This window comes from Streptomyces sp. NPDC088707, from assembly GCF_044752725.1.
Classification (GTDB): Bacteria; Actinomycetota; Actinomycetes; order Streptomycetales; family Streptomycetaceae; genus Streptomyces.
In genome coordinates this window covers 113,407-335,920 of record NZ_JBIVLV010000009.1, presented here as the reverse complement: position 1 = coordinate 335,920, position 222,514 = coordinate 113,407, and the positions used below count along the sequence as shown (strand labels likewise).

Sequence of the window (222,514 nt, the reverse complement as noted above, 5' to 3'; positions counted from 1 at the left end):
ACGACCCCGTGGCCCCACCCGGCCCAGTCGCCCCAGGCCTCCCCGCCCACCGTCGTGCCGCCGTCCGGCGGCCCCGCCGCCGGCTCGGGCCACGGCCGGAGCTGGCGTACCGCCGTGCTGGCCGCGCTGCTCGCCGGTCTCGTCGCGGGCGGCGCGGTCTTCGCCGCCATGAACTACGCGGGCGGCGACCGCGGCGACGCCGGACGGACCACGACCACCGGCCCCGCCCCCACCACCACCCAGGTCACCGCGAGCGACATCCCGGACGGCTGGCACCGCGTCGACGACCGGGAGGGCTTCAGCATCGTCGTACCGAAGGGCTGGAAGCGGCAGACGGAGGGCGACAACATCGACTACACCCCGGACAACGGCCGCCACCGCATCCGGATCAACATCGACCCCAGCCCCGACTTCGAGAACCCGTACATGCACGCGCTCGACCTGGAGCGCATCGTCGCGAAGCGGATGGAGTACACCCGGGTCAAGCTCGGCCAGACCACCTATCGCGACCAGGTCCGTTCCAGCCTGTGGGAGTTCACCTGGACGGAGAAGCGGGACTTTCCCGGGCCGCGGCACGCGATCGACCTCATGTACTACGCCGACGACGGCACGGAGTACGCGATCTACATGTCGTCCCCGGAGTCGAGCTGGGAGACCACCCGCGAGCAGTTCGACGTCGTCCTCCAGCACTGGCGGGCCCCGGGCGACTGAACCCGGTGGAAATCTCCGGCACGGGCCACCCGGGCCTCTTCGCAGCCATAAGCCCCTGATCAGGGCTTATATGCCAGTGATCGCTGGCGCGATGTGGGCACCCGGTGAAAACGCGTTACCGACGGGTACCCAAAGGGCGGAACGGCGCCTACGCTCGGGCCCATGACGGACTCGCAGGCCCCCGCCGCCCCCTCGGTTCCCGACGCCCCCGCCGCGCAGGCCGGAGCAGCCGCGCCCGCCGGGGCGACCAATCCGGTCGCGCCCGCGCCCGCCGGCGCCCGCACGGCGGCCGACGTCGTGACGCCCGAGGTGGTCGCCCGGCTCACGCGCGGAGTCGTCGGCTCCGGCCGTACCGCCAACCACACGCCGTTCACCGGGGCGAAGCTGGCGGACCTGCCCGAGTCCACCCCCGAGGACGTCGCGGAGGCCTTCACGCGCGCGCGTGGCGCCCAGGCCGCCTGGGCCGCCACCCCGGTCAGGGCCCGCGCCGCCGTCCTCCTCCGCTTCCACGACCTCGTCCTCCAGCGCCAGTCCGAGGTCCTCGACCTCATCCAGCTGGAGACGGGCAAGGCACGCCTGCACGCCCACGAGGAGGTGCAGGCGGTCGCCGTCGCCGCCCGCCACTACGGCCGCAAGGCCTCCTCGTACCTGAGGCCCCGCCGCCACACCGGCGTCGTGCCGACCCTCACCAAGGTCACCGAGCTGCGCCAGCCGCGCGGTGTCGTCGGCCAGATCGCCCCCTGGAACTACCCGCTCGAACTCTCCGTCGGCGACGCGCTCCCCGCCTTCGTCTCGGGCAACGCCGTCGTCATGAAGCCCGACACGGAGACCGCGCTGACCGCTCTGTGGGCCCGTGACCTGCTCATCGAGGCCGGGCTGCCCGCCGAGGTCTTCCAGGTCGTCCTCGGCGACGGCCCGGTCGTCGGCCCCGAGGTCGTCAAGCACGCCGACTACGTCTCGTTCACCGGCTCCACCCGAACCGGCCGCGAGGTCGCCCAGGGCGCCGCCGCCCGGCTCGTCGGCGTCTCCCTCGAACTCGGCGGCAAGAACGCGATGCTCGTCCTGAAGGACGCCGACATCGAGAAGGCCGCCGCCGGAGCCGTCCGCGCCTGCTTCTCCTCCGCCGGCCAGCTCTGCATCTCCATCGAGCGCCTCTACGTGCACGAGTCGATCGCCGACGCCTTCCTGGCCCGCTTCGCCGCCCGCACCAGGGCCATGCGGCTCGGCAACTCCCTCGCGTACGGCGCCGACATGGGCTCGCTCGTCGGCGACCGCCAGCTGGAGACCGTCACGAAGCACGTCGAGGAGGCCGTCGCCAAGGGCGCCACGCTCGTCGCCGGCGGCGTCGCCCGCCCCGACATCGGCCCCCTCTTCTTCGAGCCGACCATCCTCGACGGCGTCGAGGCCCCGATGGCGGTCTGCGGCGAGGAGACCTTCGGCCCGGTCGTCTCGATCTACCGGTTCCGCGACGAGGACGAGGTCGTCGACCTCGCCAACGCCACCCCGTACGGTCTGAACTCCTCCGTCTGGACGAAGGACTCGCGCCGGGGCCACGCGGTCGCGGCCCGGCTGCGCACCGGCACCGTCAACATCAACGAGGGGTACGCCCCCGCCTACGGCAGTGTGCAGTCCCCGATGGGCGGCATGAAGGACTCCGGGCTCGGCCGGCGCCACGGCTCCGAGGGCATCCTCAAGTACACCGAGGCCCAGACCGTCGCCCAGCAGCGGCTGATCCCGCTCGCGCCCTCCTTCGGGATGGACGACGAGAAGTACGCCGCGTTCATGAGCGCGTCCCTGAAGGCGATGAAGGCCCTGCGCCTGCGCTGAACCGGCGCGCGCCTCCCCATCCCGACTGTCCCCTTTTCGTACGAGGAGAGCCATGACCGCGGTACCCCCTACCCAAAATCAGGAGCAGGCGGAGGACGAGGCGTACGACTACGACGTCCTCGTCGTCGGCTCCGGCTTCGGCGGCTCGGTCACCGCGCTCCGCCTCACCGAGAAGGGCTACCGGGTCGGCGTACTGGAGGCCGGGCGCCGCTTCACCCGCGCGACCCTGCCGAAGAACTCCTGGGACGTGAAGAACTTCCTCTGGGCCCCGGCCCTCGGCCTCTACGGCATCCAGCGGATCCACCTGCTCGGCAACGTGATGGTGCTCGCCGGCGCCGGCGTCGGCGGCGGTTCCCTGAACTACGCCAACACCCTCTACGAGCCGCTCGCGCCGTTCTTCGACGACCCGCAGTGGCGGGACATCACGGACTGGCGCGAGGAGCTGAGCCCGTACTACGACCAGGCCAAGCGGATGCTCGGTGTCCGGATCAACCCGACCATGACCCCGTCGGACGTCCACCTCAAGGCGACCGCACAGAGCATGGGCATCGGCGACACCTTCCACATGGCGCCCGTCGGGGTGTTCTTCGGGGACGGGCAGGACGGCGACGGCACGGCGAAGGCGAAGCCGGGCGGCGAGGTGCCCGACCCGTTCTTCGGCGGGGCAGGCCCCTCCCGCAAGGCCTGCACCGAGTGCGGCGAGTGCATGACCGGCTGCCGGCACGGCGCCAAGAACACCCTCAACGAGAACTACCTCCACCTCGCAGAGAAGGCGGGCGCGGCCGTCCACCCCATGACCTCGGTCGTCGCGGTCACCGAGGACTCCCGGGGCGGCTACGCGGTCAAGACCCTCCCCTCCGACAACCGGAGGAAGGGCAAGGGCCGCACCTTCACGGCCCGCAAGGTCGTCATCGCCGCCGGCACGTACGGCACCCAGACCCTGCTGCACCGGATGAAGGACACCGGCCTGCTGCCCCGGATCTCGGCCCGGCTCGGCGAGCTGACCCGGACCAACTCCGAGGGCCTCGTCGGCTCGCAGACCACCGACCGGCGCTACCGGAAGAAGCACGGCAAGGAGCGGGCCGACTTCACCCGCGGCGTCGCCATCACCTCCTCGATCCACCCCGACGAGAACACCCACATCGAACCCGTCCGGTACGGCAAGGGCTCCAACTCGATGGGCGCGCTGACGATCCTCCAGGTGCCGTACGGCGCGCACCGGGTCCGCAGGTGGCTGCTCGAACTCGTCAAGCACCCCGCGCTCGCGGCCCGCTCGCTGTCCAACCGGCGCTGGTCGGAGCGGACCATCATCGGTCTCGTCATGCAGTCCCTGGACAACTCGCTGACCACCTACCGCAAGCCGGGCGGCATCGGGAAGGGCCTGCTCACCGCCCGCCAGGGCCACGGGGCCCCCAACCCGACGCAGATCGAGGCGGCGACCAAGGCCGCCACCCTCCTCGCCGAGGAGATCAACGGCTTCGCGGGATCCAACGTCGGCGAGCTGATGGGCACCCCGCTGACCGCGCACTTCCTCGGCGGCTGCCCGATCGGCGCGGACGCCGAGTCCGGCGTCATCGACCCGTACCACCGGCTCTTCGGGCACCCGGGGATCTCCGTCGTCGACGGCTCGGCGGTCTCCGCGAACCTCGGCGTGAACCCGTCGCTGACGATCACCGCACAGGCGGAGCGGGCGATGTCCTTCTGGCCGAACAAGGGCGAGGAGGACCCGCGGCCGCGGCAGGGCGAGGCGTACGTACGGGTCGCGGCGGTCGAACCCAAGTCCCCGGCGGTCCCCGCCGAGGCCTTCGGCGCGCTGCGGCTGCCGTTCCTGGGGATGCCGGTGGTTCCGCCGAAGGTGTCGTGAACCGACGCGGCCGGCGCCCTGGCGGCCGACACAGGTAAGGGGCGCTGCACCCCCCTCCGAGTGCAGCGCCCCCACCAGCTTTGGTGTTGCTGCATAGATGACCTGCGACCGGCGGGGAAGGTTGTAGCGGTTGCCCAGGATCTTCGTGTGACGCGCGTCACGTCGGAGGGGTGGGCACGCGCAAGGGCCCCGTGGCGCGATTCCGGTCGCGGCACGGGGCCCTTGGAGTCGGCACCGGTGTCAGGGCAGCGGCGGTGCCGAGCGGGGCGGCGCCGGGGGGTTGCGCCGCGTGGGAGAGGGTTCCGAGGGGTTCGCACTGTGCAGGCGGTCGCGGGGGCCACGACCGGAAGAGCCGGTTGCGGCCGGCCCCGAGCGTCCCCGGGGCCGACCGCTCCTTCTGGGTGACCGGGCTGCTGTCCCCTGCTGTCCGGTCACAAGCGCTGGTGCGAGGTCCCACGACGTACCTGAGGTACGCCACACGCCCCAGCGAAGCCACGCGTGGTTTCTTACGGGCCCGCCCCTGGCTGGCACGGACACCCGGACCAACGAAGCCGGGCCGGAGCCGGTCACGCGCCGTACGGGTGAGAGCGGGTCCGAACTCAGATCCGGGGACGCACCCGGATACGCGAGCGCACGCCGAGCGGCGGGAACCGGCCGGGATACGCGAGCGCACGCCGAGCGGCGGGAACCGGCCGGGTGAGCGCGCACGCTCAGATGCGCCCCCGGCACAGCTCCAGCATCGTCATCGCCAGCGCCGTGCCCGGCTTGCCGAGGGCGTCCCTGTAGTGGCCGAGGACCTCCATCTCGCGGGCCAGGTTCACCCGGCGGCCGCCGGAGGAGATCCGCGCCTCCTGGATGACGGCCGAGACGGCCATCCGTTCCTGGATCAGACCGATGATCCGGTCATCGAGCGCGTCGATGCGCTCACGGGCGTCGCCGATCAGCGTCGCCGCCTCGTCGGTGCGGGCGCCGGTCTTCTCGGGGGTGGCGGTGTTCGTCGTCATGGCGGGGCTCCTGGGGTGTCGGATGCCTCGGGGCGAACCGGCCCGGGAACGACAGAACGCCCCGGGCTGTCAGCCCGGGGCGCCTGGGAAGTCGCTTGTCAGTTGCTCAAGCAGCACGACCATGGCAGCCGGTGGGCCGGTTGCCATAGGTAAAGACGAAGGTCGTGAGCTTGCGCATGGCGACAGTATGGACCCCGGCCACGGACCGGAGCCAACCCGGGTTCGGATGGTGAGACGAAGAGCGCAACCGGCGCGCCGGTAGAATCGACAAATAGCACCCCCTTCGGGGGACCCTCCTCCTACCGCCGGAAGGCCGCCGTAGTGTCATCAGCGACCCCCGCTGCCGCGCCCGACGTCACCAACCCGGACGTAGTCCTCGTTGTCGACTTCGGCGCCCAGTACGCCCAGCTCATCGCCCGCCGCGTCCGTGAGGCCCGGGTCTACAGCGAGATCGTCCCGTCCACCATGCCGGTGGCCGAGATGCTGGCCAAGAACCCGAAGGCGATCATCCTCTCCGGCGGCCCGTCCTCCGTGTACGCCGAGGGCGCCCCGCGCCTCGACCGTGCGATCTTCGAGGCGGGCGTCCCCGTCTTCGGTATGTGCTACGGCTTCCAGCTGATGGCGACGACCCTCGGTGGCACCGTCGACAACACCGGCGCCCGCGAGTACGGCCGGACCCCGCTGCACGTCTCCAAGGCCGGCTCCACCCTCTTCGAGGGCACCCCGGTCGAGCAGTCCGTGTGGATGTCGCACGGCGACGCCTGCTCCGCCGCCCCCGAGGGCTTCGCCGTCACCGCGTCCACGGACGTCGTGCCGGTCGCCGCCTTCGAGAACGACGAGAAGAAGCTCTACGGCGTCCAGTACCACCCCGAGGTGCTGCACTCCACGCACGGCCAGCAGATCCTGGAGCACTTCCTCTACCGCGGCGCCGGCATCGAGCCCAGCTGGACCACGGGCAACGTGATCGAGGAGCAGGTCGCGGCCATCCGCGCCCAGGTCGGTGACAAGCGTGCCGTCTGCGGCCTCTCCGGCGGCGTCGACTCCGCCGTGGCCGCCGCGCTCGTGCAGAAGGCCATCGGCTCGCAGCTCACCTGCGTGTACGTCGACCACGGCCTCATGCGCAAGGGCGAGACCGAGCAGGTCGAGAAGGACTTCGTCGCCTCCACCGGCGTCAACCTCAAGGTCGTCGACGCGCAGGAGCGGTTCCTCACCGCCCTCGCCGGCGTCTCCGACCCCGAGACCAAGCGGAAGATCATCGGCCGCGAGTTCATCCGGGTCTTCGAGCAGGCGCAGCTGGAGATCCTCCAGGAAGAGGGCCCCGAGGTCGCCTTCCTCGTGCAGGGCACCCTCTACCCGGACATCGTCGAGTCCGGCGGCGGCACCGGCACCGCCAACATCAAGTCCCACCACAACGTGGGCGGCCTCCCCGACGACATCGAGTTCGAGCTCGTCGAGCCGCTGCGCCAGCTCTTCAAGGACGAGGTCCGCATGGTCGGCCAGGAGCTCGGCCTGCCGGAGGAGATCGTCCAGCGCCAGCCCTTCCCCGGCCCCGGCCTCGGCATCCGCATCGTCGGCGAGGTCACCAAGGAGCGCCTGGACCTGCTGCGCGAGGCCGACGCCATCGCCCGCGAGGAGCTCACCGCGGCCGGTCTCGACCGCGAGATCTGGCAGTGCCCGGTCGTCCTGCTCGCCGACGTCCGCTCCGTGGGTGTCCAGGGCGACGGCCGCACCTACGGTCACCCGATCGTGCTGCGCCCCGTCTCCTCCGAGGACGCGATGACGGCCGACTGGTCGCGCCTGCCGTACGACGTGCTCGCCAAGATCTCGACCCGCATCACCAACGAGGTCGAGGACGTCAACCGGGTCGTCCTCGACGTCACCAGCAAGCCGCCGGGCACCATCGAGTGGGAGTAGTCCCTCCCGCAGGTGTCTGAAGCCGTCGCTCCCCCACCCGGGGGGCGGCGGCTTCGTCGTGTCCGGACTCTGGTGACTTGACCGGGCGGGCATTACCTTCCGGCGCATGAGCGTGATACCCGACCCCGTTCCCGTCGACCGGCTCCACTTCGCCATGCCGCCCGTCCACGCGACGGCCGAGGAGGAACGCACCCACCGCAAACAGCGGCTCGCCGGGGCGCTCCGGGTCTTCGGGCGGTTCGGCTACGAGGAGGGCGTCTCGGGCCACATCAGCGCCCGAGACCCCGAGCTCCCCGACTGCTACTGGGTCAACCCCTTCGGGGCGCCGTTCGAGGAGATCGCCGCGAGCGACCTCATCCTGGTCAACGGCGACGGGCAGGTCGTCCGGGGCGGGCAGCACGTCAACCAGGCCGCGTTCACCGTCCACGCCCAGGTCCACCGGGCCCGGCCCGACGCCGTGGCCGTCGCCCACACCCACTCCCTCCACGGCCGGGCCCTCGCCTCGCTCGGCGAACACCTCGACCCGATCACCCAGGAGGCCTGCGCCTTCTACCAGGACCACGCCCTCTACGACGCCTACACCGGCGTCACCGTGGACCCCGAGGAGGGACGCCGGATCGCCCTCGCGCTCGGCCCGTTCAAGGCGATCGTGCTCCGCAACCACGGACTGCTCACCGTCGGCGCCTCCGTCGACGCGACCGCCTGGTGGTTCATCGCGCTGGAGCGCTGCGCCCAGGTGCAGCTGGCCGCGCGGGCGGCGGGGAAGCCGGTCCTGATCGACCACCGCGAGGCCGTCGCGACCCGCGAACAGCTCGGCAGTGACCTCGTCGCCTGGATCAACTACCAGCCGCTCTGGCGCAGGATCAGCCGCACGGAGCCCGAACTCCTGTCGTAACACCATCGCTTCACCCTTCTGTACGTCAATGCGATGGCGCGGCAATCACCCTCCGGCGGGGCGCACGCGGCAGGCGCGGGAGCCGCCGGTACGACACAATTCCCTGGAACCAACGGCTGGTTGACCCTCCGGGACGCACCGGTACGTGTCGTGAAGTGAGCTCGGGAAGTGAGCACCGTGGCGGTTCAAGAGGCGAGACAGTACGGCGAGCACGCGACGGCCTGCACGGGCTGCGCCCACTGCGGACAGAGCGGCCACCGGCGTGCGGTCGCCGCCTTCCTCGCACGGCGCGACGAACTCGCCGCCGGGCACGGAGTCCCCGCGGCCGTCGCCCACTCCCCGGTCGCCGCCCGCCAGTGGGTCTCCGACGAGCTCGCCCAGTCCGCCCGCGCGGTGGCCGTGCACGGCCGCGAGGCCGGCGTGGCCTGGTTCGACCGGGTACGGCGCGGGGGTCTCGCCGCGGTCTGGGGGGCCGTCGTCCTCCTGCTCCTCGGCCAGGCCCTCACCGCCGTCGGCGGCGGCTGGACCGCCACCCGTACGGCCGGCCTCTGCACCGCCCTGGTCCTCGCCGTCCTGCTCAGCGCGGCGGCCCACGCCCACCGCTCCCGCGGCGGACTCCTCGCCCCGCTGATCGGCGAGGACAACCGGCTCTCCACCTCCCGCGCCGTCGCCGCGGCCTGGTTCCTCCTCCTCGGCTACGCCTTGGTCCTCCTGGCCTTCCTGTCACCGGGCGCGCCTGCCTTCGGTCTCGCCCGGGGCGCCGGTCTGCTGACCGTGCTCGCCCTGGTGTCGGCCGTCACCGTGACCGCCCGGCTCGTCGTCGCGGCGGGCATCGCGTCCCACCGTCTCCAGAAGGTCCGCGCCGACCGGCCGCGCGCCGCCGATCTGCTCTGCGACGACAGCGGCAGGGCCGCGCTCGCCGACGTCCAGTACGTCCTCGTCTCCGGTTCCGCCCTGGTCCTGACGGCCGTCGCCCTCGCCCACGACCCGGCCGGACTCCCCGGGGTGCCCTGGTCCCTCGTGCTCCTCGTCGGCGTCTCGGCCGTCTGGCACCTCGCCGCCCAGTACACCGAGGGCGTCCGCCCCACGATCCACTCCGTGGTCAGGTCCCGGGAGGCCGGCGACCTCGACGCCCCGATCCGCACGGGTGACGACATCGAGATCCGCGGCCGCGGTTTCGTCCCGCCCGGGGCCGGTGCCCCGGACCCGCTGACCCGTCTGGTCGTCCGTATCGGCCCGGTCCACGCCCATGTGCCGCTGGTCCCGGTCCCGGGCGGCTTCGCCAACCCCACCGACGCCGCCCTGACCGTCCCCCTCCCGGCGGACGTGGAACCGGGCCGGGTGGAGGTGTCGGTCGTGACGGCCGCGGGCGTCGAGACCAACCGGGTCACGATCGACGTCGTGGATTGATCCCTCCGGCCCTCCTTCCCGTATCCCTTCGCGGGCCGGGCGAGGAGAATCGTTCCGCGAGCAGTCGTACGGGGCGAGGAGAGGTGACCGACGATGACGGGACACGCGGACCGGGCGGACGGCGCGGCCGGCGGGACCGGTGACGCGGGCGGGACGAGCGGCCCGGACGGCACCCGGAGCGCGAGCGACACGGGCGGCGCGGGCTGGACCGGTGTCGCCGGCGCGCTCGACCGGTGGAAGGCGCTCGGCTCCCGCTACGCCCTTCTCCCGCTCCGGATCTTCCTCGGCGTGACCTTCGTCTACGCCGCGTTCGACAAGCTCACCGACTCCGCCTTCTTCGCCGACTCCGGCACGGGCTCCATCGGCGAGATGATGACCGGCGTCCGTGACAGCTCGGCCATCCCCGCCCTGGTCGACCTCGCGCTCAAGAACCCCGCCGGCTTCGGCTACGCCATCGCCTTCGGGGAGCTCGCCGTCGGGATCGGGACCCTGGTGGGCCTCTACGCCCGCGTGGCGGCGCTCGGCGGCGCCCTGATCTCCCTGAGCCTCTGGCTGACCGTGAGCTGGCAGGTCGACCCGTACTACCTCGGCAACGACCTCGCCTATCTGATGGCCTGGCTGCCGCTGGTGCTGGCCGGGGCGTCGGTGCTGTCGCTCGACCGGCTCCTCGCCGAGCGGCGCCGTACGCGGTAGACGATCCAGGTCACCAGGCCGGCCGTGCCCAGGCCGCCGAAGAGGACCGGGAACACGACGTACCACGGGGTCGTCCAGGCCCCGGTGGCGTCGCCCGCGTAGAGCCCGGCCAGGGCGAGGGCGGTGAGGCCGGCGATCATCCTGTCGGGGCGGAACTCATGAAGCAGCACGGGTGACCTCCACCTGTCCGATGCTGACCTTGAGAAAGAGGTCGAGGGTGCCCGCCGGGGTGGTCCCGGCCGGCGGGTTCAACGTCCGGGTCACGTCGCGGTCCGGCGCGACGTCGATGTCGTTCGCCGGCTCGCCCGGCAGCTGCAGATCGCCGAGTCCCACCTGCGCGTGGAGCTTCACGACCGCGTTCTTCGGGACGATCACCTTGAGCTGCCCCGCGCCCACCTCGATCGACGACGACACGGTCGTGCCCGCCGGGACCGCCAGCGCCGACAGGTCGAGCGTGCCGACCCCGGTCCCCAGCTCGTAGCGCGGCTGCACGGCGGCGACCGACGCCGGCTTCCACGTCTCGCGGATCCACTCCGTGGTGATCTGGCCGGGCACCGCCGTGGTCAGGGCGAGCAGGCCCGCCGTGACCACGGTGAGGAACATCGTGCCGAACCCGGTCCTGCCCAGGAAGCTGCTGACGACCAGACCGAGGCCGAACACCGCCAGGGCGGCGACCAGACCGGTCTGCAGGCTCGTGCCGAGCGGCTCGCTCTCCCAGGTCAGCGAGGTGCCGACGACCGCCGCGACCATGGCGAGCAGATAGACGAGACCGCCGATGGAATACGGGCTCCGCCGGATCGAGGGCTTCGGCCGGCCGGGCGCGGTGGGCCCGGCGTTCCACTGGCTGCCCGGCTTCGGCACCTCGCCGTCCACCAGACCGTCCTGGTCGACGATGCCGTGCGGTCCCCACAGGTAGCCGATGGCGATCTTGCCCGTCGAGCCGTCCTTGACGATCGGGTCCCGCCACCACGAGGGGAACTCGACGAGCGGCGGGGCCTTGGTCTCGGGCGGGGCCTCGGCGACCGGCCGGGAGGCCGTCGCCGCGTCCGCCCGCCCCTCCGCCTCCGCCGCGCCGGCCTGCCGGTGCCGCGACCAGACCGCCGCCGACGACAGCGCGAACGCCACCAGCAGGGCCGAGCCCAGCATCGACCCGCTGTGCAGCATCGACAGGAAGACCCCGCAGCCCACCAGCGCCATCAGTATGGCGGCCAGCGTGCCCCCGGAGACGCGGCCGGTCAGCAGCCTCCGGCCCTCGTTCTCCTCCTCGCCGTCGAGCGGGATCAGCAGCCACGCGAAGCCGTAGAAGATCAGACCGAGACCGCCCGGCACCGCGAGCACACCGACCACCACCCGGAAGATCACCGGGTCCAGGTCGAAGTACCGGCCGAGGCCACCGCAGACACCGCCCACGACCTTGCTGCCGCGCGAGCGCCGCAGAGGAGGGGCGGACACGGCCTCCGCCGGCGGCGGGGCCTCGTGCTGCGAAGGCATCGAACTCGTCATGCGTCCATGGTGACGGCCCGTGACGCCCAGCGGCACCGGGGCCGACCCTGGCCCGACCCTGATATTCGCCGCCGCGCCGTCCCCGAGGCGGTACCAGGGACGATCTCAGGGCCGACCCTGATGTCCGGGGCGGGCCGAACGTGTGACGATCGGTGCATGTCCGCAGCCGCTCGTGTCACCGACACCGACGAACCGCCCGTGCGCAGGCTCTACCGGAGCGCCGACGGGCGATGGCTCGGCGGTGTCGCGCGCGGCCTCGCCGGCCACCTCGGGCTGCCGGTGGTCTGGGTCCGCATGGCGTTCGTGGTCATGTGCTTCCTCGACGGCCTCGGACTCCTGATCTACGCGGCCTTCTGGATCGTCGTCCCGCTCGGCGTCGGCGGCCGGACCGCCCCGCGCCCCGTCTTCGAGACCACCCCCGACGGGCGCCGAAGACTCCGCAAGCCCGACCGGGGACAGGTCTTCGCCCTCATCGTGCTGGCGATCGGCGCCGCGCTTCTCATCGGGAACATCAGCGTCGACGGCGAGTCCGGCCGGTACGTCTGGCCCCTGCTGCTCGTCGGCGTCGGCGTCGCCCTGGTCTGGCGCCAGGCGGACAACGCCCGCCGGGCCAGCTGGACCGACCCCGGCCGCCGCACGCGCGCCCTCCAGCTCGCGCGCGGTCTCGTCGGCGTCGCCCTGGTCGGCGCCGGCCTCGCCGTCTTCGTGGTGGTCCGCGGCTCGGTCGCCCAGCTCGGCACGGCCCTCACCGCCGCCGTCGCCGTGCTCACCGGCATAGCCCTGCTCTCCGGCCCCTGGCTGGTCCGGATGTCGCAGGACCTCACCGAGGAGCGGACCATGCGCATCCGCGCCCAGGAGCGCGCCGAGGTCGCGGCCCACGTCCACGACTCCGTGCTGCACACCCTCACCCTGATCCAGCGCAACGCCGAGGACGCGGGCGAGGTCCGCCGGCTCGCCCGTGCCCAGGAGCGCGAGCTGCGGAACTGGCTCTACAAGCCCGAGGGCACCGGCCGGGACGAGGAGCCCGAGACCCTCGCCGAGGCGGTGAAGAAGGCGGCGGCCGAGGTCGAGGACAAGCACGGGGTCCCGATCGAGGTGGTCGTCGTCGGCGACTGCCTGCTCGACGAAGGCCTGGTCGCGCAGATGCAGGCCGCGCGCGAGGCGATGGTCAACGCCGCGAAGTACGGTGGCGAGGGCGGGGCCGTGCAGGTGTACGCGGAGGTCGAGGGCCGCACGGTGTTCGTCTCGGTCCGGGACCGGGGGCCGGGATTCGACCTGGACGCGGTCCCCGAGGACAGGATGGGCGTACGAGAATCGATCATCGGCCGGATGCAGCGCAACGGCGGCACGGCGCGGCTGCGGTCCGTGCCGGGCGGGGGCACCGAAGTGGAGCTTGAGATGGAGAGGGCGGACGGATGAGCGACGAGACCGGAGAAGCGACCGGAACCGAGGCGGGGGCGGGCACGGAGCGCCGGGTGCGGGTGGTGCTCGTCGACGACCACCGGATGTTCCGCACGGGCGTGCAGGCCGAGATCGGCCGCACCGACGTCACCGGCGTCGAGGTGGTCGGTGAGGCGGCCGACGTCGACCAGGCGGTCACCGTCATCACGGCGACCCGCCCCGAGGTCGTCCTCCTCGACGTGCACCTTCCGGGCGGCGGCGGCGTCGAGGTGCTGCGGCGCTGCGCGAGCCTGATGAGCGCGGCGGAGGACCCGGTGCGCTTCCTCGCCCTGTCCGTCTCGGACGCGGCCGAGGACGTCATCGGGGTGATCCGGGGCGGTGCCCGGGGCTATGTCACCAAGACGATCACCGGGACCGACCTGGTCGACTCGATCTTCCGGGTCCAGGAGGGCGACGCCGTCTTCTCGCCCCGGCTCGCCGGGTTCGTCCTGGACGCGTTCGCGTCGACGGACGCGCCGCCGGTGGACGAGGACATGGACCGGCTGACCCAGCGGGAGCGGGAGGTGCTGCGGCTGATCGCCCGCGGATACGCGTACAAGGAGATCGCCAAGCAGCTCTACATCTCGGTGAAGACGGTCGAGTCGCACGTCTCGGCGGTGCTGCGCAAGCTCCAGCTGTCCAACCGCCACGAGCTGACCCGCTGGGCCACCGCACGCCGCCTGGTCTGATCAGCCCGTCCGATCAGCCCGTCCGATCAGCCCACCCGGGTCGCTCCCGCGAAGGGCATCTCGTCGATGGGGGCGACCCTGACGGGTGCCCCGGGACGGGGCGCGTGGATCATCTGGCCGCCGCCGATGTAGAGCCCGACGTGGCTGATCCCGGAGTAGAAGAAGATCAGGTCGCCGGGGGCGAGCTGGGACCGGGAGACGCGCCGGCCCGCGTTGATCTGGGTGTACGTGGTGCGCGGCAGCGAGACGCCGGCCGCGCGCCAGGCCGCCTGGGTGAGGCCCGAGCAGTCGTACGCCGAGGGGCCCGTCGCCCCCCACACGTACGGCTTGCCGAGCTGGGCGCGGGCGAAGGAGACGGCCTCGGCGGCCCGGCCGTTCGGCGCGGTCACCGGGGCGCGGTCGCCGCCCGAGGAGCGGTCGGCGCGCGCGGTGGCGGGGGCGCCGCTCGCCGTGCCCGTACCTCCGGTGGCGCTGTTCCCCGCGGAGCTGCCGGAGCTGCCGGAGCTGCCGGAGCTGCCGGAGCTGCCGGAGCCGTCGCGGCCCGCCTCGGCGGCCTCGTACCGGGCGCGTTCCTCCGCGGTCAGCCGGGCGAGCAGGGTCCGTGCCGCCTGGAGCTTGCCGAGGACGGCCGCCTTCTGCCGCCGCAGCTCCGTCTCGTGCTCGCGCAGCGCGTCCAGGTGCCCCGTCGACTCGGCGCGCAGCTGCCGGACGGCGGCGAGTTCGCGGCGTACGGCGCTGACGGCGGCCGCCTGCCGGTCCCCGGCGCGCTCGGCGAGCGCGGCCCGCTCCAGGTACTGGTCGGGGTTCGAGGTGAGGGCGAGCTGGACGGCGGGGTCGAGGCCACCGGACCGGTACTGGGCGGCGGCCATGGCCCCGAGCCCGTCCCGCGCGGTGTTGAGCCGCTGGGTCCTGCGGGCGGCCTCGTCGCGCAGCCGCTCGAACGCGGCGCGTGCCTCGCCGGCCTTCTCCTTCGCCCCGTTGTACCGCTCGGTCGCGACCTCGGCCTCCTCGTACAGCCGGTCGACCTTCTCCTTGACCTGGGCGGTGGTGGGACGGGGTTCGGCGTGCCCGGACCCCTCGAAGAGCGTCGCGGTCGCCGCGGAGGCGAGGGCGAGGGTGGCGGCGGTGCGGCCCGCCTGACCACCGAGGGGGGACTGCCTGGGTTTTCGGTGTGCTGCCACGAGGGCGGGTCACATCCTCTGCCTGGGGGAAACGGGCCCGCCGGGCCGACGGCGGGCCGCACAGGGGAGACGGACCGCCGCCGGGTTTTCTCGGCGGGGGTGACCGACAACCGCCGGATCGCCGGCGGTGGTGGGGAGCCGGCCACCTGGTGAAGGACGCTAAACCTGGGGTCACGCCCGGGCGGCGGGATGACCGCTATTGGCGACACTTGGCGGTCGGCGACCGATGTCTTTCGACCGGAGTGCCGGGCCGAGGGGCATTCCGGCGGCCGTCCGACCGAAGCGACGGACCGGATGGACCCGGCCGGAAGGCGGTGCTAAGGCCCCGGTTAGGCTCCGGCGCATGGACGTACTCATCAATGTCTTCGTCGCCCTGCACATCATCGGTATCGCCGCCCTGCTGGGCGGATTCCTCACCCAGATGAAGGCGATGGGGGCCGGTACGGCCCGCTTCAGCCCCGCGATGTTGCACGGCGCCCTGACCATGCTCGTCACCGGCGTCGCGCTGGTCGGCCTCAACCAGGCGGACGGCCAGAGCGTCGACAACCTCAAGATCGGCATCAAGCTCGGGATCCTCGTCGTGATCCTCGCCCTCGTCTACGTCAAGCGTGACGAGGAGCGGGTGGAGAAGGGCCTCTTCGCCGCCGTCGGCGGTCTGACCACGGCGAACATCTTCATCGCGACCCTCTGGACGTGACCCGGGGGACCCGACCCGGGGGCGTGACCGGAGCCCTCCGGGGAGCCGCCGACCGCGCGGGTGTGACCGGTACCGCAGGCCGGAGAGGAAGGCGGGTCCCGAAGGCGGGCCCGGATGTCGGTGGGGCGTCCTAGACTCGTGAGGCGATGAGCAGCCTCTTTGACGACAGCTTCCTGGCCGGCCTCCAGAACCACTCCTCGGAGGAGCCCCCGCCCCACCCCGAGGACCACGAGCACGGCTCCCCGGCCGGCGAGGACGTCCCGCACGCCCTCTTCGGGGAGCACTTCGACGTGCCCCCGCCCGCCCGGGACACCCACTACCGCGACGGCGCCCCCCGCCCCGTCGTGGACACCGCCGCGCTCCTGGACGGGCTGAACGAGCAGCAGCGCGCGGCCGTCGTCCACACGGACACCCCGCTGCTCATCGTCGCCGGAGCCGGCTCCGGCAAGACCCGGGTGCTCACCCACCGCATCGCCCACCTGCTGGGCACGCGGCACGTGCACCCCGGCCAGATACTGGCGATCACCTTCACGAACAAGGCCGCCGGCGAGATGAAGGAGCGCGTCGAGCAGCTCGTCGGACCGCGCGCCAACGCCATGTGGGTGATGACCTTCCACAGCGCCTGCGTCCGCATCCTGCGCCGCGAGTCGAAGAGGCTCGGCTTCACGTCCTCCTTCTCGATCTACGACGCCGCCGACTCCAAGCGCCTGATGTCCCTGGTCTGCCGCGACCTGGACCTCGACCCGAAGAAGTTCCCGCCGAAGTCCTTCAGCGCCAAGATCTCGAACCTCAAGAACGAGCTGATCGACGAGGAGACCTTCGCCGACCAGGCCGTCGACGGCTTCGAGAAGACCCTCGCCGAGGCCTACCGGATGTACCAGGCGCGGCTGCGCGAGGCCAACGCCCTGGACTTCGACGACATCATCATGACGACGGTCCATCTGCTCCAGGCGTTCCCGGACGTCGCCGAGCACTACCGCCGCCGCTTCCGGCACGTCCTCGTCGACGAGTACCAGGACACCAACCACGCCCAGTACACCCTCGTGCGGGAACTCGTCGGCACCGGCTACGAGGACCTCGGCCCCGCCGAGCTGTGCGTCGTGGGTGACGCCGACCAGTCGATCTACGCCTTCCGCGGCGCCACCATCCGCAACATCCTCCAGTTCGAGGAGGACTACCCGGACGCGACGACGATCCTCCTGGAGCAGAACTACCGCTCCACCCAGACGATCCTCTCCGCCGCGAACGCCGTCATCGAGCGCAACGAGTCCCGTCGCCCCAAGAACCTCTGGACGAACGCCGGCGCGGGCTCGCAGATCACGGGCTACGTCGCCGACACCGAGCACGACGAGGCGCAGTTCGTCGCCGACGAGATCGACCGGCTCACCGACGCGGGCGAGGCCAAGGCCGGGGATGTCGCCGTCTTCTACCGGACCAACGCCCAGTCCCGTGTCTTCGAAGAGATCTTCATCCGCGTCGGGCTGCCCTACAAGGTCGTCGGCGGCGTGCGCTTCTACGAGCGCAAGGAGGTCCGGGACGTCCTCGCCTACCTGCGCGTCCTCGCCAACCCCGAGGACAACGTCCCGCTGCGCCGCATCCTCAACGTCCCCAAGCGGGGCATCGGCGAGCGCGCCGAGGCGATGATCGACGCCCTCTCGCTGCGCGAGAAGATCACCTTCCCGCAGGCCCTCAAGCGGGTCGACGAGGCGTACGGCATGGCGGCCCGCTCGGCGAACGCCGTCAAGCGGTTCAACGCGCTGATGGACGAGCTGCGGACCGTCGTCGAGTCCGGCGCCGGCCCCGCCGTCGTCCTGGAGGCCGTCCTGGAGCGCACGGGCTACCTCGCCGAGCTCCAGGCCTCGACCGACCCGCAGGACGAGACCCGCATCGAGAACCTCCAGGAACTCGCCGCCGTGGCCCTGGAGTTCGAGCAGGAGCGCGGCGAGGAGCCCGCGACCCTCGCGGAGTTCCTGGAGAAGGTCGCGCTCGTCGCCGACTCCGACCAGATCCCGGACGAGGACGAGGAGGGCCGGGGCGTCATCACCCTCATGACGCTGCACACCGCCAAGGGCCTCGAATTCCCCGTGGTGTTCCTGACGGGCATGGAGGACGGCGTCTTCCCGCACATGCGCGCCCTCGGCCAGGCGAAGGAACTGGAGGAGGAGCGGCGCCTCGCGTACGTCGGCATCACGCGCGCGCGTGAGCGGCTCTACCTGACGCGCTCGTCGATGCGCAGCGCCTGGGGCCAGCCCTCGTACAACCCGGCCTCGCGCTTCCTGGAGGAGATCCCGCCCGCGTACCTGGACTGGAAGCGGACCGGTCCGATGGCGAAGCCCGCCGGGCCGACCTCGGGCATCACCTCCTCGCTCTCGTCCTCCCGCTCGCGCTCCGGCCCCTCGGGCTTCGCGACCCGGCGTGCGGGGGAGAAGCCGGTGATCTCCCTCCAGATCGGCGACCGGGTGACGCACGACCAGTTCGGCCTCGGCACGGTCATGACGGTGACCGGCGCGGGTGCGGACGCCCAGGCGACGATCGACTTCGGCGACGAGAAGCCGAAGCGGCTGCTGCTGCGGTACGCGCCGGTCGAGAAGCTGTAGCCGCGGAGACGGCGGACGCGAGCGGGCCCCGGCCGAAGAAGCCGGGGCCCGCTCGCGTCCGCGGAGTGCGCGGTCAGATGGTCGGGTCGAGACCGTGGCTGCGCAGCCAGGCCAGCGGGTCGATCGCGTAGCCGCCGCCCGGCCGGACCTCGAAGTGCAGGTGCGGGCCGGTGGAGTTGCCGGTGTCGCCGGAGTACGCGATGACGTCGCCGGCCTTCACCTGGCCGTAGCGGATCTTGGCGCTGCTGAGGTGGCAGTACCAGGTCTCGGTGCCGTCGGGCGCGGTCACGATCACCATGTTGCCGTAGGCGCTGTTGATCTGGGTGCGGACGGTGCCGTCCGTCGCGGCCATCACGGGCGTGCCGGTCTGCACGGGGAAGTCGATGCCGGTGTGCACGGACATCCAGTTGACGCCGGACTGGCCGAAGCGCGCGCTGAGCCGGTGGAGTTCCACCGGAAGCATGTACTTGGGACGCAGCGCCTCCTTGCGGGCCGCCTCCTCCTCGCGCTTCTTCTTGTCGGCCGCCTGGCGTGCCTTGAGGTCGATGCGCTCCTGGGTCCGGCTGGCGCGGTCGCCGAAGTCGCGGGCGTCGGCGCTGAGCGCGGCGAGCTGCGTGTCGAGCGCGTTGTTGGCGGCGACCTGCTTCACGGACGCCGGGTCGGCGGCGGCGAGCGTGGTCGTGTCGTCCTTCTTCGCGCCGTCGGTGCCGGCTCCGGTGAGCCCGCCGACGGAGGCGGCGGCGATGCCGGCGACTCCCATGACGCAGGCGGAGGGGACGGCGACGGTCAGCAGCGCGGAGCGCTTGGCGGGGGTACGGCGCCGGCCTCGGCTGCCGGTGGAGGAGCGGCGCACGGGGCGGCCGGCGAGGGGGGAGTCCGTGCGGACCTCGACGGCGGGCTGGTCGGCGGGGTCGGCGGGGTCGGCGTCGTGCTCGTCGCGGGCCCCGTGACGGTCGTCGTACTCGTCCTCGTGGTCGTCGTGACCGGCCCGGTCGTGGGCGGGCTCGATGTCGTCGAGGTCCGCGTGGGCCTCGGCGGTGCCCGCCTCGGTCTCGGGGACGTACTCGAACGCGAACTCCGCGGTGTGCTCGGGACCCGGCGTGTACTGCTGGGGGACGACCGGCTCGGCCTCCTGGGCCGCCTGGTTCCACGCGGTCGCGTCGTACGCGCCGGTGTCGGTCGCGAAGGCGGGGGCGGCCCACTGGCCGGTCGCGTCGTAGGCCTCGCCCCCGTACGTGCCCTGGGCGGCGTAGGCGCCGGCGTGGAGGGTCTCGTACTGGCCGGTGTGCTGGGCCTCGGTCCAGGCGGAGGCGTCCCACTGGCCGGTGGCGTCGTACGCGGGGGTGCTGCCGTGCTGCGCGGCGGGCGTGTCGTACTGCGCGGCCGTCGTGTCGTACTGCCCGGTCGTCGTCTCGTACGGACCGGTCGAGGTCCCGTACGTGCCGGTGGTGTCGTAGGCGCCGGTGGTGTTCCACTGCCCGGTGGTGTCCCACTGACCGGTCGTGTCGTACGTGCCGGTGGCCTCGTACTGCCCGGTGGTGGTGGCGTACTGCCCCGTCATGTCGTACTGGCCGGTCGCGGCGTACTGCGTGGCGTCGTACTGCCCGGTCGTCGTTCCGTACTGCTCCGCCGTCCCGTACGTGCCGGTGACGTCGTATCCGCCGAGGTTCCACTGTCCGCTCTGGTCCGACCCGCCGTCACCGTAGGCGCCGAAGAGAGGGTCGGTGGCGAAACTGCCAGTGGAGTGGGCGCCGTCTCCGACGTACCCGGCGTGGGGGTGCTGGTCGTTCACCAACGTCTCTCTCGCCTCGGCAGCAGGACCAGTCCGGGGCGGGCCCGACGAGGGGTGTCCCGGGGGTAAGCAGTGGCGCGACTGTACCCGGCGGTATGCGCAGCCGACAATCTTCGGCGGTGTTCGGGGCCGTAGGAAACGGGCAATGGTCGTGTTTCGCCAGCTCACGGAGAGAGCTTTGGCCTTGTGTTCGAGAGGCGTTCGAAGAACGGTTTCGGAGTGTCACGCCACGGACGTGGCGCCCGGCTCCTCCTCACGCGCTCCCGGGGCCTCCGGCCCGCCCGCGTCGAGCGCGTCCCGGACCCCGGCGGCCACGGTGGGGTGCACCGGCAGCGCGAGATGGCCGATACCGCTGACCCGCACGTTGTGCACGAGCAGGTCCGGGTGGTCGAGCCGCGCCGTCTCAGCCGGGACCATGATCTGGTCCAGGTCGCTCCAGAAGCTCACGAACCGGGTCCGGCAGCCGGGCGCCGGCCCGGCGAGCTCGCGCAGCACCTCCGAACCCGGCCGCATCTGCCGCACCAGCGGATGCGCGTCGGCGAGCGGGGCCACGCTCGTGCCGGAGTGCGGGGTGCCCAGCGTGACCAGGGTGCGCACCCGGCTGTCACCGCCGAGTCGCTGCACGTAGTAGCGGGCGATGAGCCCGCCCAGACTGTGCCCGACGATGTCGACCTCGGCGTGTCCCGTACGGGTGCGGATCTCGTCCACCCGGCGGCCGAGCAGCTCGGCGGCGGCCCTCAGGTCGCAGGTGAGCGGTGAGTAGTTGAGCGACTCCACGCAGTGGCGTCCGTTCCGGGTGAGGGAGCGGCGCAGGACGACGAAGACCGAGCGGTTGTCGACGAGGCCGTGCAGGAGGACGACCGGGCGCCGGCCCGGGGCGACCGACGGGGGAGGGGCGGGCGCGAGGCGCTCGGCCACGATCCCGGAGGGGTAGAGGACGAGATGGCCGGTGAGGATCGCGAGCTCGAGGGCGGCGGCTTTCATCAGGGCGGTGACCTTGGTGAGCTCCATGGACGACCTCCCGAACGGCATGCGGGGCCGGACGGTACGCCGGTACGCCGCGCCCCCGTGCCGCACGGACGGCGGCACGGAGGCGCGGCGACCTCGTCGCGGCTCCCTTCGCGACCGTGCCCCGCTTGCGGCTGGTGGGCCCAGGAGGAGGGCCCGAAAGCGGGGTACGACGCAGAGCGAACATGTCCCACGTGTGATTTCCCCCTCGCCCGCCTTCGCGAAACAGCCGGGTGCGGGATGCTGGGGACAACGTTCGTTCACCTCCCCGGCAAAGGCGCGCGGGGGTCGCATGTGGAGGCAGTGATGGGTGTGACCGGTCCGATCCGCGTGGTGGTTGCCAAGCCCGGTCTCGACGGCCACGATCGCGGGGCCAAGGTGATCGCGCGGGCACTCCGCGACGCCGGTATGGAGGTCATCTACACCGGCCTCCACCAGACACCGGAGCAGATCGTCGACACCGCGATCCAGGAGGACGCCGACGCGATCGGACTCTCGATCCTCTCGGGCGCGCACAACACCCTGTTCGTGAAGGTCCTGGAGCTCCTCAAGGACCGGGACGCCGAGGACATCAAGGTCTTCGGCGGCGGCATCATCCCCGACGGGGACATCGCGCCGCTGAAGGAGAAGGGCGTGGCGGAGATCTTCACGCCGGGCGCGACGACCGCGTCCATCGTCGACTGGGTGAACGCGAACGTCCGCGCGGCCGTGTAGTCCGTGTCAGCCGTGTCATCCGTGTCCCTTGTGCACTCCGCGTCACCATTCCCGTCCCTCGTGCACCCCGCATCGCCACCCCCTCCCTCGTGCACTTCGCGTCACCCTCGGCACCCGTCTACTCCGCGGGGTGCGTGTCATCCGTTCGGGTGATATGTGCAGCAGTTTCGCTGGGCGGGGCCGGTCTGCCGGGGCGGTTCAAGTGCGGTCTGCCAGGGCGCGCTCCGTGAGCTCGGCTCTCATCGCCTCGCGCAGCCGCAGCGTGGAGACCAGGCGCTGGAACGCCTCCGACCAATAGCCGCCCGCGCCGGGGGAGACGTCCTCCGCCTCCTCGGGCCGTGCCGTCAGGGACTCCAGCTGCCGGGCCGCCTCCGGGGCGAGACAGCGCTCCGCGAGCCCCATCACCCCGCTGAAGCTCCACGGGTAACTGCCCGCCTCCCGCGCGATGTCGAGAGCGTCGATCACCGCCTCGCCGAGCGGCTCCGCCCACGGCACCTCGCAGACACCGAGCAGCTGGAACGCCTCCGACAGACCGTGGGCCGCGATGAACGCCCCGACCCAGCGGGCCCGTTCCTCCGGCGGCAGCGTCGACAGGAGCTGGGCCCGCTCGGCCAGCGACGACGTGCCCGGGCCCGTCGCGGGCGGGGTCGCCGGGGAGCCGAGCAGCGCCCGCGACCAGGCCGCGTCCCGCTGCCGTACGGCCGCCCGGCACCAGGCCGCGTGCAGCTCGGCCTGCCAGTCGTCGGCGACCGGCAGCGCCACGATCTCCTCGGGGCCGCGCCCCCCGAACCTCGGTGGCCAGCAGGACAGCGGCGCGGCCTCGACGAGCTGGCCCAGCCACCAGGACCGCTCGCCCCGGCCGGCGGGCGGTGTCGCCGCGATGCCGTCCCGCTGCATGGCCGAGTCGCACTCGTGCGGGGCCTCCACGGTGATCGTGGGCGACTGCGCCGTCCGGTCGAGACCGACGCAGGTGACCGCGCGGCCCGCCATCCGGCCGGCGAGCGCCGAGGCCGGCAGGGCGGAGAGCAGTTCGGCGGCGGTCGCGCGGACATTGCGACTGCGGTCGCCGAGGGCCTCCTCGAGGAACTCCTCGTCCGCGCCGGACAGTCCGGTCCGCAGCGAGTCGAGGAACATCAGCCGGTCCTCCGCCCGTTCGGCCGACCAGGTGGACGCGAGGAGGGCGAGCCCGGCCGCCGGGTCGTCCGTCCGTACGGCGCCGAGCAGGGCGACCCGCTCGGCGAACAGCCCCTCGTCCCACAGGGCGCGGACCCCCTCCTGGTCCCCGGGGGCCGGGAGGGAGCTGCCCGCGCCCGCACCGCGCAGGGCGAACCGCCACTCGGGGTTGAGCCGGGCCAGCCACAGGCCGCGCGGCCCGGCCAGCCGAAGGGCCTGGGGCCGCAGATCGGTGCGGGCCCTGGCCGCGTCGAGGAGGGCGGGCAGGGCGGCGGACGGTGCCTTGAACCCCCGCTCGTTGGCGAGGGCGAGCCACTGCGGGAGCAGTTCGGCCAGGTCGGGCGAGGCCCCGCGCCGCCCTGCGGGCGAGGGCGCGGCCCGGCCGGCGAGCAGCTGGTCGAGCCGCCGCCGGGCGGCCCCGGGCAGTGGCCGGCGGGGGTCCTCGGGCGAGGGCTCCGGTGGTGGCGCGGCGGGCCCGGGCCGCAGTCCCGCCCTGCGCCGTACGGTGTGCAGCGCGGCGGCGCCGAGCAGGGCTCCCGGCAGCTCCCCGCCCGGCAGGCCGGCGAGCCGGGCGGGCACCCGGCGGTCCGTACCGAGCAGTGCCGAGGTGACGAGCTCCTCCCAGCCGCCGTCCTCCGTGAGGAGAGCGCCGGGCGGCGGGATCGTCGTGTCCTTCTCCATCGGGGTCCTCCGGTCGGGCGGTGTTCGGTGGGCGGCGGTCATATGAGAGGGACCGTTTCTCCCGGGGCATCCGGGGACCAGGCGGCGAGCGGGGCGAACCCCCGGTGCCCGCACTCCCCGAAGACCGTCACCGGGGCCCCGCCGGACAGGGCGACCAGGCGCCAGAGCCCGGGGCGGGACTGGGCGGCGGAGGTCAGCGGCAGCGCCTCGCGGCCGTCCGCGTCGGCGAGCTGCCAGCCGTACTCCGCGCGCGCGGGGACGACCCCGTCGAGCGTCACGGGCCAGGAGTCCAGCCACGGGTCCTCGCGCAGCGCGCGGCCGTACGCGTCGAGGGCCGCGCCCACCGGTCCGCCGGGCGGCGGGACGGCGGGTCCCTCGACCGGGACGAACTGCTCGCCCGGCTCCGCACGGAGTTGCCCGGCGCCCGCGTGCGGGGTCACCTCGCCGTCGACCACCGCGCCCACCGGGAGCGCCAGCCGGGGAGCCCTCCCCGCCGCGCCGAAGGACAGCAGGAGCGCCGTGCGTCCGCTCGCCGCGCCGTGCAGCCAGATGCGCCGGGTGGTCAGCCGGGCGTCGGCCGCGTCGTACTGCGCGAGCACGAGCCAGTGGTCGCGCACCGGGACGCCGCCGACCGGGGAGGGGAGGCCGACCCGGGTCCGTACGGTCGTCGCGAACGGTGCGGGCAGCCGGTCGGCGGTGAGCCAGGCGCGGTCCAGGAGGTGGGTCAGCGCGCACTCCTCCAGGAGCCGCACCGGCCAGCCGGGTCCCGAGCCCGGTATCGCCCCCAACTCTCTGACCCGGCCCGCGAGTCCAGGCGCCTGCGCGTCCACCATCCGGGCCGCCGTCTCCTCCCACAGTCCGTACCCCCGCTGCTCGGCCGCCGCCAGGCCGCCGCGCAGCAGGTCGGCGAGCCGCTGCTCCAACTCCTCGGCGCCCGAGGTGATCCGGGCGGCTCTGCGCTCGGCCCTGCGGCGCGCCGCCTCGGGGTCCGCCGGGCTCCCGGTGTCGCCGCCCTCGGTCCGGGGGGCCGCGCTGCCGGCCCGCGCGCGGCGCGCCGCGAGCCACCGTCCGGCCCAGTCGGGCGGGGTGGTCTCCTCGCGCTCCGTCCCGTCCGAGGCCTGGAGCAGCAGCAGGCCGAGTGCGTGCTTGCAGGGGAACTTGCGGCTGGGGCACTCGCAGAAGTACGCGGGCCCCGCCGTGTCGACCACCGTCCGGTAGGGCACGCGGCCGCTGCCCTTGCACAGGCCCCAGACCGCGCCGTCGCCGCTGCCCCTGCCCGACCACGGTCCGGCCGTGCCGAGCTTGCTTCCCGCTCTGCGCGAGGCGTCGTCAGGAGCCAGTGCCAGCACCTGCTCAGCCGTCCAGCGCACCCCCATGGCATTCATGTCCTCGACGGTAGAGGCCGCCACTGACAACGCCAGGGGCCCGGGAGTCCGGACTCGGAGGAGGGCGGGAGGAGAGAGCGCTTTACTCTTCCTTTACCATTCTTCTCGCGGGATCAACCGACTCGCACGAACCGCCCAGGGGGAACCCGTATGAAGCGCACCGCCCGAACCGCCGTCTCGGCCCTCGCCGTTGCCGGCCTCGCCCTCGGCCTCGGCGCCTGCTCCGAGGCCGCCGAGAAGGCCGTCGACCAGGTCGACAAGTCGGTGACCGAGACCTACGAGGTCACGTACGAGGTCACCGGCACGGGCATCGAGTCCATCGACTACCACGCGGGAGACGGCACCGCGATGGCGCCGAAGGTCGAGTCGGAGAAGAAGCCGGCCACCCCGTGGAAGAAGACCGTGAAGCTGAAGGGGATCATGCCGCCGGCCGTCATGCCGGTCTCGCTCACCCCCGCCGACCTCACCTGCAAGGTCGTCTACCAGGGCAAGGTCATCAAGGAGGCCAAGGCCGAGCAGGCCATGGCCGGCGGCTGCGTCGCTGTCTCCCCGGTCGTGGGCTGACCCTCCCTCACCTCCCCAACAACCCCTGACCAGCGGTGACATCCGATTGTCAGTGGCATGGTGCACGGTGGATCCCACAGCAGATCGAACGATCTGGAGGGGGATCCATGCCCGTGCCCGAAACCATCGCGCAGCCCCGTTCCGGTGTCGAGACGGACACCGGACCGGGGCGGCCGCAGACCGTGACCGAGGTCCTGCGGCCGCACGCCGAGCACGCCTTCGCCGACGAACTCGCCGCGCTCGCCGCCGCCGACGACCGGCCCCGACCCGCCCGCTGGCGCCTCTCTCCGTGGGCCGTCGCCACCTATCTCCTCGGCGGCACCCTCCCCGACGGCACGGTGATCACACCCAAGTACGTGGGCCCGCGCCGCATCGTCGAGGTCGCCGTCACCACCCTCGCCACCGACCGGGCGCTGCTCCTGCTCGGCGTGCCCGGCACCGCCAAGACCTGGGTCTCCGAGCACCTCGCCGCCGCCGTCAGCGGCGACTCGACGCTCCTCGTCCAGGGCACCGCCGGCACCCCCGAGGAGGCCATCCGGTACGGCTGGGACTACGCCCGGCTGCTCGCCCACGGCCCCAGCAGGGACGCCCTCGTGCCGAGCCCCGTGATGCGGGCGATGGCGCAGGGCATGACCGCGCGCGTGGAGGAACTCACCCGTATCCCCGCCGACGTGCAGGACACGCTCATCACGATCCTGTCCGAGAAGACCCTCCCCCTCCCCGAACTGGGGCAGGAGGTGCAGGCCGTCCCCGGCTTCAACCTGATCGCCACGGCCAACGACCGGGACCGGGGCGTCAACGAACTCTCCAGCGCACTGCGCCGCCGGTTCAACACGGTGGTGCTGCCGCTGCCGGCGACCCCCGAGGCCGAGGTCGACATCGTCTCCCGCCGGGTCGAGCAGCTCGGGCGCTCCCTCGCCCTGCCGTCCGTCCCGGCCGGCGTCGACGAGATCCGCCGGGTCGTCACCGTCTTCCGCGAACTGCGGGACGGCGTCACCACCGACGGCCGGACGCGGGTCAAGTCCCCCTCGGGGACCCTCTCCACGGCCGAGGCGATCTCCGTCGTCACCGGCGGCCTCGCGCTCGCCGCCCACTTCGGCGACGGGGTGCTGCGCCCGGCGGACATCGCGGCGGGCATCCTCGGCGCGGTCGTCCGCGACCCGGCGGCCGACCGGGTCGTCTGGCAGGAGTACCTGGAGACGGTGGTCAGGGAGAGAGACGGCTGGAAGGACTTCTACCGCGCCTGCCGCGAGGTGAGCGGATGACGTCGCCGTCCACGGCCCGGGCCGTCTCCACCTCTCCTTCCCCCTTCACCTCTCCTTCCGCATCCGCTTCCGCGTCCGGCCGTGGCTTTTCGGGCGGGCCGCTCGTGCTCGGGGTGCGGCACCACGGGCCCGGGTCCGCGCGGGGAGTGCGGGCCGCGCTGGAGGCGGCGCAGCCCGCCGCCGTGCTCGTCGAGGGCCCCGCCGAGGCCGACGCGCTCGTGGAGCTCGCCAGAGATCCCGACATGCGGCCGCCGGTCGCACTGCTCGCCCACGCCGTGGACGACCCCGGCCGGGCCTCGTTCTGGCCGATGGCCGCGTTCTCGCCCGAGTGGGTCGCCGTCCGCTGGGCGCTCGACCGGGGAGCCGCCGTCCGGTTCATCGACCTGCCCGCCGCGCACAGCCTGGCCGCCACCGACCCCACCTGGGACGACGGGGAGGAAGAGGTCTCCGGCAGCGGCCCGCGGATCGACCCGGTCGCCGAGCTCGCCCGGGTCGCCGGGTACGAGGACGCCGAGCGCTGGTGGGAGGACGTGGTCGAACTGCGCGGCGGCGACGACCCCACCGCCCCCTTCGAGGCCCTCGCCGAGGCCATGGGCGCGCTCCGCGAGGCGTACGGTCACGGTGGGCATCCCCGCGACCTCGTCCGCGAGGCCCACATGCGGATCCGGCTGCGCGCCGCCCGCAAGGAGTTCGGCGACGCCGTCGCCGTCGTCTGCGGCGCCTGGCACGTCCCCGCCCTCACCCGGAAGACCACCGTCGCCGCCGACCGGGCCCTGCTCAAGGGACTGCCCAAGGTGAGGACCGAGATGACCTGGGTCCCCTGGACCCACCGCAGGCTCGCCCGCCGCTCGGGGTACGGCGCCGGGATCGAGGCGCCCGGCTGGTACGCGCATCTCTTCGCCGCCCCCGACCGGCCCGTCGAGCGGTGGATGACCAAGGTCGCCGGGCTCCTCAGGGCCGAGGACCACCTCGTCTCGTCCGCCCATGTCATCGAGGCCGTCCGGCTCGCCGAGACCCTCGCCGCGCTGCGCGGCCGCCCGCTCCCCGGCCTCGAAGAGACGACCGACGCCGTCCGCGCCGTGCTCTGCGAGGGCTCCGACGTGCCGCTCGACCTCGTCCGGGACCGGCTCGTCGTCGGCGACGTCCTCGGCGAGGTCCCGGCCGGCGCCCCCGCCGTCCCCCTCCAGCGCGACCTGGCCCGCCGTCAGCGCACCCTGCGCCTCAAGCCGGAGGCCACCGACCGCGACCTCGATCTCGACCTCCGCAAGGACCTGGACGGGGAGCGCAGCCGGCTGCTGCACCGGCTGCGGCTCCTCGGCGTCGGCTGGGGCGAACGGGCCACCGGCCGCTCCGGCACCGGCACCTTCCGGGAGAGCTGGCGGCTGAGCTGGGAGCCCGAGCTGCACGTCCAGGTCGCCGAGGCCGGCGTCTGGGGCACCACCGTCGAGGCCGCCGCCACCGCCCGCGCCAGGTCCCGGGCCCTGGGAGCGAAGGCCCTCGCCGACATCACCGCCCTCGCCGAGCAGTGCCTGCTCGCCGGGCTCACCGACGCGCTCCCCGTCGTCATGCGAGCGCTCGCCGACCGGGCGGCGCTCGACACAGACGTCGCCCATCTCGCCCAGGCCCTCCCCGCCCTCGCCCGCTCCCTGCGCTACGGCGACGTCCGGGGCACCGGGACGGCGGACCTCGCCGAGGTCGCCGCCGGCCTCGCCGAACGGATCTGCGTCGGCCTGCCGCCCGCCTGCACGGGACTCGACACCGACGCGGCCGACGCCATGCGCGAGCGGATCGACGAGGTGCACCAGGCCGTCGGACTGCTCCCCGGAGCGGACGGGCCGGCCGACCGCTGGGCCGGTGCCCTGCGCCGGCTTGCCGACCACGACCGGATCCCGGGCGTCCTCAGGGGCCGCGCCGCCCGGCTCCTCCTGGACGAGGGCCGGATCACCGAGGGCGAGGCCGCCCTTCTGATGAGCCGCGCCCTCTCTCCCGGCACCCCGCCGCCCGACGCCGCCGCCTGGATCGACGGCTTCGTCGGCGGGGCCTCGGGCGGCGGACTCCTCCTGGTCCACGACGAGCGCCTCCTCGGACTGGTCGACGACTGGCTGACGGGCGTCCCGGCGGAGGCGTTCACCGACGTCCTGCCGCTGCTGCGGCGCACCTTCTCCGGATACGAGCCGGGCGTCCGCCGCACCCTCGGCGAACTGGTCGCCCGCGGCCGACACGCCGGCGGCCCCGGGCACACCACCCCGGGCGTGCCCGGTTTCGCGCCCACCCCCGACCGTGACCGGGCGGACGCCGTTCTGCCCCTCCTCCACCTCGTCCTCGGCACGGAGGCCCTCGTATGAGCACCGGCACACCCACCGACGCCTCCACCGGCCCGCCCACCGACGCCACCACCCGACCGACCGCCGACGCCTCCACCGGCACACCCACCGACGCCACCACCCGACCGACCACCGCCGGGGACACGGGGGCGGCGGACGACGAGCGGCTGCGTCGCTGGCGGCTCGTCCTCGGCGGCGGGGAGGCCGACGGCACCGGCCGCGCGCTCACCGGCACCGACGCCGCCATGGACGGAGCTCTCTCCGCCCTCTACGGCCGCGTGAACCAGAGCGGCGACCGCACCGGACGGGACCGCTCGGCCGGGCTCGGGGCCTCCGCGCCCTCCGTAGCCCGCTGGCTCGGCGACATCCGGACGTACTTCCCCAGCTCCGTCGTCCAGGTCATGCAGCGCGACGCGATCGACCGCCTCGGCCTCGCCACCCTGCTCCTGGAGCCGGAGATGCTGGAGGCCGTCGAGGCGGACGTCCACCTCGTCGGCACCCTGCTCTCCCTTCACAAGGCCATGCCAGAGACGACCCGGGAGACCGCGCGGGCCGTCGTGCGCAAGGTCGTCGAGGACCTGGAGAAGCGCCTCGCCACCCGCACCCGCGCGACCCTCACCGGCGCCCTCGACCGCTCCGCCCGGATCAGCCGCCCCCGCCACCGGGACATCGACTGGGACCGGACGATCCGCGCCAACCTCAAGCACTATCTGCCCGAGCACCGCACGGTCGTCCCCGAGCGGCTGATCGGCCACGGGCGTGCCTCGCAGGCGATACGGAAGGAGGTCGTCCTCTGCATCGACCAGTCCGGCTCCATGGCCGCCTCCGTCGTCCACGCGTCCGTCTTCGGGGCCGTACTCGCCTCCATGCGGTCGATCGCCACCCGGCTCGTCGTCTTCGACACCGCGGTGGTGGACCTGACCGACCGGATCGACGACCCCGTCGACGTCCTCTTCGGCATCCAGCTCGGCGGCGGGACCGACATCAACCGCGCCCTCGCCCACTGCCAGTCGAAGATCACTCGCCCCGCCGACACCGTCGTCGTCCTCATCAGCGATCTGTACGAGGGCGGCATCCGCGACGAGATGCTCAAGCGGGTCGCGGCGATGAAGGCCTCCGGCGTCCAGTTCGTCGCCCTGCTCGCCCTCTCCGACGAGGGAGCCCCGGCGTACGACCGCGACCACGCGGCGGCGCTCGCGGCGCTCGGCGCCCCGGCCTTCGCCTGCACTCCCGACCTGTTCCCGGAGATCATGGCCGCCGCCCTGGAGAAGCGCCCGCTGCCGATACCTGCGGCCTGACCGGCACCCTGCGGCCTGACCGGCACCCCGCGTCCCGACCGGCACCGCGGAACCTGCCGGGCCGCACCCCTCCGGCCGGCGCCGCGGGTACGGAATCCGTCGTCGCGTGACCACCCGCACGGGTGTCCCGGACCTCACTGAGTCCCATATCACACACGTCTACGAGCGGCCCTCACCCACGTTCCCGGCGCGTCGTGAGCGGGCGGCAGGCCAGGCCCCGCCTGCCGTGCAGGCCGCGCGCCGGCACCGCGCACCCCCTCCGTACGACCCCGTGGCCCCTACAGCCTGTGACCCGTATCACCGCTCCGTTGTGATCTGCGATTTAGGGACCCACGTCCCTCGGCGATAACCTGCGAGACGGACATGCCGCGTCCACGGTCACCGTGTGCGCCTCCCTTGTGACAGTGCAGTCACGTTGCCCTTCGCGGCACGCCCACGCAGACAACGAACCGCGATCATCAGAAAAGGGACGGACGCGCGTGGACCTGTTCGAGTACCAGGCGAGGGACCTCTTCGCCAAGCACGGTGTACCGGTGCTGGCCGGTGAAGTCATCGACACGCCTGAGGCGGCGCGCGAGGCCACCGAGCGTCTTGGCGGCAAGTCCGTCGTCAAGGCGCAGGTGAAGGTCGGTGGCCGCGGCAAGGCCGGCGGCGTGAAGCTGGCGGCGAACCCGGACGAGGCCGTCGCCCGTGCGACGGACATCCTCGGGATGGACATCAAGGGCCACACGGTCCACAAGGTGATGATCGCCGAGCTGTCCCCGGAGATCGAGGCGGAGTACTACGTCTCGTACCTCCTCGACCGCACCAACCGCACCTTCCTCGCGATGGCGTCGGTGCAGGGCGGCATGGACATCGAGGAGGTCGCGGAGAAGACCCCCGAGGCCCTCGCGAAGGTCCCGGTCAACGCCGTGGACGGCGTCGACATCGAGAAGGCCCGCGAGATCGTGGCCCTGGCGAAGTTCCCGGCCGACGTGGCCGAGGGTGTCGCCGAGGCCCTGGTCACCCTGTGGAAGACCTTCGTCGCCGAGGACGCGCTCCTCGTCGAGGTCAACCCGCTGGTGAAGACCAAGGACGGCCGCATCCTGGCGCTGGACGGCAAGGTGTCTCTCGACGAGAACGCCGACTTCCGTCAGCCCGACCACGAGGCGCTCGAGGACAAGGCCGCAGCCAACCCGCTCGAGGCTGCCGCCAAGGCCAAGAACCTCAACTACGTCAAGCTCGAGGGCGAGGTCGGCATCATCGGTAACGGTGCCGGTCTGGTCATGTCGACCCTGGACGTCGTCGCGTACGCCGGTGAGAACCACGGTGGCGTGAAGCCGGCCAACTTCCTCGACATCGGTGGCGGCGCCTCCGCCGAGGTCATGGCGAACGGCCTGGAGATCATCCTGGGCGACCCGGACGTCAAGTCCGTGTTCGTCAACGTCTTCGGTGGCATCACCGCCTGTGACGAGGTCGCCAACGGCATCGTCCAGGCCCTGGAGCTCCTCGCCTCCAAGGGCGAAGAGGTCACCAAGCCGCTGGTCGTGCGCCTCGACGGCAACAACGCGGAGCTGGGTCGCAAGATCCTGTCGGACGCGAACCACCCGCTCGTGCAGCGCGTGGACACCATGGACGGCGCGGCCGACAAGGCCGCCGAGCTCGCGGCTGCGAAGTAAGGGACGAGGTCAGAACACCATGGCTATCTTCCTGACCAAGGACAGCAAGGTCATCGTCCAGGGCATGACCGGTGCCACGGGCATGAAGCACACCAAGCTCATGCTGGGTGACGGCACCAACATCGTCGGTGGCGTGAACCCGCGCAAGGCCGGCACGACCGTCGACTTCGACGGCACCGAGGTCCCGGTCTTCGGCTCCGTCGCCGAGGCGATGAAGGAGACCGGCGCCAACGTCTCGGTCCTCTTCGTCCCGCCGGCGTTCGCGAAGGCCGCCGTGGTCGAGGCGATCGACGCCGAGATCCCGCTGGCCGTCGTCATCACCGAGGGCATCGCGGTCCACGACTCCGCCGCCTTCTGGGCGTACGCGCAGGCGAAGGGCAACAAGACCCGCATCATCGGCCCGAACTGCCCCGGTCTCATCACCCCGGGCCAGTCCAACGCCGGCATCATCCCGGGCGACATCACGAAGCCGGGCCGCATCGGCCTGGTCTCGAAGTCCGGCACGCTGACGTACCAGATGATGTACGAGCTCCGTGACATCGGCTTCTCGTCCGCCGTCGGCATCGGTGGCGACCCGGTCATCGGCACCACGCACATCGACGCCCTCGCGGCGTTCGAGGCGGACCCCGACACCGACCTGATCGTCATGATCGGTGAGATCGGCGGCGACGCCGAGGAGCGTGCGGCCGACTTCATCAAGGCCAACGTCACCAAGCCGGTCGTCGGCTACGTCGCGGGCTTCACCGCGCCCGAGGGCAAGACCATGGGCCACGCCGGCGCCATCGTCTCCGGCTCCTCCGGCACCGCCCAGGCGAAGAAGGAGGCCCTCGAGGCCGCCGGCGTCAAGGTCGGCAAGACGCCGACCGAGACGGCCAAGCTGGCGCGCGCCATTCTGGCCGGCTAGCACAGCCTCGCGGGCTGAAGCAGCCGCAAGTGGTCGCGGTCCGCCGCGGCAGTTGTACGAGAGGGCCCCGCCCCCGCCCGGTCACCGGGCGAGGGCGGGGCCCTCTCGTATGCGGCGGCTGCCGGCCGGCGTTACTCGGCGGCCGGGATCAGCCGCTCGGGACCCGGGTTCGGTTCGGAGCGCAGTCTGTCGCGGAGCTCCAGGTCCTCCTGGCGGAGCTTCTGCGGTCCGCCGCGCACCGGGACGCCGTTGACGGTCTCGCCGGGGGCGTTCACGGGGATGTAGTGGGTCGGCGCGGTCGCCGCCGTGAGGCCCGTGACGGTGATGAGGGCCGCCGTCACCCCCAGCACCGCGCGCGTCCACGTCCGCGCCCGGCGCTCGCTGCCGCCCCGGACCGTGCGGGCCGCCGGGAGGGTCGCCGTCGGTGCCTCCGTGACCAGCGCGCCGAGGCGCTCGTGCAGGGTGTCCGGGTCGGCGAGTTCGGGCACCCGCTTAGCGAGGACCGTGCGGGCGTGCAGCAGCCGGTTGGCCGCCGCGGGGGTGCTCGCCTCGGTCTCGGCGGCGGTCTCCGGCAGGTCGAGGCCGAGCCCGTCGTAGAGCAGGACGGTACGGCGGTACGGCGCCGGCAGTTCGAGGAGTGCGGTGAGCAGCGCCCGCCGGCCCGGCTCCGCGGGCGGGGCGTCGGGGTGCTTGTGGGTGCGGCGCAGCCGGTGCCAGGGGGAGAGGGCGTACTCGTAGGCCGTCGCCCGCACCCAGCCCACCGGGTCCGCGTCGCGGGCGACCTCGGGCCAGTGCTCCCAGGCCCGGTGGAAGGCCTGCTCGACGGACTCCCGGGAGAGCCGCCGCCGGCCGGTCAGCAGATACGTCTGGTGGACGAGGCCGGGCGCCGCGTGCGCGTACAGCGCGTCGAACGCCTCCTCGGGGGTGAGCCCCGGTACGGCGGGGGGACCGAGGGGCGTCTCCTCTGCGACCCGCGGGGCCTCGGCCGCGACCGGTTTCAGCCGTTCCTGCGGCATCGGGGCGCCCTTGCGGGCCGGGCCCGCGGCGATGGCCGGCGACGGGGAGGGGGCCTTCGGCGGCTTGGCGGCCCGCTTGGCCGCGGCCTTGGGCCGGACGTTCGCCGTGGGGGCGGGTGCCTGCGCCTGTGCTTTCGCCGGGGTCTGCGGCCGTACGGGTGACGGTGGCGCGGCCCATGGCGGCTCCGCGGGCCTCTCCGGAGCGGGCGAAGAGACCGACGGGGAGGCGGCCGACGGCGAAGCGGCCGACGGTGAGGCGGCCGACGGGGAGGCGGCCGAGTCCGCAGAGCTCGGAGCGTCGCCCGGCCCCTCGCCCGGCCCGTACGCGCCGAGCAGCTTCGCGTACGCCTCGCGCTTGCGGCCCCGTGGTGCCGAACGCCCGGTCTCCCATGCCTTGACCGTGGCCTTCGTGACGCCCATGGCCTCGGCGACCTGCTCCTCGCTCAGGGCGAGGGCCTCACGCAACCTGCGCCGCTCCTTCGGGGTCGGCAGGGTGACGGCGGATGCGGAATCCGCGGTGCTCCGGCTCATCGGCGTCGACCTCCCGCAGAGCTGCTGTGGGCGGAAAAGTACATAAACGTATCTTGAGCGACACAACGGAGGTTTGCCTGTTACGCGGCAAAAGCGCGTGTCGTTGGGAGCATGGCCCCGTGACCCATGTGACCGAGCACCCCCTGGTCCGGGGCGGCCGTTCCGCAGCGCTCGCCACCGCCTGCGTCCGGGGCGGGGTCGCCGCCGGACTGGGACTCGGCGCCCTCGCGGTCCTGGTGGTCGCCGGCTGGATCAGCTCCCCGTACCCCGACAGCGGCCCCGGCGGCGCCCTGCACCTGGCCGCCGGGCTCTGGCTGCTCGCGCACGGCGTGGACCTCGTCCGCACGGACACCCTGTCCGGGCTCCCCGCGCCCCTCGGCATCGTGCCGATGCTCCTGACCGTCCTGCCCGTCTGGCTCGTCCACCGCGCCGCCCGCGACACCCTCGACGCGGCCGACGGCGGTGACCGGCGGCCCCCGTCCGCGGGCGCCGCGGTCGGCGCCGTGGCCGGCGGATACCTCCTGGTCGCCGCCGCGGTCGTGGTCTACGGCGAGAGCGGCCCGCTGCCCGTCGAGCCGCTCAGCGCCGGGCTCTGGCTGCCCGCCGTCGTGGTGGGCGCGGCCGGGGCGGGCGCCTGGACGGCGTTCGGACGCCCCCTCCCCGAGCAGCGCCAGGCGGCCGCCGCCCTGCGGGCGGCCGGGCTCGGGCTCGCCACCCTGCTCGGCGGCGGCGCGGTCGTCGCGGCGGTCTCGCTGGCCTGGCACGCCGGCGAGGCGCAGGCCGCGTACGCGGGCCTCACGGGGGAGTGGTCGGGGCGGGTGGCGGTGCTGCTGCTGGTCCTCGCGCTGCTGCCGAACATGGCCGTCTGGGGAGCCGCGTACGGGCTGGGGCCTGGCTTCACCCTCGGCACGGGCGCGTTCGCGACGCCGCTGGGCCTCGTCGGCGACCCGGCCGCGCCGCCGTTCCCGCTGCTGGCCGCGCTGCCCGACGACGGGCGTGGCGGCTGGCTGCACGGGGCGGCCGCGGCGGTCCCGCTCGCCGCCGTGTTGCTCCAGGGCGGCCGGGTGGGCCGCTCGGCGCGGACCTGGACGGCCCGGGACACGGCGCTGACGGCGCTGGGCGCGGCCTGGGGCTGCGGTGCGGTGGTCGCCCTGCTCTCGGCCGCGGCGGGTGGCCCGCTCGGCACGGCCCGGCTGGCCGCCTTCGGCCCGGTGTGGTGGCAGACGGGGGCGGCGACGGTTTTGTGGGGCGCTTGCGTCGGGGTGCCGATGGCCCTGGGGGTACGGGCCTGGGGGCGGCGCGTCCCGCGCCCGAAGCGCCAGCCGGCGTCGGTGGAGGCTCCGGTGGCGGCGGTGCGGGCGGCGACCGCACCCGCGGGGCCCGAGGCCGGCCGCGTACCCGCCGCCGGTTCCGTACCCCCGTCCCTCCCGCCCGTCCCGTCCGCCCCGGAGGGGCCGGAGGGCGAGAAGGCCCCACCGGGCACGCCTCCGGCGGCTCCCGGCGGGAAGACGGCCGGGGCGAAGGCGCCCGTCGCCGGCCTCGGGCTCGACGACGACCCGCCGTACGGCGCCTACGACGGCTACGACCCGTACGGCGACTCCGCCTTCGAGCCCTACGACTACCTCCCGGCGGCCTGGGAACCCGGCGCGCCCCCGCCCCCGCCTGCGGCGCCGTCGGCCTAGGGGCCCGTCCGCCGTGCTACTCCCGGACCCCGAAGCCCGCGCGCAGCGGCTTGGGCAGGAGGTCGTTGCAGGCCAGCTGGCCGGCGTGGGTGAGGGCGTCGTCACGGCACTCGTAGAAGTCGCGGTAGACGAGCTGCATCGTGAAGCCCACGGCGACGATCATCAGGGCCACGCTCGCCGCGACCAGACCGCTGATCGCGGCCGTCCGCATCGAGCGGAGCGGGGCCGCCGTGGCGCCCTGCCCCGAAGGCCGGCCGACGGGCTGCCCCGCGGCCTGTCGCGAGGGGTGGGACGCCGCCCCGGCCGCCGACTGTGATGTCGGCGACAGCTCGCCGGCCGGCTTCGGCTTGGCGCGCAGCGAGCTGATCCCCCAGTAGACGCCGAGGGCGCCGAGCAGCAGCGCCAGTTCCGGGATCTCGAAGATGGCGAAGAAGAAGGCCCACATGCCGGCGAGGATCGCGTACCGCGCGCGGCGCTGCGCCGGGTCCGTCGGGTCCCAGCGGAGCCCCCGTCCCCCGCCCTGGCCGGGCCCACCCTGTCCGGGTCCGCCCTCCGGTCCGCCCTGGCCGCCGCCCTGGCGCTCGGGCCCACGGCCGAAGCCGTCGTCCGAGCGGCCCGGCTGGCGCGGGCTCCAGCGGCCGTCCGACGGCCCCGACGACCCGGAGCCTTCGGACGATTCGTCGTCCGGGCTGTCGGCGCCGTCCGGTCGCCGCGGCTGCCACGGCTGATCCGGCCGGCCCTCGGGCGGCGGAGCGAAGGGGTTGTTGTCGTCCGTGGACTGGCGTTCCGGCATCTGCTGAACGTCTTCCCTCTGTCGTCACGACCACGGCCGCACCCGTGGTCTCCGCTGCTGTCTCGTCCGCCGCCGTTCGTGTGCGCGACCGGTGCTGGTCGGGTGCGCGTCCGGCGTCGGACCTTGACGCTACCGCCCTGCTCCGCCCCCGTCCCGTGGGGGCCGTCCGGTGTGCCGGTATCGTTGCTGACGGTCGAGCCATTCGTAGGGTTCCCCGTATCGAGCGGCACGATTCGTTCGTACGACCGTACAAACACCACGGAAAGAGTGACCCAGTGGCTGCCGCCCGCCTCGTCGTCCTGGTCTCCGGTTCCGGTACCAACCTGCAGGCCCTCCTCGACGGCATCGCCGCGGACCCCGAGGGCTACGGCGCGGAGATCGTCGCCGTCGGCGCCGACCGCGACGGCATCGCGGGTCTGGAGCGCGCCGAGCGCGCCGGACTGCCGACCTTCGTCTGCCGGGTCAAGGACCACGCCACCCGCGAGGAGTGGGACCGCGCCCTCACCGTGGCCACCGCCGCGTACGAGCCGGATCTCGTCGTCTCGGCCGGCTTCATGAAGATCGTCGGCAAGGAGTTCCTCGCCCGCTTCGGCGGCCGGGTCGTCAACACCCACCCGGCTCTGCTGCCCAGTTTTCCCGGTGCCCACGGGGTGCGTGACGCCCTCGCCTACGGCGCGAAGGTCACCGGGTGCACCGTCCACTTCGTCGACGACGGTGTCGACACCGGCCCGATCATCGCCCAGGGCGTGGTCGAGGTGCGGGACGAGGACGATGAAGCCGCTCTGCACGAGCGCATCAAGGAAGTCGAGCGCTCACTGCTCGTCGACGTCGTGGGGCGCCTCGCCCGGCACGGCTACCGCATTGAGGGACGAAAGGTTCATGTCGGTGAACACGGACACCGTTAAGCCCATCCGCCGCGCGCTGGTCAGCGTCTACGACAAGACGGGGCTCGAAGAGCTGGCCCGCGGTCTGCACGAGGCCGGTGTCGAGCTCGTCTCCACCGGCTCCACGGCCGGGAAGATCGCCGCCGCCGGTGTGCCGGTCACCAAGGTCGAGGAGCTGACCGGCTTCCCCGAGTGCCTGGACGGCCGCGTCAAGACCCTCCACCCGCGCGTGCACGCCGGCATCCTCGCCGACCTGCGCCTGGAGTCGCACCGCGAGCAGCTCGCCGAGCTCGGCGTGGAGCCCTTCGACCTGGTCGTCGCGAACCTCTACCCGTTCAAGGAGACCGTCGCCTCCGGCGCCACTCCCGACGAGTGCGTCGAGCAGATCGACATCGGCGGCCCGTCGATGGTGCGCGCCGCGGCCAAGAACCACCCGTCCGTGGCGATCGTCACCAGCCCCGAGCGGTACGCCGACGTCCTCGCGGCCGTCCAGGCCGGCGGCTTCGACCTGACCGCCCGCAAGCGGCTCGCGGCCGAGGCCTTCCAGCACACCGCCGCGTACGACGTGGCCGTCGCCTCCTGGTTCGCCGCCGACTACGCGGCCGCCGACGAGTCGGGCTTCCCCGACTTCCTGGGCGCCACGTACGAGCGGAACAACGTCCTGCGGTACGGCGAGAACCCGCACCAGGGCGCCGCGCTGTACGTCGACGGCACGGGCGGCCTCGCCGAGGCCGAGCAGCTGCACGGCAAGGAGATGTCGTACAACAACTACACGGACACCGACGCCGCGCGCCGGGCCGCGTACGACCACACCGAGCCCTGCGTCGCGATCATCAAGCACGCCAACCCGTGCGGCATCGCGATCGGCGCCGACGTCGCCGAGGCCCACCGCAAGGCGCACGCCTGCGACCCGCTGTCCGCGTTCGGCGGCGTCATCGCCGTCAACCGCCCCGTCTCGGTCGCGATGGCCGAGCAGGTCGCGGAGATCTTCACCGAGGTCATCGTCGCCCCGGCGTACGAGGACGGGGCCGTCGAGGTCCTCGCCAAGAAGAAGAACATCCGGGTGCTCAGGGCGGACGGCGCCCCGGGCAACCCGGTCGAGGTCAAGCCGATCGACGGCGGCGCGCTCCTCCAGGTCACCGACCGCCTCCAGGCCGAGGGCGACGACCCGGCGAACTGGACCCTGGCGACCGGTGAGGCCCTGTCCGCGGAGGAGCTCGCCGAGCTCGCCTTCGCCTGGAAGGCCTGCCGCGCGGTCAAGTCCAACGCGATCCTGCTCTCCAAGGACGGCGCCTCGGTCGGCGTCGGCATGGGCCAGGTCAACCGCGTCGACTCCGCGAAGCTCGCGGTCGAGCGGGCCGGCGAGGAGCGGGCGCGCGGCTCCTACGCCGCCTCGGACGCCTTCTTCCCCTTCCCGGACGGCCTGGAGATCCTCACCGCGGCCGGCGTGAAGGCGGTCGTGCAGCCGGGCGGTTCGATGCGGGACGAGCTGGTGGTCGAGGCCGCGAAGAAGGCCGGCGTGACGATGTACTTCACGGGGACGCGTCACTTCTTCCACTGATCGGTACGCACGTCTTCCCCTGATCGGTGCGCACGGGGCCGGGTGAACCGGTCCGTATGAGAGGCGGGCGGCCCGCCGGGACCTGTCCCGGCGGGCCGCCCCTCTTCGTGCCCGGGACCGCTCCGTGATCGATCCGCCGATCGAGTGGACTCTGGTCTAATGGGTTGCTCTTTTGTCGACCACTGGTAGTGGGGGCGTGGTGTTGGACGTACAGAACAGGTCCGCCGAGGATGCCGACACCGGCACTCGGGGCGCCACCGGCACCGAGTCGCCGGACGGCCTCGCGCCGGCCCCGCTCCGCCCGTACCTGATCCTCGCGGGCGTCCTGTGCGGCCTGTACTTCCTGTACTCCTGGGTGCAGTACGCGCACTTCCGCACCCCGTCCTGGGACCTCGGGATCTTCGGGCAGTCCGTCCGGGCGTACGCCGAGTTCCGGGCCCCCGTCGTCGACATCAAGGGCCCCGGCTTCCACATACTCGGCGACCACTTCAGCCCCGTCACGGCGCTCCTCGCGCCGCTGTACTGGGTCTGGTCCTCGCCGGCCTCCCTGCTCTTCGCCCAGGCCGCGCTCTTCGCCCTCGGCGCCGTCGTCGTCGGCCGCACCACCCAGCAGATCCTCGGCAGCCGGGCCGCCGGCATCGGCCTCGCCCTCGCGTACGGGCTCTCCTGGGGGCTCCAGGAAGCCGTCAAGTCCGACTTCCACGAGATCGCCTTCGCCGTCCCCGTGCTCGCCCTCACCTGCCGGGCCCTGCTCCTCGGGCGCTGGACCGCGGCCGCCGCCTGGGCCGCACCGCTCGTCCTCGTCAAGGAGGACATGGGCCTGACGGTCTCGATGGTCGGCGTGGTCCTCTTCCTTAAGGGGCAGAAGCGACTCGGCGCGGCGCTGGCCGGCTTCGGGGCGGCGGCGTTCGCGCTGACCGTCCTCGTCCTGATCCCGGCGGCGAGCCGGGTCGGCGAGTACGACTACTGGTCGAAGATCGAGAAGACCGGACAGGGCACCGAGACCTCCTTCGGGCAGGTCATCGGCGACGCGCTCACCTCGGGCGAGCGCTGGGAGATGGTGGTCTTCCTGCTCGCGATCACCGGCTTCCTCGCCCTGCGCTCCCCGCTGGTCCTGCTCGTGCTGCCCACGCTCGGCTGGCGCTTCCTCTCCCAGGACCCCAACCACTGGGGCATGCACTGGCACTACAGCGCCATCCTCATGCCGGTGGTCTTCCTGGCCCTGGTGGACGGCGTCCGCTCGGTGCGCACCTCCCCGCGCGCGTGGCTCGCCTCGTACGGGAAGGTCGCCGTCCCGGTGGCGACGGCGGTCGCGCTGGTGCTCGCCGCGAACCTGCCGCTGCGGGAGCTCACGAAGCCGGAGACGTACCGGACGGACGTCCGGGTCGAGCAGGCGCGGGCGGCGGTCGACGCGGTGCCGGAGGGCGCGAGCGTGGAGGCGGACGTCTCGCTCCTCGCCCACCTCACGGCGGACCACCGGGTCTACTGGGTCGGCACGTCGAAGGGCGCCACCCCGGACTATCTCGCCTTCGACCTGCGCGGCTGGTCGCAGCAGGTCACGGACCCCGAGCAGCTGGCTTCGCAACTGCATCCGGAGGCGCGGTACGAGATCACCCACCGCTCGGACGGCTTCGCGGTCCTCAAGCGGGTCTGACGCGCCGGACACGGCTGGGGCCCGGTTCCAGAAATACGGAACCGGGCCCCAGTCGTGTGTGGATCAGTACTGCTGCTTGTTGCGGTTGAACCAGGCCGAGCCGTCCGACTTCGCCACGAAGACGATGATCAGGACGCCGAGGACGAGGCTCACGATGCCGAGCGGCAGCGAGAAGACGCTGAACAGCACCGTGAACGAGGCGTAGACGATGGTGCCGATCCGGACGCCGCTGGCGCCGGACTTGAACTTGGCGGCGAGCACCATGCCGAGGGCGCCGATGATCAGCGAGAAGATGCCGAGGCCGATCAGGATGCCCTGGCCGAGGTCGCCGAAGGCCGCGGCGTCGGCGGACGAGGCGCCCGACTTCTCCAGCTCGCCGTCGATCGCGAAGGACATGCCGATCATGGCGAGGCCGCCGAGGACGTTGAACGCGCCGAGGATCCACATCATCACGCGCGCGGCCTTCACCCCACCGGGCATCTCCATGGCCACGCCCGGGTAGCCGCCCCCGCCGTACGGGGAGACCGGCGGAGCCGCCGGGTAGCCGTAGCCCTGCTGCGGCGGCACGCCCTGGGGCGCCTGCGGGTAGCCGTAACCGGGCTGCTGGCCCTGGCCCTGGCCCTGCGGCTGGCCGTACGGGTTGTTCGGGTCACCGAAGCTCATCGCGGGTTTCCTCCGTGAATTTCTCTGTGCGGGGACGACGCGGCCCGCGCGGAGGACTTTTCACGGGATGTGAGCGGATTCCCCCCGGCACTTTCCGCGGTACTTCGCCGATCATCGTGGTCGCTTGGTCGACTTTTTGTCCAGTCGATACGCATCCGAGTTGTGCAAGTGCAACCCGTCGCTCCGTGTGACCGGCCGCCCGGCACGAGCGAATTGGAACAAGGCGGGGTTCATCCGGGAGGATGTCTCCATGAGCGCCCAGATTCTCGATGGCAAGGCCACCGCAGCCGCGATCAAGTCCGATCTGACCGTCCGTGTGGCGGCCCTCAAGGAGCAGGGCATCACACCCGGACTCGGCACCGTCCTGGTCGGCGACGACCCGGCGAGCCACAAGTACGTCGCCGGCAAGCACCGCGACTGCGCGCAGGTCGGCCTCGCCTCGATCCAGCGCACGCTGCCCGCCACCGCCACCCAGGAGGAGATCGAGGCGGTCGTACGGGAGCTCAACGAGGACCCGGCGTGCACGGGCTACATCGTGCAGCTCCCGCTCCCCAAGGGCATCGACGAGAACCGCATCCTGGAGCTGATGGACCCGGCCAAGGACGCCGACGGTCTGCACCCCACCAACCTCGGCCGGCTCGTCCTCAACGAGCCCGCCCCGCTGCCCTGCACGCCGAACGGCGTCATCACGCTGCTCCGCGCGCACGGCGTGGAGATCAACGGCGCGGAGGTCGTGGTCGTCGGCCGCGGTGTCACCATCGGCCGCCCGATGCCGCTCATCCTCACCCGCCGCTCCGAGAACGCGACCGTGACCCAGTGCCACACCGGCACCCGGGACCTGTCGGCGCACCTGCGGAACGCCGACATCATCGTCGCGGCGGCCGGCGTGCCGCACCTGATCAAGCCCGAGGACGTGAAGCCGGGCGCGGCCGTCCTCGACGTCGGCGTCTCCCGCAACGGCGAGGGCAAGATCGTCGGCGACGTGGACCCGGGCGTCTCCGAGGTGGCCGGCTGGATCTCCCCGAACCCCGGCGGCGTCGGCCCGATGACCCGCGCCCAGCTCCTCGTCAACGTCGTCGAGGCCGCCGAGCGCGCGGCCGCGGCGCTCTGACGTGACCCCCGGGACCCCGGGCACAGCCGGGAACCCGGACGGGGCTGCCGACGGTCCGTCCAAGAACGGGAGCGCGGCGGCCCCGGGCTCCGGCGCCTCGGGTCCGCGTGCCTCGGGCTCCGGCGCCTCGGCCGGGGGCGCTTCGGTCGGGGGTGCCTCGACCGGGGCTGCGCCGACCGGGGCCACGGTCTGGAAGCGGCCCGCGCCCAGCCTCACCACCGACACCGCGCGGCCCGAGGGCGGCGGCCGGGCGGCCCCCAGTGACGCCCCGGCGCCCGCCCGGCAGTGGCCGCTGCTCACCGTGCTCGGTCTCGCCGGGCTCGGCCTGCTCGTGGTCGGGACGGACGCCTTCTCGTGGTCGTTCCGCATCGGCACGATGCTGGTCGGCGCGGCGCTCCTCGTGGGGGCCGTGCTGCGCCGGGTGCTGCCCTCGGTGGGCATGCTCGCCGTACGGTCCCGCTTCACGGACATGATCACGTACGGGGTCATGGGTGGCCTGATCGTGCTGCTCGCGCTCATGGTGCAGCCGAAGCCCTGGCTCAAGATCCCGTTCCTGGAGGACATCCTCCATCTGACGGTCACCTGACGGTCGCCCGACGTCCGGACGACCCGGACGGCAGGTGGCGCGACGCCCGCCCTCTCCCCCGTGGGAGGGCGGGCGCCGCTGCGATCAAGGGTCATGTACGTGCCAAGGTCGGTTCAAGGCCCGATGGGTCGCTGTGGCACGGAAGTGACCATTCCGGTACCTCGGCTGCGCATCCGGGGCGCGCATCGCCCACGGACCTGCCATCCTTCGGTGGAGCAGGGGAGACGCGGGAGGCACGGGACAAGGGGGACCGCCATGCCTGGCTGGAAGGCGCTGCCGGAGGAAGTCGATCCGGATGTCCGCGCGTTCACGGAGCGGCTCCGTCGCCTCATCGACCGCAGCGGCCTCGGCGTCACGGCCGTCGCCGAGCGCACCGGGCACGAACGGTCCGCGTGGGACACGTATCTGAACGCCCGTCGGTCCGTACCCCGGAGCGCCGTCGTGGCACTCGCCGAGGTGACCGGAAGCGACCCGGCGGCCCTCGCGACCGACTGGGAGCGCGCGGAGCGCGCCTGGGCCCGCACCGCCGCGCCGCTCGGGGACGGGGGCGGGGGCGGGGGCGGCGAGCGTCGACCCGAGCCCGAGCCCGAGGACGGTGACGGCGGCTTCCGCGACGGTCCGGCGGGTGACGACCACACCATGGAGATCCGACGCCTGGACCGGCCCCGGCCCCGCCCGGCGGCCCCGCGCACGGCCTCCGGCGGACCGGCCTCCGGTGGATCGGGCGGTCTGGCCTCAGGCGGTCCGGCCTCGGGCGGTCCGGCCCCCGGCGGTTCGGCCTCGGGCGGTCCGGGCGGTCTGGCCTCGGGTGCCGCCGCCCTCGGTGCCCCCGTCCGAGCCCCCGCCCCCGGCGCCCCCGCCCCCGACGCGCCTCCCGCGCGCACCCCCGACTCCCGCCGCGGCAAGGTCCTGCTCGCCGTCACCGGCGTCGTCGGCGCGCTGCTCGTCGTCACCGCCGCCCTGCTCCTCGTGGACCTCGGCGGTTCCGAGGGCCCGGGCGAGGGCGACAAGGCGGCCGCCCCGCCCGTCACCACCGCCCCGCCCACCACCCAGCGCACCAGCCTGCCCCCGGGCGTGCGGTGCGCGGGACCCGACTGCACCGGGCAGGACCCGGAGGCCATGGGCTGCGGCGGCCCCCTCGCCACCACCGTCGCCCGCGCCGTCGTCGGCTCCGCGCAGGTCGAGGTCCGCTACAGCGAGACCTGCGGGGCGGCCTGGGCCCGGCTCACCGGCGGCGCGCCCCGGGACACGGTGACGATCCGCGCCGGGGACGCCGAGCGGCGTGCGACCGTCGCCGCCGGCACCGACACGGTGGCGAAGGAGACCGACGCGTACACGCCGATGGTGGCCGTCGGCTCCGCCGAGGGCGCGCGGGCCTGCGGGCAGCTCGCCGACGGCAGTGAGGGCTGTACCGCCGGCCCGTGAACGCGGGCGCGGACGGGTGACCGCGGCCGCGCGGAAGGGCGGCAGTGAGCCGGACCACAAGGGGGCGGGGATTCACCGGGGCCCGGGTCGGATAGCCTGACCGCTGGATATCTCTTCATGTCGAGACACCGATCGATCAAGAGAGCTATCCCGCACCAGGGGCAGGGACCCCCACCGCCAGCTGTCTTACGGAGATCGCCATGACCCGCACTCCCGTGAATGTCACCGTGACCGGCGCGGCCGGCCAGATCGGCTACGCGCTGCTCTTCCGCATCGCCTCCGGCCACCTGCTCGGCGCGGACGTGCCGGTCAAGCTGCGCCTCCTCGAGATCCCGCAGGGCGTGAAGGCCGCCGAGGGCACCGCCATGGAGCTCGACGACTGCGCCTTCCCGCTGCTCAAGGGCATCGACATCTTCGACGACCCGAACAAGGGCTTCGAGGGTGCCAACATCGGCCTGCTCGTGGGCGCCCGCCCGCGCGGTCCGGGCATGGAGCGCGGCGACCTGCTCGCCGCCAACGGCGGCATCTTCAAGCCGCAGGGCCAGGCCATCAACGCCCACGCCGCGGACGACATCAAGATCCTCGTCGTCGGCAACCCGGCCAACACCAACGCCCTCATCGCGCAGCAGTCCGCCCCGGACGTGCCGGCCGAGCGCTTCACCGCCATGACCCGCCTGGACCACAACCGCGCGCTGACGCAGCTGGCGAAGAAGACCGGCGCCTCGGTCACGGACATCAAGCGCCTCACCATCTGGGGCAACCACTCCGCGACCCAGTACCCGGACATCTTCCACGCGGAGATCGCCGGCAAGAACGCCGCCGAGATCGTCGACGACGAGGCGTGGCTGGCCGACACCTTCATCCCGACCGTCGCCAAGCGCGGCGCCGCGATCATCGACGCCCGTGGTGCGTCCTCCGCCGCCTCGGCCGCGAACGCCGCCATCGACCACGTGCACACCTGGGTCAACGGCACCGCCGCGGGCGACTGGACCTCCATGGGCATCCCGTCGGACGGCTCGTACGGCGTCCCGGAGGGTCTCATCTCCTCCTTCCCCGTCACCACGAAGGACGGCAAGTACGAGATCGTCCAGGGCCTGGAGATCAACGACTTCTCGCGCGGGCGCATCGACGCCTCGGTGAAGGAGCTCTCCGAGGAGCACGACGCGGTCCGCGAGCTCGGCCTCATCTGAGTCCTGGCTCCACGCGCCCGGCGCCCCCGAACCGTACGACCGACCGTACGGCGCGGGGGCGCCGTTTCTCATGCTCCGGAAAGGCCCCAAGTCGGCCGTAGGCTGGGGTGGTCGAGCACTGGGGCATCGGCGGCATCGGAGGAATCGTGACCGGGACCGGGAACACGGCGGGCGGCATCCACGTCACCAACGCCGGGGGCAACGTCACCATCGGCGACCACAACACCGTCACCAGTACGGGTCACGGGGCCCCGGCCACACGTGACCCGCAGCAGGAGGAACTGCTCCAGGCCATCCGCCGGCTCCGCGCCGACCTCGGCGGGGTCGTCCCCACGGAGCAGACGGCCGCACTGGAGGGCGAACTCTCCGAGGCCGAGGCCGAGATCGAGAACACGGGCCGCGCGGACGCGGGCCGGCTCACCCGGGTGCGCCGCGCCCTCACGGACGCGGGTGCCGTGACCGGGATCCTCGCCTCGGGCGTGGCCGTCGGACAGGCGGCAGGCGCGCTGCTCGGCGGCTGAGCCGCGCCGGGCCGGGGTGCGTGGGATGCCACGCGCGCGGGGCTGGGACGCGCCGGGTCGGGACGAGCGGTTCCGTGCGGGACCGAGGCCGTACGGTGGGCCGCCCGGGGTGTCAGTGGTGCCTCAACCCGCCCTGTTCTCGCGGAGTTTCGCCGCCCGCGCCGCCAGGTCGTCCCGCGCGCGCAGGAGCAGGCCGTCGCCGAAGGTGATCCGGGTCGCGCCGAGCCGGCCCAGCTCGGCGAAGGACGGGCCGCCGTCCGGGGCGGCCAGCGCGTTGAGCGGGAGGCCGCCGAGGGCGGTGCGCAGGGCCGGGAGGTCCGCGGCCGGTGCGGCGATCGGGTAGACGCAGTCCGCGCCCGCCTCCGCGTAGAGGCGGGCGCGGGCGATGGCCTCCTCCAGCGGTTCGGACGTCCCGCGGATGTACGCGTCCACGCGCGCGTTGACGAGGAGTCCGGGGCCCGCCGCGGCCCGTACCTCAGCCAGCCACTCGGCGTGCGCCCGCGGGTCCTTGAGCCGGCCGCCCGGCCCGGTGTCCTCCAGATTCACGCCGACGGCCCCCGACTCCCGTACGCGCTCCACCAGTTCGGGCGCCGGCAGCCCGTAGCCGCCCTCCAGGTCCGCCGTCACGGGCACGGAGACGGCCCGGACGATCCGGGTCACGGCGGCGAACATCTCCGCCACCGGGGTCGCCCCGTCCTCGTACCCGAGGGAGGCGGCGATCCCGGCGCTCGGCGTCGCGAGCGCGGGGAACCCCGCCGCCTCGAAGGCGCGGGCGCTCACCGCGTCCCACGGGCCGGGCAGCACCAGCGGGTCGCCGGCCGCCCGGTCCCGGTGGAGGGCGTGCAGGACCCGGGCCGCCGGGCCCCAGGGCCCGTCCCCGCTCCCGGCTCCGGACCCGCCCCCTGCCGTGCTCATGCGCTGCGCGGGGTGTAGTGGCCGGGCGTCATCCGGGTGGTGACGCCGATCCGGTTCCACGCGTTGATGACGACGATCGCGCTGATGACGCGGGCGAGTTCGGTCTCGTCGAACTGCTCGGCGGCGCGGGCGTACACCTCGTCGGGGACGAAGCCGTCGGTGAGGACGGTCACGGACTCGGTCAGCGCGAGGGCGGCGAGCTCCCGCTCGGTGTAGAAGTGCCGGGACTCCTCCCAGGCGGAGAGCTGCACGATCCGCTCGACGGTCTCGCCCTCGGCCAGCGCGTCCTTGGAGTGCATGTCGATGCAGAAGCCGCAGTGGTTGATCTGCGAGGCCCGGATCTTGATCAGGTGGTACAGGGTCGGGTCGATGTCCTTCGCCGCCGCCGTCTCCAGACGCAGCATGGCCCGGTAGAACTCGGGGACGCGCTCGGCGAGGGGGAGGCGCGGGGCGTGCTCGTGGGCGTACTCGGTCGGGGCGGTGGTGCCGAGGGTGTCCAGGGTGTCGATGGGGTGCGTGTGCGTGGTCATGTCTTCACCGTACGAGCGAGGTGGCTCAGGAGTATGGTCCATTCGCATGGCGAACGAGTGGGCCACTTTCGGGGCTGATCTCCATCTGGAACTGCGCGGTCCGCGGCTGCGGGCCGGACTCATGGACGCGCTCCGCGAGGCGGTGCGCAGCGGGCGCCTGGAGGCGGGCACCCGGCTGCCGTCCTCCCGGTCGCTGGCCGCGGACCTCGGCATGGCCCGCAACACCGTCGCCGACGCCTACGCCGAACTCGTCGCCGAGGGCTGGCTGACGGCCCGGCAGGGCTCCGGCACCCGGGTCGCCCGCCGCGCCCAGCCCCGCCGTCCCGAGCCCGGACGGGCGGAGCCGCGTCGTTCCGATCCGCGCCGCGCCGAGCCCGGGCGGGCGGAGCCCCGTCGTTCCGATCCGCGCCGTCCTGAGCCCCGGCACTCCGAGGCCGGGCCGGGCGCCGGGCCCGCCGCCGCTGCCGCGCGCGCCCTGCCCCGGCCCTCCACGCCCGCGCACAACCTGAAGGCCGGCACCCCCGACCTGGCGTCCTTCCCGCGCGCCGAGTGGCTCAAGGCGTACCGGCGGGCGCTCACCGCCGCCCCCAACGAGGCCTTCGGGTACGGCGATCCGCGCGGCCGGATCGAACTGCGCACCGTCCTCGCCGAGTACCTGGCCCGCGCGCGGGGCGTGTACGCCCGGCCCGAACGGATCGTCGTCTGCGCGGGCTTCGTGCACGGTCTGATGCTCATCGGTCAGGTGCTGCGGAGCCGGGGCGTCCGCGACGTCGCGATCGAGTCGTACGGGCTCGGCCTCCACGCGGGTCTCCTCACCGGCGCGGGCCTCGGCACCCCGGTCCTGCCCTTCGACGGGCGCGGCACCGTGGTCGAGGCGTCCGGGCCCCTCGGCTCGGCCGGAGCCGTCCTGATGACGGCCGCCCACCAGTTCCCGCTGGGCGGCGCCCTCCCCCCGGACCGGCGCGCGGAGGTCGTCGACTGGGCGCGGGCCGCGGGCGGCTTCGTCCTGGAGGACGACTACGACGGGGAGTTCCGGTACGACCGGCAGCCCGTGGGCGCCCTCCAGGGACTCGATCCCGAGCGGGTCGTCTACCTCGGCACCGCGAGCAAGTCCCTCGCCCCTGGGCTGCGCCTCGCGTGGATGGTGCTGCCGGAGAGCCTGGTCGGCGAGGTGGTGGCGGCGAAGGGGGCCGTGGACTGGGTGTCCAGCGCGCCGGACCAGCTGGCGTTCGCGGAGTTCCTGGGCTCGGGGGCGTACGACCGGCACGTACGGGCGATGCGGCTGCGCTACCGGCGGCGCCGCGACCAGCTGGTGGCGGCGGTGGCCGCGCACTCGCCGGAGACGAGGGTCAGCGGGATCGCGGCCGGCCTCCACGCCGTCCTGGCCCTGCCGCCCGGCACGGAGCAGGACGTGCTGCGGGCCGCCGCCTGGAACGGCCTCGCGGTCCAGGGTGTCGACCAGTTCCGCCGCCCGGCGGTGCCGGCGACCCTGGACGGCCTCGTCGTCGGCTACGCGACACCCCCGGACAGCGCCTGGCAGGGCGCCCTCCAGGCCCTGTGCCGGGTGCTGCCCCAGGCGCCGGGGGCAGCTGAGGCAGGCGCCTAGGGGGCGTCCTGCCCCGTGCCGGGGCCAGTGCCTGTGCCTGTGCCCGTCCCCGTGCCGGGGCCAGTGCCTGTGCCCGTCCCCGTGCCGGGGCCAGTGCCTGTGCCCGTCCCCGTGCCGGGGCCAGTGTCCGTGCCTGTGCCCGGCCCCGTCCCTGTGCCGTCCCCGGGGCTCGGCCCCGTCCGGGAGCCCGGTCCCGAGGCCCCGCCGGCCCCCGATCCCGCCGCCCCGGACCCAGCCGCCCCGGACCCCACCGCCCCCGCCTCCACCGGCCGCCCGTTCGCGTCCACCTCCGGTGGTTCGCCGAAGCGCGCCAGGGTCAGGGAGCCCGCCACCGCGATCGCGAAGCCGGTGACCGCGAGCCAGCCGAGGCCCTCACGGGTGGTGTCGCCGAGCCAGGCCACCCCGATGATCGCGGGGCCGACCGTCTCGCCGAGCACCGCGCCCGCCGTCGCCGTCGTCACCGAGCCGCGCTGGAGCGCCGAGGTCAGCAGGACGAACGCGGCCCCGCCGCCCACCAGGAGCGCGTACCAGACCGGATCGGCGAAGTCGACGCCGTCGATCAGCCGGACCGCCACCTCCACCACCCCGAAGCCGAAGCCCGCCCCCAGGCCGAGGACGAGGGCGCGGGGCTTCGCCGGCAGCCGCCCGCCCACGACGCCCAGCAGCAGCACCCCGAAGGCGCTCGCGAGCAGCGCCCAGGGCAGCCACTCGGGGCCGTCCTGGTGGCCCTCCTTGCCGGAGGCGAGGGCCAGTAGCGCGAGCCCCGCGCAGACCACGCCCACCGCCGTCCATTCCACCCGGCTGAGCCGCACCCGCAGCACCCGGGAGGCGATGACCGCCGTGACCGCCAGGCTCGCGGCGAGGGCGGCGCCGACCACGTAGATCGGCAGGGTCCGCAGGGCCACGATCTGCAGGACGAACCCGAGGCCGTCCATGCAGAGGCCCGCGATGTACCGCCACTGCCGCAGCACCCGCCACATCAGCGCGATGTCGACTCCGCCACCGGTTCCCGGTGTCGTGGCGCGGGCCCCCATCGCCTGGAGAACGGAGGCCGCGCCGAAGCAGACGGACGAGGCGAGCGCGCAAATCATCCCGAGTAGCACGAAACGACTCTAGGCGCTGCGGCTGGAATTGACCGGCCTACACTGTGCGGTCGCGACTGCGAAGGGGAGGGCCAGGGACATGCGGAGGCTGAGGTCGAGCACGGTGGTGCTCGGCGGGATGGGTGTGCTCGCGGCGACGATCACCGCGTGCGGCTCCGACCCGGACAAGCGGTGCGTGGACCCGGTGACCCGGGAGACACTGCCCAGCTACGAGTGCGAGAGCGGCGGCGGCAGCGACGACGACGACAACGGCAGCGGCACCCACCGGGGCTCGTACTACTACGGCGGCTCCATACGCGACAACCGCGTGAGCGGTGGCAGCTTCGACATGAAGGCCGTCGACACCGGCGGCTTCGGCTGCTCCGGTTCCGGCGGCGGCTGAGAGAGGTCCGGCACATGCGACGGCACACCATCGAGCCCCGGCCGGGCTGGCAGGAGACGGTGGAGGAGCAGGGGCTCGTCTACCCGCTGACCCGCTACCCGGACGGTTCGCTGCGTCCGTACTGGGACGAGAGCGCGTACTACTCCTTCAGCCTGCCCGAGGTCGAGGCCCTCGAGGAGGTCGTCGAGGAGCTGCACGCGATGTGCCTCGCGGCGGCCGCGCACATCGTCGAGCGGGACCGGTTCGCCGAGCTGGGGATCACCGATCCGAAGCTCGCGTCCCTGGTCGCCGAGTCCTGGCGACGGCGGGCCGAACTGCCGTCCCTCTACGGGCGGTTCGACCTGCGCTACGACGGCACCGGACCGGCCAAGATGCTGGAGTACAACGCCGACACCCCCACCTCGCTCGTGGAGGCGGCGAGCCCGCAGTGGTTCTGGATGGAGGAGCGCTTCCCCGGGGCCGACCAGTGGAACTCCCTCCACGAACGGCTCGTCGACGCATGGCGCAAGCAGGCCCCGCTGCTGCCGCCCGGCCCTCTCCACTTCGTGCACTCGGACGGCGACGAGCTCGGCGAGGACCTGATGACGGTCGCGTATCTGCGCGAGACCGCCCAGCAGGCCGGGCTGGAGACCGAGGCCCTCTCGGTCGAACGGATCGGCTGGGACCGGCTCTCGCGCCGCTTCGTGGACGACCGGCTCCGCTTCATCCGCAGCTGTTTCAAGCTCTACCCGTGGGAGTGGCTGACCACCGACCGCTTCGGCCGGCACGTCCTGGACACCCTCGACAACGGCGGCGGCACGGGCACCACCTGCTGGATCGAGCCCGCCTGGAAGATGCTGCTCTCCAACAAGGCGCTTCTGGCGATCCTGTGGGAGCTGTACCCGGGCCACCCCCATCTGCTGCCCGCCTACCTCGACGGACCGCGTGAACTCGCCACGACCGCCGGCTGGGTCGCCAAGCCGCTGCTCGGTCGCGAGGGAGCGGGCGTCACCCTGCACGAGGCCGGCACGGAGGCGTTCGTACGGGACGGGGAACCCTGCTGCTACCAGGAGCTGGCCCCGCTGCCCGACTTCGACGGCAACCGGGTGGTGCTCGGCGCGTGGGTCGTCGAGGACGAGGCGGCGGGACTCGGCATCCGGGAGTCGGCGAGCCTCGTCACCGACGAGTACGCCCGCTTCCTGCCGCACGTGATCCTGTAGGGCCTGCCCCTCCGGCCGCTCCCGCTACTCGGGGACGTACTCCCTGAGCGGCGCCGGCCTCAGGCCCGCGGCCTCGGCCGCCGCCAGGGCCCGCGTCAGATCCTGCTCCAGGGTCTCGTTGAAGTGCAGGAGGATGATGTCGCCGGCCTTGAGCGTCGGCGCCGGCGGGGTCCACTGGCCCCAGGTGGTGAGGTCGTACGTCCACGTCACCAGCGCCTTCGCCCCGCAGGCGCGGGCCGCGGTCCGGGTGGTCGCGTCGTACACGCCGTACGGCGGGCGGAGCAGCCGCGGGCCGTCGCCGAACTGCGCGAGGTGCTGGTCGCGCGCCCCGCAGAGCTCCGCCTTCTGGCCGGCGGCGTCGAGGGTGGTCAGGTCCGGGTGGTTGACCGTGTGGTTCTCGACGCGCGAGGGGCCCTGGTTCAGCAGGGTGTGGAAGTAGCCGGAGTCGTACGAGTAGGCGCCGGGCAGCAGGAAGAGCGAGGCGGGCACCCGGCGGTCGAGCAGCAGCTTCGCCGCGGCGGGGTCGTGGAACCAGCCGTCGTCGATGGTGATGAAGACGACCGGGTCGGTGGTCTCGATGTGCGAGACCACCGGGACGGGCTCGGGCCAGGCCGCCCTCGGGGCGGCGTGCGCGGGTCCGGTGACCGCGCCGAGGAGCGCGAGGGGGACGACGGCGGCGAGCGCGGCACGCACGGCGTGACGCAGGCGGAGTCTCGGCATGGCGGCATCATTGGCCTAGACCAACTGCCGTGTCAATGGCACGAGTTGCCCCGTCCCGGCCCGCGGCCACCGTCCCCTCGAACGGACTCCGTCACTCCTCCGACAGCACACCCCTCAACTGCTCAAGACCCCAGTCCAGGTCCTCCTTCGAGATCACCAGCGGCGGTGCGATCCGGATGGTCGACCCGTGGGTGTCCTTCACCAGGACACCCCGCTCCATCAGCTTCTCCGAGATCTCCCGGCCCGTGCCGTGCGACGGCGCGATGTCCACCCCGGCCCACAGCCCGCGACCGCGCACCGCCTCCACCGCCCCACCGCCCACGAGCAGCCCCAGCTCCGCGTGCAGGTGCTCGCCCAGCTCCGCCGCCCGCTCCTGGTACTCGCCCGTCCGCAGCATCGCGATCACTTCGAGGGCCACCGCGCAGGCCAGCGGGTTCCCGCCGAACGTCGACCCGTGCTCACCCGGCCGGAACACCCCGAGCACCTCCCGGTCGGCGACCACCGCCGACACCGGCACCACCCCGCCGCCCAGCGCCTTCCCCAGGATGTACACATCGGGCACCACGCCCTCGTGCTCGCAGGCGAACGTCCGGCCCGTCCGGCCCAGACCCGACTGGATCTCGTCCGCCATGAACAGCACGTTCCGCCGGCGGGTCAGCTCCCGCACCCCCGCCAGATAGCCCGCCGGCGGGACCAGGACCCCCGCCTCGCCCTGGATCGGTTCGAGCAGCACCGCCACCGTGTTCTCGGTGACCGCCGCCTCCATCGCCGTCAGGTCCCCGTACGGCACGATCTCGAACCCCGGCGTGTACGGACCGAAGTGGTCCCGCGCCTCGTGGTCCGTGGAGAAGCTGACGATCGTCGTCGTCCTGCCGTGGAAGTTGTTCGCCGCCACCACGATCTTCGCGTGCCCGTCCGGCACGCCCTTCACCTCGTACCCCCACTTCCGGGCGGTCTTCACGGCGGTCTCGACCGCCTCCGCGCCGGTGTTCATCGGCAGCACCGCCTCCTTCCCGCACAGCTCGGCGAGCCGGGTGCAGAACTCGGCGAACCGGTCGTGGTGGAAGGCGCGCGACGTCAGCGTCACCCGCTCCAGCTGGGCCTTCGCCGCGTCGATCAGACGCCGGTTGCCGTGCCCGAAGTTGAGCGCCGAGTAACCGGCGAGCATGTCGAGATAGCGGCGCCCCTCGACATCGGTCATCCAGGCGCCGTCCGCCGAGGCGACGACGACCGGCAGGGGGTGGTAGTTGTGAGCGCTGTGCGCCTCCGCCGAAGCGATCGCGTCTTGTGTGCTCGACACGGGATCTCCGTTCGTCCTGCGGCTCGGGGGGTGACCCCGACGAGGGGGTGTGGCCCCTGTTTCTATCGTCGCTCGGATACCGGACCGGGAAACCTCGCGCGCGGCGCGCCCGCTACTCTGAAAACACGCACGGCGACTGGCGCGCGGGGAAGCGACCCCGGGGGAGCCGTGCGCGGCAGACCACACGAGACGCCGCCCGCCTGGGCGTCACGGGACCGAAGTCCCGCGTGGCGCCGCGCCTCTCACGCAGTGCCCCGGGACCCACCGACGCCCGGAGGACACCACCATGACCACGCCCCAGCACCCGCACACCCACCCCGCGCTCGCCGCCGCCGACCCCGAGCTCGCCGCCCTCGTCGGCGCCGAGGAACGCCTCCAGGCCGAGACCCTGCGCCTCATCCCCAGCGAGAACTACGTCTCCGCCGCCGTCCTCGAAGCCTCCGGCACCGTCCTCCAGAACAAGTACAGCGAGGGCTACCCCGGCCGCCGCTACTACGAGGGCCAGCAGAACATCGACCAGGTCGAGACCCTCGCCGTCGAGCGCGCCAAGGCCGTCTTCGGCGTCGACCACGCCAACGTCCAGCCCTACTCCGGCTCCCCGGCCAACCTCGCCGTCTACCTCGCCTTCGCCGAGCCCGGCGACACCGTCATGGGCATGGCCCTGCCCATGGGCGGCCACCTCACCCACGGCTGGGGCGTCTCGGCCACCGGCACCTGGTTCCGCGGCGTCCAGTACGGCGTCCGCCAGGACACGGGCCTGATCGACTTCGACGAGGTCCGCGAGCTCGCCCTCAAGGAGCGGCCCAAGATGATCTTCTGCGGCGGCACCGCGCTGCCCCGCACGATCGACTTCGCCGCCTTCGGCGAGATCGCCCGCGAGGCCGGTGCCGTGCTCGTCGCCGACGTCGCCCACATCGCCGGCCTGATCGCGGGCGGCGCCCACCCGTCCCCGGTCCCGCACGTGGACGTCATCTCCACCACCACCCACAAGACCCTGCGCGGCCCGCGCGGCGCCATGCTGATGTCCCGTGAGGAGCACGCCAAGGCACTCGACAAGGCCGTCTTCCCCGGCCTCCAGGGCGGCCCGCACAACCAGACCACCGCCGCCATCGCCGTCGCCCTCCGCGAGGCGTCCCTGCCCTCCTTCCGCGACTACGCCCACGCCGTCGTCGCCAACGCCAAGGCCCTCGCCGAGGCCCTCCTCGCCCGCGGCTTCGACCTCGTCTCCGGCGGCACCGACAACCACCTGATCCTCATGGACCTCACCCCCAAGCAGGTCCCGGGCAAGATCGCCGCGAAGGCCCTCGACCGGGCGGGCATCGTCGTCAACTACAACACCGTCCCCTACGACCCCCGGAAGCCGTTCGACCCCTCCGGCATCCGCATCGGCACCCCCTCCCTCACCTCCCGCGGCCTCACCACGGAGCACATGGACCAGGTCGCCGACTGGATCGACCGCGGTGTCGCGGCCGCCGGCGCGGGTGACGAGCAGGCCCTCGCCACCGTCCGCGCGGAGGTGGCCGACCTGCTGACCGCGTTCCCGGCCCCGGGCCTGCCGGTCTGACCCGCGCGGCGGGCCCCGCCCGTCAGCCGCCGACCGACTCCGCCGCCCGCCGGGCCGCCTCACGGTCCGGTATGCCCTCCAGGCGGAAGGTGAGCGCGCCCCCGTTCCTCGTCCAGAGGAGCGTGGGGCCCGCCGTGCGGACCTCATGCGTCCAGGCCGTGCCCGTCCCGTCGGTCATCGGGAACGTCAGCAGATGCGGGGCCGCGAACCAGTAACCCTGCGCGCCGTCCGGGAGATCGACCCACTCCGGCTGCGTCCGCACCTGCTTGGCGAAGCCGATGTCCAACCGGGCCGGGAACTCGTCCAGCCGGACCGTCCGCTCCCCGTCGCGCCAGCACAGACTGATCACCGCTCGGCCCCGCTCGGCCGACCCCGTCACCGCGATCGCGTCCGGCGCGCCGAGCGCCCTCGGTATCAGCGGCTCGAAGCCCGCGAGCCGCCCGGCCTCCGCCGGCGGCACCGGCTCCGGGCACCCCGGCACCGGACCACCGGCCGGGACGTGCCGCCCGTCCGGGTCGTACCGCACGGCGACCCCGCCGAAGCCGAACCACTCCGCCACCGCCGCCCGCACCGGCGGCGTGAGCACCAGGACGATCAGCACCCCGGTCAGGCCCGCCACCAGCGCCCGCCACCGCGCCCGCGCCCAGCCCCGTACCGACGCCCACCCGTCCCGTCGACGGCGGACCGGAACCGGTGTGGGCACCTGCTCGGCGAGGAGCTGGGCGAGCACCCGCTCGGCCATCGACTCCCCGTCCACGTCCGGCACCCGCAGCCGCCGTCCCAGCTCCCTCAGCTCGTCCGGCAGACCTTCGTCAGCCACGCCCCTCACCTCCCTCCGGTCCTTCCGTCAGGCTCTCCCCGAGCACCAGGCCCAGCTTCTTCAGTGCCCGGCTCAGCCGGGACTTCACCGTCCCCCTCGGCCAGCCGAGCGCCTGCGCCGTCTCCGTCTCGTCCAGTTCGAGGAGGTAGCGGTGGATCACCACCTGCCGGTGGTCCTCGCCCAGTCCGTCGAGCGCGTCGAGCAGCCGTCTGCTCCGCTCCCGCTCCACCGCCGCGACCGCCGGGTCGGCCGACTCCGGTATCCGCGGCTCACCCCCGAGCAGGTCCGCCTCCCGGTCGGCGACGGCCCGCTGCCGACCCGCCGACCGCACTGTGTTCCTGGTCTCATTGACGACGATCCGCAGCAGCCACGGCCGGAACGGCGAGCCCTCCTGGAAACGCCCGAGCGAGCGGTACGCCTTGAAGAAGGCCTGCTGCACCACGTCCTCGGCCTCCGCGCCCGCGCCGCACGCCACCGCGGCTCTCAGCGCGACCGCCGTGTACGCGCGGACCAGCGCCGCGTACGCCTCCGGCTCCCCGGCGCGTACCCGTGCGATCACCGCGGCCTCGTCGTCGACCAGGCCCCCCTCCCGCGTCCTCACACTCTTGATACACCGGCAGTCCGGGATCGGTTCCCACACCTGAGAGAATGATGTGCATGGCCTCTGACGTTCCCCGCGTGCTCTCCGGAATCCAGCCCACCGCAGGCTCGTTCCACCTCGGCAACTACCTCGGCGCCGTCCGCCAGTGGGTCGCCCTCCAGGAGACCCACGACGCCTTCTACATGGTCGTCGACCTGCACGCGATCACCGTCCCGCAGGACCCCGCCGAGCTGCGCGCCAACACCCGGCTCGCCGCGGCCCAGCTGCTCGCCGCCGGTCTCGACCCCGAGCGCTGCACCCTGTTCGTCCAGAGCCACGTCCCCGAGCACGCCCAGCTCGGCTGGGTCATGAACTGCCTCACCGGCTTCGGCGAGGCCTCCCGCATGACCCAGTTCAAGGACAAGTCCGCCAAGCAGGGCGCCGACCGCGCCACCGTCGGCCTCTTCACGTACCCGATCCTGCAGGTCGCGGACATCCTGCTCTACCAGGCCAACCAGGTCCCGGTGGGCGAGGACCAGCGCCAGCACATCGAGCTGACCCGTGACCTCGCGGAGCGCTTCAACGGCCGCTTCGGCGAGACGTTCACGATCCCGGCGCCGTACATCCTCAAGGAGACGGCGAAGATCTACGACCTCCAGGACCCGGCGATCAAGATGAGCAAGTCGGCGTCCACGCCGAAGGGCCTCATCAACCTCCTGGACGACCCGAAGACCACCGCGAAGAAGGTCAAGAGCGCGGTCACCGACACCGAGACGGTGATCCGTTTCGACCCGGAGAACAAGGCCGGCGTCTCCAACCTGCTCACCATCATGTCCACGCTCACCTCCACCTCCGTCGAGGACCTGGAGAAGAGCTACGAGGGCAAGATGTACGGCGCGCTGAAGACGGATCTCGCCGAGGTCATGGTGGACTTCGTCACGCCGTTCCGGACCCGCACCCAGGAATACCTGGACGACCCGGAGACGCTGGACTCGGTCCTGGCCAAGGGAGCCGAGAAGGCCCGGGCGGTCGCCGCCGAGACGCTGGCGCAGACGTACGAGCGCATCGGCTTCCTGCCGGCCAAGCACTGAGACCAGGGACCCTGGCCCAAAGGGCGGTGCAGGCCGCACACTGGCGGCTGCACCACCCGACACAAGTCGACCGACGACGGAGGAGAACGACGTGGGGACCGTAACGCTCGGCGTTTCGATCGCGGTCCCGGAGCCCTACGGCAGCCTGCTCCAGGAGCGGCGCGCCGGCTTCGGGGACCCGGCCGCCTACGGCATCCCCACGCACGTCACCCTGGTCCCGCCGACGGAGGTCGCCGAGGAGCGGCTGCCGGAGATCGAGGCGCACCTCGCGGGTGTCGCCGCCGACCACCAGCCGTTCCCCGTGCGCCTCAAGGGCACCGGGACCTTCCGCCCGCTCTCCCCGGTCGTCTTCGTGAAGCTCGCGGAGGGCGTGCCCCTCTGCAACCGGCTCCAGCACCGGATCCGGGACGAGGCGGGCCCCCTCGCGCGCGAGCTCCAGTTCCCGTACCACCCGCACGTGACCGTGGCGCACGGCATCTCCGAGGAGGGGATGGACCGGGCGTTCGAGGAGCTCGCCGGGTACGAGGCGGCCTGGATCTGCCGCTCGTTCGCGCTGTACGAGCAGGGCCCGGACGGGGTCTGGCGGAAGCTGTACGACTACGAGTTCGGCAGCGGCCGCCCCATCTCGGCGGTCCCCGCGCAGGGCGGCAGCCCGGTCGACACACCGACGCCCACGGCCTAGAGCCGTACGGTCACGCCGGCACGTCGGCACGCGCCGTACGGCGTCACGCCGGCCCGGCAGCACGTCGGCACGTCACACCGGAAGCCGCCGGAACAGCGGCCTCGGCACGTGCCGTACGGCCGCCATCACCATCCGCAGCGCCCCCGGCACCCACACCGTCTCCGAGCGTCGCCGCAGCCCCAGCTCGATCGCGCCCGCGACCGCCTCCGGCGTGGTCGCGAGCGGCTCCTCCGCGCGCCCGGCCGTCATCTTCGAGCGGACGAACCCGGGCCGTACGACCATGACGTGCACCCCGGTGCCGTGCAGCGCGTCCCCGAGGCCCTGGGCGAAGGCGTCGAGCCCGGCCTTCGACGAGCCGTAGATGAAGTCGGCGCGGCGGGCCCGCTCGCCCGCCACCGACGAGAGCACCACCAGCGAGCCGTGTCCCTGCGCCTGGAGCGCGGCCGCGCACACCAGACCGGCGGAGACCGCCCCCGTGTAGTTGGTCTGCGCGACGCGGACGGCGGCGACCGGGTCGGACTCGTCGCGCGCCTGGTCGCCGAGGACCCCGAAGGCCAGCAGCACCATGTCGATGTCGCCCTCCGTGAAGATCTTCCCGAGCCGCTCCTCGTGCGACTCGGTGTCGAGCGCGTCGAAGGGCACGGTGCGCACCTCCGCGCCCAGCGCCCGCAGGGAGTCGGCCGCGGCGGTGAGCGCGGGGGAGGGGCGGCCGGCCAGCCAGACGGTCCGGGTGCGGCGGGCGATCAGCCGCCGGGCGGTGGCGAGCCCGATCTCGGAGGTGCCGCCGAGGACGAGCAGGGACTGCGGGGCACCGAAGGCGTCCTTCATGGGGGCTCCTAGAGGTCGAGGCGGCGGGAGAGGTCCGACGTGAGGACGGACCGGGGGTCGAGCGCGGCGCGCAGCGCCCGGAACTCGCCGAGCCGCGGGTACATCGCGGCCAGCGTCTCCGGCCGTACGCGGGAGTCCCTGGCGAGGAAGACCCGGCCGCCGGCCCCCGCCACCTCCTCGTCGAGCGAGTCGAGGAAGGCGCCGAGTCCGGGCAGGCCGCCGGGCAGGTCGAGGGCGAGCGTCCAGCCGGGCAGAGGGAACGACAGCGGGCCGGGGCCGCCCGCGCCGAAGCGCTGTAGGACGGCGCCGAAGGCGGGGCAGCGGCGGTCCGCGATCCGCCGGACCACCGTCCGCAGGGCCTCCTCCTGCCCGTACGGGACGACGAACTGGTACGGGACGAACCCCGCGCGCGCGTGGATCCGGTTCCGGTGCGGGATGCCGTCGAGCGGGTGGAGGAAGGCGGTGAGCGACTGGAGGCCGCCGGTGCGCGCACGGGGCGCCCCGCGGTACCGGAGCTCGTTGAGGAGTTCGGCGGCGGTCCGGCCGAGGAGGCCGCCGGGCACGAACGGCGGCGGCGCGGGCAGCAGCGCGGGCCGGAACGCGAGCGGTGCCCGGCGGGCCCGGTGGCGGCGGGGGAGCGCGTCGTACGGGGTGTGGTCGCCGTGGGTGAGGACGGCGCGGCCGGTGGCGGCGCCCCGGGCGAGCAGGTCGATCCGGGCGACGGAGTGGCCGTGTCTGCGGTCGGCGTGGGCGAGCCGGGCCATCGTCTCGTCGAGGTCGGGGGCGCGCTCGGTGCCGACGGTCATGAGAGAGGTCTCGACGGGCAGCAGCCGCAGGGTGGCGGTGAGGATCACCCCGGTCAGGCCCATGCCGCCGGTGGTGGCGTCGAACAGCGGGGTGCCGGGCAGCACGGTCCTGATCCCGCCGTCGGCGGTGAGGAGTTCGAGCGCGGTCACGTGCCGGCCGAAGGAGCCGGAGACGGCGTGGTTCGTGCCGTGGACGTCGGCGCCGACCGCGCCGCCCACGGTCACGTACCGGGTGCCGGGGCTGACCGGGAGGATCCAGCCGAGCGGGAGCAGCGCCTCGGTCAGCCGGTGCAGGCTGACGCCGGCCTCGCAGACGGCGAGTCCGGCGGTGGCGTCGACGGCGAGGATCCGGTCCAGGCCGGTCATGTCGAGGACGGTGCCGCCGGCGTTCTGCGCGGCGTCGCCGTACGCGCGGCCGAGACCGCGGGCGATCGTGCCGCGGCCCCCGGACGAGCGGACGGCGTCGGCGACCTCGGAGTGACCGCGGGGCCGCCGCACGCGCGCGAGGGTCGGCGCGGTGCGCCCCCAGCCGGTGATCGTTTCGCAGTCGTCGTCCAGGACGTGGGTCTCGACAGCCATGAGGGTGACCGTATAGCCGCGTCTGTCGCTTATGCCGGTATTGCAGAGCGGTTCGTCGAAATGGGTGATGAAAGGAGGGTCGGAAAAGAAGCGCGAAGCCCCCGGCGGACGGCGACGCGCGGACGCCGCTCGCGGGTGTGGGACCGGGTGCGGGACGTCGTTCGCGGGGTGCGGGATGTCGTTCGCGGGTACGCGGGCCCCGGCGGGGGATTCTCGTACTGCGCTCTCTTGCGCACCGAACGGATCGAGGGGCAGACGTACGACATGGACTGGCTGACCAAGCTCCCCGTCATCGGCCCCTGGGTCGCCCGGCTCATGCGAACCCATGCCTGGCGCTCGTACGAGACCCTCGACGCGGCCCACTGGACCCGGCTCGCCGCCGCGATCACCTTCGTGTCCTTCCTGGCCCTCTTCCCGCTGATCACGGTCGCCGCGGCGATCGGCGCCGCGCTCCTCAGCAAGGACCAGCTCGACAAGATCGAGGACAAGATCAGCGACCAGGTGCCCGGCATCTCCGACCAGCTCAACATCAGCGGGCTCGTCGCCAACGCCGGCACCGTCGGGCTCGTCGCCGGCGCGATCCTGCTGGTCACCGGCATCAGCTGGGTCGGCTCCATGCGGGACTGCCTGCGGGCCGTGTGGGGGCTCGACGACATCGAGGGCAACCCGGTCCTGCTCAAGGGCAAGGACGGGCTCATCCTCCTCGGCCTCGGCGGCGTGGCCCTCGCCTCGCTCGCCGCGTCCTGGCTCGGCTCCACGGCCGTCGGCTGGAGCGCCGACCGGATCGGGATCTCCGGCGAGGGGGCGGGCGGCTACCTCCTGCAGACGGCCGCCGTCCTGGTCGCCGTCGTCGCCGACTTCCTGATCCTGCTGTACGTCCTGACGCTGCTGCCCGGCGTGCACCCGCCGCGCCGCCGGCTCGTCGTGGCGGCGCTGATGGGCGCGGTCGGCTTCGAGCTCCTGAAGCTGCTGCTCGGCGGCTACATGAGGGGCGTCGCCTCGAAGTCGATGTACGGGGCGTTCGGCGTGCCGGTCGCCCTGCTGCTCTGGATCAACTTCACCGCGAAGCTGCTGCTGTACTGCGCCGCGTGGACGGCCACGGGCTCCCGCAGGGAGTCCGCGGCCGACGACCGGTCCGAGTCCGCTACGGATTCACGTCCGGGTTCCCCTCCGGGTTCCGGCGGGAACGGAGACGACGTCCCGCCGCCCCGGCCAGCGGCCAGCGGCGGTTGACCAGGAAGACGGCACCGGCGAGGAGCACGAGGACCCCGCCGGCCACGCCGAGCGCGATCCCGACGCCCCCGGACCGCTCCGTGGCGGCCGCGTGGACGGTGCCGTCCGGGGCGTTCTTGCCGGGCGCCGGGGCCGAACCGTCGTCCGGGGCGGTCGTCTCGGTACGGGCGGACCGCGGCGGCACCAGTTCGCCGACCGGGGTCACCTTCCCGGACGCGGCGAAGCCCCAGTCGAGCAGCCGGGCGGTCTCGCGGTAGACCGCGTGCTGCTCCTTCGACGAGGGGTTCATGACGGTGACGAGCAGCACCTTGCCGTTGCGCTCCGCGACACCCGTGAAGGTGGCACCCGCGTGCGTGGTGTTGCCGTTCTTGACTCCGGCGATGCCCTGGTACGGAGCGACGCCGAGGTCACCGGTGAGCAGCCGGTTGGTGTTCTGGATCTCGAAGGTCTCGCGCTTCTTGCCCGGCTTCTGGTCGCCGGGGAAGGCGGCCCGGGGCGTGGCGGCGTACTCGCGGAAGGCCGGCTTCTGCATGCCGCTGCGGGCGATGAGTGTCAGGTCGTACGCGGAGGAGACCTGGCCAGGGGCGTCGTAGCCGTCCGGGGACACCACGTGCGTGTCGAGCGCCTGGAGCTCGGCCGCGTGGTCGTTCATCTCCTTCACGGTCTGCCGCAGGCCGTTGTTCATGCTGGTCAGGACGTGCACGGCGTCGTTGCCCGAGCGGAGGAAGACCCCGAGCCACAGGTCGTGGACGGTGTAGGTCTGCTTCTCCTTGATGCCGACCAGGCTGGAGCCCGCTCCTATCCCGGCCAGGTCGGTGTTGGTGACGAGGTGCTTGAGCTTGGCGTCGGGGAACTTCGGCAGCAGCGTGTCGGCGAAGAGCATCTTGAGCGTGGAGGCCGGGGCGAGCGGCCAGTGCGCGTTGTGCGAGGCGAGGATCTGGCCGCTCTCGGCGTCCGCGACGATCCAGGAGCGCCCGGACAGCTCCTTCGGCAGCACCGGGGCGCCGGGTCCCAGCTTCACCTGGGTGCCGGGGTTGCCGAGCAGCGGGCCGCCGAGCGAGGACATCGCGTTCGGGGGCTTGGGCTGCTTGTCCTTCTCGTCCTTCGTGTCCGCGTGCGCGGGCACGGCGACGACGAGCGGCAGGAACACGGCAGCAGTGACCGCCCAAGCGGTCTTCTTCGAAGCAGACACGGTCGTGAACGTACATGTACGGAAGAAGGATCCGAACCCCGGCTGGCGCTTCGGCCGGGCTCGTCCACCCGTCCGCGGGGCCAGTGGGGCGCACGGTGATACCGGGGGCATGAAGTTCAGCCGTCGCGTCTCCTGGTTCCTGCTCGCGTTCGGGGTGGGGAGCTGGTTCATCTGGACCACTTTCCATACGTAGCTGACCTGTGGTGCCTCGATGGCAGAGAAGATCAGGTGAGAGCCTTGACCCCTTTCAGCCGGTGAGGCGCTGGCGTCGAGCCGGGGTTGGGAGGTCGTTCACACGTTCAAAGACGTCGGTAGGTCCGGTTGGGATCCCAACGCCGTGCGTCCGGCTTCGGAGAACCTCCTGTCCGCCGTGCGCGCGGGTGAGGCTGACGTGGTGGTGATCGCCCGGGACGAGGGTGGGTCCCGCAAGTACATCGCCAGGGAGGAACGCGTGACGCTCCGCTGGCGGCACCTTGCGACGGATGGGGACGACCACGAAGAAGACGAAGAGACGCCAGTCAGAGTGTTTCTGTCCGGCTCGTCTGCGGGTCGAGTCCGCGTGGCTGGACAAGCACGGTCAGCCCGCCCCCCGGCCTGGCTGAACCGCAAGAGCGCCCCGCCTGTGCGCTCTCCTGTAGCGCGTGTGCGGGGCCTTCTACTTGCCCGAGTTCGCTCGTACGCCCCTCAGGCCGATCACGCCGACGGCCGTCCCTAGGATGAACGACGTCACGGCGAGGGCGAGATGCACCCAGAAGTAGGCGGTCGGGTCGCCCGCGTCGTCGAACGCAAGTCCGCTCGCGTCCTTGTACAGGTTCCGGGCGAAGGTGATCCAGATCATCCAGGACCAGGCACCGAACGCGAGAAGGAACCAGGACGTGCGACGGCTGAGCTTCACGGGATGCCCTTCCGGGGGTAGGCGGGTCGGTCCTGCCAGTATCCGGCCCGTGCGCCCTGCCGTGGCGGCCGGGGTTCCGTCACGGCCTTCGTCCTGGGGACGGTGAACGGACTGCTCGGGTTGCGTGGGGTGCGCGCCGCGCGCCGCGACATCGGTGAGGACCGCGCGAGCGGTAGAAGAGGGGTTCCGGGGCGTGGTCGTCTTCCTGCTGGTTCTGATCGTGGTGCTCGCGCTGCTCGGCGCCGTGCACTGGTACGTGTGGCGGCGCCTCGTGCGCGATGTCACGACGCGGGGGAGCCTGCCGCGCCGGCTGGGCACGGTCGCCGTCGTGGTGCTGCCGCTGCTGTCGTTCGCGGCCCTCTCCTCCTCCCGCGCCGGAGCCCCGTTCGTGCTCCAGCAGGTGGTCGCCTGGCCCGGCTTCCTGTGGCTCGCCCTGCTCCTGTACGTGACGCTCGCCCTGCTCGTCGGCGAGGCGGTCAGGTCCCTCCTGCTCCGGTGGCTCGACCGCCGCGCGCGGGCCGGGGCGCCCTCGGCGGCGCCGGTGGCGGCACCCGTGCCGGTTCCGGAAAGCGCGCAGGCCGCCCCCGAGGAGCGGGCACCCGTGCCGGTGCCGGAAAGCGCGCAGGCCGCCCCCGAGGAGTCGGCCGACGCGGCCGCCGAGTCCGCGCCCGAGTCCCCCGCCGAGGTCTCCCGGCGGCTCTTCGTCTCCCGGGTCGTCGGCGGCGCCGCGGCCGCCGCGGCTGTCGGGACCGTCGGCTACGGCACGTACGGCGTGCTGCGCGGTCCCCGGGTCAAGCGGGTCACCGTCCCGCTCGCCAGGATCCCGCGCGCCGCCCACGGCTACCGGATCGCCGTCGTCTCCGACATCCACCTCGGTCCGATCCTCGGCCGCGGCCACACCCAGCGCATCGTGGACACGATCAACTCCACCCAGCCCGATCTGATCGCGGTCGTCGGCGACCTCGTCGACGGCACCGTCGAGAACCTCGGCTCCGCCGCCGAGCCCCTCGCGCGGCTCCGCGCCCGGCACGGCTCCTTCTTCGTGACCGGCAACCACGAGTACTTCTCGGGCGCCGACGCCTGGGTCGACCACGTCCGCGAGCTCGGGCTGCGCCCCCTGCGCAACGAGCGGGTGGAGGTGGCGGCCGGTTTCGACCTCGCCGGCGTCGACGACATCGCGGGGGAGAGCGAGGGGCAGGGCCCCGACTTCGGGCGGGCGCTCGGCGACCGCGACCGGGCCCGCGCCGCGGTGCTCCTCGCCCACCAGCCGATCGTCGTCCACGACGCCGTACGCCACGGCGTGGACCTCCAGCTCTCCGGACACACCCACGGCGGGCAGCTCTGGCCGGGCAACCACCTCGCCGAACTGGCCAATCCGACCGTCGCCGGACTCGAACGGTACGGAGACACCCAGCTGTACGTCTCGCGCGGCGCGGGCGCCTGGGGACCGCCGGTCCGGGTCGGGGCGCCCTCGGACATCACCATCGTCGAACTCGCTGCGAAACAGGCCTAATCGGGACGGGGTCACTCCCCGCACCGAGCCCGATACGTGCTGCTCATCGACTTAAAGTCGCATTTCCCGGACATATACCTGTGGTGTGAAGGTTTTCTCTTCCACTTGTGAAAACCGTGTGATGGGATGACGCCATCGCGACGTTTCCGGGGGCCGTCGCAGCTGGGGTGGACGAATAAAGGAAGCACGGCAATGCGGTCGACGGTCCGTCTGCGGATCCTCATCACTTGTGGAGTACTGGTGGCCGCCGGAGTGGGGGGCTGGCAACTCCTGCCCTCCGACGGCGGCCAGACCGATCCGATCAGCGTCGGCACCACCGACGAGGTCACTTCACTGGACCCGGCCGGCGCGTACGACGCCGGTTCCTGGGCCATGTACAGCAACGTCTTCCAGTCGTTGCTGACGTTCAAGCCGGGGTTCACGACCCCCGTTCCCGACGCGGCGGAGAGCTGCAGGTTCGAGGGCTCGAAGCTCACGACCTATCAGTGCACGCTCCGCGACGACCTCACGTTCGCCAACGGGCGCAAGGTCACGGCCGAGGACGTCACGTACTCGTTCGAGCGGATGCTGCGCATCAAGACGGACGTCGGTCCGCAGCCCCTCTTCCCGACCCTGAAGAGCGTCACGTCCCAGGGGCGTCAGGTCACCTTCCATCTGAGCAGCCGGGACGCCACGTTCCCGCTGAAGCTGGCCACCGGCGCGGGCTCGATCGTCGACAAGGACCACTACCCGGCGAAGGGCCTGCGGGCGGACGCGGCGGTCGACGGTTCGGGGCCGTACGTCCTCAAGGAGTACAAGCCGGGCGAGTCCGCGCTCCTGGAGCCGAACCCGAAGTACCGCGGCGCCATCACCAAGGGCGGCGGCCCGGTGCTCGTGAAGTACTACGCCCAGTCCGCGGACCTCGCCGGCGCCTGGAAGGCGAAGCAGGTCGAGGTGACGCACCGGCAGCTGCCGCCGGAGTTCGTCTCGGCCCTGGAGCCGCAGGACGGGACCCGGGTCACCGAGGCGGAGAGCGCCGAGATCCGCAACCTCAACTTCAACGTGCGGCCCGGCTCGCCCATGGCGGACAAGGCCGTACGGCAGGCCGTCGCCGCGGTCCTCGACCGCCCGGCGATCACCACCGGCGCCTACAAGGGCACGGTCGAGCCGCTGTACTCGCTCATCCCGCAGGGCTTCGTCGGGCACAGCACCGCGTTCTACGACATCGACCCGGAGCCGAACGCCAAGAAGGCGAAGAGGCTCCTGAAGGACGCAGGCGTCAAGACCCCGGTGAAGTTCACCTTCGGCTACCGCGCGGACGCCACCTACGGTGCCGAGACCGCCGAGATCAAGCGGCAGCTGGAGGAGACCGGCCTCTTCGAGGTCGAGACCGTCGAGGTCAAGTGGACGGAGTTCCAGAAGCAGTACGCGAAGGGCGCCTTCGACGCGTACACGGTCGGCTGGCTGCCCGACTTCCCCGACTCCGACAGCTTCACCGCGCCGCTCGTCGGCACCGAGAACACCCTGCACAACGGGTTCTCCAGCAAGCGGATCGACGAGCTGATCTCCTCGACGCAGCAGTTCAGCGACCGCTCCCGGGCGACCTCCGACTTCAAGAACATCCAGAGCGAGGTGGCGACCGACGTGCCGCTCGTCCCGCTGTGGCAGAAGAAGGACTACGTCCTCGCCACCGAGGCGGTCGCCGGCTCCCAGTACCTGACGGACGGTACGGGCATCTGGCGTCTGTGGGAGCTCGGCTGGATCTAGGCCCCGGGGCCCCGGGGTCTACGACTCCGGGGCCCCGTGCGGCCCCGACGGCTGCGGGCCCGCCTTCTTCTTGGGCTTGCCCGAGGCCGCCATTCCCGCTGCGGTGGGCATGAAGTCGGCGAGCAGCTCGTGCGTCTCCTTGACCAGCGGGCGCAGGATCCGGAAGCGGGAGAGCGAGATCGCGCGGGCGGTGACCGGCGCGAGCCGCTCGACAAGGCGGCGGCTGTTGGCCGCGCCCTCGGAGCGGTCGTACACCCAGAAGAGGACCAGTCCCATCTGCTGGAGCCACAGCAACTGCGGGAGGGCCTCCCTGAGTTCCGGGTCGACCTTCACCGAGGCACCGGAGATGACCCGGCGGTGGACCTCGATCGCGGCCTCGCGCGGGCCCTCGGACTCGGGCGAGAAGGGGCTGAGCGGGCTGTCCGGGTCAGCGGCGTTCTTGAAGAACTGCGCCGCGAACTCGTGGTACGGCCCGGCGATGTCGAGCCAGCCGAGGTAGACCCCCCGGATCCGGGCCGTGAGGTCCTTCTCGTCACCGGTCAGGATGGGCTCGACGGCGGCCTGGTGCTCCTCGGCGATCCGGTCGTAGAAGCCCTGGACGAGGTGTTCCTTGGACGAGAAGTAGTAGTACGCGTTCCCCACGGAGACCCCGGCCTCCTGGGCGATGGCCCGCATCGTCGTCTTGTCGTAACCGCGCTCCTTGAACAGCCGGAGCGCGGTTTCGAGGATGAGCGTGCGGGTCTGCTCGCTCTTCGGGGCCTTCTTCTCTTCCTTCACGTCCGTCACACGGACGAGCCTAGCCGGGCGGACCGGGCACCTCGCAGCGCCCGTCCTCGCAGCGGCCGTCCTCGGGCGGCCCGGCCTCCCGGTCCGGCCCCTTGAGGGCCTCGCGCCACTTCGCCGCCGCCAGGACGGTCGCCCGCGCGAAGGGCTGCCCGGCCGGGGTGGCCAGCCAGTGGGCCTTGGCCCGGTGGTCGGCGAGCGCCCAGAGGCAGACGATCCAGGCGGAGGTCTCCCGGTAGACCTGGCCCCGGTCCCCGACCACGGTGATCTCCCGCAGGGTCGCGGTGTGGTCGAGCTCCGGGAAGCGGCGCCGGGCCTCCTGCGACCCGGCCGGTACGAGGTCGAGCGGGACGAGCTGCCGCTGGCGCAGCAGCCAGTGCCTGAGGTGCACACAGAGCGGGCAGTCCGCGTCGTACAGCACGGTCAGACGCCCCACGGGGGTCGGCACGGCGCGCCCTCTCAGCGCTGGGGCGCCGGCGGGGCCCACGGGCCGGCCTTGGGGGCCGCGGTCCAGCCCTGCGGGCCGACCGGCGGCACCTGCTCGCGTTCCATGACCCCGCGGCGCCGGATCTTGTTGAGGACGTAGACGTTCCCGAGGTGCATGACGCCGAGGACGAGCAGGACGACCCCGAGCTTCACGGAGAGCGCCTCGAAGAGCGCGCGGGCGTCGAGGACGGCGTCGTCCTGGCTGAGGTAGAGGGCGACGAAGCCGAAGTTGACGAGGTAGAAGCCGACCACCAGGAGGTGGTTGACGGCGTCGGCGAGCTTCTCGTTCCCGTGCAGGACGTCCGCGAGGAAGATCCTTCCGTTGCGGCTGAGCGTGCGTGCGACCCAGACGGTCAGGGCCACGCTGATCAGCAGATAGACGATGTACGCGACGACAGTGAGGTCCATGCCCCACCCTCCCTTGAACGCGTTCAAAAGCTGTTGGTCATGACTGTAGACCTCTCTTTGAACGTGTTCAAGTCACCTGCGAGGGTGGAGGGAAACCCGCTGGCCCCCGCCGGTCCCGCCGCCTAGGGTCGGCCGGATGACGCTCTCTCATGACGTGGCCGGCCAGGGCCCCTCGACCGTTCTCCTGCTGCACTCCGGGGTCTGCGACCGCCGGATGTGGGACGGACAGTTCCACGCCCTCGCGGAGGCCGGGCACCGGGTCGTCCGCTGCGACCTCCGCGGCTTCGGCGACACCCCCGTCGACGCCGCGCACACCCACGCCGACGACGTGCGCGGGCTCCTCGACCACCTCGGCGTCGAGCGGGCCGCCGTCGTCGGCTCCTCCTTCGGCGGCCAGGTGGCCCTGGAACTCGCCGTCCGCCACCCCGGGCACGTCTCCGCCCTCGCCCTGCTCGCCTCCGGCATCCCCGGCTTCGAGCCCGGCGACGAACTGCGCGCCTGGGGCGGCCGCGAGGACGAACTGCTGGAAGCGGGCGACCTCGACGGGGCCGTCGAGCTCAACGTCGACACCTGGCTCGGCCCCGAGGCCGGCCCCGAGGCCCGCGCGCTCGTCCGGGAGATGCAGCGGCACGCCTTCGAGGTCCAGCTCGCCGTCCCCGAGGAGTTCCACCCCGTCACCCCCGAGGTCACCGCCGACGACCTCGCCGGGATCAAGGTCCCCGCCCTCGTCGCCGTGGGCGCCCACGACCTCCCCGACTTCCGGGCGGTCGCCGACGACCTCACCCGCCTCCTGCCCGCCGCCCGCCGCGTCGACCTCGACTGGGCCGGGCACCTTCCCGCCCTGGAATGCCCGGCCGAGACGGCGCGGCTGCTCACCGCCTTCCTGGCGGAGACGCGGCGATGACGACGGGCCGCTAGACCTCAGCGGAAGCGCCGTACCCCCGGCACCAGCGCCGTCGCGGCGCAGCAGCCGCCCACGGCGACGGCCGCGACGAGCAGCGGCACCTCGGGACCCCAGGCCGAGGCCGCCAGCGGGGCCAGCGCGTACCCCAGGGGCATCGCGGCCAGCGAGAGCAGCCAGTCGTACGAGGTGACCCGGGCCAGCGCGTGGGCGGGCACCGCCCGTTGGACGGCGGTCTCCCAGACGGGGGAGAGGAATCCGAGGCCGGCCTGCGCGAGCCCGTAGGCCGCGATCGTCAGCGGCGCGGGCGCGGCGACCGCGAGCAGGACGAGCGGCAGCGCGTACGTGGCGAGCCCGAGGTTCGCCGTGAGGACCGGGCGCCGGGGCGTGACCCGGTCGGCGAGCAGTGCTCCCAGGAGGAAGCCGACGGCGCCGACCTGGAGCAGGACGACCCAGGTGGTGCCGCCGCCGAGCCGCTGCACGGCGATGGCGGGCCCGAGGGTCATCAGGACGGCCGCGGCGCCGTTCCAGGCGCTGTGGCCGATCAGGCTGGTCCAGTACCAGTCGCGGGACCTCACCTCCTGCCAGCCCTCCGCCAGGTCGGCGCGGAGCGAGCGGCGGGGGATCGGCACCCGCTTCACCTTCACGGCGGTCAGGATGAGCGCGCTGACGGCGAAGGTCGCCGCGTCGAGGACGAACGCCCAGCCGGGCCCCACGGTCAGGACGAGGGTGCCGGCGAGCGCGGGGCCGCCGAGCCGGGTGGCGCTCCGGGCGACGCTCATCGCGGCGTTGGCCCGGTGCAGTGACCCGGCGGCCACCGTGCCCTTCACCAGCGGCGCGTCGGTCGGCATGGCGAAGGCCCCGGCCGCGCCGCCGAGCGCCTCGGAGACCGCGAGGACGGCCAGGCTGGGCGCGCCGCCGAGGAGTTGGACCCCGACGACCAGCTGGGTGCCGCAGCGGACGAGGTCCGTGGTGAGCGCGACCGTGCGGGCGTCGAACCGGTCGCCGACCACGCCGCCGAGCGGCAGCAGGAGCAGCTTGGGCACCATCGCGCAGCCGAGGACCAGGGCGAGCGCGGAGGTGGATCCGGTGGCCTCCAGGACGGCGAGGGCGAGGGCGGCGGGAATGGCGGCGTCACCCAGGAGGGAGAGGGTGCGGCCGGTGAGGAGCAGCCGGAAGGAACGGGTGCGCAGGGGGTGCGGGGCGGGCGGCGGCGCCGCGGTGGTGACAGCGGTCATGATCGAAAGAGTATTTCGGTACCGAATAATTCGTCAACGAAATACTTCTCGGGTGGTTCCCCGCCCGCCGACGTACGATCAGCCCATGGCGCAACCCGAGGAACGGCGTACTCCGAGCGAGCCCAGTGCCGCACGTGAGGTGAGCTCCGCGCGCGAGCCGAGTGCCGCACGTGAGCCGAGTACCGTGCGCGACTGGACCGACGAGCACGTGGCCCGCTGGCAGCCCGTCCTGCCCGACCTCGACCCCGTCGTCGAAGGCGCCGTCACCCGGATGAAGAAGCTCTCCGTCCATCTGCGCCGGGTCAGGGAGCAGTCCCTCGTCGACTTCGACCTGGAACGCCACGAGTTCGACACCCTGCACAAGATCGCCGGCCGGGGCGGCAGCGCCGCTCCCTCCGAACTCGCCCAGGACCTCGACCTGGCCCCCGCCTCCGTCTCCGGCCGCCTCGACGCCCTGGAGAAGCGCGGCTTCGTCCGCCGCACCCAGTCCACCACCGACCGCCGCCGGGTCGTCGTCGAACTCACCGACGCCGGCCGCGAGACCTGGCTCGGCGCGATGGACGTCCTCGGCCACGAGGAGTACCGCCTGCTCGGCGTCCTCTCCCCGGAGGAGCGCGCCCTCCTCAACGGCATGCTCCGGCGCGTCATGGTCGAGGCGGAGTCCACGGACCCGACCCGCCACTGGTAGGCCCCGCCGGCTCCGGTCCCGGCCCCGGCCCCCGCCGCCTCCGGTCCCGGTCCCGGCTCCGGCCCCGGCTCTCCGGTTACGGACACGACGAAGGGGCGCCCTCGGGCGCCCCCTCACCGATGACGACCGCTCACATGCTGAGCGACCGCGCGTAGTTGAGCTGACCCATCACCCAGTGGATGGTGTCCGGGCCGCGCGCCGGGATCATCGTCGCGTGGTGCTTGCCACCGCTGGTCACCGTGACCTGGATGAAGCCGGTGGTCGTCTTCTCCTTCATCAGGAGGAACAGCAGGCCCAGCAGGCAGAAGATGAAGAAGATGACCGCGAGCACGATCGCGACCGTGGGCATCTTCTCCTCGGTCCGCGACATGTCCATCGCGTTCCACACGGAGCCCTTGAGCGGCATCGCGCCGGCCGGCGTGATGATCTGGTCGCCCACCACGGTGATGTCACCGAGGCTCAGCAGCGGCGTGCCGCCGCCCTGCGGCACGCCGGGCACCTGCTGCGGCGGCACCGGCACCCCGCCCGGCAGGGTCGGCTGGTACGCCGGAGGGTGCGGGTAGCCGTAGGCGGGCTGGCCCGGCTGCTGCTGCCCGGGGCCCCACTCGTACTCCTCCGACCGGTAAGGGTTCGGCTCGCTCATCAGTCCCCGTCCTTCACAAAGAAAAAGCCCGCTCCTGCACGCCGCAGCGTACAGAAGCGGGCCGAAACACCGAACCAGGAGCCGGAAACCCGGCCCCCGGAACACCAGTGATCAGAAGCGACGCGTGATCAGCGCGCGCTTCACTTCCTGGATCGCCTTCGTGACCTCGATGCCACGCGGGCAGGCGTCCGTGCAGTTGAACGTCGTGCGGCAACGCCACACGCCGTCCTTGTCGTTCAGGATCTCCAGGCGCTGCTCACCGGCCTCGTCACGCGAGTCGAAGATGAAGCGGTGCGCGTTGACGATCGCGGCCGGACCGAAGTACTGGCCGTCGTTCCAGAAGACCGGGCAGGACGACGTGCACGCGGCGCACAGGATGCACTTGGTGGTGTCGTCGAAGCGCTCGCGGTCCTCGGCGGACTGCAGGCGCTCGCGCGTCGGCTCGTTGCCCTTGGTGACCAGGAACGGCATGACGTCCCGGTACGCCTGGAAGAACGGCTCCATGTCGACCACGAGGTCCTTGAGGACCGTGAGGCCCTTGATGGCCTCGACCGTGATCGGCTTCTCGGGGTTGATGTCCTTGATCAGCGTCTTGCAGGCGAGCCTGTTCTTGCCGTTGATCCGCATCGCGTCCGAGCCGCAGATGCCGTGCGCGCACGAGCGACGGAAGGTCAGCGTGCCGTCGACGTCCCACTTGATCTTGTGAAGGGCGTCGAGCACGCGCTCCTTCGGGTCGATCTCGATCTGGAAGTCCTCCCAGACCGACGCGTCCGACACCTCGGGGTTGAAGCGGCGGATCCGCATCGTGACCGTGATGTAGGGGGAGGCCGCGGAGTCCTTCTCCACCTTGTCCAGTACGGGGGTAGCCATCAGTACTTACGCTCCATCGGCTGGTAGCGGGTCGTCACGACCGGCTTGTAGTCGAGACGGACGGTCTCGGAGCCGTCCTCGCCGACCTCGCGGTACGCCATGGTGTGGCGCATGAAGTTGACGTCGTCGCGGTTCGGGTAGTCCTCGCGGTAGTGACCGCCGCGGGACTCCTTGCGCGCCAGGGCCGAGACGGCCATGACCTCGGCCAGTTCGAGCAGGTTGCCCAGCTCGATGGCCTCCAGGAGGTCCGTGTTGAAGCGCTTGCCCTTGTCCTGGATGGACACGTTCTCGTAGCGCTCGCGCAGCTCGGCGATCTTCTCGACGGCCGTCTTGATGGTCTGCTCCGTGCGGAACACCATCACGTTCGCGTCCATCGTCTCCTGGAGCTCACGGCGGATGTCGGCCACCCGCTCGTTGCCCGTGGAGTTGCGCAGCTTCTCGATCTGGGCGACGACCAGCGACTCCGGGTTCTCCGGCAGCTCGACGAAGTCGTGCTTGGCGGAGTACTCGGCGGCGGCGATGCCGGACCGCTTGCCGAAGACGTTGATGTCGAGCAGCGAGTTGGTGCCCAGACGGTTGGCGCCGTGCACGGAGACACAGGCGACCTCGCCGGCCGCGTACAGGCCCGGGACGACGGTGGTGTTGTCCGCCAGGACCTCACCCTCGACGTTCGTCGGGATGCCGCCCATGGCGTAGTGCGCGGTGGGCTGGATCGGGATCGGGTCCGTGTACGGCTCGATGCCGAGGTACGTACGCGCGAACTCGGTGATGTCCGGGAGCTTGGCGTCGAGCTGCTCCGGCGGAAGGTGCGTCAGGTCCAGGTAGACGTGGTCGCCCTCGGGACCGCAGCCGCGGCCCTCGCGGATCTCCGTGTAGATGGAGCGGGAGACGACGTCACGGGACGCGAGGTCCTTCATGACCGGCGCGTACTTCTCCATGAAGCGCTCGCCGTCCTTGTTGCGGAGGATGCCGCCCTCACCGCGGGCGCCCTCCGTCAGCAGGATGCCCATGCGCCAGATGCCCGTCGGGTGGAACTGGAAGAACTCCATGTCCTCCAGCGGCAGGCCGCGCCGGTAGCAGGCCGCCTGGCCGTCACCCGTCAGCGTGTGCGCGTTGGAGGTCACCTTGAAGAACTTGCCCGTGCCGCCGGAAGCGTAGATCACGGCCTTGGCCTGGAAGATGTGGATCTCACCGGTGGCCAGCTCGTACGCGACGACGCCGGCGGACTTCTTGACGCCGTCGACCTCGGTGATCAGCTGGTCCAGGACGTAGAACTCGTTGAAGAACTCCACGCCCTCCTTGACGCAGTTCTGGTACAGCGTCTGGAGGATCATGTGGCCGGTGCGGTCCGCGGCGTAGCAGGACCGGCGGACCGGGGCCTCGCCGTGGTTGCGGGAGTGGCCGCCGAAGCGGCGCTGGTCGATGGTGCCGTTCGGGGTCCGGTTGAACGGCAGGCCCATCTTCTCCAGGTCGAGGACGGCGTCGATGGCCTCCTTCGCCAGGATCTCGGCGGCGTCCTGGTCGACCAGGTAGTCACCGCCCTTGACCGTGTCGAAGGTGTGCCACTCCCAGTTGTCCTCCTCCACGTTCGCCAGCGCGGCGGCCATGCCGCCCTGCGCGGCGCCCGTGTGGGAGCGGGTGGGGTAGAGCTTCGTCAGCACCGCGGTGCGGCTGCGCTTCGTCGACTCGATGGCGGCGCGCATGCCCGCGCCACCGGCGCCGACGATGACGGTGTCGTACTTGTGGATCTTCATGACGTGGATTACCTCAGCCCCGTGCCTAGCGGATGTTCGGGTCGAAGGTGAAGATCACCAGCGTGCCCAGAAGGATGGTGAACACCGTGGCGGTGTACAGCAGGCCCTTGAGCCACAGGCGCGTGTTGGCCCGCTCCGCGTAGTCGTTGATGACGGTACGGAGGCCGTTGGCGCCGTGCAGCATGGCGAGCCAGAGCATCAGCAGGTCCCAGACCTGCCAGAACGGGGACGCCCAGCGGCCGGCCACGAAGGCGAAGCCGATCTTGGAGACGCCGCCGTCCAGGAAGAGCTGGATCAGCAGGTGGCCGAGGACCAGGACGACGAGGACCACGCCCGAGAGGCGCATGAAGAGCCACGCGGCCATCTCGAAGTTGCCGCGGGTCGCGCGCGGGGTCTTGCCGGTGCGCTTGCGGGGGGCCTCGATGTACGGCGCGGGGTTGTCCACGTCGTAGTGTGCGCCGCCCTCGACGGGACCGATCGTGGTGGAGGTGGTGTCAGCAGACATATCTGGCGTCAGCTCCCGAACAATTCACGTGCGGCGTGACCAAGGATGGGGTACAGCGAGCCCGCCATCAGCACGACCCAGACGCCCACGACGGTCCAGAGCATCTGCTTCTGGTAGCGCGGGCCCTTGGACCAGAAGTCCACGGCGATGACACGGAGACCGTTCAGCGCGTGGAAGAGGATGGCAGCGACGAGGCCGTACTCGAGGAGAGCGACGATCGGCGTCTTGTAGGTCGCGACGACCTCGTCGTACGCCTCGGGGGAGACGCGGACGAGAGCGGTGTCCAGCACGTGTACGAACAGGAAGAAGAAGATGAGGACGCCGGTGACTCGATGAGCCACCCAGCTCCACATTCCTTCCCGGCCGCGGTACAGCGTTCCAGCCGGCACGGAAAAACCCTCCGGGAGCGGGGATCAGGGTCGGCCGGCTTCTCTGTCGGTCTGACCCGGCCGGGTACGGTCCACCGGCCCCGGTCATCGTAGCGACGACTTGTCGGTTCGCTCGCGCGGGGTCCATCGGTGTGATCAAACAGGCACGGACGGGCTATCGCACAGGCCGGAATCGTTGCATTCCGGACGGATTCACGGCCCGGAGTGTCGCGGTGTGAGGGTCTCCGCGAGTCGGAATGCCAGCCGGGCGCGGGCGAGCCGCCTCAGTTCGTCGGCGGCGACCACGCGTTCCTCCTCCGGTTCGTTGCCGAGACGTGACCGAATGCCTGCCAATACCTGGTCGAGACGCTCCCCGGGGCGCACTCCGTCGAGGCTGATCACGAACGCATGTCCGAAACTGCTCTCGTACGCGGCGTGGGCGGCCCGCAGCGCGGTCCGCGCGGCCGGCGGGGCGCCGGGGTGCGGCGGGGCCGAGGACTCGGCGGCCAGGGCCTCGTCGAGGTCGGCGCGGGACAGGTCGTACCCGGCCTCGTCGGCGGCGGCGAGCAGCGCGTCGACGGTGGGGTACGGGCGGTGCGCCGCCACCCGCTCGGCCCAGCGGATGCTGTGGCAGCACGAGAGGAGCAGGGTCTCGGCCTCGGCGGGCGAGGCGGCGTTGAAGCCCGCGAGGCCGCGGACGGAGGGGCCCTGGTTCTGGGCGGGTATGGCAGGCGTGTCCGTGGAGCCCGGCTTGCGGCAGGGGACGTGGGTGTCGCTGGTCAGCGTGGGCTCCGGTACTCCGGGACGGGTGGGGCGGCTCGCGCGCGGGACGGGCGCGATGGGGTGGGTGTGACGCAACGTTACCGACGGGACGGGGGAAGTGTCCGACGGATGCGCGAATTTCACCCGGAAGGGAGAGTTTCGGAACAGGTGATGGACGAATGCGTTCCGGTCGCGGGGCCGTCGTGTCCCCCGATTGGCCGGACCGCCCGCCGTACGGGAGGATTCCGAATGATGCGGTACTCCATACGAGGGCCCCACAAGGGCCCCGCACTCCTGGCGACGGCGGTGGCACTGGCCACCGTGGCGGCCTGCTCCGGCGGATCACCCGCCGGCTCGGGCACGTCCGCCGCCGCCCCCTCCGGCACGACCTCCGGCACGTCCGCGAGCGCGGCGCCCACCAGCGCGCCGCCCAGCCCGACGCCCACGCCGACCCGGACCTACCCGCTCTCCACCGCGCCCCGCACGATCCCCGCGGTCCGCGACCACGAGGCCGCCCGCGGACCCGGCTGGAAGCCCGCGGCCCCCGCCGGGGTCGTCGTCGCGGCGAACAGCGCGGGCCTCGCCGACGAGGGGAGGCTCCTCGCCGGTGAGCTCGGCATCCCGTACCGCGGCACCGTCGCCGCCGGGCCCGGGGACGTCGAACTGGCGCTCGGCGGGACCGGAGCCCGCGAGTCGTACACCCTGACCGTCCGTGACAACCGGGTCCGGATCACCGGCCCCGACGAGGCCGGGGTCTTCTACGGCACCCGCACCCTCAAGCAGTCGGTGAAGGGCACCGGCGCGATGCCCGAGGGCGTCGTCACCGACGCGCCCGCCAAGCCCCAGCGCGGGCTGAACGTCGACATCGCCCGCAAGTACTTCACCGCCGGCTGGATCGAGGCCCGGCTGCGCGAGATGGCCGACCTCAAGCTCAACCAGTTCGGTCTGCACTTCTCCGACGACCAGGGCTTCCGTATCGCCTCGGACTCCCACCCCGAGATCGTCTCCGCGCAGCACCTCAGCAAGGCCGAGGTGCGCCGGATCCTCGCCCTCGCGCAGAGCCTGCACATCACCGTCGTGCCCGAGATCGACTCGCCCGGACACCTCGGCGCCGTCCTGCGCGCCCACCCGGACCTCCAGCTGCGCAACGTCCAGGGGGTGCCGCGGCAGGGCGCCATCGACATCTCCAAGCCGGCCTCGGCGCGGATCGTCGACGACCTGCTGCGCGAGTACTCCGCACTCTTCCCGGGCGGCTGGTTCCACGTCGGCGCCGACGAGTACCAGGCGCTGACCGTCCGCAGCCCGGCCGCCTCCTACCCGCAGCTGGCCACGGCGGCCCGCCAGAAGTACGGCCCCCAGGCCGGCGTCCAGGACCTCGCGGAGGGCTGGCTGAACGACCGCGCCGCCGTCGTGCGCGCGGCCGGGAAGACGGCCAAGGCCTGGAACGACGGCTTCTTCCGCGGCGGCGTCGTCACCGCGGACCAGCGCATCGAGGTCGAGTACTGGACGGGCAAGGAGATCGGCGCGCGTCCGCCCGCCGAGTACCTGGCCGAGGGCCGCAAGGTCGTGAACCTCAACGACGAGTACCTGTACTACGTCCTCGGCGAGCCGAACCAGTTCACGTACCCCACGGGCCGCCGCATCTACGAGCAGTGGACCCCCCTGGTCCTCCGCGGCACGACCCCGGTCGCCGCCCGGTACGACCCCCAGATCCTGGGCGCCCGCTTCGCGGTCTGGTGCGACCTGTCGGCGGCCCAGACCCCGACCCAGGTGGCGAACGGCATCCGCATGCCCCTGACGGCCCTCGCCCAGAAGGTCTGGGACGCCAGGACCCCGACCCTGACGTGGGACCAGTTCAGGACCCTGGCGACACAGGTGCGGGGCTGACCTGCGGCTTTCCTGTGGACGCACCGCGGCCTGATCGCATACGTTCCCCCGGCGGCGGCCGAGCGGCCGCCGCCGGCGTCTCGGGGAGGGGCGTCGCTCTTCCCTGGGGGGACGCACACCCATGCTCCGCAATCCGAACGGCCTTTCGTATGCCGTCGTCGCCCTGCTCGCGGGCAACATTCTCTTCGACGTCGTGCTCGGCGCGATCGAGCTCCGCTTCCTGTTCTCCGACAGCGCCGCGGACTACTTCGATCCGGCCGTGTTCGGCGCTCTCGACCTGAACGTGGCCTACAGCATGGCGTTCACGCTGTACGTGGCGACCGGGATCGTCTTCATCGTCTGGTTCCACCGGCTACGCAAGAACGCCCAGGTCTGGGCCGGCGACCTGCAGAGCCGGAAGCCGGGCTGGGCCATCGGCGGCTGGTTCATCCCGATCGGCAACCTGTGGATTCCGCGCGGAATCGCCGTCGACGTCTGGCGGGCCAGCCGCCGGCATCCGTACGCGGCCGACGGGGCGCGAGAGCTGACGCTCCTCAACGCGTGGTGGGTGTGCTGGGCCGCTGACATGGTGCTGGACCGGATCGCCGCCCAGCTGTACAACGCGGCCGAGACGGCCGATGCCTATGTCACCGCGTCGGTCTGGGCCCTCGCGGGCTACGGCCTCGACATCGTCGCCGCCGTCCTCGCGATCCTTCTCGTCCGCCGTCTGACCTCTATGCAGCACGCCAAAGCCACTGGCATGATTCCGGCCGCGCAGTGACGAAAAAGCGCCGTCCGGCGCAGTAGGGGAAGTACTGCGTCCGCATCGGGTGGCAAGGAGGCGTCCATGACGTCGGCGACGGGCCGGAGCCTGCTGGAACTGATCGACGGGGCCGATGAGCGGGGCCTGGCCGCAGCCGGTCTCGCCTGCCTCGACCGCTGCCTCCCGCTGCTCGCCGGTGACCGGGGCGACGCCCTGCGCCCCGCGTGGGCCGCCGTCGCGCGCGGCGACGGCGAGGCATGGGGCGAAGCCGTCGCCAAGGCCCGGGTCGAACTGGACGTGGAGCCCGGCGCCGACGGCGCGGACGGCGGGGCCGTGCGCGGCATGCTCGCCGACGCCCCGGCGACCTGGACGGCCGACGCCCTGCGCGGCTGGGCCGCCGCGTGCTCCGTCACCGCCCTCGCCCTGCACGGGCGGTACGACGCCGCCGACGTGCCCGACGGACTCGTCGAGCGCTGCCGGGCCGGCGACGCGGACGGCGCGGGCCCGCTGCTCGCGGGAGAGCTCCGCCGTCAGCAGGCCGTCCTCGACTCGGTCGCGCACGGCCCGACCGGTCTGCGCCGGGCCCGTGAACTCTCCGTCGAGGGCGGCCGGGTGCTGCGCGCGGTCGTCTCCCGCCGGGCCCGCACCTCCTGAGGCTGCCCTAGGCCCCGTCATCGAACTCCCGTCTGCCGGGCGACGACGGGAGTTCGACGACAGGACCTAGGAGTCCGCCTCGGGGGCCGTGATCGTCACCGAGGCGATCGTCTCGGCGATCTGCCGCTCGGCCGTCGCCTTGTCGAGGCCGAGACCCGTCAGCACGCCCGTACCGTCCTCGTGCTCCAGGAGGGCCAGCAGGATGTGTTCGGTCCCGACGTAGGAGTGGCCGAGGCGCAGCGCCTCGCGGAACGTCAGCTCCAGGACCTTCTTCGAGTCCGCGTCGAACGGAATCAGCGCCGGGATCTTCTCGGCCCGCGGCGGCAGTGTCGGGGTCACCGCGTCGCGCACCGCCTCCGCCGTCACGTCGTGCGCGGCCAGCCATCGCATGGCGAGCGCCTCGGGGTCGGCGAGCAGGCCGAGGACGAGGTGACCGGGCACGATCTCCGCGTGGGCGGCCGTCCGGGCCTCCTCCTGCGAGGCCACGACCACCTTGCGGGCGCGGGGGGTGAAGCGGCTGAACCCCGCGTTCGGGTCCATCTGGACGTCGTCGGGGCCCTTCGGCACGAAGCGCTTCTGGGCCGCCTGGCGGGTGACGCCCATGCTGCGGCCGATGTCGGTCCAGGAGGCGCCGGAGCGCCGGGCCTGGTCCACGAAGTGGCCGATGAGGTGATCGGCGACGTCGCCGAGGTGGTCCGCCGCGATGACCGCGCCGGAGAGCTGGTCCAGCGCGTCGGGGTGGACCTTCTTGATCGCGTCGATGAGTTCGTCGAGGCGGACAGGGACATTCATGCCGACTGGATTCGTCATGAGGCAACCCTAGGTTGACACTTCTCCACCGTCAACCGCTGGTTGACACCCCTGAGGAAGTGCGTGAGAGGGCGGGAACATGGGAGACGGCCGGGGTCGCCACCCCCCACAGGAGAGACCCCGGCCGTCGTCCACGGAGCCGCAGCACGGTTCCGTACTCCATTCAGCGCCGGGAGTGCGCTTTCTGTCACACCGCGACCGCGCCGGCGGCATCCCGCACACCACCGCCCGAAGGTTGCAAGTTGTACAAAGAGCCCGGACCGCGTGGACGCGGCGCCGCGACACGACGTAGCGTGCAGATGCGCGAGACGGCGTGGCGGTGGTGACCAGCCGCGATGAGGCGACGACGCGACCGACGAACAGGGTTTGGGGAGTGCTGGGGGACGACGCGGAGCTGACGGCCGCGGTGCTCGCTGCACAGGACGGGGACGAGGACGCGTTCCGTACTGTGTATCGCGCCGTGCATCCACGGTTGCTCGGCTACATACGCACACTGGTGGGCGACATCGAGGCGGAGGACGTCGCCTCGGAGGCCTGGCTCCAGATAGCCCGCGACCTCGACCGCTTCGACGGCGACGCGGACCGCTTCCGCGGCTGGGCGGCCCGGATCGCCCGCAACCGCGCCCTCGACCACGTCCGCATGCGCGGCAGGCGCCCCGCCGTCGGCGCCGACGAGACCGAACTCACCGACAAGCCCGCCGCGTCCGACACCGCGGGCGAAGCCCTGGAGGCGCTGGCCACCGGCCACACCATGCAGCTGATCGCCCAGCTTCCGCAGGACCAGGCCGAGGCCGTCGTCCTGCGCGTCGTCGTCGGCCTCGACGCCAAGACCGCCGCCGACACCCTGGGGAAACGCCCCGGAGCCGTCCGTACCGCGGCCCACCGCGGCCTCAAGAAGCTGGCCGAACTCCTCGGTGTGGACGGCGAGACGACCGGACCGGACGGCACCGGCGGGGCCGTCGTCCCGCTGGACGGTGTGCCTCCGCAACGCGGGCGCGTGCCGGGGCCCGTGGCCCCGGGCGGTGTGACGCAATCGCGTCCGCGTACGCAGAAGGACATGTGATGGCCGACGAGCGGTACCAGTGGCTCGACCAGGAGGCCGCGGAGCGGCTGCTCCGCGGCGAGCCGGTCGAAGCCGTCGACGACCACGCGCGTTCCCGGGCCGAGCGCCTGGCCGGAGCCCTCGACGCGGCCCGCACCCTGGCCGACCCCCCGGCCGCGCGCACCGAACTCCCGGGCGAGGCCGCCGCGCTCGCCGCCTTCCGCGCGGCGCACGCCGAGCGCGCCGCCGCGGCCCCCGCCGCCGAGGCCGCAGCGGGCCGCACCGAACAGGCCGAACTCGGCCGCGTGCGGCTCGCCCCCGTGCCCGCCCCCCGCCCCCGCTGGGGACGCTCCCTCCGCTACGGACTCGCCGCCGCGGTCGCCGCCGTCACCGTCGGAGGGGTCGCCGTCGCCGCGGGAACGGGTGTGCTGCCCATGGTCGGGGGTCCCGCGCCCGCCAGCTCCGTCACGGCGGGCGAGCACGCCGACCCGCTCGTCTCGGAGGACCCCGGCATACGCAAGGACCCGGAGGCGCCCACGACGGAACCGGACGGCGACCGTACGCCCGGCGCGTCCCCCTCGGCCGGCACCACCCCGCCGTCCACCGGAGCCCCCGACGGGCAGGGCACGGGCACCCAGGGTCCTGGCACCCCGAAGCCGGGCAGGAGCACACCGGGCACCGGCACGGCGACGGACCCGGGCGGACCGGGCGGGTCGACCGGCGGCAAGGACGGCGGCACAGGAGGTACGGGCGGCGACCCGAACACCACCACGGGCCGGGAGAAGGTCCTCAAGGCCTGCCGGGCGTTCCGCTCGGGGCAGCTCGACGCCACCGGCCGCAAGGGGCTCACGAGCGTCCTGCGCGACGGCGAGACCCTGCGCCGCTACTGCGACCGGATCCTCGGCGGCACGGCCGCGCCCCAGGACGGCGACGGCGGCAAGGACGGCTCGAAGGACGAGTCCGACGACGATCCCAAGGGCGACGACCCCAAAGGCGGCGGGAGCGACCGGGGAAGCGGCGACCGCGACGGCCGGGGCGACGACCGCGACGGCCGGGACCGCCGCGACACGGCCCGTTCCTCGGCCCCCGACACCGCCGGTCTCACCGCCGTACTGCCCCTCGGGCCCCTCGGAATCGGCGTCGGCGCACGCGTTCCGCTCCCGGTGTAACACTTCTGGACCCGTCGGCGCAGTAATGAGTGTGCCGACTGGTCATCGGCCGCGCAGTGAGCCGGGGTTCCCCCCGTACCTACGGCTCCGCGCACATGGCGCGGGTGGGACACGTTCCCCCGGTCCCACCCGCGCCCTCTCCCTCCCCCCTCCCGGGTCACCGGTCGACGGGGTCCCCGGTCACCAGTGGACGACGACCTTGTCGCCGACCTTCACCTGGTCGAAGAGGGTCGTGAGCTTGACCCGGTCCCGGACGTTGACGCAGCCGTGCGAGGCCCCGTTGTAGCCGCGCGCCGCGAAGTCCGCCGAGTAGTGCACCGCCTGGCCGCGGCTGAAGTACATCGAGAGCGGCATCGGCGTGTGGTACAGCCGGGACCAGTCCTGCCGGACCTTGCGCTCCACGGTGAAGACGCCCTCGCGGGTCGGGGTGTTCTCCGAGCCGAAGCGGACGTCCATCGACGAGACGACCTTGCCGTCGATCATCCAGGCGAGGGTCCGGCTCTCCTTGCTGATGCACAGCACCCGGCCGGTCAGGCACCGCGCGTCGGGCGTGTCCAGCTCGTTGGTCGTCGACGGCTTCAGCTCGTCGGCGGTCGGCTTCCGGCTCGCGCCGAGCAGCCGCTGCCAGGTCTCCTCGTCGACCGATCCCGTCGGGGGCAGACCCTGCTTCTTCTGGAAGGCCTTGACCGAGCCGGCCGTCATCGTCCCGTAGAAGCCGGTGGGCGCCCGGTCGAAGTACGTGAGCTGCCGCAGCCGTGCCTGGAGCTCGCGGACCTGCTCGTTCTCGTCCCCGTCGCCCATCAGGGCCTTGGGCTTCGCGGTCCCGGAAGGCGTCCCGGAGGGCGTCTCCGTGGGCGCGTCGGTGGGCGTCGCCGCGGAGTCCGAGGGGGACGGGGGCCTGCCGTCGTCGGCGGGGGCGTCGGTCGGCGCGGGGGCCGAGGTCGCCGGCGCGTTCGTCGGGCTTCCGGAGCCGCCTCCGGAGCCGGCCGCCTGGGCCGTGCAACCGGCGGCGAGGGCCACCGAGGCCGCTGCCAGAACCACTCTGCGTATGACGGAAGAAGACCGCTTCACTGGTGTTGCCCCCCGGGACGATTCGTATGTACCCAGAGATGCTTCCCGCGCGTGTGCGGTTGCGCGCGCAGGTCACGATCCGCGCATGCTGTGAGCAGGGCCCAATCTCATCGGGAGGCACAGCCAATGGCGCGCGAGTCGGAGTCGGGACTGCCCATCGAGCCGGTCTACGGACCGGAGGCCCTGGAGGGCTGGGATCCGGCGGAGAAGCTGGGCGAGCCGGGCACGTACCCCTTCACCCGCGGGGTGTACCCGTCGATGTACACCGGCCGGCCGTGGACGATGCGCCAGTACGCGGGCTTCGGCACCGCGGTGGAGTCCAACGCCCGGTACAAGCAGCTGATCGCCAACGGCACCATGGGCCTCTCCGTCGCCTTCGACCTGCCGACGCAGATGGGCCACGACTCGGACGCGCCGATCGCCTCGGGCGAGGTCGGCAAGGTGGGGGTCGCGATCGACTCGGTCGAGGACATGCGGATCCTGTTCGACGGCATCCCGCTGGACAAGGTCTCCACGTCGATGACGATCAACGCCCCCGCCGCCCTGCTGCTGCTGATGTACCAGCTGGTCGGCGAGGAGCAGGGGGTCCCGGCGGACCGGCTGACCGGCACGATCCAGAACGACGTGCTGAAGGAGTACATCGCCCGCGGCACGTACATCTTCCCGCCCAAGCCCTCCCTCCGGCTGATCGCGGACGTCTTCAAGTACTGCCGGGCCGAGATCCCGAAGTGGAACACGATCTCGATCTCCGGCTACCACATGGCGGAGGCCGGCGCCTCGCCCGCGCAGGAGATCGCGTTCACCCTCGCCGACGGCATCGAGTACGTGCGGACCGCCGTCGCCGCGGGGATGGACGTCGACGACTTCGCCCCCCGGCTCTCCTTCTTCTTCGTGGCCCGCACGACGATCCTGGAGGAGGTCGCGAAGTTCCGGGCGGCCCGCAGGATCTGGGCCCGGGTCATGAAGGACGAGTTCGGCGCGGAGAACCCCAAGTCGCTGATGCTCCGCTTCCACACCCAGACCGCGGGAGTGCAGCTGACCGCCCAGCAGCCCGAGGTCAACCTCGTCCGCGTCGCCGTCCAGGGCCTCGCCGCCGTGCTCGGCGGGACGCAGTCGCTGCACACCAACTCCTTCGACGAGGCGATCGCCCTGCCGACGGACAAGTCCGCCCGCCTGGCCCTGCGCACCCAGCAGGTCCTGGCGTACGAGACGGACGTGACCGCGACCGTGGACCCGTTCGCCGGCTCGTACGTGGTGGAGCGCATGACCGACGACGTCGAGGCGGCCGCCCTGGAGCTGATGGGCCGGGTCGAGGAGATGGGCGGCGCGGTCAGCGCCATCGAGCGCGGCTTCCAGAAGGGCGAGATCGAGCGGTCGGCGTACCGGATCGCGCAGGAGACCGAGAGCGGCGAACGGGTCGTCGTCGGCGTCAACCGCTACACGGTCGACGTCGAGGAGCCGTACGAGCCGCTGCGCGTCGACCCGGCGATCGAGGCCCAGCAGGCCGAACGGCTCGCCGCCCTGCGGGCCGGGCGGGACGGGGCGGCGGTGGACGCGGCCCTCGCGGAGCTGAGGAGGGCGGCCGCGGGCACGGACAACGTCCTGTATCCGATGAAGGAGGCCCTCAGGGCCCGCGCCACCGTCGGCGAGGTCTGCGGCGCGCTGCGGGAGGTGTGGGGCACGTACGTCCCGACCGACGCGTTCTGATCCTCCGTGCTACGAAACACGGACGAAGTGCCGCACTGACATGCGGCATCACGGCCCATAAGAACGCGTCCTGAGCTGCGGAAACGCAATGACCCCGCCCCTCGTCCGGAGAGAGCGGGGCCGCTCTGCGCGTTCGGCCGGAGGCCGGCCGCCCGCTACCGGGGCCGGCCCGCGATGACGAACCCGCGGGTGGGCTTGCGGCTCGCGGCAGCGGCCGCGGCGGCGAGGGTGGCCTCCGTGATGTCCTGGCCGGCGTCGTCCACCACTCGCCAGGGGCCGGCCTGATTCTGCGGATCCTCCGGTGTCAGGTTCCCGGGAATCCCGTACCGGCGCATCACGTCGTGCAGTGACGAAACCTCGCTCGCATCCATGGTGCTCTCCCTACGTCGGCAGGCTGCCGAGCCTATTCGTCGCCGCCGCCGTGGGTCGCGCAGTTGCCGGGGTTGATCGGGCCGCAGCCCCCGGGCGGGGTGTGCCTGATCACCCCGACCAGCTCCCCGACGCGGCCGGTCCAGAGTTCGGCGTCGGGGGTGTGGCCGGCCTGCTCGATGAGGGCGACGGTGCGGGTGATGACATCCGGGTCATGGCGGGCCGCGTCGGGGCGCTCGGGGTAGTGGTGGACGAAGCGGCCGAGACGGCTGCACAGGGCTGCGTACGGGTAAGTGTGGAGGATGAGGGCGTGCCAGCCCGCGTCCACCTCGCTGGTGGGGGAGATGCGCGCCGTCGGGAAGAGCGACGCGGCGTGCACGAACTTCGCGGCCTCGATGACAACACGCTCGGCCGTCGTGGAGTCCATGCCGGGGTGGTCGTCGAGGACCGTTTGCGTCGCGCCGGCGAAGTACGCCTCGCCCAGCAGGGCTCGGGCGCCGGGCGGGTTGCCGGGCGGCTCGGGACTGGACGAGCAGGGCGTGGGGTTGCCGTTCGTGCAGGCCATGGGTTTCCTCCGGGTCGGTGGATTGCCGATGGGGCGTGGACCCGCCCCGTGTGGGGCGGGAGTCAGCGGGTAATGCCGAGGGAGAGGGCAGCGAGCATGCCGAGGACGATCAGGCAGTAGATCGCCTGCCGCTGCCACTCCCTCACGGGACGGTCGCCGTGAGCGGGGGAAGGTCCGGGCGATCGACGTAGGGCGCGCGTGCCTCCGCCGCCGCGCGGTGATCGCGGAGCGCCGTGACCATGCTGCGGGCGACCATGGCGAGCTGCCGGGCGTACGACCACGAGCCGAGGGGGCCGTTGCCGGGTCCGTCGGCCTGGAGCGTGGCCCAGTCCCGCAGGGCACCCGCCCCGCGCACCGGGCGCCGTTCCGGGGGGATCGTCTCGATGCCATCGGCGAGGTTCGCACAGTGCGTCACGAGCGCGTCCGTCAGCCGGGCGAGCTCCAGGGGGCCGGCGTTCTGCTGCGTCGTGAGGGCCCGGCGGACGGCAGCGAGGGCGGCGTCCTCGACGTGCTCCTCGAGGGACGGGACGATCTGGAGGAGTGCGGTGCCCAGGTCTCCGGCGCTCTCCTCCGGTGCACCGTTCCGCTCGACCCGCTCCCGCATCGGCTGCTCCGTCCGCCCGTGGGCATCTCCGCAGTTCGCGGTACGCCCGGGTCACCTGCAGCCGATGATGTGTGAGCACCGCACCGAGCAGATAGGCCATCGAGCGGCCACGCACGGCCACGTCGCGGCCATGGCCCGCAGGGACCGCGATGACACCGCAGACTGGCGGCATGAGCCGCAATGACGCTCTCCGCGCCGCCCGCCTGCGGGTCGGCTGGCGGTCGATGGAGGCCGCCGCCGCGGCGCTCACCCGGCATGGACAGCAACTCCTCGACGACACCCACTTCAACGTCAGCCCGCGCTCCTGGCGCCGGTGGGAAGGTCAGGAACCGGGCTGGCCGTTGGAAGAAACCGCACTCGTCCTTCACCACGTGTTCGGGAAGTGGCCGGAGGACTTGGGCTTCACGACTCCGCCGGGCTGGTTCCGGCCCGAGCATCACGAAGAGGCCACCATGCGGAACGCCGGCTTTCTCACTGTCACCGCAGCCGCACTCGTCCCCGGGCCGACCGCGCCGCAGCATGTCGACCCTGGCCTCGTCGACTACTTCCAGTCTCAGCTTGAAGGGCACTACCGGGCCGACATGCTCCTCGGCCCACACGACCTCATCGGCACCCTCGGCCCGCAGTACCAGCTCATCGACAAGCTCACCCGCAGCGCGACCGGCGATACCCGCCGCAGGCTGCTCCGGGTCGGCGCCGCGTACGCCGCGCTCGTCGGCTGGCTCTACCAGGACGCCGGCGACCTGAGCGCCGCCGCTTTCTGGCGGGGCGTCACCCAGGAGGTAGCGCTCCGGGCCCGCGACCCGCACCTCGTCGGGTACGCCATGGTGAACTCGGCGCAGGTTCGGACCGACCTCGGCGACGGGGCCGGCGTTGTCGACTTGTGCGAGGCGGCTCTCGACGACGACCAGGTCGTTCCGAAGATCCGCGTGATGGCGATGCAGCAGCAGGCCCACGGCGCCAGCCTCATGCACGACCGTGACGCGGTGGACCGGCTCATCGACGGGGCCGGCCGGATCCTGCCCCGGGACGACGATGACCTTCCCTGGGGTAACGCCTGTCGCCGGACACCTGGGTACCTGGAGGTGCAGCGTGCCACCTGCTACGGCCGGCTCGGCCTCGGTGCCGAGGCGAGCGACCTGTGGTCGCAGGTGCTCGATGCCGTCCCGGCCACCGCCCGGCGGGACCGCGGTGTCTACATGGCACGGCACGCGACGGCTGCCGCGACCGCGCGCGAGCCGGAGCAGGCTGTAGAGATCGCCCGGGACGTCGCAGTGATCGCCGTCGAGACGGGATCCGCACGGATGCGGCGCGAACTGGCCACCCTGGAGCGGGCCATGCGGCCGTGGCAGGATGCCCCGGTCGGGCGGGACCTCGCCGAGGCCCTGGCGCCCGTGACCGAGGGGAGCTGACGATGGGTGTACCTGCGCCGCTGTCGGACGAGGAAATCACCGAGCGTCTTGCTGCGCTGCCCGGGTGGGAGCGGACCGGTGACGAGATCACCCGCACCTATCCGATCCGGTATCACGCGGCGGTGGCAGCGATCGTGACGATCGCGGACCGGTCGCGGCGCGTCCAGCACCATGCGGATCTGGACCTGCGAATGGACCACCTGCGAGCGGCCATCACCACGCATGACGCGAACTATCGGCTGACCGAGGCGGACTTCGACCTTGCCCACCGCATCGACGCGATCGTCGCTGCGCACCAGGCGCTTCCCCTCGACTGACCCCGGGACCGGCGAAGCCGTCCCCCTCCGGAGGCAGAGGGGCGTTGCGGTTCAGCGGTCGTTCTGATCCTCCGCGATCCGATCTTCCGCGATACGAAACACGCAGGCGGAGTGTCGTACTGACATGCGACACTCCGCTTCATGCTGGGTGTCACCGATCTTCCGACCTATCTCGTGGGCCTCGTCCTCATCATCCTCCTGCCGGGGCCGAACTCGCTGTACGTGCTGTCCGTCGCAGCCCGCAAGGGCACCAGGACCGGTTACAAGGCCGCCGCCGGAGTCTTCACCGGCGACGCCGTCCTGATGACGCTGGCCGCGCTCGGCGCGGCCTCGCTCCTCCAGACCACGCCCCTGCTCTTCATGATCGTGAAGTACGCGGGCGCGGGCTATCTGGCCTGGATGGCGTACGGGATGCTGCGCTCGGCCCGGGAGATGTGGCGCTCGCGCGGCGAGGTGGCGGAGGCGGCGGCCGACGGGGCCGAGGGGGCGCAGGCCGGGCCGGGGGAGAACCCGTACCGCAGGGCGCTCGTCATCAGCCTCTTCAACCCGAAGGCGATCCTCTTCCTCATCTCCTTCTTCGTGCAGTTCGTGGACCCCTCGTACGCCTACCCGGCGCTCTCCTTCCTGGTCCTCGGCACGCTCCTGGAGATCGGCAGCTTCCTCTACCTGACGATGCTGATATTCGGTGGCACCCGGCTCGCCGCCGCGTTCCGCCGCCGCCGTCGGCTCTCCGCGGGGGCCACCTCCGCCGCCGGCGCCCTCTTCCTCGGCTTCGCCGCGAAGCTCTCGCTCAGCAGCGCCGCTTGACCCTCACACCGTGTGAGGCCGTTCCGTAGGGGTCGTCATGTTCACCATCGGAGACTTCGCCCGGCACGGGCGGGTGTCGGTCCGGATGCTGCGCCACTACGACGCCATCGGACTGCTGCGCCCGGCCCGGGTCGACCCGCACACGGGCTACCGCTTCTACACGGCGGAACAGCTCGCCCTGCTCAACCGTGTCATCGCGCTCAAGGACCTCGGCTTCACCCTCGAACAGGTGGGGGCGATCCTCGACGAGAAGTTCGACGCGGACGAGCTGCGGGGCATGCTGCGTCTGCGCCAGGCCGAGCTGGAAGCGGCCATGGCGGAGGCGCGGGCACGGCTCGCCCAGGTCGGCGCGCGGCTCCGGGCCATCGAAAGCGAGGGACGCATGTCCACCCAGGACGTCGTCGTCAAGAAGATCCCCGCCGTCCGGATCGCCGAGCTGAGCGCGGTCGCCGCGAGCTTCGGCCCGCAGCACATCGGCCCGGTCATCGGGCCCCTGTACGACGAGCTGTGCGGCCGCCTGGAGGCCGCCGGGCTCACCGGGTTCGGCCCGGGGATCGCGTACTACGAGGACGCGGGCAAGGGCGACGGATCGGTCCTCGTGCACGCCGGCATGACCGTCCCGGAGGGGACGGCCGTGGAGGGCGTCGAGGTGCACGTGCTGCCCGGCATCGAGGAGGCGGCGACCGTCGTCCACCGGGGCTCGATGGACACCATCCTGCCGACCGCGCAGACCCTGGCCCGCTGGATCGAGGCCCACGGGTACGAGACGCGGCACTACGCGCGCGAGCTGTACCTGGAGTGCCCCGAGGACCGCTCCCAGTGGGTGACGGAGATCCAGGAGGAGATCGTCCGCGCCTGACGCGGGACACGTCTTCGCCCGACCCGAGGCACCCCGTACCGTTCCGGCCCGCGGGCCCGGGTCCCCCGCACGGGGCCCGGGCCCGCCGCACGCGGCACGGGCCGCCCGCCGCTCGTGGCGCGGCCGCCTCCGCCGCACGCGGCCGCACCGCTACCTCTTCAGCGCCTTGCGCAGCCGCAGTGCGCGCCGCGCCAGCCGGCGGACCCTCGGGTGGCGGGGGAGCGGAATGCCGCCGGGCAGGTTCAGGACGGTGAGGCGGCGGCGGGTGAAGTGGTGCCGGGTGCGCTCGGCGAACGGCCCGGACAGGTGCCGTACCGCCGGCTCCCGCAGCTCCGGCCGGATCTTCGGCTGCATCGCGAAGCCGACCGCCGCGACCAGGTCGTTCAGCTGGGCCGTCGCGATCGCGCCGCCGCCCTCCGCACCGGCCTCCAGCGGCGGTACGACCGCGTCGACCACGGTGAGCGGGATGCGGTTGCTGTTCTGGAACGGGGTGAGCCGCTCCAGCAGGCCGCGCGTCCCGACCCGGGCGACCGGCAGTCCGTAGAAGGTCCGCGCGGTGAGCAGCGCCGTGGAGAAGCAGCCGACGACGAGGGCGGGCCGCAGCTCGCGGTAGAGCACCTCGGCGAGCACCGGCCGGTCCTCGACGGTGAGCTCGGCGCCGAGCGCCGCCGCCTCCTCGGCCAGCGCCTTCGACCAGGTGTCGGGGGCCGTCGGATGCGGCTTGAAGACGAGCCGCCGGTGGCCCCGGGCGACCGCGCCCCGGACCATCTGCAGGTGCAGCCCCTCCTCCTCGGCGGCGGTCAGCAGGTTGAGCGCCGCCAGGTACTGGCCGAGGAGCAGCACGGGCCCGTCCTCGGAGGCCGCCGTGGCCACGGGACCGGCCAGTTCGTCGACGCACCGGGTGAACGCCTCCGTCGGCACGGTCTCCGGCACCGCCCCGAACTCGGCGAGCAGCAGCGGCGCGAGGCCGGGCACGAGGTCCAGGTGGAGCAGCCGGCCGACGCGCCCCCCGATCAGCGGGTCGATCTTGTTGCGGGTCGGCCCGTAGCTCATCAGACCGTCCGCGTAGACGGTGATGGGCGCGTCGGGCAGCAGTTGCGCGATGGCGAGCGCGGGCGTCACCTGGATCGATTCCAGGGCGAGTTCGACGTGGTCGTCACCGAGGTCCCAGATCCTGCGCAGATGGCGCTGGAGGAGCGGCAGGTCGCTCGCCCGGGGGGTCCAGCCGCCCGGGTGGAGCGGGGAGATCGTCTCGTTCCACGACAGGACGGAGTCGAATCGGCTACGGAGCCGTTCGAAGCCCTCGGCCCGGTCCATGGGCGGGGTCGTCTCCGGCACGGCGGCGTTGTCGGTGACGAGCAGGATCCGGCGGTCGGCGGGGCCGAAGCCGCCGCTGTCCAGGGCGGCGGCGATCGTCACCGCGCCGTAGAGGGTGGAGGCGCAGAAGATCTGGGTGGTCCGGCGGGTGCTCACGCGGCCACCTCCGCGGAGGCCGGGCCGACGCCGGTGCCGGTGCCGGGGCCGACACCGGTGCCCGCGCAGGCGCCGGTGCCCGCGCCCGGCGTCGGCGGCGGTGCCGGACGGCGCCGCCGCAGTCTCCGCAGCATCGTCGCGCGGTCCCCGCCCATCGCGGTGAGGGCCTCGTCGAGGACGTCCTGCGGCATGCGCCGCAGCGCGCCCGCGCTCATCGCCTTCAACTGACGGGCGACGTCCGGTTCGAAGCGTTCGATCGAGCCGATGTGATGGGAGATCACCGCGCAATAGGTGCGCACGGCTTTGGGAAGGAGAAGATCGGCGTCCGCGTCCTTCGCGGTCTCCTCGATCACCTGGTCGAAAGCGCGAATGAAATCCAATTGCCGTATGTCGCCGATCTGGGTGAGTGAGGTCGCCACTCCACGCCGGTAGAAGACACCGAGTTCACCGATCGCGGCGAACGATTCCGCCTCGCGGTGCAGTCGCCAGATCCACGGCCGGTCCTCGGCGGTCCGGAGTCCGTGCGTGAAATGCAGCAGTCCGCGGTCGAGGAGCCGCCGGTGGTAGATCCCCGCCCAGGCGTACGGGTAGTCGACCGACGTCGTCCGGTGCGCCGGCAGGATCGCGTCCCGCGGGTTCAGCACCTCGCGGCGCCGGGGGACCGGCGCGCGGCGGATGCCGCGGTTCCGGCCGGTGACGGAGACGTGGTCGGTGCGCAGGAAGTCGCAGCCGAGGTCCTCGGCGGCGGCGACCAGGCGGGAGTAGTAGCCGGGGGCGAGCCAGTCGTCCCCGTCGAGGAAGGTGAGGTACTCGCCGCGAGCGGCGTCGAGACCGGTGTTCCGCGCGGTGGCGAGGCCCCCGTTGTGCTCGTGCCTGATCAGGACGGCACCCGGGATCTCGCGCGCGGCCCGCTCGAGGATCGCCGGGGTCCCGTCCGACGAGCAGTCGTCGACGAGCAGGAACTCGAAGTCCTCGCGGGCGTTGGCCCGCAGGCTGGTGAGGGTGTCGGGGGCGTATGTCTGCACGTTGAAGAACGGCACGACGACGGAGAGCTTGACCACGCGGTCGACGCTAGGTGCCGTCCCGGCATTCCCACCGACCGTCGGGCATCTCTTCGGTGAACACGAAGCGGCGGGCCGATTAACCACCTTTCCCGGCAGGGAGAATCAGCCCCCATAAGTCCGGTTCACGACCCGCTTCAGCAGGAGGAGAGGCTCTGTTCACCGTTTGTTGTGGCCCAGTTGGGCCGAAAAGCGGAATGCCCTTCTAGCGTCCTCGGCGTGCCAGCAAGTACCAGAGAAGCGGTACGGGTCGCCGTACTCGCCGACTCCGACACCCGGTGGAAATGGGGCGCCCTCACGGCGCGCCGCATCACCACGGCGACCGCCGAACCCACCGGATTCGTCCTGCGCGGACGGGCGACCCCCACCGAACGCCAGCTCGCCGAGACCGGGGTGTCCACCGCCACCCCGCGCGAGGTGACCGGTGCGGAGTTCCTGCGCGCGGTACGGGACGCGGAGACGCGCGGCGAGGGATTCGACGTCGTCGTCCTCGCTCTCGTCGGCGGCACCGTACGGGCCGTCCTCCAGGGTCTCGCCGACCTGGGCCTCGCACGGCGTCCCGTGATCGTCACCGGCTACGTCGGCGTCGTCTACGAGAAGCTGACCGACGGTCTGCTGCTGCGCCACGGCGCCGACGTCGTCCTCGCCAACTCCCGTCACGACGCGGAGCGTTTCCGCGCCGTGTACGAAGGAGTGGGCGCCGGGGCCGACTCGGTCGTCGAGGCGGCCCTGCCCTTCCTCGGCGGCGCCCCGCACACCCCGGAGGCCGGCCGCGACACCCTGGTCTTCGCCGCCCAGCCGTCCGTGCCGGTCACCCGGACCGAACGCGCCTACGTGCTGCGACGGCTGATCGAGCACGCCCGGCTCCACCCGGGTCGCGAGGTGCTCCTCAAGCTCCGCTCCAAGCCGGGCGAACACACCACGCACCTGGAGGAGTACCCGTTCCAGAAGCTGGTCCGCGAGCTCGACCCGCCGGCCAACTTCACGCTCGTGTACGGGCACATGGGCGAGGTCCTCGACCGCACCGACCTGCTGGTGACCGTCTCCTCGACGGCCGCCCTCGAAGCCCTCCACCGGCGCATCCCCACCGCGATCCTCACCGACCTCGGGGTCCGCGAGGCCCTCGGCAACCACCACTTCGTCGGCTCCGGTCTGCTCGCCTCCTTCGACCGGCTCGACAAGGGGCTCGCCCCGACGCCCGACGAGGCCTGGCTCGCCCGGCAGGGTGTCGCCTCCGACGGCTCGTACGACGCGGCCTTCGACACGGCCCGCGACCGGGTCACCGAACTCCTCGCGCTCCCCGCGCTCCCCCCGATCACCCCCTACTACACGACGGAGACGGCGCCCGGCTACCTGCCCGGGATCCTCGCCCGCCACCGCCTGGACGTCACCGCCCCGGAGGCTCGCGAGAGCGGCCTCCGCAGGGTCGTCCGGGAGGCCGCGCGGGGCGCGTACCGCCACGGCGTGCAACGCGTCGCCCCCGTCATCCGCCGTCTGGGAGAACTCTGATGACCACCACCGTGCTCGCCGTGATCCCCGCGAGGGGCGGTTCGAAGGGCGTGCCCGCCAAGAACCTCGCCCCGGTGGCCGGAGTCCCCCTGGTCGCCCGCGCCGTCCGGGCCTGCCTCGGCGCCCGCCCCGTCACCCACGTCGTGGTCTCCACCGACGACGCCGGCATCGCGGCCGCCGCCCGCACCGCGGGGGCGGAGGCCGTGCGGCGGCCCGCCGAGATCGCCGGCGACACCGCCACCAGCGAGGCCGCGGTCCTGCACGCCATGGACGCCTTCGAGGCCACTCACGGCCGCCCGGCCGACGTGGTCCTGCTCGTCCAGTGCACCAGCCCCTTCCTCAGCTCCGCCGAGGTCGCCGAGACCGTCGAGCGCATCACCTCCGGTGCCGCCGACACGGCCTTCACCGCCGCCCCGTCGCACGGCTTCCTCTGGCGCGAGACGGTCGAGGACGGCGCCACCGGCGTCAACCACGACAAGGCGCACCGGCCCCGCCGCCAGGACCGGGAGCCCGAGTACCTGGAGACCGGCGCCGTCTACGCGATGGACGCTGCCGGCTTCCGTACCCACAAGCACCGCTTCTTCGGCCGCACGGCCCTCGTCGTCACCGACCCCGCCCGGGTCCTGGAGATCGACGACCCGCACGACCTGGCCCGCGCCCGCGTCCTCGCGCCGCTCCTCGACACCCCGGCCACGCCCGGCTTCGCGGACGTCGACGCCGTCGTCCTCGACTTCGACGGCACGCAGACCGACGACCGGGTCCACCTGGACGCCGAGGGGCGCGAGTTCGTCTCCGCCCACCGCGGCGACGGTCTCGGCATCGCCGCCCTGCGCCGCGCCGGACTGCCCGTCCTCATCCTCTCCACCGAGCAGAACGCCGTCGTCGCCGCCCGCGCCCGCAAGCTCAAGATCCCCGTCCTGCACGGCGTCGACCGCAAGGACCGGGCCCTCAAGGAGTGGTGCGAGGCCGAGGGCATCGACCCGCAGCGCGTGCTCTACGCCGGAAACGACGTCAACGACCTTCCCTGCTTCCACCTCGTCGGCTGGCCCGTCGCGGTGAGCAGCGCACACGACTCCGTACGGGCCGCGGCCCGCGCGGTCACCGTCACCCCGGGTGGCTCGGGGGCGATCCGCGAGATCGCCGCCTGGCTCCTCGGACCCGAGCTCGACACCCCCAACTCCTAAGGAACAGAACCATGAACACCCGTATCCGCACCCTCGGCGACAAGACCGCAGGCCCGGGCCACTCCGTCTACATCACCGGCGAGATCGGCATCAACCACAACGGCGACCTCGACAACGCGTTCGCGCTGATCGACGTGGCCGCCGAGGCCGGCTGCGACGCCGTCAAGTTCCAGAAGCGCACCCCCGAGATCTGCACCCCGCGCGACCAGTGGGACATCGAGCGGGACACCCCCTGGGGCCGGATGACGTACATCGACTACCGTCACCGCGTCGAGTTCGACGAGACCCAGTACCGCGCCATCGACGAGCACTGCAGGAAGCGCGGCATCGACTGGTTCGCCTCCCCGTGGGACACCGAGGCCGTCGCCTTCCTCGAGAAGTTCGACGTCCCCGCCCACAAGGTGGCCTCGGCCTCCCTCACCGACGACGAGCTGCTGCGCTCGCTGCGCGCCACCGGCCGTACGGTCATCCTCTCCACCGGCATGTCGACGCCGGCGCAGATCCGTCACGCCGTCGAGGTCCTCGGCAGCTCGAACATCCTGCTGTGCCACGCCACCTCGACCTACCCGGCCAAGGCCGAGGAGCTCAACCTGCGCGTCATCCAGACCCTGCAGGAGGAGTACCCCAACGTCCCGATCGGCTACTCCGGCCACGAGACCGGCCTCCAGACGACGCTGGCCGCCGTCGCCCTCGGTGCCACCTTCGTCGAGCGCCACATCACCCTCGACCGCGCCATGTGGGGCTCCGACCAGGCCGCCTCCGTCGAGCCCCAGGGGTTGCAGCGCCTGGTCCGCGACATCCGCACCATCGAGGCCGCCCTCGGTGACGGCGTCAAGAAGGTCTACGAGTCGGAGCTCGGCCCGATGAAGAAGCTCCGCCGGGTCCAGGGCCTCGTCGCCGCATGACCGGGCAGCTGGCGTTCGTCGAGAGCCCGGTCCAGCTCCTCAACGTCCTGGAATGGGCGCACACCCAGGCTCCCGCCACGGGCGCGCCCTCCGCGGCACCCGCCGGCGCGGACGGCCCGGCGGAGGCCGTGCCCGCCGGTGCGGTCACCACGGCGCCCGACTCCGCGGACGCCGGTGCGGTCACCACGGCGCCCGAGCCCGCGGACGCCGGTGCGGTCACCACGGCGCCCGAGCCCGCGGACGCCGGTGCGGTCACCACGGCCCCCGACTGCGCGGACGCCGGTGCGTCCGTACGGGCGCCCCGCTCGACGAACGCCGCCCAGGGTGCGGCACGGCCCGCACCCGCCCTGACGGTCGTCGTCCTCTCGCCGACCGACCCCATGTCGCGGGGCCAGCTGCGCCGGATGGCCCAGCTGGCCCGCGACGAGGGCCTCACCGTGCACTGGCAGGAGGCCCGCGGCGGCCGGGGCGCGCTCGTCCGCACCCTGCGGGAGCTCGCCCGGCCGCTGCGCTCGGCGGAGCGGGTCATCATCGGGGACCCGTTCTCCCGGTACGTCCAGCTCCTCCTCACCCTCTTCGCCCCCCGGCACCTGACCGTGGTGGACGACGGCACCGCCACCATGGAGTACGCGGCCCAGGTCGGCCGCGGCGAGCGCCTGGTGCGCTGGCACCGCAGGAACAGCGGCCTCGACCCGCGCGAGCTGGTGCTGGCGCCGGTGAGCCTGCTCGCCAGGAAGCGCCTCGCCCCGACCTCCGGCCGTACGGTCGAGATCTTCACCTCGCTGCCCGTCGAGGTCCCCGAGGGCATCACGGTCACCGAGAACTCCTACGCCTGGACCCGGGCCCGCTTCGGCCCGCCGCTGCTCACCGGCGGCGCGGACCTGGTGGGGACCTCGCTGGTGGAGACGGGGGTGGTCGACGCCGCGCACTACGACCGGGTGGTGGCGGAACTCGCCCGCACCCATGGCGCCACCCGCTACTTCGCGCACCGCAGGGAGAGCGCCGAGAAGCTGCACCGGATCGCGGTCGAGACGGGCCTCCAGGTGGTCCGCCCGGAACTGCCCCTGGAGCTGATCGCCCGCCGCGGCCCCATCGGCCGTACGGTCGTCAGCTTCCCGTCCACGGTCGTGCACACCCTGCCGCTGGCCCTCGCCGGCACCGGTGTGAAGGTCGCGGTCTGCGAGATCTCGCCCGAGTGGCTGCGGGCCACCGCCTCCCCGCGGGCCCAGGGCTTCCTGTCGGGGGTGACGGGCACGGCGGCCCACGAGGTCGACCGGCTCACGTCGCGGGCGGCGACCCAGACCGATCGGCTCGAATTCGGCTGAGCGTACCCATATGGAAGGGGCTTCATGCCTGTCGAACCGAGAATCTTTCCCCTAACGGGCTGAACTTTTCGTGATCAACGGGCAGTTGACCTCTCCGGAGGCCTACCCTTCAAAGGGTGAACCAGTTGAAGTCCCGAGAGCCAGGCTCCGTCACCCTGCCCGGAACGCTGTCCGAACCCCTGCGTGTCGAACTGATCGCCTTCCGCAGGGACTTGCACATGCACCCGGAGCTCGGGAACCAGGAGTTCCGTACGACCGCCGCGCTGAAGGCCCGCCTGGAGGCGGCCGGGCTCGCGCCGAAGGTCCTGCCGGGCGGCACCGGGCTCATCTGTGACATCGGCACCCCGGACCCCGAGCGGCCGATGCTCGCGATCCGCGCCGACCTCGACGCGCTGCCGATCCCCGACGTCAAGACCGTCGCCTACCACTCCACCGTGGCCAACCGCGCCCACGCCTGCGGACACGACGTCCACACCACCACCGTCCTCGGCGCCGGACTCGTCCTCGCCGAGCTCGACCGGCAGGGCCTCCTCCCGGCCCCCGTGCGGCTGCTCTTCCAGCCCGCCGAGGAGGTCCTCCCCGGCGGCGCCGCCGACGCCGTCGAGGCCGGTGTCCTCGACGGGGTCGGCCGGATCATCGCCGTGCACTGCGACCCCAGGGTGGACGCAGGGAAGATCGGGCTCCGCACCGGTCCCATCACCTCCGCCTGCGACCGCCTGGAGGTCACGCTCGACGGGCCCGGCGGCCACACCGCCCGTCCGCACCTCACCACCGACCTCGTCACCGCCGCCGCCCGCGTCGCCGTCGACGTCCCCGCCGTCCTGTCCCGCCGCGTCGACGCCCGCTCGGGCCTCTCGGTCACCTGGGGCCGTATCGAGTCCGGCCACGCCTGCAACGTCATCCCGCAGCACGCCGAGCTCTCCGGCACCGTCCGCTGCCTCGACCTGCCCACCTGGCGGGAGGCGCCCGACCTGGTGCACGCGGCGATCGACGAGATCGCGACCCTGCACCGGGCCAAGTCGACCGTGACCTACGTGCGCGGTGTGCCGCCCGTCGTCAACGACCCGGCCGTCACCGAGCTGCTCCAGTCCGCGATGACCGCCCGTCGCGGGCCGTACGCGATCGAGGACACCGAGCAGAGCCTCGGCGGCGAGGACTTCTCCTGGTACCTGGAGCACGTGCCGGGCGCCATGGCCCGCCTCGGCGTCCGCACCCCCGGGGACACCCGGGTCCGCGACCTCCACGCCGGCGACTTCGACGTGGACGAGCGCTGCATCGAGGTCGCGGTGGAGCTCTTCACGGCGGCGGCGCTGCTCGACGCGGCACCAAAGCGCTGATTTCAGGCCAAACGGCAGCCGTGATTCCGGCCGGACGGATGCTTCATCCGTCCGGCCCACCGGCGTCCCCCCTCCGGTCCAACGGCCCGGCGTGGCGCCCCCGGACCCTCTTCCCGGCGCCCGGACCCCGAGATATAACCGGCGGTACCGGGCCGAACGCCCCCGGTCGCCTCGACTGGCCGGTTCGCGACGATCCGATAACGACTCATGAACGGGTCTTTAACTGACATCTACGCGCGTTACGATCGCCGCGAAACCAGCGCCGGAAGAGGCGCTTTCGGTCAGTCTTGAAGGGACCCTCCTCTTGCGCCGGATCACCAGGATCACGACCGTGGGCATCGCCTCCGCGGCGCTCGCCCTCTCCGCCACCGCGTGTGGCAAGTCTTCGACGGACTCCGGCTCCAGCCCGAGCTCGAGCGCGAAGGCCACGAAGGCCGCCATCGCGTACGACATCGGCGGCCGCGGCGACCAGTCCTTCAACGACGCCGCCTACGCGGGCCTCAAGAAGGCCGAGGACGAGCTCGGCGTCAAGGGCGCCGAGGCCGAGCCCTCCGAGGGTGAGGGCGACGCCGACAAGGTGCAGCGCCTGACCGCGCTCGCCCGCGCCGGGAACAACCCGGTCATCGGCGTCGGCTTCGCCTACGCCCCGGCCATCGAGAAGGTCGCCAAGGCCTACCCGAAGACCACCTTCGGCCTCATCGACGACACGTCGAAGACCGGCCCGAACATCGCCAACCTCGTCTTCAACGAGGAGCAGGGCTCCTACCTGGCCGGCGTCGCCGCCGCCAAGGCGTCCAAGACCGGCACGGTCGGCTTCATCGGCGGTGTCGAGGTTCCGCTGATCAAGAAGTTCGAGGCGGGCTTCGCGCAGGGCGTCAAGGACACCAACCCCAAGGCGAAGGTGCTCGTCCAGTACCTGACCCAGCCGCCGAACTTCGACGGCTTCTCGAAGCCCGACCTCGGCAAGGCCGCCGCGGAGGGCCAGCTCGACAAGGGCGCCGACGTGATCTACGCCGCCGCCGGTCTGGCCGGCTCGGGCTCGATCGAGGCCGCCTCCGCCGCCGGCAAGTGGGCGATCGGTGTCGACTCCGACCAGTACAACCAGCCGGGTCTGGCCTCGTACAAGGACAGCATCCTGACCTCGGTCACCAAGGACGTCTCGGACTCCGTCTTCAACGTGATCAAGTCGGTCCAGGACGGCAAGCCGCAGTCCGGTGAGGTCCGCTACGGCCTCGCCACGGACGGCGTCGCCCTGTCCGACTCCAACCCGAAGTACAAGGAGATGAAGGACCTCATCGCCGCGGTGGACAAGGCGAAGAAGGACATCATCGACGGCAAGATCACGGTCAAGACCGCTCCGTAAGGACGCACTGGTCAACGACCCAAGGCCCGGCAACGGTGGCACCCCCATCGTTGCCGGGCCCCATTCCCGTACGGGATTTCATTTTTCGGCAGCGCTACGCGTGTAGATGTCTCCCTGGCACGATAACTTCACCCCGCCCTGCCCTCCCGCTCCCACTCCTTCCGGCCAAGGAGAGTGCGTCATCAACGCGTCCAGCCCCCCTGCCGTAGAACTGCACGGCATCACCAAGCGATTCCCCGGCGTCGTCGCCAACAAGGACATCGCCATCACGGTCCGCAAGGGCACCGTGCACGCCCTCATCGGCGAGAACGGTGCCGGCAAGTCGACCCTCATGAAGATCCTCTACGGCATGCAGAAGCCGGACGAGGGCACCATCGCGGTCGACGGCCAGCAGGTCACCTTCTCCAGCCCCGGTGACGCCATCGCGCGCGGCATCGGCATGGTGCACCAGCACTTCATGCTCGCCGACAACCTCACCGTCCTGGAGAACGTCGTCCTCGGCGGCGAGAAGCTCTACGGCATCGGCGCCAAGGCGCGGAAGAAGATCCAGGAGATCTCCGACGCGTACGGCCTCGGGGTCCGCCCCGACGTCCTCGTCGAGGACCTCGGCGTCGCCGACCGGCAGCGTGTGGAGATCCTCAAGGTCCTCTACCGCGGCGCCAAGATCCTCATCCTCGACGAGCCGACCGCGGTGCTCGTCCCGCAGGAGGTCGACGCGCTCTTCGACAACCTGCGCGAGCTCAAGTCCGAGGGCCTGACCGTCATCTTCATCTCCCACAAGCTGGGCGAGGTCCTGAAGGTCGCCGACGACATCACCGTCATCCGCCGGGGCACCACCGTCGGCACCGCCGACCCGAAGACCGCCACCACCAAGCAGCTCGCCGAGCTGATGGTCGGCAGCGAGCTGCCCTCGCCGGAGACCCGCGAGTCGACGGTCACCACCGTTCCGATGCTCCAGGTCCAGAACCTGACGCTGACCGAGGCCGGCGCCGTCGCCGCCACCCCGCTGACCAGCGCCGCACCGCCTGACCCGGCGAAGACCGTCGTCGTGCTGGAGGAGACGGCCGGGGGCCGCAAGCTGCTCGACGACATCTCCCTCACGATCCACAAGGGCGAGATCCTCGGCATCGCCGGTGTCGAGGGCAACGGCCAGACCGAGCTCATCGAGACCCTCATGGGCATGGCCACCCCCGACGCGGGCGTCATCACCCTCGACGGCGTGGACATCTCCAAGGTGTCGGTGCGCAAGCGCCGCGAGGGCGGCATCGGCTACATCCCCGAGGACCGCCACCGCCACGGCCTGCTCCTCGAAGCGCCGCTCTGGGAGAACCGCATCCTCGGTCACGTCACCGAGGAGCCCAACTCCAAGCGCGGCATCCTCGACCCGAAGGCCGCGCGCAAGGACACCGAGCGGATCGTCCGCGAGTACGACGTGCGCACCCCCGGGATCGACGTCACCGCGGCCTCCCTCTCCGGCGGCAACCAGCAGAAGCTGATCGTCGGGCGCGAGATGAGCCACGCGCCCAAGTTCCTGATCGCCGCCCACCCCACCCGCGGTGTGGACGTCGGCGCGCAGGCGCAGATCTGGGACGCGATCCGGGACGCCCGCCGCGAGGGTCTCGCGGTGCTGCTGATCTCCGCCGACCTCGACGAGCTGATCGGTCTCTCCGACACCCTCCGGGTCATGTACCGCGGCAAGCTCGTCGCGGACGCCGACCCCGCCACCATCACGCCCGAGCAGCTCGGCTCCGCCATGACCGGCGCCGCCAGCGGCCAGCTCGAAGGCGCAGAGCAGCCCGAAGACGGTGACGCCCGATGATGAAGTTCGACAAGGACAAGTTGATCCTGGGCGCGGCGGGACCGGTGCTCGCCCTGGTCACCTCGTTCGTGCTCACCGTGCTGGTGCTGCTGGCGACGGGCCTCGACCCGATCGAGCCGATCCGGCTGATGATCGACAACGCCGGTTTCGCCGACATCCAGGTCCTGATCGTCAACCAGACCGGGATCTACTACCTGGCGGCCCTGGCTGTGGCCATCGGCTTCCGGATGAACCTCTTCAACATCGGTGTCGACGGCCAGTACCGGCTCGCCGCGATGGTCTCGGCCCTCGTCGGCGCCTCGATCGAGCTTCCCGGCCCGCTGCACATCCTCGTGATCGTGCTCGTCGCGATGTTCACCGGAGCCTTCTGGGCCGGCATCGCCGGCATCCTGAAGACCACCCGCGGTGTCTCCGAGGTCGTCTCGACGATCATGCTGAACGCCATCGCGACCTCGCTGGTGGCCTGGCTGATCCTGCCGAAGAACTTCGGCGTCCAGCCGGAGGGCTCGAACAACCTCACCACCGGTGAGATCTCCGAGTCCGGCTGGTTCCCCGGCATCGACATGGGCGAGGGCAACGGGGTCATCTACGGCTTCACGTTCGTCGCGCTCGCCCTCGGCGTCGTCTACTGGTTCGTCCTCAACCGCACCCGGTTCGGCTTCGACCTGCGCGCCACCGGCGCCAGCGAGTCCGCCGCCCAGGCCAGCGGCGTCGACGCCAAGAGGATGATCCTCACCTCGATGCTGCTCTCGGGCGCGCTGGCCGGCCTCGCCGGCATGCCGACGCTGCTCGGCGAGTCCCACACGTACAGCCTCGACTTCCCCGTCGGTGTCGGCTTCACCGCCATCACCATCGCGCTGCTCGGCCGGAACCACCCGGTCGGCATCTTCTTCGCGGCCCTGCTCTTCGCGTTCCTCGACAAGGCCTCCTCGTCGCTGGACACCGAGGGCTACCCGAAGGAGATCACCAAGATCATGCAGGGCATCATCGTGATCGCCGTGGTCGTCTCCTACGAGCTCGTCCGCCGTTACGGCCTCCGCCGCCAGCAGCAGAAGGTCGGCGAGGAACTCGCCGCCGGCGGCGCCATCAAGACCGACAAGGAGGTCTCGGCATGAGCACCGGCACTGTCACCAAGCCGAGCGCCGCGCCCAAGGGCGGCGGACGCCGCAAGCTCACCCTGCCGTGGATCATGCTGATCGTCGCGGCCGGTCTTCTGCTCTTCTCCTTCGTCCGGGCCGTCTCCGGGGCCAACGACCTCACCTCGGTGGGTCAGGTCTCGGGTGCGCTCAAGCTCGCCGTGCCGATCGGTCTCGCCGGTCTCGGCGGTCTCTGGGCCGAGCGCGCGGGCGTCGTCAACATCGGCCTCGAAGGCATGATGGTGCTCGGCACCTGGTTCGGCGCCTGGGCCGGATACCAGTGGGGCCCCTGGACGGGTGTCCTGGTCGGTCTCCTCGGCGGTGCGCTCGGCGGTCTGCTGCACGCGATCATCACCGTCACGTTCAACGTGAACCACATCGTCTCCGGTGTGGCGGTCAACATCCTCGCGGTCGGCTTCACCCAGTACCTGTCGAACTTCACGTTCGCCGAGGCCGAGGGCGGCTCCTCCAAGCAGTCCCCCCGCATCGACGAGATCTACGAGATCACCGTGCCGGGTCTTTCGGACTGGCTGACCGATCTCCAGGCCAAGCACTGGTTCTTCATCTCCGACCTGGCCGGCATCCTCGGCGGCCTCGTGACGAACCTGTCGCTCCTGACGGTCGTCGCGCTGCTGCTGATCCCGGCCACCTGGTGGCTGCTCTGGCGCACCGCCTTCGGCCTGCGCCTGCGCTCCTGCGGTGAGAACCCGGTCGCGGCCGAGTCCCTCGGCGTGAACGTCTACAAGTACAAGTACATCGCCGTCACCGTCTCCGGCGCCCTCGCGGGCCTCGGCGGCGCGTTCCTGGCGATCGTCTCCACCGGCATCTACCAGGAGGGCCAGACCGGCGGCCGCGGTTACATCGGTCTCGCCGCGATGATCTTCGGTAACTGGATGCCCGGCGGCATGGCGCTCGGCGCGGGCCTCTTCGGCTTCACCGACAGCCTCAAGCTCCGCGGCGGCGCCGAGAACGTCCACGCGCTGCTGCTGCTGGTCGCCGTGCTCCTGCTGATCGCCGCCCTGTGGCAGCTGTACAAGAAGAAGTACGTGGTCGGTGTCATCTCCGCGGCCTTCTCCGGCGGCTTCTTCCTCTGGTACGCGCTGACCGACGAGGTCCCGAGCCAGTTCGTCGACGCGGCCCCGTACGTCACCACCCTGCTCGTGCTCGCCCTCTCGGCGCAGCGCCTGCGCATGCCGAAGGCGGACGGCCTGCCGTACCGCAAGGGCCAGGGCAAGTGACGGCCGCCCTCGCCGAGGCCGACTGGGAGGCCCTGCGCGTCACGGCGCGCGAGGCCATGGCCCGTGCGTACGCCCCGTACTCGGGCTTCCCGGTCGGTGCGGCGGCCCGGGTCGAGGACGGGCGGACGGTCTCCGGCTGCAACGTGGAGAACGCCTCGTACGGCCTCAGCCTGTGCGCCGAGTGCGGGCTCGTCTCGGAGCTCCAGGCGACCGGCGGCGGGCGCCTCACGCACTTCGTGTGCGTGGACGGCCAGGGCGAGTCCCTGGTGCCGTGCGGCCGCTGCCGGCAGCTGCTGTACGAGTTCGGGGGCCCCGAGCTCGTACTGGAGACGCCCGCCGGGCTCCTGACCCTCGCCGAGATGCTGCCGCAGGCATTCGGCCCGGACCACCTCGCGAAGTAAACCTCGGAGCGGCCCTTCCGGCACGATGGGAAGGGCCGCTCCTCCTTTCCCCCTCTATGCGCGTAGAAAGAGGCACCACCATGGACGTCATCTCCGTCATCCGCACGAAGCGGGACAAGGGTGAGCTGAGCCCGGAGCAGATCGACTGGGTCATCGACGCCTACACCCGCGGTGCGGTCGCCGACGAGCAGATGTCCGCCCTGGCCATGGCCATCCTGCTGAACGGCATGAACCGCGCGGAGATCGCCCGCTGGACGGCGGCGATGATCGCGAGCGGCGAGCGCATGGAGTTCTCCTCCCTCTCCCGCCCGACCGCGGACAAGCACTCCACCGGCGGCGTCGGCGACAAGATCACCCTCCCGCTCGCCCCGCTCGTCGCCGCCTGCGGCGCGGCCGTCCCGCAGCTCTCCGGCCGCGGCCTCGGCCACACCGGTGGCACGCTCGACAAGCTGGAGTCCATCCCCGGCTGGCGCGCGCTGCTCTCCAACGAGGAGATGCTGCACGTCCTCGACACCACCGGCGCGGTCATCTGCGCGGCGGGCGACGGCCTGGCCCCGGCGGACAAGAAGCTGTACGCGCTCCGCGACGTCACGGGCACGGTGGAGGCGATCCCGCTCATCGCCTCCTCGATCATGTCGAAGAAGATCGCCGAGGGCACCGGCTCCCTGGTCCTCGACGTCAAGGTCGGCACCGGCGCCTTCATGAAGAACATCGAGGACGCCCGCGAGCTCGCCTCCACGATGGTCGGCCTCGGCACCGACAGCGGCGTGAAGACGGTCGCGCTGCTCACCGACATGTCGACCCCGCTCGGCCTCACCGCCGGCAACGCCCTGGAGGTCCGCGAGTCGGTCGAGGTCCTGGCCGGCGGCGGCCCGGCGGACGTCGTCGAGCTGACCATCGCGCTGGCGCGCGAGATGCTCGCGGCGGCCGGCATCGAGGACGCCGACCCGGCGAAGGCGCTGGCCGACGGCTCGGCGATGGACCACTGGCGCCGGATGATCGCGGCCCAGGGCGGCGACCCGGACGCGGCCCTCCCGGTCGCCCGCGAGCAGCACGTCGTCACCGCCCCGTCCTCCGGCGTCCTGACCCGCCTCGACGCCTACGACATCGGCATCGCCGCCTGGCGCCTGGGCGCGGGCCGCGCCCGCAAGGAGGACCCGGTGCAGGCCGGCGCGGGCGTCGAGATCCACGCCAAGCCGGGCGACACGGTGACGGCGGGCCAGCCGCTCGTCACCCTCCACACGGACACCCCGGAGAAGTTCGACTACGCGCTGCAGTCCCTGGGCTCGGCCTGGGACATCGCGGCGGAGGGCACGTCCTTCACCCCGAACCCGATCGTGCTGGACCGCATCGCGTAGTGCCCTGATCGACGCTGGCATGTGCCAGTGACACCTTCGGGTGAACGGGACCGGTGGACCTGCACCGGTCCCGTTCGGCATGCTGGGATCGGTGACGCACCGATAGAGGAGACCGCGATGAGCGCACTCGCTGCCGAGCCCCGGAACAGCCAGGGCAACGGCTGGGAGGACCTGGTCCGTCGCTGGGAGTCGATGGACTGGCCCGAGGGCTGCAAGGTGGAGATCATCGAGGGGATCATCACCGTGGCGCCGTCACCGGCCAGCCGTCACAACTCCATCGCCTCGCGGGTGCATCGGCGGCTGGTTCTCGGCATTCCGGAAGAGTGGGGCGTGGTGCAGACGCAGGCGATTGCCGTGCCCGCGCGCAGGGGCATGTTCATTCCGGACCTCGCCGTTCTTCCCTTGGCGGTGCTCGACGGACCCGGCCAGTACGTGGCAGCCGATGCCGTCGAGCTCGTTGCCGAAGTCACCTCGCCCTCGAACGCGAACCACGACCGCATCACGAAGGCGGCCGCGTACGCGCGAGCGGGAGTCCCGCTGTACCTCCTCATCGACGCGCACGCCCCCGGCGGCCCCACCGTGACCCTCTACGGAGAGCCGAAGGGCGACGTCTACCGCGTCCTGCGCGCCGTGCCGTTCGGGGAGGAGATCCACCTCCCCGCCCCCTTCGACCTCGCCCTCGAAACGGCGGAGTTCCCGGTCAGCTGAGCCCTGCTCCCAGCAGCCCCCTCAGCTCCCGCATGTCCTCGAAGACCACCGTGGCCGGGCCCGCCAGGCTGGCCGCCGGGGTCAGGCCGCCGGTGTAGCCGAAGGCGCGCATGCCGGCCGCCCGGGCCGCCCTGACGCCGTACGGGCTGTCCTCGACCACCGCGCAGCGCTCCGGCGGGACGCCCATCGTGGCCGCCGCGTGCAGGAAGAGGTCCGGGGCCGGCTTGCCCCGTGCGACGTCGCGGGCGCTGAACATCCGCCCCTCGAAGCGGTCCAGGAGGCCCGCGCGGCCGAGGTTCTTCCGGATGGAGGCGTGGCTGCCGTTGGAGGCGAGGCAGTACGGGACGGCCAGCGCGTCCAGCAGGTCCGTGACCCCCTCCACGGCCGTCAGTTCCGCGTCCAGGGCGTCCTCGTACCGCTGCTTGAAGGGTGCCTGCCAGTCGGGCTCCAGCGGGCGGCCCCGCCGCTCCTCCACGATCGCGGTGAGCATGTCGTGCGGGGAGCCGACGAAGTACTCGACCATCTCCGCCTCGGTGAACTCCGCCCCGAGGCTCGCGAACACCTCCCGGTCCACACGGCAGTAGATCCGCTCGCTGTCCACCAGGACGCCGTCGCAGTCGAAGATCACCAGTTCGGCGGGTTCAGGAGTCATGATCCCGACCCTAAGGCCGAAGTGATCACCGATGAGTTCTGGTCCGAGGGCCGGTCTCAAGCCGTGTGGACACCAGTCGACCGCTCGTCGTGACCCTGACCGCCCGCCCCACCGGGGACGAGGTGGCGCGTCTGTGTACCGAGCTCCGGGCCGCGCCGCCCGGGGACGTGGTCTGCGAGGTCGGCGCCCTCGCGCCCGCCGACCTCACCGCCGTCGACGCCCTCGCCCGGCTGAAACTCGCCGCCGGGCGCAGCGGGCACCGGATCCGGTTCGACGGAGCGGGGCCCGACCTGCGGGCCCTGCTCCTCCTCACCGGTCTCGACGGAACGCTGCCGACCTAGGCCCTGTCGTCAAACTCCCGTCGTCGCCCGAAGGGCGGGGCAGACGGGAGTTTGACGACAGGGCCTAGCCGGGCCCCTACGCCTCCAGCCGGGCCGGCAGGTCGAAGAGCGGGAACCAGCGCTCGGTGTCCAGGAAGAAGTCCATCCCGGCGACCTTGCCGTCCCGGAGCTCCAGGACGATCAGCGCCCACGGGCTGAAGCCGCCCGTCGACGGGTCCGGGTGGTACTGGGCGAAGGCCGGGGAGCCGTTCGCCACGGTCGGCACCAGCTTCGAGCCCGCGCACACCTCGCCGACGCCCAGCATCCAACCGACGATGTCGTCGTGCCCCTGGAGCCAGAGGTCGTACGGCGGCATGGACATGGTCGCGTCCTCGTGGAGGAGCGCGGTGAGCGCCTTCATGTCGTAGCCCTCGAACGCGGCGACATAGCGCTCCAGGAGGGCCTTCTGCTCCTCGTCGAGGGGGTTCGCGGTGTCGGAGGCGGCCGGCGCCTGCTCGGCCAGCGTCGCGCGGGCCCGCTGGAGGGCGCTGTTGACCGAGGCGACGGAGGTGTCGAGGAGCTCGGCGACCTCGCTCGCCTTCCAGGCCAGCACCTCGCGCAGGATGAGCACCGCCCGCTGCTTGGGCGGCAGATGCTGGAGCGCGGCCACGAACGCGAGCCGCACGGTCTCCCGGGAGACGGCCGCCTCCGCCGGGTCGGCGACCGAGGGCAGCACCCGCCCGTCGGGGACGGGCTCCAGCCAGGTGATCTCGGGCTGCTTCACGAGCTGCGCCTGCGCGACCGGCGTCGGAGAGGTCAGGTCCATCGGCCGTGCCCTCCGGTTGCCCGCGTTCAGCGCGTCCAGGCAGACGTTGGTGGCGATCCGGTAGAGCCAGGACCGCAGGGAGGAGCGCCCCTCGAAGGAGTCGATGGCCTTCCAGGCCCGCACCATGGTGTCCTGCACCGCGTCCTCCGCCTCGAAGGAGGATCCGAGCATCCGGTAGCAGTAACCGGTCAGCTCCCGGCGGTACGTGTCGAGTTGGTCGGTCGTCGCGGTCGCGGCGTCGCTCATCGGGTCCACACCCCACTCACCCCTCACCGGCACCCGTTCGGTGCCGGTGAGAGGGAAGCTACCGCAGCGGACTGACAGTCGGGGTCAGGTTCCCGGCTTGCGCCCGTAGATGTAGACGTCGTCGCCGTTCCTGAGCAGGTTCCAGTACGCCTTGGCGTCCGCGGAGCGCATGTTGACGCAGCCGCCCGAACCCGGCGGGTTCCACATGGACTTGGTCGTCGAGTGGAAGGCCTGTCCGCCGTCGAAGAACTGCGAGTACGGCATGGAGACGTGGTAGAGCGTCGACCAGTGGTTGATGTTCCGCCAGTAGATCTTCTTCGACCCGGTCCGGGTCTCGGTGCCGTCCTTGCCCGTACGGACCGGCACGGGCCCGTACTTGAGGCGCGAGCCGTCCTGGATCCAGCTGAGCTGGCGGGTGAGGTCGACGCACGCGATCCGGCCCCGGTTGGTCGGACACTTGCGGTCCTTGTTGGGGTTGGACCCCGCCGCCTTCTGCTGGTTCATCGTGTTCATCGTGCGCCAGGTGATCGTCCCGGCGTACCCCGCGGCCGGGGTGATGCCGTGCTTCTTCTGGAAGGCCTGGATGGCCTTGCAGTCGGCGAGCGACTGGCGTCCGTCGGCCGTGCGGCCGAGGAACTTCTCCACCTGCTTCTGGTACGGGCCCGTCGTCACGTTGCAGGACGCCGCCTGCGCCGGAGCCGCACCGAGCGCGATCGTCATCGGCAGCACCAGCGAGGTGAGGCCGGCGGCGATACCGGCTCTTCTGGCTATCCGACCCGTGATTCTCTTCATGATCGTCAACTCCCCCTTGAGTCCTATCTGTCAGGACGTCCGGGGGAGCGACTCAGTTGCAGCGGATCCGGCCGCGATCAGCAGGACGCGGCGAGCCGTCCCTGCCGTGCCTCCACGCGCGCGCTGTGACTGCCGTACAGGGTCACCGAGACGACACCGAGGACCGCGACGAGACCGATCAGGACCGTGCCGGCCCACCCGCCGGCGTGGAACGCGATCGCACCGAGCGTGCCGCCCGCGCTGCTGCCCAGGTAGTACGCGGACTGGTAGAGCGCCGAGGCCTGCGCGCGGCCCGTGGTGGCCGTCCGGCTCACCGAGGAGGAGGCGACCGCGTGGCCCGCGAAGAAGCCGGCCGTGATCAGGACGAGGCCCGCGAGGACCGCCGGCAGCGCGTCGGAGAGCGAGAGCAGCAGGCCCGCGGCGGTGGTGGAGACCGCCAGGTAGAGCGCCCCGCGCCGGCCGAGCCGGCCGACGAGCCGGCCCGCGGCGGCGGAGGAGACCGTACCGACCAGGTAGATCAGGAAGATCGAGCCGATCACGCCCTGCGGCAGCGAGAACGGGGCCTCGACCAGGCGGTAGCCGATCACGGTGTACACCGCGCCGAACACCGTCATGAACAGGGCGCCGATCGCGTACAGCCGCATCAGCAGCGGGTCCGCGAGGTGCCTCCGCACGGTCCGGGCCAGCGCCCTCGGGTTGAGCGTGCCGGGCGTGAAGTGCCGTGCCTTCGGCAGCAACGCCCGGAAGGCCAGCGCGCACAGCAGGGACGTCAGGCCGACGGCGGCCAGACCCGCCCGCCAGCCCCACATCTGGGCCACCCAGCCGGTCACCAGCCGGCCGCTCATGCCGCCGACCGAGTTGCCCGCCACGAACAGGCCGATCGCGGCGATCAGCGCCTTGGGGCGGACCTCCTCGGCGAGGAAGGCCATCGCGGAGGCCGGCAGCCCGGCGAGCGCGGCGCCCTGGATCGCGCGGAGGGCGACCAGGGACTCCAGGTTCGGGGCGAGCGGCACGAGGAGCGCGATGCCGACCGCGACCGTCAGCGAGGCGATCATCATCGTGCGCCGGCCGAAGCGCTCCGACAGGGCGCTGAGCGGGATCACACACAGGGCGAGGGCGCCGGTCGCGGCCGAGACCGTCCAGGAGGCGGCGGAGGCGGTGGCGCCGAACTCGGCCGAGATGGCCGGGAGGAGGGCCTGCGTGGAGTAGAGGAGCGCGAACGCGGCGAGGCCGGCGGCGAAGAGCGCGAGGCTCAGACGGCGGTAACCGGGGGCGCCGGGGGCGAGGCGGGTGTCGGCAGGGGCGGGGCGGGTGTCGGCGGACGCGTGGGTGGCGGCCGCCTCGGTACTGGCGGAAGGCATGTCTCGAACGTAGGACGCCCCGCTTCATGCGTCCAATGCACGGAACTGCTGTAATCGTTCCCATGGTGCATGAGTACAGGTCACAGCCTCGCCTGTCACCGAACAGTAACGAAGAAGACATGGGACCGCTGCTCGCCCCGCGGCTCGCGTACTTCGCCGCGGTCGCCCGGCACGAGCATGTGACCAGGGCCGCGGCCGAGATGGGCGTCCCGCAGTCCACGCTCTCCCGCGCGGTGGTCCGGCTCGAACAGGACCTCGGCGTCAGCCTCTTCGCCCGCCGCGGCCGCACGGTCTCCCTCACCCCCGCCGGGCGCCGCTTCCTCACCGCCGCCGAACGGGCCCTCGCCGAGGTGGAGCGGGCCGCCGACACCGTACGGGCCGACGCCGACCCCACCGCCGGCCGCGTCGCCTTCGGCTTCCTCCACACCATGGGCTCCGAGACCGTGCCCGGCCTCATCCGCGCGTTCCGCGTCGACCACCCGGGGATCCGCTTCACCCTCGTCCAGAACTACGGCGAGGCCATGATCGAACGGCTCCGGGCCGGCGACCTCGACCTCTGCCTGACCTCGCCGGTGCCGGACGCCCCCGACCTGGTCGCCCGGCGCCTCGACGAGCAGCGGCTCCGGCTCGTCGTCCCCGACGACCACCGGCTCGCGGGCCGCAAACGCGTCCGCCTCGCCGAGGCCGCCGACGAGACCTTCGTGACCCTGGAACCTGGCTACGGACTCCGCCGCATCACCGACGACCTGTGCGCGGACGCCGGCTTCCGGCCCCGGATCGCCTTCGAGGGCGAGGAGGCCGAGACCCTGCGCGGCCTGGTCGCCGCCGGCCTCGGCGTCGCCCTGCTGCCGCCGCCCGCCGTGCCGCGCCCCGGCGTCGTCGAACTCACCGTCACCGCACCGCGCGCGGTCCGCGAGATCGGCGTCGCCTGGCTGGACGGCCACCCGGACACGGCCCCGGTGGCCGCCTTCAAGAAGTTCCTGCTCGGCAGGCGCGGCCATCTGCTCCCGAAGGAGCCCGCGGCGCCCCTGGTCCCGGCGGAGACCGACGCGGCGGGGCCCTCACCTGCGGAGTGAGCCCCCGAAGCCCGCCGCGAGCGGCATCCGCAGGCCCAGCGGCGGGGGAGCGGCCAGCGCGTCGGCCACCGGCCGGGCGACCGGCCGGGCGAAGAGCGCCCCGAGCACGAAGTCGGCGGCGAGGGCCCGCACCTCGTCCGCGTACTGCCGCAGCGCGTGACCGTCCGAGTGCACCTCGAACCGGCAGGTGTCGCGGTTCGCCTTCTTCGCCCGCTCGGCGTACCGGAACGACAACTCCGGGTCCGTACGCGCGTCGTTCGTCCCGTGCACGAGCAGCACCCGGCGGCCCACCAGCTGCCGTACGGCCTCCGGTTCCGCCGCCCTGTCCTCCTCCGGCAGCCACGGGGCGAGCGCGAGGACCGCGCCGACCGCGCCGTGCCCGGCCGCGCGAAGCGCCGCCCTGCCGCCGAGGCCGTGGCCGACGAGGGCGACCGGGACGTCGCCGTAGCGCCGCACCGTCTCCGCGACGGCCCAGGAGGCGTCCGCCGCGAGGTTCGCGTCGGTGCCGTTCCAGCCGCGCCCGCGGTAGCGCACCACATGGGCGACGAGCCCCTCGGACCGGCCCGCCCGCACCAGTCCGCGCCCGAGCGGCAGCATCGCCGCGTGCGCCAGCGCGGAGGCGCGCCGGCCCGACTCCGGCTCGCCGTCCGGAAGGAGCAGCACCACGCCGCCCACCGCCGCCGACGTGCGGGAACCTCCAACAGGCCGACCGAGCCGGGGTCTCCGGGTTTCGGGCGGCCCCACGAGTGCGAAGTGCGCCATGACAGAACAGTCTCAGAAGGAGAGGTGTACGCCAGCCGTACGCGCGGTCTCTGTTACGTATCGTCCGGCGGGGCACCCTTGTCCGGCCGAGTTCAGTACGTGACGGTGATCCGCCGCGCGGGACCGTCGACGCCGCCGATGCTCGCGATGACGGCCTTGATCTCCGGGTCGGCGAACGCGGCGTTCAGGTCGGCGGCGCGCTCCCGGGGCGTCGAGACCCAGGCGCGTGTGGTCGGGTACTCGACCGGGACCAGGCCGAACTCCCGCCGCAGCCGGTCGAGACCCAGCTCGTAGGGCATCGGGAGGAGCCCCGGCAGGCCGCTCGACGGGGAGACGACCGCGACCTTGTCGCCGGGCCGCGGCTTGGGCGGGTGCACGGGTGTCGGCATGCCGCTACACCCGCTCGAAGCAGTGGAGGGTGTCCACGACGGTGAAGCCCTTCCGCCCGTACCAGCGGTGCGGCCAGTTCCCCTCGTTCGCGCTCAGGAAGCGGAGGTCGCAGCCGGCCTCGGCCGCCAGGTGCAGCGCCGTGTCGAGGACCCGTCCGGCGTGGCCCCGCCCGAGGTGCGCCTCGGCGGTGACCAGGTCCTCGATCCGGGCGACGCCGGCCGCCGGGTCGAGGTACAGGTCCGCCCACGAGGCCACCTCGCCGTCCTCGGTGTACGCGGCGAGGAACCGTACGTCGTCCGCGGCCCCGAGCCGGGCCAGCCGCCGCTCCACCAGGTGGTGGACCTCCTCGTCGGACACCCCCGGCACGAACCGGCGCCAGGCCTCCGAGGCCGGCGCGCGCAGCTCCTCCAGATCCACCTGCCGGGCCCCGGCGTGCGCCGGGACCCGACCGGTGTGCCGCATGAGATACGTGGCCGCGTGGGTGTAGCCGGCCCGCTCCAGCGGACCCCGGCAGGCGGCCGCGACCTCGCCGTCGACGACGTACACGAGCCGGTACGGGAGATGGCCGAGCAGTTCCTCGGCCCGCGCGGGCAGCGCCTCGGGGTCGGTCGATCCGTCGACCAGGACGTGGTTGTTGCCCCGGGAGTGCGTGTACCGGTCGTCGAGCGCGGCGAAGCCGCCGGGGAAGTCGACGACCCGGTCCGCCTGCCGTCGGTGGAAGCCGGACACGGAGTCGTGGATGCGCCGCAGTTCAGCGTCGGGGGCCGCGGAAGTCATGGGCCCACGCTAGGTGTTCACGGTTCCGGGCCGCATCCGAAATACCCCGGGACGGACGCGGCGCCACGGGGCGCGCTCTACGCGCGTAGGGGCTAGAGTGCGGAAATGACGAGCCAGACCCCCAGCGTCCCCACCGCGGACCAGATCCGCCGTGCCCCGAAGGTGCTGCTCCACGACCACCTCGACGGCGGACTGCGCCCCGGCACGATCATCGAACTCGCCCGGGAGCAGGGCTATCAGCAGCTCCCCGAGACGGAGCCCGACAAGCTCGGCATCTGGTTCCGCGAAGCCGCCGACTCCGGGTCCCTCGAGCGGTACCTGGAGACCTTCGCGCACACCTGCGCCGTCATGCAGACCCGTGACGCCCTCTTCCGCGTCGCCGCCGAGTGCGCCGTCGACCTCGCCGAGGACGGCGTCGTGTACGCGGAGGTGCGCTACGCCCCCGAGCAGCACCTGGAGGCCGGCCTCACCCTTGAGGAGGTCGTCGAGGCCGTCAACGAGGGCTTCCGCGAGGGCGAGCGGCAGGCCAGGGCCAACGGGCACCGCATCCGGGTCGGCGCGCTGCTCACCGCGATGCGGCACGCCGCTCGCGCCCTGGAGATCGCCGAGCTCGCCAACCGCTACCGCGACACCGGCGTCGTCGGCTTCGACATCGCGGGCGCCGAGGCCGGCTACCCGCCCACCCGCCACCTCGACGCCTTCGAGTACCTCAAGCGGGAGAACAACCACTTCACCATCCACGCCGGCGAGGCCTTCGGGCTGCCGTCGATCTGGCAGGCGCTCCAGTGGTGCGGCGCCGACCGGCTCGGGCACGGCGTCCGGATCATCGACGACATCGAGGTCGACGACGACGGCTCGGTGACCCTCGGCCGGCTCGCCGCCTACGTCCGCGACAAGCGGATCCCGCTGGAGATGTGCCCCTCCTCCAACCTCCAGACCGGTGCCGCGGCCTCGTTCGCCGAACACCCCATCGGGCTGCTCCGCAAGCTGCACTTCCGGGCCACGGTCAACACCGACAACCGGCTCATGAGCGGGACCAGCATGAGCCGCGAATTCGAGCTGCTGACCGAGGCGTTCGATTACACGCTCGATGACATGCAGTGGTTCACGGTCAATGCGATGAAATCAGCGTTCATTCCTTTCGATGAACGCCTGGCCATGATCAACGAGGTCATCAAGCCCGGATATGCCGAGCTGAAGTCCGAATGGCTGTTCCAGCAGACCGCCACGACCAGCGACTCTTCGCGTACGGCGGGCTGAACACCGCCCCGTCAAGGGGAACCGAGCGGCCGGGAAAAGCGCGACACCCGGCCGCTTTCCGGTGTTTGCGGACGGGTCGATCACTGGTTAGGTTGCAGAGCCGCTCTGCATTCCCAGGATTTCCCCGCCCGGCTTTCCCGGAAGCCCCCGGATTCCCCAAGGAAGATTTTCAGATGAAGCAGTCTGCCGCCAAGAAGCTCGGTGTCGCCGCTCTCGGTGCCGCTTTCGCCGCTGCCGCCGCCGGCACGGCCTCCGCCGCCCCGGTCGCACCCGCCGCCCCCGACGCGCTCGGCCTGGTGACCCAGACCGTGCCGCTGGGTGACGACCTCACCAAGCTCCCCGACGGCGCGGCCGAGTCCCTCGGTGCCGGCCAGGGCGCCCTCGGCCAGGGTCTCGACCAGGGCGTGAAGACCCTCCCGGCCGCCGCCGGGCAGGCCACCCAGAGCCTCCCGCTCGACGCCGCCGCCGGCGGCCTGGGCGCCACCCCGCTGGGCGGCCTCCTCGGCGGCCTGCCGCTGGGCGCGGGCGGCCTGCCGATCGGCTGACCCCGGGGGCCGTACCCGGCTCTCCGTACGCCGAAGGGGCGCGCACCCGGTCTCCCGGGCACGCGCCCCTTCGGCGTGGCCGCGTCACCAGGCGGTGGTGGCCTTCCGCTCGTCCGGCATGAAGATCCACAGGCCGAGGTAGATCAGGAACTGCGGGCCGGGCAGCAGGCACGAGACCAGGAAGATCAGACGCATCGTGTTCGCGGAGATGCCGAAGCGCCGGGCCAGGCCCGCGCACACTCCGCCGATCACGCGTCCGTCACGAGGGCGGGTCAGTGCGGCCATGGTGGGCTCCTTCGGAGTCGGTCCGGGAGCCGCTCCGTCGGGCTCCCGATGACTCCATGGTGCCGCCGGAGGGCCTGCCGGGGCGTCGGTCTACCGGGCGATCGGGACCCTGGGAATCGTCGGGGTCGCACCCTGAGACCCCTCGTTCCGCAGCAGGGCCGGACCCCGACCCGGCCTGCTCCCCACGGAGGAGTCCACCCGCTCCTCGTCCGACCTGCGGCGCAGCCAGGTGCGGCCGGCCGGGACGAAGAGAAGATGCGCGAGCGCCACACCGGCCGTGTTCAGGAGGACCGAGTCCACGTCCACGACCTGACCGGGCACGGCGGTCTGCAGCAGCTCCACGGCGAGGGACACCAGAGCACCCGCGGCGGTCGTACGCGTGAGGGACGCCCACCCGGAGACATGGAGTCGTCCGTCGGCCATCGGCAGCAGGATCCCGAGCGGGGCGAGGAGCAGCAGGCCCTCGCCGATCAGCCGGACGGCCTCGGCGGTACCGAGGGCGAGGTCGGCGCGGAGGCCGTCGAGGGGGACGATGTTCGGGGCGGTGACCCAGGCGACATCCCGTGGGCGCAGGCTGACCCAGGCGACGAGCAGCAGATGCGCGAGGACGAGGGCGAACCCCGCCACGCGGACGACCACGGCGGCACTGCCGCCCGAACCTTGACGCTGCACGCCCCCCAAGACGCCCCGAACAGCGCCCCCGGTTCCGCCGAACCCCACGCGAGCTGCGCCCGCCGCCCCCGCCACCCCTGTCCGGACCACCCACCGCGCCCCGCCGCGCGGACCACACACCGCGCCCCGCCCCCGCCGCGCGGGCCACCTTCCACCCCCACGCCCCAGCGGAACGAATGCCCCCAACGGGGCGTCAGCCGGAGGTCGGGGCTGTGGGCGGGGCGGATTCCGGGCGTTCTCGGAGTTCGGCCGTGCAGCGGTAGCGCTTCGGCGCGTACGCCCCCGGCCCGCCCAGCAGCACCGTCTGCCCCCCCGCCCCCGCCGAACTCGCCGCGAACGTGCAGACCAGCTGCGACAGGGCCGTCGGCGCCAGGTCCTCCGGCTGGCGGCTCAGCCGCAGCGTGCCCGCCGGGTCGCCCTTGTGCCCGCGGCCCACCACCAGCGGGCCGCGGACCGCCGTCGTGAACCCGGCCCGCTGCTCGCTCTCCGAGGGCTCGGCCAGCAGCTGCGCCAGTAGCCCCGACGCCGTGCGCACCGGGTCGCCGCCCGCCTTCTCCTCCGGCAGCGAGCGCCGGTCCACCGCCTCCAGCTGCGAGCCGCAGACCAGGAACACCCGGACCGGCACCCCCTGCACCGGCGTGCCGGTCGTCCCCTCCTGGGTCACGCTGCACGGGACCCGGGACGGGGCGGCGCCGGCGTCCACCGGGACCGACGTGGTCCTGATCCCGCAGCCGGTGGCCAGCGCGGTGAGTGCGACGAGTCCGGCCAGCACGGCCGTACGCCCCACGGTGCGGCGTCTCACGCTTCCTCCACCTCGCCCTGGCTGCTGCGGGTCTGCACCTCGCGGGTGATCCCCGACGCGTCGAGCGGCAGCCGCAGTACGAACACCGCGCCGTCCACCGCACCGTCCTCGCCGACGGAGTTGGCGGCGGTGATCGAACCGCCGTGGATCAGCGCGTTCTCCATGGCGATCGACAGGCCGAGCCCGCTGCCTTCGGACCGGGGCCGGGAGGCGCTCGCCTTGTAGAAACGGTCGAAGACGTGCGGCAGCACCTCTTCGGGGATGCCGGGGCCGTGGTCGCGTACGGCGATGACCAGTTCGTCGTCCTCGGTGCGCACCGAGACCCGGACCGGCGAACCGCCGTGCTTCAGCGCGTTCCCGATCAGGTTCGCCAGGATCACGTCGAGCCGGCGCGGGTCGAGCGGCGCGACGATGCCGCGCTCGGCGTCCAGGTCGACCGCGTCGAGCCACGCGCGCGCGTCGATGCACGCGGTGATCTGGTCGGCGATGTCCACCTCGTCGAGGACGAGCCGGGCGGTGCCCGCGTCGAAGCGGGTCACCTCCATCAGGTTCTCGACGAGGTCGTTGAGCCGCCGGGTCTCGCTGACCACCAGGGCGACGGCCGGGGCGATCATCGGGTCGAGGGAGTCCTGCTCGTCCTCCAGGACCTCCGTGACGGCGGTGAGCGCGGTCAGCGGGGTCCGCAGCTCGTGCGACATGTCGGCGACGAACCGCCGGGAGGACTCCTCGCGGGCGCTCATGTCCGCGACCTTCTTCTGCAGGGACTCGGCGGCGCTGTTGAACGTTCTGGTGAGGTCGGCCAGTTCGTCGGCGCCGGTGACCCGGAGCCGGGTGTCGAGCTTGCCCTCGCCGAGCTGCTTGGCCGCTTCGCCGAGCCGGTGCACCGGGCGCAGCACGGTGGTCGCCGCGACCTGCGCGAGCAGCACGGATCCGGCCACCGCGAGCGCGGTCGCGATCCCGAGCGACCAGGCGAGCGAGTTCAGATCGGCCTTTTCCGCGGCCAGCGACTTGAACATGTAGCCGGCGGGCCCGCCGCCGTCGATGCGCGTGCCGCCGACCAGGTACGGCGTGCCGTTCCGCTCCGTACGCTGCCAGAACAGGTGGTACGGGTAGGGGTTGGCCTCCGTCACCGGCCGTTCGGTGTCCACGGCCTCGCGCAGCGGGCGCGGCACGTCGGCCAGGGTGAAGTCGTCCGGGTCAGAGGCGCCGACGATCGGCTTGCCCGCGTCCCGCTCGCCGAGCAGCAGCACCTGGTAGTTGGCGCTGCCCGTCGCCATCAGCTCGGCCGTCCGCCGCAGGTCCTCCTGCGTGGGCCGCAGCGGCAGCGTCGCCGCCCGGTTCTGCATCTCCTGCCGGAAGTCGTTGAGCGCCCCGTCCTGGGTACGCGTCAGCACCGCCTCGCGGTTCAGCCAGTACGCGATGCCGGAGGCGGCGACGGCCGCGGTGAGGGCGACCAGGGCGAAGACGACGACAAGACGCAGCCGCAGGCTGGAGAGACGCAGCCGCGTGACGATCCCCTTGCTCACGCAGGAACGTCCAGCCGGTAGCCGACGCCGCGCACCGTACGGATGAGCGTCGGCGAGGATGGCACGTCCTCCACCTTGGCGCGCAGCCGCTGCACACAGGCGTCGACGAGCCGCGAGTCGCCCAGGTAGTCGTGCTCCCAGACGAGTCGCAGCAACTGCTGCCGGGAGAGCGCCTGTCCGGGCCGGCGGCTGAGTTCCAGGAGCAGCCGCAGCTCGGTCGGGGTGAGCTGGAGGTCCTCGCCGTTCTTGGTGACCGTCATCGCGGAGCGGTCGATCACCAGCGAGCCGTAGGTCGCCGAGTCCGTCGACTCCCGCTCCCCGCGCCGCAGCACGGCCCGGATCCGGGCGTCGAGGACGCGGCCCTGCACCGGCTTGACGACATAGTCGTCGGCTCCGGACTCCAGGCCCACGACCACGTCGATGTCGTCGCTGCGCGCGGTCAGCAGGATGATCGGCAACTGGTCCGTGCGGCGGATCCGCCGGCAGACCTCGAAGCCGTCGATGCCGGGCAGCATGACGTCGAGCACGACCAGGTCCGGCCGCTGCTCGCGCAACAGCTGGAGGCCGTCCTCACCGGTCGCGGCGGTGGCCACCCGGTGGCCCTGCCGCGACAGGGAGAGTTCGAGGGCCGTGCGGATGGCGTCGTCGTCCTCGATCAGCAACAGAAAAGGCACGGGCAGCATTCTGTCGCATTCGGCCGTCCGAGTTCGACCGCTGGGAGGCGCGCTTCCGGCCGGGCCCCTGTGACACGCCTGTGACAGTCGGCGGACAGCGCCATGAAGTCCGATGGGCAAGCTTCATTGCACACGGACCGAAACACACTCCAACCGACGGGGGGCGCCGGATGAACGCACTGCACAGCACCACCTCAAGCGCAGTAGTCACGCGTCTCCACGACGTCGTGCGGAGCACGGAGAAGTCCGGCGCTGTCACGAACGGGCGGGGGTGCGTTCGCAGCGTCGGGCGTCAGCGCAAGGCGCCGTACATGGTGGCCATTGCTGACGGGGGAGCGGCGTACGGGGAGGTCACGGGGGAGCGCAACTGTTCGGAGGCCGAGTTCACGGCCTACGTCCAGGAGCGTCGTGCCTCCCTGTACGCCACCGCCTACCACCTGACCGGTGACCGGTTCGAGGCCGAGGACCTGCTCCAGAGCGCGCTGTTCTCCACGTACCGCGCCTGGGAGCGGATCAGTGACAAGGCCGCGGTCGGCGGGTACCTCCGCCGCACCATGACCAATCTGCACATCAGCGCCTGGCGCCGGCGCAAGCTCAACGAGTACCCGACCGAGGAGCTCCCGGAGACGGTGGGCGAGACGGACGCGATGCGCGGCACGGAGCTGCGCGCGGTGCTGTGGCAGGCGCTGGCCCGACTGCCCGAGCTCCAGCGGACGATGCTGGTGCTGCGTTACTACGAGGGCCGTACCGATCCGGAGATCGCGGAGATCCTGGACATCAGTGTCGGCACGGTGAAGTCGAGCATCTGGCGGTCGCTGCGGCGACTGCGTGAGGACGAGGTGCTCAGCTTCGGCCGTGACGAGGAGGAGTCCTTCGGCGAGCTGGTGGCCTGAAGGCTGGGGGGAAAGACCCACGGGGGCTACGGGGGAAACGGAGCCGTCGGGGGAGCACGGGGGAACCGTACGGGGGTACGGGGAATGGCGACGCGGGTCGTACGAGCTGGGGGGCTCGTACGACCCGCGTCGTGTTTTCTCCGCTCTCAGGTCGCCGCGGGCGTGCGGTGGCGGCCCGCCGCCGCCGCTGCCAGGCGGCCCAGGGCCTCCGGCTTGGCGCAGGGGTGGGCGCCCAGTTCCGACTGGCGGGCGACGATCGCCCGCTCCGCGCGCATCAGCCGCCAGCCGCGACGCAGCAGGAACGGGACCGACTTGCGGCCCTCGCGCAGGTCGCGGGCGAGCCGGCGGCGGAAGGTCGTCGAGGGGCGGCCGCGCAGGCAGAGCGCGTCGGCGAGGACGTCGAGCTCACGGCAGCGGGCCACGATCTCGGCCGCGAAGATCCCCTCCGCCACGAACAGCGGTGTGCGTCCGATGTCCAGCCGCTCGCGGTCCACCCGGGAGCTGGTGGCGAGGTCGTACACGGGGACGTCGGTCCGTCCCGTGCGGCACAGTTCGACGATGGCGGCGACGGCGCTGTCCGCGTCCCAGGACCCCGGGGAGTCCCAGTCGATGTCGGCGCTGCCCTCCACGAGAGGGAGGGTCGGGTCGGCGGCCTCCTTGTAGAAGTCGTCGAGGCGCAGGACCGGGAGACCGGTGACGGCGGCGAGGGACGACTTGCCGGAGCCTGAGGGGCCCGCGAGCAGGACGACACGGGTCGGGATCGGTTGGGAACTCACGGGACACCAGTGTGAAGCATTCCCCCGTGCAGGGGACCCCCGAGGAAGCCCGTTGGTATCGAGCATCACACCTCAACTACTGTCGGTGCTCGCTCTGTCACCGCTCGGAAGGATCATCATGGCGCGTCACGCAGAACCCCGGAGTCCCCGTCGCAGTGCCCTGCTCGCGGCGGGTCTCACCGTCACGGCGGCGGGCGCGGCGGTGCTCGGGGCCGGTGCGGCGGCGCAGGCCGTGGCCCCGGTGCCGCTGCCCGTCGACTCGCTGACCAGGACGGACGCCACCGCGGCCGGCGCGGGTGCGCTGTCCGGTGTCACCCACGGGATCGGCCCGCTGACCCGGCTCCAGCTCGACCCGCTGGCCAACACCGGTGTCGACCCGCTCGACAACGGCCTCGGCACCCAGGTCGCCGACTTCAAGCCGGTGGGCACCAACCTGGTGACCGACCACCTCACGAAGGGCGGGGCAGTGGCCGATCTGCCGGTGGCGGGTCCGCTGGCGAAGGGGCTGCTTCCGTAGCGGAGCCGGTTCCGGGGCCCAGCGCGGTGTCCCGTACGAGCCAGGCGACGGCGAAGGCCAGGGCGGCGACCAGTGCCGTGCCGAGCAGCACTCCGTGCACCCCGCTCGTCACGGCCGCCCCGAGTCCCTCCCGTACCGGCTCCGGCAGCCGCCGGGCCTGCGCCGGGGTCAGGCGGGTGTCGGCCCCGTCGAGGCGCGCGGTGAACACCGCGCCGAGGACGGCCACGCCGAGCGAGCCGCCGAGCGTCCGCACGAGGGTGACGGTGCCGCTGGCCGCGCCCATGTCGCGCGGCTCGGCGCCGTACATCGTGACGAGCAGCGTGGCCTGCATGAGGAGGCCCATGCCCGCGCCGACGATCACGGTGAGCCCGGAGGCGACGGCGACGGGGGTGTCCGCGTCGAGCAGCAGCAGGACGAGCGCGCCCGCCGTCATCAGCGCCCCGCCGAGGATCGGGTACATCCGGTAGCGGCCGGTCCGGGCGATGATCCGGCCCGACCCGAGTTGCGCGGCGACCATGGCGAGCATCAGCGGGAGCAGCAGCAGTCCGCTCGCCGTGGAGGACTGCCCGCGGGCGAACTGCAGGTACTGCGGCAGGTAGTTCAGGGCGGCGATCATGCCCGCCCCGACCAGCAGGCTCAGGATCTGCGCGAGCGTGAAGTTGCGGGTGCGGAAGAGCCGGGGCGGGATGACGGGCTCCTCTGCCCGGCGTTCGACCCGGACGAACCAGGCGAGCGCCACGACCGCGAGCGCGCCCAGGGCGAGGATCCGGGGTGAGGCCCAGGCGTGGGTGGTGCCGGCCCAGCCGGCGAGCAGGGTCAGCGCGAGGACCCCGGTGGTCAGCAGCAGGGCTCCCGCCCAGTCGACGCGGGCTCGGACGCGCGGGGTCCGTACGCGCAGCCGGAGCGAGACGATCAGCAGGGCGGCGAGGCCGACGGGCAGGTTGACGTAGAAGGCCCAGCGCCAGTTCAGGTGGTCGGTGAGAAGGCCGCCGAGGAGCGGGCCGCCGGCGAAGGCCGCCGGCAGCATCGCCCCGGTGACTCCCTGGACCCGGGCGCTGTCCTTCGGGGCCACCAGGGTGCCGATGAGGGCGAAGGCGCCGACCATGAGGCCGCCGGCGCCGATGCCCTGGAGGGCGCGGAAGGCGATGAGCTGGCCCATGTTCTGCGCGAGGCCGGAGAGGACCGATCCGGCGAGGAAGACGCCGACGGCGGAGAGGTAGGCGCCCTTGCGGCCGTGGAGGTCGCCGAGCTTGCCCCAGAGCGGGGTGGCGACGGCGGCGGTGAGGAGGTAGGCGGTGACGACCCAGGACAGCCGGTCGAGGCCGCCGAGTTCGCCCGCGATGGTGGGGAGGGCGGTGCCGACGATCGTGCCGTCGAGGGTCGCGAGGACGACGCCGAGCATGAGCCCGGTGACGCCCAGGTAGGGGATGCGGGTGTCCTGCGCGGGCGTCTGAGTGACCGTCATGGCTCAGGCCGCGTACGGCACGTTCGCGCGGGCGTCACGCAACGCCGCGCCCCACCAGGTGAGTCGGTCGAGCATCGCCTTCGCCGCGGTGTCGGCGGCGGGGTCGGCGGCCCGTCCGTCTTCGTCGAACTGCCCCCAGACGCGCTGGAGTCCGACCGTCTCGCGGATGGTGACGGCGTGCAGCTCGGCGAAGACGGCCCGCAGGTGCTCGACGGCGCGCAGGCCGGCGGAGAAGCCGCCGTAGGCGACGAAGCCGACGGGCTTCGCCTGCCATTCGCGGCTGTGCCAGTCGATCGCGTTCTTCAGGGAGGCCGGGTAGCTGTGGTTGTACTCGGGGGTCACCACGACGAAGGCGTCGGCGGCGGCCAGGCGCGGTGACACGGCGGCGAGCAGGGCGAGGTCCTCGGCGCGCTCGGGGGCCTGGCCGAGGTGCGGGAAGACGGTGGGCAGCGGGGTCTCGGCCAGGTCGATCAGGTCGGTGGTCAGATCCGGACGGTCGGCGGCGTGGGTGAGCAGCCAGTTCGCGACGACGGGGCCGAGGCGGCCGTCGCGGGTCGAGCCCTGGATCACGGCGAGGTGGAGCGGAGCGGGCACGGGTTCCCCCTGGAAGCGTCGATGTGTACGGCGTATACCGAGTGGTGTACAACGTACACGTCGGTGTGTGCAACGTACACGTCGATGTGTACGGCGTCCACAAGGCATACGCTGTACGCGAGAGAGGGAGGCCCCGGTGGCGAAGAAGGAAGAGACGGACGACGTCTCGCTGTGGGAGCGCCTGGACCGGCCCGCGGCGGCACCCAGGGCGTCCCTCAGCGCGGGGAGGATCGCCGAGGTCGCGATCGGCATCGCGGACCGCGAGGGATTCGCCGCCGTGACCATGCGGAAGGTCGCCACCGAACTGGGCGTCGCACCCATGGCCGCCTACCGGCACGTCAACGGCAAGGACGAGCTGTGGGCGCTCATGATCGACCGGGTCTCCGGCGAGCTGACACCGGTGGACGAGGTCTCCGGCTGGCGGGAGACGCTCCGCGCGTACGCCCTGCGGACCCGGGAGATGATGCTGCGCCACCTCTGGCTCGCCCACATGCCGGCGCCGCTCTTCGCGCTCACCCCGGCCCGCATGGCGGCGGCCGAGCGCCAGCTGGCCTCGCTCGACGGGCTCGGGCTCGACGTCGACACGATGATGGCCGCGTTCCGCGCGGTCAACGCGTACGTCCACGGAGCCACGCAGTCCGAGGCCGCGCTGCGCCGGTACATGGAGGAGCAGGGCTGGCAGAGCGCCGACGACACACGGCGGGGGCTCGCCCCGCAGATGTCGTACCTGATGGAGACCGGGCGCTACCCGACCTACCGGCGGTACACCCAGGGGGCCGCGCGCAAGGACGACGCGGCCTGGCAGTTCGAGACCGGACTCGACTGCGTGCTCGACGGCGTGGCGGGGCTCGTGGAGCGCGGCCGGGCATGACGAAAGGCCCCCGGGATCACCCGGGGGCCTTTCGGACCGGACCGGTCAGCTGGTCCGAAGCGATCCGGTGCCTAGTACGAGGAGCCGCTCGCGCCCAGCGAACCCGTCGGGTGCCAGACGGTCTTCGTCTCCAGGAACGCCGTCATGCGGTCCGTGCCCGGGGACTCCGTGAAGTCCTCCGTGCGCGGGCGCAGGACGCGCTTGAGGTTGTCCGCCGCCGCGATCTCCAGGTCGCGGGCCAGCTCGCCCTCGGTCGCGCCCGTCAGGTCGATCGCGTTGACGTCCTGGTGGGCCGCCAGGTGCGGGCCCATCTCCGCGGCCTTGCCGGAGAGGATGTTGACCACACCGCCCGGCAGGTCGGAGGTGGCGAGCACCTCGCCCAGGGAGAGGGCGGGGAGCGGGGACTTCTCCGAGGCGATGACGACCGCCGTGTTGCCCGTGGCGATCACCGGGGCGATCACCGAGACCAGGCCGAGGAAGGACGAGTCCTGCGGGGCCACCACCGTGACGACACCGGTCGGCTCGGGCGTGGAGAGGTTGAAGTACGGTCCCGCGACGGGGTTCGCGCCGCCCACGACCTGGGCGATCTTGTCCGTCCAGCCCGCGTACCAGACCCAGCGGTCGATCGCCGCGTCGACGACCACGGCGGCCTTCGACTTCGACAGGCCCTCCGCGTCCGCGACCTCGCGGACGAACTGGTCCCGGCGGCCCTCCAGCATCTCGGCGACGCGGTAGAGGATCTGGCCGCGGTTGTACGCGGTCGCGCCCGCCCAGCCGCCGAAGGCCTTGCGGGCGGCGACGACCGCGTCACGGGCGTCCTTGCGGGAGGAGAGGGGCGCGTTCGCCAGCCACTTGCCCTTGGAGTCGGTCACCTCGTACACCCGGCCGCTCTCGGAGCGGGGGAACTTGCCCCCGACGTACAGCTTGTAGGTCTTGAAGACGCCAAGACGGGTCACGTCAGACATCGAGGTAGGCCTCCAGACCGTGACGGCCGCCCTCGCGGCCGAAGCCCGACTCCTTGTATCCGCCGAACGGCGAGGTCGGGTCGAACTTGTTGAACGTGTTGGCCCAGACGACACCGGCGCGGAGCTTGTTGGCGACCGCCAGGATGCGGGAGCCCTTCTCCGACCAGATGCCGGCGGACAGGCCGTACTGACTGTTGTTGGCCTTCGCGACGGCCTCGTCGGGCGTACGGAAGGTCAGCACCGAGAGGACCGGGCCGAAGATCTCGTCCCGGGCGACCGTGTGCGCCTGCGTGACGTTCGTGAAGAGCGTCGGGGCGAACCAGTAACCGGCCTCGGGGATGTCGCACGCGGCGGTCCAGCGCTCGGCGCCCTCCGCCTCGCCCTGCTCCACCAGCGAGGTGATCCGCGCCAGCTGCTCCGAGGAGTTGATGGCGCCGATGTCGGTGTTCTTGTCCAGCGGGTCGCCGAGGCGGAGGGTGCTCAGCCGGCGCTTCAGGCTGTCGAGCAGCTCGTCCTGGATCGACTCCTGGACGAGGAGGCGCGAGCCCGCGCAGCAGACCTGGCCCTGGTTGAAGAAGATGCCGTTGACGATGCCCTCGACGGCCTGGTCGATGGGGGCGTCGTCGAAGACGATGTTCGCGCCCTTGCCGCCCAGCTCCAGGGTGACCTTCTTGTCGGTCCCGGCGATCGACCGCGCGATGGCCTTGCCGACGGCGGTCGAACCGGTGAAGGCGACCTTGTTCACGTCCGGGTGCTCGACCAGCGCGGCGCCCGTGTCCCCGTACCCGGGAAGGATGTTGACGACGCCCTTCGGCAGCCCGGCCTGGCGGCAGATGTCCGCGAAGAACAGGGCGGTCAGCGGGGTCGTCTCGGCCGGCTTCAGGACGACCGTGTTGCCGGTCGCGAGCGCCGGGGCGATCTTCCACGCCAGCATGAGCAGCGGGAAGTTCCACGGGATGACCTGGCCGGCCACGCCGAGCGGGCGCGGGTTCGCGCCGTAGCCCGCGTGGTCGAGCTTGTCGGCCCAGCCCGCGTAGTAGAAGAAGTGCGCGGCGACCAGCGGGAGGTCCGCGTCGCGCGTCTCCTTGATCGGCTTGCCGTTGTCCAGCGTCTCCAGGACGGCCAGCTCACGGCTGCGCTCCTGGATGATGCGGGCGATGCGGAAGAGGTACTTGGCGCGCTCGGAGCCGGGCAGCGCCGACCACTTCTCGAACGCCCTGCGGGCCGCCTTCACCGCACGGTCGACGTCCTCGGCGCCCGCCTGGGCGATCTCGGAGAGGACCTCCTCGGTGGCGGGGGAGACGGTCTTGAAGACCTTGCCGTCGGCCGCCTCGACGAACTCGCCGTCGATGAAGAGGCCGTAGTTGGGGGCGATGTCGACGACGGACCGGGACTCGGGCGCCGGTGCGTACTCGAATGCAGATGCCATGTTGATCAGTCCACCGTCACGTAATCGGGGCCGGAGTAGCGGCCGGTCGCCAGCTTCTGGCGCTGCATCAGCAGGTCGTTGAGCAGGCTGGAGGCGCCGAAGCGGAACCAGTGGTTGTCCAGCCAGTCCTCACCCACGGTCTCGTTGACGAGAACCAGGAACTTGATCGCTTCCTTGGTGTTGCGGATGCCGCCGGCCGGCTTCACGCCGATCTGCACGCCGGTCTGGGCGCGGAAGTCGCGCACGGCCTCCAGCATGAGCAGGGTGTTGGCCGGGGTGGCGTTGACCGCGACCTTGCCGGTCGAGGTCTTGATGAAGTCCGCGCCGGCCATCATGCCGAGCCAGGAGGCACGGCGGATGTTGTCGTACGTGGACAGCTCGCCGGTCTCGAAGATCACCTTCAGGCGGGCGCGGTCACCGCACTCCGCCTTGATCGCGGCGATCTGCTCGAAGACCTGCAGGTAGTGGCCGGCGAGGAAGGCGCCACGGTCGATGACCATGTCGATCTCGTCGGCGCCCGCGGCGATGGCGTCCGCCGTGTCGGCGAGCTTCACGGGGAGGGCCGCGCGGCCGGCCGGGAAGGCGGTGGCGACCGAGGCGACCTTGACGCCGGAGCCCGCGAGGGTCGCCTTGGCGGTGGCCACCATGTCCGGATAGACACAGACGGCGGCGGTCGTCGGGGTCGTGCGGTCGGTCGGATCGGGACGGACGGCCTTGGCGGCGAGCGCCCGGACCTTGCCCGGGGTGTCCGCGCCTTCGAGCGTCGTCAGGTCGATCATGGAGATGGCCAGGTCGATGGCGTACGCCTTGGACGTGGTCTTGATCGAGCGGGTGCCGAGGGACGCGGCGCGCGCCTCCAGGCCGACGGCGTCGACGCCGGGCAGCCCGTGGAGGAAGCGGCGCAGCGCACTGTCGGACGCGGTCACGTCGGCGAACGCGGATGCGGGGGCACCGCCCACGCCGGAGGCCGTGGGGGAGGATGCAGTGGTGGGCATGGTCACCAGTCGAGCATATCTACGCGCGTAGCGACCTGTACAGGGGACGGGCCTCGCAGAGCCCGAGATCACAGGCGAGGGCCGGCACGGTGCACCGGCCGGACCTCCGTCATCCCGGAGAGCGCGGTCGCCGCAGGTGCCGAGCCGGTCGACGGCCACCGCCCCGACGGCATCGTTCTGTACGCGGATCTCAGTGGCCACGCGGGCCGCCTGAGCCCCCACCGGCCCACTGAGGCAGAATCGCCCCATGACGACCCCCGAGCCGACCCCCGAGCCCAGCCACGAGCCGAGCCGCGAGTCGACCCCCGAGCAGCCGTCCGCCGGGAAGAAGCCCGCGGGGCGGACGCCCGCCGGGCAGAAGTCCGCAGGTCAGGAGTCCACGGGGCAGAAGTCCGCAGGTCAGGAGTCCACAGGGCAGAAGTCCCCCGACCGTGTCTTCCGGTCGCCGCTCGGGATCGCGAGCGGCGTGTTCCTGCTGATCCTCGCGGCCCTGTTCGCCGGTGACGTGCTGTTCCGCGGCGAGGGCCGGTCGCCCTGGCTCGCACTCGCGGGCCTCCTGCTCGCCGTGCCGCTGATCGTCGCCTTCACGATCCGGCCCGCCGTGTACGCCGACGACGACCGGCTCCGGATCCGCAACCCGTTCCGGTCGATCACGCTGCCCTGGTCGACGGTCGCCGACGTCCGCGCCGGCTACTCCAGCGAGGTCTTCACCCAGGACGGCGCCAAGTACCAGCTGTGGGCCGTCCCCGTCTCGCTGCGCCAGCGCAAGAAGGCGGCCCGCCGCGCCTCCCGCGCCTCCCAGGACGACCCGCACGGCCGTACCTCGGTCACCGCCGACGTCCGGGACAGCGCGTCGCGCACCGCGCCCACCGACCAGACCGTCGCCGACCTGCGCGAGCTCGCCGAGCGCCGGGCCGGCACCCCGGGCGCGCGGGGCGAGGCGCGGGTGCGCTGGGCGTACGAGATCGTCGGCCCCGCGGCGGCCGGGCTGCTGCTCCTGGTGATCCTGCTCGCGACGGGCTGACTTCTCTCGTCGACGGCTGATTCCTCCCTCGACGGGACACCGGTGTGTCCGGACGCGTCGTCCGGTCGACACGGGGGGCCGACGGACGCCACGGATGGCGACCGTCGCGCAGAACGGAAGGGTCGTCGCGCGCTCGGAGGTCTGGTACGACGACCACGCCCGGTGCCGGGAGGCCTTCACGGACCTCTGCGCCGGACACGCGGACATGGCCGGCGGCGTGCAGCACCCCGCCGGCGGCCACGGCTGGGTGTGGGTGCTGCGCGACGCCGTTCGCTTCCTTCGCGGCGGATCAGAGTCCGGCCGCGGCCGACAGGTCCCGCTTGATCGCCACCAGCACCTCGTTGGCCGTCGCCCGCGCCGGCGCCAGGTCGACCGCCGCGGCGACCGGGACCACGACCTCCAGGTAGCACTTCAGCTTGGGCTCCGTGCCGCTCGGGCGGACGATCACCCGGGCCTTGTAGTCGCCCTCCAGGTGGTAGCGCAGCCCGTCCGTCGGGGGCAGCGACTCCGTGCCCTTCGTCAGGTCCTCCGCCGACACGACCGTCAGACCGGCCAGCGAGACCGGCGGCCGCTCGCGCAGCGCCGTCATGGCGTTCGCGATGATGCTCAGGTCCTCGACCCGCACCGACAGCTGGTCCGTGGCGTGCAGCCCGTGCGCGATCGCCAGGTCGTCGAGCAGGTCCGTCAGCGTCCGGCCCTGCTCCTTCAGCACCGACGCCAGCTCGGTCACGAGCAGCGCCGCCGTGATGCCGTCCTTGTCGCGGACGCCCTCCGGGTCGACGCAGTAGCCGAGCGCCTCCTCGTAGCCGTACCGCAGGCCCTCGACGCGGGCGATCCACTTGAAGCCGGTCAGCGTCTCCTCGTAGCCGACGCCCGCGGCCTCCGCGATGCGGCCGAGCAGCGAGGACGACACGATCGACTCGGCGAACACGCCCGTCGCGCCCTTGTGGACCAGGTGCGCGGCGAGCAGCGCGCCCACCTCGTCGCCGCGGAGCATCCGCCAGCCGCCCACGACGCTCGCGTCGGGCACGGCCACGGCGCAGCGGTCGGCGTCCGGGTCGTTGGCGATGATCAGGTCGGGGTCCACGGCCCGGGCCGCCTCGAAGGCGAGGTCCATGGCACCCGGCTCCTCCGGGTTCGGGAACGCGACCGTCGGGAACGCCGGGTCGGGCTCGGCCTGCGCGGCGACGAGCGCGGGCGGCGGGAAGCCGGCCCGGGCGAACGCGGCCGCCAGGACGTCCTTGCCGACGCCGTGCATGGCCGTGTAGACGGTCCGCGCGGTACGGGGGGACCCGGAGGTCAGGACGGCGTCCGTACGCTCCAGGTAGGCGTTCAGGACCTCGTCGCCGAGGGTCTCCCAGCCGGCCTCCGGGCGGGGCACGTCGTGCAGCGAGCGGATCGCGTCGATCTCGGCGGCGATCTCGGCGTCGGCGGGCGGCACGATCTGCGAGCCGTCGCCCAGGTAGACCTTGTAGCCGTTGTCGCGCGGCGGGTTGTGGCTCGCGGTCACCTCGACGCCGGCGACGGCGCCCAGATGCCTTATGGCGTACGCGAGGACGGGCGTCGGCAGCGGGCGGGGGAGGAGCGCGGCGCGGAGCCCCGCGCCGGTCATCACGGCGGCGGTGTCGCGCGCGAAGTCGGCCGACTTGTAGCGGGCGTCGTAGCCGATGACGACGAGACCGCCCTCCTGGCCCTTCGCCCTGAGGTACGCGGCGAGGCCGGCGGCGGCGCGGATCACGACCGAGCGGTTCATCCGCATGGGCCCGGCGCCGATCTCACCGCGGAGGCCGGCGGTGCCGAACTGGAGGGTGCCGGCGAAACGGGCGGCGAGCTCGTCGCTCGCGCCGCGGTCGAGGAGCGCGGCGAGCTCCTCACGGGTCTCCGGGTCGGGGTCCTCGGCGAGCCATGCCTGGGCCTGGGCGAGGAGATCGTCCTGCGTCACGGTGTGCCTTTCGGGGAGTCGGCGGGTGCGGGGCGGTGCGGGGCGGGCGTTGCGGGTGCGGAGAGGGCGCGGGTGCGGGTGGGCGGGGCTGAGGGCTGCCGCTGCGCGGAGCCTTCCCCCACCCCGTCCCCTCGCGAAACCGGGGGCTCCGCACCGGACCCCGAACGGCCTTCGGCCGCGCCCTCGGACGCCGGCGGAAGGTCGGCCCCGCCGGCGATCGAGGCGCGGAGTCTGCGGCGGAGCCCCGGTCACGGGAAGGGGCGGGGTGGGGAGGAAGCCCCGCGCAGCGGCCCCACCGACGGGCGGCCGGGACCACCCGGCGGTCGGAGGCCGGCGCAGCGTCCCGAAGCCCGTTCGGCCCCAGGGGCCGAACGGTGCCAGGGGGCGCGGTGAAGACTCAGATCCGGTCGAGGACCCGCGTCAGCAGCTCACCCATCCGCGCCGCCGAGTCGCGGCCCGCCTGGAGGACCTCCTCGTGGTTCAGCGGCTCGCCCGAGAGCCCCGCCGCCAGGTTGGTGACCAGCGAGATGCCGAGGACCTCCGCGCCGGCCTCGCGCGCGGCGATGGCCTCGAGGACGGTGGACATGCCGACCAGGTCGCCGCCGAGCACGCGGACCATGTTGATCTCGGCCGGGGTCTCGTAGTGCGGGCCGGGGAACTGCACGTAGACGCCCTCTTCGAGGGTCTCGTCGACCTCCTTGCACAGGGCGCGCAGCCGCGGCGAGTACAGGTCGGTGAGGTCGACGAAGTTCGCGCCGACGATCGGCGAGGCGGCCGTCAGGTTGAGGTGGTCGCTGATGAGGACCGGCTGGCCGGGGCGCATGCCCTCGCGCAGGCCGCCGCAGCCGTTGGTCAGGATGACCGTCTTGCAGCCGGCGGCGACGGCGGTGCGGACGCCGTGGGCGACGGAGGCGACACCGCGGCCCTCGTAGAAGTGGGTGCGGCCGAGGAAGACGAGGGCGCGCTTCTCACCGATCTTGTACGAGCGGACCTTTCCGCCGTGGCCCTCGACGGCGGGCGGCGGGAAGCCGGGCAGGTCGGTCACCGGGAACTCGGCCTCGGGGGCACCGAGGGCGTCGACGGCGGGCGCCCAGCCCGAGCCCATGACCAGGGCGACGTCGTGGTTCTCGACTCCGGTCAGCTCGCGAAGACGTGCGGCAGCGGCCTCGGCGGCCTCGTACGGGGTGGCAGTTGCGTTCACTGACTCTCTCGCCTCGGGGAGGGGGTCCGAGGCTGGCCCCGGACGGATTTGATACGCGCAGAAGCGTAGCCGGACTTTGCCTACGCGCGTAGATGACGATGCCGACGGACATGCGATCGTTGTCTTGTCGTTTCCGACGAATGGCACAGAGGAGGAGTCACCTTCGTCCCTCGGCGGTTCCCACACCCCCGGGCCGACTGTGCGCCGGACTCAGCAGGGACGCTTGCGCAACTCCATCACGTAGTCGTGCGGCGCGCCCGCCGACTCGGCCGCGTCGGCGACCTCGCCCAGGTACCGCGCCGACGGCAGCCCGCCCTCGTACGCGTTGAGGACGTACACCCAGGCCGGCTCCTCGCCGTCCAGGGTGTGCACCCGGACCCGCATCCGGCGGTAGATGTCGAGCCCGACACCCTCCCAGCGGTCCATGGACTCCTCGTCCATCGGCGCGATGTCGTACAGCGCCACGAAGACCTGGGAGCGCGGGGCCTCCACGATCGTGGCCAGCGCGCCGTCCCAGCCCATCTGCTCGCCGCCGAAGGTGAGCCGCCAGCCGTTGAGCCAGCCGGTACCGCGCAGTGGGGAGTGCGGTGCGCGGCGGCTCATCAGCCGCGCGTCGAGGTTGCCGGCGAAAGCGGCGTAGAGCGACATGGGACCGAGGGTACGGGAGGGGGCGGGGTGTCCGGAGAACTCCGCGGTGGGGCCCCGGGGTACGCCCACGGGGTTCGCACACCCCTTCGGAGGCCCCGGCGTGAGGCCGCGCCGGACGTGCGGGAGAATGGGGTACGCACTTGAAGCGTGCGGGACAATGGCGTACGCACTGCATCCCAGCGGGGGGACCCCCCGGCAGAACGAGAGCGCGAGGCGTAGATCCCAGTGACCCGGATCGTGATCATCGGCGGCGGACCCGGCGGATACGAGGCGGCCCTGGTGGGCGCCCAACTCGGCGCGGAGGTGACCGTCGTCGACTGCGACGGCCTCGGCGGCGCGTCCGTCCTGACCGACTGCGTCCCCTCCAAGACCCTGATCGCCACCGCCGAGGTGATGACCACCTTCGACTCCTCGTACGAGGAGCTCGGCATCATCGTCGCGGACGACACCCCGCACGTGGAGCAGGCCGCCCGTGTCGTGGGCGTGGACCTCGGCAAGGTCAACCGGCGGGTGAAGCGCCTCGCGCTCGCCCAGTCGCACGACATCACCGCCTCCGTCACCCGGGCCGGCGCCCGGGTGCTGCGCGGCCGCGGCCGGCTCTCCGGCCGGCAGGCGATGGACGGCTCCCGCCAGGTGGTCGTCACGGCCGCCGACGGCACGGAGGAGACGCTGACCGCGGACGCCGTGCTGATCGCGACCGGCGGCCACCCGCGCGAGGTGCCGGACGCCAAGCCGGACGGCGAGCGCATCCTGAACTGGACGCAGGTCTACGACCTCAAGGAGCTCCCGGAGGAGCTCATCGTGGTCGGTTCCGGTGTGACGGGTGCCGAGTTCGCCGGCGCCTATCAGGCCCTCGGCTCCCGGGTCACCCTGGTCTCCTCCCGCGACCGCGTGCTGCCCGGCGAGGACCCGGACGCCGCCGCCGTCCTGGAGGACGTGTTCCGCCGCCGCGGCATGAACGTCATGGCCCGCTCCCGCGCCGAGTCCGCCAAGCGGGTCGGCGACCGGGTCGAGGTCACCCTCGCGGACGGCCGGGTCATCTCCGGCACGCACTGCCTGATGGCGGTCGGCGCGATCCCGAACTCGGCCGGAATGGGTCTGGAGGAGGCGGGGGTCAAACTGAAGGACTCCGGTCACATCTGGACCGACAAGGTCTCCCGTACGACGGCCCCCGGCGTGTACGCGGCGGGCGACGTGACCGGTGTCTTCGCGCTCGCCTCGGTGGCCGCGATGCAGGGCCGTATCGCGATGTACCACTTCCTCGGCGACGCGGTGGCCCCGCTCAACCTGAAGACGGTCTCGTCGAACGTCTTCACCGACCCCGAGATCGCCACCGTCGGCTACACGCAGGCCGACGTGGACGCGGGCAAGATCGACGCCAAGGTCGTCAAGCTGCCGCTGCTGCGCAACCCCCGCGCGAAGATGCAGGGCATCCGGGACGGCTTCGTCAAGATCTTCTGCCGTCCGGGCACCGGGATCGTGGTCGGCGGCTGTGTCGTCGCGCCGAAGGCGAGCGAACTGATCCATCCGATCTCGATCGCGGTCGACAACAATCTGACCGTCGAACAGATCGCAAATGCTTTCACCGTGTACCCCTCCCTGTCGGGTTCGATCGCGGAAGTGGCACGGCAGTTGCACACCCGGAAGTCCGCGGGCGAGGTGTGACACCCCTCCGGGCGGTCCGCCGGTGAACGGCTCCCGCCTGCGGGAACGGTTCGCCGACTCGGACAACCCCCGGCAAGGCGGGGCATAGTCCTGGCGTGCGACGGATCAACGGCGGGGTCTCCCATACCACTTGGAGGCCCCGTCTGTGTGCATCTTCTGCAATTCGGCGCATACTGCTGAAAAGTATCGGCCGGTCACGTTACTGTCAGTTTCGTGTTCGCTGCAGAACGTCGCCAGTTGATCCTCGAAATGGTGCGAGCCAATGGGGCCGTGTCGCTCCGCGAGCTCGCCCGCGTCGTCCAGACCTCTGAAGTGACCGTACGGAGAGACGTACGGGCCCTGGAGGCAGAAGGACTCCTCGACCGCCGGCACGGCGGTGCGGTGTTGCCGGGCGGATTCACGCGAGAATCCGGCTTCCCGCAGAAATCCCATCTCGCGACCGCGGAGAAGACGGCCATCGCCGACGTCGCCGCGAGCCTCGTCGAAGAAGGCGAGGCCATCGTCGTCGGCGCCGGGACGACCACGCAGGAGCTGGCCCGCCGGCTCGCCCGCGTGCCCGGTCTGACCGTGGTCACCAACTCGCTCCTGGTCGCCCAGGCCCTCGCCCACGCCAACCGGGTCGAGGTCGTCATGACCGGCGGCACCCTGCGTGGCTCCAACTACGCCCTGGTGGGCAGCGGTGCCGAGCAGTCGCTCCAGGGGCTCCGGGTCTCCCGCGCCTTCCTCTCCGGGAGCGGGCTCACCGCCGAGCGCGGCCTCTCCACGTCCAACATGCTCTCCGCGAGTGTGGACCGGGCGCTGGTCCAGGCGGCGGCCGAGGTCGTGGTCCTCGCCGACCACACCAAGCTCGGCTCCGACACCATGTTCCAGACGGTGCCCACGGACGTCATCACCCGCCTGGTGACCGACGAGCCGCCCGCCCACGACGACCGGGCCGCCACCGAGCTCCAGGCCCTCGCCGACCAGGGTGTGCAGATCGCCGTCGCCGGCACGGGCGCCGCGGGCGGCCCCGCGGGCGGTGACCAGGTCCCCCCGGGCGCCCGGCCCCGCCGTGACATGCCCCTCCCGGTGCAGCGCGGCCGGATGGCGGCAGGTCAGTTCCGGGGCCCGGGCGGAGGGATGGCCGCCGAGACGCTGGAGCGCACGGCGCGGGTCGCGGACATGAGGCGCCGCTGAGCCGGGGGGCCCTCCCCCAGGGGTCCCGCGCTCCGCCGAACCTTCCCTTCCGCAGCGGCAGTCGCCGCTCCGGTCGACTCAGTCCTTGATGCCCCGAAGCGTCAGCGCGAGCAGGCGGTCCGCCAACTCCGCGTCCTCCGGGCACTGTTCCGCCGCCAGTGCGATCGCGTTGGTCAGCTGCATCAGATCGCCGATCGACACGTCGGCGCGCACCTGACCCGCCTCCCTGGCGCGCCCGAGCAGTCGCTCGCCCGCCGCGCGCAGCGGCTCGCTGCACTGGGCGAGCGCCGAACTCCGGTCGTACGAGGCGGACATCAGCGCATGCGCGAGCCCCCGGTACTCGCCCGCGTGGGCGATCAGCGCCCGCAGCCATTCCACGAGCGCCCGGCACGGTTCCTCGGCCCCGGCCAGCTCTCCCGAGCGGTGCAGGAGCTCCGCGAGGGCCTCCTGGAAGACCGAGCTGAGCAGCTCGGCCCGGGTGGGGAAGTGACGGTAGAGGGTGCCGATGCCCACGCCCGCGCGACGTGCGATCTCCTCGAGGGGTGCGTCGGCGCCCTGTTCGGCGAAGGTGGCGCGGGCTTCGATGAGCAGCCGCTCGTGGTTGCGTCGTGCGTCGGCTCGCATGGCTGGTGGATCACCCTCCCCTCGACGAAGGGCCCGCAGGCGGCTGCCTGCGGGCCCTTCGTACGGTACTCGGTGACCGTGGGCGGTCCCGGTGCCGTCGGTCAGTCCTTGATGTCGCAGATCGCGGCGCCGGACGTGATCGACGCGCCGACCTCGGCGTTCAGGCCCTTGACGGTGCCGGAGCGGTGCGCGTTGAGCGGCTGCTCCATCTTCATGGCCTCCAGGACGACGATCAGGTCGCCCTCCTTGACCTCCTGGCCCTCCTCGACCGCGATCTTCACGATCGTGCCCTGCATCGGGGAGGCGAGGGTGTCACCGGAGGCGGCGGGGCCGGACTTCTTGGCCGCGCGGCGCTTCGGCTTCGCACCGGCCGCGAGGCCCGTGCGGGCCAGCGTCATGCCGAGCGAGGAGGGCAGCGAGACCTCGAGGCGCTTGCCGCCGACCTCGACCACGATCGTCTCGCGGCCGGACTCGTCCTCGTCGGCGTCGGCGCCGGCCGGGGCGAACGGCTTGATCTCGTTGACGAACTCCGTCTCGATCCAGCGGGTGTGGACCCGGAACGGGTCGGACGTGAACGCGGGGTCGACCACGACGGCCTGGTGGAACGGGATGGCCGTGGCCATGCCCTCCACCTTGAACTCGGCGAGCGCACGCGCGGCGCGCTGCAGGGCCTGCTCGCGGGTCGCACCGGTGACGATCAGCTTGGCCAGGAGCGAGTCCCAGGCCGGGCCGATGACGCTGCCGGACTCCACGCCCGCGTCCAGGCGGACACCGGGGCCGGTCGGCGCGTCGAAGAGGGTGACGGTGCCGGGTGCGGGCAGGAAGCCGCGGCCCGGGTCCTCGCCGTTGATACGGAACTCGAAGGAGTGACCCCTTATGGCCGGGTCGCCGTAGCCCAGCTCCTCGCCGTCGGCGATCCGGAACATCTCCCGGACCAGGTCGATGCCCGCGACCTCCTCGGTCACCGGGTGCTCGACCTGCAGACGGGTGTTGACCTCCAGGAAGGAGATCGTGCCGTCGGTGCCGACGAGGAACTCGACCGTGCCGGCGCCGACGTAACCGGCCTCCTTCAGGATCGCCTTCGACGCGGCGTACAGCTCGGCGTTCTGCGCCTCGGTGAGGAACGGCGCGGGGGCCTCCTCGACGAGCTTCTGGTGGCGGCGCTGGAGCGAGCAGTCACGCGTGGAGACCACGACCACGTTGCCGTGGGAGTCGGCCAGGCACTGCGTCTCCACGTGCCGCGGCTTGTCCAGGTAGCGCTCCACGAAGCACTCGCCGCGACCGAAGGCGGCGACGGCCTCGCGGACGGCGGAGTCGTACAGCTCGGGGACCTCCTCCAGCGTCCGGGCGACCTTCAGACCGCGACCGCCGCCACCGAAGGCGGCCTTGATCGCGATCGGCAGCCCGTGCTGCTCGGCGAACGCGACGACCTCGTCGGCGCCGGAGACCGGGTCGGGCGTACCGGCGACGAGCGGGGCTCCGGCGCGCTGCGCGATGTGACGTGCCGCCACCTTGTCGCCCAGGTCGCGGATCGCCTGCGGCGGCGGGCCGATCCAGGTGAGACCGGCGTCCAGGACGGCCTGCGCGAACTCCGCGTTCTCGGAGAGGAACCCGTAGCCGGGGTGGATCGCGTCCGCGCCCGAGTCCTTCGCGGCCTGCAACACCTTCGCGATGTCCAGGTAACTGGTCGCCGGAGTGTCACCGCCCAGAGCGAACGCCTCGTCGGCCGCCCGGACATGCAGGGCATCCCGGTCCGGCTCGGCGTACACGGCCACGCTGCCGATACCCGCGTCCCGGCACGCCCGGGCCACACGGACAGCGATTTCGCCACGGTTGGCGATGAGCACCTTGCGCACGATGGCTCCCTCCTTGAAACAAGCTGAGTTTAGGGACTGCCGACACGGCCTTCGACCCGTCCCCAGTGGTGAGCTTGCCCACACGGAGCGTGACCCCGGGCCTGCTCGGGCCGTGAATTCCCTTGTCGCACCACGGTACGCAGGGTTCCTTTACGGCACAGTAGCTCCGAGGTGTGGCGCAGGTCTCTGTTCATGCGGCCAGTCGCCATTCGGGTTTCTTTGTCGAGTCCCTACGAATGGCCCAATGATTCTTTGCCCTGCCGTCCGCCGTCGCCGGTCGTGCGCAGACTCTTGTCCAGGGGTTTACCGGCCAGTAGCCTTCGCGCTGTCGATCGTACTGTCGGTAACAGTCGTATCCAGGGGGTGGCCGAGGTGGCCCGCAGACCGATAGCTCTCGTGACGGCGGCGGTGCTGTTCCTCGAAGCGCCCGGGATCGTCGCGATCAACGCGGTGATGGCACGCTTCGTCAAGATCCAGACGATGTCCCTCGACGGCATGGACCCCGACGCGATGTACACCGGCACCTGGGCGCTCGGCATCGCCTCCGGCATCGCGCTCGCCCTGTGCGGCCTCGTCGCCCTCGTCGCCGGCATCCGCGACCGCAGGCCCGGGCGTGTCGGCCGGGGCCTGCTGATCGGCTGCGCGGTCGTGCACGGCATCCTCGGAGCGGTCACCGTCGGCCTCGTCGGCTGGGGCGCGTTCGCCTTCATGATGCTCGTACTCGGCCTGATCGTGCTCACTCTCGTGGCGTACGGCAAGGGGTACGAGAACAGCGCCGGGCCCCACGAAGGAGCACCGGCTCCCGCGTAGGCGGCCGCCCGCCCGCGGAGGCCGACCTGCGCGCGAAGATGAGCACCGGCGCCCGCGCGACGGCCCGTCAGGCCCAGAGGTCGGTGATCTGCACGCCGAGCTTCCCGAGCAGCGTGCGCAGCAGCGGCAGGGACAGGCCGATCACATTGCCCGGGTCGCCGTCGATGCCGTCGATGAACGGCGCCGAGCGTCCGTCCAGGGTGAAGGCGCCCGCCACGTGCAGCGGTTCGCCGCTCGCCACGTACGCCGCGATCTCGGCGTCCGTCGGCTCGCCGAAGCGGACCACGGTGGAGGCGGTCGCCGACTCGTAGCGCTTGGTGGTCGTGTCGTACACGCAGTGACCCGTCTGGAGGATGCCGACCCGGCCGCGCATCGCCTTCCAGCGCGCGGTGGCCTCCTCCGCGTCCGCCGGCTTGCCGAGGGCCTGCTTGTCGAGCTCCAGGACCGAGTCGCAGCCGATGACCAGGGCGCCGAACGCCTCGGGGCGCGCGGCGACATGGGCGGCCTTCGCCTCCGCGAGGGCGAGCGCGAGCTCGGCCGGCGTCGGGGCGTGCGTCTTGTCCTCGTCGACGCCGCTCACGATCACCTCGGGGGCGAGCCCGACCTGACGGAGCAGGTTGAGGCGGGCGGGGGAGGCGGAGGCGAGCACGACACGGCGCGGATCAGCAGTCATGGGGGCAGCGTAGCCAGTCCCGGGCTCAGCGGGCGCTGACCACGAACATCGCCACCACCATCGCCAGGGCCAGCAGCACGCCCGCGCGGCGGAGCATCGCCTGCATGTCGCGCATGAACTTCGGCGGCTGATTCTTCGGATCGGACCACAGCATGCCTCCGATCCTGCGGCCGGGGCGGGCGGGGCGCCTGAGTACGGATACTCAGGCGCCCCGGTACCGGGGGACTATTCGCGGGCGAACGGAAGATCGCCCACGGGCTGCGCCCGGATGAACACCCCGTCCCGGGCCGCCGCGAGCGCCGCCGTGACCGCCCGTTCCGCCACGTCCGCCGTGACCTCCTCGCGGGTGACCGCGAAGCGGTAGTAGAGCGGCGCGGAGACGGCGCGGAGCAGTTCGGTCGGGTCCGTCCCCGCCGGGATCTCGCCGCGGGCCGCGCCCTTGGCGACGACGGGGGCCCATTCGCCGAGCCGGGTCCGGTAGAAGTCGGCGAGCGCGCGGGCGCAGTCCTCGTCGCAGGCGGCCGCCGCGATGACGGCGCGGAAGACGGCGCCCATCCGCGTGTCGGTGAGGGTGGCGCGGACGAGTTCGGCGTTGGTCCGCAGGTCGCCCGCGAGGCTGCCGGTGTCGGAGGCGGGCAGGGACTGCTCGGCCATGTCGTGCAGGAGGTCGGTGACCAGGCCGACGGGGGAGCCCCAGCGGCGGTAGACGGTGGTCTTGCCGACGCCCGCGGTCGCGGCGATCCGGTCCATGTTCAGGGCGTGGAAGCCGGTGTCGGCGAGCGCGTCCTGGGTGGCGTCGAGGACGGCCCTGCGGACCTTCGCGGTGCGGCCGCCGGGGCGCAGGGTGCCGGGCGAGGCCGGCTGGCTCTCAGTCAAATGGGTCTCCTGTTCCATTAACGCCATCGACTCTGCTACGGTACGGGACATCTTAACGGAACCAGTCTCCCATTAAGGGGTCGTACGCATGGTTGTCCTGGATCACCCCCAGCCCCTCGAACAGCCCGAGGCCCCGACCGCCGGGCCGGCGGACGCCCGCATGACCGGACGGATGCGGCTCGTCCTCGTCGTCCTCCTCCTCGCCCAGTTCATGCTCGCCGTCGACTTCTCGATCCTGAACGTCGCGCTGCCCGTCATCGGCCAGGGACTCGGCTTCACCCTCGGCGGCCTCCAGTGGATCGCCACCGCCTTCGCCCTCGCCGCGGCCGGATTCACCCTGCTCTTCGGGCGCGTCGCCGACCTCGTCGGACGCCGCCGGCTCTTCCTCGGCGGCATGGCGCTCCTCGGCGTCTCCTCCCTCGTCGGCGGCCTCGCCACCGGCCCCGAGATGCTGATGGCCGCCCGCGTCGCCCAAGGCCTCGCCACCGCCGCCGTCACCCCCGCCGGGCTCTCCCTGCTCACCGCCTCCTTCCCCGAGGGCCCGCTGCGCGCCCGCGCCCTCGGACTCAACGGCGCCCTCATGTCCGCGGGCTTCACCACCGGCGCGATCCTCGGCGGCGTCCTCACCGACCTGCTCTCCTGGCGCTGGGCGTTCCTCGTCAACGTGCCCGTCGCCCTCGCCGTCCTCCTCGTCGCCCCCGCCGTCCTCACCGAGAGCCGCCCGGCCGTCCGCCCCCGCCTCGACATCCCCGGCGCGATCACCGTCACCGGCGGACTCCTCGCCCTCGTCTACGGCCTGACCGTCAGCGGCGAACACGGCTGGACCGACCCCACCGCGCTCACCGCCCTCGCCGCAGGCGCCGCGCTCCTGGTCGCCTTCGTCCTCGTCGAACGCCGCGCCGCCGCCCCCCTCGTACCGCTCCACATCCTCAAGCGCCGCACCGTCGTCTGGGGCAACCTCGCCGGGCTCGTCGCCTTCGTCACCGAGACCTCCCTGGTCTTCCTGATGACCCTCTACCTCCAGGACGTCCTCGACTTCTCCCCGCTCGCCGCCGGCCTCTCCTTCGGCGTCCTCGGCGCCGGCACGGTCCTCGGCGGAGTGTTCGCCTCCCGGTTCATCGGCCGCTTCGGCGCCCGTACGGCCCTGGTCTCCGGCGGTCTCCTCCAGGCCGTCGCGACCCTCGCCCTGTACGGACTCGGCGAAGGCCCCGGAAGCCTCTGGCTGCTCCTCGCGGCGACCTTCGCCGGCGGCATCGGCAACATGCTCGCCATCGTCGGCTTCATGGTCACCGCCACCTCCGGGATCCCCGACCACGAGCAGGGCACCGCGACCGGACTCGCGACCATGACCCAGCAGATCGGCATCACCATGGGCACCCCGATCATGAGCGCCGTCGTCGTCACCGCGCCCGTCCTCCTCGACGGCATCGGCCTCGCGGTCCTCGTGAACGCGGCGATCGTCGCCGCCGGAGCCGTCCTGGCCGGCCTCTTCCTGCGCCGCACGTGACACGTGGCAGGGACGCGAGAAGGGCCGGGCCCCCACGGGGGGAGTCCGGCCCTTCTCACCGTTCCACGACCGGCTACACCGGCCAGTACGACCGCGCCCACGCCCGCGGACCCGGCCGGTGGCGCACCGACCGTGCGATCCGGGACGGGTCCGACCAGCCCTCCGGCACCGCCGGGCCGCCGCCGTCGGCGGACGCCGCCGCCGACGCCGCGGCCCGCGCCTGAACCACCGCCAGTGCGGCGGCCAACTCCTCCGGGGTCGGGTTTCCTCGTACGACCTTGATCATGTCGACTCCTTGAAGGGTCAGGTCCGAAGAGGCCTAGAGCGGGATGTTGCCGTGCTTCTTCGGAGGCAGGGATTCCCGCTTCGTCCGCAGCTGACGCAGCCCCTTCACGATCTGCGGGCGGGTGTCCGACGGCAGGACCACCCCGTCGATGTACCCGCGCTCGGCCGCCGTGTACGGGTTGAGCAGGGCGTCCTCGTACTCCCGCATCAGCCGCGCCCGCTCCGCCTCCTGGTCCTCCGCCTCGGCGATCGTCCTGCGGTGCAGGATGTTGACCGCCCCCTGCGCGCCCATGACCGCGATCTGCGCCGTCGGCCACGCCAGGTTCAGGTCCGCGCCCAGGTGCTTGGAGCCCATGACGTCGTACGCCCCGCCGAAGGCCTTCCGCGTGATCACCGTGATCAGCGGGACCGTGGCCTCCGCGTACGCGTAGATCAGCTTCGCGCCCCGCCGGATGATGCCGCCGTACTCCTGGTCCACGCCCGGCAGGAAGCCCGGCACGTCCACGAACGTGAGCACCGGGATGTTGAACGCGTCGCAGGTGCGGACGAACCGCGCGGCCTTCTCCGACGCGTCGATGTCGAGGCAACCCGCGAACTGCATCGGCTGGTTCGCGACCACACCGACCGGGAAGCCCTCCACCCGGCCGAAACCGGTCAGGATGTTCGGCGCGAACAGCGACTGCGTCTCCAGGAACTCACCGTCGTCGAGCACGTGCTCGATGACCCTGTGCATGTCGTACGGCTGGTTCGCCGAGTCCGGGATCAGCGTGTCCAGCTCCCGGTCCTCGTCCGTCACCTCGGTGTCCGCGACCTCCGGGAACGTCGGCGGCTCCGAGAGGTTGTTCGACGGAAGGTAGGACAGCAGGGACTTCACGTACTCGACGGCGTCCTTCTCGTCACCCGCCATGTGGTGCGCCACGCCCGAGGTCGCGTTGTGCGTCCGGGCGCCGCCCAGCTCCTCGAAGCCCACGTCCTCACCGGTCACCGTCTTGATGACGTCGGGACCCGTGATGAACATGTGCGAGGTCTGGTCCACCATCACCGTGAAGTCGGTGATCGCGGGGGAGTACACCGCACCGCCCGCGCACGGGCCGACGACCAGCGAGATCTGCGGGATCACCCCGGAGGCGTGCGTGTTGCGGCGGAAGATCTCGCCGTACATGCCGAGCGCGCTCACACCCTCCTGGATGCGGGCGCCGCCGGAGTCGTTGATGCCGATGACGGGGCAGCCCGTCTTCAGCGCGAAGTCCATCACCTTGATGATCTTCTGGCCGTACGTCTCGCCGAGCGCCCCGCCGAAGACCGTGAAGTCCTGCGAGAACACGGCCACCGGACGCCCGTCCACCGTGCCGTAGCCGGTGACGACACCGTCTCCGTACGGACGGTTCTTCTCCAGCCCGAAGCTGGTCGACCGGTGCCTGGCCAACTCGTCCAGCTCGACGAACGACCCCTCGTCGAGCAGCAGGGCGATCCGTTCGCGCGCGGTCAGCTTGCCCTTCGCGTGCTGCTTCTCCACCGCACGCTCCGAGCCGGCGTGAGTGGCCTCGTCGATACGGCGCTTGAGGTCCGCGATCTTGCCTGCGGTCGTGTGAATGTCAATCTCGTACTGCTCTGCCGGCTCGGACATCGGGATACGGCTCCCTGCCTGGTCACGGGGGGTTCGTTGACTACGAATGGGCTACTGCTCAGCTACTGAGCCGTAGCGTATCGACGCCGATACGGTTCGGCACTGCGGTCTTTGCCACACCTAGTCTGGCTTGCATGACGTCCTCCCAAGGCTCCGGCGGACCCTGGTCCGACCTCGACCGGCCCCCGCTGAACGCCCCCGCACTGCGCCGCGCCCTCGTCCTCCCCGACGGCCTGTGGACCTCGCTCGACGTGGTCACGAGCACCGGATCCACCAACAGCGACCTCGCCGCCCGCGCCGACGAGCTGCCCGAGGGCGCCGTGCTCGTCGCCGAGGAGCAGACCTCCGGCCGCGGCCGCCTCGACCGCAGCTGGACGGCACCCGCCCGCTCCGGGCTCTTCCTCTCCGTCCTCCTCAAGCCCGAGGTGCCGGTCCACCGCTGGGGCTGGCTCCCGCTGCTCACCGGCGTCGCCGCGGCGACCGGCCTCGCGAAGTCCGCCGGGGTCGACATGTCCCTCAAGTGGCCCAACGACCTCCTGGTTTCCGTCGGCGGCGAGGAACGCAAGACCGGCGGCATCCTCGCCGAGCGGGCCGGAGCGGACGGCATCGTCGTCGGCCTCGGCATCAACGTCACCCTCCGTGAGGAGGAACTCCCCGTCCCGGCAGCCGGTTCCCTCCTCCTCGCGGGCGCGGTCTCCACCGACCGCGACACCCTCCTGCGCGCCGTCCTGCGCTCCCTCGCCGAGTGGTACGGCGACTGGGTACGGGCCGACGGAGACCCCGCCGAATCCGGGCTCCAGGCGGCCTACGCGGCCGGCTGCGCGACCCTCGGCCGCCGCGTCAGGGCCGAGCTGCCGGGCGAGCGGATGCTGGAGGGCGAAGCCGTGGCCCTGGACGGCGACGGCCGCCTGGTGGTCGCCACGGAGGGCGGCGGCACGGAAGCGGTGGGAGCGGGCGACATCGTCCACCTGCGGACGTAGGCGGGCCGACGTCCACCCCACGCGCGGCGCGCCCTCGCGGCCGTTCACCCCGAGGGCCCCGCACGGCCGAAGGGCCCGCCACGACAGGCCCAGAACACAGGCGGCAGCCGTTAAGGCGTGAGCCAAGCCACAGCTGTCGTATCGTGGACCGCGATCCAGGGCGACAGATCGGCAGGGCAAGTGGGCAGGGAACGGGCAGGAGGCGGCCGGTGACCGTCGACGACGAGAACGAGGGCGGCGCGCCCGAGCCTCCCACGTACCCCACCCCCCATCACGAGGTCGACCACACGGCCGAGCCGAGCGACGATCCGCTCGCCATCCGCCTCGAACAGCTCATCCTCGGCGCGGACCGTCGCTACACCCCCTTCCAGGCCGCCCGCACGGCCGGCGTCTCCATGGAGCTCGCCTCCCGGTTCTGGCGCGCCATGGGCTTCGCCGACATCGGCCAGGCCAAGGCGCTCACCGAGGCCGACGTCCTCGCGCTGCGCCGCCTCGCCGGTCTCGTCGAGGCCGGACTGCTCAGCGAGCCGATGGCCGTGCAGGTCGCCCGTTCCACCGGACAGACCACCGCCCGGCTCGCCGAATGGCAGATCGACTCCTTCCTGGAGGGCCTCACCGAGCCGCCCGAGCCCGGCATGACCCGCACCGAGGTCACGTATCCGCTGGTCGAGCTGCTCCTGCCCGAGCTGGAGGAGTTCCTGATCTACGTCTGGCGGCGGCAGCTCGCCGCCGCCACCGGCCGGGTGCTCGTGCAGGCCGCCGACGACGAGGAGATGGTCGACCGGCGGCTCGCGGTCGGCTTCGCGGACCTGGTCGGCTTCACCCGGCTGACCCGGCGCCTGGAGGAGGAGGAGCTCGGCGAGCTGGTCGAGGCCTTCGAGACGACCTGCGCCGACCTGGTCGCCGCGCACGGCGGCCGGCTCATCAAGACCCTCGGCGACGAGGTGCTGTACGCCGCGGACGACGCCGGAACGGCCGCCGAGATCGCGCTGCGCCTGATCGAGACCCTCAGCCACGACGAGACGATGCCCGCGCTGCGCGTCGGCATCGCCTTCGGCACGGTGACGACCCGGATGGGCGACGTCTTCGGCACGACCGTGAACCTGGCGAGCCGGCTCACCTCGATAGCGCCGAAGGACGCCGTCCTCGTCGACGGCGCGCTCGCGGAGGAGCTGTCCCGGACGGGCGAGGCACCCGTCTCGGAGACGCAGGCCGCCGAGGAGGCCGCCCGCGCGGAGAAGGAGGGCCGCCAGGCCGCCACGTACCGCTTCGCGCTCCAGCCGATGTGGCAGCGGCCCGTCCGCGGTCTCGGCGTCGTCGAACCCTGGCTCCTGACCCGCCGCCCGACCTAGGATCTCCCGTGAACGCCTGTTAACAGCCGTTAACAGGCTCTGAATCGGGAGGGTGCGGTCATGTCCGAGCAGCGCTTCGGTGAGTTCGTGGTGGTCCGGAAGGACGGGAACGGGCACGTCGCCGAGCTGGTCCTCGACCGGCCCAAGGCGATGAACGCCGTCTCCTCCGCGATGGCCCGCTCCCTCGGCGCCGCCTGCGACGCGCTCGCCGCCGACCCCTCGGTCCGCGTCACCGTGCTGACCTCCTCGAACGACCGGGCCTTCTGCGTCGGCGCCGACCTCAAGGAGCGCAACTCCTTCACCGACGCCGAGCTGGTCCGGCAGCGGCCGACCGCCCGCGCCGCCTACACCGGCGTCCTGGAACTGCCCATGCCGACCGTCGCCGCCGTGCACGGCTTCGCCCTCGGCGGCGGCTTCGAGCTGGCACTCGCCTGCGACGTGATCGTGGCCGACGCGACCGCCGTGGTCGGTCTCCCCGAGGTGTCCGTGGGCGTCATCCCGGGCGGCGGCGGTACGCAGCTGCTGCCGCGCCGGGTGGGTGCGGCGCGCGCGGCCGAGCTGGTCTTCACGGCCCGCAGGGTGGAGGCCGCGGAGGCCCGCGAGCTGGGCCTGGTCGACCTCCTGGAGGAGGACGCGCGGACGGCGGCCCTGGAACTCGCGGGCCGGATCGCGGCGAACTCGCCGGTCGGGCTGCGGGCCGCGAAGAAGGCCATGCGGCTGGGGCAGGGCCTGGACCTGCGGGCGGGCCTTGAGGTGGAGGACGCGGCGTGGCGTTCGGTGGCGTTCTCGGGGGACCGTGCGGAGGGTGTGGCGGCCTTCAACGAGAAGCGGAAGCCGAACTGGCCGGGTGAGTAAGTTCTACGGTTCTGCACCATATGTCACTTACGGTGACGTCTCGAAGGTGAAAACGTATCAAACCTCCCTAAGCTGGAGGAATGGGTGAGGACGGACGGCTGCGGGCCGTAGTGGCGCTGGCGCAGCGGATGGCGGCGGCGCACACTCCACGCGAGTTCTGGCGGGCGGCGGCGCTCGGGTCCTGCGACGGACTCGACGGCACCTTCGCCGCCCTCTCCGTCTGGCAGCGGGACCACGGACGCCTCAAGGTCCTGGTGAACGCGGGGGAGCGGGCCGTGGGCGAGGAGGAGTTCCCGGACTCGGAGACGTATCCGGTGCACCAGTTCCCCGAGATCACCGAGTTCCTGCACGAGCAGTGGGCGGGGGGCGGCGAGCCGGACGCCTGGGTGGAGACGGCCGAGGACCCGGTCCCGACGGGCCGGGTGGCCGGCCTGAGGCGGCGGGGGCGCGGCTGCTGCGTGGTCGCCCCGATCGTGCTGCACGGGCGGGCGTGGGGGGAGCTGTACGTGGCCCGCCCACCGCAGGAGAAACCTTTCACCCGCGCGGACGCCGACTTCGCCACCGTGCTCGCGGCGGTGGTCGCGGCGGGCATCGCGCAGGCGGAACGCCTGGAGGAGGTCCGCAAGCTCGCGTTCACCGACCCCCTGACGGGACTCGCCAACCGGCGGGCCGTCGACACCCGTCTGGACGAGGCGATCGAGCGCTACCGGGTGGACGGCTCGGTGGTCAGCCTGATGGTCTGCGACCTGAACGGCCTGAAGCGGGTCAACGACACCCACGGCCACGCGGTCGGCGACCGGCTGCTCGAACGCTTCGGATCCGTCCTGTCCCGCTGCGGAGCCATGCTCCCGGGCGCCTTGGCGGCGCGCCTCGGCGGCGACGAGTTCTGCCTCCTGACGGTCGGCCCGACGGCGGACGAGGTGGTGGCGGTCGCGGAGGAGCTCTGCGTACGGGCGGCGGAGCTGGAACTCGGCGAGGGCGTGGCGTGCGGGGTGGCGTCCACGGGAGACCCGATCGGCCCGCTGAGGTCGGCCCGCCGCCTGTTCCGCCTCGCGGACGCGGCCCAGTACCAGGCGAAGGCGGCCCGCTCGTCGAAACCGGTGGTGGCGGGCCGAGACGGCACGGTGATCCGCCTGGCGGACGCCCCACCGGGAGCCCGGGACCGGCGGAGGTTCAGGGATGCGCCACCGGTGGAGGCGCCGGGGCGGGGGCCGGGGCCGGGGGCGGAGTCGGAGTCGGAGTCGGAACAGGAGCGGGAGCGGGAGCAGGAGCCGTAGCCGTAGAGGCGGGTGAGGTGTCTGGGGTGGGGGTGCCTGGTGGGCTTCTGGTGCGGCCGCCCTCTTTCCGAGTGTGGCGGCCTCCACCACCGCGTCAAGGGCGCCTTCGGCGTCGCTGCGCGATGGGCTGCGCCCACCCTTGACCCGGCGGCGGAGGCCGCCTTTTCACACTCGGAGGGCGGCCGGGGGGCGTGGCCACGCGGGGCTTCGGGTAATGGCCGGGCGTTGTGGGCGTCTGACGCTCGGTGGGTGGGGGCTGGGCTTGCGGCCGGGGCCGGTGGGCTTCCGTCGGTCGGTTCGGAGTGCGCGGCCGTTGAATGGGGCGGCCCGGCGGCGCTTAGCGGCCGACCGCCGTCCTCGGGCTGGGCTTCAGGCCCCGCTGGTCACCCCCGGTGGGTGGTGGGGAGTGGTCGGCGTGAGTTTCTTACACTTTCATCGCCCGATAAGGGCGATTCGCCCCTTATGGGGCTTAATCCGGGGAGTGTTACTCGGAGTAGCGCGCAGTTGTCCACGCCTGACCCAACCCCACCCACCGGGAGTGACCAGCGGGGCCTGAAGCCCCACCCCGAACGACCGCAACTCGCTAAGCCAGAGCCCGACCGCCCCATTCAACAACCGCGCACCCCCAACCCACGGAACTGCGCCCACCGGCCCCCGCAACAAACCCAGCCCCCACCCACCGGCCGGCACACGCAAGCCGACGCCGACTACTGCCCGAAGCCCGGCGTGGACCCGGCCCCCTGGACCGCCCTCCGAGAGTGTTTTCGCTCCTGGAGGTGGTGGGTCAAGGGTGGAGCGCAGCGGAATCGGCGAAGCCGACGCGACGAAGGAGCGCCCTTGACGCACCACCGGAAGGAGCGACTCTCGGAAAGAGGGCGGTCCCACCCGCCACTCACACACCCGGCCCACCCTGAGCGGCCGGCCCGAGGCAGTCGGCGCAGAGTGCCTCGTCGGCGACCGGCCTGAAGAGCATGGGCTGGGTGTGGGCGCCGCTCGCGCACTCCCGCGCCCCTTGGAGGCGTGACGAGAGCCGAGGGCCGGACCGGGGCGGGGACTGTTCGGGCCGCAGGAGTGCGCGGGGCGGAACCTCGCGGAGCAGGTACCGCACGAGACCGCCGGGCCGCTGTACGGGCGTTCCTGCCCCGGGCAGGCCGCGCAGGACGTGCTCGTGCACGTCGGCGGAGGTGTGCCCGGCGGCGAGCCAGCGCGCCGCGAGCCGGGTGAGCTCGTCACGCATGCCGGGAGGGATGTGCCGGAGGGCGGGCGAGAGGAGAGGCAAAGCGCCGACGAGCGCGCGTGCTTCGTCTAGTTGCGCGTCGGGGCGGGTCGCCCCCGGGAGTTCATCGACGGGCTCAGGGCCCGTCCCAGCCGCGTCACCCACTCTGGGCCCGTCCCCCGGCGGCTCCTGCTCCGATTCCTGCTCCTGCTCCCGCTCCTGCTCCTGCTCCGACTCCGACCTCCGTTCCGACTCCGATTCGGTTTCCGGCGGAAGGTCGGAGGTGTGCTCCCTGCGGTCTTTCTCTGGATGACCGTCGGACGACGGGGTCTCCGGATGACCGACGGTCGGGACCGGGGTACCCGGTGCCACCTGCGAGTACACCCGCTCGATGCCGCTCCGGACGGGCATGCGGGCGAAGATCTTGGCTGCTTCCTCCGGGCGTAACGGGGTGCTGGAGACGAGCTGTTGGGTGACCCAGAGCCCGCCGCCCACCTGGAGTCGACGCTCGTGCACGAACCCCTCGGCCTTCAGTTGGCGCTTGGCCGTGGTGAAGGAAGTCGCCCCGATCCGGGCGCGTTTGGCGGTCTCCGACAGGGTTTCCCGTGCGTGTGCGGGGAGGGAGAGTTGCCAGGTGAGGAGGCGCGCGGCGTGGGAGTCGAGGCGCGGGTGCCGGATGATCTCGTGCGAGAACTGGCTGAAGGCGCGCGAGGGCGCGATAAAGTTGCGGTAGATCATCGGTGGACTCGTGGTTTCCACTAGTGGTTCAGGCCCTCGTCGATGGTTCCCGCCGTCAACGGGGGCCGATTTGTTGCGAACGTACCGCACAGGCATATGCCCGCAACGACACGCGGAGCGAAGATCGCCCGTACGAGTGACCGGGCGGCCGGCACGGCTCTTTTCGGACTTCACCACCCACCACGGTTCCACGACGAAGATCATCGCCGTGCTCGACTCCGACGGGAACCTGCGCCTCGCCGGCCGCCTGATCACCGAGCAGAAGGACCTCGGCTACTAGGCGGTTCGTCGAACCGCCTCGCCGGCCGTACGAAGGCGGCGGCGGTCGCGGCTTGGTGGCCCAGGACCACATCCGGTGTGGTCCTGGGCGAGGCCGACCGGCTGCGGCGCTCTCCGGCGGGTCATGGCCTCGGGGAGACGTGGCGCGTCGCTCCGCGCCGCCTGATGTTCTAGTCGGCGGTGTCGACTTCGGATCCGCCGCGTCGCGCGGGTGCCGACGTGCTGATGACGCGGACGGCTCCGCGCGGGGTCAGGCTCGCGCGTTCCTGCGGGCTCGCCGTCCAGCATTCGTCCTTCGCCGCCTCCCAGAGGTGGCCACTGGGGCGGACCAGGGTCAGCAGGTTCCCGTGCACGTACCGCACCTGCCCGGTGAGCGCGCGCTGGGCGTCGGTCACGACGTCCCCGACGCGGTACCTCACGGCGTGGCCCGTCGTGCGTCACGGAGGAGGGCGGTGAGCCGCTTGGCGCCGCTCACGCCGACGGCCCCGAGTCCGTAGCGGTGGACGTCACCCCCGGGCGAGCGCGTCACGTCCCGGTAGAGGCCGCTGGTGGAGAGTCCGGCGGTGTCCATGGCGGCCTTGAGGTCCCGGAACACCTGGGCGGCCTCGGGCTCGGAGACGGGGCGGATGGGAGGTGGGGTGGGGGGTGTGCGCATGGAGAGCTCACTTTCTGATGGATCTCCTCCGGACCGCCTCCACGATGGTGCGTACCGCCCTACGCTCACCAGGAGTTGAGCTCCCGACGTGCAGGTGAGGAACGAGGCATATGCCAGGAGCGAAGGAACTCGACCCTGGGGACAGCGTCGAGCAGTACCTCGGCAACGTGGTGCGCGAGGCGCGCCTGGCCCTCGGGCGCGAGTGGACGCAGGCGCACGTCGGGGCGAAGGTCTTCAGCAGCGGGAGCCGGATCTCCGCGATCGAGCTGGGCGAGGACCCGCCGGACCGTGACCTCGCGAGGAAGCTGGAGGTGGTCCTCCGCCTTCTTCCCGGAACCCTCGTGAACCTCGTGAAGATCCTCACCGAGCAGAACGTGCGCGACTACGCGAAGACCTATATGCGTCGGCAGCTCGAAGCCACCGCCATGCACGAGTTCTCCATCGTCGTGCCGGGGCTGCTGCAGACCGGCGGCTACGCGCGGGCGGTGATGGGCGCGGGTCTGGCGGGCGACTCGGCCCAGATCGGCGACTACGTGCGCAGACGCCTCGAACGGCAGTCCGTCCTCGACCGGCCCGACCCGCCGTGGATGATGATCGTGCTCGACGAGGCCTGCCTGCGCCGCGACATGGGAGGCGGCCAGGTGATGCGGGAGCAGATCGAGCACCTTCTCGCCCTGTGCGAACGCCCCCACGTGAACATCCAGGTGCTCCCCATGAAGGGGGAGCCGGTGGCTGGTTCTGTCGCGCTCCTCACCCTCCCCAAGGGGGAGCGCGGGGCCTACACGGAGGGGTTCAGCACCGGCAACTACACAGAGGAACCAAGCGAGGTGATGCGTTTCCAGCGTGTCTATGATCTGCTGCAGCAGGGTGCTCTGGGCGTCCGGGCATCCCTTGAACTGATGCGCGCGATCGCGAAGGAACACGATGACTGAGACCTTGCCGAACTGGCACAAGAGCACGTACAGCGGCAACGACAACGACGCCTGCATCGAAGTCGCCGACAACCTCTCCCGGGTTCGCGTCCGCGACACCAAGGACCGCGCCAGGGGCGAGCTCACCGCCGCCCCCGCCGCCTGGGCCGCCTTCACCGCCTTCGCGCGGACCTGCGCCGTCTGACCCACTGCACGCTCCACCGCGCCGGATGCCCCGGATCGGCCGGGCAGGTGAAGACGTTCAGTTCGCCGTGGTTGCCGACGACGACTCCGGTCGGCAGGGCCGCCGGGTGGGGGCGCAGGCCCTCCGCTCCTCCTCCGCCTCCTCCCACGCGTCGATCCGTGTGCACAGATCGTCCGACAGCAGCCCGGCGAAGGGGTACGTGACCACCTGCTCCGGGTGTAGCACGCAGGACTCGGGGACGTATCCCTCGTAGCCGACGGCCTCCGGACCCGGGTGGGTCGTCAGGACGTCGGTCGCCCCCGCCGCCCTCCGTCAGCGCACGTGGAGCAACATGCCGTACGGGCGCCAGAAGGTCTGGAGCAGGTCGGCGCCGTCCGGACCCGCCGGAAGGTCCGGGACGTCGCCTGCGTACAGCTGCGCCAGGCCGGTGATCGGCAGCGGATCGTCCTCGCTCGCCCCTGGCACCCGGTGCGCGTGCTCCAGCTCCTCGACGAGTCAGGCCCTCGTACGGTTCCCGCGCATGCGCCGCCGCGCGGGCCTCATGCCCGCGGCGGATGTCCTCGGGGCGTCGCCCGCGCCCTCGTCCGTGGACCTCCGTGCACATCGGCCACGGTTTGTCCGCGGGCCACAGCATCGGGCCGCCGACCGAGCTCTCCGAGAGGCCGGGGCCGCCGACGCAGGCGGGTGGTGGTGCCCCGGTGGGCGGCCGGTTCCGGGAAGAGCACCTCGACGTCGAGGGGGCGCGGCGGGGTGTTTCTCGTCATGGGGCGACCCTGGAGACTGCTCTCTCCGGCTCTCCCTCCAGCCCTTCCGCGACGTCCCCCGGCGCCGCCTCCCGCGTCGCCGGCGCCCTCGGGCGGCAGACTGGGACCCCGCCGGTGACCACCGGTCCGGCGGCCTCGGTCGGGTGGGCCGGTGCTCACGGTCCGGTAAGGGGCCGTCCCCTGTCGAGCCGGTGACCCCTCACCTAGTGACAGGTTGGTCTTCAATCCGTAGGGTGCTGAATATGGATATGCAGACAGTCGTCCTCGGCACGTCCGGCACGACCCCGCAGGACGTCATCGACGTCGCCCGCCACGGCGCCCGCGTCGAGCTGTCGCCCGAGGCCGTGGAGGCCCTGGCCGCCGCCCGCAACATCGTCGACGCGCTCGCCGCCAAGCCCGAGCCCGTCTACGGGGTCTCCACCGGCTTCGGCGCGCTCGCCACCCGGCACATCGGCCATGAGCTCCGCGCCCAGCTCCAGCGCAACATCGTCCGCTCGCACGCCGCCGGCATGGGCCCGCGCGTCGAGCGCGAGGTCGTCCGCGCCCTGATGTTCCTGCGGCTCAAGACCGTCGCCTCCGGCCGCACCGGCGTCCGCCCCGAGGTCGCCCAGACCATGGCCGACGTCCTCAACGCCGGCATCACCCCGGTCGTGCACGAGTACGGCTCCCTCGGCTGCTCCGGCGACCTCGCCCCGCTCTCCCACTGCGCCCTCGCGCTCATGGGCGAGGGCGACGCCGAGGGCCCCGACGGCGAGCTCCGGCCCGCCGGCGAGCTGCTCGCCGCCCACGGCATCGCCCCCGTCGAGCTCAAGGAGAAGGAGGGCCTCGCCCTCCTCAACGGCACCGACGGCATGCTCGGCATGCTGATCATGGCCCTCGCCGACCTCGACACCCTCTACAAGTCGGCCGACATCACCGCCGCACTCTCCCTCGAAGCCCTCCTCGGCACCGAGAAGGTCCTCGAACCCGAGCTGCACGCCATCCGCCCGCACCCGGGCCAGGCCGCCTCCGCCGCCAACATGCTGGCCGTGCTCAAGGGCTCCGAGCTCACCGGTCACTTCCAGAGCGGCGAGGCCCCCCGCGTCCAGGACGCCTACTCCGTCCGCTGCGCCCCGCAGGTCGCCGGCGCAGGCCGCGACACCATGGCCCACGCCCTGCTCGTCGCCGAGCGCGAGCTGGCCGCCGCCGTCGACAACCCGGTGGTCCTCCCCGACGGCCAGGTCCGCTCCAACGGCAACTTCCACGGCGCCCCCGTCGCGTACGTCCTCGACTTCCTCGCCATCGCCGCCGCCGACCTCGGCTCCATCGCCGAGCGCCGCACCGACCGGCTCCTCGACAAGAACCGCTCGCACGGCCTGCCGCCCTTCCTCGCCGACGACGCCGGCGTCGACTCGGGCCTGATGATCGCCCAGTACACGCAGGCCGCCCTGGTCAGCGAGATGAAGCGGCTCGCCGTCCCGGCCTCCGCCGACTCCATCCCGTCCTCGGCGATGCAGGAGGACCACGTCTCCATGGGCTGGTCCGCCGCCCGCAAGCTGCGCACCGCGATCGGCAACCTCAACCGGATCATCGCCGTCGAGCTGTACGCCGCCACCCGCGGCATCGAGCTCCGCCACGGCCTGTCCCCGGCGCCCGCCTCCGCCGCCGCCATCGAGGCGCTGCGCGCGGCCGGCGTCCAGGGCCCCGGCCCGGACCGGTTCCTCGCCCCCGACCTGGCGGCCGCCGACACCTTCGTACGCGAAGGAAAGCTGCTCGCCGCAGTGGAGCCGGTCACCGGCCCCCTGGCGTAACCCGGAGAAGACGCGTGGCCCGTCCCGGACTTCCCGGGGCGGGCCTCACGTGTGTACGGAAGGCGGCCTCACGCACGTACGGAAGGCGGCCTCACGCGCGTACGGAAACGGCCGTTCAGGACGTCCGGTCGCGGCGGCGCATCGCCAGCGCCACGAAACCCGCCCCGACCCCCAGGAAACCCGTCCCGCCGAGCAGATACGGCACGGTGTCCCGGCCGCCGGTCTCCGCCAGGTGCCCGTCGCCCGTGGCGGGGCCGTCCTGGGTCACCCCGATCCGCACCCCGCCCTGCTTGTCGGTGGCGTTGGCGGACGGGACGAACCACAGGGCGCACAGGAGCGTGCCCGCAACGGTCGCGGTCAGCAGTGGGCGTCGGGCGGCGGACACGGAAATTTCGATCCCCCTTGCGGAAACCGCGAATTGGTCGGTGCGCCGATGCTAATGAACACAGCGGGTCGTGGGAAAGCCGGGAGCCCCCGGGCGCCTACGCTCCGACCCATGAGTACTTCTGAGACACCGCGCTATGTACGCCTTCGGGTCGATGTGGTCCTGGAGATCGACGGACCGGCCGAGCTGGCCTCGGCGGCCGAGGCCCGGATCGACGCCGACGAGTTCATGCCCGAGGAGGAGCGGGTGCCCGCCCGTGCCGCCGCGCACGAGGACAGCGCCGAGGCCCTCGCGTACCTCGTCGAGCCCTTCGACCTGATCCGCGACGTCCCCGGCATCGAGATGGTCCAGGCCTCCTGGAGCAGTGAGGAGATCGAGTACGACCCCGATGCGCTGGAGTGGGATCTCGGCGAGGAAGATGGGCAGGAGGAAGACGACGACGACCGGTCGTAGACCGGTATCCGACCTGTTCGCGGGCCTCGGGACGCCGTCCCGGGGCCCGTGGTGCGCCAGGGGCCCGACGGGTGACGGGGGCCACTGCGGCTCCGGGAACCGGGCGGGACCGTACGGGCGTGTCGATCAGTGGTGTTCCCCACAACCGCTCCGCTTCCGGAACCGGACGGGGTGTCATGGGCGTTCTTATCAAGAAGTTGACAGGAATCGGCGACGATGGAGAAGCGTGTGATGACGGACGGCAAGCGCCGCCGCAGGAGCCTGGCCGCCGCGGCCGTCGTGCTCAGCGGTGTGCTGGTGCTCTCGGCGTGCAACGACGAGGACAAGGGCGCCTCCGGCTCGGCGACACCGCAGTCACAGGCCCAGGTCGACGAGGCGGCCGCGCAGAAGACGTCCAAGGCGAAGATCACGATCTCGCCGAAGAACGGCGCGCAGAACGCCTCCATCAACAACGACGCCAAGGTCTCCGTCACCGAGGGCAAGCTCACCGAGGTCGTCATGACCTCCGCCGAGGGTGAGGCCGTCAAGGGCGAGATAGCCGCCGACGGCCTGAGCTGGAAGCCGTCCGGCCAGCTGGAGCGCGCCACGGTCTACAAGATCGCCGCCACGGCCACGGACGCGGAGGGCCTGGAGGCGCACGAGAACTCCTCGTTCACCACGGTCTCCAAGGCCAACAGCTTCATCGGCAACTTCACGCCGGAGGACGGCTCGACCGTCGGCGTCGGCATGCCGGTCTCGATCAACTTCAACAAGGCCATCACCGACAAGAAGGCCGTCCAGGCCGGCATCACGGTGACCTCCAGCAGCGGCCAGGAGGTCGTCGGGCACTGGTTCGACGGCACCCGCCTCGACTTCCGCCCGGACGACTACTGGACCGAGGGCTCGACCGTCACCCTCAAGCTCGACCTCGACGGCGTCGAGGGCGCCGACGGTGTCTTCGGCGTCCAGCAGAAGACCGTCACCTTCAAGATCGGCCGCAACCAGGTCTCCACCGTCGACGTCGCCACCAAGACCATGACGGTCACCCAGGACGGCAAGACGATCAAGACCATCCCGATCTCCGCCGGCTCCCCGGACAACCCGACCTACAACGGTCAGATGGTGATCTCCGAGAAGTTCAAGGAGACCCGGATGAACGGCGCGACCGTCGGCTTCACCGACGACGACGGCAAGGGCGAGTACGACATCAAGGACGTGCCGCACGCCATGCGCCTGTCCACGTCGGGCACGTTCATCCACGGCAACTACTGGGGCCCGGACTCGATCTTCGGCTCGGCCAACACCAGCCACGGCTGCGTCGGCCTGAACGACGTCAAGGGCGCCGGCGACCCGAACCAGCAGGCCGCCTGGCTCTACGACCACTCGATCGTCGGCGACGTGGTGATCGTCAAGAACTCCAAGGACAAGACGATCGCCCCCAGCAACGGCCTCAACGGCTGGAACATGAGCTGGGCGGACTGGAAGGCCGGCTCGGCCGCCTGATCCCCCGCGACGCGGCGACACAGCCGCGTCCCCGCGCGAGAGCGGCCCCCTCCCGGTACCGGGAGGGGGCCGCTGCCGTCGCCCACTTCCGCACCGGGAGGGGGCCGCTGCCGTCGTCTCGCCACTCTCGCTACTTCCGCACGTCCACGCTCTCGTCCACACCCCACTGCGCCAGCAGCCGCAGCGCGTCCGCCGACGCCGAGCCCGGCTCCGCCTGGTACGTGATCAGCACCAGGTCGGGGTCGCCGCCCGCCACCTGCATGCTCTCGTACGTCAGCGTCATCTCGCCCACCAGCGGATGCCGCAGCACCTTCGTCCCGTGCCCCTTGTCGGCGACCGTGTGCGCCGCCCACAGCGAGCGGAACTCCTCGCTGCGTATCGACAGTTCGCCGACCAGTGCGAGCAGCGCCGGATCCTCCGGGTAGCAGCCCGCGTACAACCGCAGCACGCTCACCACCTCGGTCGCCTTGCACTCCCAGTCCCGATAGAGATCACGCGAGTTGGGCCCCAGGAAGACCATCCTCGCCACGTTCCGCTCGGCCGGCTCCATCGCCTCGAAGTCGCCCATCAGAGCCCGCGCCATCCGGTTCCAGGCGAGGACGTCGAGCCGCCGGCCCACGACGAACGCCGGGATGCCCTCCATCGCGTCCAGCAGATGCCGCAGACCCGGCCGCACCTGCTGGGGACGGGCGATCGCCGCCCGGTGCTGCCTCTTCTTCGCCGTCGGCTTCGCCAGATGCGTGAGATGCGCCCGCTCGGTGTCGCTCAGCCGCAGGGCCCGCGCGATCGAGTCCAGCACCTCCATGGACACGTTGCGGCCGTTGCCCTGTTCGAGCCGGGTGTAGTACGCCACCGACACCCCGGCCAGCTGCGCCAGCTCCTCGCGGCGCAGCCCGGGCACCCGGCGGTGGCGCCCGAACTCCGGCAGACCCACGTCCTCCGGCTTCAGACGGGCCCGGCGCGAGCGCAGGAATTCGCTGAGTTCGGCACTGAGATCCATGCGTCCCGATTATCCCAGGTCCTCCGTCCCGGCGGACGACTGTTCCTGTCCCTGCCAGTGGTAGGCACGCTGGACGTAGGCAGAACAGGGGACTGGGTGATGCCCGCCCCCTCGCGCAGGCTGGGGCCATGACCACGAACGTGACCACCGTCCCCGCGTACGCCGCACCCGCCGCCAACGCCCCGCTGGAGCGCACCACCGTGCCGCGCCGGCCCGTCGGCGAGCACGACGTCCTCATCGAGATCAAGTACTCCGGCATCTGCCACTCCGACATCCACCAGGCCCGTGACGGCTGGGGCGAGGGCATCTTCCCGATGGTCCCGGGCCACGAGATCGCCGGAGTCGTCGCCGAGGTCGGCCCCGGGGTCAGCCGCTTCCAGGTCGGCGACCGGGTCGGCGTCGGCTGCTTCGTCGACTCCTGCCGGGAGTGCGCGTACTGCCTGCAGGGCCTGGAGCAGTACTGCGTCAAGGGCGGGACCGGTACGTACAACGCCCTCGACAAGAACGGCGAGCCCACCTACGGCGGCTACTCCAGCCACATCGTCGTCGACGAGAACTACACCCTGCGCATCCCCGAGGGCATCGGCCTCGACGAGGCCGCGCCCCTGCTCTGCGCCGGCATCACCCTCTACTCGCCGCTCGCCCACTGGCAGGCCGGCCCCGGCAAGAAGGTCGCGATCGTCGGCCTCGGCGGCCTCGGCCACATGGGCGTCAAGATCGCCCACGCGCTCGGCGCCGAGGTGACCGTCCTCAGCCAGTCCCTGAAGAAGCAGGAGGACGGCCTGAAGCTGGGCGCCGACCACTACTACGCCACCAGCGACCCGGCGACCTTCACCGAGCTGGCCGGCACCTTCGACCTGGTGATCTCCACGGTCTCCGCGCCGCTGGACTTCAACGCCTACCTCGGCCTGGTCAAGACCGACGGCGCCCTGGTCAACGTCGGCGCCCCCGAGGAGCCCGTCTCCGTCAACCTCTTCTCCCTCATCGGCGGCCGCAAGACCCTCGCGGGCTCGATGATCGGCAGCATCGCCGAGACGCAGGAGATGCTCGACTTCTGCGCGGAGCACGGTCTCGGCGCGGAGATCGAGCTGATCCGCGCCGAGCAGATCAACGAGGCGTACGAGCGGGTGCTCGCCAGCGACGTCCGCTACCGCTTCGTGATCGACGCGTCGACGATCTGACGCCCGCGCGCACCCGGGAGCACGGCTCGGGCGCATGACGCCCGCGCACGACTCGGGTGCACGGCGCTCGCGCATGACTCGGGTGCACGGCGCCCACGCGCGACGCCCGCGCATGATGCCGGGGCATGACCTGCGAGGTAATCGACCCCGTACGCCCTGCCCCGGCATTCTTGCGTCATGACCGCATACGCCATCGGAAACCTGCACCCGAAGCCCGTCCTCGACGAGGAGGTCTTCACCTACATGGAGCGCGTCCAGGGCACCCTGGACCCCTTCGGCGGCCGCTTCCTCGTCCACGGCGCACCCGCCCGTGAGGTCCCCGAGGGCGACTGGCCGGGCGCCGTCGTCATCATCGGCTTCCCGTCGTACGAGAACGCCCGCGCCTGGTACGACTCCGACGCCTACCAGGCCCTCATACCGCTCCGCACCCGTCACATGGCCGGCGACATCCTCCTCATCGACGGCGTCGCCGACGGGTACGACCCCGCGGCGACGGCCGCGGCCATGCGGGCCGCGTCAGGCGACCAGGCCTGAGCGGAGCTCCAGCCGCCGGCCGCCGAAGCCCGCCCAACTCATCCGGCGGGGCCCGGCCCTCGGATCGTCAGCCGTCGGCCTTGGCGACCCCGATCGGGCAGGAGACGCCCGTGCCGCCGATGCCGCAGTAGCCCGCCGGGTTCTTGTCCAGGTACTGCTGGTGGTATCCCTCCGCCGGATAGAAGGTCCGGCCCTCCGCCGGAAGGATCTCCGTGCTGATCGTGCCGTAGCCCGAGCCCGTCAGGACCTTCTGGTAGGCCTCGCGGGAGGCGTCGGCGGTCCCGGCCTGGGCGGGGGAGTGGGTGTAGACGGCCGAGCGGTACTGGGTGCCCACGTCGTTGCCCTGGCGGAAGCCCTGGGTCGGGTCGTGGGACTCCCAGAAGAGCTTCAGGAGGGACTCGTACGAGACCTTCGACGGGTCGAAGACGACCCGGACGGCCTCGGTGTGCCCGGTCAGGCCCGAGCAGACCTCCTCATAGGCCGGGTTCGGCGTGTAGCCGCCCTGGTAGCCGACGAGAGTGGTCCAGACGCCGTCGGTCTGCCAGAACTTGCGTTCGGCGCCCCAGAAGCAGCCGAGGGCGAAGTCGGCGACCTCCAGGCCCTCCGGGTACGGGCCGAGGAGCGGGTTGCCGAGGACCGTGTGGCGCTCGGGAACGGCGAACTCCGGCTCGGGGCGGCCGCGCAGGGCCTGCTCGGGAGTGGGGAGGACGGGGGTGCGGGACAGGAACATGCTGCATCTCTCCTCGACGGTCGGCAGTGGTCACAACGCCGAAGGGCGGGGAGGGATTCCCCGAGGGGCCCCTCCCCGCCCCGCGGGAAGCCGTGCGGCCGCGGGCTCCCCGCGGTCCGCGCCGTCAGCGCGGCAGCGTCGCCGGGTTGCCGCCGTTCGCCTCGTACCCCGCCACCGCCAGGTTCCGGAAGACCGTGAACTCCGCCGCCGGGTCACCGCTCAGCGTCCACGGCACCGCGCCCACGTGCCCGTCGACCTTCACCAGCTGGTGCATGGCCTCCGCCCAGCGCTCGCCGCGTACCAGGAACCAGACGAGCAGATGACGGACGTGCGCCAGCATCGGGTCGTCGGGCCGGGCCGAGTGCACCGCGTACAGCGCGCCGTCCATCGCCTTCGACACCACGGCCGTACGGAAGAAGTCCTGGACGAGCACCACGTCCGGCACGTGCTCGTACACCGCGAACAGCGGGAGCGCCGCGAGCAGCGAACCCCGGGGGGCGCGCGCCGCGGCCGTCGTCGCGAAGTGGTCGGCCTCCTCGCGGGAGCCGTGCCACTTCTCGCACCAGTAGTGCAGGGCCGCCAGGTGGGCACCCATGTGCTGCGGCGCACGGTCGATGACCCGCGCCCACACCTGGTCGAACTCCTCGTGGCTGTAGCCGAGACCGCGGGCCACGGCGAGCTGCGTGATGTACGGGACCGGGTCGCCCGGGGCGAGCAGCGCCGCCTCGTCGGTGACCTTCCGCGCCTCCTCCAGGATGATCCGGAAGTCGTCGGTCCCCGCCGCCGAGGAACGCCAGGCCTGCTGCACCAGGAACTCGCCGTGCACCGCCGCGCCGCCCGCGTCCTTCGGGGCCTCCGCCCGCCAGGTCCGCAGCCACGCGCCGCCGACGCCGGGCCGCTCCTGCAGCTCCAGGGAAGCGGCGCCCGCGAAGGCCTGGACGCGCTGCCAGCGCACCTCGCCCTCCTTGTCGGTGGCGGCGAGCAGCCGCGACGCGGCCCGCCAGTCCTGGGTGGCCTGGACGACGTCGAGGACGTGCAGGAGCTCGTCGTCCGCGCCCGGGAGCCGTACGTCCTGGTCCTCCTGCCGCACGAATCCGTACGCCTCCGGATCCGCCGCGTCCGGGGCGCCCGGCGCGACCTGACGGATCCCGCCACCACGGCGGCGCAGCAGGTAGGGGCCGAGGACGCCGAACAACAGGCCCAGCGCGATCAGGAACCAGAGAATCTCCATGGTGTCCATTGTCCAGGACGCACGGTGAGACGATCGCGGCGCCGGGGGCCGCTCGGGACTACGCTCCTGACACATGAGCGACCAGCACTCTCACCAGAGCTTCGAGACCCGCGCGATCCACGCGGGCAACACCGCGGACCCGCTGACCGGCGCGGTCGTCCCGCCCATCTACCAGGTGTCCACCTACAAGCAGGACGGCGTGGGCGGACTGCGCGGCGGTTACGAGTACAGCCGCAGCGCCAACCCCACCCGTACGGCCCTTGAGGAGAACCTGGCGGCACTGGAGGGCGGCCGGCGCGGGCTCGCCTTCGCCTCGGGCCTGGCCGCCGAGGACTGCCTGCTGCGGGCGCTCCTCGCGCCGGGCGACCACGTGGTCATCCCGAACGACGCCTACGGTGGCACGTTCCGGCTCTTCGCCAAGGTCGTGCAGCGCTGGGGCGTCGACTTCTCCGTCGCGAATACCTCCGACGTCGAGGCGGTGCGCGCCGCCGTCAACGACCGTACGAAGCTGATCTGGGTCGAGACCCCGTCGAACCCGCTGCTCGGCATCACCGACATCGAGGCGATCGCGGGCGTCGCCCGGCAGGCCGGCGTGAAGCTCGTCGTGGACAACACGTTCGCCTCGCCGTACCTCCAGCAGCCGCTGGCGCTGGGCGCGGACGTGGTCGTGCACTCCCTCACCAAGTACATGGGCGGCCACTCCGACGTCGTCGGCGGTGCGCTGGTGACGGCCGACGAGGCGCTCGGCGAGGAGCTCGCGTACCACCAGAACGCGATGGGTGCGGTCGCGGGTCCCTTCGACTCGTGGATCGTGCTGCGCGGCATCAAGACCCTCGCGGTCCGCATGGACCGGCACAGCGAGAACGCCGAGAAGATCGTCGAGATGCTGACCCAGCACCCGAAGGTCACCCAGGTCCTCTACCCGGGTCTCCCGGAGCACCCGGGGCACGAGATCGCCGCCAAGCAGATGCGTTCCTTCGGCGGCATGATCTCGTTCCGTGTGGAGGGTGGCGAGGAGGCGGCCGTCGAGGTCTGCAACCGTGCGCGGCTCTTCACCCTCGGTGAGTCCCTCGGCGGTGTCGAGTCCCTCATCGAGCACCCGGGCCGGATGACCCACGCGAGCGTCGCGGGTTCCGCTCTGGAGGTCCCGGCCGACCTCGTCCGTCTCTCGGTGGGCATCGAGAACGTCGACGACCTGCTGGCCGACCTGCGGCAGGCGCTGGGCTAGTCGCCGGTACGGGGTCGGGCGGGCGCTCCCGTGGTGCTGCGGAGCGCCCGCCCGGCCCGTCGTACGGAGTGCCGTTCGTTCAGGTGCCGGGCAGCGGTTCCTTCATGGAGGCCCGGATCTCCGCGCGGAGTTCGGGGCTGTCCGTGTGCTCGTGGACGGAGACCACGTGCTGGACGGCGGCCCGTACGAGTTCCTCCTCCTCGCCCGACATGTAGAGCGAGCAGCCGGAGACGCTCGGGGTGTCCCGGCAGTCGGTTGCTTTCCTGGCCATGACGACCTCCTGACGGGCCTGCGGGCAGGCCCCTCCTTCCAGGCTAGGACCGTCCTCACACGCCGTCGAACGGCGGTGTGGTCTCGGCTGCCGGGGGCTCCCAGGGCTGTGCCACCGATGCCCAGAGGACGAAGGCGAGCACCGCGAGCGCGAACAGGGTCCATGCCAGCCGTCGCACCGCCCGGTTCCGTCGGAGCAGCCGGGTGCCGCGTTCCGCGGCCTCTCCGGCCAGGCCGCCGGGGACCGGCGGGTGCGGGGTGTCGAGCAGGCGCCGGACCGCGGCCTCCTTGTCCTCGTACCGGTTCATGCGGCGGTTCTCCCGGCCGGCTTTCCCGCGCTGCCGCGGGTCGCCCTCAGGGCGGCCACCGCCCGGGCGTGGACGGCCCTGACGCGGGCCTCGGGCAGGCCCAGGAGTGCCGCGACCTGTTCCTCGCCGACCCCTTCGTACAGTCGGAGGACGACGACGAGCCGTTCCTGCGGGTGGAGGGCGGAGAGCACGCCGCCGCGGCCGCCGTGATGCCGCCAGGCGCTGCGGGCGAAGCGGAGGGCGAGCGCGCGTCGGGTGAGTTCGTACGGGTCCTCGTCCCGAAGCCGTTCCCACACCGCGTAGGTGTGCGCCAGGGCGGCGGTCAGCAGGGCCTGGGCGTACGGGTTGCGGGTGCGGGTCTCGGCGGTGAGCAGGGTCGCGGTGTGCAGCAGCCGGCCTGCCGCCCCGGCCACGAACGCGTCGAACTCTCGGGTGCGGTAGGCGCGTTCGGTACGGGGTCCGTTCCGCTGCTGTCCCACGTCCTCATCTGAGGACAGCGCGGGGGCGGGGTCAAGAGGTCTGCGTGGACTCGCTCGTCCCGTCGGCGGGGCTCTCGGTGGTGGACGCGGTTCCCGGCGGCGCCGGCGGGGCGGGCGGCGCCGTGGCGGCGGACTCCGTCGCGGGTCCGCCGGTGTGCGCCGACTGCCGTGCGGACAGGGCGGTGTTGAAGCGGGTGAGCAGGGTGCAGAAGGACTCCCGCTCGTCCGGCGTCCAGCCCTCGGTGACCTCCACCATCAGCTGGCGGCGCGAGGAGCGGACCTCCTCCAGGCGGGCGAGTCCGCGGGGTGACAGCTGGAGCACGACCGCGCGCCCGTCCTCGGGGTGCGAGGTGCGCTTGACCAGGCCGGTGTCGACGAGCGGGGCGACCTGGCGGGTGACCGTCGAGGAGTCGATGCCCATGCCCGCGGCCAGGGCCTTGACGCCCATCGGTCCTTCCTGGTCAAGGCGGTTGAGGAGCAGGTAGGCGGCGCGGTCCATGGAGTTGCGGAGCTGGCCGGTGCCACCGAGGCGGGTCTGCTCGGCCCGGCGGGCGAAGACGGCCACCTGGTGCTGGAGGGCATCGAGGAGACCGGGGTCGAACTCAGTCGTCATGTCCTGAGATGTGGGCATGGCTGTGGGTCTCTCTCGTGCGGGGGTGGTCGGTTGGTGGGGGACAGAGTACGCGGCCCCGGGGAGGTCCGTACCGGGGCTGCGCAAACCCGCTGGGGGACCCGGTCGCCGGGCGGCCACCAGGGCCGTGAGCTGCGAGACTTGCTGTCATGAGCTTCCGTACGCCAGACCCCTTGCACCGGCTGATGCTCGACGACGTACGGGGGGCGCAGAAGATGCTGTCCGGGGTGGCCCGGATGACGGCGATGGAGGGCAGCCGCCATCTGTCGTCGCTGGTGGGGGCGCCTGTTCACCTCAAGTGCGAGAACCTCCAGCGGACGGGTTCGTTCAAGCTGCGCGGGGCGTACGTACGGATCGCCGGGCTGCGGCCCGAGGAGCGGGCGGCGGGGGTCGTCGCCGCGTCGGCGGGCAACCACGCGCAGGGTGTGGCGCTCGCCTCGAACCTGCTCGGTGTGCACGCGACCGTCTTCATGCCGGTCGGGGCGCCGCTGCCGAAGGTCGCGGCGACCCGGGAGTACGGTGCCGACGTTCGGCTGCACGGCCATGTCGTGGACGAGACGCTGGCGGCGGCGGAGCGGTACGCGCGGGAGACCGGCGCCGTCTTCATCCATCCCTTCGACCATCCCGACATCATCGTCGGGCAGGGCACGGTGGGTCTGGAGATCCTGGAGCAGTGCCCGGAGGTCCGGACGATCCTGGTGGGCGTCGGCGGCGGCGGTCTCGCCGCGGGCATCGGGCTCGCGGTGAAGTCGGTGCGTCCGGACGTGAGGGTGATCGGCGTGCAGGCGGAGGGCGCCGCCGCCTACCCGCCCTCGCTGGCGGCCGGGCACCCGGTGGTGGTCGAGTCGCCGGTGACGATGGCGGACGGGATCAAGGTGGGGCGGCCGGGGGATGTGCCGTTCGCGCTGGTCCAGGAGTACGTCGACGAGGTCCGTACGGTCTCCGAGGACGCCCTCTCCTCGGCGCTGCTGCTCTGTCTGGAGCGGGCGAAGCTGGTCGTCGAGCCGGCCGGCGCCAGTCCGGTCGCGGCGCTGCTCAGCGACCCGAGGTCGGTCGAGGGCCCGGTGGTGGCGGTCCTGTCCGGCGGGAACGTCGACCCGCTGCTGCTCCAGCGGATCCTGCGGCACGGCATGGCGGCCGGGGGCCGCTATCTGAGTCTGCGGCTGCGGGTCACGGACCGGCCGGGGGTCCTGGCGACGCTGCTCGCGGTGCTGACGGTGGCCGACGCGAACGTCCTGGACGTCAGCCATGTGCGGACCGATCCGCGGCTCGGTCTGACCGAGGCGGAGGTCGAGCTGCACCTGGAGACGAAGGGTCCGGAGCACTGCCGCGAGGTGGCGGACGCCCTGCGGGACGCGGGGTACACGGTGCTGGGCTGAGCCCGGCGCCGCACACGCGCGTCGCATGATCATGTGGCCCGGATCACATATTCGCTGGGCGGGGCGGCTCGGGCGAACCTAGGATCGGTGGGAAACGCCCGAATTCAACGTCCGTATCTCCCTGGGAGTACCCACATGCCAGGCGCGATCTACGCCGAGGGTCTGGTGAAGACCTTCGGCGACGTACGAGCTCTGGACGGCGTGGACCTCGACGTCCCCGAGGGGACCGTCCTGGGTCTGCTCGGCCCGAACGGCGCGGGGAAGACGACCGCCGTGCGTGTGCTGACCACCCTTCTCCGGCCCGACAGCGGCCGGGCCGTCGTCGCCGGGATCGACGTCCTCAAGGACCCCGACGAGGTGCGCCGCAGGATCGGGCTCTCCGGTCAGTTCGCGGCCGTCGACGAGTACCTCACCGGCCGCGAGAACCTGCAGATGGTCGGGCAGCTCTACCAGATGAGGGCGAAGGACGCGAAGGTGCGGGCCGACGAGCTCCTGGAGCGGTTCCACCTCGCCGACGCCGCCGACCGCACCGCGAAGACGTACTCCGGCGGCATGCGCCGCCGCCTCGACCTCGCGGCCGCCCTCGTCGTGTCCCCGCCGGTCATGTTCATGGACGAGCCGACCACCGGCCTCGACCCCCGCAACCGGCAGGGCCTGTGGGAGGTCATCAAGGAGCTCGTCGCGGGCGGTACGACCCTGCTGCTCACCACGCAGTACCTGGAGGAGGCCGACCACCTCGCCCACGACATCTGCGTGGTCGACCGCGGCAAGGTCATCGCGCGCGGCACGTCCGACCAGCTCAAGGCCCAGACGGGCGGCGAGCGCGTCGAGGTCGTCGTGCACGAGTCGGGGATGATCGTGGACGCCCGGGGGGTCCTCGCGCGCTACGGCATCGAGGGCATCGGCCACGGCGAGGTGTCCGTCGAGGAGCACACCCGCAAGCTCACGGTCCCCGTCGCCGGCGGCGCGAAGCTGCTCGCCGAGGTCATCCGCGACCTGGACGCGGTGGGTGTGGAGATCGACGACATCGGGCTGCGGCGCCCCACCCTCGACGACGTCTTCCTCTCCCTCACCGGTCACGTGGCCGAGCGGGAGGCGGAGGAGAACGGCGGGTCGGACGGAGAGTCCCGGCCGGGCGGCCGTGGCGGCCGGCGCGTGAAGGAGGCGGCCGAGTGAGCACCATGAACGACTCCCTGGTGATCGCCCGCAGGAACTTGATCAGGATGTCCCGGATTCCCGAGATGATCCTGTTCGGTCTGATCCAGCCGGTGATGTTCGTGATCCTCTTCACGTACGTCTTCGGCGGCTCGATGAGCGTCGGCGGCAGCACCGACCCGGACGTCTACAAGAACTTCCTGATGGCCGGCATCTTCGCGCAGACGGTCACCTTCGCCACGGCGGGCGCGGGCGCCGGCATCGCCGACGACATGCACAAGGGCCTCATCGACCGGTTCCGGTCTCTGCCCATGGCCCGGGGCGCGGTCCTCACCGGCCGCACCCTGGCCGACCTCGTGCAGACCGCGCTGACGCTCCTGGTGCTGGCGATCGTCGCGCTGATCATCGGCTGGCGGCCCGGTTACGAGGCGCCGACCAACTTCGGGAAGGTCATGGCCGGCTTCGCCCTGCTGCTCCTCCTCGGTTATGCCTTCACCTGGATCGGCGCCCTGATCGGCCTCTCGGTCCGCACCCCGGAGGCCGCGACGTCGGGCGGCCTGATCTGGCTCTTCCCGGTGACCTTCATCTCGAACGCCTTCGTGGACTCCAGCAACCTGCCGGGCTGGCTCCAGCCCGTCGCGGAGTGGAACCCGTTCAGCGCCACCGTCCAGGCCTGCCGCAAGCTGTTCGGCGATCCGGGCCTGTCACCGTCGGACGCCTGGCCGATGCAGTACCCGGTGTGGGCGTCGCTGATCTACTCCGTCCTGATCGTCGCCATCTTCCGGACCCTGTCCGTCCGGAAGTACCGGCGCGCGAACGGCTGAGCGCTCCGCGCACCCGGAACCGTCAGGGGAGGTACCCGGAGACGACGAGGCCGTCGGGGAGGGCGAGGAAGACCGCCCCTCCGGCGGCCAGCGCCTCCCCGGTGGTCTGCGCGTCGAAGTCGTCCGGGAGGTTGGCCTCGAAGCGCTCGTCTCCGGAGGGGGCGGCCGCGGCGATGGAGACCACCTCTCCCTTGCCCACCGTGATCACCCGGTCGCCCGCGAAGTAGATCCGCTGCGGGTCGCCCTCGGTCATCATCGGCGTCATCGACCAGTCCTCCTTGCCGCTCCGCAGGTCGTAGGTGGTCACCGTCTGCCCGTTCGTGACCGCCACCAGACCGTCCGCGTTCACGGCGGGGCCCGCCGTCACCCCCGAACCGAGGGACCGCTGCCGCTTCAGCGACCCGGCGTCGAGCACGGCCACCGAGCCGTCCGGGGTGCCCGAGCAGAGCACGCTGCCGCTCTTCTCGTGCACGGTGACCTCCTGGCAGCCCTCCGCCCCGCGCGCCGCCGTCTTCCCGGTCCGCGCGTCGAGCGCCACCGGCACGGTCCCGAGGGGGACGTACACCCGACGGCCCGCCGCCACCGGCTGCTCGGGGAAGCCGTCGAGCGGCGCTCGCCACAGCTCCCGGCCCACGTCCTTCCCGCTCCCGCCGAGCCTCACCGCCGTCACGAGGCCTCCGCCCGCCCCGCCGTCGCCCTCGGTGGACGCCGCGTTCACGTAGGCGGTGTAGAGGACGCCGTCGGCCAGGTCGGAGCCCTTCACCGCCCACGCGGCGCCGGGACCCGGCAGGGTGCCCTGCTTCTCGCCGTTCTGGAGGCCGTACGCGACGGTCCCCGAGGCCTCCGCGACGTACACCCGGTCGCCGACGACCGCCGGGTACTGCGGGGTGGACCGCAGCCCCTCGGCGTTGGTGCGCGCCGGGACCGACCACAACTCGTGGCCGTCCGCCGCGCTCAGCCCCACGAGCGCCCCGCCGGAGCCCGCGCAGACCAGCACCTTCGGGGAGAGGGAGCACGCGCCGTCGGTGGCCTCCGTCAGCACCATCCAGGGCGACCAGCCCGCCGGGCGGTTGCCCCGGTCCGTCGCCGCGGCGCCGAAGTCGTTGGTACGGCCCTTCCCGCCGTACGGCAGGACGACCCGGCTCAGGGTTGCCGGCGCGGGGCTCCCCGTACCGGTCGCGCCGGGGGAAGCGCTGTTCGATGCCGAGGGCCCCGCCGTCCCGCCGCCCTCCTCGCCGTCCCGGTTCACCAGGACCACACCGGCCGTCGCCAGGACGGCGACGGCCACCGCACCGGCCACGACCGTGCCCCAGCGGCGCCGAGGGGGCACCTCGGGGGCGACCGGCGGTGTCGCCGGACGGTTCGGGACCGCCGTGGGGGAGTACGGCACCACCGGTCCGAGTGTCGGAAGGTCCGCCACGCCCGCGCCGGAGGCCGCCGTCTCACCGGCCGTCCGTGCCGCCTCCCCGTGCTCGGCGAGCAGCGACAGCACCCCGCCGGGCCAGGGGAAGGCCTCGGGGGCCGCCCCGTCACCGAGGAGTGACACCACTTCCTCCGCCGTCGGCCGCTCGGCCGGGTCGAGCCGCAGGCAGCGCTCCACCACCGGCCGCAGCTCCTCGGGCACGCCGGTCAGGTCGGCGTCCGCCCGGATGATCCGGTAGACCACCGCGGCCATCTCGTCGTCCTGGAACGGCCCTCGGCCGCTCGCCGCGAACGCGAGGACCGCGCCCAGACAGAACACGTCCGACGCCGGCACCACCGCGCGGCTGCCCGCCAGGTGCTCCGGCGACATGAACCCGGGGGAGCCCACGACCAGACCCGTCGAGGTCAGCGCCGTCGCCTCGAAGGCCTGCGCGATGCCGAAGTCGATCAGCTTGGGCCCGGCCGTGCCGAGCAGGACGTTCGCCGGCTTGAGGTCGCGGTGCAGCACCTTCACCCCGTGGACGCCGGACAGGGCGCCGGCCAGGGCGGTCCCCAGGGCCCGTACCGTCGCGGCGGGCAGCGCCCCGGACCGTACGACGGCCTCCGCGAGCGAGGGACCCGGCACGTACTCCGTCGCCAGCCACGGCGAGACCGCGTCGGCGTCCGCGTCCACCAGCCGCGCCACTCCCGGCCCGTCGACCGTCCGGGCCGCCGCGATCTCCCGCCGGAACCGGGTCCGGAAGTCCCCGTCGACCTCCAGGTCGCTCCGTACGGTCTTCACCGCGACCATCCGGTACGGATCGGCCGTCGGCGCGTCCGCACGGCAGGCGAGATGCACCTCGCCCATGCCGCCCGCGCCGAGCCTGGCGAGCAGCCGGTAGGGGCCGACGAGTCGCGGGGGCCGTCCCGCGGGCAGGGCTTCCAGCACGGGACTACTCCTTCTCGCCGGGCAGGGCCACGGAGGCGACCGCGCCCTTGTCGAAGACGACGTACGCGATGCCGCCCACCGGCAGCACCTCCGGCTCCCGGATCTGCCTGGCGACGATGTCGCCGAAGCTCGGGTCGTAGTACTCCTCCTCGGCGCGCGGACCCGGCGCGCCCGGCACCGGCGTGACCTTCAGGCCTCCCGGCCTGCCGTCGGCGCCGAGCCGCACCGTGTAGAGCGCGGAGTAGTCGGCGTACACGACCTGGTCGCCGGCGAGCAGCGGCGACGACCAGCTCTGGGCCAGGCCGGACGGAGCCCGCTCTGCCGGGAACGAGGCGAGGGTCCCGCCGGTGCGCGGGTCGAGGAGCCGCAGGCCCCCGTCGAAGGTCACGACGGCCCGCGGTCCGACCGCCGAGGGGGTCGCCGTGCCGAGGTCGCCGGGCAGCGACGCCTTCGGGGCGAGGGTGCGGGCGTCGAGCAGGTGCAGGGCCGTGTCGGTGTCGCTGCCCGACCCGGCTCCGGCGCAGTACGCCGACGCGCCGAGCACCTTGATGTCCCGGCAGTCCTTGGCATCGGGTTCGACCTGCCCGAGCTGGGTGCCGTTCCTTCCGTCGTACGACACGAGACCGCCCTGGCTGAGGGCGTAGACGACACCCTTGGCGTAGGCGACGGGTTCGTACGCCCGGCGCTCGGCGAAGGAGGTCTCGCCGTTGGTGAGCTCCTTCGACCACAGCTCGTGTCCGTCGGCCAGGGAGAACGCCGTCAGCGCGGCCCGCACGTTCAGGGCGTCCTCCGCCACGTTCGTCGCCGCGAAGACGGTGCCGTCGGCGACGATGGGCCGGGTGTCCCAGAAGCCCTGCGGGCCCACGGCCGGCTTCTGCCAGCGGACGGCCCCCGTGCGCGCGTCCCGGACCTGGAGGGAGCCGTCGGCGACGAGGACCGCGCTGCCGTCGTGGACGGTGGGAGCCGTGGCGCTCCCGGCCGTGAAGGGGAACCCCTTGCCGCTGACGTACGTCTCGCCGGGGGTGTCCTTGGCGGCCGGGACGTCCCACAGCTTCCTGCCGTTCGCCGGGTCCAGCGCCTCGTAGCGCCCGTCCGTGGTCCGGCAGACCAGCACCTTCTCGCCGGCCGAGCAGCCGAGTGCCGGGGCGCCGAGCTTCGCCTGCCAGGGCTTCCAGCCGGCCGGCCGCTGGGCGGCGTTCTGCGGGACGACACCGGAGGAGTCGGCGAGGCCCTGGCCGTCGACGCCGGGGATCCGGGGTGCCGGCGCGGCGGGCGGTGCGGCCTTCGGGGGCTGCGGCTTCCCCGGCCCGCCCTCCGGCCACAGCAGGTAGGCGCCGACGCCACCGGCCACGACGGCCAGGGCCACGGCGGCCGCGAGCAGCCGGATCCTGCGCCGGCGGCCGGTCGCGCCGGTGGGGCCGCTCGCCTCGGTCCCGGGGGCGCCGGAGCTCCCGACAGGCCCGGCCGGCGCGGAGACCGGCGCCTGTGTCGCCGCGGAGTGCAGGCCGGGGGCCGCGGGGTCCGCCGCCGGGTTCCCGGGGCCGGCCGCCGGGGCGGCCTCCAGGAGCGGCCCGCCGGAGGCGACGAGCTGGGCGAGCTCCGTGCCGTACTCGCCGATGTGGTCCCGTACCGGCCCGGGCCACGGGAAGACCTTGGGCGTGCCGCCGCCGAGCAGCTCCGCGAGCGCCTCCGGCGTCGGCCGGTCCGCCGGGTCCAGGGCCAGGCAGGCGGCGAGGGTGTCGCGCAGCTCCTCCGGGACCCGGGCGAGGTCGGCCTCGGCCTGGGAGACCCGGTACAGGACGGCGGCGAGCGGCCCGTCGCCGAAGGGGTCCTCGCCGGTCGCCGCGTAGCAGAGCAGCGAGCCGAGGCAGAAGACGTCGGAGGCGGCGGTCACCCGCCGGGCGCCGGCCACGTGCTCGGGCGACATGAAGGAGGGGGTGCCGACCATCACACCGGTGGCGGTCATGGTGGTGGCCGTGTTGCTGCGGGCGATGCCGAAGTCGATGAGACGGGGCCCGTCGACGGAGAGCATGACGTTGCCGGGCTTGAGGTCCCGGTGCAGGACCCCGGCCCGGTGCAGATCGGCGAGGGCCCGCGCGACGCCGGTGCCGAGGGCGCGGACGGTGTCCACGGGCAGGGCGCCGCCGCGCCGGACGGCTTGCGAGAGGCTGGGCCCGGGGACGTACGCGGTGGCCAGCCAGGGCACCTCGGCGTCGGCGTCGCCGCCGAGCGGGGCGGCGGCGTACGCGCTGTCGACGAGCGAGGCGACCCGTATCTCCCGGCGGAAGCGGTCCCGGAAGGCGGGATCGCCGGCGACGTCATGCCGGACGGTCTTCACGGCGACGAAGGTGCCGTCCGCGCCGGGACCGCCCTGTCCGAGGAAGACCTCGCCCATCCCGCCCGCCCCGAGCCTGGCGAGCACCTCGTACGGTCCTATCCGGCGCGGTGCTCCCGCGCGCAGCGGTCCCAGCATTCCGTCAGCCCCCCTTGTGACGTGATGTCAGGCCGCATCATGCCTCATCGGCACAGGACGTGTGCATGCAGCACGAAGGGCCGGCCCCGGTGGGGGCCGGCCCTTCGCGGAGAGCTGTGCCTCAGCCGTTGTACGGCTTCGCGCTGAGGATCTTCACCGTGGCCTTCTTGCCGTTCGGCAGCTCGTACTCGGCGTCGTCACCGGCCTTCTTGCCGTTGACACCGACGCCGAGCGGCGACTGCGGCGAGTAGGTCTCGATGTCGCCGCTCGCGTACTCGCGGGAGGCGAGCAGGAAGGTCATCGTGTCGTTCTCGTCGCCGTCGAAGGCGATGGTGACGACCATGCCCGGCTCGACGACGCCGTCGTCCGCCGGAGCCTCGCCGACCTTGGCGTGCTCGAGGAGCTGGGTCAGCTGCCGGATGCGGAGCTCCTGCTTGCCCTGCTCCTCCTTGGCCGCGTGGTACCCGCCGTTCTCGCGCAGGTCCCCCTCTTCGCGGGCGGCGGCGATCTTGATGGTGATCTCCGTGCGCGCGGGACCAGACAGGTACTCAAGCTCGTCCTTGAGCTTGTTGTACGCCTCCTGGGTGAGCCAGGTGACGTTGTCGCTGGTCTGGGTCACAGGTGCTCCTCGTAGGTACTGGGAATACAAAGCATCGCCCTACACGGGAAAGCTCTGCTGTCCCGGGTGGGCGAAACCACGAGCCTAACAATGAGTGGCGAAAAGCGGGAGGACATAACCATCAAGATGGCGTCACCCCAGGTCACCGGGGTGACGCGCCGGGACTCGACACCCGGTCCCTACCCACCGCTACCGAGCCGTACACCCCATGAGCTCCGCGCTGGTGGCGCGGGCGGTCGTGCGAAGCGAGTAGACGCGGTCGACCCGGCCGGCGGGCTCGTCGACCCGGACGTCCTTGCGGGCGACCTCGGCGCCGTCCTCGGAGCGGGAGCGCAGGGTGCAGACGCCCTTGACGCCTTCGTCCTTGCGGATCTCCAGGTGCACCTGGACCTCGGTGGAGCTCACCACGTCGAACTTGATCATCTCGGCGCTGATCTTGCTGTCGACGACGTAGTACCAGCCGAACCAGCCCATCAGGCCGAGGAAGAGGACGCCGAGCACCGCGCCCGTGATCCTGAGCTTGCGGTCGGCCGCCTCGTCCGCGGAGCGTCCGTAGCGCCCCTCGGGCAGCTGCTCTCGCACCGCGCTCATGATCGATCCTCTCGAAGCCGGGGGTGGCGGAATTTTCACTCCCCCGATTCCGTCACTATAGAGACCACGCTCCGCGTCGAATCACTGAGGATCGAGTCTTGACTGAGCAGCTGCGGTTGATGGCCGTTCACGCCCACCCCGACGACGAGTCGAGCAAGGGTGCGGCCACGATGGCCAAGTACGTGTCCGAGGGGGTGGACGTCATGGTCGTGACGTGCACGGGCGGCGAGCGCGGCTCGGTCCTGAACCCCCAGCTCCAGGGTGACGCCTATGTCGAGGCGAACATCCACGAGGTGCGCCGCAAGGAGATGGACGAGGCCCGCGAGATCCTCGGCGTCTCCCAGGAGTGGCTGGGCTTCGTCGACTCGGGCCTGCCCGAAGGCGACCCGCTGCCGCCGCTCCCCGAGGGCTGCTTCGCCCTGGAGGACGTCGACACCGCGGCCGGGGAGCTGGTCCGCAAGATCCGCTCCTTCCGTCCGCAGGTCGTCACGACCTACGACGAGAACGGCGGATACCCGCACCCCGACCACATCATGACCCACAAGATCACGATGGTGGCCTTCGACGGCGCGGCCGACGCCGAGAAGTTCCCGGAGGCCGAGTTCGGCCCGGTGTGGCAGCCCCTGAAGCTCTACTACAACCAGGGCTTCAACCGTCCCCGCACGGTCGCCCTGCACGAGGCTCTCCTCGCGCGCGGCCTGGAGTCCCCGTACGGCGAGTGGCTGGAGCGCTGGAAGGAGTTCGGGGGCAAGGAGCGGACGCTGACCACCTTCGTGCCCTGCGCGGAGTTCTTCGAGATCCGCGACAAGGCCCTGATCGCCCACCGCACCCAGATCGATCCCGACGGCGGCTGGTTCCGGGTGCCGATGGACATCCAGAAGGAGGTCTGGCCGACGGAGGAGTACGAGCTCAGCAAGGCGCTGGTGCCGACCTCCCTCCCCGAGGAAGATCTCTTCGCGGGCATCCGCGACAATGCCTGACATGAGCGCACACCTGGCACTGACCCAGCTTGTCCCCTTCGCCGCCGAAGAGCTGGACGAGAACAAGGTGACCCCCGGCGTCCTCGGCTTCGTGGTCTTCGCGGTGCTGGCCGTCGCGGTCTGGCAGCTGATGAAGTCGATGAACCGCCACATGGGCAAGGTCGACTTCGAGGAGGCCCCCGACCCGGCCGCCGCCGAGACCCCGGCCTCCTCGGCCGGCCTCGCCGGCAAGTAGCCGACCCGCCCCCGGGCCCGTACCCCAGCGGTACGGGCCCGGGGGCGCCGTCGTGCCACGGCGGGTCACCCCGGTGCCGTACGGGCCCGGGGGCCCCGTCGTGGAACGGCGGGCTAGCCCACCGGCACCCCCAGGACCTCCCGGGCGTGCCGGTTCGGCACCATGCCCAGGTCCCAGGCCTGCCACGGCGTCGACGGGTGGACGCCCCGGCCCAGGACCACCGCGTACGCCTCGACGCAGTCGTCGAGCCGCTGGTCGCGCGCCGGATGCCGGTCGGCGACCAGCGCCGCGAGCTCCTCGCGCGCCGTGACCGTCCCCGGCTCCGGGTTCCCCGGGACCGCGTGCGGGAGCAGCGTGCAGCGCAGGAAGCGGGCCCAGTCCGCGCCCCGCCGGTCGCCGTACGCGCCGAACAGCGCACGGGCCTCGTCGCACAGCGCGAGCGCCTGCGGCACCCGGGCGTTGCCGGCGTCGATGACCGCCAGTTCCAGGGAGGTCCAGGCCTCCCCGTGCGGCACCCCGATCCGGTGGAAGTCCGCCCGCGCGTCCACGAGCAGCTGCCGGGCGAAGCCCGAATTGCGCAGACCGCCGGTGCGGGCCGCGAGCTGGTCGCGGGTGACCCGACCCGAATGGTGCCGGGCACTGGCCAGCCCGTACACGTCCCGCATCCGCGAGAACATCGTCCGCGCCCTGCCCAGCTCCCGGACCGCGTCGTCCCGGTCGCCGCGCTCCTCCAGCGCGTGGGCCAGGTGGAACAGCGTCCACGCCTCCCCGCGCGCGTCCTCCTGCTCCCGGTGCCGGGCGAGCGCCCCGCGCAGTCCCTCGACGGCCGGTTCGGCGTCCCCGGCGGCGAGCCGCGCCCTGGCCAGCTGGGTCAGCGCCCAGGCCGCGCCGCGCCCGTCGTGGATCCGCCCGTAGCCGTCGAGAGCCTCCCGCAGCGCGGCCTCCGCGGCCGGCACGTCACCCCGCAGCAGCAGCACCTGGCCCCGCTGGAAGTGCGCCCACGCCTGGCCGTGCGGGGACTCGTGCTCCCGGTGCAGCGCGAGCGACCGGTCGAGCAGCGCCGTCGCCTCCGCCAGGTTGCCGCGGTCCCGCTCCACGGCCGCGAGCGCGTGCAGCGTCCAGCCCCGGTCGGCGGCGAGCGCCTCCGGTTCCTGGAGCGCGAGGGCCTCCCGCAGCCGGCCCGCCGCGTCCGTGAGACGGCCCTGGTGATGCAGGGTGATCCCGAGCGAGCAGAGCGCGAGCGCCGCCCCCGGGTCCTGGTGGGCCTCCTGGTAGAGCGACACCACGGACGTCAGGGTGGTCCGCGCCTTGTCGAGCTCGCCGAGCTGCCGGGCCGCGATGCCGGTCCGCCACTGCACCGATCGGGACAGCTGGCCCTGCCCGACGGCCTCGGCGAGTTCGTTGATCTCGCCGAGCCGGTAGAGGTCGCCGCGCAGCAGGCAGTAGTCGCAGAGCGCGCCCAGCAGATCGAGCACGGTCTGCTGGTCGACGCCGTCCGTGTGCCGCAGGGCCGCCGTGATGAAGCTGGACTCCTCGTCGAGCCAGCTCAGCGCCGCCTCCAGGGACCCGAAGCCGTGCCCGCCGAAACGGTTGGCGCGGGTCGACATCTTGCCGTCGACCATCCGGATCACCGCGTCCGCGAGCTCCGCGTAGTTCCGTATCAACCGCTCCTGGGCCGCCGCGATCTCCGCCGCGTCCTCCTCGTCGAGGAGCCGGACCGCGGCGAAGCCGCGCACCGCGTCGTGCAGCCGGTACCGCTCCCCGCGCACCGGGGCGAGCAGCCCCGCGCCGGCCAGCTCCCGCAGCAGCCGGGCACCCTCGGCGCCGCTCCCATCGAGCAGCGCGGCCGCGGCCGCGGCGCCGAGGGAGGCCCGTCCGGCGAGCGAAAGCCGCCGGAGCAGCCGTCGCGCCTCGTCGCCGAGGTCGACGAAGTACCGTGTCCACAGGGCGCGTTCGACGGGATCGTCACCCCGTCCGGGCCGGCCGAGCAGCTCCGCGAGATCGTCCATGGACCGCCCGCGCAGCAGGGAACCCGCCGCCCGCAGCGCCAGCGGAAGCCCGCCGCACAGCTCACGGATCCGGTCGAGCGCCTCCGCGTCGTACGGACCGGGGTCCGCCGCCCCGCCCGCCGCCCGCAGCAGCTCCTCCGCCCCGGCCGCGTCGAGCGCCGCCACCGGAAGGACGTGCGCGGCCACGTCCCCCAGGTCCAGCGGCTCGCGGCAGGTCACCAGGACCAGGCTCTCGGAACGCTCCGGGAGCAGCGCCCGCACCTGGGCCGCGTCCACGGCGTCGTCCAGGATCACCGTCACCGGCACCCCGGTCAGCTGCCGCTGGTACAACTCCGTGAGCCGTGCCACCTGCTGGTCCGCCGTGGCGCCCTCGCGGAAGAGGAGCCGCTCGCGCGGGGCGCCGAGCCGGTTGAGCAGATGGAGCAGCGCCTCCCGGGTCGCGAGGGGCCGCTCACCGCTCGCGCCTCCCCGCAGGTCCACCACGCACGCGCCGCGGAACTGGTCGCGGAGCGTGTGCGCCGCCCGTACCGCGAGGGCGGTCCGCCCGGATCCGGGCTCACCGTGCAGCAGGACCACCGTCGGCCGGGTCTCCGCCGAGGCGCGCCCCGCCTGCACCCACCGGCTGATCCGGGCCAGCTCCTCCCGTCGGCCCGCGAAGTCCCCGCCGGCGTCGGGCAGATGGCCGAAGGACCGCTCGAGTACGGCCCGGCGCCTGGCCGCCGCACTGCGATCGGTCCCGCGCAGCCGCTCGGGCCGTGACACCACCGCCCGCCGGTCCCGGGAGGACCGTTCTCCCGCGTCCGCCGGGGGTGCGTCCCCGTTCCCGCCGGCGGACGCCACCCGCTCCCGCTCCAGGAACGGACGCATGCCCCGTACCTCCAGCGCCCTCAGCCAGTGCGCCCGCGCCGCCTCGACGGCGCCGTCCGGCACCGCCGCCGGTGCCGCCGCGGCCGTCGGTGCGGCCTGCGCGGCGCGTCCACCCGTCGCCTTGAGCACCGTCGCCGCCGCGCCCGCGACGGCCACCACCGCGCCCGCGCCGAGTGCCGTCCCCGTCGTCGTACCGAGTGCCAGGTCCGCGCCGACCGCGGCGACGGCCGCGACTCCGGCGACGAGCGCGGGACCGCCGAACAGCGCACCGGGGGAACGGTTCGCGGTGGTCCGGGCGCCGGCCGTTCCCTCCTCCAGGGCCCGTACGTACGCCGCGTACTCCTCGCCCGCACCCGCCGCCATCGAATCCAGCGCGGCGCGGCCCCGGGCGAGCAGGGTCTCCGCGCCCGCCCGGCTCCCGGAGCCCCGCAGCTCCTCCTCCACCGCCCGTTCCCACAGCCGCTCAGCCTCGGCCCGATGGCTGTCCCGCATGTGCGTCCCCCTCCGCGCGTGCCCGAACTCGTCCCTGAGGACCTGTCAGGCCCCGGACGGTGCGCGTCCAGTGTGCTGTGCGGGGCGCGAAGGCGCGAGAGCGGAGAAAGGAGGGGGCGGCCGCGGCGGGCCGGCCGACCTGCCGAACGGCGGGGGTGCTCGGCCGGTCCTCCCTCCTGGGCGGGAGCGGCCCGCGGCTCGTCACCGGCGTCCTCGCGGACGCGGCCGCCCTGCTCGGCCGGTGCCGGCCGGCGCGGTCGGCGTGTGCCTGGGGTCCGGGTGGGTCGGCGAGAGCCGGCGCGGACTGCGGGACGCCCTCGTCACCCGCCTCGGGCGGGTGTGGCACCGCCCCAGGGGAGTGGCCCCCGGTCCGCCGGGGGCAGGGGTCCCGCGCGACTCCGGGGCGGCAGGGCAGGATGGACACCATGGCGAACCGACTGGCCCATGAGACCTCCCCGTACCTCCTTCAACACGCCGACAACCCGGTCGACTGGTGGCCGTGGTCGGCCGAGGCCTTCGAGGAGGCCCGGCGCCGCGACGTCCCCGTGCTGCTGAGCGTCGGATACAGCTCCTGCCACTGGTGCCACGTCATGGCGCACGAGTCCTTCGAGGACGACGCCACCGCGGCCCTGGTCAACGAGAACTTCGTCGCCGTCAAGGTCGACCGCGAGGAGCGCCCCGACGTCGACGCCGTCTACATGGAGGCCGTGCAGGCCGCCACCGGCCAGGGCGGCTGGCCGATGACCGTCTTCCTCACCCCGGACGCGGCCCCCTTCTACTTCGGTACGTACTTCCCGCCCGAGCCCCGCCACGGCATGCCGTCCTTCCCGGAGATCCTGCAGGGCGTCACGGGCGCCTGGGCCGACCGGCGCGACGAGGTCGGCGAGGTCGCGGAGCGCATCGTGAAGGACCTGGCGGGCCGCTCCCTCGCGTACGGCGGCGACGGCGTCCCCGGCGAGGAGGAACTCGCCCAGGCCCTCCTCGGACTCACCCGCGAGTACGACGCCACCCACGGCGGCTTCGGCGGCGCCCCCAAGTTCCCGCCGTCCATGACCCTGGAGTTCCTGCTCCGCCACCACGCCCGTGCGGGCTCCGAGGGTGCCCTCCAGATGGCCGCCGACACCTGTGAGGCGATGGCCCGCGGCGGCATCTACGACCAGCTCGGCGGCGGCTTCGCCCGGTACGCCGTCGACCGCGCCTGGGTCGTGCCCCACTTCGAGAAGATGCTGTACGACAACGCCCTGCTCTGCCGGGTGTACGCCCATCTGTGGAAGGCCACCGGCAGCGACCTGGCCCGCCGGGTGGCCCTGGAGACCGCCGACTTCCTGGTCCGCGAACTGCGCACGCCCGAGGGCGGCTTCGCCTCCGCGCTGGACGCGGACAGCGACGACGGCACGGGCAGGCACGTCGAGGGCGCCTACTACGTGTGGACCCCGGCGCAGCTCACCGAGGTCCTCGGCGCCGAGGACGCCGCCCTCGCCGCCGCCCACTACGGCGTCACCGAGGACGGCACCTTCGAGCACGGCAGCTCCGTCCTCCAGCTTCCGCGGGAGGCCGGTCCGGCCGACGCCGACCGGATCGCCTCGATCGCCGCCCGGCTCCTCGCCGCCCGCGAGGAGCGCGAGCGTCCGGGCCGGGACGACAAGGTCGTCGCCGCCTGGAACGGTCTCGCGATCGCCGCTCTCGCCGAGACCGGTGCCCTCTTCGACCGCCCCGACCTCGTCGAGCGCGCCACCGAGGCCGCCGACCTCCTCGTCCGGGTCCACATGGACGAGTCCGCCCGCCTCACCCGTACGTCCAAGGACGGCCGGGCCGGCACCAACGACGGTGTCCTGGAGGACTACGCCGACGTCGCCGAGGGCTTCCTCGCCCTCGCCGCCGTCACCGGCGAGGGCGCCTGGCTCGACTTCGCCGGCTTCCTCCTGGACCTCGTCCTCGACCGCTTCACCGCCGAGGGCGGCGCCCTCTACGACACGGCCCACGACGCCGAGGCACTGATCCGCCGCCCGCAGGACCCCACGGACAACGCCGCCCCGTCCGGCTGGACGGCCGCCGCCGGGGCACTGCTCGCGTACGCCGCGCACACCGGCTCGGACGCCCACCGTGCCGCGGCCGAGGGCGCCCTCGGCGTCGTCAAGGCCCTCGGCCCGCGTGCGCCCCGCTTCATCGGCTGGGGCCTGGCCGTCTCCGAGGCCCTCCTCGACGGGCCCCGGGAGATCGCCGTGGTGGGCGCCCCCGGTGACGAGACGTTCCGGGAGCTGCGCCGTACCGCGCTCCTGGCGACCGCCCCCGGCGCGGTGCTCGCCTTCGGCGCCCCCGACAGCGAGGAGTTCCCGCTGCTGAGGGACCGTCCGCTGGTGGCCGGTGGTCCCGCCGCGTACGTGTGCCGTCACTTCACCTGTGACGCGCCGGTCACCGACCCGGAGGCACTCCGCCGGAAGCTCTGAGCCCTCCGGAACGGGTACGGCCCCGCGACCCCTCCGAGGAGGGGCGGCGGGGCCGCACCGTGCCGAGCGTCGTCGCTCAGCTGTTGCCGGCGCCGTTGCCGGACAGCACGGGGATGTCGCTGAGGATGTGCGACAGCGGCTCGTCACCCTTGGCCTGGGTGGAGTTCTCGGTGCACTGCTGGTTCTGCGGGGAGGACAGGACGTTGACGTCCTGGACCGCGATCGGGATGAGGCCGATGAGCGAACCGGCGTTGACCTTGGCCGGCAGGCCGACGCACGGCTTGTTCAGGGAGCCCTGAACGAGCGCGAACTGCGGGCTCATGTTGCCGTGCGTGGCGGAGTTGCCGAACTCCTGGTGGGCGCCGTTGCCGCTGAGCGACGTGGTGCCACCGTCGTCGGCGATGGCGAGCGCCTGTCCGGCACCCGCCGCCGTCGCGCCGAGCACCGACGCGGCCACAGCAGCCGTAGCCAACAGCTTCTTCATTGTTCAGGCCTTTCGGATCGTGGCCCGCTGAGTGCCGAGCCGTGCTGATCAACTGGTCAGCGGTGCGGAGGTTCCGCGAAGTCCACCGGACGGACTACGGGCAGATGAGCGAAGCCCCCGTCGCCGGCCGGTAGGCGGCGACGGAGATCTGGCTGGGCGCGACCTCGTCCGCCGCCGGCAGCGGCCGGTCCTCGCGCAGCCGCCGGAAGACCTCGGCCGCCCCCTCCTCGTCCCAGGCGAGGGTGGACCCGACACCGGCGATCGCCGGGTTGAAGCCGCGTACGGGCACGGTGGCGAACCCCGTACGGTCCGGGGGCAGGTCCCGCAGCCGCCAGGCGAGCCGGACCAGCTCGGGCGCGGTGATCCCGCGTTCGGTCGTGCCCGTTCCGCGCAGGGTCTCCGCGAGGTCCTTGAGACGGCCGGGGTGGTCGAGGACGTCCTCGCGGAGCCGTTCCAGGGTGTTCACCACGAACTGCTGCTGCTTCCTGATGCGGCCGAAGTCCATCTGTCCGTCGGCCTTCCGCGACCGTACGTACTGGAGCGCCTCGCCGCCGCCGACCGGCTTGGTCCCGGGTTGCAGGTCGATGCCGGTGGCCGGGTCCTTGAGGGCCTTCTCCGTACAGACGGGGACCCCGCCGTCGACGCGGTCCACGGTGTCCATGAAGCGCCGGAAGTCGATCTCCAGGTAGCGGTGGACGGGCAGCCCCGTCATCGACTCGACGGTCTCCACCGTGAAGGCGGAACCGCCCTCCGCCCAGGCGCCGTTGATCTTCGCCTGGTGAGCGGCGTGCAGTTTCCCGGTGCGCCGGTCGCGGTGCTGGTCGGGGAAGGAGGTGAGCGAGTCGCGGGGCAGGCTCACCACGTCGACGCGGTCGTTCTCGGCCGAGACGTGCACGAGCATCATGACGTCCGTGCAGTCGCACTCCTTCCCGCCGAGCCGGAAACGTTCCTTCTCCGCCTCGGTGAGTCCCTTGCGGCTGTCGATGCCGACCACGAGGAGGTTCAGACCCTGCTCGGGGGAGGGGAGATCGTCAGGAGCGGCGGCGAGAGCGCCGGGAGCGAGGGCGGCGACGGCGGCGAGTACCGCCGGGACGAGCAGCGGACGTCCGGGGCGCCGTGATCGTGGGGATTTCATGTCCGCACGGTAATTCGATCACTCTCGCACACAGATACGCGACGCGACATGAACAGGACGAATCACTCTCCTGCGACGCCTGTGAAATGATGCGGGAATCGCAGCGGAAGGAGCGAAGATGGCGCCGGATCCCGGGAAATGGGAACGGATGGCCTTCATTCCGAAGAGCCGATATGTGAGCGACCCGCCCCCAGCCGACCGCACACCGTTCCCCCTCTATTCCGCGCTCGTGACCCAGTGGGTTCAGGCGGGCCGGACGGTGCCGGGGATGCCCGACCGCGAGTGGGAACGCCTGATGGCCACCCCGGTCTGGCCGACCTGGTAGCGAGGGCCGGGCCGACACGGAGCAGACGCGAAAGGGGCCGCCCCGGAGGGCGGCCCCTGACGTGTGGACGTCGTCGCGCGGAGGCGGAACGTCAGTTGTTGCCGACGCCGTTGCCCGACAGGACCGGGATGTCGTCCAGGATGTGCGAGAGGGCCTCGTCACCCTTGGCCTGGGTGGAGTTCTCGGTGCACTGCTGGTTCTGCGGGGAGGACAGGACGTTGATGTCCTGGACCGCGATCGGGATGGCCCCGATGAGCGAACCGGCGTTGACCTTGGCCGGCAGGCCGACGCACGGCTTGTTCAGGGAGCCCTGAACGAGCGCGAACTGCGGGCTCATGTGGCCGTACGTGGCGGAGTTGCCGTACTCCTGGTGGGCGCCGTTGCCGCTGAGCGACGTGGTGCCGCCGTCGTTGGCGATGGCGAGCGCGGGAGAGGCAACGGCGGCGGTGGCGCCGACGATGGAGACGGCTGCGGCCGCAGTGGCCATAACCTTCTTGATCACGGGAGTTCCCTTCTAGAACCGGCTCCGTGCAGGGAGCGGCCTGATCAACTGGCTGTGGACGCAAGGGTTCCGCTGTGTCACTCCCTTGGCGGAGCGCACTCGACAGCGCTAAACGAGGTGCCAGTCGAACGGGTGAAGCGCCGGAACCTCAGCCCCCGCGCGCAGTTGATCCCGTCGCATCAATCACGTCGATTGGTGGGAACAGGAACGGAATCACCGTGATCAAGAAGATTATGGCGGCTGCGGCTGTGACGGCCTCTGTTGTCGGCGCTTCTGCTGCGGCGGCCTCCCCGGCGCTCGCCATCGCCGACGACGGCGGCACCACGTCGCTCAGCGGCAACGGCGCGAGCCAGTCGTTCGGCAACTCCAAGACCGCGGGCGACATGAGCCCCCAGTTCTCGGCCGTCCAGGGCTCGCTGAACAAGCTCTGCCTCGGCGTCCCGGTCAAGGGCAACGTCGGCTCGGTCGTCGGCGTCCTCGTCCCGGTCGCGGTCCAGGACATCAACGTCCTCTCCTCCCCGCAGAACCAGCAGTGCACCGAGAACTCCACCCAGGCCAAGGGTGACGAGCCGCTGTCGCACATCCTGGAGGACATCCCGGTCCTCTCCGGGAACGGTGCCTACAACGGCTGATCCGTCTCGCGCACGACAGGGCCGGAGGGAACGATCGCGTTCCCTCCGGCCCTGTCCGTGCGCGCAATGGAGTGAAAGAACGAAAGTCGTCGTTTTCGCGGTTTCCTTTGTGCGGCATGTTCGTTGTGTTGCGTGAAAAGTGTTCCGCCACCGAAAGGATGCAGACGAAAATGAACTGTAAGAAGGCTGCTGCCGTCGTCGCCGGAATCATCATGGCCATGGGTGCGGCGACCCCCGCCTTCGCCGACGCGGGCGCCGAGGGCCTCGCCGTCGGTTCGCCCGGCGTCCTCTCCGGCAACGTCGTCCAGATCCCGATCCACGCGCCGATCAACGTCTGCGGCAACAGCGTGAACGTCATCGGCCTGCTCAACCCGGCCGCGTTCAACACCTGCGCCAACGTCTGAGCCCTCGGCGGCACGCAGGCACAGGGGCCGGCCCCCCGGAGAGCGTCCGCTCTCCGGGGGGCCGGCCCTCCCTCATGCCGAGACCGGCGCCCTCCCGCCCGTGCGCGGCCGGCCCACCGCCCCGCCCCGGCCCCCCGCCCGCAGCCGCCGCCGCACCCCGCGCACCAGACGCCCCGCCGTGTACTCCGCGCCGAAGACGAACCGCATCGAGGGACCGTACGAAGGAGCGGTGAGCAGCCCGGCGAGGAACAGGCCCGGCCACGAGGACTCGAAGAGACCGCCGACCTCCGGGGCGCCGCCCGCGCCGACCGTCCGCATCGCACCGCGCAGCGCCGGGGAGAGCACGCCGGCCCGGTCCAGGCTCGGGGTGAACCCGGTGGCCGCGACGACGTGGTCGGTCTCCAGGACCGTCGCCCCCTCAGGCCCGGCCACGTCGAGCCGCAGGCGCTCGTCCCCCGTCACGGCCGCCGCGGTGATCCGCTGCCCAAGGCGTACGTCCCCGACCGCCGCGAACCGCTCACGCAGCCACCAGGCACCCGCCGGGCCGAGCGCCGAGTCGAAGATCCGCTCGCGCCTCGCGGCCGGCAGCCGGCGGAAGACACCCGGGGTGTCCGCGTACAGCTTGTTCCGCCAGCCGCAGCCGAGCCCCGTGTGCGGCGCGCGCACGCTCGGCCACAGCCCCCGTTCGAGGGCCGGGGGCAGGGTGTTCCAGTGCAGCCGGTCCGCGCGGGCGAGGACCCGTACGGTCGCGGCGCCCCGCTCGACGAGGAGCGCGGCCGTCTCCAGGGCGGCCTGCCCGGCCCCGACGACGGTCACGTCCCGGCCGGCGAAGCGGTCCAGCTCCCCGTGGTGACTGGAGTGGGTGACGTACCGCCGGGGCAGGCCACGCAACGGCCCCGGGATCTCCATGAACGGCAGGACGCCGACGGCCAGCGCCACCGTCCTCGCCCGCAGCGCCTCGCCGTCCTCGGTCCGCAGCTCGAAGCCGTCCGCGCCGGGCGCGACCCGTTCGATCAGCCGCTCGTCGAGCGCGGGCACCGCCTGCCGGGCGAACCAGTCGCCGTACGCGGCGAAGAAGTCCACCGGCAGCGGCACCCCGTGCGTGGCGCGCACGCCCCGCGTGGCGGCGTAGGCGTCGAGCCCGTAGGCCCGCTCCGGGTCGGAGAGATGGGAGGCCCAGGGCTCCGACTTCAGGAACATGCCCGAGGGCATCGCGTGCCAGGACTCCATCGAGCGGCCGAAGGTCCGCAGGTGCAGCCCATGGGCGGCCGCGTGCGCGGCCACGGACAGACCGTACGGTCCGGCCCCGACGACCACCAGGTCGTACATCGACTTCGACATCGTGCCTTCCGCCTTCATCGTGGGGTGAGCTGGTGGGAGGAGCTGCGGGCCTGCGGCGCCGTCGGGGGCAGCGGCGGACGCGTCCGCAGGGATCCGAGGAAGCGGCGCGCCGAGGCCACCGCTCTGCGCAGCAGGTGCCCGAGCCAGGCGAGACCCATCGCGAACGCCGGCGCCGGGTCGTCCGCCGCGCACCAGGCGTACTCGGCCCGCCGCGACGCGCCCTCGGACCCGGCTCCGGCCCCGTCCGCGGGACGGCGGCGCGGGGAGGTGAGGAGCGACAGCGCCGCGTAGTTCTCGACCACGAACCGGCGGCCGTACGCGGGGGAGTGCGGGGGTACGGGACGCCCCGTGAGGTCCAGATGGAGCGCCCGGACCACGTCCAGACCGTCCGCGTCGGCGAAGAGCCGGAACTGCGCGCCGGGCCGGGGGTTGAAGTCGAGCAGGTGGTACGCGCCCGTCGACCGGTTCATCCGGAAGTCCAGGTCGCACACGCCCCGGTAGCCGAGCGCGGCGAACAGTTCGCGGGCCGTGCGCTCCACGGCCGGGTTCGCCGTCCAGCGGCCCACCGCGGTGAGCCCGGCCCCGTCGGGCCAGGACCGCTCCTTGCGGCCCGTCGCCCCCGTCGTACAGCCGCCGTCCGCGTCCACGTAGCCGTGGAAGAACCAGTCCAGGTCACGGCCCGCCGGGAGGAGTTCCTGGAGCAGCAGCCGGCTGCCGGCCTCCGGGCTCCGGGCGTACAGCTCCCGCACCTCGGCGAGGGACCGCACGATCGAGGTGCTGCGCAGCCCGCCGCCGGCCGGAAGCAGCCAGGGGCGGCTCCACTTGGCGACCACCGGCAGACCGAGCGACCAGGCCATCGCGGCGGCCTCGTCGGAACCGTCGGGGAGTTCGGTACGGGGATGGGGAAGGCCCAGGGACGCACAGGTCTCGGCGAGCGCCGCCTTGTCCGCGACGCGCAGCAGCTGCTCCTCGGTCTGTTCGGGGAGCAGGAAGCGCGGGGAGAGCTCGGCGCGGCGGCGCGCCAGGGCGAGGGCGCTCACGTCGTCCAGGGGGAGGACGAGGACGGGAGTTGACGAGCCGTCGGGTGTCGGGGCCGACTCGCCCTCGATCTCGTCCGCGTACCGGTGAAGGAGGGCGGTCAGCTCGGTGGCGGTGGTCGTGCCGGGAGTCGCGCGCGTCGACCGGAGATATCGGGAACGGGCGACCGGGCTGGTGCTCGATTCGATGACCGCGTGGACCGGAATTCCCGCCCGGCCCAGTGAGCGCGCGGCTCCGAGCGTGCCGTGATGGAAGGGATTCCGGTCGATCCGTACGAGGACGGTGGGAACGCTGGTGTCGAAACTCTGACGACGCAGCACGGCTTGCCCTTCATCTCGGGTGCCCCAACTGGGCGATGAAATCCTCTAATGGACTACTGATCAGGGGAAGCCGAGTTCACGGTCGGCTCATTAGGAATACTTTCGGAGTATCGGATTGACGGATCATCAAAAGGCGTACGACGCGAAGGAGCGGCCATGGCGGCTACACATCGGCGACCATCGAGAGTGTGGCTGGGGGTGTTCACCGCCGGTCTCCTCGCCTCGGGCTCAGTCGTGCTCGCGTCCCCCGCGCACGCCTCCGAATCAGTAACGACGACAGACCCCGGACCGACTCTCTCCAGCGCCATGGGAGCCTTCCTCGACTCGGGGTCGCTCGGGGTCGCCCGCATCGAGCAGCTGGAGCAGTGGCTCGGCGGACGCGAACTCCGTGTCGGCCACACCTACCTCCCCGGCGACCTCTGGAAGAACATCGAGGGCCCGCCCGGCTTCCTCGACGCCTGGGCGGACTGGCGCAACGAGAAGGCCGACCGCCTGTTCGTCCTCAACGTCCCCATGCTGGAGCGCAACGAGGCCGGCGTCTCCGACGCCGAGGTCCGCCGCCAGCTCCAGCTCGGCGCCGCCGGGTACTACGACCACCACTTCACGGCCCTCGCCGAGCGGCTGGTCCGGCTGCGGGCGGCCGACACGGTCGTCAACCTCGGCTGGGAGATGAACGGGACGACGTACACCCACCGCTGTGCGCCCGACCCGACCGCGTGGAAGAAGTACTGGAACCGGATCGTCACCGCGATGCGTGCCGTCCCCGGCCAGAAGTTCCGCTTCGACTTCAACCCGAGCCGAGGCCGTGACGCCGTTCCGTGGACCGAGTGCTACCCGGGCGACGACGTCGTCGACATCATCGGGATGGACTCGTACGACCAGCCGCCGGGTTCGAGTTTCGACCAGCACGTCAGCGAACCGTACGGGCTGCAGAAGCAGGTGGATTTCGCCGCCGAGCACGGAAAGGAGATCTCCTATCCCGAATGGGGGCTCTTCCGTAACGGCGACAACCCCGTATACATGCGGCGCATGCTGGAGTGGATGAAGCAGCACAAGCCGCTTTATCACACGATCACCGATTACTGCCCGCACGGCGTCTGGCAGTGCGACGACAATCCGCGGTCGTCGCAGACGTTCCGGCAGATGCTCTACGGCACCGAGCCGGAACTCCCGACCCAGCCGACGGATCCCACGGACCCGGTGGACCCGACAGAGCCGGTGGACCCGACGTGGCCGACGGAGCCGACGGATCCGGTGGACCCCGTGGACCCGACGGACCCCGTGGACCCGACGGACCCCGTGGAGCCGACCGATCCCACGGACCCGGTGGACCCGACGGACCCGGTGGACCCGACGGTTCCTGAGCCGAAGCCCGAGCCCAAGCCGGAACCCAAGCCTGAGCCGAAGCCCGAGCCCAAGCCTGAGCCCAAGCCGGAACCGAAGCCCGAGCCGAAGCCCGAGCCCAAGCCTGAGCCCAAGCCGGAACCCAAGCCGGAACCGAAGCCCGAGCCCAAGCCCGAGCCGAAGCCGGAGCCGAAGCCCGAGCCGAAGCCGGAACCGAAGCCCGAGCCGAAGCCGGAACCGAAGCCCGAGCCGAAGCCTGAGCCCAAGCCTGAGCCCAAGCCGGAACCGAAGCCCGAGCCGAAGCCGGAACCCAAGCCTGAGCCGAAGCCTGAGCCGAAGCCGGAACCCAAGCCTGAGCCCAAGCCGGAACCGAAGCCCGAGCCCAAGCCCGAACCCAAGCCCGAGCCTCTGCCGGAGCCCGAGCCCAGCTGCTGGACCGTGAACCTCGGTTCGTGGGTCGAGAGTTGGATCGGCGGTCCGGTCTGTGTCCCGAAGGACTCCTGGAAGGACGAGGTCGACCTCGACTGGAAGGAAGCGCTGAAGGGCGTCTGGCCCTTCTGACCGCCCGCGACAGCGGCGGCGGAGATCATCCGCCGCCGCTGTTCGGCGTGCGCCCGGTCAACCGGCCGGCCGCACGGCCCACCCAGGCGCGTTCCCGCGCCTGCCGGGCCGCCCAGCGGCGCGCGCCGGCGGCGCCCGCGCGGAACCAGAGCAGCGGGGCCGTACCCCGGCCGGTGAGCATGAGCCGCTGGTTGCCGACGGTCTCGGGCCGCCAGTGGTGCTTGTACGCCTCGGTGCCCCGCAGCATGCTCAACGTGTCCCGGCCGCCCGCGCTCGTCTCCCCGGCGCCGTGCCGGAGCAGCATCGTCGCGACGTCCACCTTGCGGGCCCGCAGGGCCGGGTCGGCGCCGTACAGGTAGCCGCCGGCGAGCCGCGGCGACATCAGGGTCAGGTCGGCGGCCACCACGTCCCCGGCCAGCCGGAACTCGGTCACCATCGCGTCCCCGCGCTCCACCATCGGGCGCACGGCCCGGGCGAGGTGCTGGGCGAACCGCGCGCTGGTGTGCTCGGCGGTGACGCCCCGCCCCTGCCACTGGAGCTGATGGAGCTTCAGGAGCCGGTCGAGGGCGGCGGGCACCTCGGTCCCGGTGACCACGTGCGTGTCGATGCCGAGGGCGTCGAGTTTGCGCAGCTTGGCGCGGACCCGCTGGGCCTTCCCGGACGGGATGCGGGCGAGCAGCCCCTCCATGGGGACGGCGGGCAGTTCGAGGCACAGGGAGTCGGGCATCCGACGGCGTGGACCCCGCCAGTGGACGAGGACCCGCTCGCTGGCCGCCCCCGGCCGCACCTCCCGCAGGTCGACCACCGCGCCCCGGGCGGCCCGGGCGAGCGCCCGGGCCAGCGCGGGTGCCGCCTCGGGGCAGCCGTCGTCGAGGAGCACGTCCGTGAAGTCGGTGATCGAGCCGCCGAGCTGGGTGAGGACGGGCAGCGGACCCCGGGCGCGCATCAGGGCCGCGGCGGCGACGAGTTCTCCGTCCTCCCGTCGTACGAGCACCAGCCGCAGCGCACCGGGCCTGCCGTACGAGAGCCACCAGGAGTGCAGCCAGGCGTGGGACTGGAAGGGGGTGGCGGTGGAGCAGCGCCCGTACAGCGCCGTCCACTCGGCCGCCAGCCGCCCGAAGCCCTCCTCGTCACGGCAGATCTCCGTCCGCAGGGCCGGTCCGGCGCCCGTCGCTCTCGGACTCACACCGCCTCCGGCTGGTGCGCGGCGGCGGCCGGAGCGGGCACGGCGGCGGAGGACACGGCTCCGGAGGCGGCCGCCGCCTGCCGGGAGTGCCGGGCCTCGCCGCGCGCGGCGGCGCGCCTCGGACGGACCAGGAGGGCAAGGCCGCCGAGGAGCCCGCCCGCACAGCCGCCGACGAGCGCGGAGAGCGGCGCGGAGGGCGAGACGGGCGCGACCGGCTTGGTCGCGCGGGAGAACTGCACGACCTTCACGCCCGTGCTGCCGGCGACGTGGCTGCTGTTGAGGACGAGTGCGCGGGCCACCCCGTCGGCCATGGACACGGCCTTCGCGGGCTTCTCCGCCTTGGCGGTGATCGAGATCATCGGCGCGTCCGGGGAGGTCGCGGCCTGCACGTTCCTGCGCAGGGTGTCGGCGGTGACCCCCGCCCACACCTGGGCGTCGCCGGTCACCGCGATGTCGGTGGCGACGCGCCCGTAGGCCTGGGCGAAGCCGAGCGCGGCGGCCGGGTCGGACTTCTCGGCCGGTACGACGATGACGTAGCTGGTCGCCGCGTACTGCGGGGTCTTCAGCGCCCCGTAGCCGCCGCCGAGTACGGCTCCGGCGAGGACGGCGGCGGGCAGGACCGCCCAGCGGCCCGGTGTGCGCAGGCCGGCGGGGAGGAGGGTGCGGCGTGGCGTGGTGTTCATGGGACGGGCTCTCTCACTTCGCGGGGGAGGGGGTGCCGTGGACGGCCTGGTCGTAGAGGGACATCAACTGCTGTGCGCTGTGCGCGATGTCGTAGCGGCGGGCGGCGGCCGGCAGCGGGAACCGGGCCGGGCGGGCGTCGTGGACGCCGCGCAGCGCGGAGATCAGCTCGGGTACGGACTCGCCGATCCGGCGGGCGCCCGGTGCCGCCGCCGGTGCCAGGTCGTCGACGGCCGGGCAGGCCACGTACAGGACGGGCAGCCCGGCGGCGAGGGCCTCGACGACGGCGAGCCCGAAGGTCTCGTCGGGGGAGGTGGACACGAAGACGTCCATGGCGGCGAGCAGTCCGGGCAGCGAGGGTCCGGGCCGGTCGGTGCTCGGCGGGTCCTCGCAGGCCCCGGCGAGCAGGACCCGGTCGGCGGCGCCGCACTCGCGGGCCACCCGGAGGAGTTCCGCGCGCTGGTCGCCCTCGCCGACGAGGAGCAGCCGGACGTCCGGGATCGAGGCCGCGGCCCGGACGAGCCGCTCGAACCGCTTCCCGGGCGTGAGCCGCCCCACCCCGCCGACGACATAGGCGTCCTCGGGCAGCCCGAGGGCGGCCCGGGCGAGGCGGCGGGCGCGGGTGTCGAAGGCGAAGCGGTCGGTCTCGATGCCGTTGGGAACGATCCGGATGCGGTCCGGCGGCACCCCCCAGGCGGCGAGCCGGCGGGCGACGCTGGGGGAGACGGCGACCGTGGAGGTGCCGAGCCGCTCGGACGCGAGGTAGAGCGCCCGGGTGCCCGCCGAGAGCGGCCGGCCCTCGATCTGGGACTCGCCGAGGGAGTGCTCGGTGGCGATGACGGGCCGCACGCCGGCGAGCCGGGCCGCCGTCCTGCCGTACACGCAGGCCCGGTACAGGTGGGTGTGGACCAAGTCGTAGCGGCCCTGCCGGACGATCCGGGCGAGGCGGGGGAGCGCGCCGATGTCACGGTTGCCCGCCATGCCCAGATGGGTGACGGGGGTGCCGTCGGACTCGATGCCGGCGGCGACGGCGCCGGGGTTGGTGAGCGTGACCACACCGCTCCGCACCGGCAGATGGCGGAGCAGGAGCCGCAGCTGCTGCTCGGCGCCGCCGATGCCGAGCCCGGTGATGACGTGCAGGACCTTCACGAGGCACCGACCACGGCGGGGCCGTACCGGGCGGGGATCAGGTCGGCCGGGTGGCGGCGGCGCAGCGGGTGCAGGAGGCGCTTGGCGGTGAGCCGCCACGAGGTGTCGCCCTCGCCGATGTGGACCCGGGGCAGGGCGTACGTGCCGGTGTGCGGGCCCGGGTCGATCGCGCAGCCGTAGCGGTAGCCGGCCCTGCGCACGGCGTGGATCACGCGCGGGTCGACCTTCCCGTACGGGTAGCAGAAGCCCTCGACGGTGGTGCCGGTCATCTCCTCCAGGAGCGCGCGGCTCTGCCGGGTCTGGGCGGCGAGCTCCGCGTCGTCGGCCTGGGTGAGCGCGACGTGCGTGAGCCCGTGCGAGCCGACCTCCATGCCGGCCTCGGCGATCCGCCGGATGCCGTCCTCGGTGAGCAGCGGCTTGCGCGGACCCTCCGTGTCCCAGCTGTTCTCGCCGCCGAGCCGTCCCGGCAGGACGTACACCGTCGCCGTGAAGCCGTGCCGGCGGAGCAGCGGCAGCGCCGAGTCGAGGAAGTCCGCGTACCCGTCGTCGAAGGTCAGCCCCACGAGTCCGTCGGCGCGCCCCTCCGCGGTGGCGGCGAGCAGCTCCCGGACCGACACCCCGCGCAGTCCCCGGTCGCCCAGCCAGTGCAGCTGCCGGGCGAAGCGCACGGGGGAGACGGTCACCCGGTACGGATCGTCAGCGGTGTCCGTGATCGAGTGGTACATCGCCACCCACGGGGGCGGCTTCATCCACAGGGGCGGCTTCGGCAGCAGACGGCTCAGCGCGGTGGCGGCGGGCATGGGGGGTCCTCCGGGAGGCGGAGCGGGGCAGGGGCGGAATCTCGGGCGCCTTGGCGGCGCAGGCGATGAAGATCAGGAAGACGCCGATCACGGCCAGGCCCGCCACCCCGACGGCGAGGGCGGCGGGGCCGATCGCGAGCGAGCACAGCCAGCCGGCGCCGGTGGCCCACGCGCCCGCGGTGGCGAGCCGGAGCAGCCCCTCGCCGAGCCGGTCGACGTGGACCGGTACGGCCTGCCGGTGCGCGCCGCGCAGCAGCAGGACCGCGGTCAGGGTGATGCCGAGGGCGTTGGCGGCGGCGATGCCGACGGCGCCCCAGTAGTGGGCGCCGGGGACTCCGGCGGCGGCGGTGGTGACGAGCCCCGCGGCCATCGCGGCGGCCGGGTACCAGAGCGGGCGCGCGGCGGAGAAGTAGCAGCGGACCAGGGCGCCCACCATCGTCTGGCCGAGCAGCCCGAGGGCGTAGACCCGCATGACGGCGGCGGTGGCGACGGTGTCGGCACGGGTGAACTCGCCGCGTTCGAAGAGGAGCTCGACGATCCGGGGCGCGGCCGCGATCACCGTCGAGGCGCCGACCAGGACGACGACGGCGGCGAGCAGCAGGTCCCGCTCGACGCGGCGGCGGGCCGCCTCCGTCTCGCCCGCCGCGAGGGCGCGGGCGACCACCGGGAAGCTGACCGTGCACAGCATCAGGGACAGGATCATCGGCATCTGCGCGACCTTCTGCGCGTAGTTCAGATGCGAGATGGCGCCGGCGGGCAGCGGTGAGGCGAGGAAGCGTTCGATCAGCGTCTGGGACTGGCGGGACAGCGAGAACGCGACGACGGGCGCGATCAGACCGAGGACCAGGACGCGGCCCTCACCGGTGGAGGGGGGTGTGAGCGCCTCGGGCTCCCGCACGGGTACGGGGCGGGCGCGCAGCTCCCGGACGAGCGAGGGGGCCTGGACGAGGACCATCAGGATCCCGCCGACGGCGACCCCGGCGGCGGCCGAGCGCACGCCCCACGGCTCGCGGAACAGCAGGATGGTGCCGATGATGCCGGCGTTGTACGCCACGTAGATGGTGGCCGGTGGCAGGAACGAGCCGTGCGCGCGGAGCGCCGCCGAGCAGTAGCCGACCAGGGCGAAGGTCAGGACGCAGGTCCCGGTCAGCCGCGTGCAGTCGATCGCGAGCCCCGGGTCGGGCAGCCCCGGCGCGAGCGCCCCCACGATCAGCGGGGCGGCGGCGACCAGGACGGCGGCGACGACACCGACGGCGAGGGTGAGCCGGGGGAGCGTGCCGCGCACGAGGGCGCGCACGGGGTCGCCGGACAGACCGCTCGAACGGCGGGCCAGGGCGCGGGAGAACGCGGGCACGAGGATCAGCGCCAGCGCGTCCTCGATGAGCAGCGTCGAGGCGAACTCCGGCACGGTCCACGCCACGAGGAACGCGTCCGTCTCGGCGCCGGCCCCGAAGTACCCGGCCAGGATCTGGTCCCGTACGAGCCCGAGCAGCGCCCCGAGAGCGGTGAGCCCGGCGGTGACGGCGGCGGCCTTCGCGAGGAAGCCGCGGCCCTCGGGCGCGCCGGTCCTGGCCGTCCGGCCGCGCGCGTGGGCGCGGCGGCCGGTGGGCCGGGGGGTCCCCGGCAGCACGACGGCCTCCGAGGGCCCCGGGGAGTCCGTGGGGCCCGGAGGCGCGGTCGGCCAGGGGTCGGTCGGCGGGGCGCCGCAGGGCGGTCCGCCCGTGGGGCGTGGTTCACCGGCCCGCGGGGTGTCCGTGGGCTCCGGTTCCCCGGCCCACGGGTCACGCACGCCGGACCTCCGCGAGGGCCCACCAGGCCGCGAGGCCCAGCACGACCGACATCAGGACCGTCGAGGGGCCGCCGATGTCCGCGTAGAAGAAGTCGATGAGCTGCCAGCCGAGCAGGCCCGTCGCGACGAGCGCGCAGTCCGCGCCGAGGCGGCGCCGCCGCAGCGCGCCGACGAGCAGCGCCAGCCAGCTGCCCGCGAGGGCGAGCAGCCCGAACAGACCCTGCTCGCTGAGGACCAGGAGGTACATGTTGTGCGGGGAAAGCAGCGGCTGACGCGCGAAGGCGGCGCCCGCGCCGGCCGTGTCGCTGCCGGAGGACAGGGCGAGGGAGGCGTTCGAGTCGCGGTACTGCGGGAACCCCTTGAGGCCGACGCCGGTGACCGGCTCCGAGGCCCACATCCGCCCGGCCGCGGCCCACATCGTGTACCGGTCCGTCACCGACTGGTCGGGCGCGCCCGCCACCTGCGTGATGCTGGCGACCCGCTCCTTCACCATCGCCGAGCCGATGCCGAGCCCGCCGACCAGGACCACCCCGAGCGCGCCGGCGGCGAGCGCCACGCGCGCGGCCCGCCGGGGCCCCGAGAGCAGCAGCTGGGCCCCGCAGGCGAGCACGGTCGCGATCCACGCGCCCCGGCTGAACGACAGCACGAGCGGCACGAAGAGCAGTCCGGCGCAGACGAGCGCCGCCGTCCGGGTGCGGCCCGGTCCGCTGCCGAGCGCGATCCCGGTGACGACGACGAGCCCGTACGACACGACGGTCGCCATGCCCATCACATCGGTCGGCCCGAAGGTGCCGACGGCCCGGATGTCCTCACCCATGTACGAGGCACCGGTGCCGGTCAGGTACTGGGCGACGCCGACCGCGCCCTGCAGCAGCGCGAGCCCGACCAGACCCCAGGCCACCACGGCGAAGTCCCGCCGGTCGCGGATCATCAGGAGCACGGCGGCGGGGACGAGCACGAAGATCTGTACGTACCGGGCGACGCCCGGCAGGCTCGCTGCCGGGTCGTTCGAGGTGATCGCCGCGAGGCAGATCCCGAGGACCGGCAGGCCGAGGACGACGGCCGCCGTCCGGGTCAGCGGCCGGGCGCCGCCGCGCAGCACCCGGACGAGGCAGATCAGGACGAGCAGCCCGGAGGCCGCGTCGGCGACCGTGCCCGTGCCGCCGGTGCCGCCCTGCGCGCCGCCGCCGCCCGGGACGAGCAGCAGCGCGATCACGGCGAGGACCGGGGAGAGCGCCCCGGCCCTGCGCGCCCAGTCCCGTACGTCGTCCGGGGCGAGCGCCGGCACCGTCACGGCCGTGGCCATCCTCAGCTCCCTGTGGGTCGGACGAGTCCGGCCGCCGTACGCAGCAGGATGCAGACGTCCTGCCAGAGCGACCAGTGGTCGATGTAGTGGTTGTCGAAGCGGCAGCGGTCCTCGATCGAGGTGTCGCCGCGCAGCCCGTGCACCTGCGCCAGACCGGTCAGCCCCACGGGCATCCGGTGCCGGGCCGCGTACCCGGCGTGGATCTTGCTGAACTGGGTGACGAAGTAGGGGCGTTCGGGCCGCGGCCCGACCAGGCTCATGTCGCCTCGCAGCACGTTCCACAGCTGTGGCAGCTCGTCGAGCGAGCTCTTCCGCAGGAAGCTCCCGGCCGCGCTCATCCGCCGGTCGCCCGCCACGTTCCAGCGGGTCGCCGACTCGGTGTCGTCGGAGGGACGCAGCGTGCGGAACTTGAGCAGCGTGAAGTGCCTCCCGTGCCGGCCCACCCGCTCCTGCCGGAACAGCACCCCGGGACCGTCCGCGAGCCGCACGGCGAGCGCGCAGAGCAGCAGCACCGGCAGCGCGAGCGCCAGCGCGGGCGCGGCGAGCGCGATGTCGAGGGCGCGCTTGGCGGGCAGACCGCGCCGCTCGACCGGCGGGGCGACCCGCTGCCAGGCGTACCCCCACATGTGCGCGCCCATGGGGCCGGTCCGGTGGCGTCCGCCGACCCGCCAGGTCGTGCAGCCGTAGTTCTGGAAGAGGGCCACGAGCGCCGGGTCGTCGTCGAGGAACACCGCGTCGCGCACGGTGTTCTGGATGACGGCCCGGTGGATCTCCTCGGTCGTGGTGAGCACCGGCAGCCCGGCCTCGCCGGCCGGCCGGTGCGCGCGGCCCTGCTCGGGCACGCCGACGATGCCCACCGGCCGTACCCCGTACTCGGGATGCTGGGCGGCCGCGGAGGCGAACCGGCGCGCGGCCCCCGCCCCGCCGACGACCAGCGCCGACCGGGGGTGGGCGCGGGCGATCCGGCGCCGCCGGGCGAGCAGCAGTGCCCGGACCAGGACCACGACGCCGACGTGCGTGGCGTACGCGGCGCAGAGCCGCAGCGGTCCGATCGCCAGGGTCGGGGAGTACGCGGCCACCGCGGCCGCCGCCAGACACCAGGCGACGCCGGCCCGGGAGGCCAGCGCGGGCAGTTCGTCGAGGGCCCGGGTGTGCGGGGCCGGGCGGTGCAGCCCCGCGTGCCCGTCGAGGACGAGGACGAGCGCCACGATCGGCAGCAGTAGCCGGGCGTCGTGGTGCGCCCCGCTCAGCAGCGTGGCGGCGGACAGGACGGCCAGGGCGTCGACCGCGACGAGCGGCAGCACGCCGGACCGCGACCGCGCGGGGCGGTACGGGAGGGCGAGCCGGTCGGTCCTGCCGCGGCGCGGTGCGAGGGAGGCGAGGCCGAAGCTCTGGCCTGCCGTGGGCCAGGGGCCGGGGGAGGGAGGGACGCTGGTGCTTTCGGTGGTCACTGCGCAATCGGCTCTCTGTGCTCGGTGCCTCGCACTCCGGCCAGTTCGCGGTAGACGTCCGCGACGGCCGCGCCGGTGCGCCGGACATCGAATCTGCTGAGTACGTGCTCATGGGCCTCGCGGCCCAGGCGGTGCCGGAGCTCCTGCCTGCCGAGGAGGCGGCCCAGAGCGGTGGCGAGCGCGGCCGGGTCCTCGGGTGGGACCAGGCACAGGGGTTCATGGGCGGGCGGCAGGCTCTCGCGGGCCCCGTCGACATCGCTGACGACGACCGGCCGGGCGGCGGCCATGGCCTCCAGCGGCGCGAGCGCCATGCCCTCCCAGCGGGACGGCAGGACGACCACGTCGGCGGCCCGGTACCAGGGGACGGTGTCGTGGACGGCTCCGGTGAAGCGCACCGAGGGGCCGGCGGCGGCGCGCAGCCGGTCGCCGTCGGGGCCGTCACCGACCAGGACGAGACGGGCCGTCGGCACCTCCGCGAGGACGGCGGGCCAGGCGGCGAGCAGCACGTCCTGGCCCTTCTGGCGGCAGAGCCGCCCCACGCAGACGACGGTGGGCACGGGGTTGCCGGGAGGGCCTCCGGTGGCGAACCGGGCCACGTCCACACCGTTGTGGACGACGGACCAGTCGGCCGTGATCCCGGCGGCCTCGCCGGTGCGCCGCTCGGCCTCGCTGACGCAGAGGATCCGGTCGGTCCAGCGGGCGCCGAAGCGTTCCCAGCGCCGGGCCAGCGCGGCGGTCGTTCCCTCGACCGCCTCGAAGGACCAGGCGTGCGGCTGATACACCGTCGGGATCCGTCCACGCAGGGCGAGTCGGGCGCACAGCCCGGCTTTCGCGCTGTGCGCGTGGACGAGTCCGGGGCGGACGGCGCGGATCACCCGGGCGAGGCCGCGGGTCTCGCGGACGAGTTCGGGCCCGGGGTTCCGGCCGGCCCGCCAGACATGGGTGTCGGCCCCCTCGGCGCGTACGGCGGCGGCGAGGACGGTGTCCGGTGGGCAGGCGACCGCGACCCGCAGGCCGGCGGCCAGTTGGGCGCGGACGAGGTCGGTGACGACACGGGCGACCCCGCCGTCACCGGGCTGGACCGCGTGCAGGACGGTGACGGACCCGAGGTCCGTGTCTCGTGAAGGCAGCACGTCAGCGCCGGACGTCCGCCTGGAAGAAGAGCGCACCGAGCCAGACGGTGTCCTTCCGGCTCCCCGACCGGACGTGGACACGGTCGGCTCCGTCGCGCAGTGCCCCCCGCAGATCGAAGACGTCGGAGTCGTACCCGAGAGTGTTCGTACCGTCGGGTGAGCGGACGGTACGACCGGTGCCGAATTCGGTGATGCTGGAGTTCATCACGTCGTCCGCGGAATTGGCGGAATCGGAGAGCCGGAAGCTCTTCGAGCGGCGTGTTTCCACCGCCAGGTAATCACCGGAAGTACCCCGGTCGCCGTCATAGGCGATCACCCCGAGACTGCCGTTCGTCGCCTTGCCGTAACGGTTTGCGTCGAGCGGTACGCGAAGCTCGCCGGAGTGTGGGCCGACCGTTTCGAATCCGTCCCAGACACCGATCCTGCGGAGCGGCTCCGACGCCTTCTCGTACGCGGCGACGAGCGTCCAGCCACCCCAGCCGCCGACCGCCGACCGGCCCATGGCGACGTTGACCTGCGCGACCGTCCACTGCCCCGAACGGGAGGAACGGACCAGTTCGGTGACATCGGCGGAGGCCTGGAAGGCGTCGGCGCCGTCGGCCGTGCGGTGCCCGATCAGGGTGTCCGCGAGCAGCGCCTTGTACGCACCGCCGGGCTCGGCGATCAGCACCCGGCCGTTGTCCTCGGGCGGCTTCTGCTCGCCCACCCGCAGGTTGCCGCCCCAGTAGAGACGGGCCCAGCTGACCCGGGCGCCCGCGGGAACGGCGAGCTCGGCACGGCTGGAGTTGTACGTGTTGGGGTCGCTGTCCACGTCGACGTAGGCGATCGCGGCGTCGTCGTTGACCGACTCGGTGCCCTTCGCGCCCTTCGCCGAGGAGTTGGCCGCGCGCACGACCCCACCGTGCTGCACGGACTGGTAGCGCGCGGCGAACGGGACGCGGCTCGCCTCCCCGGGCCGGGGGGCCGAGGCGGAGGCGACCGGCAGCGCGGCGGACAGCGCCGCACACGACAGGGCGCACAACACGCTGCGACGCACAGCAAGAACCGCTGAATTCCGCATACAGGTTCTCCGCTTTGATGAGAGAAGGAAGGGAAGACCCGTGAAGGCCGGGAGAGGGGAAGGTGTCGTCCGCACGAAATGGGTGAACGCGCGGCGGGCCCGGAAGCAACGTTCGGGAACGTTATAACCCCGACGCGGGGCGATAGTAAGCATTAGATGCCTGGAAACGCTAACTCCCGTATCCACGCGGCAGGTTCCTCGTTGAGCGTGTTGCGCCATTCCACGCCCACTCCCTCCAATGGCCCTCCTATGGCCCAAAGATCGGTTGAACGTCACCCGTTCGGGAGAGCAACCGATGAAAACCCGAGGCGTTGTTGAGAGAGCCGGGCCGAACAGTCCGCGCAGTCCACGTTGAATTTCGATCGAGGAGCACTTCCCCATGTCCCGTATCGCCAAGGCCGTTGTCCTGACCGTGGGTGCCGCCGCCGCGGTCGCCGGTGCCGCCGGTGCCGCCACCGCCGACGCCGGCGCCGAGGGCGCGGCCGTGAAGTCCCCCGGTGTCGGTTCCGGCAACGTCGTCCAGGTCCCGGTGCACATCCCGGTCAACCTCTGCGGCAACACCGTCAGCGTCATCGGCGCGCTGAACCCGACCTTCGGCAACACCTGCGTCAACGCCTGATCCGGCACGCCTGATCAGTCCTTCCGAAGCCGGTGCGCCCACTCCCGACGGGGTGGGCGCACCGGCTTTTTCCTTGTGGTCATGGGGTCGGTACTCGTTCGGCGGCACCGTCGTGCGCCGGTCGGTGCAACGGCGTACGCCCCTTCGGGGGGCATGTTCGAGGCGGGGATTCACTCGAACGGAGGCGTGGCGCTCAGTAGTTCTGCGGTTGCGTAGCGCTATACCCGCAGGCACGGTGAGAGGGAAGTTGTCCGACGCATAAGGAAAAGGAACACATATGCGTCCCCTGGCCACGCGCCGCATCACCGCCCTGGCGATATCCGCCGCCATCACCCTCGGCACGGCGGGACCCGCCATCGCCGACGAACACCATCCGTCCACCGCGGCCGAACGGGCCGCCCGCGCACCCCTCCCCGACGCCGCCGCCCTGCTGGCCCAGGCCGAGGCGCTCGGAGAGCTCGGCTCGGTGACCACGCCCGTGACCGAACTCGTCACGGCCGCGCTGAAGGCCGACTCCGGTCAGCTCCCGGCGACCGACGCCGACACCCTCAAGGCCAAGATCGCGGCAGCCGTCGACGAGGCCAAGGCCGCCGCGCCGGCCCCGCTGCCGGACGCGCCCGTCACGCCGCCGTCGACGGACCTTCCCGTCACGCCGCCGTCGACGGACCTTCCGGTCACGCCGCCCGCGGCCGAGCTCCCCGTCACGCCGCCGGCCGTGGAGACCCCCGTCGAGCTTCCGGCGGCGCCACCCGTGGAAGCCCCGGCCCTGCCGGTGAAGCCACCCGTGACCCTGCCCGTCGCGGCCGGCGCGAAGGCCGCGTGGGCCGGGAAGGCGGCCGCTCCGGCGGACGTCGTCGACGACGCCCTCGCCACGGTCGAGAAGGCGGTCGCCGCCCTGCTCGCCGCGGTCACCTCCGGCGAGGCCGGCGCAGTCGTACCGCAGGTCACGGCGACCCTGACCTCACTGGTCAACCTGGCCGTCGCCACGGTCCTCGGCAGCGGCCTGCCCGCTCCCGACCTGGCCGGACTGCCCGCGCTGCCCACGCTCCCGGTCACCCCGCCCGAGCTGCCGGTCACCCCGCCCGAGCTGCCCGTCGACCCGCCCGTCGACGTGCCCGAGCTGCCGGTCACGCTCCCGCTGCCGGTCCGGTAGGACCCGCAGGCCCTCGTGCCGGCCCGGCGTCCCGCCGGGCCGGCACAGGCGTGCGCGGCGCTGGCGCGGCCCGGCAGAGGCGGTGCCCGATCGGCAAATAGCACCGGTCCGCATCGATCGGGTGCAGTGTCGAGAAATCCTTCCTTCCGGAGTTTCCGTGCGGCACGCCGTTCGTTACAGAAGCAGAACAAAGTGCGCGGGATTCGCCCAAGAGCCCTGTGCAGTACGTGACTTGAAGGTATAGAGGAAGGACTCATCCCATGAAGCCCACCAAGGTCGCCGCGGTCGTCGCCGGTTCGCTGATGGCCCTCGGCGCTGCCGCGCCCGCCATGGCCACGGAGGCGCTGACCCCCACCAGCCTGAACGGTGGCCTCGAAGCGATCGCCGCCAATGGGCTGAAGTCGGACGTCCTGAGCAGCACCACGGACGGCTCCCCGGTCAAGACCGTCACGGACACCGCGACCCAGCTGAACGAGACCACTAAGGGCGGCTCGCTGCTGGGTGGCCTCCCGGTCGGCGGTGGCCTGCCGGTCGGTGGCTGACACCGGGCCCTCGCCCGACTGACGTCGCCTCAGCAACCCCGCCATCGCGGGCACTTGTGGCGGCCTGACGCCGCCCTCTCCCACGGTCGGCTGATCGAATGATTTTCTGATCAGCTGCCGTGTGGCCCCCGTTGCACGGGGTTCGCCGACCCATACCCTCTGGCCAGTCCCACGCGAACGTCGGCGTGGATCAGGCCGGTCGGAGCGAGGGGGGATCCTCGCCGGCCTCTCCCTTTCTCCAGAGGAAGAGCGGTATGCGGTCCATCATCAGCAGGAAAGTACTCACCGCGGCGGCAGCGACCGGCATCCTGTCGCTGAGCGGCGGATTCGCCCTGGCCGCGAACTCCCAGGCCGGTACGAGCGACGGTCCGGGCCCCGGCAACGCCGGTCATGTCCAGGCCCCGCTGCCTGCGGACGTCTGCGGAAAGAGCATGGAACTCGGCGGTTTCGCCGCCGCGGCCGTCGGTGACCTCTGCGACCAGGCGGAGGACCCCGGCGGCTACGGCGACGAGCCGGGTGAACCTACGCACCCCGGCGAGCCGACTCATCCGGGTGAACCCACGCACCCGCCCACGCACCCGCCGACCCACCCGCCGACGCACCCGCCGACGACGCCTCCCACGACGCCGCCGACGACGCACCCGCCCACCCATCCCCCGACGACGCCGCCGACCACGCCTCCCACGACGCACCCGCCGACGACGCCGCCGACCACGCATCCTCCGACGCACCCCCCGACGACGCCTCCCACGACGCCGCCGACGACGCACCCGCCCACACACCCCCCGACGACGCCGCCTACGACGCCTCCCACGACGCACCCGCCGACGACGCCGCCGACGACGCATCCTCCGACGCACCCGCCGACGACGCCTCCCACGACGCACCCGCCCACGCACCCCCCGACGACGCATCCGCCGACCCACCCGGGTGAGTGCGAGGAGCCCGCGCCGGGTGAGGAGCCGGAGCCCGGTTGCGAGGAGCCGACGACGCATCCGACGACCAGGCCGCCCACCTCCCCGCCCGAGCTCCCCGACACGGGTAGCGAGACCGCGCTCATGGGTGCGGCCGCGATCAGTGCCGCACTGATCGTCGGCGGCACCGTCGTGTACCTCCGCGGTGGCCGGATCGCCCGGCGCCACTGACGCCGTACACCGGCCGAGCGTCAACCGAGGCCCTCACCGTCACCGGTGAGGGCCTCGTCCGTTGCTGCACATGGGGGAGTTCCGGAGTCGTTCCCCCGAAGGTCTCGTTGTCAGAACATGACTCTGCGCTCTCACGCCGGCATGGGACTCCTCATGACCGCATTCGCCTCCGCCGCCCTGGCCGCCCCGGCCTCGGCCGTCGAGGCGCCGGTGATCGTGCCCCTCCAGGGGCTCGACCCGGTGCTCCCGATGGACGCCCCCACGGTGGCCACCGGCGTACCCGTCCCGATGCCCGGCGCCCCCACCGGCTTCCAGAAGGGCATCGGCTCGCTGCCCGACCTCGCACTGCCCAGCGTGCCGCTCACCGGCACCCTCCCCGCGACGGTGGTGGACGCCCCGCTGCCCGAGGTCGTGAAGGACAGCGAGCCCGGCCGTGCGCTCTTCGCCACCCCGCACTCGGAGATGGCGGCGGCCACCCCGGGCGCCGTCGTGGGGAACCCGGTGGTCGCGCCCGAGGGCGACGGTCTGGCGGGCCTGCCGGACCTGGCGAAGCCCCGGGTCGGCCTGCTGCCCCCGATGGTGAGCGGTGCGCTGGACTCCCAGCTCGGTCTGGCGCCCGAGGCGCGCTGACGCGCCGGCGCGGGCGGCGCGACCCGTCGAGGTGCGGTGTGCGAAAGGCCGTTCCTCTCTGCCCGTGCCCATTTCGTTCTTCTGTGCGATCGGCGGCCCGGTGGGTGAAGACACGATTCTTCCCCGCCACCGGAAGGGCTTTCGTTCGTTGCAAGAGGAGGCTTGTCGCATGGCCACGGCCCGTGGACCGAGGCCGTCCCGTCGTATCCGGCGGCGGACGGTTTTCGGCCCGCGGGCCAATTTTTCGGTTTTCCTTCTTCCCTTTCGGCCCAACGGCCGTGACCCGGTCCGTGGTACGACGTTGAACGGGACTGACGGCCGTGATTCCTGCGGTCGCTTTCCACGTCCAAGGAGTTCTTGATGTCTCGCATCGCGAAGGCTGCCGCTGTTCTCGCCGGCACGGGTGCCGTTGCCCTCAGCGGAGCCGGCCTGGCCGTCGCCGACTCGGGCGCCGAGGCCGTCGCCGCCCACTCGCCCGGTGTCGCCTCCGGCAACGTCGTCCAGGTCCCGGTCCACGTCCCGGTCAACCTCTGCGGCAACACCGTCAACGTCATCGGTCTGCTGAACCCGGCGTTCGGCAACACCTGCATCAACGCCGACGGCCACGACAACGGTGACGGCGGCTACGGCGGCTGATCCCCCGTCACGACCGTGTCCCCCCGACCCGGCCGGGTCGGGGGGACACGTGTGTGCGGGGTACGGGCGCCTCCGGCGGGCAGCCCGGGCCTCGGGGGCCGCCCGGGCCTCGGGGGCCCCTCAGGCGTACCGGTAGATCCGGCTGTGGTCGAACATCGACGTCGGCGTCACACCCCAGGGCGCCATCGGCTCGTGCCGGGCCACGACCTTGCGGTACTGCGCGTCCCCGAGCGGCGGCGGCTCCGCCGGGAGGTACGCGGCCCCCGGGTTGCGCTGCTGCCAGCGCGACCAGACCAGGTCGACGAACGCGTGGTGCAGCCAGAACACCGGGTCGTTCACGGAGCCGCCGCCGAGCATCAGACCGCCGACCCAGCGGTGCACCCGGTTGTGGATGCGGAACCGTTCGTTGCCCCGGCCCGGCGCCCAGCCCTCCAGGCGGTTGCGGAAGCCGGAGGCGCTCGTCGAGTTCCAGGGCGTCACGTCGTACACCCGCTCCCGCATCACCTCGTCGAGCTGGGCCTGCGTCGGCAGCGCGATCGGGTCGTGGGGGCGGCCGAAGTCCCTGGTCAGGAAGCGCTCCTCGGTCATCGACTGGGTGATCGTCCAGCGTCCGGCGGAGTGCGCGAAGGGGCCGGTCATCACCTGGAGGTCGGCCCGGCGGCCGTTGCCGCCCAGGAAGTCCTCGCCCCAGAGCGAGGACGCCGGACTGTTGTCGCGGGTCCAGTCCCAGTACGGCACGGAGACCGTCGGGTCGATCCGGCGCAGGGCCGTCTCGAACTCCAGCAGGAACTTCCGGTGCCAGGGCAGAAAGCTCGGCGTCATGTGGGCGACCCGGAGCCGGCCCTCCCCGTCGGCCGTGTAGTGGTCGATGTGGGTGCGGACGAAGCGGTCGTACGCACCCGTCCGCTTGAGCTCCAGAACGGCGGCGACGAACTTCCGGCGCTCGGCGCCGGTCAGATCGCGCTGGTTCTTACGCGTGTACACCACGCGGGCTCCCTCCCGTCGGGTCGGTGTGGACGCCATGGGCCGCGGCGAGCGGGGAGAGCCGGGCGGTGCCCAGCTCGTCCACGGCCGCGCGGACGGCCGCCAGCGGCGTCGGGCAGGACTCGTAGTGGTCGATCGGGGTGACGAAACCGCCGTCGGCGCAGCGCATCAGATGCAGCGGCCGGCCGTCGACGAGGGCCACCGGCTCGCCCTCGGGGCCGGAGAAGCCCAGGAGGTGACGGCCCCCGTACATCTCGTCGAAGGCGTGCGGGTCGCGCGCGTTCCCCGCGGGTGCTCCGGAGGGTGGGCGGGTCGTGATGCGGCCGAGGGCGCCCCCCGTGAAAGCGGTGACGGCCAGCGCGAAGAGGGAGCGCAAGGCGACGCGGCGCGGGACGATCATGAGTGATCTCCTCGGGGTCGGGGGAGCCCTCAGGGCACAACGATGAAAACCCGGGTTCGTTGCGGCGGAAATGCCAGCGGCGTGAATGTCGGCCGTTCGAGTGAAAACGGCGCGGGGAAAGGGCGGTTGGAGCACTAGCATCCGATTCATGACCACTTCCAACGTCGTTTCCTCGGCGCGCAGCGCCTCTCCGCTGGGAACTCTCACGGTGATTCCGTGGGCCAGCGAGCCCTCCGCCGATGCGGCCGGTACGCCGTTTCTCATGGCGTATTCGCTCGGCGACGGCCGGGACGGGCCGGAGGCGGGTCAGCAGGCGATGCGGACCGCCCTCGAGGCCATGGGCCTCTCCGTCGGCGACCGGCTCTTCGATCTGGACAAGGACGCCGGGATCACCGCCTCGCTGCTCGTCGAGGGCGGCTCCGCCGTCCTCAACCTGCCGTTCCTGAAGGTGCAGTGCCCGGTCCCCGACGAGTGGCAGGAGGCGGCCCGCGAGCGCGGCCAGGTCTACCTGATCTGCTCCGTGCGGCCCTGGCCCGAGGCGGTCCCCGGTCAGCCGGTCGACGAGGCGCGGCTGCGGGCGTTCGTCTCCGACGAGGAGATGCTCAAGGAGAGCGCCCACGTCCTCATGCCCGTCCGGCGTCTGCAGGGCTGAGCGGGAAGGGGGTCGCGCCATGGCGACGGTGAACGTACGGGGCGGGGTGCCGGAGCAGCGGCAGGAGCGGGAGGAGTCCGCGCGGGAGACCGCGGGGACGGTCGGCGGGAGCCGGGCCTTCGCCTGGATGCTGATGATCACCGGAGCGGCGGGCGTGCTGTCCGGCTGGGTGATCACGATCGACAAGTTCAAGCTGCTGGAGGACCCCGGCTTCCAGCCCGGGTGCAGCCTCAACCCGGTCGTGTCCTGCGGCAACATCATGAAGAGCGAGCAGGCGGGGGTCTTCGGCTTCCCCAACCCGATGCTCGGCCTCGTCACGTACGCCGTCGTCGTCGCCCTCGGTGCCGGGCTCCTCGCCGGGGCCCGCTACCGGGGCTGGCTCTGGCTCGGTCTCAACGCCGGCATGCTCTTCGGCGTCGGCTTCTGCACCTGGCTGATGTACCAGTCGCTGTACGAGATCAACGCGCTCTGCCTGTGGTGCTGCCTGGCCTGGGTCGCCACCATCGTCATGTTCTGGTACGTCACCGCGCACAACGTCCGGCACGGTGTGGTCCCGGCTCCGGCGGGCGTGCGGACCTTCCTCGGCGAGTTCACCTTCGCCCTGCCCGTCCTGCACATCGGGATCATCGGGATGCTGATCCTGACCCGCTGGTGGGAATTCTGGACGAGCTGACGTGAGCCGTCTCCTTCCCGGGCCGCGGGCCGCACTCGTCGTGCTGCTCGCGGCCGTTCTCGTGCTCCTGCTGCCGTACGAACGGCTCGCCCCCGGCGACCGGCACACCGGCACCAGGGCCGAGCCCGAGCCGGACCCGGCGCCGCTGCCCGGGGTGCCGTCCGGGTTCTTCACCGGCTCCGACGAGGCCGGGGTGCGCAGGATCGCCCAGGCGCAGGCCTGGCTCGGCGGCGAGTCGCTGACGGTCGGGCACACCTATCTGCCGGGCGACCGCTGGTCCAACATCGAGGGTCATCCGGCGCTCTTCGGGCCCTGGGCGCGCTGGAAGGAGGCGCGGCCGGGGCGTCTCTTCGTGCTCAACGTGCCGATGATGGACCGCAGCGAGGCGGGGCTGCCCGACGCCGAGGTGCGGGCGGGGCTGCGGAGCGGCGCGGCCGGGGCCTTCGACGGGCACTTCCGGACGCTGGGGGAGCGGCTGGTGGAGCACGGGCTCGGGGAGGCGGTCCTGGTGCTCGGCTGGGAGATGAACGGCACCACGTACAGCCATCGCTGCGGGCCGGACCCGGAGGCCTGGAAGGCGTACTGGCGCCGGGTGGTCGAGGTGCTGCGGGGGGTGGCGGGGCAGCGGTTCCGCTTCGACTTCACGCCTAGCCGGGGGCGGGACGCCGTGGAGTGGCCGCGCTGCTACCCGGGGGACGACGTCGTCGACATCATCGGGATGGACGCGTACGACCAGCCCGCGGGGCTCTCCTTCGAGGGCCAGGTGGCCGAGGAGTACGGGCTCGCCCATCATGTGCGGTTCGCGGCGGCGCACGGCAAGCCGGTCTCGTACCCGGAGTGGGGACTCTTCCGGAACGGCGACAACCCGGTGTACGTGCGCGGGATGCTGGACTGGTTCGCGGCCCACCGGCCCGTCTACCAGACGGTCACCGACTACTGCCCGCACGGGGTGTGGGGGTGCGCCGAGAATCCCGAGTCGGCGCGGGTGGTGCGGAAGGCGCTGGGAGGGCCGGCCGGCCCCTGAGGGAGCCGGCCCCGTTCCCGTACGCCATCCCGGTGTCGGGTCAGGAGTGCTGGTAGGCCACCAGGGAGATGCCGACGTAGTGGACGGTGAAGGCGGCCAGCGTCAGCGAGTGGAAGACCTCGTGGAAGCCGAACCAGCGCGGTGAGGGGTTCGGGCGCTTGATGCCGTAGATGACGCCGCCCGCGCTGTAGAGCAGTCCGCCGACGATGACGAGGACGAGGACGGCGATGCCGCCCGCGCGCATGAAGTCGGGCAGGAAGAAGACCGCGGCCCAGCCCATCGCGATGTAGCAGGGCGTGTACAGCCAGCGCGGGGCGCCGACCCAGAAGACCCGGAAGGCGATGCCGGCGAGGGCCGCCGCCCAGACCGCCCACATGAGCGGCCGGCCGGTGGAGTCGGGGAGCAGCAGCAGGGTGAGCGGGGTGTAGGTGCCCGCGATGATCAGGAAGATGTTGGCGTGGTCGAGGCGCCGGAGGACGGCCTCGCCGCGCGGGCCCCAGTCGCCGCGGTGGTACAGCGCGCTGATGCCGAAGAGCAGGCAGGCGGTGAGGACGTAGATCCCGCAGGCGACGCGGGCGCGGGGTGAGTCGGAGAGGGCGACCAGGACCAGGCCGGCGACGATCACGGCGGGGAACATGCCGGCGTGCAGCCAGCCTCTGAGCCGTGGTTTCAGCGGGAGCGAGGGTGCCTGTCCGATCGGATCCTGCTCGATCGGGGTCACTTCCGGTGTGGCTGCAGTCATGGGACCGAATCGTACCTACGGCCCCGTAGGTCGCGAATATGAGTGGCGATGCTCACGTGTGCGTGCCCCTGGACATATGGGCGGATCCGTCGGATGATCAAATGAGTGCGGTCGGCACCGGATGAGCAGCTACGAAGCATCCGGGTCGCGGCCCCCACGGGGCACACACCAAAAAACCCCTCTACAAGGAGCAATCGTGGCGCGCGACAACGCGGCTCCCCAGACCCTTCCGACCCAGCACCAGGAGCTCGTCTCCTGGGTGAACGAGATCGCGGAGATCACCCAGCCGGACGACATCGTCTGGTGCGACGGCTCCGAGGCCGAGTACGAGCGCCTGTGCGAGGAGCTCGTCGCCAGGGGAACCTTCACGAAGCTCGACCCGGTGAAGCGCCCGAACTCGTACTACGCCGCCTCCGACCCGACCGACGTCGCGCGCGTCGAGGACCGGACCTTCATCTGCTCCGAGAAGGAGGAGGACGCGGGCCCGACCAACCACTGGAAGGGCCCGGCGGAGATGAAGGAGATCTTCGCGGGCGAGAAGGGCATCTTCCGCGGCTCGATGCGTGGCCGCACCATGTACGTCGTGCCCTTCTGCATGGGCCCGGTCGGCTCCCCGCTCTCCGCCATCGGCGTCGAGATCACCGACTCCGCGTACGTCGCCGTCTCCATGCGCACCATGACCCGCATGGGACAGGCCGTCCTCGACGAGCTCGGCACCGACGGCTTCTTCGTCAAGGCCGTCCACACCCTCGGCGCCCCCCTGGAGGAGGGCCAGGAGGACGTGCCGTGGCCCTGCAACTCCACCAAGTACATCTCGCACTTCCCCGAGAGCCGCGAGATCTGGTCGTACGGCTCCGGCTACGGCGGCAACGCCCTGCTCGGCAAGAAGTGCTACGCGCTCCGCATCGCCTCCGTGATGGCCCGTGACGAGGGCTGGCTCGCCGAGCACATGCTGATCCTCAAGCTCACCCCGCCGCAGGGCGAGGCGAAGTACGTCGCCGCGGCGTTCCCGTCCGCCTGCGGCAAGACGAACCTGGCCATGCTGGAGCCCACGATCTCCGGCTGGACCGTCGAGACCATCGGCGACGACATCGCCTGGATGCGCTTCGGCGAGGACGGTCGCCTCTACGCGATCAACCCCGAGGCCGGCTTCTTCGGCGTCGCGCCCGGCACCGGCGAGCACACCAACGCCAACGCCATGAAGACCCTCTGGGGCAACTCGGTCTTCACCAACGTCGCCCTCACCGACGACAACGACGTGTGGTGGGAGGGGATGACCGAGACGGCCCCCGCGCACCTCACGGACTGGAAGGGCAACGACTGGACGCCGGAGTCCGAGACGCCGGCCGCCCACCCGAACGCCCGCTTCACCGTCCCGGCCGGGCAGTGCCCGACGATCGCCCCCGAGTGGGAGGACACCAAGGGCGTCCCGATCTCGGCGATCCTCTTCGGTGGCCGCCGCGCCTCCGCCGTCCCGCTGGTCACCGAGTCCTTCGACTGGAACCACGGCGTCTTCCTCGGCGCGAACGTCGCCTCCGAGAAGACCGCCGCCGCCGAGGGCAAGGTCGGCGAGCTGCGCCGCGACCCCTTCGCCATGCTGCCGTTCTGCGGCTACAACATGGGCGACTACATGGCCCACTGGGTCAAGGTCGGTGCCACCGCGGACGCCGCGAAGCTCCCGAAGATCTACTACGTGAACTGGTTCCGCAAGAACGACGCCGGCAAGTTCGTCTGGCCGGGCTTCGGCGAGAACAGCCGCGTCCTGAAGTGGATCGTCGAGCGCCTGGAGGGCAAGGCCGAGGGCGTCGAGACCCCGATCGGCATCCTGCCGACCGCCGAGTCCCTCGACACCGAGGGCCTCGACCTGCCGGCCGAGGACCTCGAGTTCCTCCTCAAGGTCGACCGTGACGTGTGGCGCGAGGAAGCCGCCCTCGTCCCCGACCACCTCAACACCTTCGGCGACCACACGCCGAAGGAGCTGTGGGACCAGTACCGCGCCCTCGTCGAGCGCCTGGGCTGATCCCGCCCCGCAGACTCGTGGTGGGTTGCCCCGAGATACCGCCCTGACCAGTGGGGTCACGACGGCCCACCACGACGCAACCGGCCCCCGGAGCCCCCTCAGGCTCCGGGGGCCGGCGCATGTCCGCCGCCGTCCGGGTCAGAGGATGGGCTGGCCGGCCTCGACGGTCGCGATCGCTCTGCGGCAGGCGTCGCGGAAGCTCTCGAAACGGCCGCCCGACGCGTTCCAGGTGGCCGCGCGGGCGGAGCGGGAGGAGGAGTCGCCGAAGAGGCTCTCGCGCAGCTCCGTGGTCAGCTCCAGCTGGGCGCCCTTCCTGAGCATCGTCAGGTTGCAGGGGTTGCTGACGTGGCTGCCGTTGAATTCGCCGAGCGTGGCGGAGTACCGGGAGTCGAAGGCGTCGACCGCCTGGAAGCCGGCGTTCTTGATCTCCGTCACCAGGGCCGTGCGGAAGTCGGCGTTGAGACCACCGACGACGGCGACGGCGCGGTTGCCGGCCGACGGGAAGGTGGCCGCGGGCAGCTTCAACTGGTCGAACTGGCAGCCGTGCAGGGACAGCACGTTGAGGTGGCTCGCCGCGGTCGACAGGGCGACGTGGTCGTCGCAGTTCTTCGAGGTGACGTGCAGGGCGCGGTTGCCCTGGGAGAGCAGGCCCTCGAACATGAAGTAGTCGTGCACCGTCGGCAGGATCGGGGCGCCCGCGGAGTCGCTCGGGCTGTATCCGGCGATGCCCAGGCACAGTTCGGTCGTGCCGATCTCGATGCCACCGCCGTGCAGCGCGAGGACCGCGGTGCGCGGGAAGTCGTACTTCTCGCTCATCTTGAGGTCGAACTGCTGGTGGCGGCGGTAACGACGGCTGTACGAGGTGCCCTCGACGAGGTTCGTGTCCTGGTAGAGCGCGGTGTTCGAGGGGTACTCGAGCGGGTCCGGAAGCGTGGCGTCGGCGGCCGGGGCGGCAGCAGCCGGGGCCGCCGTGGCGAGCTGGGAAAGGATCGGGCCGCCGACCGTGGCCGCGGCGGCCAGGGCGGTCAGCACGGTGCGGCGGGACGTGGTGTGATCAGAAGAAGTCATGCGCGGAACATAACTGATCACCCGTCGCGCCCCTCCCCGTACCGGGTGTGAATCTGCTGCCGGACCGCCTCCGCCTCCTGGAGTGCGGCGGCGATCGCCGTCAGAGTGGAAGGGCCGCAGCGGGGCCGTCGTCGCCTTCGTCTTCTGCGCGACTTCGGCGCGCAGCCGGGTGGGTGGCGCCCGGTCCGTGCGGTTCGTGCCGCGCGGACCGGGGCCGTCAGGGGGTGCCGGCCGAGGCCAGGGCGGGTTCCCCGGCCAGTGCGGCGGTGTGCGCGTCCATGCGCTCCGCGGCGAGGATGGCGGCGGCGGTGTCGGCCCGTGAGGCGGCGACGACCAGGGCGCGGCCCGCGAGGGCGTGGGCCCTGCGGTGCAGGTCCGGCGCGGAGGAACCGCTCAGAGCCGCGTGCCGCGCGGGCGGTGCGCCGCGCAGCCGCGCCACCTGCCGGGCGATCAGTTCCCCGGCCTCGGTGTCGCCGAGCTCGTCGGTGACGGCGAGCAGGGCGGAGAGGTGCCCGGCGAGCTGGATGTCCAGCTCCTCCTCGCGGGAGCGGTGCGGGTACGCGTCGGGGGCGTCGTCGGCCATCCGGTGGACCGACTTGGTGCGGATCGGTTCGTACATGGGACGGCCTCCTGGGTGCTCTGGAGCCATCCTAGCTTAGATTCAGTCTAAAGTTGAGCGGGGTCCGGCCGTGGCGCGCTACGGCTGGCTGTAGCCGTCCAGGAAGCGGCCGATCCGGGTCACCGCGTCCGCCAGGTCCGCCGCCGCCGGCAGCGTGACGATCCGGAAGTGATCGGGCTCGTGCCAGTTGAAGCCCGTCCCGTGCACCACCATGATCTTCTCGGCCCGCAGCAGGTCCAGGACCATCTGCCGGTCGTCCTTGATCTTGTAGACGTTCGGGTCGAGCCGCGGGAACAGGTACAGCGCGCCCTTCGGCTTCACACACGTCACGCCCGGGATCTGCGTCAGCAGCTCGTACGCCGTGTCCCGCTGCTCCAGGAGCCGCCCGCCCGGCAGCACCAGGTCCTCGATCGACTGCCGGCCCTGCAGCGCGGCGGCCACCGCGTGCTGCGCCGGCATGTTCGCGCAGAGACGCATGTTGGCGAGGATCGTGAGGCCCTCGATGTACGAGGACGCGTGGTGCTTCGGGCCGCAGACCGCCAGCCAGCCCGAGCGGAAACCGGCCACCCGGTAGTTCTTGCTCATCCCGTTGAACGTCAGGACGAGCAGGTCTGGGGCGATCGCGGCGGTGGGGGTGTGCGTGGCACCGTCGTAGAGGATCTTGTCGTAGATCTCGTCCGAGCAGATGACCAGGTTGTGGCGGCGGGCGATCTCCGTGAGGGAGCGGAGCATCTCGTCGTCGTAGACGGCGCCCGTCGGATTGTTCGGGTTGATGATCACGATCGCCTTCGTGCGATCGGTGATCTTCCGCTCGATGTCCGCCAGGTCCGGCATCCAGTCCGCCTGCTCGTCACAGCGGTAGTGCACGGCCGTACCGCCCGCGAGCGAGACCGACGCCGTCCACAGCGGATAGTCCGGGGCCGGCACCAGGACCTCGTCGCCGTCGTCGAGCAGCGCCTGCATCGACATCTGGATCAGCTCGGAGACGCCGTTGCCGAGGTAGATGTCCTCGACGGAGAGCGGGATGCCCTTGGTCTCGTAGTGGCTCATCACCGCGCGTCGGGCCGAGAGCAGCCCCTTCGCGTCGCCGTAGCCGTGCGCCTCGGAGAGGTTGCGCAGCACGTCCTCGAGGATGGCGGGCGGGCACTCGAAGCCGAAGGCGGCCGGGTTTCCCGTGTTGAGCTTGAGGATGCGATGACCCGCAGCCTCCAGCCGCATCGCCTCTTCGAGCACCGGACCCCGGATTTCGTAACAGACGTTGGCGAGCTTCGTGGACTGGATCACCTGCATGACGAGAGCTTACGGCCGGGTCGGCCGGGACGCTTCGTGTTCTGGGACACGTCGGACAGGTGCGAGGGCGTGGCGACGGGGCTTTCCGCTGGTGAGGGCCGCCGAATAGGGGTCCTCCGGCCGGCGGGATAGGTTGGCCCGTCATGTGGGTTCTGACTGCTTCCGGATGCCGGTGGCTCGGCGCGGCCGGGTCGCTCGCCGTCGCCGTGGGCGGCTGGGCCGCCGGGACGCTGCCGGTGCGGGGCGGCTGGGGGCTGTGGGAGCCGCGCGGCTCCGCGCTCACCCTCGCCGGCGCGCTCCTCGCGTACCTCGGCCTGACGGTGCTGGTCGCCGCCTGGTGGCGGTACGGCGTGCTGCTCGCCCGGGGCGTACGGCACGGGGTGCTCGCCACCCTCGCCTGGTGGACCGGGCCGCTGCTCCTCGCCCCGCCGCTCTACAGCAAGGACGTCTACAGCTACATCGCGCAGGGCGCCATGGTCCTCGAAGGGCACGACGTGTACGGCGGCGGGCCCTCCGTCCTCGGGCCCGGCGACCTGGGGGCGGACGCGGCCGCGAGCGTCGGCGGTCACTGGACCGACACCCCCGCGCCGTACGGGCCCGCCTTCCTGGTCCTGGCGCAGCTGGTCGTGAGACTGACCGGGGGTGAGATCGTCCCCGCCGTGCTCGGGATGCGGCTGCTCGCGGTCGGCGCGCTCGCGCTGATCGTCTGGGCCGTCCGGGGGCTGGGAGGCGGACGCGGGGGCCCCGACGGGGCGCTGTGGCTGGCCGCCCTCAACCCGCTGCTCCTCATCCACGTCGTCGGCGGCACGCACAACGACGGCCTGATGATCGGGCTCATGCTGGCGGGCGTGCTGCTCGCCGTGCGGGGCCGGTGGGTGCTCGGCTGCGTCCTCGTGGGCCTGGCGATGACGGTCAAGTCGCCGGCGGCGGTCGCGCTGCTCTTCATCGGCGTGATGATCGCGCGGCGGGACGGCGGCGGTGCCCGGGGCCTGGCGAAGGGGCTCGTGCTGCCGGGGCTCGTGGCGGGCGCGGTGGCGGCGGTCGCGACGGTGCTCGCCGGGACCGGGTTCGGGTGGCTGCGGACGCAGAGTGTCGCCGGGACCATTCACACCGCGCTGTCCGTGAGCAGCGATCTCGGCCTTGGTCTCGGGCTGCTCCTCGGGGACGACCCCGACCCGGTCAAGGCGGCCGTGCAGAACCTCGGGCTGCTTGCCGCCGTGGTGCTCATCCTGGTGCTCGCGTGGCGGGCCTGGCGGGGGGTGCTCGATCCGGTGCTGGGGCTGGGGCTCGCGCTGGTCGCCCTGGTCGCGCTGTCGCCGATGGTGCAGCCCTGGTACCTGCTGTGGGGGACGGCCGTGGTGGCGGCGGTCGCCTGGCGGGGGCGGGCGGGGCAGGTGCCGGCGGTGCTCTCGGCGGCGCTCGTGTACGAGACGGCGCTGGACGGGCGGACGCCCTGGTACGGGTTCGTGGTGGCCGGATTGGTGCTGCTGGTGGGCCTGGTGTGGATGCGGCGGGACCCGTGGCCGGGAGACGTGGAGCGGGCCGACGCCTTGGAGGGCGCCGACCCCGTGGGCAGCGGGCGATAGGGGCGGGGGGCCACCCCTTCGCGCGTCAGCGCGTGGAGGCGCCGGCCCCTTCGCGCGTCAGCGCGTGCGGCGTACCGATCTGCCCGGCAGGGCCGACGTGCGCTTGCCGTCCTCCATCACGAACTCGCCGTCGACCAGGACGTGGGGGATTCCCGTCGGGAGGGTGCGGGGGGACGCGTACGTCGCTCCCGCGCTCACCGTCTCCGGATCGAACAGGACCAGGTCCGCGCGGTGGCCCTCACGGACGAGACCCCGGTCGGTCAGACCCAGCCGGGCCGCCGGGCGGGAGGTCAGGTGGGCCACGCACTCCTCCAGGGTGAGGACGCCGAGGTCCCGCACGTACCGTCCGAGGTACTGCGGAAACGTGCCGTACGCGCGCGGGTGCGGCTTCAGGCCCTGCAGGATGCCGTCCGAGCCGCCCGTGTGCACCCGGTGCCGCATGATCGTCCGGACGTTCTCCTCGTGGCCCACGTGCTGGAGGATCGTCGTCCCGAGCCGGTCCTCCAGGAGGAGCCGGCGGGCCGTCGCCCAGCCGTCCACCCGGCGCCCCACCCAGTCCGCGAGCGCCCCTTCCGACACTCCCGAGATCTCGATCGTGTCCCAGTCCATCGGCACGCCGTGGCAGCCGTCCGAGCCGAGGACCTCCAGGTGGTGCCGGATGCGCTCCGCCGTCCCGTCGTCCCGGAGCCGGGCGAGCACCGCCTCCGGGCCGCCCTCGCTCGCCCAGCTCGGCAGCACGGCCACCAGGGTCGTACAGCCGGGCGTGTACGGGTACGTGTCGAGGCTGATGTCCGAGCCCGCGTCCAGGGCCTCGTCCAGGAGGGCGAGGAGTTCGGGGGCCCTGCCCTCGTTCACACCGAAGTTCATCGTGGCGTGGGCGAGGTGGAGGGCGCAGCCCGCCTCGCGGGTGAGCCGCACCATCTCCCCGTACGCCTCCAGGGCGCCGGCCCCGTACGAGCGGTGGTGCGGGCAGTAGTAGCCGCCGTACCCCGCCACGACCCGGCAGAGCTCCGTGAGCTCGGCGTCCTTCGCGTACATCCCCGGCGTGTAGGTCAGGCCGGAGGACATGCCGACCGCGCCCTGCTCCATGCCCTCCGCGACCAGCCGGCGCATGTGGTCCAGCTCGGGCTCCGTCGCCGGGCGGTCCTCCCAGCCGACGGCGTACATCCGGACCGTGCCCTGGGGGATCAGATACGCGGCGTTGACGGCGATGCCCCGGTCCAGCCGGTCCAGGTACTCGCCGACCGTGCGCCAGTCGAAGTCGATGTCGTCGCCGGATCCGTTCCAGCCGGTGATCGCCTTCCGTACCTCGGCGAGCGTCCGGTCGTCGACGGGGGCGTACGACAGGCCGTCCTGGCCGAGCACCTCGAGCGTCACGCCCTGCGCGGCCTTCGCGCTGTGGTCCGGGTCGCGGAGCAGCGCGAGGTCGCTGTGGGCGTGCATGTCGATGAAGCCGGGGGAGAGGGCGAGGCCTTCGGCGTCCACGACGCGGCGGGCGGTGGGGCGCTGGCAGCCGGCCGCCGCGCCCTCCTTCACGATCGCGGCGATCCGGCCGCCCTCGATCGCCACGTCGGCGCGGTACGAGGCGCCGCCGGTGCCGTCGACGACCTCCGCGTCGCGGAAGACGAGGTCCATGCCGGCTCCTTCTAGAAGAACGTGCGGATGTAGTCGACGACCGTGCCGTCCGCCTCGACCAGCGGGATCAGCTGCCACTTGTCGAAGATCGTGCACGGGTGGGACAGGCCCATGCCGAGCCAGTCGCCGACCTCCAGATCGGCGCCCTCCTCCGTCCGTACCCAGGCGTGCTGGTCGGAGAGGCCGGTGACGGTCAGGCCGTCGGCGGGGCGGATCTCGCCGGTGCGGGCGTCACGGACCACCTGCGCCTCGGGGAGGTGCAGGTCGTGGGCGGCGTCCCGCTTGCCGGCGTTGGTGAACGCCTGCTCCGGAGTGGGTCGGGAGACGACCTGCGACCAGAGGCGGAACGCGGGCTCCAGGGCGCCCTCCTCCGGGACCCGGTTGAAGGGGGTCCGCTCGCGGTACTGCCCGTCGTCGTGCGAGACGTACGCGCCGGAGCGCAGCAGCTTCAGGACGGGCAGGGAGAGTCCGGGGATCTCCGCGAACACGTCCGCGACCGCGTCGAACCACTCGCTGCCGCCCGCGCTCACCACGATCTCGCCGATGGCGGGGTCGAAGCGGCCGGCCTTGTCGAAGTCGGCCGCGAGCCCCACCAGCCGGTGCAGCCACGCGCGGACCCGCTCGCCGTCGGCCCCGGGCATCGTGCCCTCGTACCCGGCGACGCCGACGAGCCGCAGCGTGGGGGCGGCCGCGACCGCGTCGGCGACGGCCGCGCACTCCGCCTCGGTCCGTACGCCCGTACGCCCCGTCGCGCCGGCCGCGAGCTCGACGACGACGTCCACGGGGCGGGTGGCGCCCGCGGCGCGCAGGGCCCCGTCCATCAACTCGACGCCGCGCACGGAGTCGACGTAGCAGAGGAAGCGGAAGTCCGGGTCGGCGTCGAGCTCGCCGGCGACCCAGCGGAGTGCGACCGGGTCGACGACCTCGTTCGCGAGGAAGATCCGGGCGATGCCGTGGGCCCGGTAGACGCGGGCCTGGTGGGGCACCGCGGCGGTGATGCCCCAGGCGCCGTGCGCCAGCTGCCGGTCGAAGAGCTGGGGGGCCATGGAGGTCTTGCCGTGCGGGGCGAAGGCCAGGCCGTGGCGCTCGGCGTACGTCTCCAGGAGGCGGAGGTTGTGCTCGACCGACTCGGCCGAGAGGGCGAGGACGGGGGTGGTGAAGCCACCGGTGAAGAGGTTGCGCCGCTGGGCGGCGAGCTCGCCGACGGTCAGGCCCTCGGCGTCCGGGGGCAGGGCCTTGAAGCGGTGGTCGACGCGCTCGTTCGCCAGGTCGGGCATGAGGCCTCCTCATCGAAGCGTTGCGAAGGGTGCAACAGTCATTGCGTATGTCGCTCGATGCTGTCTAGCATCCGGGCCAAGGCCGGGTCAATGGACCCCGCGAGAGTCGCAAGGGAGCGCCAGAGTGGCCGGAGAACCGCCCGTGGATGTCGTGTGCCTCGGCGAGTCCATGGTCACCTTCCTTCCCTCCCGACCCGGCCGCCTCGCCGACGTCCCCGCCTTCGAGCGCGCGATCGGCGGCGCCGAGTCCAACGTCGCCTGCGCCCTCGCCGCCGCCGGCCACCGCACCCGCTGGGTCGGCCGCGTCGGCCGCGACGGATTCGGTGACCACCTCGTCGAGACCATCGGCGCCTACGGCGTCGACGTCACCGCCGTCGAACGCGACCCGCGGCGACCCACCGGCGTCTACTTCCGCACCGCCGCCGACCGCGCCACCGACGCCCACGAGGTCGTCTACTACCGCGCCGGATCGGCCGCCTCCGCGATGTCGCCCGCCACCGTGCCGTACGAGACCGTCGCCGACGCCCGCGTCCTCCATCTCACCGGCATCACCGCCGCCCTCTCCGACGACTGCCTCGCCCTCATGCGCACCCTCACCGCACCCCGGGCCGGCCGCCCCCTCGTCTCCTTCGACGTCAACTGCCGCCCCGGGCTGTGGCACGACGGCGCCACCACCGCCGGCCCCGTCCTCCTGGAGCTCGCCCGCCGGGCCGACCTCGTCTTCGTCGGCGCCGACGAGGCCGAACAGGCCTGGGGCCTCGGCGACCCCGCCACGATCCGCGCGGCCCTCCCCGAACCCGCCGTCCTCGTCGTGAAACGGGGCGCCGACGGCGCGACCGTCCACGAACGCACCGCCCCCGGCACCGACTCCGTCGTGCACGTGCCCGCCCCCCGCGTCGACGTCGTCGCCGCCGTCGGCGCCGGAGACGCCTTCGCCGCGGGATTCCTCTCCGCCACCCTCCGCGGGCTCGACGCCACCGCCCGCCTCCGGCACGGCCACCTGCTGGCCGCCGCCGCCCTCACCGTCCCCGGCGACCTGGCCGCACCTCCCCGCCGCGCCCACGCCGACCGGCTCGCCGCCCTCGCCCCGACCGCCTGGGGCACACTTCAGCTCGGCCCCGGCTGGACGGGGGACGACCAGGAGGGACGTACACCATGAGCCAGACCGTCGACCGGGCTCTCAGCATCCTGCCCTTGCTCGCGCAGGGTCCCGCCGACCTCGGACAGGTCGCCGACCGGCTCGGCGTCCACAAGTCCACCGCCCTCCGGCTGCTGCGCACCCTGCACGAGCACGGCCTCGTCTACCGCCAGCAGGACCAGCGGTACCGGCTCGGCGCCCGCCTCTTCGCGCTCGCGCAGGAGGCCGTCGAGAACCTCGACATCCGCGAGATCGCGCACCCCCACCTCGCCGCGCTCAACGAACGGATCGGCCACACCGTCCACCTCGCCGTCTACGAAGAGGGCGAGGTCCTCTACATCGACAAGGTCGAGAGCCGCTACCCGGTCCGCATGTACTCGCGCATCGGCAAGCCCGTCGCGATCACCGTCGCCGCCGTCGCCAAACTGCTCCTCGCCGACCTGCCCGAACCCGAGCGCCGCGCCCTCGCCGGCAAGCTCGACTACCCCCCGTACACGCCCCGTTCGACCCCGAACGCCGCCGCCTTCCTCAAGGAGCTGGCGACCGTACGCGAACAGGGCTGGGCCACCGACCTCGGCGGCCACGAGGAGTCCATCAACTGCGTCGGCGCGCCCATCCGCGGCGCCGACGGGCGCGTCGTCGCCGCGATGTCGGTCTCGGCGCCCAACGTGGTCGTCACGGCCGAGGAACTCCTCTCCCTCCTCCCGCAGGTGCGCCGCACCGCGGACACCATCAGCCGGGAGTACTCCGGCACCTCCCCGAGCAAGGACAGCGCATGACCGAGCAGCACCTCCCGCAGTCGACCGAGAAGACCGCCCTCACCCCCGCCACCCACACCGCCCCGCCCGCGAAGTTCTCGCACGGCGTGAAGAAGGGCAACATCCTCCAGGTCGCGGGCCAGGTCGGCTTCCTGCCCGCCGTCGAGGGCCAGGCCCCGACCGTCGCGGGACCGACCCTGCGGGAGCAGACC

212 protein-coding genes, 2 pseudogenes and 1 riboswitch (2 of these 215 running past the window's edge) are annotated in these 222,514 nt (G+C 72.5%); of the genes and pseudogenes, 108 read left to right on the top strand and 106 right to left on the bottom strand.

Going from position 1 to position 222,514, the window contains the following annotated elements; all coding sequences use genetic code 11:
* The 3 genes from ACIP84_RS27010 to ACIP84_RS27000 form a co-directional block, all read left to right on the top strand.
* Positions 1-711 carry the 3' end of a serine/threonine-protein kinase gene (locus ACIP84_RS27010; protein WP_401801014.1) on the top strand. The gene continues 1,014 nt to the left of window position 1, outside the view, so only the last 711 of its 1,725 coding nucleotides appear in the window; its start codon lies beyond the left edge, outside the window; its stop codon occupies positions 709-711.
* A gap of 162 nt (positions 712-873) precedes the next feature.
* Positions 874-2,538 (top strand): succinic semialdehyde dehydrogenase, encoded by a 1,665-nt coding sequence (locus ACIP84_RS27005; protein ID WP_401801012.1) that lies wholly within the window; start codon positions 874-876, stop codon positions 2,536-2,538.
* Between the two features lie 52 nt (positions 2,539-2,590).
* Positions 2,591-4,402, top strand: coding sequence for a GMC oxidoreductase (locus ACIP84_RS27000; protein ID WP_401801010.1), 1,812 nt, complete (start codon positions 2,591-2,593; stop codon positions 4,400-4,402).
* Positions 4,403-5,112: 710 nt separating this feature from the next.
* On the opposite strand, the gene ACIP84_RS26995 is transcribed toward ACIP84_RS27000, so the two are convergent.
* Entirely contained in the window at positions 5,113-5,406 is a 294-nt protein-coding gene (locus ACIP84_RS26995) for a chorismate mutase (protein WP_055603524.1), read from the bottom strand.
* A gap of 321 nt (positions 5,407-5,727) precedes the next feature.
* Here ACIP84_RS26995 and guaA point away from each other — a divergent pair, with 321 nt between their 5' ends.
* The 4 genes from guaA (at position 5,728) to ACIP84_RS26975 (ending at position 10,318) form a co-directional block, all read left to right on the top strand.
* On the top strand, positions 5,728-7,320 hold the full coding sequence (guaA, locus tag ACIP84_RS26990; protein WP_355968251.1) for a glutamine-hydrolyzing GMP synthase: 1,593 nt from the start codon (positions 5,728-5,730) through the stop codon (positions 7,318-7,320).
* Positions 7,321-7,426: 106 nt separating this feature from the next.
* On the top strand, positions 7,427-8,215 hold the full coding sequence (locus tag ACIP84_RS26985) for a class II aldolase/adducin family protein (protein ID WP_401801006.1): 789 nt from the start codon (positions 7,427-7,429) through the stop codon (positions 8,213-8,215).
* Positions 8,216-8,392: 177 nt separating this feature from the next.
* Positions 8,393-9,625, top strand: a complete 1,233-nt coding sequence (locus ACIP84_RS26980; protein ID WP_401801003.1) for a hypothetical protein — start codon at positions 8,393-8,395, stop codon at positions 9,623-9,625.
* A gap of 93 nt (positions 9,626-9,718) precedes the next feature.
* Positions 9,719-10,318 carry a DoxX family protein gene (locus ACIP84_RS26975; RefSeq protein ID WP_401801000.1) on the top strand — a complete coding sequence of 200 codons (600 nt, stop codon included), beginning with the start codon at positions 9,719-9,721 and terminating at the stop codon, positions 10,316-10,318.
* Here ACIP84_RS26975 and ACIP84_RS26970 read toward each other — a convergent pair.
* Both ACIP84_RS26970 and ACIP84_RS26965 read right to left on the bottom strand, forming a co-directional pair.
* Positions 10,228-10,488, bottom strand: a complete 261-nt coding sequence (locus ACIP84_RS26970; protein ID WP_401800997.1) for a hypothetical protein — start codon at positions 10,486-10,488, stop codon at positions 10,228-10,230. The two genes, ACIP84_RS26975 and ACIP84_RS26970, sit on opposite strands and share 91 nt — an antisense overlap.
* Positions 10,475-11,821, bottom strand: a complete 1,347-nt coding sequence (locus ACIP84_RS26965) for a PspC domain-containing protein (RefSeq protein ID WP_401800995.1) — start codon at positions 11,819-11,821, stop codon at positions 10,475-10,477. The genes ACIP84_RS26970 and ACIP84_RS26965 overlap by 14 nt, the downstream gene beginning before the upstream one ends.
* A 156-nt stretch (positions 11,822-11,977) precedes the next feature.
* Here ACIP84_RS26965 and ACIP84_RS26960 point away from each other — a divergent pair, with 156 nt between their 5' ends.
* Positions 11,978-13,240 carry a PspC domain-containing protein gene (locus ACIP84_RS26960; RefSeq protein WP_401800992.1) on the top strand — a complete coding sequence of 421 codons (1,263 nt, stop codon included), beginning with the start codon at positions 11,978-11,980 and terminating at the stop codon, positions 13,238-13,240.
* Positions 13,237-13,950: a response regulator transcription factor gene (locus ACIP84_RS26955; protein ID WP_209496414.1), complete on the top strand. Its 714-nt coding sequence runs from the start codon at positions 13,237-13,239 to the stop codon at positions 13,948-13,950. Before ACIP84_RS26960 ends, ACIP84_RS26955 begins: the two co-directional genes overlap by 4 nt.
* 26 nt (positions 13,951-13,976) lie before the next feature.
* On the opposite strand, the gene ACIP84_RS26950 is transcribed toward ACIP84_RS26955, so the two are convergent.
* Positions 13,977-15,131 (bottom strand): NlpC/P60 family protein, encoded by a 1,155-nt coding sequence (locus ACIP84_RS26950; protein ID WP_401800989.1) that lies wholly within the window; start codon positions 15,129-15,131, stop codon positions 13,977-13,979.
* Between the two features lie 343 nt (positions 15,132-15,474).
* On the opposite strand from ACIP84_RS26950, the gene ACIP84_RS26945 reads away from it, so the two are divergent.
* Together ACIP84_RS26945 and pcrA are read left to right on the top strand one after the other, a co-directional pair.
* Positions 15,475-15,828, top strand: coding sequence for a hypothetical protein (locus ACIP84_RS26945; RefSeq protein WP_355968226.1), 354 nt, complete (start codon positions 15,475-15,477; stop codon positions 15,826-15,828).
* A 146-nt stretch (positions 15,829-15,974) separates the two neighbouring features.
* The gene (gene pcrA / locus ACIP84_RS26940; RefSeq protein ID WP_355968223.1) at positions 15,975-18,425 is read left to right on the top strand and encodes a DNA helicase PcrA; all 2,451 of its coding nucleotides are present in this window, start codon (positions 15,975-15,977) and stop codon (positions 18,423-18,425) included.
* Positions 18,426-18,498: 73 nt separating this feature from the next.
* On the opposite strand, the gene ACIP84_RS26935 is transcribed toward pcrA, so the two are convergent.
* Together ACIP84_RS26935 and ACIP84_RS26930 are read right to left on the bottom strand one after the other, a co-directional pair.
* Positions 18,499-20,220 carry a M23 family metallopeptidase gene (locus ACIP84_RS26935; protein ID WP_401800984.1) on the bottom strand — a complete coding sequence of 574 codons (1,722 nt, stop codon included), beginning with the start codon at positions 20,218-20,220 and terminating at the stop codon, positions 18,499-18,501.
* Between the two features lie 219 nt (positions 20,221-20,439).
* Entirely contained in the window at positions 20,440-21,228 is a 789-nt protein-coding gene (locus ACIP84_RS26930; RefSeq protein WP_355968218.1) for an alpha/beta fold hydrolase, read from the bottom strand.
* A 303-nt stretch (positions 21,229-21,531) separates the two neighbouring features.
* Between ACIP84_RS26930 and ACIP84_RS26925 the strand changes: the two genes are divergently transcribed.
* The gene (locus ACIP84_RS26925) at positions 21,532-21,939 is read left to right on the top strand and encodes a cobalamin B12-binding domain-containing protein (RefSeq protein ID WP_401800981.1); all 408 of its coding nucleotides are present in this window, start codon (positions 21,532-21,534) and stop codon (positions 21,937-21,939) included.
* Between the two features lie 198 nt (positions 21,940-22,137).
* Here the strand turns inward: ACIP84_RS26925 and ACIP84_RS26920 are convergent, their stop codons facing one another.
* Together ACIP84_RS26920 and ACIP84_RS26915 are read right to left on the bottom strand one after the other, a co-directional pair.
* Entirely contained in the window at positions 22,138-23,793 is a 1,656-nt protein-coding gene (locus ACIP84_RS26920; protein WP_401800979.1) for a DUF5691 domain-containing protein, read from the bottom strand.
* A 38-nt stretch (positions 23,794-23,831) separates the two neighbouring features.
* Positions 23,832-25,178 (bottom strand): SWIM zinc finger family protein, encoded by a 1,347-nt coding sequence (locus ACIP84_RS26915; protein ID WP_401800977.1) that lies wholly within the window; start codon positions 25,176-25,178, stop codon positions 23,832-23,834.
* A 150-nt stretch (positions 25,179-25,328) separates the two neighbouring features.
* Here ACIP84_RS26915 and ACIP84_RS26910 point away from each other — a divergent pair, with 150 nt between their 5' ends.
* The 6 genes from ACIP84_RS26910 (at position 25,329) to sucD (ending at position 33,191) form a co-directional block, all read left to right on the top strand.
* Positions 25,329-25,742: a hypothetical protein gene (locus ACIP84_RS26910; RefSeq protein WP_266968490.1), complete on the top strand. Its 414-nt coding sequence runs from the start codon at positions 25,329-25,331 to the stop codon at positions 25,740-25,742.
* Between the two features lie 107 nt (positions 25,743-25,849).
* Entirely contained in the window at positions 25,850-27,007 is a 1,158-nt protein-coding gene (locus ACIP84_RS26905; RefSeq protein WP_401800973.1) for an AAA family ATPase, read from the top strand.
* Positions 27,004-29,352, top strand: a complete 2,349-nt coding sequence (locus ACIP84_RS26900; RefSeq protein ID WP_401800971.1) for a DUF5682 family protein — start codon at positions 27,004-27,006, stop codon at positions 29,350-29,352. The genes ACIP84_RS26905 and ACIP84_RS26900 overlap by 4 nt, the downstream gene beginning before the upstream one ends.
* On the top strand, positions 29,349-30,629 hold the full coding sequence (locus ACIP84_RS26895) for a VWA domain-containing protein (protein ID WP_401800969.1): 1,281 nt from the start codon (positions 29,349-29,351) through the stop codon (positions 30,627-30,629). Before ACIP84_RS26900 ends, ACIP84_RS26895 begins: the two co-directional genes overlap by 4 nt.
* Positions 30,630-31,108: 479 nt before the next feature.
* A complete protein-coding gene (gene sucC, locus ACIP84_RS26890) occupies positions 31,109-32,287 on the top strand; it encodes an ADP-forming succinate--CoA ligase subunit beta (RefSeq protein WP_033210588.1) in 1,179 nt (392 codons plus the stop codon).
* Positions 32,288-32,306: 19 nt separating this feature from the next.
* Positions 32,307-33,191, top strand: a complete 885-nt coding sequence (gene sucD, locus ACIP84_RS26885; RefSeq protein ID WP_015035673.1) for a succinate--CoA ligase subunit alpha — start codon at positions 32,307-32,309, stop codon at positions 33,189-33,191.
* 131 nt (positions 33,192-33,322) lie between these two features.
* Here sucD and ACIP84_RS26880 read toward each other — a convergent pair whose 3' ends face one another.
* Positions 33,323-34,738: a sigma factor-like helix-turn-helix DNA-binding protein gene (locus tag ACIP84_RS26880; protein WP_401800965.1), complete on the bottom strand. Its 1,416-nt coding sequence runs from the start codon at positions 34,736-34,738 to the stop codon at positions 33,323-33,325.
* Between the two features lie 119 nt (positions 34,739-34,857).
* Here ACIP84_RS26880 and ACIP84_RS26875 point away from each other — a divergent pair, with 119 nt between their 5' ends.
* Positions 34,858-36,420, top strand: coding sequence for a DUF6350 family protein (locus ACIP84_RS26875; RefSeq protein ID WP_401800962.1), 1,563 nt, complete (start codon positions 34,858-34,860; stop codon positions 36,418-36,420).
* A gap of 16 nt (positions 36,421-36,436) precedes the next feature.
* On the opposite strand, the gene ACIP84_RS26870 is transcribed toward ACIP84_RS26875, so the two are convergent.
* Positions 36,437-37,213 carry a hypothetical protein gene (locus tag ACIP84_RS26870; protein ID WP_401800959.1) on the bottom strand — a complete coding sequence of 259 codons (777 nt, stop codon included), beginning with the start codon at positions 37,211-37,213 and terminating at the stop codon, positions 36,437-36,439.
* 275 nt (positions 37,214-37,488) lie between these two features.
* On the opposite strand from ACIP84_RS26870, the gene purN reads away from it, so the two are divergent.
* From purN to ACIP84_RS26855, 3 genes are all read left to right on the top strand, one after another.
* Entirely contained in the window at positions 37,489-38,118 is a 630-nt protein-coding gene (gene purN, locus ACIP84_RS26865; protein WP_355968191.1) for a phosphoribosylglycinamide formyltransferase, read from the top strand.
* A complete protein-coding gene (gene purH / locus ACIP84_RS26860) occupies positions 38,093-39,658 on the top strand; it encodes a bifunctional phosphoribosylaminoimidazolecarboxamide formyltransferase/IMP cyclohydrolase (RefSeq protein ID WP_401800956.1) in 1,566 nt (521 codons plus the stop codon). The genes purN and purH overlap by 26 nt, the downstream gene beginning before the upstream one ends.
* A gap of 199 nt (positions 39,659-39,857) precedes the next feature.
* Entirely contained in the window at positions 39,858-41,312 is a 1,455-nt protein-coding gene (locus tag ACIP84_RS26855; protein WP_401801132.1) for a DUF2079 domain-containing protein, read from the top strand.
* A gap of 63 nt (positions 41,313-41,375) precedes the next feature.
* On the opposite strand, the gene ACIP84_RS26850 is transcribed toward ACIP84_RS26855, so the two are convergent.
* Complete coding sequence (locus tag ACIP84_RS26850; protein ID WP_355966270.1) at positions 41,376-41,975, bottom strand: hypothetical protein; 600 nt, start codon at positions 41,973-41,975, stop codon at positions 41,376-41,378.
* Between the two features lie 250 nt (positions 41,976-42,225).
* On the opposite strand from ACIP84_RS26850, the gene ACIP84_RS26845 reads away from it, so the two are divergent.
* From ACIP84_RS26845 to ACIP84_RS26825, 5 genes are all read left to right on the top strand, one after another.
* On the top strand, positions 42,226-43,086 hold the full coding sequence (locus tag ACIP84_RS26845; protein ID WP_187623434.1) for a bifunctional methylenetetrahydrofolate dehydrogenase/methenyltetrahydrofolate cyclohydrolase: 861 nt from the start codon (positions 42,226-42,228) through the stop codon (positions 43,084-43,086).
* A gap of 1 nt (position 43,087) precedes the next feature.
* Entirely contained in the window at positions 43,088-43,672 is a 585-nt protein-coding gene (locus ACIP84_RS26840; RefSeq protein ID WP_401800952.1) for a DUF3017 domain-containing protein, read from the top strand.
* A 255-nt stretch (positions 43,673-43,927) separates the two neighbouring features.
* Positions 43,928-45,097 carry a DUF2690 domain-containing protein gene (locus ACIP84_RS26835; protein WP_401800949.1) on the top strand — a complete coding sequence of 390 codons (1,170 nt, stop codon included), beginning with the start codon at positions 43,928-43,930 and terminating at the stop codon, positions 45,095-45,097.
* A 200-nt stretch (positions 45,098-45,297) separates the two neighbouring features.
* Complete coding sequence (locus ACIP84_RS26830) at positions 45,298-46,287, top strand: malate dehydrogenase (RefSeq protein WP_401800947.1); 990 nt, start codon at positions 45,298-45,300, stop codon at positions 46,285-46,287.
* A 146-nt stretch (positions 46,288-46,433) separates the two neighbouring features.
* Positions 46,434-46,808 carry a hypothetical protein gene (locus ACIP84_RS26825; protein WP_355966281.1) on the top strand — a complete coding sequence of 125 codons (375 nt, stop codon included), beginning with the start codon at positions 46,434-46,436 and terminating at the stop codon, positions 46,806-46,808.
* A 123-nt stretch (positions 46,809-46,931) separates the two neighbouring features.
* On the opposite strand, the gene ACIP84_RS26820 is transcribed toward ACIP84_RS26825, so the two are convergent.
* Together ACIP84_RS26820 and ACIP84_RS26815 are read right to left on the bottom strand one after the other, a co-directional pair.
* On the bottom strand, positions 46,932-47,723 hold the full coding sequence (locus tag ACIP84_RS26820) for an isocitrate lyase/phosphoenolpyruvate mutase family protein (RefSeq protein WP_401800945.1): 792 nt from the start codon (positions 47,721-47,723) through the stop codon (positions 46,932-46,934).
* Complete coding sequence (locus tag ACIP84_RS26815) at positions 47,720-48,253, bottom strand: carboxymuconolactone decarboxylase family protein (RefSeq protein ID WP_401800943.1); 534 nt, start codon at positions 48,251-48,253, stop codon at positions 47,720-47,722. The genes ACIP84_RS26820 and ACIP84_RS26815 overlap by 4 nt, the downstream gene beginning before the upstream one ends.
* A gap of 46 nt (positions 48,254-48,299) precedes the next feature.
* Here ACIP84_RS26815 and ACIP84_RS26810 point away from each other — a divergent pair, with 46 nt between their 5' ends.
* On the top strand, positions 48,300-49,859 hold the full coding sequence (locus ACIP84_RS26810) for a PLP-dependent aminotransferase family protein (protein ID WP_401800941.1): 1,560 nt from the start codon (positions 48,300-48,302) through the stop codon (positions 49,857-49,859).
* Between the two features lie 287 nt (positions 49,860-50,146).
* Here the strand turns inward: ACIP84_RS26810 and ACIP84_RS26805 are convergent.
* Positions 50,147-50,950: pseudogene (locus ACIP84_RS26805) on the bottom strand (hypothetical protein); the annotation flags it as partial.
* A gap of 91 nt (positions 50,951-51,041) precedes the next feature.
* Here ACIP84_RS26805 and ACIP84_RS26800 point away from each other — a divergent pair.
* Together ACIP84_RS26800 and ACIP84_RS26795 are read left to right on the top strand one after the other, a co-directional pair.
* Positions 51,042-51,344 carry a hypothetical protein gene (locus ACIP84_RS26800; protein ID WP_401800938.1) on the top strand — a complete coding sequence of 101 codons (303 nt, stop codon included), beginning with the start codon at positions 51,042-51,044 and terminating at the stop codon, positions 51,342-51,344.
* 14 nt (positions 51,345-51,358) lie between these two features.
* The gene (locus ACIP84_RS26795; protein WP_355966296.1) at positions 51,359-52,543 is read left to right on the top strand and encodes a glutathionylspermidine synthase family protein; all 1,185 of its coding nucleotides are present in this window, start codon (positions 51,359-51,361) and stop codon (positions 52,541-52,543) included.
* Positions 52,544-52,567: 24 nt separating this feature from the next.
* On the opposite strand, the gene ACIP84_RS26790 is transcribed toward ACIP84_RS26795, so the two are convergent.
* Positions 52,568-53,263, bottom strand: a complete 696-nt coding sequence (locus tag ACIP84_RS26790; protein WP_401800936.1) for a polysaccharide deacetylase family protein — start codon at positions 53,261-53,263, stop codon at positions 52,568-52,570.
* Positions 53,264-53,354: 91 nt separating this feature from the next.
* Complete coding sequence (rocD, locus tag ACIP84_RS26785) at positions 53,355-54,563, bottom strand: ornithine--oxo-acid transaminase (protein ID WP_187623445.1); 1,209 nt, start codon at positions 54,561-54,563, stop codon at positions 53,355-53,357.
* A gap of 122 nt (positions 54,564-54,685) precedes the next feature.
* Positions 54,686-54,776, top strand: a riboswitch (ZMP/ZTP riboswitch).
* A gap of 73 nt (positions 54,777-54,849) precedes the next feature.
* Between rocD and glyA the strand changes: the two genes are divergently transcribed.
* On the top strand, positions 54,850-56,127 hold the full coding sequence (glyA, locus tag ACIP84_RS26780) for a serine hydroxymethyltransferase (RefSeq protein WP_401800933.1): 1,278 nt from the start codon (positions 54,850-54,852) through the stop codon (positions 56,125-56,127).
* A gap of 22 nt (positions 56,128-56,149) precedes the next feature.
* Here the strand turns inward: glyA and ACIP84_RS26775 are convergent, their stop codons facing one another.
* The gene (locus tag ACIP84_RS26775; RefSeq protein ID WP_355966304.1) at positions 56,150-56,947 is read right to left on the bottom strand and encodes a hypothetical protein; all 798 of its coding nucleotides are present in this window, start codon (positions 56,945-56,947) and stop codon (positions 56,150-56,152) included.
* Positions 56,940-57,548, bottom strand: coding sequence for an RNA polymerase sigma factor (locus tag ACIP84_RS26770; protein WP_355966306.1), 609 nt, complete (start codon positions 57,546-57,548; stop codon positions 56,940-56,942). The genes ACIP84_RS26775 and ACIP84_RS26770 overlap by 8 nt, the downstream gene beginning before the upstream one ends.
* A gap of 56 nt (positions 57,549-57,604) precedes the next feature.
* On the opposite strand from ACIP84_RS26770, the gene trpS reads away from it, so the two are divergent.
* Both trpS and ACIP84_RS26760 read left to right on the top strand, forming a co-directional pair.
* Positions 57,605-58,618, top strand: a complete 1,014-nt coding sequence (gene trpS, locus ACIP84_RS26765) for a tryptophan--tRNA ligase (protein WP_319310483.1) — start codon at positions 57,605-57,607, stop codon at positions 58,616-58,618.
* Between the two features lie 91 nt (positions 58,619-58,709).
* Positions 58,710-59,300 (top strand): 2'-5' RNA ligase family protein, encoded by a 591-nt coding sequence (locus tag ACIP84_RS26760; RefSeq protein ID WP_401800929.1) that lies wholly within the window; start codon positions 58,710-58,712, stop codon positions 59,298-59,300.
* Positions 59,301-59,372: 72 nt separating this feature from the next.
* Here ACIP84_RS26760 and ACIP84_RS26755 read toward each other — a convergent pair whose 3' ends face one another.
* A complete protein-coding gene (locus tag ACIP84_RS26755) occupies positions 59,373-60,128 on the bottom strand; it encodes a decaprenylphospho-beta-D-erythro-pentofuranosid-2-ulose 2-reductase (protein WP_355966312.1) in 756 nt (251 codons plus the stop codon).
* A gap of 8 nt (positions 60,129-60,136) precedes the next feature.
* Positions 60,137-61,513, bottom strand: a complete 1,377-nt coding sequence (locus ACIP84_RS26750) for an FAD-binding oxidoreductase (protein WP_401800926.1) — start codon at positions 61,511-61,513, stop codon at positions 60,137-60,139.
* A 264-nt stretch (positions 61,514-61,777) separates the two neighbouring features.
* Between ACIP84_RS26750 and ACIP84_RS26745 the strand changes: the two genes are divergently transcribed.
* Positions 61,778-62,746, top strand: a complete 969-nt coding sequence (locus tag ACIP84_RS26745; protein WP_355966433.1) for a YihY/virulence factor BrkB family protein — start codon at positions 61,778-61,780, stop codon at positions 62,744-62,746.
* On the opposite strand, the gene ACIP84_RS26740 is transcribed toward ACIP84_RS26745, so the two are convergent.
* The gene (locus tag ACIP84_RS26740; protein WP_355966316.1) at positions 62,658-63,938 is read right to left on the bottom strand and encodes a D-alanyl-D-alanine carboxypeptidase; all 1,281 of its coding nucleotides are present in this window, start codon (positions 63,936-63,938) and stop codon (positions 62,658-62,660) included. The genes ACIP84_RS26745 and ACIP84_RS26740 overlap by 89 nt on opposite strands.
* Positions 63,939-64,200: 262 nt before the next feature.
* Here ACIP84_RS26740 and ACIP84_RS26735 point away from each other — a divergent pair, with 262 nt between their 5' ends.
* Positions 64,201-64,653, top strand: coding sequence for a recombinase family protein (locus tag ACIP84_RS26735; RefSeq protein ID WP_401801129.1), 453 nt, complete (start codon positions 64,201-64,203; stop codon positions 64,651-64,653).
* Here the strand turns inward: ACIP84_RS26735 and ACIP84_RS26730 are convergent.
* On the bottom strand, positions 64,594-64,833 hold the full coding sequence (locus ACIP84_RS26730; RefSeq protein WP_355966318.1) for an SCO4848 family membrane protein: 240 nt from the start codon (positions 64,831-64,833) through the stop codon (positions 64,594-64,596). The two genes, ACIP84_RS26735 and ACIP84_RS26730, sit on opposite strands and share 60 nt — an antisense overlap.
* A gap of 193 nt (positions 64,834-65,026) precedes the next feature.
* On the opposite strand from ACIP84_RS26730, the gene ACIP84_RS26725 reads away from it, so the two are divergent.
* Positions 65,027-66,346: a metallophosphoesterase gene (locus tag ACIP84_RS26725; protein WP_401800923.1), complete on the top strand. Its 1,320-nt coding sequence runs from the start codon at positions 65,027-65,029 to the stop codon at positions 66,344-66,346.
* Positions 66,347-66,538: 192 nt separating this feature from the next.
* Entirely contained in the window at positions 66,539-68,092 is a 1,554-nt protein-coding gene (locus ACIP84_RS26720; protein WP_401800921.1) for an ABC transporter substrate-binding protein, read from the top strand.
* Positions 68,093-68,110: 18 nt separating this feature from the next.
* Here the strand turns inward: ACIP84_RS26720 and ACIP84_RS26715 are convergent, their stop codons facing one another.
* The 3 genes from ACIP84_RS26715 to ACIP84_RS26705 are packed head-to-tail and all read right to left on the bottom strand — an operon-like array spanning position 68,111 to position 69,769.
* Positions 68,111-68,878, bottom strand: coding sequence for a TetR/AcrR family transcriptional regulator (locus tag ACIP84_RS26715; protein ID WP_401800918.1), 768 nt, complete (start codon positions 68,876-68,878; stop codon positions 68,111-68,113).
* 10 nt (positions 68,879-68,888) lie between these two features.
* Positions 68,889-69,323, bottom strand: coding sequence for a thiol-disulfide oxidoreductase DCC family protein (locus ACIP84_RS26710; RefSeq protein ID WP_401800915.1), 435 nt, complete (start codon positions 69,321-69,323; stop codon positions 68,889-68,891).
* An 11-nt stretch (positions 69,324-69,334) separates the two neighbouring features.
* On the bottom strand, positions 69,335-69,769 hold the full coding sequence (locus ACIP84_RS26705; RefSeq protein WP_355966333.1) for a hypothetical protein: 435 nt from the start codon (positions 69,767-69,769) through the stop codon (positions 69,335-69,337).
* Between the two features lie 136 nt (positions 69,770-69,905).
* On the opposite strand from ACIP84_RS26705, the gene ACIP84_RS26700 reads away from it, so the two are divergent.
* Complete coding sequence (locus ACIP84_RS26700) at positions 69,906-70,673, top strand: alpha/beta fold hydrolase (protein WP_401800912.1); 768 nt, start codon at positions 69,906-69,908, stop codon at positions 70,671-70,673.
* 17 nt (positions 70,674-70,690) lie between these two features.
* Here ACIP84_RS26700 and ACIP84_RS26695 read toward each other — a convergent pair whose 3' ends face one another.
* Positions 70,691-71,908: an MFS transporter gene (locus tag ACIP84_RS26695; RefSeq protein ID WP_401800911.1), complete on the bottom strand. Its 1,218-nt coding sequence runs from the start codon at positions 71,906-71,908 to the stop codon at positions 70,691-70,693.
* A gap of 85 nt (positions 71,909-71,993) precedes the next feature.
* Here ACIP84_RS26695 and ACIP84_RS26690 point away from each other — a divergent pair, with 85 nt between their 5' ends.
* Positions 71,994-72,596, top strand: coding sequence for a MarR family transcriptional regulator (locus tag ACIP84_RS26690; RefSeq protein WP_355966341.1), 603 nt, complete (start codon positions 71,994-71,996; stop codon positions 72,594-72,596).
* Positions 72,597-72,726: 130 nt separating this feature from the next.
* Here the strand turns inward: ACIP84_RS26690 and ACIP84_RS26685 are convergent, their stop codons facing one another.
* From ACIP84_RS26685 to ACIP84_RS26660, 6 genes are all read right to left on the bottom strand, one after another.
* Positions 72,727-73,239, bottom strand: a complete 513-nt coding sequence (locus ACIP84_RS26685) for a hypothetical protein (protein ID WP_030318428.1) — start codon at positions 73,237-73,239, stop codon at positions 72,727-72,729.
* A gap of 111 nt (positions 73,240-73,350) precedes the next feature.
* The gene (locus tag ACIP84_RS26680) at positions 73,351-74,109 is read right to left on the bottom strand and encodes a succinate dehydrogenase iron-sulfur subunit (RefSeq protein ID WP_015035718.1); all 759 of its coding nucleotides are present in this window, start codon (positions 74,107-74,109) and stop codon (positions 73,351-73,353) included.
* The gene (gene sdhA, locus ACIP84_RS26675) at positions 74,109-75,863 is read right to left on the bottom strand and encodes a succinate dehydrogenase flavoprotein subunit (protein ID WP_319310457.1); all 1,755 of its coding nucleotides are present in this window, start codon (positions 75,861-75,863) and stop codon (positions 74,109-74,111) included. The genes ACIP84_RS26680 and sdhA overlap by 1 nt, the downstream gene beginning before the upstream one ends.
* A 25-nt stretch (positions 75,864-75,888) precedes the next feature.
* Positions 75,889-76,368, bottom strand: a complete 480-nt coding sequence (locus ACIP84_RS26670; RefSeq protein ID WP_073910267.1) for a succinate dehydrogenase hydrophobic membrane anchor subunit — start codon at positions 76,366-76,368, stop codon at positions 75,889-75,891.
* Positions 76,369-76,376: 8 nt separating this feature from the next.
* Positions 76,377-76,757 carry a succinate dehydrogenase, cytochrome b556 subunit gene (gene sdhC, locus ACIP84_RS26665; RefSeq protein WP_073910264.1) on the bottom strand — a complete coding sequence of 127 codons (381 nt, stop codon included), beginning with the start codon at positions 76,755-76,757 and terminating at the stop codon, positions 76,377-76,379.
* A 192-nt stretch (positions 76,758-76,949) separates the two neighbouring features.
* Positions 76,950-77,519 (bottom strand): 2-oxo-4-hydroxy-4-carboxy-5-ureidoimidazoline decarboxylase, encoded by a 570-nt coding sequence (locus tag ACIP84_RS26660; protein ID WP_401801126.1) that lies wholly within the window; start codon positions 77,517-77,519, stop codon positions 76,950-76,952.
* Positions 77,520-77,747: 228 nt separating this feature from the next.
* On the opposite strand from ACIP84_RS26660, the gene ACIP84_RS26655 reads away from it, so the two are divergent.
* The 3 genes from ACIP84_RS26655 to ACIP84_RS26645 all read left to right on the top strand — a co-directional run bounded on the left by ACIP84_RS26655 (position 77,748) and on the right by ACIP84_RS26645 (position 80,781).
* Positions 77,748-79,385: a glycoside hydrolase family 20 protein gene (locus ACIP84_RS26655; protein WP_355966350.1), complete on the top strand. Its 1,638-nt coding sequence runs from the start codon at positions 77,748-77,750 to the stop codon at positions 79,383-79,385.
* A 121-nt stretch (positions 79,386-79,506) separates the two neighbouring features.
* Positions 79,507-80,145, top strand: coding sequence for a DUF4328 domain-containing protein (locus tag ACIP84_RS26650; protein WP_401800905.1), 639 nt, complete (start codon positions 79,507-79,509; stop codon positions 80,143-80,145).
* Positions 80,146-80,211: 66 nt separating this feature from the next.
* Entirely contained in the window at positions 80,212-80,781 is a 570-nt protein-coding gene (locus tag ACIP84_RS26645) for a hypothetical protein (protein WP_355966355.1), read from the top strand.
* Between the two features lie 66 nt (positions 80,782-80,847).
* Here the strand turns inward: ACIP84_RS26645 and ACIP84_RS26640 are convergent, their stop codons facing one another.
* On the bottom strand, positions 80,848-81,591 hold the full coding sequence (locus tag ACIP84_RS26640; protein WP_401800902.1) for a Clp protease N-terminal domain-containing protein: 744 nt from the start codon (positions 81,589-81,591) through the stop codon (positions 80,848-80,850).
* 373 nt (positions 81,592-81,964) lie between these two features.
* Here ACIP84_RS26640 and ACIP84_RS26635 point away from each other — a divergent pair, with 373 nt between their 5' ends.
* Complete coding sequence (locus ACIP84_RS26635) at positions 81,965-82,654, top strand: RNA polymerase sigma factor (protein ID WP_355966360.1); 690 nt, start codon at positions 81,965-81,967, stop codon at positions 82,652-82,654.
* Entirely contained in the window at positions 82,654-83,802 is a 1,149-nt protein-coding gene (locus tag ACIP84_RS26630; RefSeq protein WP_401800899.1) for a hypothetical protein, read from the top strand. Before ACIP84_RS26635 ends, ACIP84_RS26630 begins: the two co-directional genes overlap by 1 nt.
* 180 nt (positions 83,803-83,982) lie before the next feature.
* Here the strand turns inward: ACIP84_RS26630 and ACIP84_RS26625 are convergent, their stop codons facing one another.
* Complete coding sequence (locus tag ACIP84_RS26625; RefSeq protein WP_401800896.1) at positions 83,983-84,843, bottom strand: peptidoglycan-binding protein; 861 nt, start codon at positions 84,841-84,843, stop codon at positions 83,983-83,985.
* A gap of 156 nt (positions 84,844-84,999) precedes the next feature.
* Between ACIP84_RS26625 and ACIP84_RS26620 the strand changes: the two genes are divergently transcribed.
* On the top strand, positions 85,000-86,580 hold the full coding sequence (locus tag ACIP84_RS26620) for a methylmalonyl-CoA mutase (RefSeq protein WP_401800893.1): 1,581 nt from the start codon (positions 85,000-85,002) through the stop codon (positions 86,578-86,580).
* 155 nt (positions 86,581-86,735) lie between these two features.
* Here the strand turns inward: ACIP84_RS26620 and ACIP84_RS26615 are convergent, their stop codons facing one another.
* The 3 genes from ACIP84_RS26615 to ACIP84_RS26605 all read right to left on the bottom strand — a co-directional run bounded on the left by ACIP84_RS26615 (position 86,736) and on the right by ACIP84_RS26605 (position 88,118).
* A complete protein-coding gene (locus ACIP84_RS26615; RefSeq protein WP_355966369.1) occupies positions 86,736-86,951 on the bottom strand; it encodes a hypothetical protein in 216 nt (71 codons plus the stop codon).
* 32 nt (positions 86,952-86,983) lie between these two features.
* The gene (locus ACIP84_RS26610; RefSeq protein WP_401800890.1) at positions 86,984-87,514 is read right to left on the bottom strand and encodes a glycine-rich domain-containing protein; all 531 of its coding nucleotides are present in this window, start codon (positions 87,512-87,514) and stop codon (positions 86,984-86,986) included.
* A 142-nt stretch (positions 87,515-87,656) separates the two neighbouring features.
* Positions 87,657-88,118, bottom strand: a complete 462-nt coding sequence (locus ACIP84_RS26605) for a DUF6415 family natural product biosynthesis protein (protein ID WP_401800888.1) — start codon at positions 88,116-88,118, stop codon at positions 87,657-87,659.
* 170 nt (positions 88,119-88,288) lie between these two features.
* On the opposite strand from ACIP84_RS26605, the gene ACIP84_RS26600 reads away from it, so the two are divergent.
* The 4 genes from ACIP84_RS26600 (at position 88,289) to ACIP84_RS26585 (ending at position 91,513) form a co-directional block, all read left to right on the top strand.
* The gene (locus ACIP84_RS26600; RefSeq protein ID WP_401800885.1) at positions 88,289-89,530 is read left to right on the top strand and encodes a Twin-arginine translocation pathway signal; all 1,242 of its coding nucleotides are present in this window, start codon (positions 88,289-88,291) and stop codon (positions 89,528-89,530) included.
* Between the two features lie 2 nt (positions 89,531-89,532).
* Positions 89,533-89,847, top strand: a complete 315-nt coding sequence (locus ACIP84_RS26595) for a 4a-hydroxytetrahydrobiopterin dehydratase (protein WP_355966378.1) — start codon at positions 89,533-89,535, stop codon at positions 89,845-89,847.
* 141 nt (positions 89,848-89,988) lie between these two features.
* Complete coding sequence (leuE, locus tag ACIP84_RS26590) at positions 89,989-90,654, top strand: leucine efflux protein LeuE (protein WP_401800882.1); 666 nt, start codon at positions 89,989-89,991, stop codon at positions 90,652-90,654.
* Between the two features lie 37 nt (positions 90,655-90,691).
* Complete coding sequence (locus ACIP84_RS26585; RefSeq protein WP_355966384.1) at positions 90,692-91,513, top strand: MerR family transcriptional regulator; 822 nt, start codon at positions 90,692-90,694, stop codon at positions 91,511-91,513.
* A gap of 150 nt (positions 91,514-91,663) precedes the next feature.
* On the opposite strand, the gene ACIP84_RS26580 is transcribed toward ACIP84_RS26585, so the two are convergent.
* Positions 91,664-92,986: a polysialyltransferase family glycosyltransferase gene (locus ACIP84_RS26580; protein ID WP_401800880.1), complete on the bottom strand. Its 1,323-nt coding sequence runs from the start codon at positions 92,984-92,986 to the stop codon at positions 91,664-91,666.
* Positions 92,983-94,047, bottom strand: a complete 1,065-nt coding sequence (locus tag ACIP84_RS26575; RefSeq protein WP_401800877.1) for a glycosyltransferase family 2 protein — start codon at positions 94,045-94,047, stop codon at positions 92,983-92,985. The genes ACIP84_RS26580 and ACIP84_RS26575 overlap by 4 nt, the downstream gene beginning before the upstream one ends.
* Positions 94,048-94,266: 219 nt before the next feature.
* Between ACIP84_RS26575 and ACIP84_RS26570 the strand changes: the two genes are divergently transcribed.
* From ACIP84_RS26570 to ACIP84_RS26515, 12 genes are all read left to right on the top strand, one after another.
* A complete protein-coding gene (locus tag ACIP84_RS26570) occupies positions 94,267-95,556 on the top strand; it encodes a DUF6716 putative glycosyltransferase (RefSeq protein WP_401800874.1) in 1,290 nt (429 codons plus the stop codon).
* Positions 95,556-96,740 (top strand): acylneuraminate cytidylyltransferase, encoded by a 1,185-nt coding sequence (locus ACIP84_RS26565; RefSeq protein ID WP_355966395.1) that lies wholly within the window; start codon positions 95,556-95,558, stop codon positions 96,738-96,740. The genes ACIP84_RS26570 and ACIP84_RS26565 overlap by 1 nt, the downstream gene beginning before the upstream one ends.
* An 11-nt stretch (positions 96,741-96,751) precedes the next feature.
* On the top strand, positions 96,752-97,645 hold the full coding sequence (locus tag ACIP84_RS26560) for an N-acetylneuraminate synthase family protein (RefSeq protein WP_401800871.1): 894 nt from the start codon (positions 96,752-96,754) through the stop codon (positions 97,643-97,645).
* Positions 97,642-98,970: a hypothetical protein gene (locus ACIP84_RS26555; RefSeq protein ID WP_401800869.1), complete on the top strand. Its 1,329-nt coding sequence runs from the start codon at positions 97,642-97,644 to the stop codon at positions 98,968-98,970. Before ACIP84_RS26560 ends, ACIP84_RS26555 begins: the two co-directional genes overlap by 4 nt.
* 116 nt (positions 98,971-99,086) lie before the next feature.
* Positions 99,087-100,307: an amidohydrolase gene (locus ACIP84_RS26550; protein ID WP_355966401.1), complete on the top strand. Its 1,221-nt coding sequence runs from the start codon at positions 99,087-99,089 to the stop codon at positions 100,305-100,307.
* A 304-nt stretch (positions 100,308-100,611) separates the two neighbouring features.
* The gene (locus tag ACIP84_RS26545; RefSeq protein ID WP_355966404.1) at positions 100,612-101,670 is read left to right on the top strand and encodes a BMP family ABC transporter substrate-binding protein; all 1,059 of its coding nucleotides are present in this window, start codon (positions 100,612-100,614) and stop codon (positions 101,668-101,670) included.
* Between the two features lie 106 nt (positions 101,671-101,776).
* On the top strand, positions 101,777-103,489 hold the full coding sequence (locus ACIP84_RS26540) for an ABC transporter ATP-binding protein (RefSeq protein ID WP_355966407.1): 1,713 nt from the start codon (positions 101,777-101,779) through the stop codon (positions 103,487-103,489).
* Positions 103,486-104,604 (top strand): ABC transporter permease, encoded by a 1,119-nt coding sequence (locus tag ACIP84_RS26535; RefSeq protein WP_355966410.1) that lies wholly within the window; start codon positions 103,486-103,488, stop codon positions 104,602-104,604. Before ACIP84_RS26540 ends, ACIP84_RS26535 begins: the two co-directional genes overlap by 4 nt.
* Positions 104,601-105,863: an ABC transporter permease gene (locus ACIP84_RS26530; RefSeq protein ID WP_355966413.1), complete on the top strand. Its 1,263-nt coding sequence runs from the start codon at positions 104,601-104,603 to the stop codon at positions 105,861-105,863. Before ACIP84_RS26535 ends, ACIP84_RS26530 begins: the two co-directional genes overlap by 4 nt.
* Positions 105,860-106,264 carry a cytidine deaminase gene (locus tag ACIP84_RS26525; protein ID WP_401800865.1) on the top strand — a complete coding sequence of 135 codons (405 nt, stop codon included), beginning with the start codon at positions 105,860-105,862 and terminating at the stop codon, positions 106,262-106,264. Before ACIP84_RS26530 ends, ACIP84_RS26525 begins: the two co-directional genes overlap by 4 nt.
* 80 nt (positions 106,265-106,344) lie before the next feature.
* Positions 106,345-107,622: a thymidine phosphorylase gene (locus ACIP84_RS26520; protein ID WP_401800863.1), complete on the top strand. Its 1,278-nt coding sequence runs from the start codon at positions 106,345-106,347 to the stop codon at positions 107,620-107,622.
* A gap of 117 nt (positions 107,623-107,739) precedes the next feature.
* A complete protein-coding gene (locus ACIP84_RS26515; protein ID WP_401800861.1) occupies positions 107,740-108,330 on the top strand; it encodes a Uma2 family endonuclease in 591 nt (196 codons plus the stop codon).
* Here ACIP84_RS26515 and ACIP84_RS26510 read toward each other — a convergent pair.
* Positions 108,323-108,982: an HAD family hydrolase gene (locus tag ACIP84_RS26510; RefSeq protein WP_401800858.1), complete on the bottom strand. Its 660-nt coding sequence runs from the start codon at positions 108,980-108,982 to the stop codon at positions 108,323-108,325. The genes ACIP84_RS26515 and ACIP84_RS26510 overlap by 8 nt on opposite strands.
* A 65-nt stretch (positions 108,983-109,047) precedes the next feature.
* Between ACIP84_RS26510 and ACIP84_RS26505 the strand changes: the two genes are divergently transcribed.
* Positions 109,048-109,323, top strand: coding sequence for an STAS domain-containing protein (locus ACIP84_RS26505; protein WP_401800856.1), 276 nt, complete (start codon positions 109,048-109,050; stop codon positions 109,321-109,323).
* A 76-nt stretch (positions 109,324-109,399) separates the two neighbouring features.
* Here the strand turns inward: ACIP84_RS26505 and ACIP84_RS26500 are convergent, their stop codons facing one another.
* The 3 genes from ACIP84_RS26500 to ACIP84_RS26490 all read right to left on the bottom strand — a co-directional run bounded on the left by ACIP84_RS26500 (position 109,400) and on the right by ACIP84_RS26490 (position 112,527).
* Positions 109,400-110,374 (bottom strand): sigma-70 family RNA polymerase sigma factor, encoded by a 975-nt coding sequence (locus tag ACIP84_RS26500; protein ID WP_355969953.1) that lies wholly within the window; start codon positions 110,372-110,374, stop codon positions 109,400-109,402.
* 84 nt (positions 110,375-110,458) lie between these two features.
* Positions 110,459-111,166, bottom strand: a complete 708-nt coding sequence (locus ACIP84_RS26495; protein WP_355969950.1) for a L,D-transpeptidase — start codon at positions 111,164-111,166, stop codon at positions 110,459-110,461.
* A gap of 77 nt (positions 111,167-111,243) precedes the next feature.
* Positions 111,244-112,527, bottom strand: a complete 1,284-nt coding sequence (locus tag ACIP84_RS26490; protein WP_401800852.1) for an MFS transporter — start codon at positions 112,525-112,527, stop codon at positions 111,244-111,246.
* 62 nt (positions 112,528-112,589) lie between these two features.
* On the opposite strand from ACIP84_RS26490, the gene ACIP84_RS26485 reads away from it, so the two are divergent.
* Positions 112,590-113,603, top strand: a complete 1,014-nt coding sequence (locus ACIP84_RS26485; RefSeq protein ID WP_401800849.1) for a LysR family transcriptional regulator — start codon at positions 112,590-112,592, stop codon at positions 113,601-113,603.
* Here ACIP84_RS26485 and ACIP84_RS26480 read toward each other — a convergent pair.
* From ACIP84_RS26480 to ACIP84_RS26470, 3 genes and pseudogenes are all read right to left on the bottom strand, one after another.
* Positions 113,589-114,365, bottom strand: a complete 777-nt coding sequence (locus ACIP84_RS26480) for an alpha/beta hydrolase (protein ID WP_401800847.1) — start codon at positions 114,363-114,365, stop codon at positions 113,589-113,591. The two genes, ACIP84_RS26485 and ACIP84_RS26480, sit on opposite strands and share 15 nt — an antisense overlap.
* Positions 114,366-114,490: 125 nt before the next feature.
* Positions 114,491-114,754: pseudogene (locus tag ACIP84_RS26475) on the bottom strand (LD-carboxypeptidase); the annotation flags it as partial.
* A 4-nt stretch (positions 114,755-114,758) separates the two neighbouring features.
* Positions 114,759-115,532, bottom strand: a complete 774-nt coding sequence (locus ACIP84_RS26470) for a GNAT family N-acetyltransferase (protein ID WP_401800844.1) — start codon at positions 115,530-115,532, stop codon at positions 114,759-114,761.
* 105 nt (positions 115,533-115,637) lie between these two features.
* On the opposite strand from ACIP84_RS26470, the gene ACIP84_RS26465 reads away from it, so the two are divergent.
* Together ACIP84_RS26465 and ACIP84_RS26460 are read left to right on the top strand one after the other, a co-directional pair.
* A complete protein-coding gene (locus ACIP84_RS26465; protein WP_401800841.1) occupies positions 115,638-116,792 on the top strand; it encodes an adenosine deaminase in 1,155 nt (384 codons plus the stop codon).
* Between the two features lie 173 nt (positions 116,793-116,965).
* Positions 116,966-117,337: a hypothetical protein gene (locus tag ACIP84_RS26460; RefSeq protein WP_355969932.1), complete on the top strand. Its 372-nt coding sequence runs from the start codon at positions 116,966-116,968 to the stop codon at positions 117,335-117,337.
* An 84-nt stretch (positions 117,338-117,421) separates the two neighbouring features.
* Here the strand turns inward: ACIP84_RS26460 and ACIP84_RS26455 are convergent, their stop codons facing one another.
* The 5 genes from ACIP84_RS26455 to afsQ1 all read right to left on the bottom strand — a co-directional run bounded on the left by ACIP84_RS26455 (position 117,422) and on the right by afsQ1 (position 121,296).
* Positions 117,422-117,622 carry a PspC domain-containing protein gene (locus ACIP84_RS26455; protein ID WP_319310396.1) on the bottom strand — a complete coding sequence of 67 codons (201 nt, stop codon included), beginning with the start codon at positions 117,620-117,622 and terminating at the stop codon, positions 117,422-117,424.
* 90 nt (positions 117,623-117,712) lie between these two features.
* Positions 117,713-118,294: a VanZ family protein gene (locus tag ACIP84_RS26450; RefSeq protein ID WP_401800838.1), complete on the bottom strand. Its 582-nt coding sequence runs from the start codon at positions 118,292-118,294 to the stop codon at positions 117,713-117,715.
* Between the two features lie 193 nt (positions 118,295-118,487).
* Entirely contained in the window at positions 118,488-119,096 is a 609-nt protein-coding gene (locus ACIP84_RS26445) for a hypothetical protein (RefSeq protein ID WP_401800835.1), read from the bottom strand.
* Positions 119,093-120,622 carry a HAMP domain-containing sensor histidine kinase gene (locus ACIP84_RS26440; protein WP_355969925.1) on the bottom strand — a complete coding sequence of 510 codons (1,530 nt, stop codon included), beginning with the start codon at positions 120,620-120,622 and terminating at the stop codon, positions 119,093-119,095. Before ACIP84_RS26440 ends, ACIP84_RS26445 begins: the two co-directional genes overlap by 4 nt.
* Positions 120,619-121,296, bottom strand: coding sequence for a two-component system response regulator AfsQ1 (afsQ1, locus tag ACIP84_RS26435; protein WP_017239746.1), 678 nt, complete (start codon positions 121,294-121,296; stop codon positions 120,619-120,621). The genes ACIP84_RS26440 and afsQ1 overlap by 4 nt, the downstream gene beginning before the upstream one ends.
* A gap of 170 nt (positions 121,297-121,466) precedes the next feature.
* Between afsQ1 and ACIP84_RS26430 the strand changes: the two genes are divergently transcribed.
* The gene (locus ACIP84_RS26430; protein WP_319310387.1) at positions 121,467-122,189 is read left to right on the top strand and encodes a SigE family RNA polymerase sigma factor; all 723 of its coding nucleotides are present in this window, start codon (positions 121,467-121,469) and stop codon (positions 122,187-122,189) included.
* A gap of 146 nt (positions 122,190-122,335) precedes the next feature.
* On the opposite strand, the gene ACIP84_RS26425 is transcribed toward ACIP84_RS26430, so the two are convergent.
* Positions 122,336-123,031, bottom strand: coding sequence for an ATP-binding protein (locus ACIP84_RS26425; protein ID WP_355969920.1), 696 nt, complete (start codon positions 123,029-123,031; stop codon positions 122,336-122,338).
* A 52-nt stretch (positions 123,032-123,083) separates the two neighbouring features.
* Between ACIP84_RS26425 and ACIP84_RS26420 the strand changes: the two genes are divergently transcribed.
* Positions 123,084-123,482, top strand: a complete 399-nt coding sequence (locus tag ACIP84_RS26420) for a hypothetical protein (protein ID WP_355969917.1) — start codon at positions 123,084-123,086, stop codon at positions 123,480-123,482.
* Here ACIP84_RS26420 and ACIP84_RS26415 read toward each other — a convergent pair.
* Positions 123,415-124,947, bottom strand: a complete 1,533-nt coding sequence (locus tag ACIP84_RS26415; RefSeq protein ID WP_401800831.1) for an MDR family MFS transporter — start codon at positions 124,945-124,947, stop codon at positions 123,415-123,417. The genes ACIP84_RS26420 and ACIP84_RS26415 overlap by 68 nt on opposite strands.
* Positions 124,948-124,950: 3 nt before the next feature.
* Positions 124,951-125,541 (bottom strand): NADPH-dependent FMN reductase, encoded by a 591-nt coding sequence (locus ACIP84_RS26410; protein ID WP_401800828.1) that lies wholly within the window; start codon positions 125,539-125,541, stop codon positions 124,951-124,953.
* A 136-nt stretch (positions 125,542-125,677) separates the two neighbouring features.
* Between ACIP84_RS26410 and ACIP84_RS26405 the strand changes: the two genes are divergently transcribed.
* Positions 125,678-126,412 carry a TetR/AcrR family transcriptional regulator gene (locus ACIP84_RS26405; RefSeq protein ID WP_401800827.1) on the top strand — a complete coding sequence of 245 codons (735 nt, stop codon included), beginning with the start codon at positions 125,678-125,680 and terminating at the stop codon, positions 126,410-126,412.
* Between the two features lie 71 nt (positions 126,413-126,483).
* Here the strand turns inward: ACIP84_RS26405 and ACIP84_RS26400 are convergent, their stop codons facing one another.
* Genes ACIP84_RS26400 through deoC form a run of 3 tightly spaced genes read right to left on the bottom strand, consistent with a single transcriptional unit; the run spans position 126,484 to position 129,801 of the window.
* On the bottom strand, positions 126,484-127,377 hold the full coding sequence (locus ACIP84_RS26400; protein ID WP_355969627.1) for an aldehyde dehydrogenase family protein: 894 nt from the start codon (positions 127,375-127,377) through the stop codon (positions 126,484-126,486).
* Positions 127,370-128,806: an aldehyde dehydrogenase family protein gene (locus tag ACIP84_RS26395; protein WP_355969625.1), complete on the bottom strand. Its 1,437-nt coding sequence runs from the start codon at positions 128,804-128,806 to the stop codon at positions 127,370-127,372. The genes ACIP84_RS26400 and ACIP84_RS26395 overlap by 8 nt, the downstream gene beginning before the upstream one ends.
* A 5-nt stretch (positions 128,807-128,811) precedes the next feature.
* The gene (deoC, locus tag ACIP84_RS26390; RefSeq protein ID WP_401800823.1) at positions 128,812-129,801 is read right to left on the bottom strand and encodes a deoxyribose-phosphate aldolase; all 990 of its coding nucleotides are present in this window, start codon (positions 129,799-129,801) and stop codon (positions 128,812-128,814) included.
* A 247-nt stretch (positions 129,802-130,048) separates the two neighbouring features.
* Between deoC and ACIP84_RS26385 the strand changes: the two genes are divergently transcribed.
* A complete protein-coding gene (locus tag ACIP84_RS26385) occupies positions 130,049-130,825 on the top strand; it encodes a PH domain-containing protein (RefSeq protein WP_401800822.1) in 777 nt (258 codons plus the stop codon).
* A gap of 289 nt (positions 130,826-131,114) precedes the next feature.
* On the opposite strand, the gene ACIP84_RS26380 is transcribed toward ACIP84_RS26385, so the two are convergent.
* From ACIP84_RS26380 to ACIP84_RS26370, 3 genes are all read right to left on the bottom strand, one after another.
* Positions 131,115-132,767, bottom strand: a complete 1,653-nt coding sequence (locus tag ACIP84_RS26380) for a phospho-sugar mutase (protein ID WP_401800820.1) — start codon at positions 132,765-132,767, stop codon at positions 131,115-131,117.
* 397 nt (positions 132,768-133,164) lie between these two features.
* Positions 133,165-133,968 (bottom strand): purine-nucleoside phosphorylase, encoded by an 804-nt coding sequence (locus ACIP84_RS26375; RefSeq protein WP_030323930.1) that lies wholly within the window; start codon positions 133,966-133,968, stop codon positions 133,165-133,167.
* 210 nt (positions 133,969-134,178) lie between these two features.
* On the bottom strand, positions 134,179-134,616 hold the full coding sequence (locus tag ACIP84_RS26370; RefSeq protein WP_030323932.1) for a gamma-glutamylcyclotransferase: 438 nt from the start codon (positions 134,614-134,616) through the stop codon (positions 134,179-134,181).
* 225 nt (positions 134,617-134,841) lie between these two features.
* On the opposite strand from ACIP84_RS26370, the gene ACIP84_RS26365 reads away from it, so the two are divergent.
* Positions 134,842-136,281 carry an NAD(P)H-quinone dehydrogenase gene (locus ACIP84_RS26365; RefSeq protein ID WP_073910114.1) on the top strand — a complete coding sequence of 480 codons (1,440 nt, stop codon included), beginning with the start codon at positions 134,842-134,844 and terminating at the stop codon, positions 136,279-136,281.
* Positions 136,282-136,530: 249 nt separating this feature from the next.
* Positions 136,531-137,457 carry a DeoR/GlpR family DNA-binding transcription regulator gene (locus tag ACIP84_RS26360; RefSeq protein WP_383591490.1) on the top strand — a complete coding sequence of 309 codons (927 nt, stop codon included), beginning with the start codon at positions 136,531-136,533 and terminating at the stop codon, positions 137,455-137,457.
* Between the two features lie 78 nt (positions 137,458-137,535).
* Here the strand turns inward: ACIP84_RS26360 and ACIP84_RS26355 are convergent, their stop codons facing one another.
* Together ACIP84_RS26355 and ACIP84_RS26350 are read right to left on the bottom strand one after the other, a co-directional pair.
* Positions 137,536-138,081 (bottom strand): TetR/AcrR family transcriptional regulator, encoded by a 546-nt coding sequence (locus ACIP84_RS26355; protein WP_401800815.1) that lies wholly within the window; start codon positions 138,079-138,081, stop codon positions 137,536-137,538.
* 101 nt (positions 138,082-138,182) lie between these two features.
* Positions 138,183-139,937: a biotin carboxylase N-terminal domain-containing protein gene (locus ACIP84_RS26350; protein ID WP_355969607.1), complete on the bottom strand. Its 1,755-nt coding sequence runs from the start codon at positions 139,935-139,937 to the stop codon at positions 138,183-138,185.
* 372 nt (positions 139,938-140,309) lie between these two features.
* Here ACIP84_RS26350 and ACIP84_RS26345 point away from each other — a divergent pair, with 372 nt between their 5' ends.
* The gene (locus ACIP84_RS26345) at positions 140,310-140,747 is read left to right on the top strand and encodes a hypothetical protein (protein ID WP_401800813.1); all 438 of its coding nucleotides are present in this window, start codon (positions 140,310-140,312) and stop codon (positions 140,745-140,747) included.
* Between the two features lie 67 nt (positions 140,748-140,814).
* Here ACIP84_RS26345 and ACIP84_RS26340 read toward each other — a convergent pair whose 3' ends face one another.
* From ACIP84_RS26340 to ACIP84_RS26330, 3 genes are all read right to left on the bottom strand, one after another.
* Positions 140,815-141,420: a nucleoside triphosphate pyrophosphatase gene (locus ACIP84_RS26340; protein ID WP_401800811.1), complete on the bottom strand. Its 606-nt coding sequence runs from the start codon at positions 141,418-141,420 to the stop codon at positions 140,815-140,817.
* A gap of 25 nt (positions 141,421-141,445) precedes the next feature.
* A complete protein-coding gene (mmpB, locus tag ACIP84_RS26335; protein WP_268257194.1) occupies positions 141,446-141,574 on the bottom strand; it encodes a morphogenic membrane protein MmpB in 129 nt (42 codons plus the stop codon).
* A 71-nt stretch (positions 141,575-141,645) separates the two neighbouring features.
* Entirely contained in the window at positions 141,646-142,347 is a 702-nt protein-coding gene (locus tag ACIP84_RS26330; protein ID WP_401800809.1) for a TetR/AcrR family transcriptional regulator, read from the bottom strand.
* Positions 142,348-142,384: 37 nt separating this feature from the next.
* Between ACIP84_RS26330 and ACIP84_RS26325 the strand changes: the two genes are divergently transcribed.
* On the top strand, positions 142,385-143,803 hold the full coding sequence (locus ACIP84_RS26325) for an MFS transporter (RefSeq protein WP_401800806.1): 1,419 nt from the start codon (positions 142,385-142,387) through the stop codon (positions 143,801-143,803).
* 73 nt (positions 143,804-143,876) lie between these two features.
* Here the strand turns inward: ACIP84_RS26325 and ACIP84_RS26320 are convergent, their stop codons facing one another.
* Together ACIP84_RS26320 and ACIP84_RS26315 are read right to left on the bottom strand one after the other, a co-directional pair.
* A complete protein-coding gene (locus ACIP84_RS26320; RefSeq protein WP_073910099.1) occupies positions 143,877-144,089 on the bottom strand; it encodes an acyl-CoA carboxylase epsilon subunit in 213 nt (70 codons plus the stop codon).
* 33 nt (positions 144,090-144,122) lie between these two features.
* Positions 144,123-145,715 carry an acyl-CoA carboxylase subunit beta gene (locus tag ACIP84_RS26315; protein ID WP_401800803.1) on the bottom strand — a complete coding sequence of 531 codons (1,593 nt, stop codon included), beginning with the start codon at positions 145,713-145,715 and terminating at the stop codon, positions 144,123-144,125.
* A gap of 134 nt (positions 145,716-145,849) precedes the next feature.
* Between ACIP84_RS26315 and ACIP84_RS26310 the strand changes: the two genes are divergently transcribed.
* The 4 genes from ACIP84_RS26310 (at position 145,850) to ACIP84_RS26295 (ending at position 150,179) form a co-directional block, all read left to right on the top strand.
* Positions 145,850-146,695 carry a biotin--[acetyl-CoA-carboxylase] ligase gene (locus ACIP84_RS26310; protein WP_401800801.1) on the top strand — a complete coding sequence of 282 codons (846 nt, stop codon included), beginning with the start codon at positions 145,850-145,852 and terminating at the stop codon, positions 146,693-146,695.
* 209 nt (positions 146,696-146,904) lie between these two features.
* Positions 146,905-148,047: an adenylate/guanylate cyclase domain-containing protein gene (locus ACIP84_RS26305; protein ID WP_355969590.1), complete on the top strand. Its 1,143-nt coding sequence runs from the start codon at positions 146,905-146,907 to the stop codon at positions 148,045-148,047.
* Between the two features lie 60 nt (positions 148,048-148,107).
* On the top strand, positions 148,108-148,902 hold the full coding sequence (locus ACIP84_RS26300) for an enoyl-CoA hydratase/isomerase family protein (protein WP_401800798.1): 795 nt from the start codon (positions 148,108-148,110) through the stop codon (positions 148,900-148,902).
* A gap of 80 nt (positions 148,903-148,982) precedes the next feature.
* Positions 148,983-150,179: a diguanylate cyclase domain-containing protein gene (locus ACIP84_RS26295; protein WP_401800796.1), complete on the top strand. Its 1,197-nt coding sequence runs from the start codon at positions 148,983-148,985 to the stop codon at positions 150,177-150,179.
* An 892-nt stretch (positions 150,180-151,071) separates the two neighbouring features.
* On the opposite strand, the gene ACIP84_RS26290 is transcribed toward ACIP84_RS26295, so the two are convergent.
* Entirely contained in the window at positions 151,072-152,133 is a 1,062-nt protein-coding gene (locus ACIP84_RS26290) for a hypothetical protein (protein WP_401800793.1), read from the bottom strand.
* A 136-nt stretch (positions 152,134-152,269) separates the two neighbouring features.
* Here ACIP84_RS26290 and ACIP84_RS26285 point away from each other — a divergent pair, with 136 nt between their 5' ends.
* Positions 152,270-152,413 carry a DUF6342 family protein gene (locus ACIP84_RS26285; protein ID WP_401800791.1) on the top strand — a complete coding sequence of 48 codons (144 nt, stop codon included), beginning with the start codon at positions 152,270-152,272 and terminating at the stop codon, positions 152,411-152,413.
* Positions 152,414-152,582: 169 nt separating this feature from the next.
* Here the strand turns inward: ACIP84_RS26285 and ACIP84_RS26280 are convergent, their stop codons facing one another.
* Positions 152,583-152,807, bottom strand: coding sequence for a hypothetical protein (locus ACIP84_RS26280; protein ID WP_401800789.1), 225 nt, complete (start codon positions 152,805-152,807; stop codon positions 152,583-152,585).
* Between the two features lie 20 nt (positions 152,808-152,827).
* Positions 152,828-153,067, bottom strand: coding sequence for a hypothetical protein (locus tag ACIP84_RS26275; protein WP_401800787.1), 240 nt, complete (start codon positions 153,065-153,067; stop codon positions 152,828-152,830).
* 110 nt (positions 153,068-153,177) lie between these two features.
* Between ACIP84_RS26275 and ACIP84_RS26270 the strand changes: the two genes are divergently transcribed.
* Both ACIP84_RS26270 and ACIP84_RS26265 read left to right on the top strand, forming a co-directional pair.
* Positions 153,178-153,999 (top strand): Scr1 family TA system antitoxin-like transcriptional regulator, encoded by an 822-nt coding sequence (locus ACIP84_RS26270; RefSeq protein WP_401800785.1) that lies wholly within the window; start codon positions 153,178-153,180, stop codon positions 153,997-153,999.
* Positions 153,992-154,183 carry a DUF397 domain-containing protein gene (locus tag ACIP84_RS26265; RefSeq protein ID WP_401800783.1) on the top strand — a complete coding sequence of 64 codons (192 nt, stop codon included), beginning with the start codon at positions 153,992-153,994 and terminating at the stop codon, positions 154,181-154,183. Before ACIP84_RS26270 ends, ACIP84_RS26265 begins: the two co-directional genes overlap by 8 nt.
* Positions 154,184-154,495: 312 nt before the next feature.
* Here ACIP84_RS26265 and ACIP84_RS26260 read toward each other — a convergent pair whose 3' ends face one another.
* The gene (locus tag ACIP84_RS26260) at positions 154,496-154,648 is read right to left on the bottom strand and encodes a hypothetical protein (RefSeq protein WP_401800781.1); all 153 of its coding nucleotides are present in this window, start codon (positions 154,646-154,648) and stop codon (positions 154,496-154,498) included.
* A gap of 547 nt (positions 154,649-155,195) precedes the next feature.
* Here ACIP84_RS26260 and hutH point away from each other — a divergent pair.
* Positions 155,196-156,737: a histidine ammonia-lyase gene (hutH, locus tag ACIP84_RS26255; RefSeq protein ID WP_355961988.1), complete on the top strand. Its 1,542-nt coding sequence runs from the start codon at positions 155,196-155,198 to the stop codon at positions 156,735-156,737.
* A gap of 115 nt (positions 156,738-156,852) precedes the next feature.
* On the opposite strand, the gene ACIP84_RS26250 is transcribed toward hutH, so the two are convergent.
* Positions 156,853-157,122, bottom strand: coding sequence for a hypothetical protein (locus ACIP84_RS26250; protein ID WP_401800779.1), 270 nt, complete (start codon positions 157,120-157,122; stop codon positions 156,853-156,855).
* A 111-nt stretch (positions 157,123-157,233) separates the two neighbouring features.
* On the opposite strand from ACIP84_RS26250, the gene ACIP84_RS26245 reads away from it, so the two are divergent.
* Both ACIP84_RS26245 and ACIP84_RS26240 read left to right on the top strand, forming a co-directional pair.
* Entirely contained in the window at positions 157,234-157,575 is a 342-nt protein-coding gene (locus ACIP84_RS26245) for a hypothetical protein (RefSeq protein WP_401800777.1), read from the top strand.
* A gap of 216 nt (positions 157,576-157,791) precedes the next feature.
* Positions 157,792-159,057 carry an Ig-like domain-containing protein gene (locus tag ACIP84_RS26240; RefSeq protein ID WP_209496524.1) on the top strand — a complete coding sequence of 422 codons (1,266 nt, stop codon included), beginning with the start codon at positions 157,792-157,794 and terminating at the stop codon, positions 159,055-159,057.
* A gap of 130 nt (positions 159,058-159,187) precedes the next feature.
* Here ACIP84_RS26240 and ACIP84_RS26235 read toward each other — a convergent pair whose 3' ends face one another.
* A complete protein-coding gene (locus tag ACIP84_RS26235) occupies positions 159,188-160,057 on the bottom strand; it encodes a helix-turn-helix transcriptional regulator (RefSeq protein WP_355961731.1) in 870 nt (289 codons plus the stop codon).
* Between the two features lie 128 nt (positions 160,058-160,185).
* Between ACIP84_RS26235 and ACIP84_RS26230 the strand changes: the two genes are divergently transcribed.
* Together ACIP84_RS26230 and ACIP84_RS26225 are read left to right on the top strand one after the other, a co-directional pair.
* On the top strand, positions 160,186-161,238 hold the full coding sequence (locus ACIP84_RS26230; protein WP_355961734.1) for an NAD(P)-dependent alcohol dehydrogenase: 1,053 nt from the start codon (positions 160,186-160,188) through the stop codon (positions 161,236-161,238).
* A 177-nt stretch (positions 161,239-161,415) separates the two neighbouring features.
* Positions 161,416-161,772: a DUF1330 domain-containing protein gene (locus tag ACIP84_RS26225; RefSeq protein WP_401800774.1), complete on the top strand. Its 357-nt coding sequence runs from the start codon at positions 161,416-161,418 to the stop codon at positions 161,770-161,772.
* 67 nt (positions 161,773-161,839) lie between these two features.
* On the opposite strand, the gene msrA is transcribed toward ACIP84_RS26225, so the two are convergent.
* Together msrA and ACIP84_RS26215 are read right to left on the bottom strand one after the other, a co-directional pair.
* Positions 161,840-162,502, bottom strand: a complete 663-nt coding sequence (gene msrA, locus ACIP84_RS26220) for a peptide-methionine (S)-S-oxide reductase MsrA (protein ID WP_355961740.1) — start codon at positions 162,500-162,502, stop codon at positions 161,840-161,842.
* A 124-nt stretch (positions 162,503-162,626) separates the two neighbouring features.
* Complete coding sequence (locus tag ACIP84_RS26215) at positions 162,627-163,733, bottom strand: hypothetical protein (RefSeq protein ID WP_266968717.1); 1,107 nt, start codon at positions 163,731-163,733, stop codon at positions 162,627-162,629.
* A 73-nt stretch (positions 163,734-163,806) separates the two neighbouring features.
* Here ACIP84_RS26215 and ACIP84_RS26210 point away from each other — a divergent pair, with 73 nt between their 5' ends.
* A complete protein-coding gene (locus ACIP84_RS26210) occupies positions 163,807-164,961 on the top strand; it encodes a cystathionine gamma-synthase (protein ID WP_355961744.1) in 1,155 nt (384 codons plus the stop codon).
* A gap of 79 nt (positions 164,962-165,040) precedes the next feature.
* Here ACIP84_RS26210 and ACIP84_RS26205 read toward each other — a convergent pair whose 3' ends face one another.
* The 4 genes from ACIP84_RS26205 to ACIP84_RS26190 are packed head-to-tail and all read right to left on the bottom strand — an operon-like array spanning position 165,041 to position 166,649.
* Positions 165,041-165,232 carry a DUF1059 domain-containing protein gene (locus tag ACIP84_RS26205; protein WP_355961746.1) on the bottom strand — a complete coding sequence of 64 codons (192 nt, stop codon included), beginning with the start codon at positions 165,230-165,232 and terminating at the stop codon, positions 165,041-165,043.
* A 55-nt stretch (positions 165,233-165,287) separates the two neighbouring features.
* The gene (locus ACIP84_RS26200) at positions 165,288-165,539 is read right to left on the bottom strand and encodes a hypothetical protein (protein ID WP_355961749.1); all 252 of its coding nucleotides are present in this window, start codon (positions 165,537-165,539) and stop codon (positions 165,288-165,290) included.
* A complete protein-coding gene (locus ACIP84_RS26195; protein WP_401800770.1) occupies positions 165,536-166,018 on the bottom strand; it encodes a sigma factor-like helix-turn-helix DNA-binding protein in 483 nt (160 codons plus the stop codon). The genes ACIP84_RS26200 and ACIP84_RS26195 overlap by 4 nt, the downstream gene beginning before the upstream one ends.
* 31 nt (positions 166,019-166,049) lie before the next feature.
* Positions 166,050-166,649, bottom strand: coding sequence for a MarR family winged helix-turn-helix transcriptional regulator (locus tag ACIP84_RS26190; protein ID WP_401800768.1), 600 nt, complete (start codon positions 166,647-166,649; stop codon positions 166,050-166,052).
* A gap of 149 nt (positions 166,650-166,798) precedes the next feature.
* Between ACIP84_RS26190 and ilvA the strand changes: the two genes are divergently transcribed.
* From ilvA to ACIP84_RS26175, 3 genes are all read left to right on the top strand, one after another.
* Complete coding sequence (ilvA, locus tag ACIP84_RS26185; RefSeq protein ID WP_355961756.1) at positions 166,799-168,028, top strand: threonine ammonia-lyase; 1,230 nt, start codon at positions 166,799-166,801, stop codon at positions 168,026-168,028.
* Positions 168,029-168,163: 135 nt separating this feature from the next.
* Positions 168,164-169,204: an ATP-binding cassette domain-containing protein gene (locus tag ACIP84_RS26180; RefSeq protein ID WP_355961757.1), complete on the top strand. Its 1,041-nt coding sequence runs from the start codon at positions 168,164-168,166 to the stop codon at positions 169,202-169,204.
* Positions 169,205-169,209: 5 nt separating this feature from the next.
* The gene (locus tag ACIP84_RS26175) at positions 169,210-170,007 is read left to right on the top strand and encodes an ABC transporter permease (RefSeq protein WP_401801123.1); all 798 of its coding nucleotides are present in this window, start codon (positions 169,210-169,212) and stop codon (positions 170,005-170,007) included.
* Between the two features lie 22 nt (positions 170,008-170,029).
* Here the strand turns inward: ACIP84_RS26175 and ACIP84_RS26170 are convergent, their stop codons facing one another.
* The 4 genes from ACIP84_RS26170 to ACIP84_RS26155 all read right to left on the bottom strand — a co-directional run bounded on the left by ACIP84_RS26170 (position 170,030) and on the right by ACIP84_RS26155 (position 176,040).
* Positions 170,030-172,357, bottom strand: coding sequence for a protein kinase (locus ACIP84_RS26170; protein ID WP_401800765.1), 2,328 nt, complete (start codon positions 172,355-172,357; stop codon positions 170,030-170,032).
* A 4-nt stretch (positions 172,358-172,361) separates the two neighbouring features.
* Positions 172,362-174,830 carry a protein kinase gene (locus ACIP84_RS26165; RefSeq protein ID WP_401800763.1) on the bottom strand — a complete coding sequence of 823 codons (2,469 nt, stop codon included), beginning with the start codon at positions 174,828-174,830 and terminating at the stop codon, positions 172,362-172,364.
* 121 nt (positions 174,831-174,951) lie between these two features.
* Positions 174,952-175,449: a transcription elongation factor GreA gene (gene greA / locus ACIP84_RS26160; protein ID WP_355961763.1), complete on the bottom strand. Its 498-nt coding sequence runs from the start codon at positions 175,447-175,449 to the stop codon at positions 174,952-174,954.
* A 189-nt stretch (positions 175,450-175,638) separates the two neighbouring features.
* Entirely contained in the window at positions 175,639-176,040 is a 402-nt protein-coding gene (locus ACIP84_RS26155) for a DUF4307 domain-containing protein (RefSeq protein WP_355961764.1), read from the bottom strand.
* 98 nt (positions 176,041-176,138) lie between these two features.
* Here ACIP84_RS26155 and mca point away from each other — a divergent pair, with 98 nt between their 5' ends.
* Together mca and ACIP84_RS26145 are read left to right on the top strand one after the other, a co-directional pair.
* Positions 176,139-177,020, top strand: coding sequence for a mycothiol conjugate amidase Mca (mca, locus tag ACIP84_RS26150; RefSeq protein ID WP_355961766.1), 882 nt, complete (start codon positions 176,139-176,141; stop codon positions 177,018-177,020).
* A complete protein-coding gene (locus tag ACIP84_RS26145) occupies positions 177,013-177,255 on the top strand; it encodes a hypothetical protein (protein ID WP_355961769.1) in 243 nt (80 codons plus the stop codon). Before mca ends, ACIP84_RS26145 begins: the two co-directional genes overlap by 8 nt.
* A 113-nt stretch (positions 177,256-177,368) precedes the next feature.
* On the opposite strand, the gene ACIP84_RS26140 is transcribed toward ACIP84_RS26145, so the two are convergent.
* Positions 177,369-180,623 carry a tetratricopeptide repeat protein gene (locus ACIP84_RS26140; protein ID WP_401800759.1) on the bottom strand — a complete coding sequence of 1,085 codons (3,255 nt, stop codon included), beginning with the start codon at positions 180,621-180,623 and terminating at the stop codon, positions 177,369-177,371.
* A gap of 425 nt (positions 180,624-181,048) precedes the next feature.
* Here ACIP84_RS26140 and ACIP84_RS26135 point away from each other — a divergent pair, with 425 nt between their 5' ends.
* Positions 181,049-183,070 carry a thioredoxin domain-containing protein gene (locus ACIP84_RS26135; RefSeq protein ID WP_355961775.1) on the top strand — a complete coding sequence of 674 codons (2,022 nt, stop codon included), beginning with the start codon at positions 181,049-181,051 and terminating at the stop codon, positions 183,068-183,070.
* A 76-nt stretch (positions 183,071-183,146) separates the two neighbouring features.
* Here the strand turns inward: ACIP84_RS26135 and ACIP84_RS26130 are convergent, their stop codons facing one another.
* The 3 genes from ACIP84_RS26130 to ACIP84_RS26120 form a co-directional block, all read right to left on the bottom strand.
* Positions 183,147-183,554, bottom strand: a complete 408-nt coding sequence (locus ACIP84_RS26130; protein ID WP_030324004.1) for a rodlin — start codon at positions 183,552-183,554, stop codon at positions 183,147-183,149.
* A 94-nt stretch (positions 183,555-183,648) separates the two neighbouring features.
* On the bottom strand, positions 183,649-184,689 hold the full coding sequence (locus tag ACIP84_RS26125) for an LCP family protein (protein WP_401800756.1): 1,041 nt from the start codon (positions 184,687-184,689) through the stop codon (positions 183,649-183,651).
* Between the two features lie 416 nt (positions 184,690-185,105).
* A complete protein-coding gene (locus ACIP84_RS26120) occupies positions 185,106-185,516 on the bottom strand; it encodes a rodlin (RefSeq protein WP_055601480.1) in 411 nt (136 codons plus the stop codon).
* Between the two features lie 218 nt (positions 185,517-185,734).
* Here ACIP84_RS26120 and ACIP84_RS26115 point away from each other — a divergent pair, with 218 nt between their 5' ends.
* Positions 185,735-186,148: a rodlin gene (locus ACIP84_RS26115; protein WP_401800753.1), complete on the top strand. Its 414-nt coding sequence runs from the start codon at positions 185,735-185,737 to the stop codon at positions 186,146-186,148.
* Between the two features lie 170 nt (positions 186,149-186,318).
* A complete protein-coding gene (locus ACIP84_RS26110; RefSeq protein WP_319310271.1) occupies positions 186,319-186,552 on the top strand; it encodes a chaplin in 234 nt (77 codons plus the stop codon).
* Between the two features lie 72 nt (positions 186,553-186,624).
* On the opposite strand, the gene ACIP84_RS26105 is transcribed toward ACIP84_RS26110, so the two are convergent.
* On the bottom strand, positions 186,625-187,881 hold the full coding sequence (locus ACIP84_RS26105; RefSeq protein WP_401801120.1) for an FAD-dependent oxidoreductase: 1,257 nt from the start codon (positions 187,879-187,881) through the stop codon (positions 186,625-186,627).
* Positions 187,882-187,907: 26 nt separating this feature from the next.
* A complete protein-coding gene (locus tag ACIP84_RS26100; RefSeq protein ID WP_401800749.1) occupies positions 187,908-189,251 on the bottom strand; it encodes an ATP-grasp domain-containing protein in 1,344 nt (447 codons plus the stop codon).
* A gap of 306 nt (positions 189,252-189,557) precedes the next feature.
* On the opposite strand from ACIP84_RS26100, the gene ACIP84_RS26095 reads away from it, so the two are divergent.
* On the top strand, positions 189,558-191,156 hold the full coding sequence (locus ACIP84_RS26095; protein ID WP_401800746.1) for a glycosyl hydrolase: 1,599 nt from the start codon (positions 189,558-189,560) through the stop codon (positions 191,154-191,156).
* 25 nt (positions 191,157-191,181) lie between these two features.
* Here ACIP84_RS26095 and ACIP84_RS26090 read toward each other — a convergent pair whose 3' ends face one another.
* From ACIP84_RS26090 to ACIP84_RS26050, 9 genes are all read right to left on the bottom strand, one after another.
* Entirely contained in the window at positions 191,182-192,342 is a 1,161-nt protein-coding gene (locus tag ACIP84_RS26090; RefSeq protein ID WP_401800743.1) for a GNAT family N-acetyltransferase, read from the bottom strand.
* A complete protein-coding gene (locus ACIP84_RS26085) occupies positions 192,339-193,025 on the bottom strand; it encodes a lipopolysaccharide biosynthesis protein (RefSeq protein WP_401800740.1) in 687 nt (228 codons plus the stop codon). The genes ACIP84_RS26090 and ACIP84_RS26085 overlap by 4 nt, the downstream gene beginning before the upstream one ends.
* Positions 193,026-193,038: 13 nt before the next feature.
* Positions 193,039-194,172 carry a glycosyltransferase gene (locus ACIP84_RS26080; RefSeq protein WP_401800737.1) on the bottom strand — a complete coding sequence of 378 codons (1,134 nt, stop codon included), beginning with the start codon at positions 194,170-194,172 and terminating at the stop codon, positions 193,039-193,041.
* The gene (locus ACIP84_RS26075) at positions 194,169-194,972 is read right to left on the bottom strand and encodes a polysaccharide deacetylase family protein (RefSeq protein WP_355961789.1); all 804 of its coding nucleotides are present in this window, start codon (positions 194,970-194,972) and stop codon (positions 194,169-194,171) included. The genes ACIP84_RS26080 and ACIP84_RS26075 overlap by 4 nt, the downstream gene beginning before the upstream one ends.
* A complete protein-coding gene (locus tag ACIP84_RS26070; RefSeq protein ID WP_355961999.1) occupies positions 194,869-196,602 on the bottom strand; it encodes a lipid II flippase MurJ in 1,734 nt (577 codons plus the stop codon). Before ACIP84_RS26070 ends, ACIP84_RS26075 begins: the two co-directional genes overlap by 104 nt.
* A 151-nt stretch (positions 196,603-196,753) precedes the next feature.
* Positions 196,754-198,067: an O-antigen ligase family protein gene (locus ACIP84_RS26065; protein ID WP_355961791.1), complete on the bottom strand. Its 1,314-nt coding sequence runs from the start codon at positions 198,065-198,067 to the stop codon at positions 196,754-196,756.
* 2 nt (positions 198,068-198,069) lie between these two features.
* Positions 198,070-199,518, bottom strand: a complete 1,449-nt coding sequence (locus tag ACIP84_RS26060; protein ID WP_355961794.1) for a sugar transferase — start codon at positions 199,516-199,518, stop codon at positions 198,070-198,072.
* A complete protein-coding gene (locus tag ACIP84_RS26055) occupies positions 199,515-200,651 on the bottom strand; it encodes a glycosyltransferase (RefSeq protein WP_355961796.1) in 1,137 nt (378 codons plus the stop codon). Before ACIP84_RS26055 ends, ACIP84_RS26060 begins: the two co-directional genes overlap by 4 nt.
* A gap of 1 nt (position 200,652) precedes the next feature.
* A complete protein-coding gene (locus ACIP84_RS26050) occupies positions 200,653-201,687 on the bottom strand; it encodes a DUF3344 domain-containing protein (protein ID WP_401800734.1) in 1,035 nt (344 codons plus the stop codon).
* Between the two features lie 403 nt (positions 201,688-202,090).
* Between ACIP84_RS26050 and ACIP84_RS26045 the strand changes: the two genes are divergently transcribed.
* From ACIP84_RS26045 to ACIP84_RS26025, 5 genes are all read left to right on the top strand, one after another.
* Positions 202,091-202,330 (top strand): chaplin, encoded by a 240-nt coding sequence (locus ACIP84_RS26045; RefSeq protein WP_030324034.1) that lies wholly within the window; start codon positions 202,091-202,093, stop codon positions 202,328-202,330.
* Between the two features lie 277 nt (positions 202,331-202,607).
* Positions 202,608-203,483, top strand: a complete 876-nt coding sequence (locus ACIP84_RS26040) for a hypothetical protein (RefSeq protein ID WP_401800731.1) — start codon at positions 202,608-202,610, stop codon at positions 203,481-203,483.
* A gap of 260 nt (positions 203,484-203,743) precedes the next feature.
* The gene (locus ACIP84_RS26035; protein ID WP_030324038.1) at positions 203,744-204,025 is read left to right on the top strand and encodes a hypothetical protein; all 282 of its coding nucleotides are present in this window, start codon (positions 203,744-203,746) and stop codon (positions 204,023-204,025) included.
* A 1,298-nt stretch (positions 204,026-205,323) separates the two neighbouring features.
* A complete protein-coding gene (locus tag ACIP84_RS26030) occupies positions 205,324-205,800 on the top strand; it encodes a hypothetical protein (protein WP_355961803.1) in 477 nt (158 codons plus the stop codon).
* Positions 205,801-206,160: 360 nt separating this feature from the next.
* The gene (locus ACIP84_RS26025) at positions 206,161-206,436 is read left to right on the top strand and encodes a chaplin (RefSeq protein WP_030324043.1); all 276 of its coding nucleotides are present in this window, start codon (positions 206,161-206,163) and stop codon (positions 206,434-206,436) included.
* Positions 206,437-206,556: 120 nt separating this feature from the next.
* Here the strand turns inward: ACIP84_RS26025 and ACIP84_RS26020 are convergent, their stop codons facing one another.
* Together ACIP84_RS26020 and ACIP84_RS26015 are read right to left on the bottom strand one after the other, a co-directional pair.
* Complete coding sequence (locus ACIP84_RS26020) at positions 206,557-207,423, bottom strand: tyrosinase family protein (RefSeq protein ID WP_401800727.1); 867 nt, start codon at positions 207,421-207,423, stop codon at positions 206,557-206,559.
* The gene (locus ACIP84_RS26015) at positions 207,407-207,820 is read right to left on the bottom strand and encodes a tyrosinase family oxidase copper chaperone (RefSeq protein ID WP_355961808.1); all 414 of its coding nucleotides are present in this window, start codon (positions 207,818-207,820) and stop codon (positions 207,407-207,409) included. Before ACIP84_RS26015 ends, ACIP84_RS26020 begins: the two co-directional genes overlap by 17 nt.
* Positions 207,821-207,968: 148 nt before the next feature.
* Between ACIP84_RS26015 and ACIP84_RS26010 the strand changes: the two genes are divergently transcribed.
* From ACIP84_RS26010 to ACIP84_RS26000, 3 genes are read left to right on the top strand one after another with little or no spacing between them, the layout of a single operon-like run.
* A complete protein-coding gene (locus tag ACIP84_RS26010; RefSeq protein WP_319310243.1) occupies positions 207,969-208,472 on the top strand; it encodes a DUF5949 family protein in 504 nt (167 codons plus the stop codon).
* 19 nt (positions 208,473-208,491) lie between these two features.
* Positions 208,492-209,145, top strand: coding sequence for a vitamin K epoxide reductase family protein (locus tag ACIP84_RS26005; RefSeq protein ID WP_355961810.1), 654 nt, complete (start codon positions 208,492-208,494; stop codon positions 209,143-209,145).
* 1 nt (position 209,146) lies between these two features.
* Positions 209,147-210,169, top strand: coding sequence for a glycoside hydrolase family 26 protein (locus ACIP84_RS26000; RefSeq protein WP_401800723.1), 1,023 nt, complete (start codon positions 209,147-209,149; stop codon positions 210,167-210,169).
* 40 nt (positions 210,170-210,209) lie between these two features.
* Here ACIP84_RS26000 and ACIP84_RS25995 read toward each other — a convergent pair whose 3' ends face one another.
* Positions 210,210-210,911: a hemolysin III family protein gene (locus tag ACIP84_RS25995; protein ID WP_401800721.1), complete on the bottom strand. Its 702-nt coding sequence runs from the start codon at positions 210,909-210,911 to the stop codon at positions 210,210-210,212.
* Positions 210,912-211,107: 196 nt separating this feature from the next.
* Between ACIP84_RS25995 and ACIP84_RS25990 the strand changes: the two genes are divergently transcribed.
* Positions 211,108-212,931 carry a phosphoenolpyruvate carboxykinase (GTP) gene (locus tag ACIP84_RS25990; RefSeq protein WP_401800718.1) on the top strand — a complete coding sequence of 608 codons (1,824 nt, stop codon included), beginning with the start codon at positions 211,108-211,110 and terminating at the stop codon, positions 212,929-212,931.
* A 138-nt stretch (positions 212,932-213,069) separates the two neighbouring features.
* Here the strand turns inward: ACIP84_RS25990 and ACIP84_RS25985 are convergent, their stop codons facing one another.
* From ACIP84_RS25985 to ACIP84_RS25975, 3 genes are all read right to left on the bottom strand, one after another.
* Complete coding sequence (locus ACIP84_RS25985) at positions 213,070-213,999, bottom strand: poly-gamma-glutamate hydrolase family protein (RefSeq protein ID WP_401800716.1); 930 nt, start codon at positions 213,997-213,999, stop codon at positions 213,070-213,072.
* 217 nt (positions 214,000-214,216) lie between these two features.
* Positions 214,217-214,618 carry a hypothetical protein gene (locus ACIP84_RS25980; RefSeq protein ID WP_401800715.1) on the bottom strand — a complete coding sequence of 134 codons (402 nt, stop codon included), beginning with the start codon at positions 214,616-214,618 and terminating at the stop codon, positions 214,217-214,219.
* 78 nt (positions 214,619-214,696) lie between these two features.
* Entirely contained in the window at positions 214,697-215,908 is a 1,212-nt protein-coding gene (locus ACIP84_RS25975; protein ID WP_073909900.1) for a pyridoxal phosphate-dependent aminotransferase, read from the bottom strand.
* A 143-nt stretch (positions 215,909-216,051) separates the two neighbouring features.
* Between ACIP84_RS25975 and mptB the strand changes: the two genes are divergently transcribed.
* The gene (gene mptB, locus ACIP84_RS25970) at positions 216,052-217,494 is read left to right on the top strand and encodes a polyprenol phosphomannose-dependent alpha 1,6 mannosyltransferase MptB (RefSeq protein ID WP_401800713.1); all 1,443 of its coding nucleotides are present in this window, start codon (positions 216,052-216,054) and stop codon (positions 217,492-217,494) included.
* Positions 217,495-217,551: 57 nt separating this feature from the next.
* Here mptB and ACIP84_RS25965 read toward each other — a convergent pair whose 3' ends face one another.
* Both ACIP84_RS25965 and ACIP84_RS25960 read right to left on the bottom strand, forming a co-directional pair.
* Positions 217,552-219,129 (bottom strand): amidohydrolase family protein, encoded by a 1,578-nt coding sequence (locus tag ACIP84_RS25965; RefSeq protein WP_401800711.1) that lies wholly within the window; start codon positions 219,127-219,129, stop codon positions 217,552-217,554.
* Between the two features lie 11 nt (positions 219,130-219,140).
* A complete protein-coding gene (locus ACIP84_RS25960; RefSeq protein WP_355961829.1) occupies positions 219,141-220,406 on the bottom strand; it encodes an alanine racemase in 1,266 nt (421 codons plus the stop codon).
* Positions 220,407-220,530: 124 nt separating this feature from the next.
* On the opposite strand from ACIP84_RS25960, the gene ACIP84_RS25955 reads away from it, so the two are divergent.
* The 3 genes in view from ACIP84_RS25955 to ACIP84_RS25945 are tightly spaced (each overlapping or abutting the next) and all read left to right on the top strand, a layout consistent with a single transcriptional unit that may run on beyond the window.
* Complete coding sequence (locus ACIP84_RS25955) at positions 220,531-221,565, top strand: sugar kinase (protein WP_401800708.1); 1,035 nt, start codon at positions 220,531-220,533, stop codon at positions 221,563-221,565.
* Positions 221,562-222,323: an IclR family transcriptional regulator gene (locus tag ACIP84_RS25950; protein ID WP_355961835.1), complete on the top strand. Its 762-nt coding sequence runs from the start codon at positions 221,562-221,564 to the stop codon at positions 222,321-222,323. The genes ACIP84_RS25955 and ACIP84_RS25950 overlap by 4 nt, the downstream gene beginning before the upstream one ends.
* On the top strand, positions 222,320-222,514 hold the start of the coding sequence (locus ACIP84_RS25945; protein ID WP_355961838.1) for a RidA family protein. It continues 240 nt past the right edge of the window; only the first 195 of its 435 coding nucleotides appear in the window; it begins with the start codon at positions 222,320-222,322; its stop codon lies off the right edge, out of view. The genes ACIP84_RS25950 and ACIP84_RS25945 overlap by 4 nt, the downstream gene beginning before the upstream one ends.

Excerpts from the sequence above, each read along its gene's own strand:
- ACIP84_RS26460 (WP_355969932.1), top strand. The coding sequence starts at position 116,966 with ATGAAGCAGTCTGCCGCCAAGAAGCTCGGTGTCGCCGCTCTCGGTGCC.
- ACIP84_RS26290 (WP_401800793.1), bottom strand. The coding sequence starts at position 152,133 with ATGATCTACCGCAACTTTATCGCGCCCTCGCGCGCCTTCAGCCAGTTC.
- ACIP84_RS26690 (WP_355966341.1), top strand. The coding sequence starts at position 71,994 with ATGGCGCAACCCGAGGAACGGCGTACTCCGAGCGAGCCCAGTGCCGCA.
- ACIP84_RS26750 (WP_401800926.1), bottom strand. The coding sequence starts at position 61,513 with ATGGCTGTCGAGACCCACGTCCTGGACGACGACTGCGAAACGATCACC.
- ACIP84_RS26035 (WP_030324038.1), top strand. The coding sequence starts at position 203,744 with ATGAAGCCCACCAAGGTCGCCGCGGTCGTCGCCGGTTCGCTGATGGCC.
- ACIP84_RS26065 (WP_355961791.1), bottom strand. The coding sequence starts at position 198,067 with ATGGCCACGGCCGTGACGGTGCCGGCGCTCGCCCCGGACGACGTACGG.
- ACIP84_RS26190 (WP_401800768.1), bottom strand. The coding sequence starts at position 166,649 with ATGCCCACATCTCAGGACATGACGACTGAGTTCGACCCCGGTCTCCTC.
- ACIP84_RS26880 (WP_401800965.1), bottom strand. The coding sequence starts at position 34,738 with ATGAGCCGGAGCACCGCGGATTCCGCATCCGCCGTCACCCTGCCGACC.
- ACIP84_RS26620 (WP_401800893.1), top strand. The coding sequence starts at position 85,000 with ATGGCGCGCGAGTCGGAGTCGGGACTGCCCATCGAGCCGGTCTACGGA.
- ACIP84_RS26595 (WP_355966378.1), top strand. The coding sequence starts at position 89,533 with ATGGGTGTACCTGCGCCGCTGTCGGACGAGGAAATCACCGAGCGTCTT.
- ACIP84_RS26330 (WP_401800809.1), bottom strand. The coding sequence starts at position 142,347 with ATGTCCCGTACCGTAGCAGAGTCGATGGCGTTAATGGAACAGGAGACC.
- ACIP84_RS26705 (WP_355966333.1), bottom strand. The coding sequence starts at position 69,769 with ATGGACCTCACTGTCGTCGCGTACATCGTCTATCTGCTGATCAGCGTG.
- ACIP84_RS26325 (WP_401800806.1), top strand. The coding sequence starts at position 142,385 with ATGGTTGTCCTGGATCACCCCCAGCCCCTCGAACAGCCCGAGGCCCCG.
- ACIP84_RS27000 (WP_401801010.1), top strand. The coding sequence starts at position 2,591 with ATGACCGCGGTACCCCCTACCCAAAATCAGGAGCAGGCGGAGGACGAG.
- ACIP84_RS26820 (WP_401800945.1), bottom strand. The coding sequence starts at position 47,723 with ATGAGCACGGCAGGGGGCGGGTCCGGAGCCGGGAGCGGGGACGGGCCC.
- ACIP84_RS26540 (WP_355966407.1), top strand. The coding sequence starts at position 101,777 with ATGTCTCCCTGGCACGATAACTTCACCCCGCCCTGCCCTCCCGCTCCC.
- ACIP84_RS26895 (WP_401800969.1), top strand. The coding sequence starts at position 29,349 with ATGAGCACCGGCACACCCACCGACGCCTCCACCGGCCCGCCCACCGAC.
- ACIP84_RS26615 (WP_355966369.1), bottom strand. The coding sequence starts at position 86,951 with ATGGATGCGAGCGAGGTTTCGTCACTGCACGACGTGATGCGCCGGTAC.
- ACIP84_RS27005 (WP_401801012.1), top strand. The coding sequence starts at position 874 with ATGACGGACTCGCAGGCCCCCGCCGCCCCCTCGGTTCCCGACGCCCCC.
- ACIP84_RS26945 (WP_355968226.1), top strand. The coding sequence starts at position 15,475 with ATGGACGTACTCATCAATGTCTTCGTCGCCCTGCACATCATCGGTATC.
- ACIP84_RS26310 (WP_401800801.1), top strand. The coding sequence starts at position 145,850 with ATGACGTCCTCCCAAGGCTCCGGCGGACCCTGGTCCGACCTCGACCGG.
- ACIP84_RS26320 (WP_073910099.1), bottom strand. The coding sequence starts at position 144,089 with ATGATCAAGGTCGTACGAGGAAACCCGACCCCGGAGGAGTTGGCCGCC.
- ACIP84_RS26125 (WP_401800756.1), bottom strand. The coding sequence starts at position 184,689 with ATGAAATCCCCACGATCACGGCGCCCCGGACGTCCGCTGCTCGTCCCG.
- ACIP84_RS26240 (WP_209496524.1), top strand. The coding sequence starts at position 157,792 with ATGGAGAAGCGTGTGATGACGGACGGCAAGCGCCGCCGCAGGAGCCTG.
- ACIP84_RS26085 (WP_401800740.1), bottom strand. The coding sequence starts at position 193,025 with ATGAACACCACGCCACGCCGCACCCTCCTCCCCGCCGGCCTGCGCACA.
- ACIP84_RS26210 (WP_355961744.1), top strand. The coding sequence starts at position 163,807 with ATGAGCGACCAGCACTCTCACCAGAGCTTCGAGACCCGCGCGATCCAC.
- ACIP84_RS26360 (WP_383591490.1), top strand. The coding sequence starts at position 136,531 with ATGGTGCGAGCCAATGGGGCCGTGTCGCTCCGCGAGCTCGCCCGCGTC.
- hutH (WP_355961988.1), top strand. The coding sequence starts at position 155,196 with ATGCAGACAGTCGTCCTCGGCACGTCCGGCACGACCCCGCAGGACGTC.
- ACIP84_RS26995 (WP_055603524.1), bottom strand. The coding sequence starts at position 5,406 with ATGACGACGAACACCGCCACCCCCGAGAAGACCGGCGCCCGCACCGAC.
- ACIP84_RS26110 (WP_319310271.1), top strand. The coding sequence starts at position 186,319 with ATGAACTGTAAGAAGGCTGCTGCCGTCGTCGCCGGAATCATCATGGCC.
- ACIP84_RS26130 (WP_030324004.1), bottom strand. The coding sequence starts at position 183,554 with ATGAAGAAGCTGTTGGCTACGGCTGCTGTGGCCGCGTCGGTGCTCGGC.
- ACIP84_RS26025 (WP_030324043.1), top strand. The coding sequence starts at position 206,161 with ATGTCTCGCATCGCGAAGGCTGCCGCTGTTCTCGCCGGCACGGGTGCC.
- ACIP84_RS26465 (WP_401800841.1), top strand. The coding sequence starts at position 115,638 with ATGACGAGCCAGACCCCCAGCGTCCCCACCGCGGACCAGATCCGCCGT.
- ilvA (WP_355961756.1), top strand. The coding sequence starts at position 166,799 with ATGAGCTTCCGTACGCCAGACCCCTTGCACCGGCTGATGCTCGACGAC.
- ACIP84_RS26915 (WP_401800977.1), bottom strand. The coding sequence starts at position 25,178 with ATGAATGCCATGGGGGTGCGCTGGACGGCTGAGCAGGTGCTGGCACTG.
- ACIP84_RS26015 (WP_355961808.1), bottom strand. The coding sequence starts at position 207,820 with ATGATCGTCCCGCGCCGCGTCGCCTTGCGCTCCCTCTTCGCGCTGGCC.
- ACIP84_RS26490 (WP_401800852.1), bottom strand. The coding sequence starts at position 112,527 with ATGCCTTCCGCCAGTACCGAGGCGGCCGCCACCCACGCGTCCGCCGAC.
- ACIP84_RS26105 (WP_401801120.1), bottom strand. The coding sequence starts at position 187,881 with ATGTACGACCTGGTGGTCGTCGGGGCCGGACCGTACGGTCTGTCCGTG.
- ACIP84_RS26605 (WP_401800888.1), bottom strand. The coding sequence starts at position 88,118 with ATGCGGGAGCGGGTCGAGCGGAACGGTGCACCGGAGGAGAGCGCCGGA.
- ACIP84_RS25950 (WP_355961835.1), top strand. The coding sequence starts at position 221,562 with ATGAGCCAGACCGTCGACCGGGCTCTCAGCATCCTGCCCTTGCTCGCG.
- ACIP84_RS26850 (WP_355966270.1), bottom strand. The coding sequence starts at position 41,975 with ATGAGCTTCGGTGACCCGAACAACCCGTACGGCCAGCCGCAGGGCCAG.
- ACIP84_RS26470 (WP_401800844.1), bottom strand. The coding sequence starts at position 115,532 with ATGACTTCCGCGGCCCCCGACGCTGAACTGCGGCGCATCCACGACTCC.
- ACIP84_RS26530 (WP_355966413.1), top strand. The coding sequence starts at position 104,601 with ATGAGCACCGGCACTGTCACCAAGCCGAGCGCCGCGCCCAAGGGCGGC.
- pcrA (WP_355968223.1), top strand. The coding sequence starts at position 15,975 with ATGAGCAGCCTCTTTGACGACAGCTTCCTGGCCGGCCTCCAGAACCAC.
- sucD (WP_015035673.1), top strand. The coding sequence starts at position 32,307 with ATGGCTATCTTCCTGACCAAGGACAGCAAGGTCATCGTCCAGGGCATG.
- ACIP84_RS26215 (WP_266968717.1), bottom strand. The coding sequence starts at position 163,733 with ATGGAGATTCTCTGGTTCCTGATCGCGCTGGGCCTGTTGTTCGGCGTC.
- ACIP84_RS26045 (WP_030324034.1), top strand. The coding sequence starts at position 202,091 with ATGTCCCGTATCGCCAAGGCCGTTGTCCTGACCGTGGGTGCCGCCGCC.
- ACIP84_RS26795 (WP_355966296.1), top strand. The coding sequence starts at position 51,359 with ATGCGACGGCACACCATCGAGCCCCGGCCGGGCTGGCAGGAGACGGTG.
- ACIP84_RS26510 (WP_401800858.1), bottom strand. The coding sequence starts at position 108,982 with ATGACTCCTGAACCCGCCGAACTGGTGATCTTCGACTGCGACGGCGTC.
- ACIP84_RS26205 (WP_355961746.1), bottom strand. The coding sequence starts at position 165,232 with ATGGCCAGGAAAGCAACCGACTGCCGGGACACCCCGAGCGTCTCCGGC.
- ACIP84_RS26420 (WP_355969917.1), top strand. The coding sequence starts at position 123,084 with ATGGCGCGTCACGCAGAACCCCGGAGTCCCCGTCGCAGTGCCCTGCTC.
- ACIP84_RS26920 (WP_401800979.1), bottom strand. The coding sequence starts at position 23,793 with ATGGAGAAGGACACGACGATCCCGCCGCCCGGCGCTCTCCTCACGGAG.
- ACIP84_RS26755 (WP_355966312.1), bottom strand. The coding sequence starts at position 60,128 with ATGAAGGACGCCTTCGGTGCCCCGCAGTCCCTGCTCGTCCTCGGCGGC.
- ACIP84_RS26650 (WP_401800905.1), top strand. The coding sequence starts at position 79,507 with ATGCTCCGCAATCCGAACGGCCTTTCGTATGCCGTCGTCGCCCTGCTC.
- ACIP84_RS26900 (WP_401800971.1), top strand. The coding sequence starts at position 27,004 with ATGACGTCGCCGTCCACGGCCCGGGCCGTCTCCACCTCTCCTTCCCCC.
- deoC (WP_401800823.1), bottom strand. The coding sequence starts at position 129,801 with ATGCCCACCACTGCATCCTCCCCCACGGCCTCCGGCGTGGGCGGTGCC.
- ACIP84_RS26175 (WP_401801123.1), top strand. The coding sequence starts at position 169,210 with ATGAACGACTCCCTGGTGATCGCCCGCAGGAACTTGATCAGGATGTCC.
- ACIP84_RS26315 (WP_401800803.1), bottom strand. The coding sequence starts at position 145,715 with ATGTCCGAGCCGGCAGAGCAGTACGAGATTGACATTCACACGACCGCA.
- ACIP84_RS26165 (WP_401800763.1), bottom strand. The coding sequence starts at position 174,830 with ATGCTGGGACCGCTGCGCGCGGGAGCACCGCGCCGGATAGGACCGTAC.
- ACIP84_RS25995 (WP_401800721.1), bottom strand. The coding sequence starts at position 210,911 with ATGACTGCAGCCACACCGGAAGTGACCCCGATCGAGCAGGATCCGATC.
- ACIP84_RS26535 (WP_355966410.1), top strand. The coding sequence starts at position 103,486 with ATGATGAAGTTCGACAAGGACAAGTTGATCCTGGGCGCGGCGGGACCG.
- ACIP84_RS26140 (WP_401800759.1), bottom strand. The coding sequence starts at position 180,623 with ATGCGGGACAGCCATCGGGCCGAGGCTGAGCGGCTGTGGGAACGGGCG.
- ACIP84_RS26040 (WP_401800731.1), top strand. The coding sequence starts at position 202,608 with ATGCGTCCCCTGGCCACGCGCCGCATCACCGCCCTGGCGATATCCGCC.
- ACIP84_RS26370 (WP_030323932.1), bottom strand. The coding sequence starts at position 134,616 with ATGTCGCTCTACGCCGCTTTCGCCGGCAACCTCGACGCGCGGCTGATG.
- ACIP84_RS26340 (WP_401800811.1), bottom strand. The coding sequence starts at position 141,420 with ATGACTGCTGATCCGCGCCGTGTCGTGCTCGCCTCCGCCTCCCCCGCC.
- ACIP84_RS26230 (WP_355961734.1), top strand. The coding sequence starts at position 160,186 with ATGACCACGAACGTGACCACCGTCCCCGCGTACGCCGCACCCGCCGCC.
- ACIP84_RS26355 (WP_401800815.1), bottom strand. The coding sequence starts at position 138,081 with ATGCGAGCCGACGCACGACGCAACCACGAGCGGCTGCTCATCGAAGCC.
- ACIP84_RS26455 (WP_319310396.1), bottom strand. The coding sequence starts at position 117,622 with ATGGCCGCACTGACCCGCCCTCGTGACGGACGCGTGATCGGCGGAGTG.
- ACIP84_RS26030 (WP_355961803.1), top strand. The coding sequence starts at position 205,324 with ATGACCGCATTCGCCTCCGCCGCCCTGGCCGCCCCGGCCTCGGCCGTC.
- ACIP84_RS26295 (WP_401800796.1), top strand. The coding sequence starts at position 148,983 with ATGGGTGAGGACGGACGGCTGCGGGCCGTAGTGGCGCTGGCGCAGCGG.
- ACIP84_RS26385 (WP_401800822.1), top strand. The coding sequence starts at position 130,049 with ATGACGACCCCCGAGCCGACCCCCGAGCCCAGCCACGAGCCGAGCCGC.
- ACIP84_RS26815 (WP_401800943.1), bottom strand. The coding sequence starts at position 48,253 with ATGACCACGCACACGCACCCCATCGACACCCTGGACACCCTCGGCACC.
- ACIP84_RS26655 (WP_355966350.1), top strand. The coding sequence starts at position 77,748 with ATGATGCGGTACTCCATACGAGGGCCCCACAAGGGCCCCGCACTCCTG.
- ACIP84_RS26010 (WP_319310243.1), top strand. The coding sequence starts at position 207,969 with ATGACCACTTCCAACGTCGTTTCCTCGGCGCGCAGCGCCTCTCCGCTG.
- ACIP84_RS26485 (WP_401800849.1), top strand. The coding sequence starts at position 112,590 with ATGGTGCATGAGTACAGGTCACAGCCTCGCCTGTCACCGAACAGTAAC.
- ACIP84_RS26720 (WP_401800921.1), top strand. The coding sequence starts at position 66,539 with ATGCGGTCGACGGTCCGTCTGCGGATCCTCATCACTTGTGGAGTACTG.
- ACIP84_RS26200 (WP_355961749.1), bottom strand. The coding sequence starts at position 165,539 with ATGAACCGGTACGAGGACAAGGAGGCCGCGGTCCGGCGCCTGCTCGAC.
- ACIP84_RS26845 (WP_187623434.1), top strand. The coding sequence starts at position 42,226 with ATGAGCGCCCAGATTCTCGATGGCAAGGCCACCGCAGCCGCGATCAAG.
- ACIP84_RS25985 (WP_401800716.1), bottom strand. The coding sequence starts at position 213,999 with ATGACTTCTTCTGATCACACCACGTCCCGCCGCACCGTGCTGACCGCC.
- ACIP84_RS26500 (WP_355969953.1), bottom strand. The coding sequence starts at position 110,374 with ATGAGCGACGCCGCGACCGCGACGACCGACCAACTCGACACGTACCGC.
- ACIP84_RS26585 (WP_355966384.1), top strand. The coding sequence starts at position 90,692 with ATGTTCACCATCGGAGACTTCGCCCGGCACGGGCGGGTGTCGGTCCGG.
- ACIP84_RS26145 (WP_355961769.1), top strand. The coding sequence starts at position 177,013 with ATGCCTGACATGAGCGCACACCTGGCACTGACCCAGCTTGTCCCCTTC.
- ACIP84_RS26870 (WP_401800959.1), bottom strand. The coding sequence starts at position 37,213 with ATGCCGGAACGCCAGTCCACGGACGACAACAACCCCTTCGCTCCGCCG.
- ACIP84_RS26680 (WP_015035718.1), bottom strand. The coding sequence starts at position 74,109 with ATGGCTACCCCCGTACTGGACAAGGTGGAGAAGGACTCCGCGGCCTCC.
- ACIP84_RS26520 (WP_401800863.1), top strand. The coding sequence starts at position 106,345 with ATGGACGTCATCTCCGTCATCCGCACGAAGCGGGACAAGGGTGAGCTG.
- purH (WP_401800956.1), top strand. The coding sequence starts at position 38,093 with ATGTCGGTGAACACGGACACCGTTAAGCCCATCCGCCGCGCGCTGGTC.
- mptB (WP_401800713.1), top strand. The coding sequence starts at position 216,052 with ATGTGGGTTCTGACTGCTTCCGGATGCCGGTGGCTCGGCGCGGCCGGG.
- ACIP84_RS26960 (WP_401800992.1), top strand. The coding sequence starts at position 11,978 with ATGTCCGCAGCCGCTCGTGTCACCGACACCGACGAACCGCCCGTGCGC.
- ACIP84_RS26810 (WP_401800941.1), top strand. The coding sequence starts at position 48,300 with ATGGCGAACGAGTGGGCCACTTTCGGGGCTGATCTCCATCTGGAACTG.
- trpS (WP_319310483.1), top strand. The coding sequence starts at position 57,605 with ATGGCCTCTGACGTTCCCCGCGTGCTCTCCGGAATCCAGCCCACCGCA.
- ACIP84_RS26225 (WP_401800774.1), top strand. The coding sequence starts at position 161,416 with ATGACCGCATACGCCATCGGAAACCTGCACCCGAAGCCCGTCCTCGAC.
- ACIP84_RS26925 (WP_401800981.1), top strand. The coding sequence starts at position 21,532 with ATGGGTGTGACCGGTCCGATCCGCGTGGTGGTTGCCAAGCCCGGTCTC.
- ACIP84_RS25975 (WP_073909900.1), bottom strand. The coding sequence starts at position 215,908 with ATGCAGGTGATCCAGTCCACGAAGCTCGCCAACGTCTGTTACGAAATC.
- ACIP84_RS26800 (WP_401800938.1), top strand. The coding sequence starts at position 51,042 with ATGCGGAGGCTGAGGTCGAGCACGGTGGTGCTCGGCGGGATGGGTGTG.
- ACIP84_RS26425 (WP_355969920.1), bottom strand. The coding sequence starts at position 123,031 with ATGCTCGATACCAACGGGCTTCCTCGGGGGTCCCCTGCACGGGGGAAT.
- ACIP84_RS26235 (WP_355961731.1), bottom strand. The coding sequence starts at position 160,057 with ATGGATCTCAGTGCCGAACTCAGCGAATTCCTGCGCTCGCGCCGGGCC.
- ACIP84_RS26555 (WP_401800869.1), top strand. The coding sequence starts at position 97,642 with ATGACCGGGCAGCTGGCGTTCGTCGAGAGCCCGGTCCAGCTCCTCAAC.
- ACIP84_RS26830 (WP_401800947.1), top strand. The coding sequence starts at position 45,298 with ATGACCCGCACTCCCGTGAATGTCACCGTGACCGGCGCGGCCGGCCAG.
- ACIP84_RS26930 (WP_355968218.1), bottom strand. The coding sequence starts at position 21,228 with ATGGAGCTCACCAAGGTCACCGCCCTGATGAAAGCCGCCGCCCTCGAG.
- mmpB (WP_268257194.1), bottom strand. The coding sequence starts at position 141,574 with ATGCTGTGGTCCGATCCGAAGAATCAGCCGCCGAAGTTCATGCGCGAC.
- ACIP84_RS26415 (WP_401800831.1), bottom strand. The coding sequence starts at position 124,947 with ATGACGGTCACTCAGACGCCCGCGCAGGACACCCGCATCCCCTACCTG.
- ACIP84_RS25960 (WP_355961829.1), bottom strand. The coding sequence starts at position 220,406 with ATGCCCGACCTGGCGAACGAGCGCGTCGACCACCGCTTCAAGGCCCTG.
- ACIP84_RS26610 (WP_401800890.1), bottom strand. The coding sequence starts at position 87,514 with ATGGCCTGCACGAACGGCAACCCCACGCCCTGCTCGTCCAGTCCCGAG.
- ACIP84_RS25965 (WP_401800711.1), bottom strand. The coding sequence starts at position 219,129 with ATGGACCTCGTCTTCCGCGACGCGGAGGTCGTCGACGGCACCGGCGGC.
- ACIP84_RS26430 (WP_319310387.1), top strand. The coding sequence starts at position 121,467 with ATGAACGCACTGCACAGCACCACCTCAAGCGCAGTAGTCACGCGTCTC.
- ACIP84_RS26270 (WP_401800785.1), top strand. The coding sequence starts at position 153,178 with ATGCCAGGAGCGAAGGAACTCGACCCTGGGGACAGCGTCGAGCAGTAC.
- ACIP84_RS26180 (WP_355961757.1), top strand. The coding sequence starts at position 168,164 with ATGCCAGGCGCGATCTACGCCGAGGGTCTGGTGAAGACCTTCGGCGAC.
- ACIP84_RS26975 (WP_401801000.1), top strand. The coding sequence starts at position 9,719 with ATGACGGGACACGCGGACCGGGCGGACGGCGCGGCCGGCGGGACCGGT.
- ACIP84_RS26515 (WP_401800861.1), top strand. The coding sequence starts at position 107,740 with ATGAGCGCACTCGCTGCCGAGCCCCGGAACAGCCAGGGCAACGGCTGG.
- ACIP84_RS26965 (WP_401800995.1), bottom strand. The coding sequence starts at position 11,821 with ATGACGAGTTCGATGCCTTCGCAGCACGAGGCCCCGCCGCCGGCGGAG.
- ACIP84_RS26670 (WP_073910267.1), bottom strand. The coding sequence starts at position 76,368 with ATGTCTGCTGACACCACCTCCACCACGATCGGTCCCGTCGAGGGCGGC.
- ACIP84_RS26560 (WP_401800871.1), top strand. The coding sequence starts at position 96,752 with ATGAACACCCGTATCCGCACCCTCGGCGACAAGACCGCAGGCCCGGGC.
- ACIP84_RS26265 (WP_401800783.1), top strand. The coding sequence starts at position 153,992 with ATGACTGAGACCTTGCCGAACTGGCACAAGAGCACGTACAGCGGCAAC.
- ACIP84_RS26745 (WP_355966433.1), top strand. The coding sequence starts at position 61,778 with ATGGACTGGCTGACCAAGCTCCCCGTCATCGGCCCCTGGGTCGCCCGG.
- ACIP84_RS26640 (WP_401800902.1), bottom strand. The coding sequence starts at position 81,591 with ATGACGAATCCAGTCGGCATGAATGTCCCTGTCCGCCTCGACGAACTC.
- ACIP84_RS26985 (WP_401801006.1), top strand. The coding sequence starts at position 7,427 with ATGAGCGTGATACCCGACCCCGTTCCCGTCGACCGGCTCCACTTCGCC.
- ACIP84_RS26630 (WP_401800899.1), top strand. The coding sequence starts at position 82,654 with ATGGCCGACGAGCGGTACCAGTGGCTCGACCAGGAGGCCGCGGAGCGG.
- ACIP84_RS26700 (WP_401800912.1), top strand. The coding sequence starts at position 69,906 with ATGACGCTCTCTCATGACGTGGCCGGCCAGGGCCCCTCGACCGTTCTC.
- msrA (WP_355961740.1), bottom strand. The coding sequence starts at position 162,502 with ATGTTCCTGTCCCGCACCCCCGTCCTCCCCACTCCCGAGCAGGCCCTG.
- ACIP84_RS26095 (WP_401800746.1), top strand. The coding sequence starts at position 189,558 with ATGGGAGCCTTCCTCGACTCGGGGTCGCTCGGGGTCGCCCGCATCGAG.
- ACIP84_RS26275 (WP_401800787.1), bottom strand. The coding sequence starts at position 153,067 with ATGCGCACACCCCCCACCCCACCTCCCATCCGCCCCGTCTCCGAGCCC.
- ACIP84_RS26685 (WP_030318428.1), bottom strand. The coding sequence starts at position 73,239 with ATGAGCGAGCCGAACCCTTACCGGTCGGAGGAGTACGAGTGGGGCCCC.
- ACIP84_RS26005 (WP_355961810.1), top strand. The coding sequence starts at position 208,492 with ATGGCGACGGTGAACGTACGGGGCGGGGTGCCGGAGCAGCGGCAGGAG.
- ACIP84_RS26955 (WP_209496414.1), top strand. The coding sequence starts at position 13,237 with ATGAGCGACGAGACCGGAGAAGCGACCGGAACCGAGGCGGGGGCGGGC.
- ACIP84_RS26245 (WP_401800777.1), top strand. The coding sequence starts at position 157,234 with ATGAGTACTTCTGAGACACCGCGCTATGTACGCCTTCGGGTCGATGTG.
- ACIP84_RS26155 (WP_355961764.1), bottom strand. The coding sequence starts at position 176,040 with ATGAGCGCGGTGCGAGAGCAGCTGCCCGAGGGGCGCTACGGACGCTCC.
- ACIP84_RS26790 (WP_401800936.1), bottom strand. The coding sequence starts at position 53,263 with ATGCCGAGACTCCGCCTGCGTCACGCCGTGCGTGCCGCGCTCGCCGCC.
- ACIP84_RS26695 (WP_401800911.1), bottom strand. The coding sequence starts at position 71,908 with ATGACCGCTGTCACCACCGCGGCGCCGCCGCCCGCCCCGCACCCCCTG.
- ACIP84_RS26495 (WP_355969950.1), bottom strand. The coding sequence starts at position 111,166 with ATGAAGAGAATCACGGGTCGGATAGCCAGAAGAGCCGGTATCGCCGCC.
- sdhA (WP_319310457.1), bottom strand. The coding sequence starts at position 75,863 with ATGAAGATCCACAAGTACGACACCGTCATCGTCGGCGCCGGTGGCGCG.
- ACIP84_RS26910 (WP_266968490.1), top strand. The coding sequence starts at position 25,329 with ATGAAGCGCACCGCCCGAACCGCCGTCTCGGCCCTCGCCGTTGCCGGC.
- ACIP84_RS26300 (WP_401800798.1), top strand. The coding sequence starts at position 148,108 with ATGTCCGAGCAGCGCTTCGGTGAGTTCGTGGTGGTCCGGAAGGACGGG.
- ACIP84_RS26645 (WP_355966355.1), top strand. The coding sequence starts at position 80,212 with ATGACGTCGGCGACGGGCCGGAGCCTGCTGGAACTGATCGACGGGGCC.
- ACIP84_RS26835 (WP_401800949.1), top strand. The coding sequence starts at position 43,928 with ATGCCTGGCTGGAAGGCGCTGCCGGAGGAAGTCGATCCGGATGTCCGC.
- ACIP84_RS26135 (WP_355961775.1), top strand. The coding sequence starts at position 181,049 with ATGGCGAACCGACTGGCCCATGAGACCTCCCCGTACCTCCTTCAACAC.
- ACIP84_RS26395 (WP_355969625.1), bottom strand. The coding sequence starts at position 128,806 with ATGGCATCTGCATTCGAGTACGCACCGGCGCCCGAGTCCCGGTCCGTC.
- glyA (WP_401800933.1), top strand. The coding sequence starts at position 54,850 with ATGACCACGCCCCAGCACCCGCACACCCACCCCGCGCTCGCCGCCGCC.
- ACIP84_RS26905 (WP_401800973.1), top strand. The coding sequence starts at position 25,850 with ATGCCCGTGCCCGAAACCATCGCGCAGCCCCGTTCCGGTGTCGAGACG.
- ACIP84_RS26075 (WP_355961789.1), bottom strand. The coding sequence starts at position 194,972 with ATGCCCGCCGCCACCGCGCTGAGCCGTCTGCTGCCGAAGCCGCCCCTG.
- ACIP84_RS25980 (WP_401800715.1), bottom strand. The coding sequence starts at position 214,618 with ATGTACGAACCGATCCGCACCAAGTCGGTCCACCGGATGGCCGACGAC.
- ACIP84_RS26480 (WP_401800847.1), bottom strand. The coding sequence starts at position 114,365 with ATGGCGCACTTCGCACTCGTGGGGCCGCCCGAAACCCGGAGACCCCGG.
- ACIP84_RS26600 (WP_401800885.1), top strand. The coding sequence starts at position 88,289 with ATGAGCCGCAATGACGCTCTCCGCGCCGCCCGCCTGCGGGTCGGCTGG.
- leuE (WP_401800882.1), top strand. The coding sequence starts at position 89,989 with ATGCTGGGTGTCACCGATCTTCCGACCTATCTCGTGGGCCTCGTCCTC.
- ACIP84_RS26565 (WP_355966395.1), top strand. The coding sequence starts at position 95,556 with ATGACCACCACCGTGCTCGCCGTGATCCCCGCGAGGGGCGGTTCGAAG.
- ACIP84_RS26400 (WP_355969627.1), bottom strand. The coding sequence starts at position 127,377 with ATGTCTGACGTGACCCGTCTTGGCGTCTTCAAGACCTACAAGCTGTAC.